The organism is Paracoccus pacificus (genome assembly GCF_042680785.1).
Lineage (GTDB): Bacteria > Pseudomonadota > Alphaproteobacteria > Rhodobacterales > Rhodobacteraceae > Paracoccus > Paracoccus pacificus.
In genome coordinates, this window is the sequence record NZ_JBHUEN010000043.1 from 391,158 (window position 1) to 614,891 (window position 223,734).

At 65.7% G+C, this 223,734-nt stretch carries 209 protein-coding genes, 4 tRNA genes and 1 pseudogene (1 of these 214 cut by a window edge); 102 read left to right on the plus strand and 112 right to left on the minus strand.

Annotation, left to right across the window (positions count from 1 at the left end):
- Positions 1–79: 79 nt before the first annotated feature.
- From ACFSCT_RS14385 to ACFSCT_RS14395, 3 genes are all read right to left on the minus strand, one after another.
- The gene (locus tag ACFSCT_RS14385; RefSeq protein ID WP_379143826.1) at positions 80–658 is read right to left on the minus strand and encodes a thymidine kinase; all 579 of its coding nucleotides are present in this window, start codon (positions 656–658) and stop codon (positions 80–82) included.
- A 38-nt stretch (positions 659–696) separates the two neighbouring features.
- Positions 697–2,352, minus strand: a complete 1,656-nt coding sequence (locus ACFSCT_RS14390; protein WP_465263184.1) for a DEAD/DEAH box helicase — start codon at positions 2,350–2,352, stop codon at positions 697–699.
- Between the two features lie 347 nt (positions 2,353–2,699).
- Positions 2,700–2,936 carry a DUF1127 domain-containing protein gene (locus ACFSCT_RS14395; protein WP_379143827.1) on the minus strand — a complete coding sequence of 79 codons (237 nt, stop codon included), beginning with the start codon at positions 2,934–2,936 and terminating at the stop codon, positions 2,700–2,702.
- A gap of 141 nt (positions 2,937–3,077) precedes the next feature.
- Between ACFSCT_RS14395 and ACFSCT_RS14400 the strand changes: the two genes are divergently transcribed.
- The gene (locus tag ACFSCT_RS14400) at positions 3,078–3,950 is read left to right on the plus strand and encodes a LysR family transcriptional regulator (RefSeq protein WP_379143828.1); all 873 of its coding nucleotides are present in this window, start codon (positions 3,078–3,080) and stop codon (positions 3,948–3,950) included.
- A 6-nt stretch (positions 3,951–3,956) separates the two neighbouring features.
- Here ACFSCT_RS14400 and dtd read toward each other — a convergent pair whose 3' ends face one another.
- From dtd to ACFSCT_RS14440, 8 genes are all read right to left on the minus strand, one after another.
- Complete coding sequence (gene dtd / locus ACFSCT_RS14405) at positions 3,957–4,406, minus strand: D-aminoacyl-tRNA deacylase (protein WP_379143830.1); 450 nt, start codon at positions 4,404–4,406, stop codon at positions 3,957–3,959.
- A 4-nt stretch (positions 4,407–4,410) separates the two neighbouring features.
- Positions 4,411–5,349 carry a carbohydrate kinase family protein gene (locus tag ACFSCT_RS14410; protein ID WP_379143832.1) on the minus strand — a complete coding sequence of 313 codons (939 nt, stop codon included), beginning with the start codon at positions 5,347–5,349 and terminating at the stop codon, positions 4,411–4,413.
- A gap of 15 nt (positions 5,350–5,364) precedes the next feature.
- A complete protein-coding gene (locus ACFSCT_RS14415; RefSeq protein ID WP_379143833.1) occupies positions 5,365–6,687 on the minus strand; it encodes a TFIIB-type zinc ribbon-containing protein in 1,323 nt (440 codons plus the stop codon).
- Between the two features lie 97 nt (positions 6,688–6,784).
- Complete coding sequence (locus tag ACFSCT_RS14420; protein WP_379143835.1) at positions 6,785–7,975, minus strand: SPFH domain-containing protein; 1,191 nt, start codon at positions 7,973–7,975, stop codon at positions 6,785–6,787.
- Positions 7,976–8,041: 66 nt separating this feature from the next.
- Positions 8,042–9,112, minus strand: coding sequence for a DUF2927 domain-containing protein (locus ACFSCT_RS14425; protein WP_379143836.1), 1,071 nt, complete (start codon positions 9,110–9,112; stop codon positions 8,042–8,044).
- Positions 9,113–9,138: 26 nt separating this feature from the next.
- Positions 9,139–10,323, minus strand: coding sequence for a toxic anion resistance protein (locus ACFSCT_RS14430; RefSeq protein WP_379143838.1), 1,185 nt, complete (start codon positions 10,321–10,323; stop codon positions 9,139–9,141).
- 124 nt (positions 10,324–10,447) lie between these two features.
- Positions 10,448–11,512: a 5-bromo-4-chloroindolyl phosphate hydrolysis family protein gene (locus tag ACFSCT_RS14435; protein WP_379143840.1), complete on the minus strand. Its 1,065-nt coding sequence runs from the start codon at positions 11,510–11,512 to the stop codon at positions 10,448–10,450.
- A gap of 279 nt (positions 11,513–11,791) precedes the next feature.
- Positions 11,792–13,705, minus strand: coding sequence for a pseudouridine synthase (locus ACFSCT_RS14440; RefSeq protein ID WP_379143842.1), 1,914 nt, complete (start codon positions 13,703–13,705; stop codon positions 11,792–11,794).
- Between the two features lie 108 nt (positions 13,706–13,813).
- Between ACFSCT_RS14440 and ACFSCT_RS14445 the strand changes: the two genes are divergently transcribed.
- Both ACFSCT_RS14445 and ACFSCT_RS14450 read left to right on the plus strand, forming a co-directional pair.
- On the plus strand, positions 13,814–14,266 hold the full coding sequence (locus ACFSCT_RS14445; protein WP_379143844.1) for a nucleoside deaminase: 453 nt from the start codon (positions 13,814–13,816) through the stop codon (positions 14,264–14,266).
- Positions 14,267–14,313: 47 nt separating this feature from the next.
- Positions 14,314–14,387 (plus strand) — tRNA-Gly (locus ACFSCT_RS14450).
- A gap of 58 nt (positions 14,388–14,445) precedes the next feature.
- On the opposite strand, the gene araD is transcribed toward ACFSCT_RS14450, so the two are convergent.
- Positions 14,446–15,153, minus strand: coding sequence for an L-ribulose-5-phosphate 4-epimerase AraD (araD, locus tag ACFSCT_RS14455; protein ID WP_379143846.1), 708 nt, complete (start codon positions 15,151–15,153; stop codon positions 14,446–14,448).
- On the minus strand, positions 15,153–16,865 hold the full coding sequence (locus ACFSCT_RS14460) for a ribulokinase (protein ID WP_379143848.1): 1,713 nt from the start codon (positions 16,863–16,865) through the stop codon (positions 15,153–15,155). The genes araD and ACFSCT_RS14460 overlap by 1 nt, the downstream gene beginning before the upstream one ends.
- 161 nt (positions 16,866–17,026) lie before the next feature.
- Here ACFSCT_RS14460 and ACFSCT_RS14465 point away from each other — a divergent pair, with 161 nt between their 5' ends.
- The gene (locus tag ACFSCT_RS14465; RefSeq protein ID WP_379143850.1) at positions 17,027–18,124 is read left to right on the plus strand and encodes a DUF4062 domain-containing protein; all 1,098 of its coding nucleotides are present in this window, start codon (positions 17,027–17,029) and stop codon (positions 18,122–18,124) included.
- A 132-nt stretch (positions 18,125–18,256) separates the two neighbouring features.
- Positions 18,257–19,009, plus strand: a complete 753-nt coding sequence (locus tag ACFSCT_RS14470; protein ID WP_379143851.1) for a GntR family transcriptional regulator — start codon at positions 18,257–18,259, stop codon at positions 19,007–19,009.
- On the opposite strand, the gene ACFSCT_RS14475 is transcribed toward ACFSCT_RS14470, so the two are convergent.
- Together ACFSCT_RS14475 and ACFSCT_RS14480 are read right to left on the minus strand one after the other, a co-directional pair.
- Positions 18,969–20,423: an FGGY-family carbohydrate kinase gene (locus ACFSCT_RS14475; RefSeq protein WP_379143853.1), complete on the minus strand. Its 1,455-nt coding sequence runs from the start codon at positions 20,421–20,423 to the stop codon at positions 18,969–18,971. The two genes, ACFSCT_RS14470 and ACFSCT_RS14475, sit on opposite strands and share 41 nt — an antisense overlap.
- A 59-nt stretch (positions 20,424–20,482) precedes the next feature.
- A complete protein-coding gene (locus ACFSCT_RS14480) occupies positions 20,483–21,277 on the minus strand; it encodes a class I fructose-bisphosphate aldolase (RefSeq protein WP_379143855.1) in 795 nt (264 codons plus the stop codon).
- Between the two features lie 337 nt (positions 21,278–21,614).
- On the opposite strand from ACFSCT_RS14480, the gene ACFSCT_RS14485 reads away from it, so the two are divergent.
- The 3 genes from ACFSCT_RS14485 to ACFSCT_RS14495 all read left to right on the plus strand — a co-directional run bounded on the left by ACFSCT_RS14485 (position 21,615) and on the right by ACFSCT_RS14495 (position 25,257).
- Positions 21,615–22,568, plus strand: a complete 954-nt coding sequence (locus ACFSCT_RS14485) for an ABC transporter substrate-binding protein (RefSeq protein ID WP_379143857.1) — start codon at positions 21,615–21,617, stop codon at positions 22,566–22,568.
- A gap of 76 nt (positions 22,569–22,644) precedes the next feature.
- Positions 22,645–24,243 (plus strand): sugar ABC transporter ATP-binding protein, encoded by a 1,599-nt coding sequence (locus ACFSCT_RS14490; protein WP_379143859.1) that lies wholly within the window; start codon positions 22,645–22,647, stop codon positions 24,241–24,243.
- Positions 24,244–24,261: 18 nt separating this feature from the next.
- The gene (locus ACFSCT_RS14495) at positions 24,262–25,257 is read left to right on the plus strand and encodes an ABC transporter permease subunit (protein ID WP_379143861.1); all 996 of its coding nucleotides are present in this window, start codon (positions 24,262–24,264) and stop codon (positions 25,255–25,257) included.
- A 71-nt stretch (positions 25,258–25,328) separates the two neighbouring features.
- Here ACFSCT_RS14495 and ACFSCT_RS14500 read toward each other — a convergent pair whose 3' ends face one another.
- From ACFSCT_RS14500 to ACFSCT_RS14515, 4 genes are all read right to left on the minus strand, one after another.
- Entirely contained in the window at positions 25,329–26,150 is an 822-nt protein-coding gene (locus ACFSCT_RS14500; RefSeq protein ID WP_379143863.1) for an inositol monophosphatase family protein, read from the minus strand.
- An 11-nt stretch (positions 26,151–26,161) separates the two neighbouring features.
- On the minus strand, positions 26,162–27,220 hold the full coding sequence (locus tag ACFSCT_RS14505) for an ABC transporter ATP-binding protein (RefSeq protein WP_379143864.1): 1,059 nt from the start codon (positions 27,218–27,220) through the stop codon (positions 26,162–26,164).
- Positions 27,217–29,403, minus strand: coding sequence for an ABC transporter permease (locus tag ACFSCT_RS14510; RefSeq protein WP_379143865.1), 2,187 nt, complete (start codon positions 29,401–29,403; stop codon positions 27,217–27,219). The genes ACFSCT_RS14505 and ACFSCT_RS14510 overlap by 4 nt, the downstream gene beginning before the upstream one ends.
- A gap of 63 nt (positions 29,404–29,466) precedes the next feature.
- Positions 29,467–30,489: an ABC transporter substrate-binding protein gene (locus ACFSCT_RS14515; RefSeq protein ID WP_379143867.1), complete on the minus strand. Its 1,023-nt coding sequence runs from the start codon at positions 30,487–30,489 to the stop codon at positions 29,467–29,469.
- Between the two features lie 173 nt (positions 30,490–30,662).
- Here ACFSCT_RS14515 and ACFSCT_RS14520 point away from each other — a divergent pair, with 173 nt between their 5' ends.
- On the plus strand, positions 30,663–31,673 hold the full coding sequence (locus ACFSCT_RS14520; protein ID WP_379143868.1) for a LacI family DNA-binding transcriptional regulator: 1,011 nt from the start codon (positions 30,663–30,665) through the stop codon (positions 31,671–31,673).
- A 174-nt stretch (positions 31,674–31,847) separates the two neighbouring features.
- Positions 31,848–32,432 (plus strand): HdeD family acid-resistance protein, encoded by a 585-nt coding sequence (locus ACFSCT_RS14525; protein WP_379143869.1) that lies wholly within the window; start codon positions 31,848–31,850, stop codon positions 32,430–32,432.
- A 106-nt stretch (positions 32,433–32,538) separates the two neighbouring features.
- Here ACFSCT_RS14525 and ACFSCT_RS14530 read toward each other — a convergent pair whose 3' ends face one another.
- On the minus strand, positions 32,539–33,024 hold the full coding sequence (locus ACFSCT_RS14530) for a DUF2937 family protein (RefSeq protein WP_379143871.1): 486 nt from the start codon (positions 33,022–33,024) through the stop codon (positions 32,539–32,541).
- Positions 33,024–34,379: a proline--tRNA ligase gene (gene proS / locus ACFSCT_RS14535; protein ID WP_379143873.1), complete on the minus strand. Its 1,356-nt coding sequence runs from the start codon at positions 34,377–34,379 to the stop codon at positions 33,024–33,026. The genes ACFSCT_RS14530 and proS overlap by 1 nt, the downstream gene beginning before the upstream one ends.
- A 123-nt stretch (positions 34,380–34,502) precedes the next feature.
- Between proS and ACFSCT_RS14540 the strand changes: the two genes are divergently transcribed.
- The 9 genes from ACFSCT_RS14540 (at position 34,503) to ACFSCT_RS14580 (ending at position 45,123) form a co-directional block, all read left to right on the plus strand.
- A complete protein-coding gene (locus ACFSCT_RS14540) occupies positions 34,503–35,744 on the plus strand; it encodes an AI-2E family transporter (RefSeq protein WP_379143874.1) in 1,242 nt (413 codons plus the stop codon).
- An 8-nt stretch (positions 35,745–35,752) separates the two neighbouring features.
- On the plus strand, positions 35,753–36,469 hold the full coding sequence (locus ACFSCT_RS14545) for a P-loop NTPase family protein (RefSeq protein ID WP_379143875.1): 717 nt from the start codon (positions 35,753–35,755) through the stop codon (positions 36,467–36,469).
- Entirely contained in the window at positions 36,469–37,191 is a 723-nt protein-coding gene (locus ACFSCT_RS14550; protein ID WP_379143877.1) for a class I SAM-dependent methyltransferase, read from the plus strand. The genes ACFSCT_RS14545 and ACFSCT_RS14550 overlap by 1 nt, the downstream gene beginning before the upstream one ends.
- A gap of 15 nt (positions 37,192–37,206) precedes the next feature.
- The gene (locus tag ACFSCT_RS14555) at positions 37,207–39,372 is read left to right on the plus strand and encodes an RNA degradosome polyphosphate kinase (RefSeq protein ID WP_379143878.1); all 2,166 of its coding nucleotides are present in this window, start codon (positions 37,207–37,209) and stop codon (positions 39,370–39,372) included.
- Positions 39,373–39,431: 59 nt separating this feature from the next.
- Positions 39,432–40,973: a Ppx/GppA family phosphatase gene (locus ACFSCT_RS14560; RefSeq protein WP_379143880.1), complete on the plus strand. Its 1,542-nt coding sequence runs from the start codon at positions 39,432–39,434 to the stop codon at positions 40,971–40,973.
- On the plus strand, positions 40,970–41,428 hold the full coding sequence (dut, locus tag ACFSCT_RS14565) for a dUTP diphosphatase (protein WP_379143881.1): 459 nt from the start codon (positions 40,970–40,972) through the stop codon (positions 41,426–41,428). Before ACFSCT_RS14560 ends, dut begins: the two co-directional genes overlap by 4 nt.
- Before the next feature lie 2 nt (positions 41,429–41,430).
- Positions 41,431–42,516 (plus strand): HesA/MoeB/ThiF family protein, encoded by a 1,086-nt coding sequence (locus tag ACFSCT_RS14570; RefSeq protein WP_379143883.1) that lies wholly within the window; start codon positions 41,431–41,433, stop codon positions 42,514–42,516.
- A 42-nt stretch (positions 42,517–42,558) separates the two neighbouring features.
- Positions 42,559–44,619 carry a M3 family metallopeptidase gene (locus ACFSCT_RS14575; RefSeq protein WP_379143885.1) on the plus strand — a complete coding sequence of 687 codons (2,061 nt, stop codon included), beginning with the start codon at positions 42,559–42,561 and terminating at the stop codon, positions 44,617–44,619.
- 105 nt (positions 44,620–44,724) lie between these two features.
- Positions 44,725–45,123: a hypothetical protein gene (locus tag ACFSCT_RS14580; protein ID WP_379143886.1), complete on the plus strand. Its 399-nt coding sequence runs from the start codon at positions 44,725–44,727 to the stop codon at positions 45,121–45,123.
- On the opposite strand, the gene ACFSCT_RS14585 is transcribed toward ACFSCT_RS14580, so the two are convergent.
- Positions 45,101–46,039, minus strand: a complete 939-nt coding sequence (locus ACFSCT_RS14585; RefSeq protein WP_379143888.1) for a cation diffusion facilitator family transporter — start codon at positions 46,037–46,039, stop codon at positions 45,101–45,103. The two genes, ACFSCT_RS14580 and ACFSCT_RS14585, sit on opposite strands and share 23 nt — an antisense overlap.
- Positions 46,036–46,701, minus strand: coding sequence for an SH3 domain-containing protein (locus ACFSCT_RS14590; protein WP_379143890.1), 666 nt, complete (start codon positions 46,699–46,701; stop codon positions 46,036–46,038). Before ACFSCT_RS14590 ends, ACFSCT_RS14585 begins: the two co-directional genes overlap by 4 nt.
- A gap of 132 nt (positions 46,702–46,833) precedes the next feature.
- Here ACFSCT_RS14590 and ACFSCT_RS14595 point away from each other — a divergent pair, with 132 nt between their 5' ends.
- Positions 46,834–47,826 carry a 2-hydroxyacid dehydrogenase gene (locus tag ACFSCT_RS14595; protein ID WP_379143892.1) on the plus strand — a complete coding sequence of 331 codons (993 nt, stop codon included), beginning with the start codon at positions 46,834–46,836 and terminating at the stop codon, positions 47,824–47,826.
- A 16-nt stretch (positions 47,827–47,842) separates the two neighbouring features.
- Here ACFSCT_RS14595 and panB read toward each other — a convergent pair whose 3' ends face one another.
- Together panB and panC are read right to left on the minus strand one after the other, a co-directional pair.
- Complete coding sequence (panB, locus tag ACFSCT_RS14600) at positions 47,843–48,694, minus strand: 3-methyl-2-oxobutanoate hydroxymethyltransferase (RefSeq protein WP_379143893.1); 852 nt, start codon at positions 48,692–48,694, stop codon at positions 47,843–47,845.
- A gap of 13 nt (positions 48,695–48,707) precedes the next feature.
- Positions 48,708–49,565 (minus strand): pantoate--beta-alanine ligase, encoded by an 858-nt coding sequence (gene panC / locus ACFSCT_RS14605; RefSeq protein ID WP_379143894.1) that lies wholly within the window; start codon positions 49,563–49,565, stop codon positions 48,708–48,710.
- Positions 49,566–49,748: 183 nt separating this feature from the next.
- Here panC and ACFSCT_RS14610 point away from each other — a divergent pair, with 183 nt between their 5' ends.
- Positions 49,749–52,250: a GcvT family protein gene (locus ACFSCT_RS14610; RefSeq protein WP_379143895.1), complete on the plus strand. Its 2,502-nt coding sequence runs from the start codon at positions 49,749–49,751 to the stop codon at positions 52,248–52,250.
- Between the two features lie 9 nt (positions 52,251–52,259).
- Here ACFSCT_RS14610 and ACFSCT_RS14615 read toward each other — a convergent pair whose 3' ends face one another.
- From ACFSCT_RS14615 to ACFSCT_RS14630, 4 genes are all read right to left on the minus strand, one after another.
- Positions 52,260–52,862: a pyridoxamine 5'-phosphate oxidase family protein gene (locus ACFSCT_RS14615; protein ID WP_379143897.1), complete on the minus strand. Its 603-nt coding sequence runs from the start codon at positions 52,860–52,862 to the stop codon at positions 52,260–52,262.
- 90 nt (positions 52,863–52,952) lie between these two features.
- Entirely contained in the window at positions 52,953–53,750 is a 798-nt protein-coding gene (locus ACFSCT_RS14620; RefSeq protein WP_379143898.1) for a lysophospholipid acyltransferase family protein, read from the minus strand.
- Positions 53,750–54,676, minus strand: a complete 927-nt coding sequence (locus ACFSCT_RS14625) for a cell division protein FtsX (RefSeq protein WP_379143900.1) — start codon at positions 54,674–54,676, stop codon at positions 53,750–53,752. Before ACFSCT_RS14625 ends, ACFSCT_RS14620 begins: the two co-directional genes overlap by 1 nt.
- On the minus strand, positions 54,673–55,347 hold the full coding sequence (locus ACFSCT_RS14630; protein ID WP_379143902.1) for a cell division ATP-binding protein FtsE: 675 nt from the start codon (positions 55,345–55,347) through the stop codon (positions 54,673–54,675). The genes ACFSCT_RS14625 and ACFSCT_RS14630 overlap by 4 nt, the downstream gene beginning before the upstream one ends.
- Positions 55,348–55,449: 102 nt before the next feature.
- Here ACFSCT_RS14630 and ACFSCT_RS14635 point away from each other — a divergent pair, with 102 nt between their 5' ends.
- The gene (locus ACFSCT_RS14635) at positions 55,450–56,259 is read left to right on the plus strand and encodes a zinc-ribbon domain-containing protein (protein WP_379143903.1); all 810 of its coding nucleotides are present in this window, start codon (positions 55,450–55,452) and stop codon (positions 56,257–56,259) included.
- Between the two features lie 54 nt (positions 56,260–56,313).
- On the opposite strand, the gene ACFSCT_RS14640 is transcribed toward ACFSCT_RS14635, so the two are convergent.
- Positions 56,314–56,817: an Lrp/AsnC family transcriptional regulator gene (locus ACFSCT_RS14640; protein ID WP_379143905.1), complete on the minus strand. Its 504-nt coding sequence runs from the start codon at positions 56,815–56,817 to the stop codon at positions 56,314–56,316.
- Positions 56,814–57,269 (minus strand): Lrp/AsnC family transcriptional regulator, encoded by a 456-nt coding sequence (locus ACFSCT_RS14645; RefSeq protein WP_379143907.1) that lies wholly within the window; start codon positions 57,267–57,269, stop codon positions 56,814–56,816. Before ACFSCT_RS14645 ends, ACFSCT_RS14640 begins: the two co-directional genes overlap by 4 nt.
- A gap of 130 nt (positions 57,270–57,399) precedes the next feature.
- On the opposite strand from ACFSCT_RS14645, the gene ilvC reads away from it, so the two are divergent.
- The gene (gene ilvC / locus ACFSCT_RS14650; protein WP_379143908.1) at positions 57,400–58,422 is read left to right on the plus strand and encodes a ketol-acid reductoisomerase; all 1,023 of its coding nucleotides are present in this window, start codon (positions 57,400–57,402) and stop codon (positions 58,420–58,422) included.
- A gap of 155 nt (positions 58,423–58,577) precedes the next feature.
- Positions 58,578–58,943: a hypothetical protein gene (locus tag ACFSCT_RS14655; protein WP_379143910.1), complete on the plus strand. Its 366-nt coding sequence runs from the start codon at positions 58,578–58,580 to the stop codon at positions 58,941–58,943.
- Positions 58,944–59,033: 90 nt separating this feature from the next.
- On the opposite strand, the gene ACFSCT_RS14660 is transcribed toward ACFSCT_RS14655, so the two are convergent.
- Complete coding sequence (locus ACFSCT_RS14660; RefSeq protein WP_379143912.1) at positions 59,034–59,534, minus strand: Lrp/AsnC family transcriptional regulator; 501 nt, start codon at positions 59,532–59,534, stop codon at positions 59,034–59,036.
- A gap of 142 nt (positions 59,535–59,676) precedes the next feature.
- On the opposite strand from ACFSCT_RS14660, the gene ACFSCT_RS14665 reads away from it, so the two are divergent.
- Complete coding sequence (locus tag ACFSCT_RS14665) at positions 59,677–60,033, plus strand: hypothetical protein (protein WP_379143914.1); 357 nt, start codon at positions 59,677–59,679, stop codon at positions 60,031–60,033.
- 190 nt (positions 60,034–60,223) lie between these two features.
- On the opposite strand, the gene ACFSCT_RS14670 is transcribed toward ACFSCT_RS14665, so the two are convergent.
- Positions 60,224–60,388, minus strand: a complete 165-nt coding sequence (locus tag ACFSCT_RS14670; protein WP_379143915.1) for a hypothetical protein — start codon at positions 60,386–60,388, stop codon at positions 60,224–60,226.
- 146 nt (positions 60,389–60,534) lie between these two features.
- Complete coding sequence (locus ACFSCT_RS14675) at positions 60,535–61,047, minus strand: Lrp/AsnC family transcriptional regulator (RefSeq protein WP_379143916.1); 513 nt, start codon at positions 61,045–61,047, stop codon at positions 60,535–60,537.
- 85 nt (positions 61,048–61,132) lie between these two features.
- Here ACFSCT_RS14675 and ACFSCT_RS14680 point away from each other — a divergent pair, with 85 nt between their 5' ends.
- The 5 genes from ACFSCT_RS14680 to ACFSCT_RS14700 are packed head-to-tail and all read left to right on the plus strand — an operon-like array spanning position 61,133 to position 65,138.
- Positions 61,133–61,465: a DUF2849 domain-containing protein gene (locus ACFSCT_RS14680; protein ID WP_379143918.1), complete on the plus strand. Its 333-nt coding sequence runs from the start codon at positions 61,133–61,135 to the stop codon at positions 61,463–61,465.
- The gene (locus tag ACFSCT_RS14685; RefSeq protein ID WP_379143920.1) at positions 61,458–63,137 is read left to right on the plus strand and encodes a nitrite/sulfite reductase; all 1,680 of its coding nucleotides are present in this window, start codon (positions 61,458–61,460) and stop codon (positions 63,135–63,137) included. The genes ACFSCT_RS14680 and ACFSCT_RS14685 overlap by 8 nt, the downstream gene beginning before the upstream one ends.
- Positions 63,127–63,864, plus strand: coding sequence for a phosphoadenylyl-sulfate reductase (locus ACFSCT_RS14690; RefSeq protein WP_379143922.1), 738 nt, complete (start codon positions 63,127–63,129; stop codon positions 63,862–63,864). The genes ACFSCT_RS14685 and ACFSCT_RS14690 overlap by 11 nt, the downstream gene beginning before the upstream one ends.
- Positions 63,861–64,244 (plus strand): DUF934 domain-containing protein, encoded by a 384-nt coding sequence (locus ACFSCT_RS14695; protein ID WP_379143923.1) that lies wholly within the window; start codon positions 63,861–63,863, stop codon positions 64,242–64,244. The genes ACFSCT_RS14690 and ACFSCT_RS14695 overlap by 4 nt, the downstream gene beginning before the upstream one ends.
- 51 nt (positions 64,245–64,295) lie before the next feature.
- The gene (locus tag ACFSCT_RS14700) at positions 64,296–65,138 is read left to right on the plus strand and encodes a ferredoxin--NADP reductase (protein ID WP_379143925.1); all 843 of its coding nucleotides are present in this window, start codon (positions 64,296–64,298) and stop codon (positions 65,136–65,138) included.
- A gap of 64 nt (positions 65,139–65,202) precedes the next feature.
- Here the strand turns inward: ACFSCT_RS14700 and ACFSCT_RS14705 are convergent, their stop codons facing one another.
- The 6 genes from ACFSCT_RS14705 to ACFSCT_RS14730 form a co-directional block, all read right to left on the minus strand.
- Entirely contained in the window at positions 65,203–65,625 is a 423-nt protein-coding gene (locus ACFSCT_RS14705) for a VOC family protein (protein WP_379143926.1), read from the minus strand.
- 254 nt (positions 65,626–65,879) lie between these two features.
- A complete protein-coding gene (alaE, locus tag ACFSCT_RS14710; RefSeq protein ID WP_379143928.1) occupies positions 65,880–66,341 on the minus strand; it encodes an L-alanine exporter AlaE in 462 nt (153 codons plus the stop codon).
- Positions 66,342–66,447: 106 nt separating this feature from the next.
- Positions 66,448–67,647, minus strand: a complete 1,200-nt coding sequence (locus tag ACFSCT_RS14715; RefSeq protein WP_379143930.1) for a LysM peptidoglycan-binding domain-containing protein — start codon at positions 67,645–67,647, stop codon at positions 66,448–66,450.
- A gap of 90 nt (positions 67,648–67,737) precedes the next feature.
- On the minus strand, positions 67,738–68,397 hold the full coding sequence (locus tag ACFSCT_RS14720) for a protein-L-isoaspartate(D-aspartate) O-methyltransferase (RefSeq protein WP_379143932.1): 660 nt from the start codon (positions 68,395–68,397) through the stop codon (positions 67,738–67,740).
- Between the two features lie 6 nt (positions 68,398–68,403).
- Complete coding sequence (surE, locus tag ACFSCT_RS14725; RefSeq protein WP_379143934.1) at positions 68,404–69,210, minus strand: 5'/3'-nucleotidase SurE; 807 nt, start codon at positions 69,208–69,210, stop codon at positions 68,404–68,406.
- Between the two features lie 108 nt (positions 69,211–69,318).
- Complete coding sequence (locus ACFSCT_RS14730; protein ID WP_379143936.1) at positions 69,319–69,978, minus strand: SDR family NAD(P)-dependent oxidoreductase; 660 nt, start codon at positions 69,976–69,978, stop codon at positions 69,319–69,321.
- Between the two features lie 102 nt (positions 69,979–70,080).
- On the opposite strand from ACFSCT_RS14730, the gene ACFSCT_RS14735 reads away from it, so the two are divergent.
- Positions 70,081–70,404, plus strand: a complete 324-nt coding sequence (locus ACFSCT_RS14735) for an ArsR/SmtB family transcription factor (RefSeq protein WP_379143938.1) — start codon at positions 70,081–70,083, stop codon at positions 70,402–70,404.
- A complete protein-coding gene (locus ACFSCT_RS14740) occupies positions 70,401–70,877 on the plus strand; it encodes an SRPBCC family protein (RefSeq protein ID WP_379143939.1) in 477 nt (158 codons plus the stop codon). Before ACFSCT_RS14735 ends, ACFSCT_RS14740 begins: the two co-directional genes overlap by 4 nt.
- Positions 70,878–70,950: 73 nt before the next feature.
- Here the strand turns inward: ACFSCT_RS14740 and gltA are convergent, their stop codons facing one another.
- Complete coding sequence (gene gltA, locus ACFSCT_RS14745) at positions 70,951–72,243, minus strand: citrate synthase (RefSeq protein WP_379143941.1); 1,293 nt, start codon at positions 72,241–72,243, stop codon at positions 70,951–70,953.
- 54 nt (positions 72,244–72,297) lie between these two features.
- Positions 72,298–73,707, minus strand: coding sequence for a glutamate--tRNA ligase (gene gltX, locus ACFSCT_RS14750; RefSeq protein WP_379143943.1), 1,410 nt, complete (start codon positions 73,705–73,707; stop codon positions 72,298–72,300).
- Between the two features lie 130 nt (positions 73,708–73,837).
- Here gltX and ACFSCT_RS14755 point away from each other — a divergent pair, with 130 nt between their 5' ends.
- On the plus strand, positions 73,838–76,447 hold the full coding sequence (locus ACFSCT_RS14755; RefSeq protein WP_379143945.1) for a ComEC/Rec2 family competence protein: 2,610 nt from the start codon (positions 73,838–73,840) through the stop codon (positions 76,445–76,447).
- Positions 76,448–76,688: 241 nt separating this feature from the next.
- On the opposite strand, the gene ACFSCT_RS14760 is transcribed toward ACFSCT_RS14755, so the two are convergent.
- Complete coding sequence (locus ACFSCT_RS14760) at positions 76,689–78,059, minus strand: aminotransferase (protein ID WP_379143947.1); 1,371 nt, start codon at positions 78,057–78,059, stop codon at positions 76,689–76,691.
- Positions 78,060–78,316: 257 nt separating this feature from the next.
- On the opposite strand from ACFSCT_RS14760, the gene miaB reads away from it, so the two are divergent.
- The 4 genes from miaB (at position 78,317) to ACFSCT_RS14780 (ending at position 85,046) form a co-directional block, all read left to right on the plus strand.
- A complete protein-coding gene (gene miaB, locus ACFSCT_RS14765) occupies positions 78,317–79,666 on the plus strand; it encodes a tRNA (N6-isopentenyl adenosine(37)-C2)-methylthiotransferase MiaB (protein WP_379143949.1) in 1,350 nt (449 codons plus the stop codon).
- Between the two features lie 91 nt (positions 79,667–79,757).
- Entirely contained in the window at positions 79,758–81,227 is a 1,470-nt protein-coding gene (locus tag ACFSCT_RS14770) for an efflux RND transporter periplasmic adaptor subunit (protein ID WP_379143950.1), read from the plus strand.
- Complete coding sequence (locus ACFSCT_RS14775; protein ID WP_379143952.1) at positions 81,224–84,286, plus strand: efflux RND transporter permease subunit; 3,063 nt, start codon at positions 81,224–81,226, stop codon at positions 84,284–84,286. The genes ACFSCT_RS14770 and ACFSCT_RS14775 overlap by 4 nt, the downstream gene beginning before the upstream one ends.
- A 76-nt stretch (positions 84,287–84,362) precedes the next feature.
- Positions 84,363–85,046, plus strand: a complete 684-nt coding sequence (locus ACFSCT_RS14780; RefSeq protein ID WP_379143954.1) for a TerC family protein — start codon at positions 84,363–84,365, stop codon at positions 85,044–85,046.
- Between the two features lie 156 nt (positions 85,047–85,202).
- Here the strand turns inward: ACFSCT_RS14780 and ACFSCT_RS14785 are convergent, their stop codons facing one another.
- From ACFSCT_RS14785 to ehuR, 16 genes are all read right to left on the minus strand, one after another.
- Complete coding sequence (locus ACFSCT_RS14785) at positions 85,203–86,555, minus strand: pyruvate dehydrogenase complex dihydrolipoamide acetyltransferase (RefSeq protein ID WP_379143955.1); 1,353 nt, start codon at positions 86,553–86,555, stop codon at positions 85,203–85,205.
- 12 nt (positions 86,556–86,567) lie between these two features.
- Entirely contained in the window at positions 86,568–87,965 is a 1,398-nt protein-coding gene (locus ACFSCT_RS14790; RefSeq protein ID WP_379143957.1) for a pyruvate dehydrogenase complex E1 component subunit beta, read from the minus strand.
- A 14-nt stretch (positions 87,966–87,979) separates the two neighbouring features.
- Complete coding sequence (pdhA, locus tag ACFSCT_RS14795) at positions 87,980–89,065, minus strand: pyruvate dehydrogenase (acetyl-transferring) E1 component subunit alpha (protein WP_379143959.1); 1,086 nt, start codon at positions 89,063–89,065, stop codon at positions 87,980–87,982.
- 174 nt (positions 89,066–89,239) lie between these two features.
- Positions 89,240–89,548, minus strand: a complete 309-nt coding sequence (locus ACFSCT_RS14800) for an FtsB family cell division protein (protein WP_379143961.1) — start codon at positions 89,546–89,548, stop codon at positions 89,240–89,242.
- A 98-nt stretch (positions 89,549–89,646) separates the two neighbouring features.
- Complete coding sequence (locus ACFSCT_RS14805) at positions 89,647–90,633, minus strand: hypothetical protein (protein ID WP_379143962.1); 987 nt, start codon at positions 90,631–90,633, stop codon at positions 89,647–89,649.
- Between the two features lie 119 nt (positions 90,634–90,752).
- Positions 90,753–91,832, minus strand: coding sequence for a cysteine synthase A (gene cysK, locus ACFSCT_RS14810; RefSeq protein WP_379143964.1), 1,080 nt, complete (start codon positions 91,830–91,832; stop codon positions 90,753–90,755).
- Between the two features lie 199 nt (positions 91,833–92,031).
- Complete coding sequence (gene doeB / locus ACFSCT_RS14815; RefSeq protein WP_379143966.1) at positions 92,032–93,024, minus strand: N(2)-acetyl-L-2,4-diaminobutanoate deacetylase DoeB; 993 nt, start codon at positions 93,022–93,024, stop codon at positions 92,032–92,034.
- Positions 93,021–94,217 (minus strand): ectoine hydrolase DoeA, encoded by a 1,197-nt coding sequence (doeA, locus tag ACFSCT_RS14820; protein ID WP_379143968.1) that lies wholly within the window; start codon positions 94,215–94,217, stop codon positions 93,021–93,023. Before doeA ends, doeB begins: the two co-directional genes overlap by 4 nt.
- Before the next feature lie 15 nt (positions 94,218–94,232).
- Positions 94,233–95,192: a cyclodeaminase gene (locus tag ACFSCT_RS14825; protein WP_379143970.1), complete on the minus strand. Its 960-nt coding sequence runs from the start codon at positions 95,190–95,192 to the stop codon at positions 94,233–94,235.
- Positions 95,189–96,142: a hydroxyectoine utilization dehydratase EutB gene (gene eutB, locus ACFSCT_RS14830; protein WP_379143972.1), complete on the minus strand. Its 954-nt coding sequence runs from the start codon at positions 96,140–96,142 to the stop codon at positions 95,189–95,191. The genes ACFSCT_RS14825 and eutB overlap by 4 nt, the downstream gene beginning before the upstream one ends.
- Positions 96,136–96,825, minus strand: a complete 690-nt coding sequence (locus ACFSCT_RS14835; protein WP_379143973.1) for a maleate cis-trans isomerase family protein — start codon at positions 96,823–96,825, stop codon at positions 96,136–96,138. Before ACFSCT_RS14835 ends, eutB begins: the two co-directional genes overlap by 7 nt.
- A 34-nt stretch (positions 96,826–96,859) precedes the next feature.
- Positions 96,860–97,303: a universal stress protein gene (locus tag ACFSCT_RS14840; RefSeq protein WP_379143975.1), complete on the minus strand. Its 444-nt coding sequence runs from the start codon at positions 97,301–97,303 to the stop codon at positions 96,860–96,862.
- A gap of 9 nt (positions 97,304–97,312) precedes the next feature.
- Positions 97,313–98,599 (minus strand): TRAP transporter large permease, encoded by a 1,287-nt coding sequence (locus tag ACFSCT_RS14845; protein WP_379143977.1) that lies wholly within the window; start codon positions 98,597–98,599, stop codon positions 97,313–97,315.
- Between the two features lie 3 nt (positions 98,600–98,602).
- A complete protein-coding gene (locus tag ACFSCT_RS14850; protein ID WP_379144401.1) occupies positions 98,603–99,127 on the minus strand; it encodes a TRAP transporter small permease in 525 nt (174 codons plus the stop codon).
- A gap of 223 nt (positions 99,128–99,350) precedes the next feature.
- Positions 99,351–100,361 (minus strand): TRAP transporter substrate-binding protein, encoded by a 1,011-nt coding sequence (locus ACFSCT_RS14855; protein ID WP_379143978.1) that lies wholly within the window; start codon positions 100,359–100,361, stop codon positions 99,351–99,353.
- 185 nt (positions 100,362–100,546) lie between these two features.
- Positions 100,547–101,911 (minus strand): MocR-like ectoine utilization transcription factor EhuR, encoded by a 1,365-nt coding sequence (gene ehuR, locus ACFSCT_RS14860; protein WP_379143980.1) that lies wholly within the window; start codon positions 101,909–101,911, stop codon positions 100,547–100,549.
- A 72-nt stretch (positions 101,912–101,983) separates the two neighbouring features.
- Here ehuR and ACFSCT_RS14865 point away from each other — a divergent pair, with 72 nt between their 5' ends.
- From ACFSCT_RS14865 to ACFSCT_RS14875, 3 genes are all read left to right on the plus strand, one after another.
- Positions 101,984–102,463 carry an Lrp/AsnC family transcriptional regulator gene (locus tag ACFSCT_RS14865; RefSeq protein ID WP_379143981.1) on the plus strand — a complete coding sequence of 160 codons (480 nt, stop codon included), beginning with the start codon at positions 101,984–101,986 and terminating at the stop codon, positions 102,461–102,463.
- Between the two features lie 267 nt (positions 102,464–102,730).
- On the plus strand, positions 102,731–104,191 hold the full coding sequence (locus ACFSCT_RS14870) for an NAD-dependent succinate-semialdehyde dehydrogenase (protein ID WP_379143982.1): 1,461 nt from the start codon (positions 102,731–102,733) through the stop codon (positions 104,189–104,191).
- 15 nt (positions 104,192–104,206) lie between these two features.
- On the plus strand, positions 104,207–105,577 hold the full coding sequence (locus ACFSCT_RS14875; protein WP_379143984.1) for an aspartate aminotransferase family protein: 1,371 nt from the start codon (positions 104,207–104,209) through the stop codon (positions 105,575–105,577).
- Positions 105,578–105,604: 27 nt separating this feature from the next.
- Here ACFSCT_RS14875 and ACFSCT_RS14880 read toward each other — a convergent pair whose 3' ends face one another.
- The 5 genes from ACFSCT_RS14880 to ACFSCT_RS14900 all read right to left on the minus strand — a co-directional run bounded on the left by ACFSCT_RS14880 (position 105,605) and on the right by ACFSCT_RS14900 (position 110,565).
- Positions 105,605–105,811 carry a TOBE domain-containing protein gene (locus tag ACFSCT_RS14880; RefSeq protein WP_379143987.1) on the minus strand — a complete coding sequence of 69 codons (207 nt, stop codon included), beginning with the start codon at positions 105,809–105,811 and terminating at the stop codon, positions 105,605–105,607.
- 450 nt (positions 105,812–106,261) lie between these two features.
- Positions 106,262–107,473 carry a pyridoxal phosphate-dependent aminotransferase gene (locus ACFSCT_RS14885; RefSeq protein WP_379143990.1) on the minus strand — a complete coding sequence of 404 codons (1,212 nt, stop codon included), beginning with the start codon at positions 107,471–107,473 and terminating at the stop codon, positions 106,262–106,264.
- A gap of 35 nt (positions 107,474–107,508) precedes the next feature.
- Positions 107,509–109,032 carry an aldehyde dehydrogenase family protein gene (locus tag ACFSCT_RS14890; protein WP_379143991.1) on the minus strand — a complete coding sequence of 508 codons (1,524 nt, stop codon included), beginning with the start codon at positions 109,030–109,032 and terminating at the stop codon, positions 107,509–107,511.
- 40 nt (positions 109,033–109,072) lie between these two features.
- A complete protein-coding gene (locus ACFSCT_RS14895; protein WP_379144402.1) occupies positions 109,073–109,819 on the minus strand; it encodes an amino acid ABC transporter ATP-binding protein in 747 nt (248 codons plus the stop codon).
- A gap of 176 nt (positions 109,820–109,995) precedes the next feature.
- Positions 109,996–110,565, minus strand: coding sequence for a helix-turn-helix domain-containing protein (locus ACFSCT_RS14900; RefSeq protein ID WP_379143992.1), 570 nt, complete (start codon positions 110,563–110,565; stop codon positions 109,996–109,998).
- Positions 110,566–110,840: 275 nt separating this feature from the next.
- Here ACFSCT_RS14900 and ACFSCT_RS14905 point away from each other — a divergent pair, with 275 nt between their 5' ends.
- From ACFSCT_RS14905 to ACFSCT_RS14915, 3 genes are all read left to right on the plus strand, one after another.
- Positions 110,841–111,620 carry a transporter substrate-binding domain-containing protein gene (locus tag ACFSCT_RS14905; protein WP_379143994.1) on the plus strand — a complete coding sequence of 260 codons (780 nt, stop codon included), beginning with the start codon at positions 110,841–110,843 and terminating at the stop codon, positions 111,618–111,620.
- 166 nt (positions 111,621–111,786) lie between these two features.
- Complete coding sequence (locus ACFSCT_RS14910; protein ID WP_379143995.1) at positions 111,787–112,455, plus strand: ABC transporter permease; 669 nt, start codon at positions 111,787–111,789, stop codon at positions 112,453–112,455.
- Between the two features lie 4 nt (positions 112,456–112,459).
- Complete coding sequence (locus ACFSCT_RS14915) at positions 112,460–113,140, plus strand: ABC transporter permease (RefSeq protein ID WP_379143998.1); 681 nt, start codon at positions 112,460–112,462, stop codon at positions 113,138–113,140.
- Between the two features lie 651 nt (positions 113,141–113,791).
- Here the strand turns inward: ACFSCT_RS14915 and ACFSCT_RS14920 are convergent.
- The 6 genes and pseudogenes from ACFSCT_RS14920 to ACFSCT_RS14945 form a co-directional block, all read right to left on the minus strand.
- Positions 113,792–114,172, minus strand: a complete 381-nt coding sequence (locus tag ACFSCT_RS14920; RefSeq protein ID WP_379144000.1) for a nuclear transport factor 2 family protein — start codon at positions 114,170–114,172, stop codon at positions 113,792–113,794.
- 10 nt (positions 114,173–114,182) lie between these two features.
- Positions 114,183–115,490, minus strand: a complete 1,308-nt coding sequence (locus ACFSCT_RS14925) for a class-III pyridoxal-phosphate-dependent aminotransferase (protein ID WP_379144001.1) — start codon at positions 115,488–115,490, stop codon at positions 114,183–114,185.
- A 32-nt stretch (positions 115,491–115,522) separates the two neighbouring features.
- Entirely contained in the window at positions 115,523–116,722 is a 1,200-nt protein-coding gene (locus ACFSCT_RS14930) for a M20 family metallopeptidase (protein ID WP_379144003.1), read from the minus strand.
- A gap of 100 nt (positions 116,723–116,822) precedes the next feature.
- Positions 116,823–117,779, minus strand: a complete 957-nt coding sequence (gene speB / locus ACFSCT_RS14935; RefSeq protein WP_379144005.1) for an agmatinase — start codon at positions 117,777–117,779, stop codon at positions 116,823–116,825.
- Between the two features lie 32 nt (positions 117,780–117,811).
- A pseudogene (locus ACFSCT_RS14940) lies at positions 117,812–118,036 on the minus strand (ABC transporter permease); the annotation flags it as partial.
- A 208-nt stretch (positions 118,037–118,244) separates the two neighbouring features.
- A complete protein-coding gene (locus ACFSCT_RS14945; RefSeq protein WP_379144007.1) occupies positions 118,245–119,327 on the minus strand; it encodes an ABC transporter substrate-binding protein in 1,083 nt (360 codons plus the stop codon).
- A 143-nt stretch (positions 119,328–119,470) separates the two neighbouring features.
- Here ACFSCT_RS14945 and ACFSCT_RS14950 point away from each other — a divergent pair, with 143 nt between their 5' ends.
- Complete coding sequence (locus tag ACFSCT_RS14950; protein ID WP_379144009.1) at positions 119,471–121,123, plus strand: 5-guanidino-2-oxopentanoate decarboxylase; 1,653 nt, start codon at positions 119,471–119,473, stop codon at positions 121,121–121,123.
- Positions 121,124–121,308: 185 nt separating this feature from the next.
- Positions 121,309–122,094 (plus strand): IclR family transcriptional regulator, encoded by a 786-nt coding sequence (locus tag ACFSCT_RS14955; protein WP_379144010.1) that lies wholly within the window; start codon positions 121,309–121,311, stop codon positions 122,092–122,094.
- Positions 122,095–122,395: 301 nt separating this feature from the next.
- Here the strand turns inward: ACFSCT_RS14955 and ACFSCT_RS14960 are convergent.
- Positions 122,396–122,479, minus strand: a tRNA-Tyr gene (locus ACFSCT_RS14960).
- A gap of 143 nt (positions 122,480–122,622) precedes the next feature.
- Between ACFSCT_RS14960 and rlmB the strand changes: the two genes are divergently transcribed.
- The 3 genes from rlmB (at position 122,623) to ACFSCT_RS14975 (ending at position 124,638) form a co-directional block, all read left to right on the plus strand.
- Positions 122,623–123,429 (plus strand): 23S rRNA (guanosine(2251)-2'-O)-methyltransferase RlmB, encoded by an 807-nt coding sequence (gene rlmB, locus ACFSCT_RS14965; protein ID WP_379144011.1) that lies wholly within the window; start codon positions 122,623–122,625, stop codon positions 123,427–123,429.
- A gap of 106 nt (positions 123,430–123,535) precedes the next feature.
- Complete coding sequence (locus tag ACFSCT_RS14970; RefSeq protein ID WP_379144013.1) at positions 123,536–123,961, plus strand: YHS domain-containing (seleno)protein; 426 nt, start codon at positions 123,536–123,538, stop codon at positions 123,959–123,961.
- 239 nt (positions 123,962–124,200) lie between these two features.
- Positions 124,201–124,638 (plus strand): CoA-binding protein, encoded by a 438-nt coding sequence (locus ACFSCT_RS14975; RefSeq protein ID WP_379144015.1) that lies wholly within the window; start codon positions 124,201–124,203, stop codon positions 124,636–124,638.
- 18 nt (positions 124,639–124,656) lie between these two features.
- Here ACFSCT_RS14975 and ACFSCT_RS14980 read toward each other — a convergent pair whose 3' ends face one another.
- From ACFSCT_RS14980 to ACFSCT_RS14990, 3 genes are read right to left on the minus strand one after another with little or no spacing between them, the layout of a single operon-like run.
- Positions 124,657–125,970 carry an NAD(P)/FAD-dependent oxidoreductase gene (locus tag ACFSCT_RS14980; protein ID WP_379144017.1) on the minus strand — a complete coding sequence of 438 codons (1,314 nt, stop codon included), beginning with the start codon at positions 125,968–125,970 and terminating at the stop codon, positions 124,657–124,659.
- The gene (locus tag ACFSCT_RS14985; RefSeq protein ID WP_379144020.1) at positions 125,967–127,328 is read right to left on the minus strand and encodes a glutamine synthetase family protein; all 1,362 of its coding nucleotides are present in this window, start codon (positions 127,326–127,328) and stop codon (positions 125,967–125,969) included. The genes ACFSCT_RS14980 and ACFSCT_RS14985 overlap by 4 nt, the downstream gene beginning before the upstream one ends.
- Complete coding sequence (locus ACFSCT_RS14990) at positions 127,325–128,017, minus strand: type 1 glutamine amidotransferase (RefSeq protein ID WP_379144021.1); 693 nt, start codon at positions 128,015–128,017, stop codon at positions 127,325–127,327. The genes ACFSCT_RS14985 and ACFSCT_RS14990 overlap by 4 nt, the downstream gene beginning before the upstream one ends.
- 181 nt (positions 128,018–128,198) lie before the next feature.
- Between ACFSCT_RS14990 and ACFSCT_RS14995 the strand changes: the two genes are divergently transcribed.
- The 14 genes from ACFSCT_RS14995 to ACFSCT_RS15060 all read left to right on the plus strand — a co-directional run bounded on the left by ACFSCT_RS14995 (position 128,199) and on the right by ACFSCT_RS15060 (position 144,382).
- Positions 128,199–129,323, plus strand: a complete 1,125-nt coding sequence (locus ACFSCT_RS14995) for an aminotransferase class V-fold PLP-dependent enzyme (protein WP_379144023.1) — start codon at positions 128,199–128,201, stop codon at positions 129,321–129,323.
- A gap of 216 nt (positions 129,324–129,539) precedes the next feature.
- Positions 129,540–130,709: a putative lipid II flippase FtsW gene (ftsW, locus tag ACFSCT_RS15000; RefSeq protein ID WP_379144024.1), complete on the plus strand. Its 1,170-nt coding sequence runs from the start codon at positions 129,540–129,542 to the stop codon at positions 130,707–130,709.
- A complete protein-coding gene (locus ACFSCT_RS15005) occupies positions 130,706–131,824 on the plus strand; it encodes a UDP-N-acetylglucosamine--N-acetylmuramyl-(pentapeptide) pyrophosphoryl-undecaprenol N-acetylglucosamine transferase (protein WP_379144027.1) in 1,119 nt (372 codons plus the stop codon). The genes ftsW and ACFSCT_RS15005 overlap by 4 nt, the downstream gene beginning before the upstream one ends.
- Positions 131,821–133,233, plus strand: a complete 1,413-nt coding sequence (murC, locus tag ACFSCT_RS15010) for a UDP-N-acetylmuramate--L-alanine ligase (protein WP_379144029.1) — start codon at positions 131,821–131,823, stop codon at positions 133,231–133,233. The genes ACFSCT_RS15005 and murC overlap by 4 nt, the downstream gene beginning before the upstream one ends.
- Positions 133,234–133,277: 44 nt before the next feature.
- Positions 133,278–133,565: a DUF2484 family protein gene (locus ACFSCT_RS15015; protein ID WP_379144031.1), complete on the plus strand. Its 288-nt coding sequence runs from the start codon at positions 133,278–133,280 to the stop codon at positions 133,563–133,565.
- A 112-nt stretch (positions 133,566–133,677) separates the two neighbouring features.
- On the plus strand, positions 133,678–134,616 hold the full coding sequence (gene murB, locus ACFSCT_RS15020) for a UDP-N-acetylmuramate dehydrogenase (protein WP_379144032.1): 939 nt from the start codon (positions 133,678–133,680) through the stop codon (positions 134,614–134,616).
- Between the two features lie 129 nt (positions 134,617–134,745).
- A complete protein-coding gene (locus tag ACFSCT_RS15025; RefSeq protein WP_379144034.1) occupies positions 134,746–135,678 on the plus strand; it encodes a D-alanine--D-alanine ligase in 933 nt (310 codons plus the stop codon).
- A 23-nt stretch (positions 135,679–135,701) separates the two neighbouring features.
- The gene (locus ACFSCT_RS15030) at positions 135,702–136,736 is read left to right on the plus strand and encodes a cell division protein FtsQ/DivIB (RefSeq protein WP_379144036.1); all 1,035 of its coding nucleotides are present in this window, start codon (positions 135,702–135,704) and stop codon (positions 136,734–136,736) included.
- A 39-nt stretch (positions 136,737–136,775) separates the two neighbouring features.
- On the plus strand, positions 136,776–138,110 hold the full coding sequence (gene ftsA / locus ACFSCT_RS15035; RefSeq protein WP_379144038.1) for a cell division protein FtsA: 1,335 nt from the start codon (positions 136,776–136,778) through the stop codon (positions 138,108–138,110).
- Between the two features lie 203 nt (positions 138,111–138,313).
- Positions 138,314–139,957, plus strand: a complete 1,644-nt coding sequence (gene ftsZ / locus ACFSCT_RS15040) for a cell division protein FtsZ (RefSeq protein ID WP_379144041.1) — start codon at positions 138,314–138,316, stop codon at positions 139,955–139,957.
- A gap of 273 nt (positions 139,958–140,230) precedes the next feature.
- The gene (gene lpxC / locus ACFSCT_RS15045; protein WP_379144043.1) at positions 140,231–141,190 is read left to right on the plus strand and encodes a UDP-3-O-acyl-N-acetylglucosamine deacetylase; all 960 of its coding nucleotides are present in this window, start codon (positions 140,231–140,233) and stop codon (positions 141,188–141,190) included.
- Positions 141,191–141,332: 142 nt separating this feature from the next.
- Positions 141,333–142,214, plus strand: coding sequence for an outer membrane protein assembly factor BamD (locus ACFSCT_RS15050; protein WP_379144045.1), 882 nt, complete (start codon positions 141,333–141,335; stop codon positions 142,212–142,214).
- 16 nt (positions 142,215–142,230) lie between these two features.
- On the plus strand, positions 142,231–143,874 hold the full coding sequence (gene recN / locus ACFSCT_RS15055) for a DNA repair protein RecN (RefSeq protein ID WP_379144047.1): 1,644 nt from the start codon (positions 142,231–142,233) through the stop codon (positions 143,872–143,874).
- Between the two features lie 124 nt (positions 143,875–143,998).
- On the plus strand, positions 143,999–144,382 hold the full coding sequence (locus ACFSCT_RS15060; protein ID WP_379144048.1) for a carboxymuconolactone decarboxylase family protein: 384 nt from the start codon (positions 143,999–144,001) through the stop codon (positions 144,380–144,382).
- Positions 144,383–144,469: 87 nt separating this feature from the next.
- Here ACFSCT_RS15060 and ACFSCT_RS15065 read toward each other — a convergent pair whose 3' ends face one another.
- The 9 genes from ACFSCT_RS15065 to ACFSCT_RS15105 form a co-directional block, all read right to left on the minus strand.
- Positions 144,470–144,814, minus strand: coding sequence for a RidA family protein (locus tag ACFSCT_RS15065; protein WP_379144051.1), 345 nt, complete (start codon positions 144,812–144,814; stop codon positions 144,470–144,472).
- Positions 144,815–144,843: 29 nt separating this feature from the next.
- Positions 144,844–145,971: an NAD(P)/FAD-dependent oxidoreductase gene (locus ACFSCT_RS15070; RefSeq protein ID WP_379144054.1), complete on the minus strand. Its 1,128-nt coding sequence runs from the start codon at positions 145,969–145,971 to the stop codon at positions 144,844–144,846.
- Positions 145,968–147,338, minus strand: a complete 1,371-nt coding sequence (locus tag ACFSCT_RS15075; RefSeq protein ID WP_379144056.1) for an FAD/NAD(P)-dependent oxidoreductase — start codon at positions 147,336–147,338, stop codon at positions 145,968–145,970. The genes ACFSCT_RS15070 and ACFSCT_RS15075 overlap by 4 nt, the downstream gene beginning before the upstream one ends.
- The gene (locus ACFSCT_RS15080) at positions 147,335–147,628 is read right to left on the minus strand and encodes a (2Fe-2S)-binding protein (RefSeq protein ID WP_379144057.1); all 294 of its coding nucleotides are present in this window, start codon (positions 147,626–147,628) and stop codon (positions 147,335–147,337) included. The genes ACFSCT_RS15075 and ACFSCT_RS15080 overlap by 4 nt, the downstream gene beginning before the upstream one ends.
- Positions 147,612–148,742 carry an NAD(P)/FAD-dependent oxidoreductase gene (locus ACFSCT_RS15085; protein WP_379144059.1) on the minus strand — a complete coding sequence of 377 codons (1,131 nt, stop codon included), beginning with the start codon at positions 148,740–148,742 and terminating at the stop codon, positions 147,612–147,614. The genes ACFSCT_RS15080 and ACFSCT_RS15085 overlap by 17 nt, the downstream gene beginning before the upstream one ends.
- A complete protein-coding gene (locus ACFSCT_RS15090) occupies positions 148,739–149,539 on the minus strand; it encodes an ABC transporter permease (RefSeq protein ID WP_379144061.1) in 801 nt (266 codons plus the stop codon). The genes ACFSCT_RS15085 and ACFSCT_RS15090 overlap by 4 nt, the downstream gene beginning before the upstream one ends.
- Positions 149,536–150,441, minus strand: coding sequence for an ABC transporter permease (locus tag ACFSCT_RS15095; protein WP_379144062.1), 906 nt, complete (start codon positions 150,439–150,441; stop codon positions 149,536–149,538). The genes ACFSCT_RS15090 and ACFSCT_RS15095 overlap by 4 nt, the downstream gene beginning before the upstream one ends.
- The gene (locus ACFSCT_RS15100) at positions 150,438–151,499 is read right to left on the minus strand and encodes an ABC transporter ATP-binding protein (RefSeq protein ID WP_379144064.1); all 1,062 of its coding nucleotides are present in this window, start codon (positions 151,497–151,499) and stop codon (positions 150,438–150,440) included. The genes ACFSCT_RS15095 and ACFSCT_RS15100 overlap by 4 nt, the downstream gene beginning before the upstream one ends.
- Before the next feature lie 82 nt (positions 151,500–151,581).
- Entirely contained in the window at positions 151,582–152,619 is a 1,038-nt protein-coding gene (locus ACFSCT_RS15105; protein ID WP_379144066.1) for an ABC transporter substrate-binding protein, read from the minus strand.
- Between the two features lie 109 nt (positions 152,620–152,728).
- On the opposite strand from ACFSCT_RS15105, the gene ACFSCT_RS15110 reads away from it, so the two are divergent.
- Entirely contained in the window at positions 152,729–153,646 is a 918-nt protein-coding gene (locus ACFSCT_RS15110; protein ID WP_379144068.1) for a LysR substrate-binding domain-containing protein, read from the plus strand.
- A gap of 68 nt (positions 153,647–153,714) precedes the next feature.
- On the opposite strand, the gene ACFSCT_RS15115 is transcribed toward ACFSCT_RS15110, so the two are convergent.
- The gene (locus ACFSCT_RS15115; RefSeq protein ID WP_379144070.1) at positions 153,715–155,994 is read right to left on the minus strand and encodes an NADP-dependent malic enzyme; all 2,280 of its coding nucleotides are present in this window, start codon (positions 155,992–155,994) and stop codon (positions 153,715–153,717) included.
- Between the two features lie 170 nt (positions 155,995–156,164).
- On the opposite strand from ACFSCT_RS15115, the gene ACFSCT_RS15120 reads away from it, so the two are divergent.
- The 6 genes from ACFSCT_RS15120 to ACFSCT_RS15145 all read left to right on the plus strand — a co-directional run bounded on the left by ACFSCT_RS15120 (position 156,165) and on the right by ACFSCT_RS15145 (position 161,942).
- Positions 156,165–156,575, plus strand: a complete 411-nt coding sequence (locus tag ACFSCT_RS15120) for a cytidine deaminase (RefSeq protein WP_379144071.1) — start codon at positions 156,165–156,167, stop codon at positions 156,573–156,575.
- Entirely contained in the window at positions 156,572–157,876 is a 1,305-nt protein-coding gene (locus tag ACFSCT_RS15125) for a thymidine phosphorylase (protein WP_379144072.1), read from the plus strand. The genes ACFSCT_RS15120 and ACFSCT_RS15125 overlap by 4 nt, the downstream gene beginning before the upstream one ends.
- Positions 157,873–159,051 carry a phosphopentomutase gene (locus ACFSCT_RS15130; protein ID WP_379144073.1) on the plus strand — a complete coding sequence of 393 codons (1,179 nt, stop codon included), beginning with the start codon at positions 157,873–157,875 and terminating at the stop codon, positions 159,049–159,051. Before ACFSCT_RS15125 ends, ACFSCT_RS15130 begins: the two co-directional genes overlap by 4 nt.
- Entirely contained in the window at positions 159,048–160,037 is a 990-nt protein-coding gene (locus tag ACFSCT_RS15135; RefSeq protein WP_379144075.1) for an adenosine deaminase, read from the plus strand. The genes ACFSCT_RS15130 and ACFSCT_RS15135 overlap by 4 nt, the downstream gene beginning before the upstream one ends.
- The gene (upp, locus tag ACFSCT_RS15140; RefSeq protein WP_379144076.1) at positions 160,034–160,666 is read left to right on the plus strand and encodes a uracil phosphoribosyltransferase; all 633 of its coding nucleotides are present in this window, start codon (positions 160,034–160,036) and stop codon (positions 160,664–160,666) included. The genes ACFSCT_RS15135 and upp overlap by 4 nt, the downstream gene beginning before the upstream one ends.
- Before the next feature lie 499 nt (positions 160,667–161,165).
- Positions 161,166–161,942 carry an SPOR domain-containing protein gene (locus tag ACFSCT_RS15145; protein WP_379144079.1) on the plus strand — a complete coding sequence of 259 codons (777 nt, stop codon included), beginning with the start codon at positions 161,166–161,168 and terminating at the stop codon, positions 161,940–161,942.
- 220 nt (positions 161,943–162,162) lie between these two features.
- Here the strand turns inward: ACFSCT_RS15145 and ACFSCT_RS15150 are convergent, their stop codons facing one another.
- From ACFSCT_RS15150 to ACFSCT_RS15160, 3 genes are all read right to left on the minus strand, one after another.
- The gene (locus ACFSCT_RS15150; protein ID WP_379144081.1) at positions 162,163–163,185 is read right to left on the minus strand and encodes a hypothetical protein; all 1,023 of its coding nucleotides are present in this window, start codon (positions 163,183–163,185) and stop codon (positions 162,163–162,165) included.
- Positions 163,186–163,345: 160 nt separating this feature from the next.
- Positions 163,346–164,251, minus strand: a complete 906-nt coding sequence (rpoH, locus tag ACFSCT_RS15155) for an RNA polymerase sigma factor RpoH (protein WP_379144082.1) — start codon at positions 164,249–164,251, stop codon at positions 163,346–163,348.
- Between the two features lie 114 nt (positions 164,252–164,365).
- Positions 164,366–165,418 (minus strand): RluA family pseudouridine synthase, encoded by a 1,053-nt coding sequence (locus ACFSCT_RS15160; RefSeq protein ID WP_379144083.1) that lies wholly within the window; start codon positions 165,416–165,418, stop codon positions 164,366–164,368.
- Here ACFSCT_RS15160 and ACFSCT_RS15165 point away from each other — a divergent pair.
- Positions 165,417–165,737, plus strand: coding sequence for a DUF6476 family protein (locus ACFSCT_RS15165; RefSeq protein WP_379144084.1), 321 nt, complete (start codon positions 165,417–165,419; stop codon positions 165,735–165,737). The genes ACFSCT_RS15160 and ACFSCT_RS15165 overlap by 2 nt on opposite strands.
- On the opposite strand, the gene ACFSCT_RS15170 is transcribed toward ACFSCT_RS15165, so the two are convergent.
- Positions 165,701–165,970 (minus strand): accessory factor UbiK family protein, encoded by a 270-nt coding sequence (locus ACFSCT_RS15170; RefSeq protein ID WP_379144085.1) that lies wholly within the window; start codon positions 165,968–165,970, stop codon positions 165,701–165,703. The two genes, ACFSCT_RS15165 and ACFSCT_RS15170, sit on opposite strands and share 37 nt — an antisense overlap.
- Before the next feature lie 121 nt (positions 165,971–166,091).
- Between ACFSCT_RS15170 and lgt the strand changes: the two genes are divergently transcribed.
- The 3 genes from lgt to pgeF are packed head-to-tail and all read left to right on the plus strand — an operon-like array spanning position 166,092 to position 168,824.
- Positions 166,092–166,988 (plus strand): prolipoprotein diacylglyceryl transferase, encoded by an 897-nt coding sequence (gene lgt, locus ACFSCT_RS15175; protein ID WP_379144086.1) that lies wholly within the window; start codon positions 166,092–166,094, stop codon positions 166,986–166,988.
- Positions 166,985–168,076: a class I SAM-dependent methyltransferase gene (locus ACFSCT_RS15180; RefSeq protein WP_379144089.1), complete on the plus strand. Its 1,092-nt coding sequence runs from the start codon at positions 166,985–166,987 to the stop codon at positions 168,074–168,076. The genes lgt and ACFSCT_RS15180 overlap by 4 nt, the downstream gene beginning before the upstream one ends.
- Positions 168,060–168,824, plus strand: a complete 765-nt coding sequence (gene pgeF, locus ACFSCT_RS15185; RefSeq protein WP_379144091.1) for a peptidoglycan editing factor PgeF — start codon at positions 168,060–168,062, stop codon at positions 168,822–168,824. The genes ACFSCT_RS15180 and pgeF overlap by 17 nt, the downstream gene beginning before the upstream one ends.
- 42 nt (positions 168,825–168,866) lie before the next feature.
- Here pgeF and ACFSCT_RS15190 read toward each other — a convergent pair whose 3' ends face one another.
- Positions 168,867–169,910: a hypothetical protein gene (locus ACFSCT_RS15190; protein ID WP_379144093.1), complete on the minus strand. Its 1,044-nt coding sequence runs from the start codon at positions 169,908–169,910 to the stop codon at positions 168,867–168,869.
- Positions 169,911–169,959: 49 nt separating this feature from the next.
- On the minus strand, positions 169,960–170,460 hold the full coding sequence (locus ACFSCT_RS15195) for an Lrp/AsnC family transcriptional regulator (RefSeq protein WP_379144095.1): 501 nt from the start codon (positions 170,458–170,460) through the stop codon (positions 169,960–169,962).
- Between the two features lie 275 nt (positions 170,461–170,735).
- Between ACFSCT_RS15195 and ACFSCT_RS15200 the strand changes: the two genes are divergently transcribed.
- Positions 170,736–172,454, plus strand: coding sequence for a bifunctional sulfate adenylyltransferase/adenylylsulfate kinase (locus tag ACFSCT_RS15200; RefSeq protein WP_379144097.1), 1,719 nt, complete (start codon positions 170,736–170,738; stop codon positions 172,452–172,454).
- A 103-nt stretch (positions 172,455–172,557) separates the two neighbouring features.
- On the opposite strand, the gene ACFSCT_RS15205 is transcribed toward ACFSCT_RS15200, so the two are convergent.
- Positions 172,558–172,785 carry a DUF1150 family protein gene (locus ACFSCT_RS15205; protein WP_379144098.1) on the minus strand — a complete coding sequence of 76 codons (228 nt, stop codon included), beginning with the start codon at positions 172,783–172,785 and terminating at the stop codon, positions 172,558–172,560.
- A gap of 14 nt (positions 172,786–172,799) precedes the next feature.
- Positions 172,800–173,213 (minus strand): Hsp20 family protein, encoded by a 414-nt coding sequence (locus ACFSCT_RS15210; protein ID WP_379144099.1) that lies wholly within the window; start codon positions 173,211–173,213, stop codon positions 172,800–172,802.
- Positions 173,214–173,410: 197 nt separating this feature from the next.
- On the opposite strand from ACFSCT_RS15210, the gene ACFSCT_RS15215 reads away from it, so the two are divergent.
- The 4 genes from ACFSCT_RS15215 (at position 173,411) to ACFSCT_RS15230 (ending at position 175,648) form a co-directional block, all read left to right on the plus strand.
- On the plus strand, positions 173,411–173,629 hold the full coding sequence (locus ACFSCT_RS15215; protein ID WP_379144101.1) for a YdcH family protein: 219 nt from the start codon (positions 173,411–173,413) through the stop codon (positions 173,627–173,629).
- A gap of 75 nt (positions 173,630–173,704) precedes the next feature.
- Positions 173,705–174,184, plus strand: a complete 480-nt coding sequence (gene purE / locus ACFSCT_RS15220; RefSeq protein WP_379144103.1) for a 5-(carboxyamino)imidazole ribonucleotide mutase — start codon at positions 173,705–173,707, stop codon at positions 174,182–174,184.
- Entirely contained in the window at positions 174,177–175,205 is a 1,029-nt protein-coding gene (locus tag ACFSCT_RS15225) for a 5-(carboxyamino)imidazole ribonucleotide synthase (protein ID WP_379144106.1), read from the plus strand. Before purE ends, ACFSCT_RS15225 begins: the two co-directional genes overlap by 8 nt.
- On the plus strand, positions 175,202–175,648 hold the full coding sequence (locus tag ACFSCT_RS15230) for an NUDIX domain-containing protein (protein WP_379144107.1): 447 nt from the start codon (positions 175,202–175,204) through the stop codon (positions 175,646–175,648). The genes ACFSCT_RS15225 and ACFSCT_RS15230 overlap by 4 nt, the downstream gene beginning before the upstream one ends.
- 12 nt (positions 175,649–175,660) lie before the next feature.
- Here ACFSCT_RS15230 and ACFSCT_RS15235 read toward each other — a convergent pair whose 3' ends face one another.
- The 4 genes from ACFSCT_RS15235 to ACFSCT_RS15250 form a co-directional block, all read right to left on the minus strand.
- Positions 175,661–176,152: a GNAT family N-acetyltransferase gene (locus ACFSCT_RS15235; RefSeq protein ID WP_379144109.1), complete on the minus strand. Its 492-nt coding sequence runs from the start codon at positions 176,150–176,152 to the stop codon at positions 175,661–175,663.
- Entirely contained in the window at positions 176,149–177,993 is a 1,845-nt protein-coding gene (locus ACFSCT_RS15240; RefSeq protein ID WP_379144111.1) for a M3 family oligoendopeptidase, read from the minus strand. Before ACFSCT_RS15240 ends, ACFSCT_RS15235 begins: the two co-directional genes overlap by 4 nt.
- Positions 177,994–178,109: 116 nt before the next feature.
- Entirely contained in the window at positions 178,110–179,045 is a 936-nt protein-coding gene (locus tag ACFSCT_RS15245) for an alpha/beta fold hydrolase (RefSeq protein WP_379144112.1), read from the minus strand.
- 23 nt (positions 179,046–179,068) lie between these two features.
- On the minus strand, positions 179,069–179,356 hold the full coding sequence (locus tag ACFSCT_RS15250; protein ID WP_379144114.1) for an SCP2 sterol-binding domain-containing protein: 288 nt from the start codon (positions 179,354–179,356) through the stop codon (positions 179,069–179,071).
- Positions 179,357–179,559: 203 nt separating this feature from the next.
- On the opposite strand from ACFSCT_RS15250, the gene ACFSCT_RS15255 reads away from it, so the two are divergent.
- The 5 genes from ACFSCT_RS15255 (at position 179,560) to ACFSCT_RS15275 (ending at position 184,828) form a co-directional block, all read left to right on the plus strand.
- On the plus strand, positions 179,560–180,132 hold the full coding sequence (locus tag ACFSCT_RS15255; RefSeq protein WP_379144116.1) for a tetratricopeptide repeat protein: 573 nt from the start codon (positions 179,560–179,562) through the stop codon (positions 180,130–180,132).
- Between the two features lie 10 nt (positions 180,133–180,142).
- Complete coding sequence (locus ACFSCT_RS15260; protein WP_379144117.1) at positions 180,143–183,286, plus strand: helicase-related protein; 3,144 nt, start codon at positions 180,143–180,145, stop codon at positions 183,284–183,286.
- 62 nt (positions 183,287–183,348) lie between these two features.
- Positions 183,349–183,639 carry an RNA-binding S4 domain-containing protein gene (locus ACFSCT_RS15265; protein WP_379144404.1) on the plus strand — a complete coding sequence of 97 codons (291 nt, stop codon included), beginning with the start codon at positions 183,349–183,351 and terminating at the stop codon, positions 183,637–183,639.
- Positions 183,640–183,664: 25 nt separating this feature from the next.
- The gene (fdxA, locus tag ACFSCT_RS15270; RefSeq protein ID WP_379144406.1) at positions 183,665–184,003 is read left to right on the plus strand and encodes a ferredoxin FdxA; all 339 of its coding nucleotides are present in this window, start codon (positions 183,665–183,667) and stop codon (positions 184,001–184,003) included.
- Between the two features lie 315 nt (positions 184,004–184,318).
- On the plus strand, positions 184,319–184,828 hold the full coding sequence (locus ACFSCT_RS15275) for a CarD family transcriptional regulator (protein ID WP_379144119.1): 510 nt from the start codon (positions 184,319–184,321) through the stop codon (positions 184,826–184,828).
- Positions 184,829–184,881: 53 nt separating this feature from the next.
- Here the strand turns inward: ACFSCT_RS15275 and ACFSCT_RS15280 are convergent, their stop codons facing one another.
- Genes ACFSCT_RS15280 through ACFSCT_RS15290 form a run of 3 tightly spaced genes read right to left on the minus strand, consistent with a single transcriptional unit; the run spans position 184,882 to position 189,702 of the window.
- Positions 184,882–185,142 carry a GNAT family N-acetyltransferase gene (locus tag ACFSCT_RS15280; RefSeq protein ID WP_379144120.1) on the minus strand — a complete coding sequence of 87 codons (261 nt, stop codon included), beginning with the start codon at positions 185,140–185,142 and terminating at the stop codon, positions 184,882–184,884.
- A 54-nt stretch (positions 185,143–185,196) separates the two neighbouring features.
- Positions 185,197–187,143, minus strand: coding sequence for a monovalent cation:proton antiporter-2 (CPA2) family protein (locus ACFSCT_RS15285; protein ID WP_379144122.1), 1,947 nt, complete (start codon positions 187,141–187,143; stop codon positions 185,197–185,199).
- Between the two features lie 3 nt (positions 187,144–187,146).
- Positions 187,147–189,702: a hypothetical protein gene (locus ACFSCT_RS15290; RefSeq protein ID WP_379144123.1), complete on the minus strand. Its 2,556-nt coding sequence runs from the start codon at positions 189,700–189,702 to the stop codon at positions 187,147–187,149.
- A 2,309-nt stretch (positions 189,703–192,011) separates the two neighbouring features.
- On the opposite strand from ACFSCT_RS15290, the gene ACFSCT_RS15295 reads away from it, so the two are divergent.
- Positions 192,012–192,839 (plus strand): SIMPL domain-containing protein, encoded by an 828-nt coding sequence (locus ACFSCT_RS15295; protein WP_379144124.1) that lies wholly within the window; start codon positions 192,012–192,014, stop codon positions 192,837–192,839.
- A gap of 148 nt (positions 192,840–192,987) precedes the next feature.
- Here ACFSCT_RS15295 and ACFSCT_RS15300 read toward each other — a convergent pair whose 3' ends face one another.
- The 4 genes from ACFSCT_RS15300 to ACFSCT_RS15315 all read right to left on the minus strand — a co-directional run bounded on the left by ACFSCT_RS15300 (position 192,988) and on the right by ACFSCT_RS15315 (position 198,681).
- Positions 192,988–194,265, minus strand: a complete 1,278-nt coding sequence (locus tag ACFSCT_RS15300) for an O-acetylhomoserine aminocarboxypropyltransferase/cysteine synthase family protein (protein WP_379144126.1) — start codon at positions 194,263–194,265, stop codon at positions 192,988–192,990.
- A gap of 170 nt (positions 194,266–194,435) precedes the next feature.
- Complete coding sequence (locus ACFSCT_RS15305) at positions 194,436–195,362, minus strand: class I fructose-bisphosphate aldolase (protein ID WP_379144127.1); 927 nt, start codon at positions 195,360–195,362, stop codon at positions 194,436–194,438.
- Positions 195,363–195,555: 193 nt separating this feature from the next.
- A complete protein-coding gene (locus ACFSCT_RS15310) occupies positions 195,556–197,409 on the minus strand; it encodes a hypothetical protein (protein ID WP_379144129.1) in 1,854 nt (617 codons plus the stop codon).
- A gap of 78 nt (positions 197,410–197,487) precedes the next feature.
- The gene (locus tag ACFSCT_RS15315) at positions 197,488–198,681 is read right to left on the minus strand and encodes a phosphoglycerate kinase (RefSeq protein WP_379144130.1); all 1,194 of its coding nucleotides are present in this window, start codon (positions 198,679–198,681) and stop codon (positions 197,488–197,490) included.
- Between the two features lie 164 nt (positions 198,682–198,845).
- Between ACFSCT_RS15315 and ACFSCT_RS15320 the strand changes: the two genes are divergently transcribed.
- Positions 198,846–199,352 (plus strand): peptidylprolyl isomerase, encoded by a 507-nt coding sequence (locus ACFSCT_RS15320; RefSeq protein WP_379144132.1) that lies wholly within the window; start codon positions 198,846–198,848, stop codon positions 199,350–199,352.
- Positions 199,345–199,938: a peptidylprolyl isomerase gene (locus ACFSCT_RS15325; protein ID WP_379144133.1), complete on the plus strand. Its 594-nt coding sequence runs from the start codon at positions 199,345–199,347 to the stop codon at positions 199,936–199,938. Before ACFSCT_RS15320 ends, ACFSCT_RS15325 begins: the two co-directional genes overlap by 8 nt.
- Positions 199,939–200,041: 103 nt before the next feature.
- Here ACFSCT_RS15325 and ACFSCT_RS15330 read toward each other — a convergent pair whose 3' ends face one another.
- Positions 200,042–201,079 (minus strand): LLM class flavin-dependent oxidoreductase, encoded by a 1,038-nt coding sequence (locus ACFSCT_RS15330; RefSeq protein ID WP_379144136.1) that lies wholly within the window; start codon positions 201,077–201,079, stop codon positions 200,042–200,044.
- 157 nt (positions 201,080–201,236) lie between these two features.
- On the opposite strand from ACFSCT_RS15330, the gene ACFSCT_RS15335 reads away from it, so the two are divergent.
- Both ACFSCT_RS15335 and ACFSCT_RS15340 read left to right on the plus strand, forming a co-directional pair.
- On the plus strand, positions 201,237–201,698 hold the full coding sequence (locus tag ACFSCT_RS15335; protein WP_379144138.1) for a YaiI/YqxD family protein: 462 nt from the start codon (positions 201,237–201,239) through the stop codon (positions 201,696–201,698).
- A 120-nt stretch (positions 201,699–201,818) separates the two neighbouring features.
- Positions 201,819–202,211 carry a hypothetical protein gene (locus tag ACFSCT_RS15340; RefSeq protein ID WP_379144140.1) on the plus strand — a complete coding sequence of 131 codons (393 nt, stop codon included), beginning with the start codon at positions 201,819–201,821 and terminating at the stop codon, positions 202,209–202,211.
- A gap of 229 nt (positions 202,212–202,440) precedes the next feature.
- On the opposite strand, the gene tyrS is transcribed toward ACFSCT_RS15340, so the two are convergent.
- Complete coding sequence (gene tyrS / locus ACFSCT_RS15345) at positions 202,441–203,679, minus strand: tyrosine--tRNA ligase (RefSeq protein ID WP_379144143.1); 1,239 nt, start codon at positions 203,677–203,679, stop codon at positions 202,441–202,443.
- A 60-nt stretch (positions 203,680–203,739) separates the two neighbouring features.
- Between tyrS and ACFSCT_RS15350 the strand changes: the two genes are divergently transcribed.
- The 4 genes from ACFSCT_RS15350 (at position 203,740) to ACFSCT_RS15365 (ending at position 206,321) form a co-directional block, all read left to right on the plus strand.
- Positions 203,740–204,864: an anhydro-N-acetylmuramic acid kinase gene (locus ACFSCT_RS15350; RefSeq protein WP_379144145.1), complete on the plus strand. Its 1,125-nt coding sequence runs from the start codon at positions 203,740–203,742 to the stop codon at positions 204,862–204,864.
- Between the two features lie 200 nt (positions 204,865–205,064).
- Positions 205,065–206,003 carry a hypothetical protein gene (locus ACFSCT_RS15355; RefSeq protein ID WP_379144147.1) on the plus strand — a complete coding sequence of 313 codons (939 nt, stop codon included), beginning with the start codon at positions 205,065–205,067 and terminating at the stop codon, positions 206,001–206,003.
- A gap of 135 nt (positions 206,004–206,138) precedes the next feature.
- A tRNA-Asp gene (locus ACFSCT_RS15360) sits at positions 206,139–206,215 on the plus strand.
- A 29-nt stretch (positions 206,216–206,244) separates the two neighbouring features.
- Positions 206,245–206,321: transfer RNA gene (locus ACFSCT_RS15365), tRNA-Asp, on the plus strand.
- Positions 206,322–206,593: 272 nt separating this feature from the next.
- On the opposite strand, the gene ACFSCT_RS15370 is transcribed toward ACFSCT_RS15365, so the two are convergent.
- Together ACFSCT_RS15370 and ACFSCT_RS15375 are read right to left on the minus strand one after the other, a co-directional pair.
- A complete protein-coding gene (locus tag ACFSCT_RS15370; RefSeq protein ID WP_379144148.1) occupies positions 206,594–207,616 on the minus strand; it encodes an XdhC family protein in 1,023 nt (340 codons plus the stop codon).
- Positions 207,613–208,323, minus strand: coding sequence for a nucleotidyltransferase family protein (locus ACFSCT_RS15375; RefSeq protein ID WP_379144150.1), 711 nt, complete (start codon positions 208,321–208,323; stop codon positions 207,613–207,615). The genes ACFSCT_RS15370 and ACFSCT_RS15375 overlap by 4 nt, the downstream gene beginning before the upstream one ends.
- A 583-nt stretch (positions 208,324–208,906) precedes the next feature.
- On the opposite strand from ACFSCT_RS15375, the gene ACFSCT_RS15380 reads away from it, so the two are divergent.
- A complete protein-coding gene (locus tag ACFSCT_RS15380) occupies positions 208,907–209,965 on the plus strand; it encodes an LLM class flavin-dependent oxidoreductase (protein WP_379144153.1) in 1,059 nt (352 codons plus the stop codon).
- Between the two features lie 225 nt (positions 209,966–210,190).
- Here the strand turns inward: ACFSCT_RS15380 and ACFSCT_RS15385 are convergent, their stop codons facing one another.
- The gene (locus ACFSCT_RS15385; RefSeq protein WP_379144154.1) at positions 210,191–210,571 is read right to left on the minus strand and encodes a winged helix-turn-helix transcriptional regulator; all 381 of its coding nucleotides are present in this window, start codon (positions 210,569–210,571) and stop codon (positions 210,191–210,193) included.
- A 143-nt stretch (positions 210,572–210,714) separates the two neighbouring features.
- On the opposite strand from ACFSCT_RS15385, the gene ACFSCT_RS15390 reads away from it, so the two are divergent.
- Genes ACFSCT_RS15390 through ACFSCT_RS15410 form a run of 5 tightly spaced genes read left to right on the plus strand, consistent with a single transcriptional unit; the run spans position 210,715 to position 215,109 of the window.
- Entirely contained in the window at positions 210,715–211,770 is a 1,056-nt protein-coding gene (locus ACFSCT_RS15390; protein WP_379144155.1) for an LLM class flavin-dependent oxidoreductase, read from the plus strand.
- 11 nt (positions 211,771–211,781) lie between these two features.
- Complete coding sequence (locus ACFSCT_RS15395; protein WP_379144158.1) at positions 211,782–212,426, plus strand: NADPH-dependent F420 reductase; 645 nt, start codon at positions 211,782–211,784, stop codon at positions 212,424–212,426.
- Between the two features lie 25 nt (positions 212,427–212,451).
- A complete protein-coding gene (locus ACFSCT_RS15400; RefSeq protein WP_379144160.1) occupies positions 212,452–213,111 on the plus strand; it encodes a DsbA family oxidoreductase in 660 nt (219 codons plus the stop codon).
- Positions 213,108–213,851 carry a glutathione S-transferase family protein gene (locus ACFSCT_RS15405; RefSeq protein WP_379144161.1) on the plus strand — a complete coding sequence of 248 codons (744 nt, stop codon included), beginning with the start codon at positions 213,108–213,110 and terminating at the stop codon, positions 213,849–213,851. Before ACFSCT_RS15400 ends, ACFSCT_RS15405 begins: the two co-directional genes overlap by 4 nt.
- Before the next feature lie 55 nt (positions 213,852–213,906).
- A complete protein-coding gene (locus ACFSCT_RS15410) occupies positions 213,907–215,109 on the plus strand; it encodes an MFS transporter (RefSeq protein WP_379144163.1) in 1,203 nt (400 codons plus the stop codon).
- 14 nt (positions 215,110–215,123) lie between these two features.
- Here the strand turns inward: ACFSCT_RS15410 and ACFSCT_RS15415 are convergent, their stop codons facing one another.
- Genes ACFSCT_RS15415 through ACFSCT_RS15425 form a run of 3 tightly spaced genes read right to left on the minus strand, consistent with a single transcriptional unit; the run spans position 215,124 to position 219,189 of the window.
- A complete protein-coding gene (locus ACFSCT_RS15415; RefSeq protein WP_379144164.1) occupies positions 215,124–217,373 on the minus strand; it encodes a xanthine dehydrogenase family protein molybdopterin-binding subunit in 2,250 nt (749 codons plus the stop codon).
- A 2-nt stretch (positions 217,374–217,375) separates the two neighbouring features.
- Entirely contained in the window at positions 217,376–217,861 is a 486-nt protein-coding gene (locus ACFSCT_RS15420; RefSeq protein WP_379144166.1) for a (2Fe-2S)-binding protein, read from the minus strand.
- Positions 217,862–217,863: 2 nt separating this feature from the next.
- On the minus strand, positions 217,864–219,189 hold the full coding sequence (locus ACFSCT_RS15425; protein ID WP_379144167.1) for a c-type cytochrome: 1,326 nt from the start codon (positions 219,187–219,189) through the stop codon (positions 217,864–217,866).
- Between the two features lie 503 nt (positions 219,190–219,692).
- Here ACFSCT_RS15425 and ACFSCT_RS15430 point away from each other — a divergent pair.
- Entirely contained in the window at positions 219,693–220,958 is a 1,266-nt protein-coding gene (locus ACFSCT_RS15430; protein ID WP_379144168.1) for a glutamate-5-semialdehyde dehydrogenase, read from the plus strand.
- 36 nt (positions 220,959–220,994) lie between these two features.
- On the opposite strand, the gene ACFSCT_RS15435 is transcribed toward ACFSCT_RS15430, so the two are convergent.
- Entirely contained in the window at positions 220,995–221,705 is a 711-nt protein-coding gene (locus tag ACFSCT_RS15435; protein WP_379144170.1) for a histidine phosphotransferase family protein, read from the minus strand.
- 65 nt (positions 221,706–221,770) lie between these two features.
- On the opposite strand from ACFSCT_RS15435, the gene ACFSCT_RS15440 reads away from it, so the two are divergent.
- The 3 genes from ACFSCT_RS15440 to olsA all read left to right on the plus strand — a co-directional run.
- Positions 221,771–221,947, plus strand: coding sequence for a DUF3553 domain-containing protein (locus ACFSCT_RS15440; protein ID WP_379144171.1), 177 nt, complete (start codon positions 221,771–221,773; stop codon positions 221,945–221,947).
- A gap of 168 nt (positions 221,948–222,115) precedes the next feature.
- Positions 222,116–222,910: an L-ornithine N(alpha)-acyltransferase gene (olsB, locus tag ACFSCT_RS15445; RefSeq protein ID WP_379144172.1), complete on the plus strand. Its 795-nt coding sequence runs from the start codon at positions 222,116–222,118 to the stop codon at positions 222,908–222,910.
- On the plus strand, positions 222,907–223,734 hold the 5' portion of the coding sequence (olsA, locus tag ACFSCT_RS15450; protein ID WP_379144174.1) for a lyso-ornithine lipid O-acyltransferase. It continues 18 nt past the right edge of the window; 828 of the gene's 846 nt are visible here — the first part of the coding sequence; the start codon lies at positions 222,907–222,909; its stop codon lies off the right edge, out of view. The genes olsB and olsA overlap by 4 nt, the downstream gene beginning before the upstream one ends.

A 223,734-nucleotide genomic window follows, 5' to 3' on the forward strand; every position in this document is an offset into this window, starting at 1 on the left:
TTACAGGTCCGATGACCGGACCGAGATATCGCGCAGGGGGTGCCGTTCGGCATCCCCTGTTTTTATATGTGCCGGATTTTCAAATGTGCCCGGCATCCATCGCCGCCCGCCAGTGGCGGCGGCACAGCGACAGATAGCGGTCATTGCCGCCGACTTCGACCTGCGCGCCTTCGCGCATCACGCGCCCCTCGGCGTCATGGCGCGCGACCATGGTGGCCTTGCGCCCGCAGAAGCAGATCGTGCGCACCTCGCGCAGGTCGTCGGCAAGTGCCAGCAGCGCGCCCGAACCGGGAAACAGCTCGCCCCGGAAATCGACCCGCAAGCCGTAACACATGACCGGCACGTCAAGATCATCGACGGCGCGGGCCAGTTGCCAGACCTGTTCGCGGGTCAGGAACTGCGCCTCGTCGATAAAGACGCAGGCGCTGTTGGGATGGGATGCGAGAAGCGCGAAAAGATCGGTGTCGCTGGCAAAGGTCAGCGCGTCCTGCGCGATACCAAGCCGGCTGGCGATGCGGCCGTGCCCGGCGCGGTCGTCCAGTGCCGCCGTCAGCAGCAAGGTCGACATGCCGCGTTCGCGATAGTTGTACGAGGCTTGCAAAAGCAGGGTGCTTTTGCCGGCGTTCATGCTGGAATAATGAAAGTAAAGCTTGGCCATGGGCGGGCTGATAGACCCGCCCATGGCGTACTGCAAGATCAGCCGCGCTGTTCGGCCTTGGGCCGGCGCGAGGGGCGGCTTGCAGGGCGCTTGCGCGCAGCGTTGGCCCCAGCATTCGGGCCACCGTTCGCGCCACCGGCGAAACCGCCGCCGGGTTTGCCGCCGCCGCGCGGGCCGCGCCCACGGTTGCCATGCTGCGGCTGAACCGGGGCCTCACCGCCGATGACCGGGATCTTCGACTTCATCGCCTTTTCGATGGCCCACAGCTCACCCGCCTCGGCCGGCGCGCAGAAAGCCACGGCGCGGCCGTCACGACCGGCGCGGGCGGTGCGGCCGATGCGGTGGACATAGTTTTCCGGCACGTTCGGCAGGTCATAGTTATAGACATGCGCGACCTCGGGAATATCCAGACCCCGGGCGGCCACGTCGGTCGCGACCAGCACCTTGGCCTTGCCGGCACGGAACGAGGCGAGCGCGCGTTCCCGCTGACCCTGCGACTTGTTGCCGTGGATCGCGTCGACCGCGAAGCCCCAGCCGCCAAGCAGCTTGGCCAGCTTTTCCGAACCGTGCTTGGTGCGGCCGAAAACGATGGCCAGCTCGTCCGGGTGTTTGGACAGGTACTCCGCCAGCAACGCGGCCTTGTCGCCCTGATTGACGAAATGCACGCCCTGTTCGATCTTTTCGGCGGCCTTGCCGGGCGGGTTCACCGCGACGCGGATCGGATCGCGCAGGTAACTGTCGGCAAGCTCCTCCATCAGCTTCGGCATGGTGGCCGAGAACAACAGCGTCTGCCGCTGTTCGGGCAGCAGCTTGGCGATCCGGCGCAGCGCGTGGATGAAACCGATGTCCAGCATCTGGTCAGCCTCGTCCAGCACCAGAAAATCGGTCTTGGACAGGGTCAGTGCGCGACGCTCCAGCAGGTCGATCAGACGGCCGGGAGTGGCGATCAGCACATCGACACCGCGCATCAGCCGCTGTTGCTGCACGTTGATCGAGGCGCCGCCGACGACGCGGAAGGTGCGGATCGGGGTGCCGGCCGAATAAGCCTCGATATTCGCCGCGATCTGGGTGGCGAGTTCACGGGTCGGCGCAAGGATCAGCGCCCGGACCGAATGCGGCTCGGGGCGTTTGCCCTCGGCCAACAGCCGGGTCAGCATCGGCAGGCCGAAGGCTGCGGTCTTGCCGGTGCCGGTCTGCGCCAGCCCCAAAAGATCGCGGCCTTCAAGAATGCCGGGGATCGACTGGGCCTGAATCGGCGTCGGCTCGACCACACCCATGCCGGCGAGATTGACCACCACGCGGGGATCAAGACCCATGTCGGCAAAGGGGCCCGATACCTCGGGCATCGGGCGGTCGGCAAAGCGACGCTCGCGCACCCGGTCCTCGGTCTCGAAGCGGTCAAAGCCGCGATCGGCATTGCGATCGGCGCTTCGATCGGTACGGGGCTTGCCGCCAAAGGATTTGCGGCGCGGCTTGCCGCCCGGCGCAGCAGCGGCGTCGTCGCGGGGACCACGCTGCGGGCGGCCGCCGGCATGGCCTTCGGCATTGTTGTTCGGCTGGCCGGGTCGGCCCCGGCCGGGTTTATAGGGGCGGCTTTCGCCCGATTTGAAACTGCGGCCTTCGCCGGATTTGAAACTGCGGCTCTCGCCGCGGGGGCCGCCAGCGGGGCGGCGCTCGGACTTTTGGTTGTCCATGTCGTAAACGTTCCTTTCAGCCCTTCGTCCCCGTATCGGACAAAAGGTTATCGGCGCGCCCGGATCGGGTCGCGCATGCAAGGGTGCGGGTCAGATACGAGACCCGGCAAGAACCCCGCGTGACATGGGAACCAGCTAGAGTTGTCGGGCCTGGCAGGGGACATGCGCCCTGCGACTGATCACGCTACAGCGGACGCCGACCTGCGCCAAATGGGGCATCGCGCCGGGAAAGTCAAGTGTTCTGACCAAACTGGATCGGGAACCTTGGAAAATATGAAACCCGCACACGGACCGGTGTCTGTGTGCGGGTTCCGATGTGGTTGGCAGATCCGGCGGGGAGCGCGGATTCAGTGCCGCGCGCCGAAATGTTCCGGCACGTCCCACATGCTGCGCCGCGCTTCGGCCTTGGCCTGTTCGGGGGTCAGGCCAACGTCGCGCAATTGCTCATCACTCAGCCGCGCCAGTGCCAGGCGTGATTGGCGCAGATCGACGGCGGTCAGAATACGGCGCAGCCAGTTGGCGCGGATGCCGGTATAAACCCGGCCCGGGGCAACATTCAGCATTGCGGATGATTTCTGTGCCATCGTTCAATCCTCGTGATATTTTCCATCATCAATAAAGATGAATGGTTTCTTTGAATCCATCTTCGATGCTGATAAGATGCCCGTATAAAAGCTATTCGTAAAATGAATGATTTTGATCCAAGCGATCACGGAGTTTGAACAATGCGCAATCTGGACATCGCGACGCTGCGCTCGCTTCAGGCGGTGGCCGAACATGGCGCCGTCACCCGCGCCGCTGAATCGCTCAACATGACGCAAAGTGCGATGTCGATGCAGATCAAGCGGCTGGAAGAGGTGTTCGACCGGCCGCTTCTGGAAAAGCAGGGCAGGGGCGTGGTGCTGACCGATTTCGCCCGGCTGCTGCTGACCGAAAGCCGCAAGCTGGTGGCGCTGAACGACGGCATCATCGCGCGCTTTACCGGCGTCCGGCCCGAATGCCGTCTGCGTGTCGGGCTGACGACGGATTGGCCGATGCTGCATTTCACCCAGGCCGTGCGCGAGTTCCGCGAGGCGAACCCCCATGTCGAAGTGGTCCTGTCCGATGGCTACAGCACCGATTTACGCAAGCAGTTCGAGCGCGATGAGCAGGACGTGATCCTGACGACCGAACTGGATTGCGGTGACGAGGGTATCCAGCTTTACGAATTTGATCTCAACTGGATTGGCGCAGCCGGCGGCAAAGCCTGGCAGCGGCGGCCGTTACGACTGACGAATTCGCTGAACTGTGTTTTCCTTCAGGCGGGAATCGCGGCGTTAGAGGCCGCCGGCATCGCTTGGGAACATGCGGCAGGTGCCAGCAGTTGCGAACGCAACCTGATGCTGACCGCCGCCGATCAGGGGGTGAACATCTTCCTGCGTAAGATCCCGCGTGAGGGGCTGGAAAGGATCGACCACGGCGGCGCCTTGCCGCCATTGCCGCCAAGCTGCCTGAACATGTATCTGACGCGCGGGCCGGTCAGCGCGCTCGCCAGCGAATTCGGCCGTTATCTGCGCCGCGCCGTGCAGGACGAAAAGATGGAGCAGGCGGCCGCCTAGCAGTCCCTAACTGCGGTCGGCGGTGTCCATCCAGATCGTGACCGGCCCGTCATTGACCAGTGCCACCTTCATATCCGCCCCGAAACGGCCGGTCTGAACCGGCAGACCCAGCCCGCGCAGGGCGTCGGCAAAGCGCAGATACAGTTTCTCGCCCGACTCCGGCGGCGCGGCCGAGGAAAAGCCGGGACGGTTGCCGGTGCGGGTGTCGGCGGCCAGCGTGAACTGGCTGACCACCAGAACCGCCCCCGTGATGTCGGCGACGGAGCGGTTCATCTTGTCGGCCGCGTCGCGGAAAATGCGCAGCTTGGCGACCCGCGCGGCCAGTTTATCCGCCGCGATCTCGTCATCGCCGCCCATGGCGCAGACCAGCACCAGAAGGCCGGCACCGATCTGGCCGATCACCGCGCCGTCGACCGTCACCGATGCCTCGGACACGCGCTGGACCAAAGCCCTCATGACGTCAGATTTCCTGCGCCCACGGCGGATTTGCCCCCGACCGGGATACCGTCACGGCGGCGGCGCGGGTGCCCAGATCCAGCGCGGCGCGCAAGCCATCCGCGCCGATCCCGGCAATACCCGCCTTGGTCAGAAATCCGTCGCGGTGCAGCGCGGCAAGAACGCCGGCGTTGAAAGTGTCGCCTGCGCCGATCGTGTCGGCAACCGTTACGCTTGGCGCCTTGACCAGAATATCGCCGCCGCCCCAGATTGCCCGCGCCCCCGCGCCGCCGCTGGTCAGGAACACGACTCTCGCGCCAAGGCCCAGAACCTCGGCCGCGGCCTCGGCCCCCGATTTGCCGGGAAACAGCCATTCGATATCGTCACCCGACAGCTTGACCAGATCGGCCATGCGCAGAAACCGCATCAGACGTGCGCGGTAAGCATCGGAATCGCGGACGAAAAACGCCCTTACGTTCGGGTCGATCATGACCGGAAGGCGGCCGGATTCGGCGGCGACCAGCGCCTCGACCGTGGCGCCGCAGGGGTCGGGCACAAGACTGATGCCGCCGCAGAATATCGCCGTCACCTCCGGCGGCAGCCTCGGCAGATCGGCGGCCGAGAACATCCGCCCGGCCGAACCCTCGTCATAGAAATCATAGCGCGCCTCGCCGCCGTATAAGGTGACAAAGGCCAGCGTGGTCGGCCGGTCGCTGCGCGGGCAAAGGCTAAGATCAACGCCGGCCTCGGCCAGCGGGCGAGACAGGCGTTCGCCAAAGACATCGCGCGACAGCGGCCAAAGATAGCCGGTCGGCGTTCCCAGCCGGCCAAGCGCCACCGCGGTGTTGAAAACCGCGCCCCCGGTCAGTGCCGCGAACCGGGGCGGTTGGTCCGTCGCCGCAGCGCCTTTCTCGGGCAGAAGCGGCACCATGTCGATCAGGGCCTCGCCGGTGCACAGGATCATATTCCGCCGTCCCCCCTAATAGCCGCGGATGACATAATCCCCGCCCGAACTGCCGCCCCCGGAATCATCGGGATAGCGATAGCCGGAGGATGACGACGGTGATGAGTAACCGACATCCGATCCATAGGATCCGCTTCCGGCCTGCTGGAAATACATGAAGGCGGCAATGGCGGCCAGCACCAAAAGCACCGCAAACGCGATCTTCCACACCGACCACGGACGTTCGCCCTGCACCCGTCCGGTCTGGCCGTTGACGACGAAGCGATAGCTTTTGCCGTTGTATTTATAGGCCGCCGTCCAGATCGGCAGCAGGATATGCTTGAAGGTCTCGGCCGAATATTGCGTCTGGATGCCCGAGATCATCTGTTCGTCCCCGCCGATGTCGCGCCGCACGTCGCCGGTAATCACGCCCTCCATCTGATCGCGCGCGATGGTATGGCCGTCCGCCAGCGCGACGGTATAGCCCTCGGCCAGAAAACCGGCGATGTATTCGGGGTTATAGCTTCGCAGTTGCGACAGGTCCCACGGCGCCAGCCCGTCGGTATAGCCGCGCGGCAACGAGGTCGCGGCCAGCACCAGCACATCGTTGAAATCCCGCGCGACCCGGCCGCTGACCGGGCGCCACCGGACGCGGCGGACCTGCTCGGCCACCTGCTGCATGCGGCCGTTCACCTCGCGCGTGACATAGCGGGTCTCGTAATAATAATCACCGCGCTGCCCGGAATAATCGCTGACCGTCGCGGCATCGAAGGTCCAGAACGGGGAATAGACCCCCGACATGGCGCGACCACGGCGAGCATACTGCAAAACCCCGTTCGGCGCGAACCACAGACTGCCCAGCCAGTCCTCCAGCGCCTTGCGGGCCTTTGCCTCGTCCAGAACGAACGGCAGGATGCCTTGGGGCTTGATCTGGCGCGTCACCCCGGTATCGGTGACGACCGGGGTTGCGCAGAACGGGCAAAGCGTCGCCTGAACCCGGCTTTCGATGTCGATCTTGGCGCCGCAATTCGGGCAGGACAGCGTCTGTACGTCCTCGACGAAATCGCCGCTGGCCTGATCGAGCCGAAGCCCCTTTTCCAGCGGGATCTCGGTCAGTTCGGGGGATTTATGCGCTGCATCCCATTGCAGGGCGCGGCCGGTGCGCGGTTCGGGTAGCAACACCGCCTCGCCGGCCGAGCCGCCGGTTTCCTGCCGCCCGGGCGCGCGCGCGGCGCCGGGCGAGATGTTTTGCGTATGCCCGCAATATTCGCAGGTCAGCACCGTCTGGCCCGGCGTGAACCGCAGGCTGGCGCCGCAGCTTTCGCAGGGATAGCGGTATTCGGTGCGCGGCGTCGGCATGGCGGCGGTGGTTGTCCGTAGGCGTTGGGTCGTTCGGGCCGCGCCTGCCCGCGAGGTGACGGATCAGCGCGGCCGGTTTTGTGAAAGCTGGCGGGGATTACCCCTTGGCCGGGTCCGAGGGGGCGGCGGGGATCGGCGGGGGCGGCGGCGAGATGGTGAAGAGCTGCGCCAGTTCCGGCACATCCTCGGCCTTTTCCCAGCCGTTCTGGCCGGGCGTCCAGACCAGCGTGTCCCGGGTGAAACTGCCCTCGCGCGCCAGACGGCCAAGGTGGCCGCGACCATAGGGGCCATCGGCTTCGCCTTCGCGGGCGATGTGCCAGACGGTTTCCGCCTGCCGGCCGGGCAGCGGCGGCGGCAGCGGGCCGGCGGGCTGCTGCTGGGCGCCCGGTGCGGGTTGCTGGACCGCGCCCCAGGGGCCTTGGGTCTGCGCGGGCTGCGGTTGCGGCGCCATCATGCCGCCGCCGACCTGCATCCCGATCATGGTCCCCATGCCGGTCCCGAAACCGCTGCCGGGCACCCGCGCGCCGGCCATCGCGGCATCCCCCGCCGCATATTGGTTCCAGCGGTTCAGGTCGCCGACGATCCCCATGCTGGTGCGCTTGTCGAGCACTTTCTCGACCTCGTCGGGCAGGCTGATGTTTTCGATATAGAATTCCGGAATGGTCAGACCGTAGGCGGCGATGGTGGGCTGGATCGCCTTGGCCACCAGCTTGCCCAGATCGGCGGTATTGGCCGCCATATCCAGCACCGGCAACCCGGACGAGGCGATCACCCGCGAAAACTCCTGCACGATCACGTTGCGGATCTGAAAACTGATCTCATCGGCGGTGAACTCGCCATCGGTGCCGACGATTTCCGAGATGAAGCGGCCCGGATCGCTGACCCGCATCGAATAGGTGCCGAAGGCGCGCAGGCGCACCGGCCCGAATTCGGGGTCGCGGGCGATGATGGGGTTCTTGGTGCCCCATTTCTGGTCGTTGAAGCGGGTGGTGTTGACGAAATAGATCTCGGACTTGAACGGGCTGCGGAAACCATGGTCCCAGTTCTGAAGCGTGGTCAGGATCGGCATGTTGTTGGTTTCAAGCATGTAGAGCCCGGGACCGAAGACATCGGCGATCTGGCCTTCGTGCACGAAAACCGCCGCCTGACCTTCGCGGACCGTCAGCTTGGCGCCGTATTTGATCGCATTGCCGCGCCGCTCGAACCGCCAGACCATGGTGTCGCGGGTGTCGTCGGTCCAGGCGATAACGTCGATGAATTCGCCGGTCAGAAAGTCAAGGATCGCCATGGGTTCCTCCGTCGGAAATGCAGCGGCAGCTTGGGCGCGGGTCAGGGATGCGCGCCGTCGCGGGGATCAGGGTTTCAACTCGGCTGCGATGGTCTGCACGATAGGCGCGGCCTCGGCCGGAGTCATCCCCGGTTTCAGGCGGGGATCGTACAGCATTTTCAGCAACATTTCATCATGCGGGGTCAGCAGCGCGAATTCCTCGTCATCGTTGAAGATCGAGGGCCGGGCAAGCGGGCTGTCATTGACCAGACCCATGCCCTGCGCCAGTTCCTCATGGATGCAGGAACGCATCATCAGCGGCGGCAACTCGGCCCGCAGCACGGCGACGGCGTGGTCGTAAACCGCGCTTGGCCCGCGCGAATAGGCGAATACCGAACAGTAGTTGCCCGGTTGCAGGTTCATGATCGCCTGAACGTCGGTTGCGGGGATCCCGGGCACCAGGCTCATGACCCGCGCGGCACTGGCGCGGCGTTCATCCTCGGACATGATCAGCACGTCGAAATTCGCCGATGCGCTGTCGGTCAGCGCCACGGGATGGCCCGTCGCGTTGCGCAGCCGCGCCGCGATATCGGTGATTTCGGCCCGTATCCGGGCCCGTGCGCCCTGATCGACCGAGGCGCCGAATTCGATCCGTATCGACACCGGCGCCTCCCACCGGCGCAGGACCGAAGGCCGGGTCTGGGCGACAAGTTCGTTGTTTTCGGGGGTGTATTCGTCCTGAAGCGCGATGACGTTGAAATCGCGCACCAGATCGGCGGCATCAAAGGGAATGCCGCCACCCCCATCGGTCCGCATCAGGCCGCGGCTGCGCAGATCGGCCTCGACCCCGTCAAGATAGCTGCGCATGCTGTTGCTGGGCGCCGAGGCGGGGACGCTGGCGGCGGCGTTAAGCCGGCGCGCGCGTTCCGCCCGGTCGGCCCGCAGCCGTGCCTGCCTGACCGATTGCGGGATGGGTTTCGGGGATGGCGGCGTATAGATCGGCGCGGGCGGGGCGACCGGCGCGGCGGGTTCCGTGGCGCTGAAATCACAGCCCGCGACGGCAAGCCCCATCAGGATGGCGATCCCGCCATGGGCAGGCCTGACGCCCGGGCGCACTGTGGACGGTTGGGAAAGGTGCGGCATGGGCGACATCGTCATGGCGGTGGCAGTCCGATAATAGCACGTCAGGTGTTTTCGGTAACCCGTGAGGTCTGACCCACCGGTCGGGCGCGGGCCGAGGCCAGCGTCTGGCGCAATTCCGCCTCCATCTTCTCCAGATCCTGTTCGGCGGCGGTCCGGCGCGCCCGGCCTTCGTCGGCGATGCGCAGGCTGTCCTCGATGGTGGCGATCAACTCGGCATTCGCCGTCTTGACGGCTTCAATGTCAAAGACGCCGCGCTCCATCTCGGTGCGGATCTGCTGATTGGCCTGGCGCAGGTTCTTGGCGTTGGCGGTCAGCAGGTCGTTGGTCAGGTCGGTCGCCTCCTTGACCGCGCCGGCCGCCTCGGCCGAACGCTGAATGGTGACGGCCTGCGCAAGCTGGGTTTCCCAAAGCGGCACGGTGTTGACCAGCGTCGAATTTATCTTGGTCACCAGCGACTTGTCGTTTTCCTGCACAAGCCGGATCGAGGGCAGGGATTGCATCGTCACCTGCCGGGTCAGCTTGAGGTCATAGACCCGGCGCTCCAGATCGTCGCGGGCGCTGCGCAGGTCGCGCAGTTCCTGCGCCTTCAGCACCTTGGCATTCTCGGGCGCGGCATTCACCTCGGCCTCTTTCGCGGGGATGGTGCGGCCGTCCAGTTCCTTCAGCTTCTCCTCGCCGGCCGCGATGTAAAGCGCCAGCTCATCATAGAAATTCAGCGTGCGTTCATAAAGCACGTCCAGCGATTTGATGTCCTTCAGCAACCGGTGTTCGTGGTTCAGCAGATCGCCGGTGATCTTGTCGATCTGGTCCTGCACGCCCTCGAACTTGGCGACGAATTTGGCGAAGGGCGCGGCGCGGCCGATCAGGCGTTCCCACCAACTGCGTTCGCGGCGCACGTCAAGCTCGCTGACCGAAAAGCCGCGGATGGTCGACACCACCTCGCGCAGGCTGTCGCCCGCGGGTCCGACATCCTTGTTCTTCACGTCGGCCAGCATCGCCTGGCTGATTTCCTGAAGCTTCGACTGCGCGGCCGAGCCGAAATTGACGATGCTGCCGGTATCGGAAATATTGATCTCATCCATGCGGCGGCGGATCTCATCCGCGACCGGGGCGGGGGCGGTTTCCAGTGGCACGACCTCTTGCGCGGGCTCGGGCAGCACCACCGCCGTCACCTTTTCGATTTCGTTCAGCGCGGCTTCGGCCTCGCGTTGCGTGTCCTGGGTCATGGTCGTCCTTCCACGTGGTCCATTGGCGGCATGGCAGCACCCCGGGGGCGCATGATTTCGGAAAGACCCCCGGCCTTTGCCGTTTCCTTTCAACGGCTTCCCCAGCGGAAAGTTCCGGTCCGGCTTATCGCCGTTCGGGACTGCGGCTTTCCGGCATGGGCAGGGTGATCTCGCCGTCGTTCGGGGCGGCAATTTCAGTCGGTCCGGGCGCCGGGGTCGGCGCGGCGGCCGATGACAGGGCCGATGATGGGGTCTGCGCGGGTGGCCGGGTGCTTGCGGCCACGCCTTCGCGGGCCAGCCGGTCGCGCAGCACCTCGATCTCGATATCCATATCGGTGCGTCCGCCCTCGATCAGGCTGCGGGTGCGGTCGGCGAAGTTGCGTTCCAGATCATCCAGAAGCTGCTCAAAGGCGCGGCGGGCGGCCGGGTCGCGGGTCGGGGTATATAGATCGACGAACTTGATCGTCGCATCGCGCGCACCCATCAGATAGACGCCGAGATAGCGGCGCGCGGCGGTCACCGTCTCGGGGTCCTCCTCGACGCGCCGGAACAGCCCTTCGGCGGTGGCGGCGAAACGGGCGACGCGGTCATCCAGCGCGCGGTCGCCCGCACGGCGGATCGCGTCGCGCATCTGGTCAAGATAGGCGCGGCCTTCGTCGACGACGCGGCGGGCGCGATCCTGCTGATACTGGTCGATGCCCTCCATGCCCTTGTCCCGCATCGGGTCGGGACCAAAGGTCAGATAGTGCAGGACAACGCCCGCGAAACCGATCAGGCAGGCGCCCCACACACCCCAACTGGTCGAGGCGCCGGGTTCCAGCGCGCCGACGCCAAGCCCAAGGCCGGTGACGATGCCGCCAAGCAGCTTGCGTGGCCAGGCCGGGCGCCGGGCGACGCGGCGGGCGTCATAGGCGGCCTCGGCCCGCAGACCTTCGCGGGTGATCAGGCACCCGGCCGCGATCAGGCCAAAACCGGCGAGGTTCAGCACCAGCGCGGTCGGGTTCTGAAAGAATGCCCCGATCAGCAGCGGCGCGGCCGCCACCATGATCCAGGTCGTGCGCGATTCCAGCCGGTGCCGCGGGTCGCGCACCGGCGGCGGTTCGGGCGGCCGCGATCCGGGACCGGCCTTGACCTCGACATAGCGCCGGCTGCCGTCGGGCGAGTATTTGCCGCCAAATCGGATCGCCATCCTTGCCCCCTTTCAGACCGCACCGGCGATCGACGCGTAAAGCGTCAGCGCCAGCAGCAGATAGAAGGCCAGACGGTTCATCGGTCTGGGCGTCTGGTCAGGCATCGTCATCCTTTCGCGCGCGTCGGCAGCCGGTGGGGTTCACCGGCCCGGAGACCGGCGATCTTGATCCCGCGACCAAAGCGCCAGCCCCTAAAAGAAGGATGCGACCGGGCCTTCGGTTCCCCGATGACGCGGATTTTAACGCAGCGACATGCACCTAGCCACGACTAGCCACCATTAGCCACGGCCGGGCTTACCGCCGCGCGGCCCCGGTTTGCCACCCCGGGGGGCGGGTTTGCCGCCGCCCGAGCGGGGGCCGGGCTTGCCATAACCGCCCCGGGGTTTGTCGCCGCCGGTCGCCGATCCGCGCGGACCCGCCGCGCCTGCACCCGGTTTGCTGCCATAAGCGCGGGGTTTACGCGGGGCATCGCCATCCTCGCGCGGCTTGCGGGGTGCATAGCTGCGACGTTCGCCACCTTCGGCCGGTTTGCTGCCATAGGCGCGGGGCTTGCGCGGCGCGTCGCCCTCCTCGCGCGGCTTGCGGGGCGCATAGGGCCGGCGCTCACCATCGCCATCGTTGCGGGGTGCATAACTGCGACGTTCGCCACCCTCGGCTGGCTTGCTGCCGTAAGCGCGGGGTTTGCGGGGTGCGTCGCCATCTTCGCGCGGCTTGCGCGGCGCATAGGTCCGGCGCTCACCGTCGCCATCGTTGCGGGGCGCGTAGCTGCGACGTTCGCCACCCTCGGCTGGCTTGCTGCCATAGGCGCGGGGTTTGCGGGGTGCGTCTCCATCCTCGCGTGGCTTGCGGGGCGCATAAGCGCGGCGTTCGCCGCCCTCGGCGCCGGATGCACGGGCGGGGCGGCCGGATGCGCTGTGACGCGGCTTTCGTTCGCTCCGTTCACCGCTGTCGCCGCGATCGGGCCGGTCGCCCCAGTCGGAACGCGGTTTGCGCGCCGCGTCGTCGCCATAGGCCGCGCGCGGCTTGCGGGCGGGGCGGTCATCGGATCCGCGATCATCCGACCGGCGCGCATCGCCGGCGTGGGATTTATAGCCGCGCGCGCGGGCCGGCCTGTCCTCCGAACCGGCGCCATCCGAACCGGCGCCATGCGACCGGAACCCTTCCGAGCGTGGCTTGCGCGGCCCATCCCCGGCATCGCGGCGGGGCGCACGATCGCCGGAACGGGCGCCAGAACGATCACCGCCGCGATCACCTCCACGGCCGCCGGCGCCGCCGCCGGCTGCGCGGCGGGCAAAGCCGCCACGGCCGCGCGCGCCATCCTCGGCCCGATCCCCGTCCCCATCCCTGGCCCCATCCCTGGCCTCGGCTTCCGGGGTCCCGCCGGGGTCGGTGGTCAGCAGGCTGCCAAGCTGATCGCGCAGGATGCGGCGCTTGACCTCTTTCAACTCGTTCGGTTCCAGCCCGACCAGCTTGAACGGGCCATAGCCGATGCGGATCAGCCGGTTCACGGTCAGCCCGACATGGGCCATGGCGCGGCGGATCTCGCGGTTGCGGCCTTCGCGGATGCCCACGGTCAGCCAGGCGTTCGCGCCCTGCTGGCTGTCCAGCTTGACCTCCATCGGCTGGAAATCCTCGCCGTCGATGGTGATGCCCCGGCGCAGCGGATCAAAGGTCAGATCGTTCGGCTGGCCGTTCACCCGGACCCGATAACGCCGCAGCCAGCCGGTCGCAGGCAGTTCCAGCCGGCGCTTCAGCTCTCCGTCGTTGGTCAGCAGCAGCAGCCCTTCGGAATTCAGGTCGAGCCGTCCGACCGACATCACCCGCGGCAGATCGCGGGGCAGGGCGTCGAACACCGTCTGACGGCCCTTTTCGTCCTTTTCCGAGGTCACGAGGCCGACCGGCTTGTAGTAAAGCCAGACCCGTGTCGGCTGCTTTTCCTCGATCCGCCGACCGTCGACGGCGATGCTGTCCCGGGGACCGACATCCAGCGCCGGCGAGGTAACTTTCTCACCATTCAGGGTCACGCGCCCCTCAAGGATCAGCCGTTCGGCATCGCGGCGGCTGGCGACGCCGGCGCGCGCCATGACCTTGGCGATACGCTCGGCCTTGTCGGGCGATGCCTGCGTAGCGGTGGAGGGGGTATCGGGGGATGGGGTATCGGTAGATTCGGGGGTGTCGTTCTTGTCGGTCATCGCGATCTCCTGCGCAGTCCTGCGGTGGTTGAAAGGTTGCATAGGCGCAATGGCCGGCGCAGGAAAGCGGTTCTTGCGGGTTTCCGGGCAAATTGCGAAAAGACCGCGATGAAACGCTTCGTCACCCAGATGGACACCGCGCTGGCCGAGGCCCGCGCCGCCGCCGCGCGTGGCGAGGTGCCGGTGGGCGCGGTCCTGACCGATGCCCGGGGCCGCGTGGTAGCGCAGGACGGCAATCGCACCCGCGCGCTTTCGGACCCGACCGCCCATGCCGAGATACTGGTGATCCGCGCCACCTGCGCCGCCGCCGGATCCGAGCGGCTTCCCGGATTTCGCCTGTGGGTCACGCTCGAGCCCTGCGCGATGTGCGCCGCCGCGATCTCGGCCGCACGGATCGAGGTGCTGTATTTCGGCGCCGACGATCCGCGGTCGGGCGGGGTGAAGCACGGCGCGCGGGTTTTTTCCCACCCGCAATGCCATCACCGCCCCGAGGTCCACGACGGGATCGGCGCCGAAGCCGCCCGTGATCTGTTGCAGGAATTTTTCGCTGAGCGGCGATAGAGCAGAAAGGTTGCACCGCCCATCGGGCCGCCTTATACGGGCCACATGCGGGTGTAGCTCAATGGTAGAGCAGCAGCCTTCCAAGCTGAATACGTGGGTTCGATTCCCATCACCCGCTCCACCTTCACCACGCCGTTGATCCTGTGTCCGGGCCGGTTTGCCGAAAGCGCGACGCCGGCCTAAATCGGCTCGCTTTGCCCGTAATAGGCGCCGGCGCCGTGCTTTCGTTTGAAATGCTTGGCCAGAAGCTCACCCTCGATTTCGGGCAGGTCGGGCGCCAGTTGCAGGCTCAGCAGCGCCATCTGCGCGATGCATTCGACCGCCACGGCGACCTCGACCGCCTTGGCCACGCTTGCGCCCCATGTGAAAGGCGCGTGGCGGTTGACCAGAACGGCGGGGAAATCGGCGGGGTCGATGCCCTCGAACCGCTCGACGATGACATTGCCGGTTTCCCATTCATAAGCCGTCTCGATCTCGCGCGGGCTCATCCGGCGGGTCACCGGGACCGGACCGTTGAAATAATCGGCATGGGTGGTGCCGAAAATCGGGATCGGGCGACCGGCCTGCGCAAAGGCGGTGGCATGGGTCGAGTGGGTGTGGACGACGCCGCCGATGTCCTTGAAGGCCAGAAACAGCCGCCGGTGCGTGGGCGTGTCGGATGAGGGGCGAAGGTTTCCGTCGACCACGGCGCCGTCGAAATCCACCACGACCATGCTTTCGGGGGTCAGGTCGGCGTAATCGACGCCGCTGGGCTTGATCGCGAACAGCCCCGCCGCGCGGTCGACCGCGCTTGCATTGCCGAAGGTCAGGTTGATCAGCCCGTTTTTCGGCAGGTCGCGGTTGGCCTCATAAGCCTCGCGCCTAAGCTCGAGATGGCGGCTGGACATCAGCGGTTACCTCCTGTTGCGGGTTCCGTTCTGGTTTCTGTTCTGGTTTCTGCGGCGACCTCGTCGCGCAGGGTCATCAAGTCTTTCATCACATTGGACAGATCGGCGCTGTGGTCCAGACCGCCAAAGCTGTCGTGCAACTGGCGATAAAGCCCATACAACCGGTCATAAATGACCCGCGCCCCGGGTTGTGGTTCATAGACGACCGGGCGCAGACTGGTCATGCGCTGCTCGGCGGTGGCGAAATCCGGCTGGGCGCCGGCCAGCACCGCCGAGGTGATCGCGCATCCGAGCGCACAGGCCTGACCCGAGCTTGCCACATGAATGGCACAGCCTGTCACATCGGCATAGATCTGCATCACCATCGGGTTCTTGCCGGCGATGCCGCCGGTGCAGATCACCCGCTCGATCGGCACGCCGAATTCGCGCAGACGTTCGATGATCGCGCGGGCCCCGAAGGCGGTCGCCTCGATCAGCGCCCGGTAAACCTCGGCGCGCGAGGTATAGAGCGACTGGCCAAGCAGCAGCCCGCTTAGCCGCTGATCCACCAGGATCGTCCGGTTGCCGTTGTTCCAGTCAAGCGCGAGCAGCCCCGACTGACCGGGGCGCAGCACGTCGGCCTCGGCGGTCAACCTTGCGTGCAGGGCGTCATCGCCCTGACATATCTCGTCGACCCACCAGCGGAAAATATCGCCGACGGCGGATTGGCCGGCCTCGATCCCGAAAAATCCGGGCAGGATGGATCCGGGGACGATTCCGCAGATGCCGGGGATGATCGGCATCGGGCCGGATTGCGGCAGGACCGTGCAGTCGCAGGTCGAGGTGCCGATGACCTTGATCAGGCTGCCCTCGGTCACCCCGCAACCGATGGTTCCATAGTGGACATCCAGCGCGCCGATCGCGATCGGGATGTCGGCGGGCAGGCCCAGGGTTTCCGCCCATTCGGCGGACAGCCGGCCCGAGGGTGTGGCGGCGTCGAATGCCCGATCGTAAAGCCGGGGGCGCAGTTCGGCCAGTCTGGGGTCGAGACCGGCAAGATATTCCGCGTCGGGCAATCCGCCCCAGGCGTCCGAGAACATGGCCTTGTGCCCGGCCGCGCAGATGCCTCGGGTGATCTCTCCGGGGTCCTGAACACCGGCAAGGACCGCCGGCAGCCAATCGGCGATCTCGACCCAGCTCGCCGCCGCGTCAAATACCTCGGGCGCGACGTTCAGGCAGTGCCAGATCTTGGCCCAGAACCATTCCGAGGAATAGACCCCGCCGCAGACCGCCAGATATTCGGGGCGTTTCGCGGCGGCGGCGGCCGTGATCGCCTCGGCCTCGCGCCATGCGGTGTGATCTTTCCACAGCCAGCATTGCGCATTCAGGTTATCCCGCCATTCCGGCAACATGCCCAGCGCGCGGTTTTGGGCATCGACGGGCAGGGGGCTGGATCCGGTGGTGCCGATGCCGATGCCGACGATCCGGCCGGGATCGAAATCGGGATGGGCGGCACGCGCCGCTTTGATCGCGCCGCGCACCGATTCGCGCAGGCCTGTCAGGTAATCGGCCGGATTCTGCCGCGCCAGAAGCGGGTCGCGATGATCCAGCAGAATCCCCTGCTCGCCCGAGGGATAGTTGAAGACGCAACTGCCCATCTCGCGGCCGTCCGCCGTCGCGATGACGACCGTTCGGACCGAGTTGCTGCCGTAATCAAGCCCTACGGTGAACATTGCCGCTTCCTTTTCTTTTTTGCCGAACTGCGAAACTGCGTTGGTTGGTATCGGGCCAAGGTGGACGCTTGGGTCTGTGGGGGCTTCTCCCAAGCGGGTGTTGATATTTTGCTTTGATCGCACCACACTTAGCCGCTCCCCGCGATGAGAACAGCCCCGACATGCACGACAAGCGATATTCCGTCTTCATTAGCTCGACCTTTGAAGACCTCAAGGCTGAACGTCTGGCTGTTCAAGATGTTGTAATCAGCGCAGGTGATTTTCCTGTGCAGATGGAGTCTTTCCCTGCCGCCGACGAGAATCAGTTCGAGTTTATTAAGGCGCTGATTGATAAGTGCGACTACTATGTTTTGATCGTCGCGGGACGTTACGGAACGCCTGCCGATGACGGCATGAGCTATACCGAAAAGGAATATCGGTACGCAAAATCAAAGGGCATTCCTGTGCTGGCGATGCTGCACGGGGAACGGGGCAGTATTCCGGTAAACAAGAGTGAAGATACGGCGGACGGAAAAAATCGCTTGGCTGCGTTCGTTTCTGAAGTTGAAACAAACCGCATACGCAAGACTTGGAAAACCGCCGATGAGCTAAAGCTTGCTGTCCGCGAGGCGTTAGACCACTCCAAGGCAACGAAACCGGCGGTGGGCTGGGTGCGTGGTGACGCTATTGCCAGCAGGGAAGCGCTGGAAGAGCTAAACGAAGTTCGCAAAGAGAACGCCAAGTTTCGCGATGCAATCGGTAGCTTGGAAATAGAACTGGCGCTACCTCCGATCCCAGCGGCAGAGGATCCAATCACCATCGACCTTCTACCGAATATCGGCGCGCGGGGGCACGGTTCGCCGTACGGCAGTGCTGCATCAGTTCTTACAACATGGATTGCGACTTTTCCGATATTTTTCAACAATCTGCAATGGAGAACGAGTGACTGGAACGGCGAGTACACTTATTATATCGAGGGTGATGAATCTTGTGTTGAAATAGGGTCTGCCATCGCTGGTGTGGTCGGGTCGATTGATACCTCAAAGGCGTTCAAGATCAGCAAGTCGACGCTGGACCGCCTCGTAAGTTATTATATCGAAGCCGGGTTGATGAACGCGTTGGGGGCTGAACAGGCGTTTACCGAGGCTGCTCAGAGGGTGGCCCGGCGTTACAGTATAGCGGATGGCGGACTGTCTGCCTTTAAGGTGACTAGAGGAGAGATCAAGTTGAACTTTCCCACGACCTTGGGGAAGGACTTCGATGACGAAATACCCTTCTAACCGCCTCGCAGCCGACCGCGATACGTACGGGTTCTAACTGACCCAAGCGGTTTCGCGACATGGCTTTCTTTTTTGCCGAGCCGCGATTGCCCAGCTTGCGTAACCTAGGGGCGATCCAGCATGTTTCCCAGTATGAACACAATCGACCGCACATCATCCATTCCCTACTATCTTCAGCTTGCCCGGATGTTCGAGGCGCGGATCGGCTCGGGCGCGCTGGGTCCCGGCGATCAGCTTCCCGGCGAATCGGAATTATGCCGTCAGTTCGGGCTGTCGCGCTCTACCGTGCGCGAGACCCTGCGGGCGCTGGAAAGCCAGAACCTGATCCGCATCGTGCCGCGTCGCGGGGCTTTCGTCGCAGCCCCCGGGGCCGACCGCTGGATGTTGCAGGTGGCCGAGGGGTTTCTTGAAACCCATGCCGCGGTGCCCGGGCGCAGCGTGCAGACGCGGGTTCTGTCATGGGGCGCGCGGCCCCTGCCCGCAAAGGCCGCCGAACTGACCGGGGTGGCCGACAGCGCGGGCTGGGTGGCTCTGGAACGGTTGCGGCAGGTCGATGGCGCGCCGGTCATGCATTCGATCAACTGGCTGCCGCCCGAGGTCGCCGCCAAGCTTGAAGGCAGCACGGTTCTGCAGGGGCAGGGTTCGCTCAACCGGGCGCTGCGCGCGGCGGGCTATCCCTTTTTCGCCGCGCGGCGGGCGGTGGCGGCCGTGCTGGTCCCCCCGGATCTGACCCGCCTGCTTGAGGTTCATGCGGGCACGCCGGTCCTGCGTATCGATTCGGTGTCGCGGGATGCGGCGGGGCAGGTGTTCGATTTCTACATCTCGCATGTGCGCAGCGATATGGTCACGATCGAGGTCGAGGCGCAGGCCGCCATACGCGACTGAAGTCCCGGGCAGATGCGGCAAAGCGTTCGGCGGCAATGGCCGCACGGTCGAGATCGGGGCTGAAACGCGTCGTCGCCAGATCGCGCAGCGCCGGCGCCGGGGTTGCGGTCACCGCATCGCGGGCGATCAGCGCCGCCCCCATCGCGGTCTGTTCCGGGACATCGACACGGTGCAGCGCAACCCCGATCGCATCGGCGCGCAGGGACATCAGCGCGTCCGAACGGCTCCACCCGCCGCTGACGTAGACGGGTCCGGGCCGAACCCCGCAATCGCCAAGACCGGCGAGGACCGAGCGGGTCAGAAACCCGCACCCCTCGATCACCCGGCAAAGCAGATAGGTCCGGCCCAGCGGATCCTTGCGCAGCGTATCGGCAAGCCCGTGAATGGCGGTTTCCGATGGAAGCCAGGGCGCGACAGCGGGGGGATAGGGGATGCGCGCCGCCTGTGCGAATTCTTCGGGCAGCATCCCGCCCTCGCGAAACGGCGCCAGCGCGGCGGCGAATTCAAAGACCAGCATCAGCGTCTGACCACTCCGACCACTCCGGCCGCGCCGGCCAAGGATCGGCACGGTCCGGATCAGCGCGCCTTCGGGGGTGGTGCCGGGGGAAAGTTCGTCGGTTTCGGCATAGATCAACTCGGCCGTGCCCAGCGAATCGACGATCGCATCAGCGGCCAGTCGCCGGATCAGCGAGGCCGCGATCGGATGGTCGTGACCACCCGCGACGATCAATGTCCGCTCGGATGCCGCGCCCGAGGCGGTCAGGGGGCCGGGGCGCATATGACCGACGACCTGACCCGCGCGGACCACCGGCGGCAGGTTGGGGGCACGGGCCGCGGCCAGCAGATCGCCCGACCAGCGCCGTTCGCGAATGTCATAGGCGCCGCTGCGCGCGGCCAGCGTCTCGCTGATGAAGGGCGCCATGCTCCAGCGCGCGGCGGGGTAATCGGTGACGGCGATCCAGTCGGCTTTGGCCGGAATGCGGCGGTTTTCGCTTTCCGCCAGCCAAAGCCATTTCGCGGCGGTCCGGGTGGGCTCGAAATCCAGCCCGGTGCGCCGCCTTGCGGTCGGAAACTGCTGCGCCAGACGCGCGGCCTGATCCGCTGCGCGGCGGTCGAACCACGGAATCGCGGTGTCGAGCGGTCGTAGCGCGCGGTCCACCGGCAACCCGTCCTCGCCCACCCCGGCGGCGCATATGGCGGTCAGGGGCCGGGGGTGGCCCGATGCGCGCCATGCCTCGGCGATCATACGCTCCAGCGCGGCGACCAATGCGACGGCATCGGTTTCGACCTTGCCGTCGCGGTCGATGCGCGGGGTCGGGCTGGCGCGCTCGGCGACCGGCCGCCCGTCGCCGTCGATCAGCACCACCTTCAGGTTGGTGGTGCCGATGTCTATGCCGCAGAACATTTTTCCCATGTCCCGCCCCATTCCATGTCCCGCCCCATCCGGCCATCAGCCCTTGCGGACGACCGGCATCACCAATGCCGGGTGAATTTGCTGCGGCAGATCTTGGCGATCTGGCCGATGACCTCTTTGGCCTCTTGCGCCGGGCGCTGCCAGACCTTGCGGCCGACGACCACACCTTGCGCCCCGGCCGAGATCGCCTCTTCCACGTCGCGGATGGTGGATTTGGCGTCACCGCTCAGCGCGCCGCCCGCAACCACGATCGGCACGTCCAGTTCCGCCACCAGCTTTTTCGTGGCATCGGTGCCGGGGAAGGTGATCTTGATGATATCCGCGCCCAGATCATAGGCGACCCGCGCCACCTCCATCTCTTGCTCGATCACTTCGGCCGAGCGGGGGGCGGCCAGCAGGACCGGCTCGATCATCACCGGCATTTCCCAGCGCGCCGCATCCGACACGACCTTGCCGATGCGTTCGCAATACAGGACCTTTTCCGCGTCGGTGACATTCCACGGCAGCAGCATCTTGACGCAATCGACACCCATGCGGACCGCATCCTCGACGCTGGCGACCATGGTGCCGGTGCCGGTTTCCGGGGCGCTGGTCGGCCAGAAGGCGTCGATGGCCAGAACCCGGGCCAGCGCCGGGCGGCGGGCCAGCATTTCCTCGGTCGCGCGGACGATGCCGGTGGTGACCATATAGCCGGTGATATCCTCGTCGATGAAGTTCTTCATCACCTCGACCGGCGATTCGAGCGCCGGGACGCGCCCCCAGACGACGCCATGATCGACAGGCAGGACAAGCGCCGCGCGATCCGGGTGTAATACCCGGTTCATGCGATAGGAACGGGAAAGACGGGACGTCATCGGCAACCTCGTGCAAAATGCGGGGGGTATGTTGTACGTACAATACGTACCAGTTGACCGGATGGCGAGTCAAGGTTAGTTGTGGGGCCGGGGGCGACCGGACGCTTGGCGCCGCCGATAAGGAGGGGGGGTCAGTCAGACGTCGGCGGCTGCCGGCATGCTTCCGGCGCCATCACCGCCGCCGCGCGCAAGACGCACCGCGGCGATACGCCGGCGTCGAACGGGGGATCGCTTTTGCATCTTCCAGACGGCGATCGGCGTGCTAGGGTTCACCGACTCCGCATCGCATAAGCGGTAGAATATCATCATTACGGAATCGACCATTAAGGAGGAGTAAATGGTTCGGATCACTAAGACACTTGCGGTCCTTTCGATCGCCGCCGCGCTGCCCGCGGCCGGCTTTGCGCAGGATGCGAGCAAGCTGGACCGGGCGGGCATCACCGTCGGCACGCTTGGCAACCCGTTCTTTAAGCCGCTGATCCAGGGCGCCGAGGACGGTCTGAAAACCGGCAATCCGAATGTCGAGATCACCAGCGTCGGCGCGGATTACGAACTGAACAAACAGGCGTCCCAGATCGACAGCTTCATCGGCGCAGGCGCGAAGATCATCATGCTGAACGCGGTCGACGTGGTGGCGATCAAGCCCTTCGTCGAAAAGGCGAAGGCGGCGGGCATCATCGTGGCCGCCATGGACGTGTCGGCCGAGGGCTCGGACCTGACGGTGATGACCAACAACACCCAGGCCGGGAACATCGCCTGCGAGGAACTGGCCAAGCGGCTGAACGGCAAGGGCGACGTCGTCATCATCAACGGGCCGCCGGTGTCGTCGATCATCGACCGGGTGACCGGATGCAAGGATGCCTTCTCGAAATATCCCGACATCAAGGTTCTGTCGGATAACCAGGACGGCAAGGGCTCGCGCGAGGGTGGGCTTGCGGTGATGCAGTCGCTGCTGACCCGTTTCCCCAAGATCGACGCCGTGTTCGGCGCCAACGACCCCACCGCGATCGGGGCCGAACTGGCCGCGAAACAGCTTAACCGCAACGAGATGATCATCGCCGGCGTCGACGGCTCGCCCGATTTCCTTGCTGGAATGAAGCAGCCCGACAGCCTGCTGGTCGCCTCGGCCTCGCAGGATCCCTATGGCATGGCCAAACAGGCGGCCGAGGCAGCCGTGAAGATGCTGGAGACCGGCAAGGCGCCCGATCCGCAGGTCACGCTCTTGGACACCACGCTGGTGACCAAGGAAAACGTCGGCGACCAGACCGGCTGGCCGATTCCGTCGAACTGAGCGCGCGCGTGCCCCGGACTCAACGGGCCGGCCCGATCCCCGGGCCGGTCCACACCTACGAAGGATCGCCTGTCTCATGCCGGACCTGACCCCTTCCGCCGACCCCGCTGCGGGCAGCCATCCGCAAGCCGTCCCGATTCTGGAGATGCGGGACATTTCCAAGACCTTTGGCGCGATCCGCGCCCTTTCCGGCGTCTCGCTGACCGTCTATCCGGGTGAGGTTCACGCGCTGATGGGCGAGAACGGGGCCGGCAAGTCGACGCTGATGAAGATCCTCTCCGGCGCTTACACGCCCGATCCGGGCGGCGCCGTGCTGGTGAACGGTCAGACCGTGCCCCCCGGCGATCCGGTCGCCGCGAAACGGGCCGGCATTTCCATCATCTATCAGGAACTGTCGCTGTCGCCGAACCTGACCGTGGCCCAGAACATGTATCTGGGCAATGAATTTTCCCGCTGGGGTATCCTGAACAAGGGCGAGGCGCGGCGGGCGGCCGCCCCGATCCTTCAGCGCCTCGGCGCGCCTTTCGGGCCCGGCGTCACCGTCGCCGATCTGTCGCTGGGCAACCGCCAACTGGTCGAGATCGGCCGCAGCCTGACCATCGATGCCCGGATTCTGGTCATGGACGAACCCACCACCTCGCTGACCGCGCGCGAGGTTGACCGGCTTTTCGGCCTGATCGCCAGCCTGAAGGAACAGGGCATGGCGATCATCTATATTAGCCACCGCATGGAAGAGGTCTATCAACTCGCCGACCGGGTCAGCGTGCTGCGCGACGGCACCTATGTCGGCACGCTCGAGCATGATCAGATCAGCGCCGCGAAGCTGGTGTCCATGATGGTCGGGCGCGATCTGTCATCTTTCTATCGCAAACAGCACCGGGCGGGGGGCAAGCGGGCCGCGCCCTTGATGTCGGTGCAGGGCATGGGGGACGGAAAGCGGGTCTTTGACGCCTCGTTCGATCTTTACCCCGGCGAGGTGCTGGGCATCGCCGGGCTGGTCGGATCCGGCCGGACCGAGCTTGCGCGGCTGATCTATGGCGCCGATCCCGCGACCGGCGGCCGGCTGACGCTGCACGGGCAGGAAAAGCGGCTGAGCAGCCCGGCCGAGGCGCTGGAGGCGGGCGTCGCCTATCTGACCGAGGACCGCAAGGGGCTGGGCCTGTTTCTGGACATGTCGGTCGCCGAAAACATCAATATCAGCGTGATCGGCCGCGACGCGAAGGCGGCGGGCGTGCGCGACTATTCCCGGGCCGACCAGCGCGCGAATGATGCGGTTAAGGCATTCGGCATCCGCACCGCCGGCACCCGGATCAACGTCGGCGCCCTGTCCGGCGGCAACCAGCAAAAGACGCTGCTTGCGCGTTTGCTCGAGGGCGAGCCGGGCGTGCTGATCCTTGACGAGCCGACCCGGGGCGTCGACGTCGGCGCGAAATCCGAGATCTATCGCATGATCGACGCGCTGGCGCAGCGCGGCCTGGGCATCGTCGTGATCTCCAGCGACCTGCCCGAGATTATCGGCATTGCCGACCGCGTGCTGGTCATGCGCGAGGGCCGGATCGCCGGCGAAGTCCTGCCCGATGCCGAGGGGCATATTGATCAGGAAGACATCATGACGCTGGCGACAAGCGCCAGCGCGCCGCGGGCGGAAACCCCCGCGGAACCCGTGAACCCTTAACAGTCAGGCTGAGGCGACATGAGCGAGACCCGCGACCCGACCAGTGAAGAAGCCCTGCGCCGCCGCAACTGGCGCGCGATGATGACCTCGGTGGGGATGCTGCCGGTTCTGATCCTGCTGGCCATCGGCTTTCAGATGCTCAGCGGCCGGTTCATATCGGTCAGCAACCTGTCGATCGTGATGCAGCAGGCCTCGATCAACATCGTGCTTGCGGCGGGCATGACATTCGTCGTGCTGACCGGCGGCATCGACCTGTCCGTCGGCTCGATCCTTGCGGTTGCGGCCATGGTCGGGGTCATGACCTCGCTTTTGCCGGACATGGGAATGCTGGGGATTCCGGCCGCGCTGGCGGTCGGGTTGCTGTGCGGGCTGGTGAACGGGCTGGTGATCGCCTATCTGCGGCTGCCGCCCTTTATCGTCACGCTTGGCACGCTGACCGGTTTCCGCGGGCTGGCGCGGCTGCTGGGGGATGACACCACGGTATTCAACTCGAACCTGCCCTTTGCCTTTATCGGCAACGGCTCGCTGTTCGGAGTGCCGTGGCTTGCGGTCATCGCCATCGCGGTGGTGCTGGTGTCATGGTTCATCCTGCGCCGCACCGTGCTGGGCACCCGCATCTATGCCGTCGGCGGCAACCCCGAGGCGGCGCGTCTGGCCGGGATCAACGTGCCGGTGATCCTGCTGTTCGTCTATTCCATGTCGGGGCTCCTGGCCGGGATCGGCGGGCTGATGTCGGTGGCGCGGCTTTACGCGGCCAACGGGCTTCAGCTTGGTCAGGCCTATGAGCTTGACGCGATCGCCGCCGTCATTCTGGGCGGCACCAGTTTCGTGGGCGGTGTCGGCTCGATCTGGGGCACGCTGATCGGGGCATTGATCATCGCGGTGTTGTCGAATGGCCTTATTCTGGTCGGCGTGTCGGACATCTGGCAGTATATCATCAAGGGTCTGGTGATCATCGTGGCGGTCGCGCTTGACCGCTATCGGATCGGCTCGGGCGGGGGCACCCGGACCTGATCGGTCGATGGGGGCAGGCGCGCGCCCCTCGTCCCGATTGTCCGGCGCATCTCGCTGTGATCCTTCGCCGGTCAGCCCGCCGTGGTCGTCCAGAAACGATCGTCGTCCAACCGCGTCAGGCGCAGCAGATCGTCATAGCTGGCGCAGTTGGCGCCCAGCACCGGCGCGGGCCGGATCAGACCCTGTTCATCGGCCGGAAACGGCAGCAGCCGCCCGCCGGCCGCCCCGATCAGGCAATAGCCGGCCATGCAGTCCCATGCGCTCATCCGCGGCTCGACATAGCCGACCAGCCGGCCGGCCGCGACCCAGGCCAGCATCAGCGCGCCCGAGCCATAGCGGATCCAGCTTGACCCGGCCCCGGTCAGCGCCCCCAGCATCTCACCCACCCGTGCGGCCGGCACGCGATCATTCGCCCCCACGCCCAGCATGCCATGTTGCAGGTCCAGCCGGCTGGCGGTGATCGTTGCGCCGTTCAGCCGCGCCGGGCCGCCGCGCATGGCGGTGAATGTCTCGTTCAGCATCGGCGCCGCGATGACGCCGATGGCCGGTCCGTCGCCGTCCATCGCCCCGATCGAGACGCACCAGCCCGGCAGACCGTTCAGATAAGGCGCGGTGCCGTCGATCGGGTCGATGATCCATGTCACCCCCGAGGTGCCGGGGGTCAGGCCAAGCTCCTCGCCCAGCAGGGCGTCATCGGGAAAGGCGTCGGCGAGCGCGTCCCTGATCAGCGCCTCGACCGCGCGGTCGGCCTCGGACACCAGATCGGTCGGGTGGCGCTTGGTCTCGATCACCAGCGCGTCGCGGCGGTGGTAATGGTCAAGCGCCAGTCGCGCGGCCCGGCCGGCGACCTGCTCGGCCCGGGCCAGCCGCGCGGTCAGATGGTTCTGTGTCACCAAGGGCTCCTTTACGGGATCAGCGCAAGGCCGCGCGGCAGCAGGTTCAGCGACACTTCGGTGTCCGGCGGCAGGGGCGCGGTATTTTCGTGATCGACGGCGAACAGGCGACCGGCGGCGCTGTCCAGTTCATATTCGATGTGATCGCCCAGATAGGCCGAGGTCAGCACCCGGCCGTTCAGGCCGCCACGTCCCGGCCGGATATTGATCGCGTTCGACCGTACCGCCAGCCGCGCCGGCCCCGGCCGGGCGCCGCCGATCGCGGGCAGCGTCACATCCAGATCCCCGATCCGCACCACGGCGCTGTCGCCATCGACCGAGATGACGCTGGCATCGACCACGCTTGCCTCGCCCATGAAATCGGCGATGAATTCCGAGGCCGGGTTCTGATACAGGTCGCGTGGCGTTCCCGCCTGCGCGATACGGCCCTCGCGCATGACGACGATGCGGTCGGATACCGCCAGCGCCTCTTCCTGATCATGGGTGACATAGACGGCGGTAAAGCCCAGACGCTGCTGCAATTCGCGGATCTCGGTCCTGACCCGGCGGCGCAGGCGCGCGTCAAGGTTCGACAGCGGCTCATCCAGAAGCAGCACCTGAGGTTCAAGCACAAGCGCGCGGGCCACCGCGACGCGCTGCTGCTGGCCGCCCGACAATTCCGACGGCAGACGGTCGCCAAGCCCGGCGAGGCCGACCAGATCAAGACCGCGCTCGGCCTGTTCGCGCGCCTCGGCCGGCTTCAGCCCGCCCGATTCCAGTCCGTAAGCCACGTTCTGGCGCACGCTCATGTGCGGAAACAGCGCATAGGACTGAAACACCATCGAGACGTCGCGCCGGTTCGCCGGCAGGCGTGTCACGTCCTGCCCACCGATCAGCACCTGACCCGAGGTCGGGCTTTCCAGACCGGCGAGCATCCGCAGCGTGGTCGTCTTGCCGCAACCCGACGGGCCAAGCAGGGTGACAAGCTCGCCCGGCGCTATGCTGAGGTTCAGGTCGGGAATGGCGGTGAAGCTGCCAAACCGTTTCATCACGTTGCGAAACTCGACCGCGCCGCGCCGGGTGTCGTTCATGCCGCCTTCTCCTGCAATGTCTGGGCGCGCCGCAGACGGCGTTCACCCACAAGCATCTGAAACCCGCCGATCACGCTGATCATCACCAGAATCAGGACCGAGGAATAGGCGATGGCTACGCCGTATTCGCCGTTCTCGACCAGCCCGACGATATAGGCGGTGGCCATGTTGTATTTCGCGCTGACCAGAAAGATCACCGCCGAGATCGAGGTGATCGCCCGCACGAAGCTGTAGACCAGCGCCGCCAGAATCGCCGGCCGCAAGAGCGGCAGGATCACCCGGCGCAGGGTGCGGCCCGATCCCGCGCCAAGGGTCAGCGACGCCTCGTCCAGGGATCCGTCAAGCTGCGCCATCGCGGCCACGCCGCCGCGCACCCCGACCGGCATGTTGCGGAACACGAAGCACGCGATCAGGATCAGCGCCGTGCCGGTCAGTTGCACCGGCGGCAGGTTGAAGGCCATGATATAGCTGATGCCGATGACGGTGCCGGGGATCGCAAAGCTCATCATCAGCGCGAACTCGAACAGGGCGCGGCCGGGGAAACGCTGCCGCACGATCAGCCAGGCGGTCATCAGACCGACCGCCGCGGTCAGGGGCGCCGCGATCAGCGAGATTTTCATCGTGGTCCAGAAGCTGTTCCATGCGACGCCGGTCCAGCGGATGCTGCCGCCTTCGGTCGAGATGCCGAAGGCCCGGGCGTAATGATCAAGGGTCAGCGTGTGATCAAGGCCCCAGACCTTCACGAAACCGCCAAAGACGATCATCGCGTAGATCGCGACGGCGAAAAAGCTCCACAGGCAAACGATGCCGATGACCGGCACCGCCACCCGGCCCGGCAACAGCGCGTGGCGGCCGCCGTCGCCCTTGCCGGTCACGGTGGCAAAGTTCCGCACGGCCAGCCAGAACCGCTGTGCCAGAAAGGCCGACAGGGTAAAGACCAGCAAAACGCTGGCCAGCACCGCCGCCCGCGCCGGGTCGTTCTGGGCACCGACGACGGCAAAGAATATCTCGGTCGACAGGACCCCGCCCGAACCGCCCAGCACCAGCGGATTGCCGAAATCCGCCATCGATTCGATGAACCCGATCAGGAAGGCATTGGCCAGCCCCGGTGCCATCAGCGGCAGCGACACCTTGCGGAACGTGCGCCACCGGTCGGAGCGCAGGGTCTGGCTGGCCTCTTCCATCGAGGGGCTGACGCCTTCGACGACCCCGATCAGCACCAGAAAGGAAATCGGCGTGAAGCTGAGCATCTGGGCGATCCAGATGCCGGTCAGGCCATAGATCCAGCGGCCAAGCTCCCACCCCGTGGCGGCCTCGATCCATTGCGTGACGGTGCCGGCGCGGCCCAACAGCATGGTCAGCGCAAGGCCGACCACGAAGGGCGGCGTGATGATCGGCAGAACCGTCAGCAGACGCAGTGATTTCTTGAACCGGAAGCCGGTGCGGGTGGCGACCAGCGCAAAGGCCAGCCCCAGCAGCGTGGTGCCCGTGGCGGTGCAGATCGCCAGAAAGAAGGTCCGCCATGCGACGCCGCAATAACCGCCGTAAAGACAGGCCAGCGACCAGATCTTGGGATCGACGATGTTGCGCCTGACGCCTTCGGTGGTGAACGCGCCGTCGAAATCCTGAAACGCGCCGGTGAACATCGAGATGATCGGGTAAAAGACGAAGGTCGTGACCAGCAGAAGGATGGTGGCGATCGCGCCAAGGACAAAGGCGTCACCCTTCAGCGCCCCACGCTCGGCCATGCCGAAGGCGATCATCAGGTTGAAGGCGAAGGCCATCACCACGGCACCGGCGCCGAACGCCTGCTGGCCCGCGACCTCGCCGAAACGCGCCTCGAGCAGGCCCCAGTTCCAGCCGCGCGTGCCGATCGCCAGCCCCTCGGCCACCAGCCAGATCAGACCCGCCGCCCCGATCAGCGCCAGCATCCCGCCGCGCCTGCCCGGCGGCCGAGTCAGGCGGATGGCGATTGCCAGGGCCAGAAGTGCTATGACCGGCCAAAGCTGCCAGCGCCCGGTCGCGGCCTGCACGAGCCCCGGCCACAGCCCGTCGTTGCCGAAGATATCGGACAGCCAGTCGAAGCTGAAAAAACCCGACCGGACCCGATACCACGGCAGCAGCACCAGCGCCAAAAGGCTGGCCGCAAAGACCACATCCAGCCTGCGGTTGTCCTTGTTCATCATCGCGCCCACCGAACCGGAAACAACAGGGGGCGCCCGCAAGGACGCCCCCCGCTTGTCGCATCACTCGGCCGCGCGGCCGCCGACCTCGGCGTCCCAGCGGGCAAGCAGTTCTTTCCGGCGATCGGCTGATCCGTATTCCTCGAAATCATAGTCGATCAGCTTGATCGTGCCCAGATCCGGGGATTGTTCGGGGATCTTGGCGTTCTTGTTCGACGGGATCTGGAATGAGCCGGCCTCGGGCATGATTTCCTGAACTTCCGGCGTCAGCACCCAGTCATAGAAGATTTTGGCCTCGTCGGGATTCTGCGCGCCTTCGATAATCGACATCGAGCCGATCTCGTACCCGGTGCCCTCGCAGGGCGATCCAACCACGATCGGGAAGCCCTCGACGACCTGCGCCACCGCGTCATGCTGGAACACGATGCCAAGGCCGGCCTCGCCCCGCGCCGCCGCCTTGACCGGGGCCGAACCCGACTTGGTGTATTGCGAGATATTCGCGTTCAGTTTCTTCAGATAGTCGAAGGCCTGATCCTCGCCCATCAACTGAACCAGCGTCGCCAGCGTCGTATAGGCGGTGCCGGACGAATTCGGGTCGGCGATCTGGATTTCGCCTTTCAGCGACGGGTCCAGCAGATCGGCCCAGCATTCGGGCGGCTTGATGCCCTTCTTCTCGAAAATATCCTTGTTATAGCCCCAGCCGAGCGCGCCGGAATAGACGCCGATGGTGCGAAAGCCCGAGACTTCGGCCTGCTTCACCGCCCAGTCGCGCATCTGGTCCAGCATCGGGGATTTGTATTCGGCGGTCAGCCCGTCCGCGGCGGCCTGCAAATGCGGATCACCCGTGCCGGCCCACCACAGGTCGGTCTGCGGATTGCGGTTTTCGGCCCGGATCTTGGCATAGGCCTCGCCCGAGGACAGCCGGACCATGTTCACGTCGATGTCCGAATGGGTCTTTTCGAACTCGGTGACCAGCCGTTCGCAGATCACCACATCGGCCGAGCAGATCAGGTTCAGCTCTGCCGCGCCGGCCGCGGCCGGCAACAGGACGGTTCCGCACAGAATTGCGATCGTGGTTCTATTCATCATTTCCTCCCTTTGCTCTTGCCAGAGCCGCGCTTTGCACACCTGTGCATCAGGTTGCGAGGCGAAAGGATCGTTGTCAACGAAAGATTATGGCTCTATGCCGGGGCTGACGGTATCAATTGATGTAAAGCTGTTCACTGAATCGGCGACTCTCGCGGACGGACAGGGGCGGAATGCGGCGCGTAACGGTAAGCGCACAGGATGTTGCGGATCTGGCGGGCGTGTCGCGCGCGGCGGTGTCGCGTACCTTCACCCCCGGCGCCAGCGTCTCGGCCGAGACGCGGGCCAAGGTGCATGCCGCCGCCGACCGGCTGGGCTATCACGTCAACCACCTTGCACGCGGGCTGATCCGGTCCGAAACCGGTCTGGTCGCGCTGATCGCGTCCGAGATCAACACCCCCTATCGCGCCAAACTTCTGGCGGCGCTGACGATGCGGTTGCAAGAGGCCGGCAAGGTCGCGCTGCTGATCAACACCGACCGCTCCGACGACAGCGTGGAACAGGCGCTGCGCCGGGCGATTTCGTACCGGACCGATGCGGCGGTGGTGCTGTCGGGGATGCCGCCGCTGTCGCTGGCCGAAACCTGCCTTCAATACGGCATGCGGCTGGTGCTGATAAACCGCGACGAACTGCGCCCCGGATCGCTTCGGATCAGCCTTGACGAGCAGGGGGCGGGGCGGCAGGCGTTTTCGGTGCTGGTCGCGGCCGGGTGCAGGCGGCTGGCGCTTGCCACCTCCAAGGCCGGAACGCCCAGCCTGACCGGGCGCGAGGCGGGCTTTCTGGCCGCCGCGCGGGACGCCGGGCTTCAGCCGGTTGTCGAGGCGCGCGGCCTGACCAATTATCAGACCGGGCTTGATATCGGCACCAATCTGATGACCCGGACTGACCGGCCCGATGGTATATTCTGCACGACCGACCAGATCGCATGCGGCGTGCTTGATGCCGTGCGCCACAGGTTCAATGTCGAGGTGCCGCGCCAGCTTTCGCTGATCGGCTTCGACGACATCGCGCAGGCGGAATGGGAAAGCTACAACCTGACCACCTTCCGCCAGCCGGTCGAGGAAATCGCCGATGAGGCCGTTCGCTGGCTGGCGACCGATGCGCAAAACCCGGTCGGGACGGTCTGCCCCCACGCCAAGCTGATCTGGCGCGGCACGGTGCGGCAGGGGGGAAAACCCGCCTGAAACCGCCTGCCGGAACCGGCCGGGCGCCGCCCTACCGCAAATGATCGGCGCTGTCACAATCGTCCCTCGATTTTTACCCCGTGCGGGATTAGTATCGTGGAGCGTGTGCGGCTTTGCCGTATGCCCGTAAAAGTGTTGAAGATCAGATCAGTTACCAGCCAACGGGGGCTTCAGATGACACTTAATCAACAACCGGGAATAGGTTCCGCAACTTCCGACCCCGCCTTGCGGGTTCTGGCCGAAAACTGGTGGGTGCCGCTTTTGCGCGGGATCGCCGGGATATTGCTGGGGCTTTTGGCGCTGTTCATGCCGGGCGCGACGCTGGCCAGCCTGCTGCTGGTGTTCGGCGTGTTCGCGGTCGTCGATGGTGTGCTGGCGATCGTGATGGGTTTCCGGCGCCGGTCCCATGACGATCAGTGGTGGTCATGGGCGCTTGACGGGGTGCTGAGCATCATCATCGGCCTGATGGCATTGTTCTGGCCCGCCGCCACGGCGCTGGCCTTTGTCATCTGGATCGCGGCATGGGCGGTCGTCGGCGGGGTGCTGCGCATCATCGCCGCGATCCGGCTGCGTCACGAAATCGAAGGCGAATGGGCACTTGGCCTGTCCGGGCTGCTGTCGATCATCTTCGGTATCCTGATCATGGTGGCGCCCGACGCCGGGCTTATCAGCATCGTCTGGCTGATCGGTATCTTTGCGCTGATCTTCGGCGTCTCGATGGTGATGCTGGCGTTCCGCCTGCGCAGCCTGAAGCCGTAAACGCGGGGACGGCACCCGCGCCCGACGAGCTAGCATATCTCCGGGTGCGTAATCCGATCCGGTCGCCCACGCTGTTGGGCGGCCTTCCCCCGGCAATGCGGCGGATTCAGCGCCAGCCCAGACGGTCCCGCCGCCGGAAAGGGCGCCCCAGCATCGCCGCCAGTATCCAGCCCAGCACAAAGCCGATCCCGCCCGCCGCCAGCCCGGCGAAACTGACCGGCACCGCGGGCACGAAATCAGCCCATGTCGCACGCAGCGTCTGCATGTCGCCCAGACGGTGCGGCAGCAACATGCGTTCAAGCGGCGAGGCTGTGCGCAGTAACGTCAGGTCGCCCGACAGCTTGTCCAGCCGCGCGAAGGTCTGGCGCATGTCGCCCTGATGCGCGGTCTGAAAGTCGGAGCCTGACAGGTCCGATAACGCCTGTTCGCGCGTGTATCCGGCCTTTTCGGCGCTGGCATCGAAATCCGCGGCGACGGCCTGAAGGGCATCGACCTGACCGCCCAGCCTTTGGACATACTGGTCCGAAAAGGCCGGGAACTGCGACAGGACCGCACCCAGCGCCAGCGCCGGGATCAGGCGCAGGATCGACATCAGGCGAAAGCCGCGGCTTTGACCGGCGCGTATATCTCGGCCAGCCGGTTGACGGCGGCCTCGGCGCTCAGCTCTTCGGATTCGCCGGTGCGGCGGCTGGTCAGCTCGACGGTGTTACTGGCCAACCCGCGCGGCCCCACCGTGATCCGCCAGGGCAGACCGATCAGGTCCATGGTGGCGAATTTCGCCCCGGCGCGCTCGTCGCGATCGTCGTAAAGCGGATCCAGCCCCTTCGCCTTCAATTCGCGGTAAAGCGCCTCGCAAGCGCTGTCGGTGGATGCGTCGCCCTGTTTGAGGTTGACGATGCCGACGTCGAACGGGGTCACGCCCTCGGGCCAGATGATGCCCTTGTCGTCATGGTTGGCCTCGATGATGGCGCCGACGAGGCGCGACACACCGATGCCGTGGCTGCCCATGTGAACCGGCGTGCGGGCGCCGTCCGGGCCGACGACCGTCGCCCCCATAGGTTCGGAATATTTGGTGCCGAAGTAGAAGATCTGCCCCACCTCGATGCCGCGCGCGGTGCGGCGGCGTTCCTCGGGGACCTTGGCGAAGACAGCCTCGTCATGGGTTTCGTCGGTGCGGGCGTAACGGCTGGTGAACTCTTCCAGCACGCCCTGCAACTGTTCGACATTGTCATAATCGATCTCGCGGTCGCCGAATTTCAGGTCGGTGATCTCGCTGTCATAAAAGACCTCGGACTCGCCGGTATCGGCGAGGACCAGAAATTCATGGGTGTCGTCGCCGCCGATCGGGCCGGAATCGGCGCGCATCGGGATCGCCTGCAGGCCCATGCGTTCATAGGTGCGCAGATAGCTGACCAGATGCCGGTTATAGGCGTGAAGCGCGTCCTCTTTCGTAAGGTCGAAGTTATAGCCGTCCTTCATCAGGAACTCGCGGCCGCGCATGACGCCGAAGCGGGGGCGCACCTCGTCGCGGAATTTCCACTGGATGTGATACAGCGTCAGCGGCAGATCCTTGTAGCTGTTCACATGGCTGCGGAAGATGTCGGTGATCATCTCCTCATTCGTCGGGCCATACAGCATTTCGCGCTTGTGGCGGTCGGTGATGCGCAGAAGCTCGTCGCCATAGGCGTCATAGCGGCCGCTTTCGCGCCACAGCTCCGCCGATTGCAGCGTCGGCATCAAAAGCGGGATATGACCGGCGCGCTGCTGTTCCTCGTTCACGATCTGCTCGATCCGGTTCAATACCTTGAAGCCCAGCGGCAGCCAGGAATAGATCCCCGCCGCCTGCTGCTTGACCATGCCTGCGCGCAGCATCAGCCGGTGGCTGGCGATCTGCGCATCTGCGGGGGTTTCCTTGAGGACAGGCAGAAAATAGCGCGAAAGACGCATGATAAGACCCTTGGAGCAATGCTTGAAACCGATTAACTGACGGCGAGCCTCGCGGCAACCGGCATTGCTTGCATCGGCGGTGTGAAACCGCGAATGTCGGTCGGAACAGGTCAGGAGAGGGTAATGCAGATTCCGGTACACAAGCAGGTCTGGATCTGGGGCACGGCGCTGTTCGCCGTGCTTTTGATGCTGTGGCTGCTGGGTAATGCGATCATGCCGTTCCTGCTGGGTGCGGCGGTGGCCTATCTGATGGACCCGGTCGCGGACCGGCTGGAACGTCTCGGCCTGTCGCGGACCTTGTCGGTCATCGTGATCTCGGTCGTGGCGGCGGCATTGTTCATCCTTGTGATCCTGTTCGTGCTGCCGATCATCTTCCGCCAGATCACCCAGTTGATCGAGGCGATGCCGGGCATGATGCAGCAGGTACAGGGCTGGCTGACCGCGCAATTCCCCGAACTCGTCCCGGCCGATGGCACGCTGCGCAGCGTGATCTCGCAGTTTGGATCGCGGTTGAGCGAGCTTTCGGCGAATATCCTGTCGACGGTGATGGGGTCGGTGGTCAGTCTGGTGTCGCTGATCACGCTTTTCGTGATCGTGCCGGTGGTGGCGTTCTACCTGCTGCTGGACTGGGACCACATGGTTGCCCGCATCGACCAGCTTTTGCCGCGCGAGCATGCGCCCACGCTGCGGCGGTTGTTCCGCGACATCGACAAGGCGCTGTCGGGATTCGTGCGCGGGCAGGGGCTGGTGGTCCTGATACTGGGGACGTTCTATTCGGTTTCGCTGGGGCTTATCGGGCTGCCTTTCGGGGTGGGTATCGGGGCGATGGCGGCGATGCTGGGCTTTATCCCCTATGTCGGGGTGCTGATCGGCGGGGCGACGGCCATCGGCGTGGCCCTGTTCAGCTTTTGGGGCGACTGGCTGTGGATCGGCGCGGTCATCGCGGTTTTCGCCTTCGGCCAGATGGTCGAGGGCAATTATCTGCAACCCAAGATCGTCGGCGGGCAGGTGGGGCTTCACCCGGTCTGGCTGATGCTGGCGCTGACCGTCTTTGGCACCATGTTCGGCTTTGTCGGGCTGCTGGCCGCGGTGCCGATTGCGGCATCGCTTGGGGTTCTGGTGCGTTTCGCCGCCGAACGTTACCGCGAAAGCGCGCTTTATACCGGCAAGGAAGTCCCACCCCCGCCGCCGCAGCCGGTGCCGATCGAACTGGTTCCGCGCGGCACCATCGCGCGTGAGCGTGAGGCGGCCGAAATGGCGGCAGAAAGCAAACTGGTCGAGTTGCGGCTGGAAAACGCCGTCGAGGAAGCGAAGATGAAGCCGAAGGATGCGAAGGGAAAACCCAAGGGCGCGCACCAGAGCTGAGACCGCGAATGACCGGGCAAATTCCGCTTGATCTGCGCGTTCCGCCTGCGCTCGGGCGCGAGGATTATCTGATTGCGCCCTCGAACGCGGCTGCGGTGGCGATGCTTGACGCGCCCCGCGACTGGCCCGGCGGCCGGCTTTTGCTGATCGGTCCGGCCGGCGCCGGCAAGTCGCATCTGGCCGGGATCTGGGCGGCCGGGGCCGATGCGCAGGTTCTGGACGGCCCGGCGCTTGATGCGGGCGCGGTCGCGGCGCTGGCCGGCGCGGCCCGGCCGGTGCTGATCGAAGATGCCGACGGTCCGTTGGGCGCCGCCGCCGAGGAGGCGCTTTTTCATTTGTGGAATCTCAGCGGCCCGGCGCGGCCCCTGCTGATCACCGCGCGCCGTCCGCCCCGGGACTGGGGGCTTTCGCTTGCCGATCTTCGCTCGCGTCTCGATACGGCGGCGCAGGCGCGGCTGGAGGCGCCCGATGATGGGCTGTTGCGGGCGGTGCTGGTCAAACTGTTCGCCGACCGTCAGATCGTCATATCGGCCGCGCTGGTCGACTGGCTCGCCCAAAGAATGGAGCGTTCGCTGGGCGATGCCCGGGCGCTGGTCGCGGCGGTGGATCAGGCGGCGCTTGCGCGCAAGGCGCCGGTGACGCGGGCGCTACTTGCAGAAGTACTTGAAATCACCCGACGTTTCGCCCTTGACGGCAACGGCGCGGCATTGCAACAGGATCGGTGATGGGGTTTTTCGATTTTCTCGGCGCGCTCGGCTATTCCGACGCAGATGTGCAGCGCATGAACCGGCGCCGCCGGTTTATCCTGAAGCCGTTCAAGAAGGATATCGAAGGGGCGCGGGTGCTGGATCTGGGCGCCCATGACGGCCGCTGGGCCTATGCGCTTGCGGCGGCCGGGGCGACCGAGGTCGTGGCGATCGAGGCGCGGCCGGAACTGGTTGCCGCCTATGCGGATTTTCCCGAATCTGACTGGAAGGGGCGGGTCACCCTGCGGCAGGGCGATCTTTACGACGGGCTCGACGGGCTGGAACGCGACGGCGAACGGTTCGATGTCGTCGCCCTTTATGGCATTTATTACCACGTCATGGACCATTTCCGGCTGTTGCGGCAGGCCACGGCACTTGGCGCGAAGCTGATCATCATCGACAGCGAGTTCATCACCGCCGAAAATCCGATGATCCAGCTTGTCCGTGAGCGTACCGACAACGACCTGAACGCGGCGCCGCAGGCCGAGGGGCAGGAAACCGCCATCATCGGCATCCCCAGTACCGCCGCGATGGAGCGGATGGCCGACGCGTTGGGTCTTGGCTGCGAATGGGTGAACTGGGACGAACTGCCGCCTGCGCGGCGGGTCAGCGTCGCCGATTACTACCGCACCACGCCAAAGCGCCGCCGCACCTGCGCGCTGCGCCCCAAAGGCGCCATTCCGCCCGGCCTCGAGACATGAAACCCCGACACGACGATGACCAAGGCTGATTTCCTCAAGACCCCGATCCCTGAGCCGACGGTATTGCCGGGCGGCGTGCCCGAAGGGCCGGCGCGGTTCTTCAACCGCGAACTAAGCTGGCTCGCGTTCAACTGGCGGGTTCTGGACGAGGCGCGCAACGATCGCGTCCCGCTGTTGGAACGGGTGCGGTTTCTGTCGATCAGCGCCACCAACCTTGACGAATTCTATACCGTCCGCGTTGCCGGCCTGCGGGAATGGGTCCGCGAGGGCAACAGCCAGTTGTCCGACGACGGCCTGACCCCGGTCGAGCAACTGGCGCTGATCAACGCCGATGCGCGCCGTCTGATGGGCGTGCAGCAAACCGTGTGGAACCGGCTGCGCCGCGAGATGGAGGCGCAGAATATCGCGATCCTGTCCCGGTCGCGCGTCACCCGCGCGGACGAGGCGTTCCTGCGGCGGTATTTTCAGGAACAGGTTCTGCCGATCCTGTCGCCGATGGCCATCGACCCCGCGCACCCGTTTCCCTTCATCCCGAACGCCGGGCTTTCGCTTGGTCTGGAACTGGCGCGCGAAAGCGATGGCCGTCAGATGCAGGCATTGCTGCCGATCCCGCAGCAGGTGGCGCGGTTCATCGCCCTGCCGGGGAATGAGCGGTTCCTGCGGCTGGAGGATCTGCTGCTGATGAACCTCGGCAGCCTGTTCCCCGGCTATCGCGACGTCGGGCACTGCATCTTCCGGGTGCTGCGCGACAGCGATCTGGAGGTCGAGGACGAAGCCGAGGATCTGGTTCGGGAATTTGAAACCGCGCTGAAGCGCCGCCGCCGGGGCAGCGTGATCCGGCTCAAGCTCAGCTCGGGCACGCCCGACCGGCTGCGGCGGCTGATCATGCAGGAACTGCACGTCACCACCGACGAGATGGTCGAGGTCGAGGGGCTGGTCGGCATGGCCGATGTGCGCGAACTGATCCTCGACAACCGCCGCGACCTGCAATGGCCGAACTTTACCCCGCGGGTGCCCGAGCGGGTTCAGGATCATGACGGCGACATGTTCGCGGCGATCCGGCAAAAGGACGTGCTGCTGCATCACCCCTATGAGACCTTCGACATGGTGGTGCGCTATCTTCAGCAGGCGGCGCGCGACCCGGACGTTCTGGCGATCAAGCAGACCCTGTACCGCACCAGCCGCGACAGCCCGATCGTCGAGGCGTTGTGCGAGGCTGCCGAGGCGGGCAAATCCGTCACCGCGCTGGTCGAGTTGAAGGCGCGCTTCGACGAGGCCGCGAACATCCGCCAGTCGCGCCGGCTGGAACGCTCGGGCGCGCATGTGGTCTATGGTTTCGTGCAATACAAGACCCACGCCAAGATCAGCACCGTGGTCCGGCGCGAGGGCGACTCGCTGGTGACCTATACCCATTACGGCACCGGCAATTATCACCCGATCACGGCGCGGATCTATACCGACCTGTCGCTGTTCACCTGCGATCCGGCGCTGGGGCGTGACGCGACCAAGGTGTTCAACTACCTGTCCGGCTATGTTCAGCCCGAGGGGCTGGAAAACCTTGCCATCAGCCCGATCGACATGAAGGACCGTCTGCTCGACCTGATCGCGCGCGAGGCCGATATGGCGCGTCGCGGCAGGCCCGCGGCGATCTGGGCCAAGATGAACAGCATGATCGAGCCCGACATCATCGACGCGCTTTATGCCGCCAGTCAGGCCGGGGTGCGGATCGACCTCGTGGTGCGCGGGATTTGCGGGCTGCGGCCCGGAATTGCCGGACTGTCGGAAAATATCCGGGTCAAATCCATCGTCGGGCGGTTTCTGGAACATTCGCGAATCGTCTGTTTCGGCAACGGCCACGGCCTGCCCAGCAAGAAGGCGCGGGTGTTCATCAGTTCGGCCGACTGGATGGGGCGCAACCTGTCGCGGCGGGTCGAAACGCTGGTCGAATGCCTGAACGACACGGTGAAGGCGCAGATCGTCAGCCAGATCATGGCCGCGAATATGGCCGATGAGGCGCAAAGCTGGTTGCTGCAACCTGACGGACGCTTCCTGCGTTACCTGCCCGACGGCAGGGACGACCTGTTTTCCTGTCACCGGTTCTTCATGGAAAACCCGTCATTGTCGGGTCGGGGTTCGGCCGGGGCGCGCGACGTCCCTGCGCTGACACACGGTCAGGATTGAACCCCTGCACACCGCAGGGCTAGAGAGAAATGCGTGACGGGGAATCGAAGGATGCCGATATGAACCGAGTCAAAACCGCCTCGGGTGGAAAGTTTGAGCCTTTTGGGCGCCCGATCTTTCCAAAGCCCTCGGCCCGGTCGCTGAAGCGCGTGGGCGTGGTCGATGTCGGCTCGAACTCGGTTCGTATGGTGGTGTTCGACGGCGCCGCCCGGTCGCCCGCCTATTTTTATAACGAAAAGGTCATGGCCGGGCTTGGCGATGGTCTGGCCCGCACCGGCATTCTGAACCCCAAGGGTGTCGAACGCGCGCTGTCGGCGCTGCGCCGATTTGCGCTGATCGCCGATGCGATGGAGATCGAACAACTGACCTGCGTGGCCACCGCCGCCGTGCGCGAGGCCGCGAATGGCGACGAATTTCGCCGCGAGGTCGAGAAACAGACCGGGCTGAAGCTGTGGGTGGTCAGCGGCGAGGAAGAGGCGAACCTGTCGGCGCAGGGCGTGGCGCTGGGCTGGCCCGAGGCTTCCGGTCTGGTCTGCGACATCGGCGGCAGCTCGATGGAGCTGGCCGAGCTTTCGGGCGGCAAGGTCGGGCGCTGCGTCACCTCGCCGCTGGGGCCGTTCCGCCTGCAACAGGTCGAAGGCGGCGACAAGGCGCTGAAAAAGCATATTGCCGGCATCGTCGAGGGACTGGCCGCCGAAATGGGCACCGACCACGACACGATCTTTCTGGTCGGCGGATCCTGGCGGGCCATCGCGCGGCTGGACATGGAACGGACCGGCTATCCGATGACGGTTCTGCATGAATACCGGATGAACCCCGCCGCCATCGACGAGACGGTGAACTGGATCGCCGAAAGCGACCCCAACGAATTGCGCTCGCGGGTCGGCATATCCTCGGCGCGGATGGAGCTTGTGCCGCTGGCCAGCAAGGTCCTGCGTCAGTTGGTCGAGACGTTCCAGCCCAAGGAAATCGCGATATCCTCATACGGTATCCGCGAGGGCATGCTGTACGAACAGATGTCCACCGCGCTGCGCAAGCGCGATCCGCTGATCGAGGCCGCGCGGTTTTCCGAAAAGCAGATGTCGCGCATGCCGGGTTTCGGCAAAAAGCTGTATGCGTTTCTGCAACCCCTGTTCGCCGATGTGACGCCCGAGCGTGACCGGCTGATCCGCGCCGCCTGTCTTTTGCACGACACCGCGTGGCGCGCGCACCCCGACTATCGCGCCGACGCCTGTTTCGACAATGTGACCCGCGCCAACATGGCCGCGATCTCACACCCCGAGCGGGTGTTCGTGGGGCTGGCGCTGCTGCATCGCTATAAGAACAGCCGCAACAACTCACCGATGGCGCCGCTGTTCAAGCTGCTGACCGACGAGCAGATCCGGGATGCCGAGGTGCTGGGCAAGGCGATGCGCTTTGGCGCCATGTTCGCGGTGAAGGATCCCGAATCCGCCGGTACTTTGAAATTCAACGACAAGACCAATACGCTGCGTCTGAACCTGACGAAAAAGGGCAGGGCGCTGTTCGGAGAGGTCGCCGATGCGCGGTTCCGCTCGCTCGCCGGGTCATTGAACGCAACCGCCGAGGTGCAGGGGATATGACGCCAACCATCAACGTGATCTTCGAGGAATGGGCCGATCAGGCGCTTGGCCTGCCCAGCTATGAAACGGCGGGCGCGGCTGGTGCCGACGTGCGCGCGCAATTCGCCGACCGGCAGCCGGTGATCCTTGCCCCGGGTGAGCGGCGGTTGATCCCGACCGGGCTGCGCATCGAGATTCCGCTTGGCTATGAGGTGCAGATCCGCCCCCGTTCGGGTCTGGCCCTGAAAGAGGGCATCAGCCTGCCGAACGCGCCGGGGACGATCGACAGCGACTATCGCGGCCCGCTTGGGGTGATCCTGATCAATCTGGGCGCGGAGCCGGTCACGATCGAGCATGGCCAGCGCATCGCGCAGATGGTCGTCGCGCCGGTCGTTCAGGCCGGCTTCCGGCAGGTGCGGGAACTGGGTGAGACCGAACGCGGTCAGGGCGGCTTCGGCTCGACCGGGCGGGGATAGCCGTGGCGGCCGCGCTGATACTGGTCGCGGCGACGGGTCTGGCGCTTTGGCGCGGCTGGGCGGTCATGGCGAGTATTGCGGCGGCCTCAGTGGTGATCGCCGGGCTGCGGATCGCGGCGCCGGGGTTGGCCGGGTCGATTCCGGGGCAGGCGCGGCATTGGCTGGTGCTGGCCGGAATCGCGGCGATCCTGCAGGTTTATCTGTGGGGGCTCGGTTGGGTTCGGCGCCGGGCCGACACGGGCGACTCGCGCGACACACATCAGCCGCCCCCCGATGCGCCGCCCACCCATGCGCCTTCAGCCGTTCCCGGGCGGTTGAGCGGGGCCGAGCTTGACCGCTATGCCCGCCACATCACCCTGCGCGAGCTTGGCGGACCGGGCCAGCAGCGGCTGTCCCGGGCGCGGGTCGCGGTGATCGGGGCGGGGGGGCTTGGCGCGCCGGTCCTGATGTATCTGACGGCGGCGGGTGTCGGACGGATCACGGTGATCGACGACGATGCCGTCAGCCTGTCGAACCTGCAACGGCAGGTGATCTTCGACACCGATCAGGTCGGCCAGCCGAAAACCGGGGCGGCGATAGCGCGTCTGCGGGCCCTGAACCCGCATGTCGAGGTCACCGGCGTCGCCCGGCGTCTGGACGATGCCAATGCCGAGGGTTTGCTGGCCGGTCATGACCTGATCATCGACGGCAGCGACAGCTTTGCGACCCGCGCCGCCGTCAACCGCGCCGCCGTGACGCTTGGCATCCCGCTGCTCAGCGGTGCCATCGTCCAGTGGGAGGGGCAGGTGACCCTGTACGATCCCGCCCGCGGCGCGCCGTGCATGGCCTGCATTTTCCCCGAACCCCCCGCGCAGGGCCTTGCCCCGTCCTGCGCCGAGGTCGGTGTGGTCGGCGCCCTGCCGGGGGTCGTGGGCAGCCTGATGGCGCTGGAGGCGATCAAGGAAATCGGCGGGACCGGCGGGCAGGATCTGCGGGGGCGGCTGATGATCTTTGACGGGCTGTGGTCCGAAACCCGCACCATCGCGGTCGAAAGGCGCACCGATTGCCCGGTCTGCGGGGGGCTGGCGCAGACCAAGGCGGGGCGATAGGCTTTGCCCGCCCGCAGCAGGGCCATTTGCGAAGGGGCAAAGATGGCTGACAGTTCCGACAAGACGACCGCAATCAATCCGCAATTGACCGACTGGACCGGCCCGCTTGGCCTGCCGCGTTTCGACCTGATCCGGGATGCCGATTTCGCCCCCGCCTTCGATGCCACGCTGGCCGAAGCCGAGCGGGCGGTCGAGATGATCGCCGCCAATCCCGAACCGGCCAGCTTTGACAACACCATCGCCGCGCTGGAACTGGCCGAAGAGCCGCTGAACAAGGTAGCGGCGGTGTTCTACACGCTCGCCTCGGCCGACGCCAACCCCGACCGGCAGGCGTTGGAGCGTGATCTGGCCCCGCGCATGGCCGCGCATAACACCCGTATCGTCATGGACCCGCGCCTGTTTGCCCGCATTCAGGCGGTTTCGGACGCCCCCGACGCGCTGAACCCCGAACAGGCCCGCGTGACCGAACTATACCTGCGCGATTTCCGCCGCGCCGGTGCCGCACTGACCGGGCCCAAGCGCGACCGTATGGCCGCCATCCGGGAACGGCTGGCGGTGCTGTCGAACCAGTTTTCGCAGAACGTGCTGGCGGATGAGCGGGATTATGTCCTGCCGCTGACCGAAGCCGATCTGGACGGGCTGCCGCAATCGCTGCGCGACATGATGGCGGCGGCGGCGCGCGAACGCGGGATCAAAGGTTATGCGCTGACGCTCGGCCGCTCGCTGATCGTGCCGTTTCTGGAATATTCGGCGCGGCGCGACCTGCGCGAAATCGCGTGGCGCGCATGGACCGGGCGCGGTGACGGCACGGGTGCGGGCGGGGACGCGACGGACAACCGCCGGATCGCGGCGGAAATCCTGCAATTGCGCCACGAACGGGCGCAACTTCTGGGCTATGCCGACTTTGCCGCTTTCAAGCTGGAACCCGAGATGGCCGGCAGCGCCGACCGGGTCCGCGATCTGCTGATGCAGGTCTGGGGCCCCGCCCGCGCCCGCGCCGAGGCGGATGCCGCGCGCCTGACCGAAATGCTGCACGCCGATGGCGTCAACGGCGTGCTGGAGCCGTGGGACTGGCGCTTCTACGCCCGGCAGCGGCGCGGCGCCGAACACGCCATCGACCCCGAGGAGGTCAAGCCCTACCTGACGCTCGACGCCATGCTGGGCGCGGTGTTCGACGTGGCCGGGCGCCTTTACGGGCTGAGCTTTGTCCCCGTTGCGGCACCGCTTTGGCGCCCCGAGGTGCGCGCCTGGGACGTTCTGCGCGGTGACCGGCATATGGCGACCTTCGTCGGCGATTATTTCGCCCGGCCCTCGAAGCGGTCGGGGGCGTGGTGCTCGTCCTTGCAGGTCCAGCGGCTGATGGCCCCCGACCAGCGCGCCATCGTGACGAATATCTGCAACTTCACCCCGCCGAGCCAACCCGGAGCGCCCGCGTTCCTGTCCTGGGACGATGCCCGCACGCTGTTTCATGAATTCGGCCACGCGACGCACCACATCCTGTCGAACGTGACATATCCGTCGATCTCGGGCACTTCGGTCGCGCGCGATTTCGTCGAACTGCCCAGCCAGCTTTACGAACATTGGCTGTCGGTGCCCGAGATTCTGGCCAAGCACGCCCGCCACGCCCAAACGGGTGAGCCGATGCCCGACGCGCTGCGCGAACGGCTGCTGGCGGCGGCCAATGCCGATGCGGGGTTCTCGACCGTCGAATATCTGGCTTCGGCGCTGGTCGATCTGGATTTTCACGATGGCCCGCCGCCTGCCGATCCGATGGCGCGGCAGGCCGAGGTGCTGGCCGAACTGGATCTGCCGCACGCCATTCCGATGCGTCACGCCACCCCGCATTTCGCCCATGTCTTTTCCGGCGACGGATATTCCAGCGGCTATTACAGCTATATGTGGTCGGAACTGATGGATGCCGACGCCTTTGCCGCTTTCGAGGAAGCCGGCGATCCCTTCGATCCGCCGACCGCCCGGCGGCTGGAGGAAACGATCCTGTCGCAGGGCGGATCCGAGCCCGCCGACCAGCTTTGGACGCGGTTCCGGGGCCGCATGCCGGGGGTGGAGCCGCTGTTGAAAGGACGCGGGCTGACGGCGGGTTGACGGCCTGGTGACGGCCCGGTGTCGGCGGGAAGTCGGGGTGTGGTGACGATGCGGGGAACGCAAGCCGCCCGCCGCGGGTTGGCCCTGAACAGAAGGAGGCACGCCATGACACCGAAAACCCTGCCGCTTTTGGGGCTGCCGTTGCTGCTGCTGGCCTGCGTCGACGCCGCCCCGACACCCGCGCCGACGCCCGCTCAGCCGCCCGGTCAGCCTGCTTCCCCGCTGGGGCTCGCCGGATCATACAATCTTGATCCCGCTGCCTGCGCCAATCCCGGCACGGGCGAGGGGCGGCTGATCATCGCGGGGCGCAGCCTGCAGTTCTATGAATCGCAATGCACGACAGCCTCCAGCACAGCCGTGAACGGCGGCGGCACCGCCCTGACGCTGAACTGTCAGGGCGAGGGGGAAACCTGGTCGCGGCAGGTCGTGCTGACACCGAATGCGATCGGGTTGACGCTGGCCGAGGCGGGGCGCCCGACATTCACCTATCGACGCTGTTCCTAGCCTCGCCGCTGGTGTGGTCGTGGTCCTGCCAGACATCCTTGTGGATGATCACATAGGAATCGGGCAATTCCCGCAGGATCGCGGCGCGCAGCCCGGCGCCGATGTCATGGGCGGTCTTCAGCGGCTGGGTGCCGTCCAGCTCGACATGCAGGTGAATGAAGTTCCGGCTGCCCGACCGGCGCGTCTGCAGGTCGTGCCAGCCCAGAACACCGGGCCATGAATCCGCCAGCCGGGTGACGGTCGCGATCACCTCGGGGTCGGCCTGATGATCCATCAGCGCGTTCCATGCCGAGCCGCCCTGCTGCGCGGCGCTGCGGATCATATAGGCGGCGGCGATCAGCCCGATGACCGCATCGGCATGGGTCCAGCCGAGGCGCTGGGACAGTTGCAGCGCCAAAATGGCCCCCATCGAGGGCAACAGATCGGACAGGTAATGTAGCCGGTCCGCCGCCACGACCTGATTGCCGGTCTTTCGCACCACATGGCTTTGCCACGCGACCAGACAGAATGTGATCAGCATGGACAGCAGCATCGCGGCGCTGCCGGCAGTCTCGTTGGCAAGGGTCGGCGGCGTGCTGGACATCAGCCGCCCGATCGACAGCCATGCGATGACCCCGGCCGATCCCAGCACCAGAAGCGACTGGGCGAGGACGGCAAGATCCTCGACCGCGTGATGGCCGAAACTGTGTTCGTCATCCTCGGGCTTGGCGGCATAGATGATCGCGGCCAGCGCCGCGGCCGACATCAGCAGGTCAAGCGCGCTGTCGGCAAGCGAGGTGGCGACGGCAAGCGAGCCGGTCTGCCACAGCGCCCAGACCTTCATGCCGGTCAGAAGAACCGCGACGCTAAGCGATCCGATCCCGGCGGAAACCGCCAGCCGGATGTCGGGCTTCGGCGAGGAATGCGCGGCGTTCATTCCCGGATTTCATCCGGATCGACGCCCCATAGCGACGTTTTCCGCACCCAGCCCTTTTCGCCGCCGGCGGTGATCTGGCACCAATCCGGGTTGCACGCACCAAGCCGGCCGATCACGCCGGCCTCGGCGCGTGCGACGACCTGCGCCTGCGGATCGGGGCGCGCCAGAAGGTCGGTCATGTCATCCAGAACGATCGCGGTGCGCACGCCCGACAGCAGCGCGTAATGCACCCAGCCCCCGGCGCCGTCCCGGTCCTCGACCCGGCGCCAATGGCCGAATTCGGCGGTGACGCGCAGCGGCATGCCGGCATGGCGAAATACCCAGTCGACGCGATGGGTCAGGGATGGTCCGCGACGGGCGTTGCCCTCGGACCCTTTCAGGCTGACATAGCGCGGGATCGGCAGATTGGTGACGCTGCCGCGATCCGGCCTTCGCTGCTCGGCGGGCGGGCTGATCGGGGCCGGCGCGGTCTGTTCGATCGCCTCGACCGCCGTTTCCGCCGCGCTGCCTTTGGCGGCGGGGTCGCCGGTCTGGGCATGCGCGGGGCGCAGCTCGGCCGAGGCCAATGTCATCAGCGCGGCGGCCACCACCCCCGCGATAATGGTTTTCCAATGCCCGCCGCGATATGCTTCGCTGTCGGGCCGAATGCCTTTGTCGGACATATGCGGGCGCCTTTGTCCCATTGCTCTGCCTATGCACGGGGTCTTGTGCCGACCCCTGTTGCGCGGCAGTTTGCCAAATAACCGCCGACGATGGAAGATGCGGAAAGCCCATCCGCCAAGGATTAACGCCCGATGTCCCCAGCCAACCGCCTGAAAGTCACCGTGACCCGCCGCTTGCCGCAGCCGGTCGAGACGCGCATGCAGGAACTGTTCGACGTGACGCTTGCGCCGTCCGAGGATGCGCGGATGGACCGGGATCAGATCGTCGACGCGATGCGCCGGTCCGACGTGCTTGTGCCGGTGGTGGCCGACAGGATCGACGCGGGCATGCTGGCGCAGGCGGGCGACAAGCTGAAGCTGATCGCGAATTATGGCGCCGGGGTGGATCACATCGACGTCCATTCGGCCCGGCAACGCGGCATTCTGGTCAGCAATACCCCCGGTGTGGTGACCGAGGACACCGCCGACATGACCCTTGCGCTGATCCTTGCCGTGACCCGCCGCATACCCGAGGGGCAGGCCGTGATGCAGGCGGGCGAGTGGCGCGGCTGGGCGCCGACCGCCTTTCTGGGCGGCCGGGTCGGCGGGCGGCGTCTTGGCATCCTTGGCATGGGCCGGATCGGGCAGGCGGTCGCGCGCCGCGCCCGCGCCTTCGGCATGCAGATCCATTACCACAACCGCCGCCGCCTGCGCCCCGAGATCGAGCAAGAGCTGGACGCGACATGGTGGGAAAGCCTTGATCAGATGGTCAGCCGCATGGACATCATCAGCATCAACGCGCCCCATACCCCCAGTACATTCCATCTGATGAACGCCCGGCGGCTGAAGCTGATGAAGCCGACGGCGGTGATCGTGAACACTTCGCGCGGCGAGGTCATCGACGAAAACGCGCTGACCCGGATGCTGCGCGCGGGCGAGATCGCGGGCGCGGGGCTTGATGTGTTCGAGCACGGCCATCAGATCAACCCGCGGCTTCGGGCGCTGCCGAATGTCGTCCTGCTTCCCCATATGGGCAGCGCCACGGTCGAGGGCCGGGCCGAGATGGGCGAGAAAGTCATCATCAACATCAAGACCTTCGCCGACGGTCACCGGCCGCCGGATCTGGTCCTGCCGTCGATGCTGTAGAAAGCCGCCGAGGGGGTCAGCGGTAAAGCTGATCCTCGGCCGGAAAATCGCGGCTGCGGACTTCGGCGGCATAGCGTGCGATGGCCGCGTCGATGTCGCGCCCGATCTCGGCATAGCGTTTCACGAATTTGGGCGTCCGCGCGTTCATCCCCAGCATGTCGTCAAGCACCAGAATCTGCCCGTCGCATTCGGCCGAGGCGCCTATGCCGATGGTCGGGATCGGCACCGCTTCGGTCAATTGCCGGGCAAGCGGCGCGACCACCCCCTCGATCACCAGCGAGAACGCCCCCGCATCGGCGACGGCGCGGGCATCGGCCAGATGCGCGGGCCAACTGGCTTCGTCGCGCCCCTGCGTCTTGAAACCGCCCATGATGTTCGTCGACTGCGGGGTCAGGCCGATATGGGCCATCACCGGAATCCCGCGCTCGGTCAGAAACCGGATCGTGTCGGCCATGCGGGCCCCGCCTTCCAGCTTGACCGCCGCGCAGCCGGTTTCGGCGATGACGCGGGCGGCGTTGCCAAACGCCTGCTGGGGGCTTTCTTCGTAGCTGCCGAACGGCATATCGACGACGACCAGCGCCCGACGGCTGCCGCGCATGACCGCCCGCCCGTGCAGGATCATCATCTCCAGCGTCACGCCAAGGGTGCTGTCCATGCCGTGGACCACCATGCCAAGGCTGTCACCGACAAGGATCACGTCGGCATGGGCATCGACGATCCGGGCCATCGGCGCGGTATAGGCGGTCAGCGCGACGATCGGCTCGGCACCTTTGCGCGCGGCGATCTGGGGCACGGTCATGCGGCGAAGCGGGGCATCGACTGTGGCCGGGCCGTTCGCGGCGGTCGTGGCGGCGGGACGGGCGGACATGCGGGCGCTCCTTTCAGAGATGGATGACGCGCTGGTCGATCAGCAGTACCTCGCCAAAGCGGACGGCCAGAAGAACAACCACCGGACGGTCGATCGCGGTGACGCGGGACAGGTCGGCGGCATCGCGGATGTCGACCGATTGCACATCGGCGCGCGGCTCGGCCGTCAGGATGCGCGTGACCTCGCGGCGGAGGGTCGTCACGCCGGCACCGGCGGCGACCATCGTTCCGGCCCGGTCCAGCGCCCGGCTGAGGACGGTTGCGGCGGCGCGGTCCGGTGGTGTCAGACGCCGGTTGCGCGAGGACATCGCCAGCCCGTCGGCTTCGCGCACGGTCGGCACGGCGATGATCTCGACCGGGATGTCCAGATCCGCGACCATCTGCCGGATCAGGGTCAGTTGCTGATAATCCTTTTCGCCGAAGGTGGCGGCGTCAGGTTCGACGATATTGAAAAGTTTCGTCACCACCGTCGACACACCGCGGAAATGGCCGGGGCGCAGCCGGCCCATCAGAATGCGCGACAGCGTCGTGACCTCGACCACGGTCTGCGCCCCGGGTCGATAGATCTCGTCGACCGGCGGCAGGAACACGGCGTCGCATCCCACGGCGCGCAACTGGGCAAGATCGTCATCCTCGTCGCGGGGATAATTCGCCAGATCGGTTTTCCGGTCGAATTGCATGGGGTTGACGAAGATCGAGGTGACGACCCTGCCGCCGCCGCGCCGATCCAGCCAGTCGCGGGCGCGCGCGACCAGCGTCAGATGCCCGTCGTGCAATCCGCCCATGGTCGGCACCAGAACGACCCCCTGCCGATCGGCCCGCCAGGATGCCACGCAATCGCGCATGTCCTGCCTGCTGCGGCAAATCCGCATTTCTTCCCCCCGCAACCGGGCGCCAGACCCGAAGATGCCCGACAACCTAGCGGATCGGTGCGGTTTCACGCAAGTGCTGCGGCGCAGCATGTCGTTTTTGGCTGCCAAAGGTCGGGCCGATAAGCTCACCCGGCGCTGGCTCTGGCAGTAACGGAGCTGGAACAGGGTGAAGGAGTGGCCCGGATGAAGACGCAGACGAAGGTTCTGGTGGTGGGCGGCGGCGCGGTCGGCTGCGGCATCGCGCTGGCGCTGGCAAAGGCCGGGTGGGAAACGATGCTGGTCGAGCGGGACGAGCTGACGGCGGGGTCAACCTGGCATGCGGCGGGTCTTTTGCCATTGTTCAACATGGGCTACGCGACCGGGCATATTCATGATTTTTCGGTCAAGCTTTATGCCGGGCTCGAGGCCGAAACCGGGCTGAACGCGGGCTTTACCCGCTGCGGCAACCTGCGCATGGCCCAGACTGATGCGCGGATGGACGAATACAAGCTTTATTCCTCGACCGCCGAAACCATCGGGATCGAACATCAGTTCCTGACCCCTGCGCAGATCAGGGAACGCTGGCCGCTGGTCCGCACCGAGGATCTGAAGGGCGCGCTGTTCCACCCGACCGACGGCTATATCAACCCCGCCGATGTCACGCAGGCGATGGCCAAGGGCGCCCGCATGGCCGGCGCGGTGATCGAACGCCGTGTGCAGGTCAACGCCTATCGCTGGACCGGCAGCGAATGGATCGTCGAATGTGAGCGTATGGTCGAGAAGGGTGGCAACCTCGTGCCCTCGGGCGAGATCTTCGAGATCCGGGCCGAGCATGTCGTCACCGCGACCGGCAACCATGCCCAACGGACCGCGCGGCTTCTGGGCATCAAGATCCCCGCCATCCCGGTCGAGCACCAGTATATCGTGACCGAACCCGACCCGGCGCTTGCCGCCTGGCGCGCCGAGGGCAACCCCGAACATCCCGTTTTGCGCGATGCCGACGCGAAATGGTATGTGCGCGAGGAACGCGGCGGCTGGATCCTTGGCCCGTATGAGAAGAACGCGCCGGCGCGCTTTCTGTATGACGTTCCCGACAGTTTCCGCGCCGATCTGTTCCCCCTTGATCTGGAGCGGATCGAGGAAGAATACATGTCCTTCATCCACCGCATCCCAACCTCCGAGACGGTGGGTCTCAAGGACGATTTCAACGGCCCCATCTGCTATACGCCCGACGGCAACCCGCTGGTCGGACCGGCGCCGGGTCTGCGCAACATGTGGCTGGCCGAGGGCTTCAGCTTTGGCATCACCGCCGCCGGGGGTACCGGGCATTATCTGGCGCAGATGATGACCGAAGGCGAGGCCGAGATCGACATGGCCGCGCTTGATCCGCGCCGGTTCGGGTCATGGATGACCACCGAATATGCCGCGCGGAAGAACGAGGAATGTTATGACCACGTTTTCATCCTGCATCACCCGGACGAAGAACGCCCCGCCTGCCGGCCGCTGCGCACCTCGCCCGCCTATGACCGGCAGAAATCGCGCGGGGCGCAATTCGGGCAGGTGAACGGCTGGGAGCGGCCGAATTACTTTGGCCCGGTCGACGCGCCGGAAAACTTCGACCACGACGCCCGCAGCTTCCGGCGCGGCGGGTGGTGGCAATACGCCCGGGCCGAGGCCGAGGCGGTGCGCAACGCAGCCGGCCTGATCGACGCGACCGCATTTGCCAAGCATCGCGTGTCGGGACCCGGTGCGACGGCGTTTCTGGACTGGTTCACCACCAACAAGCTGCCGAAGGTCGGGCGCATCAACCTGACCTATGCGCTGACCGAAACCGGCACGACGCGGACCGAATACACCATCGTCCGGCGGGCCGAGGATGATTATTATCTGGTGTCGGCCGGGGCATGGGCCGATTACGACCGCGACAACCTGCTGAAATCGGTTCAGGATTTCATGGCGGCGGGCGGTGATTTCGTCAGCGTTCAGGATGTGACCACGCAATGGGGCGTTTTCGCCATCGCCGGACCGGCCTCCCGCGATGTTCTGGCGCGCCTGATCCGCGATGCCGATCCGGCGACCGCGCTGTCGAACAAGCGGTTCCCATGGCTGTCGGCGAAGGATATCGAGTTGGGCATGGTCCCGGTCATGGCGATCCGCGTGGCCTATACGGGTGAACTCGGTTGGGAATTGCACCACCCGATCGAGATGCAGAACCACCTGTTCGACCGTCTGATGGAAGCGGGCGAGCCCTTGGGTCTGAAGCTGGTCGGCGCGCGGGCGCAGAACTGGCTGCGGCAGGAAAAATCATACCGCGCCTTCGGCACCGAGCTTGGCCGCGACGCGACCCCGCTGGAGGCCGGGCTGGACCGCTTTGTCGATCTGGACAAGGATTTCAGGGGCAAACAGGCAATGCTGGACAAGGGCATCCGCAGCGCCTGCGTGACCCTGCTGATCGACGGGCCGGCCGATGCCGACCCATGGGGGCGCGAGGGTGTGTTCCTGGACGGCAAGCGCGTCGGCCGGCTGACCTCGGGCGGCTATTCGGTCGCCTTCGGCAAACAGATCGGCATGGGCTATGTCCGCCCCGATCTGGCCGCTGCCGGGACCCGGGTAAAGGTCCGCATGCTGGGCGATCTTTACGACGCCGAAGTGACCGAGGATTCGCCCTATGATCCCGGCAACGAACGGATCCGCCAGAACGGCTGATCCGCAGCCCTACCACATCGAGGCGGCGGCGCGGGCGGGCCAAGCCTTGTCGTATTCCGTGCCGCCAACGCGGCCTTCGGTCAGCCGCGCCAGTATCTGGCCCGGGGTGGGAAGGCCGGCGGAATCGTCCTGTCCCGCCCACAGCGCCGCGCGGATGACGGCGCGGGCGCATTGGAAATAGACCTCGGCCACGTTCAGCACGATGACCGTGCGGGGCGGTTTGCCGTCGCGCGCAAAGCTGTCGCGCAGGCCCGCGTCATCGGTCACCCGCGCGCTGCCGTTCACGCGGATGACATTGCCCGAGCCGCGGACCATGAACATCAGGCTGGCCCGGCCGTCGCGGGTGATGTTCTTCAGGCTGTCGATCCGGTCATTGCCGCGCCAGTCGGGCAGGGCGATATGGCCGGGATCCAATATCCGCACCACCGGCCCGTCATCGCCGCGCGGGCTGGCGTCGGTGCCTTCGGGTCCGACGGTCGACAGCACGCAGAAGCGCGCCCGTTCGATAAAGGCGGCATAGTCGGGGGTTATCCGGTCGCTGACCTTCTCGACCGAGGCCGGGCCGGGCGTGCCGTAAAGCCGCGCCAGGTCTTCGGGTTTCAGCCAGTTCATCCTCGGTCCCTTTCGCGCCTCGCCGCCTTGTCGCGCTGCGCCGCCTTTTCGCGCTGCGCCGCCTTTTCGCGCTCCGCCGACGGGCCGGGCCTATCCCCTGAACCCGGCCTCGGCCATCAGACGGTCGCTGTTTGTCTCGATCTGGGTGGTAAGCTGGGCCATGAACGCGTCCTCGGTCAACCCGGTGGCGATTTCCGGCAGAAATTCCAGGATCGGACGCCCCGGACGGATCGGATAGCCCTTCTTGGGCCAGAACAGGCCCATGTTCACCGCAACCGGAACGCAGGGCAGATCGGTCTGGGAATAGATGACGCCGACGCCATGCTTATAGCGACGACGCTCGCCGGGGCGGGTGCGGGTGCCCTCGGGGTAGATGATCAACTGGCCAAGGCTGTTGCTGGCGTCGCGTTTCCGCACCTCGTCCACGATCAGCGCCATGGCGTCCGATCCGCGCGAACGGTCGATGGGGATGCAGCCGACGCGATAGGCGAACCAGCCCATGATCGGCACCCGGAGGATTTCCTTTTTCATGATGAAAATCCGGTGCGGGCAGTGATAGGCCAGCGTCAGGATGTCCAGAAAGCTTTGATGTTTCGAGGCGACGATGCAGTCGCGGGTCGGGGGCGTGCCGCGCACCTCGACCTGAATGCCGAGATGCCAGCGGATCGCCCGCATCATCTGGCCCAGCCAGACGGTCGCCACGCGGTTGGCCCCGTCGCGCTGGAACAAGGCGCTTGGCAGGCCGCCGATGCCCAGAACCAGCGTGGAAAGCGCGATATCCACATAGAACATCGCCGTGCGCAGCCAGGTCAGCGGGCTGACCTTGCCCGGATGATAGGTCTGGTCGGCGCGCGGGGACGCGGTCTTGCGATCGGTCTGTCGGGACATCAGCGCACCTCGGCCAGCACTCGCAACGCAGCCCAGCGGGTGGCAAAGAACCCGACCGCGGCGGCGACCACCGGGATCAGCAGCGGCAGGATCCAGCCCGCGCCCTGAAAGCCCAGCCCGGTCAGAAAACCGCCAGCCTGATCCAGATCGGGCAGCATCCATACCGCCAGCATCCCCAGCAGCGTACCGGCCAGCGCCCCAAGCGCGGCGCGGCGGGTGAACCGGCGCACGAAAGCGGTGGCGATGGTGATGTCCCGCGCCCCGATCAGCCGCAGCACGCGGATCACCTGCTCATTGGCGGCAAGCGAGGCTTTCGCGGCCAGCGTGATCATCGCGCCCGCCGCACCCGCGATCAGCAACAACGAAAAATAGCCAAGCATCCGCAGCCGGTTCGCCGCCGAAACCAGCGGTTGCCGCCAGCGGGTGTGATCATCCAGCGTGGCCCCCGGCGCCTCGGCCGCAAGGCGCATGCGCAGCCCTTCGGAATCGAAGCCTTCGCCATCCTCGACCACTTCGACAAGCCGCGGAACGGGCAGCGCGTCGACCGGCACATCGGGGCCGAACCATGGCGCCAGAAGCCGTTCCATCTCGGCGTCGTTCAGCACCCGGGACGAGGCGATGCCGGGCGTGGTTCTCAGCACCTCCTGCACGGCGGCGGTCTGGCTGTCCAGTTGGTCAGCCGGGGCCGAGATCCGCACCGTCATAGTTTGGGCCAGCGCCTCGGACCAGCGATCCGCCAGCCGCCCCGAGGCCAGCGACAAGGCCAGCGCGAACACCGCCAGAAAGGCCATGGCCCCCGCCGTGAACAATGTCAGTTGGGCGGTAAAGCCGGTGGGCGGGACGATCCGGTCCACGCCCCCGACATCGCGCCGGGTCAGGCCGCGCCACAGGGCGCCGAAATCAATCGACCGCAGATCACGTATCATAGGTCCGCCCCCGCCAGATGCAGCCGCTTGCCCTGAATGCGCAACACCCGCGCGGCCACCTGCGCCTTGGCGGCACGGATCAGGTTCAGGTCATGGGTGGCGATCAACACGGTTTTGCCCGAGCGGTTCAGCTCGATCAGCAATTGCAGAAGCCGCATGGACATGTCCCAGTCCAGATTGCCGGTCGGCTCATCCGCCAGCACCATTTCCGGCGACATGATCACCGCGCGGGCCAGTGCCGCGCGCTGTCTTTCGCCGCCCGAAAGCGCGGCCGGCATCGCGCGCGCATGACCGATAAGCTCGACCCATCCCAAAAGCTCTTTCAGCGCGGGAATCTCGACCGGTTTGCCCGAAATCACCATCGGCAGGGTAACGTTTTCGGCCAAGGGCAGATGGTCCAGAAACTGGCAATCCTGATGCACGACCCCGATTCGGCGGCGCAGCGCGGCGATGCCGTCGCGGTCAAGCTCGGTCACCGGCTGTTCGAACACCGTCATCGCGCCCGCCGTCGGCAACAGATCCGCATAACACAGCCGCAGGAACGTGGTCTTGCCCGACCCGGACGGTCCGGTCAGGAAATGAAACGAGCCCGGCGGCAGTTGCAGCGACATATCGGTCAACAACTCGCCGCCGCCGCGATAGCCGAAGGCCACGTTCTGCATTTCGATCACGGTAACGATTCTCCTGCTCTGGTCCGGTCTTCTTGGAACCCGATCCGTCGCTTGCTACAACAGGACGAAGACGATTGCCAGAAAGGCCGAAAGGGTCCGACGATGCGCCTGACGTGCCCGCGCTGCGGCGCCAATTATCAGATTGCCGACGATCTGATCCCGGCCGAGGGCCGCGAGGTCGAATGTTCGGCATGCGGGAACGTCTGGCAGCAACCCGGCCGGCGCGAGGCGACATCGGGCACCTTGCTTCTGCCCGACCCCGCGCCGCTGCTGAGCCGTCCGTTAAGCGAAAGCATCCTGTCGGTGCTGCGCGAGGAAGCCGCCCGCGAAATCGACGCGCGAAACGCCGAACGCAAGGCGGCCGGGCGTGATGGTGAGGTGCGGGAAGCCGCAGCCACGGACGACCTTCGGCGTGGGCAGGGGGCGCAGGTCAGCGGCCCGGACCCGGATATCTGGCTGCGCGACACCGGCGTGCGCCCAAGCGGCCGTCAGCGGGATACGGCCGCATATGACGATGCGGCGGCGCAGATCGGCCCGACCCGGTCGCTGCCGGAAAAGACCCCGGCGATGCCTGCGCCCACGCCCGTGCGAGAGGCCGCACCGGCCGTCAGCCCGGCTCCTGTCGTCGCCCCCGCGCAAGCCGTCGCCGTCGCAGGGGCGGCGGAAACCTCCCCCGCAGCGCAGCCGCCGGTCGCCATGACGCCGGGAGGCGCCCGGGGGTCCGGTTATGGCCGTGGCTTCGGTCTGGCGGTGGGGGTAAGCCTTCTGCTGATCGGGGGCTATTTTGCGCTGCCCTTCGCCGATGCCTCGACACCCGCAGGCGCGCGGGCGCACGCGCTCCGCATCCAGATCGACGAGGGCCGGCTGTGGTTGCACGACCGGGTCGCCGCGCTGACCGGATGGTCGCGCTGACGGCGGTGGTTTGACGGATCCGCGTTGCCGCGCGTGGTTTCAAGGCACGCGGTGTCAGCCCGGCGTTGGTCCAAGTGGGCCGCCAAGTGGACCGCCAAAAGGACCGGGGCGGCGTTCCTCGGACAGCATCACATTCGCCTCGACCTGTCCCACCCCGGGCAGCGTCATGATCCGGCGTCGCAGGATACGTTCGAAATCGGCGATGTCGCGGGCCACCACGCGCAGCCGGTAATCGAACTGTCCCAGCACGTGCTGCACGACCTGCACCTCGGGGATCGCGGTCACGGCGCGTTCGAAATCATCAAGCCCGACCCGACCCCGCGCGGCCAGCTTTATACCCAGAAACACCGTCACGCCAAACCCCAGCGCCGCCTGATCCACGACGACGCGGCGGCCGACGAACACGCCGGCGTCCTCCAGCCGTTTGATCCGCCGCCATGCGGCCGGCTGGGTCATGCCAAGCGCGCGCCCGACGCCGGCGGCGCCAAGCGTCGCGTCCGCTGCAAGCAGCCGCAGGATCGCCCGGTCGGTGTCGTCAAGGCTGACCGGCACGCTCACAACGCGACCCCGGCGGTGTCCTTGATGGTCGAGACCAGCATCAGCGCGTCGATATCGGTGACATGGGGCAGGGTCAGGATGCTGTCCCGATAGACCTGCTGCCAATGGGCCATGTCGCGCGCGATCACCGACAGGCGCAGATCGACGCTGCCCAGAAAAGTCTGGATTTCGGTCACCTCGGGCACCTCGCGCGCGGCGGCGACGAAATCGTCAAAGGCGCGGGGCTCGGTCTTGTCCAGCGTGAAGCGCAGGCTGACCTGCACCTCCCACCCGAGGGCGCGCCAGTCGATCACCGTTTCCTCGGAGCGGATCACGCCGGTGGCGCGCAGCTTCTCCAGCCGTCGCCAGCAGGTCGCCGAGGTCACATTGGCCCGGGCGGCAAGCTGGGCATTCGATATGCCGGGGTCGGCCAGCAGGTGGCGCAGGATACGGCGGTCGGTGTCGTCAGGCATGAATATTTCATTATACGAACAATATTAGCATGACAATCGCTACAAATGACCAAAAACCGGAAATTTTGCACGGGAAGTCGGGTGACATTAGCCTAGAAAGCCTGTCGGAACATTTAGGAAAGGACGCCTCATGCGCGTTTATTATGATCGCGATTGCGATGTGAACCTGATCAAGGACAAGAAGATCGCCATTCTGGGCTATGGCAGCCAGGGGCATGCCCATGCGCTGAACCTGCGCGATTCCGGCGCCAAGAACGTGGTCATCGCGCTGCGCGACGGCTCTCCCTCGGCGAAGAAGGCCGAAGCGGAAGGGCTGAAGGTCATGGGGATCGAGGAAGCGGCGAAATGGGCTGACCTGATCATGTTCACCATGCCCGACGAGCTTCAGGCCGAAACCTACAAGAAATACGTGCACGACAACCTGCGCGAGGGCGCCGCGATCGCCTTTGCCCACGGTCTGAACATCCACTTTGGGCTGATCGAGCCCAAGCCCGGCGTCGACGTGATCATGATGGCGCCGAAAGGCCCTGGTCACACCGTGCGCGGCGAATATGTCAAGGGCGGCGGCGTGCCCTGTCTGGTGGCGGTCAACAACGACGCCTCGGGCAAGGCGCTGGATCTGGCGCTTTCCTATTGCTCGGCGATCGGCGGCGGCCGCTCGGGCATCATCGAGACCGATTTCCGCGAGGAATGCGAAACCGACCTGTTCGGCGAGCAGGCGGTTCTGTGCGGCGGTCTGGTCGAGCTGATCCGCATGGGCTTCGAGACGCTGGTCGAGGCCGGTTATGAACCCGAAATGGCCTATTTCGAGTGCCTGCACGAAGTGAAGCTGATCGTCGACCTGATCTATGAAGGCGGCATCGCCAACATGAACTATTCGATCTCGAACACCGCCGAATACGGCGAATATGTCTCCGGCCCGCGCATCCTGCCCTATGAGGAAACCAAGGCGCGCATGAAGGCGGTGCTGCGCGACATCCAGACCGGCAAGTTCGTGCGCGACTTCATGCAGGAAAACACGGTCGGCCAGCCCTTCTTCAAGGCGACCCGCCGGATCAACGACGAACACCAGATCGAGCAGGTCGGTGCGAAACTGCGCGAGATGATGCCCTGGATCTCCAAGGGCAAGATGGTCGACCGCGCGCGGAACTAATCCTGTCCCTGCGCGGAAGCGCGATCCGAAAACGCAAAGCCCCGCCTTCATCCGGCGGGGCTTTTGCATGCGGGATTTTCGCGGCGGACGGACGCCTTTTGACTTTTTCGTGATCTGGCCGCAAGCTGGTGCAGGATGGCAGGGAAGGGGAAAGGATGCGGTTCAGAATACTGATCGGCATGGTTCTTTTTGCCTCACCCGGTTGGGCCTATGTCTCGGGCGAGGGGCAGAGTTATGACGGCACCTGCAATGCGGACGGTGTCGTTCTGAAATCGCAGGCCGAGGTGACGCGCCCTGTCGGTAGCGGCGCAAAGGCGCAGACGCCGGCGGGGCCCGAGGTCATCTATCTGGGCCGAAGCTGCGACGCCTATTCCAAGGCTTTCGGTGAAGGCACATGGGGCTGGGCGAACGGCGGTTTTCTGGTCACCTTTCCCGGCCATGAGATCGGCTTTCCCCGGCAAGAGGTCTATTGCCCCGATGGCGGCCCTCAGCCTGACATGACCGGCTGCACGCTGCCTTAGTCGGATCGGAGTGCGGTATCGCCGGACGCGGTGAGGGGTCGCCGAGTTCTGCGGTCATGCATCAGAAAACGGCGCGGGACGAAGCGGCCGTTACGCAGTTCGCCCGGGTCTTGGCGGATTGGGTCCGGTCAAAGGGCGTTCGACGCAGATCGGACGCAGCGAGAAATTCGACCGGATCTGCGAAACGTTATCAATCGTCAAAATATGATCCGTAAGGACGCGTTCGTAAGCCTTCAGGTCCTCGACCACCAGCTCAATCAGGAAATCCGCGTCGCCCGACACCATGTGGCACGCGACAAGCCCGGGAATCGCAGACAGACTCGCTTCGACAACGCGCGCGTCATGCTGCGAGTGCCGGCCTACCTTGATTTCGACGAAAACGGTCAGCGACAACCCAAAGGCGTCGCGGTTTATCACCGCCTTGTAGCCGTCAATGACACCCTGTTCTTCCAGAAACTTAACGCGCCGGAGGCATGGCGAAGGTGACAGCCCCACGCGCTCGGCAAGATCGACGTTGCTGAGTCTGCCGTCTTCTTGCAGCGCCGCAATGATCTTGTAGTCGATTGCATCCATATTGGCAGTATCTGCCATAAGTAGTTACCGAGAACAACAGATATGCCAATTTATGCCTGAATGGTCGCCATCTTTGGTCGGACCTGCCACGGGGTTGCATGCTATCGTTGCCCCACGTCTGGGGTCTCGCCCGGCGGTTCCGATGGAAGGACGCACAACGATGATCAGCCGCATTTGGCACGGCTATACCACCCCCGAGAATGCCGAAAAATATCAGGCCATTGTGACGGACGAGGTGATTCCGGGCATTCTGGAAATGCACATTCCCGGCTTCGAGCGGATCGAATTGTTCCGAAAAGACCGCGACACCGATGTGGAGTTCATCACCGTGATGTGGTTCCGGGATATTGCGTCCGTTCGCGCCTTCGTTGGCGAAGACTACGAGAGATGCCATGTTCCGGCGCGGGCGCGCGCTGTGCTGTCGCGATTCGACGCGCGGTCCCAGCACTATCAGGTGCTTTTGGAGCGAACGGCCATTCAACCGCCTGTTTCAACGAAGCGCCCGTCATCGGCGTGATGTCTTTTGACCGCCCCGGTGAGGTCCAGGTGGCGCTGAAAGCCTTGATGATTTGATCCCGGCCGATATGCCGGTCAGGTCATCGGTCGGAAAGCCAGACCTGACCGACAGCCGCCCGAAAGGTCCGCCCGAACGCCGCCGTTTGATTCGGTCGACCCCGGCGCGGGCCGCGCCCGGCCCGGCGTACCGGTCAGGGCTGCCGGGTGATGTCCCGGTCGACGATGCCCAGCCGGACCAACTCCTCGGTGTCGCAGCGGTGGCTGATGCATTTGCGTGATTTCATTGCAAGGATCGCGGTCAGGACGCCGATCAGACCTGCAATGGCCGTGCCCGTTTTGCGAAGGGCAGTCGTCATGTTAGTGTCGCTTTCTGTCGTTTTCAGACGCGGGCATATGATCGCCGGGGCGGAAAAAATCAACCCGCAACGATCACGCAGCCGTTATGCATAGGACACAAGGCTGCGGCGGGATGCAAGACCCCGCGCGCGCCTGTCGCCCGGGTTCACAGCGGCAGTTCGGTCGTCGCCTTGATTTCTTCCATGGAAAGCAACGCTGTAACGTTGTGAATTTTCACCTCGGAAATCAGCGATTGATAGAAGCGGTCATAGGCCCGGGCGTTACGCACCTGCACTTTCAGGATATAGTCGATATCGCCCGCCAGCCGGTGCGCCTCGACCACCTCGGGGCGGGCGCGCAGCGCCTCCACAAAGGCCTTCGCCCATTCCACGTCATGTTCGCTGGTGCGGATCAGGACAAAGAAACACGCGTCCAGACCAAGCGATTCGGGGTCCAGAATCGTGGTCTGCTTGCGGATCACCCCGGCCTCGCGCAGCTTGCGAATCCGGTTCCATACCGGGGTCTTGGACGCCCCCACGCGCCGGGCGATATCGTCAAGCGAAAGCGATGCGTCCTGCTGTAGCTGGCGAAGGATTTTCCGGTCAATTTCGTCAAGCTGGACGACTTTCTGCAGGTCCGAGCCGTTTTCGGAACCTTTTTCCGTGTTCTTGGCTGACATGTGCCGCTTCGTCCTTATCTGCGCGGGGCTATGGCGCAAATACAGAACTTTTTTCTATATTACAGTCAACCCGAAAGGACAGGATATGAGCCGCAGCTTTACCCCTTCGCCCGCCACGCCCGCCGTCGTCACCGCCAATGATCTGCGCATCGGCGAAGTGGTCTGGATGTGCGCCGACGGTTGGACGAACGATCCACGCGCGGCCACCATCTATGAGGATGAGGCGATCGCCGATCTGGCGCTGCTGGACGCCATCGCCCAGTCGAACATCGTGATCGACCCCTATCTGGCCGAGGTCAGGCGCGGCCCGAACGGTCCCGAACCGACCCATTTCCGCGAGGATTTCCGCCGTCGCGGTCCGTCCAATTATTTCCACGGCAAGCAGGCCGAGCTGACCCAGGATAACGCCAATGTTTGATGTTCAGACCTTCGATGCCGAACAGGATCAGGCTTACCTGCATCACCGCTCGGCCCAGTTTCGCGATCAGGTCGCCCGCCGTCTGGACGGCAGCCTGACCGAGGCCGAGTTTCGGCCGCTGCGCCTGATGAACGGCGTTTATCTGCAATTGCACGCCTACATGCTGCGGATCGCAATCCCCTATGGTTCGTTGAACCCCGGCCAGATGCGGCAACTGGCGATGATCGCCGATCGTTGGGATCGGGGGTATGGCCACTGGACCACACGGACGAACCTTCAATTCCACTGGCCGAAGCTCGTCGATATTCCGGACATGCTGGACGCGCTGGCCGATGTCGGTCTGCACGCGATCCAGACCAGCGGCAACACGATCCGCAACACCACGACCGATGCCTTTGCCGGCGCCGCCGCGGATGAGGTCACCGACCCGCGCCCCTATGCCGAGCTGATCCGCAAATGGTCGACCGACCATGCCGAATTCCAGTTCCTGCCGCGCAAGTTCAAGATCGCCATTTCCGCCGGCGCCGAAGATCGTGCCGTGGTCCCCGCCCATGACATCGGGCTGCGCCTGCGCCGCAACGATGCCGGCGAGATCGGCTTTCAGGTCTGGGTCGGCGGCGGGCTGGGCCGCACCCCTCTGCTGGGTCAGGTGATCCGCGAGTTTCTGCCCGAGGCCGACCTGCTGCCCTATCTAGAGGCGATCATCGCGGTCTATAACCTCTCCGGGCGTCGTGACAACAAATACAAGGCCCGGATCAAGATCACCGTGGCCGAGCGCGGGCTGGATGTCATTCGGGACGAGGTCGAGGCCGAATTCCTGCTGCGTCGCGCGGCGTTCACCGGCGCGGACGAGGCGCTGCTGGACCATTATCGCCGCCGCTTCGCCGCCCCCGATTTCGCGCCCGGCGGGACCGCCGTTTTCGACGCCGCGCTGGCCAGCAACCCGGCCTTCCATTCGTGGGTCGACACCAACGTCTCGGCGCATCGCGTTCCGCATTACGCCAGCATCACCGTGACGCTGAAGGCGCCGGGTGCGACGCCGGGCGATTGCACCTCGGACCAGATGCGTCTGCTGGCCGATCTGGCCGAGAAATACGGCCATTCCGATCTGCGCATCGCCCATGACCAGAACGTCGTGCTGCCGCATGTGCGGCGCGACGACCTGCCGGCCGTTTACGCCGCTTTGCGCGAACTGGATCTGGCGACCGCGAACGCCGGTCTGCTGACCGATATCATCGCTTGCCCGGGCATGGATTATTGCACGCTGGCCACCGCCCGCTCGATCCCGATCGCGCAGGACATCGCCGCGCATTTCCGGGAAAAGGGGCTCGAGGATGAAATCGGTCGGATGAACATCCGCATCTCGGGCTGCATCAACGCCTGCGGTCACCACCATCTGGGCCATATCGGCATTCTGGGGCTGGATCGCGCCGGGGTCGAGAACTATCAGATCACGCTGGGCGGCGACGGCTATGACATCCCCGCCATCGGGCAGCGCGCCGGCGCGGGCTTTCCCGCCGAAGAGGTGGTTCCGGCCATCGACCGCGTGATGGCGGCCTATCTGGAACTGCGCGAGGATGCTTCCGAACGTTTCATCGACGCCTACCGTCGGCTGGGTCCGGCGCCCTTCAAGGCCGCGCTTTACCCGGAAGGCGGTCGGCATGCTGGATAGCACGCTGTCGCTGGAAGAACGCGCCGCCGCGCTGAACCATCGCTATCGCCATCACGCGGCGACCGAGGTTCTGCGCCGCGCGCTGACCGACCCGGATCTGGGGAACGTGGCGCTGGTGTCGTCCTTTGGGTCCGAGTCGGTGGTGCTGTTGCACATGATCGCCACCGTCTCGCCCGGCACGCCGGTGCTGTTCATCGACACCCAGATGCTGTTTCCCGAAACCCTGGCCTATCAAGCCGAGGTCGCCGAAAAACTGCGCTTGACCGATCTGCGCATCATTCGCGCCAGTGAAGCGGAGATCGCGCGTCACGATCCCGATGGCGACCTGCATCAATATGACACCGACGCCTGCTGCGATTTCCGCAAGACGGTGCCGCTGGAACGGGCGCTGTCGGGCTTTGACGCATGGATCACCGGGCGCAAGCGGTTTCAGGGCGGCCAGCGCACCGCGTTGCAGTTCTTCGAGCCCGAGCAACCCGCGCGCCTGCGGATCAACCCGCTGGCCCATTGGCGCCCCGAGGATGTGCGCGACTATATGGACGAAAACAACCTGCCGCGGCATCCGCTGGTGGCCAAGGGCTATGCCTCGATCGGTTGTGCGCCCTGCACCAGCCCTGTCAAACCGGGCGAGGATCCGCGCGCAGGCCGTTGGCGTGGAAGTAAAAAAACCGAATGCGGTATTCACTTTATCGGCGGCAAGATGGTCCGCGTAGGAGCAGAGGCATGACCCAGATCACCGAAACGCCCGTACTGGCGCGCGACGACGGCTTTCACCCCGTCGACGCCGAGGCCCGGATTTCTCTGGCCCCCGACACCGACCCGGCCACGCTGGCCGATCATCTGGCGCTGGACCTGATCGCGGTCGAATTTCCGGCGACCACCGACGGGCGCGGATTTTCCCTGGCGCGCCGGCTGCGCGAGCTTGGCTATGCCGGGCAGCTGCGGGCGACGGGGCGGCTGATCGCCGATCAATATGCCATGGCCCGCCGCGTCGGCTTTGACGAGGTCGAGGTCGCCGCCGATATCGCGGCCCGCCAGCCTGCCGCGCAATGGATCGCGCGCGCCGATTGGCGGCAATGGGACCACCGATCCCAACTCGCCGGCTGATTTCGGGGTTTCGCCGCCCCTGAACCTTGCCTAGAACCGATGGACGAACCTATGACGCTAGATCTGACGCTGAACGTGACCACTGAAAACGCCCCCGCTGCACCCGCCAAGGTGACGATGCCCGACGCCCAGACCGTGACCTCGGTCCGGCACTGGACGGATTCGCTGTTCTCCTTCCGCGTGTCCCGCCCGCAGACGCTGCGTTTCCGCTCGGGTGAGTTCGTGATGATCGGTCTGCCGGGCGACAACGGCAAACCGCTGCTGCGTGCCTATTCCATCGCCAGCCCGAACTGGGACGAAGAGCTGGAATTCTATTCGATCAAGGTGCCGGACGGCCCGCTGACCTCGCGGCTTCAGCATATCAAGCCGGGCGACCAGATCATCCTGCGGCCGAAGCCGGTCGGCACGCTGGTGCTGGATGCGCTTCTGCCCGGCAAGCGGCTGTGGTTTCTGGCCACCGGCACCGGCCTTGCGCCCTTCGCCAGCCTGATGCGCGACCCCGAGACCTATGAGCGGTACGAGCAGGTCGTGATGATGCACACCTGCCGCACCGCGGCCGAGCTTGAATATGGCCGCAAGCTGGTCGAATCGCTGGAAAGCGATCCGCTGATCGGCGAGTTCGTGGCCGGCCGGCTGCTGTATTACCCCACCACCACGCGCGAGGATTCGCCCTTCATGGGTCGGATCACCGACAACCTGACCTCGGGCAAGGCCTTGGCGGATCTGGACCTGCCGCCCATCGACCCGGCCAACGACCGCGCCATGGTCTGCGGCAGCCTTGCCTTCAATCAGGACGTGAAAGAGGTGCTCGAGGGCTTTGGCCTGCGCGAGGGGGCGAATTCCGAGCCGCGCGAATATGTGGTGGAAAAGGCATTCGTCGGCGACGGCGTCTGACACTGGCCGCGACAGGCAGTAGAAAACCGCCCCGACGCAGTTGCGCGGGGCGGTTTTTTCGTGACTACACCCCGGGCAGCAGGTCAGGGTTCCAGACGATGTCCCAAAGATGCCCGTCAGGATCGCGGAAATAGCCGGCATAACCGCCATAGAACGTATCTTGGGCGGGGTTCACCACTGTCGCCCCGGCACGCGCGGCTGCGTCCATGATCTGATCGACCTCGGCCCGGTCGTTGACATTATGGCCGATGGTGAAGGCGGTCGGGCTGGCAGGCCTCACCGGCAATCCGGTGTCATGGGCGATATCGGCCTGCGCCCAAAGCGCCAGCTTCACCCCGCCGGAAAGATCGAAGAAGGCCACCGCACCATGCGCATATTCCTTTCCGATGATGCCTTGGGTCGGCAGCCCAAGCCCGTCGCGATAGAAGGCGACGGCACGGTCCAGATCGGCCACGCCGAGGGTAAGAACCGAGATACTTGCTTTCATAACATGCCCTTTCTATCAGCATCCGCCCCATGCGGACGCCTTGATAGTCTTGGGCCGTTGCTGTCAACGGAAGGACCGCAGAACGCGGGGCCGGGCCAACCTTCCCGAACCTAACCTGTTTCAGACAGCCCCTATTCTATGCCGGTCGCGCCGGCTAGGCAAAACAAAACCGCCCCGACGCATCGGCGCGGGGCGCGGTTTTGTGTTTGGGACGGGTCGTCGCGGTCACAATCGGCCGCGATCCGGCGTTGATCTCAGCTGTTCAGCGACATCGGCTTTTCGCCGCCGGGCGGCAGTCCGAACAGCCGCCTGATCCAGTTCAGGAACGCTCCGTACGGGCGGCCCAGCGCGATCATCATCACCGCCGCACCAAGCACGCCCCGCAGCAGGCCGCCCCCGGTGGCACCGCTGAACGCGATGATGGCGGCGTAGATCGGGACCTGAAAGCTCATCAGCGCCAAGCTGTCCCAGAGCATCCGGGACAGCCGGGTTTTCTTGGCGTGCCGCATCATCCAGTCGCGCCACATGCCGTAAGGCCGTCCCACGGGGATCATCAGAACGCCGCCCAGAAGGCGTGCATGAAAGACCTGTTCCCAGGTCATGCCCGCGATGAAACGCTCATTGATGATGCCGGTCGTGGTGAAGAACAGGATCAAGGCCAGCGTATCGGCGAAATAGGCCCGCGCGCTGGTCGATCGGTTCGCCGTATCCGCCACGTGATGTTTCCCCCAAGATCAGCTTACCGCAATCGCCCGAAGACCCGCATCACCCCGCGAAGCAGGCTCGCACATCACCTTTCGACTGCGGCAACCTGACCCCGGGTCAGTTCAAATACTTCTCGGGGTCGACGCTGTCGAAGCCTTTGCGCACCTCGAAATGGACGACGCCTTTCGATTGCGCCTTGCCAAGCGACGCGCCCGAACTGACCGACTGGCCCTTTTTGACCGCGACGGTCTCCAGCCCCTGATAGACGGTCAAAAGGCCGCCGTCATGGCGCACGACGACGATGGGCACGCCGTTCACATCCTTGGTGATGGCCGCGACCGTGCCGGAACCGGCCGCCGCCACCGACGCGCCCGGCGCGGCCGAGATGTCGATACCCTCGTTCTTGCCCTTGCTGTAGGTGCGGATGATCGAGCCGTTGACCGGCATGCGGAAACGGCCGCTGCCCGAGGCCGCCGTGCGGGTCTTGCCCAGATCCGGCGCGGCCGATTTGTCGACGGGTTTCGAGGCCGGCTCGGTCTTTTCCTTCGGCAGCGGGTCCGAGGCCGAGGGCGGCGTCGGGGTCGGGCTGCCCGCGCCCGGTGCGCTGACCGTTGTGCTGGCGGGCGGTTTGGCCCCCGCGATCGGGATCATCAGCATCTGCCCGGTCCGCAGGCTCATGTCGGTGGACAAGCCGTTCCAGCTTGCCAGATCGTTCACGTTGACATTGTATGTGCGCGCAATCGACCACGCGGTTTCCCCCGCCGCCACCCGATGCTGTTTCGGGGTCGCGGTGGCTGCGGGCTGGGCCGACGCGCCGCCGGATGAGGGGGGCAGGGTGGTGCTGCTGACCGTGCCCGTACCGGCCGATCCGGCGGTGGGCGTGGTGGCGCCGGTCTGGCCGGCGAAGGGATCGCGCACCAGCCCGGTGCCGCTGGTATTGCCGGCCGGCGCGCCGGCGGCAACCCGGGTCGGCAGGGCCACGATCGCACCGGGGTTCAGGGGCGCATTGGCATCGATGGCGTTATAGCTCGCCAATTGTCCCGCGTTCAGCCCCAGCCGCGCGGCGATGCTGCTGACCGTGTCGCCATTGCGGGCAACCGCGACCTGATAGCCGGGATAGGAAATCACCCCGCGCTGATCCGGCGCGGCGCGGGGCACCGCCGTCGATGCCGCCGTCGCGGTTTCCAGCCCGCCACGGCCGAAGCCGCGCAGATCGGGGTCGAATGTGCCATTGGCGTTACAGGCGGCCAGCAACAAGACCGAGGCGCCGCCCAAAACGGTCAGGGTCTTACGTGCCCGCGAAAGGGGAAATGCCATCTGCCATCCTCATTTATTCTTTTGTTCTTGTCGTTTTTATCGTTTTTATGCCGTCATTGCCCCGTGCGGCCGGATCACCCATGCGGCGGATCAGTCCGATCCCAACCCCTCGACCAGCGGGACGAAGCGCACCGCCCGCATCTCGTCATAGGTAAAACCGCGTTCGGTCCTGACCACCCGGATCAAATTCTGCACCGCGTCGGACTGACCGACCGGCACCACCATGATACCGCCGATTTTCAACTGTGCCAACAGCGGGTTGGGCGGGTCCTCGGCGGCGGCGGTCACAAGTATGCGGTCGAAAGGCGCCTGATCGGGCAGCCCGCGCGATCCGTCGGCGACCTGCGCGGTGATGTTTGAAAGGTTCAGGGCGCGGAATACGGCTTCGGCCTCGTTCACCAGACGGCGGTGCCGGTCGACGGTATAGACCCGGCGGCACAGGCAGGACAGGATCGCCGCCTGATAGCCCGAGCCGGTGCCGACCTCCAGCACGGTGTCACGCGGCCGCACCTCCAGCGCCTGGGTCATCAGCCCGACGACCGAGGGCTGGCTGATGGTCTGGCCGCAGGCGATGGGCAGGGGCGTATCCTCATAGGCGCGCTCGGCAAAGACGCCGCGCACGAACATGCCGCGGTCGATCCGCTCCATCGCGTTCAGAACCCTGCCGTCCGTCACCCCGCGCGATCGCAACGCGAAAAGAAAGCGCATCTTTTGCTCGGCCAGATCAGGGGTGTCGCCGTCTGTGCCCATGCCGGCCTATGCCTCCACAGCGTCGTCGGCTAGACGCCCGGCCAGATCGGCCAGCGTCCGGTGGCAGGTCAGATCGGCGCGCATCGGGGTGACCGAGATGTGGCCGTCCAAGTTGGCCATGACGTCCGAGCCGGGCGTCGCCTCGACATCCTGCGGCCCGCCCGAGATCCACAGGAACCGCCTGCCGTTCGGCGCCACATGCGGGGATACGCCAAAGCCGACGCCGCCGCGCTTGCCTTGCGGGACCACACGCGCGGGCCGGGTATTGGCGGCCGAAAGCGGCGGGAAATTGACGTTGTAGAACAGCCGGAAATCGGCGTCGGTATCCCAGATACCCTTGTCCAGCAGCCGCCGGACGACGGCGGGGCCGTGGACCAATGCGCTTTCGAACGGGTTTTCGAGGCTGCGGGTCTCGGCACCCATATACTGGGACAGGGCAATCGCGGGCAGGCCCTGAAGTGCCGCCTCCATCGCGCCGCCGATCGTGCCGGAATACATCACATTCTCGCCCGAGTTATTGCCGCGGTTCACCCCCGAAAGCACCAGATCCGGCAGGTTCCCGGACATGACATCGCCAATGGCCGCGAGCACGCAATCGGCCGGGCTGCCTTCGGCCGCATAGCGGCGGGGCGACAGTTCGGCGATCATGGTGGGGTGGGTATAGCTGATGCAATGGCCGACGCCCGATTGTTCGAAAGCCGGAGCGACGGTCCAGACCTCGCCGTTTGGTCCGGCGACTTCGGCGGCGATACGTGCCAGCACCTCAAGCCCCGGAGCGTTGATGCCATCGTCATTGGTGATGAGAATACGCATGTTTTACCCCCGGGCCGTCTCAACCCTGATTAGCCCTGCAATCCCGGCAGGTAAAGGCGATGCGGGGCGAAAACGCGGCTGTTTTGGGGCTAAGACGCGCTTGCGGGGCTAAATACCGGCCTCGGTCAGCAGCCGCTCGGCCTCGGTCGCGCAGGGCGTCAGGGCGGCGCGATCCTCGCCGGGGAAAAACCGGGCGCGCGTCGCGGTCGGCATCGGGGCCGGTGTCGCGACCGTGACCCTGGGTCCCAGCCGCGCGCCCTCGGCCGCCCAACTGCGCGCCAGCGCGATTTGCGCCGCCTTGGTGGCGCCATATGCGCCGAAATAGCTTTGCCCGGCCCGGGGGTCGGCGAAGAACATCGCCTGACCCTGCCGCGCCAGCAGCAGCGGATGGATCAACCCGATCAGCCCCTGCGTGGTCAGCACGTTGACCGACAGCGACTTGTCCCAATCCTTGCCGTCGATCTGCGGCGTGGGCGCAAGCGGTGCCGCATGGATGGCCGTATGCGCCCAAAGATCAAGGCCCTTCCAGCGGTCGGCGACGGCCTTGACCAGTTGCCCCATCGCTTCGGGGGTGCTGGCGTCCATCGGCGCAAGCGTGGCCGTTCCGCCCGCCGCGCGAATCCGGTCGTCCAGTTCCTCCAGCGCGCCGATGGTCCGCGCCACCGCCAATATATGCCATCCGCGCCGGCCCAAGGCCTCGGCCAAAGCGGCGCCCAATCCACGCGACGCGCCGGTGATCAGCGCGATTTTCTGAGTGTTCTCGGTCATTGCCGCCAAATGCCACCGCAGCGTGACGGCTTCAAGCGGTGATTACTTAGCCATATGGAAAAGTATGTTGACGCGGGCCGCGCGATGATATTACTTAGCCATATGGCTAATCTTGATCGAATCTTTCATGCCCTGTCCGACCCGACCCGCCGTGCGGTGGTCGAGCGGCTGCGGCAGGGGACGGCATCGGTCACCGAACTGGCCGAACCCTTCGGCATGGCGCTGCCCAGTTTCATGAAACATCTGGGCGTGCTGGAAAAGGCGGGCCTCATGGACAGCGAAAAGCGGGGCCGCATGCGGCAATGCCGGCTGTCCGACGGCGCGCTCGCCCCGATATCGGCCTGGATGGCCGACCAGCGCGCGCTGTGGGAAGACCGGACCGAGCGATTGGCAGAACTGGTTGAAAACAAGGAACTGGACCGATGAAATCCAAGACGACCATCGAAGGCAACGACCTGATCATCACCCGCCACATCGCGGCCTCGCCGGAAGTTATCTGGGATGCGCTCACAAACCCCGAGAAACTAAAGATCTGGTTCGCTCCACGGCCGTGGAAAATCACCGACATCGTGCTGGAGCCGCACCCGGGCGGCCGGTTTCAGTTGACCATGGTCGGCCCCGATGGCGAGGGTGAGGGCTGCGACCCGAACGAGGGCTGTGTCCTGCTGGTCGAACCGAACCGCCGCATCGCCTGGACCGACGCGCTGGCCGGCGGCTTTCGACCGAACGCCAAGCCGTTCATGACAGCGATCATCACGCTGGAGCCGAAAGACGGCGGCACCCAATACACGGCGCGCGCGCTGCATTCCAACGGCGAAGACCGTCAGCGGCACGAGGAGATGGGCTTTGCCGAGGGCTGGGGGACGTGCATCGAGCAACTGGTGGAGATGGTGGAGTAGGGGGAGACTTCATCGCCGATACCCAATGAAAAAGGGGGCCATTAGGCCCCCTTCCTACATCTATCCCGCCTTATCAGCGGCTTTTGACCGGCACGTAATCGCGGCGCTTGGGGCCTACGTAAAGCTGGCGCGGGCGGCCGATCTTGGTTTGCGGGTCGCCGATCATTTCCTTCCACTGCGCGATCCAGCCCACGGTGCGCGACAGCGCGAAGATCGGCGTGAACATCGAGGTCGGGAAACCCATCGCCGAAAGGATGATGCCCGAATAGAAATCGACGTTGGGATACAGCTTCTTCTCGATGAAGTAGTCATCCTCAAGCGCGATCTTTTCCAGCTCCTTGGCGACCTGAAGCGTCGGGTTGTTGTGGATGCCCAGCAGGTCCAGCACCTCGTCGGCCGATTCCTTCATCACCTTGGCGCGCGGGTCGAAGTTCTTATAGACGCGGTGGCCAAAGCCCATCAGCTTGAACGGGTCGCTTTTGTCCTTGGCGCGGGCGATATATTCCGGGATCCGGTCGACGGTGCCGATTTCCTTCAGCATCTCCAGCGCCGCCTGGTTGGCGCCGCCATGCGCCGGCCCCCACAGGCAGGCGATACCGGCCGCGATGCAGGCGAACGGGTTCGCGCCCGATGAACCGGCCAGACGCACGGTCGAGGTCGAGGCGTTCTGTTCGTGGTCGGCATGCAGGGTGAAAATGCGGTCCATCGCTTTCGACAGCGCCGGGTCGACCTTGTATTTCTCGGCCGGGACCGAAAAGCACATGTTCAGAAAGTTCGACGCATAATCCAGATCGTTCTGCGGATAAACGAAGGGCTGCCCGATCGAGTATTTATAGGCCATCGCCGCGATGGTCGGCAGTTTCGCGATCAGCCGGATCGCCGCCACTTCGCGCTGCCATTCGTCGTTTATGTCGGTCGAGTCATGGTAAAACGCCGACATCGCGCCGACGACACCGACCATCGTGGCCATCGGATGCGCATCACGGCGGAAACCGCGGAAGAAATTGTGCATCTGTTCGTGCACCATCGTGTGCCGGGTCACCCGGTTTTCGAAATCTTCCAGCATCGCCTTGTCGGGCAGTTCGCCGTAAAGCAACAGGTAGCAGACTTCCAGAAAATGCGACTGATCGGCCAGTTGCTCGATCGGATAGCCGCGATACCACAACTCTCCCTTGTCGCCGTCGATGAAGGTGATGGCGGATTCGCAGGCAGCCGTCGAGGTGAAGCCCGGATCAAAGGTGAATACGTCGGCCTGACCATACAGTTTGCGGATATCCACAACATCCGGGCCAGCAGTGGGCGACAGCATCGGCAGGTCGTAGTCCTTGCCTTTTATGGTGATAATGGCAGCATTCTCTTGGGCCATTCCGTGCTCCTTCGCTTTGGCCGGCGCGCAGTGCGGGCGGCATGAGTCGCGGGTTCAACCCGCCAAATCGGTCAGTCGCGCAAGGGTTTCGTCACGCCCAAGCGCCAGCATCATGTCGAACACGCTGGGAGTGTGGGTTTTCCCGGCCAGAGCCGCCCGCAAAGGCGCGGCGATCTTGCCAAGACCAAGCCCGTTTGCTTCGGCGACAGACTTTGCGGCCTGCTCCAGCTCGTCCCGTGTCCAACTAGCATGCTGCAGTGCGGCAGTCAATTGACCCAGCATACCAAGGGATACCGAATCCAGTGTGTCGGCGGCTTTTTCGTCCGGCGAAACCGGCCGCTCGATCAGCGCGAAATGCGCCTGTTCCAGCAGCGCCGGCAGGGTTTTCGCCTTTTCTTTCAGCGCCGGCAGGATTGGCCGCAACCGCGCGATCTGCCGGTCCGAAAGGTCCGGTTGCGCGTTGGCCCGCAGAAAGGCCCGCAACTCGGCCAGCAGCGTTTCATCGTCCATGCGGGCGATATGCCAGCCCGAAACATGCTCCAGTTTCTTGAAATCCAACCGTGCGGGCGCGCGATTTATGCCGCTAAGGTCGAACCATGCCAACGCCTGCGCATCGTCGAACAGCTCGTCATCGCCATGCGACCAGCCCAGCCGCGCAAGATAGTTGCGCATCGCCTCGGCCGGATAGCCCATGGCGGCATATTCCTGAAGCCCGACCGCGCCGTGGCGTTTCGACAGTTTCTTGCCATCGGTGCCGTGAATCAGCGGGATATGGGCGAAAACCGGGCGCGGCCAGCCCATCGCATCGAAGATCTGCACCTGGCGGGCGGCGTTGGTCAGGTGGTCATCGCCCCGGATCACATGGGTTACCCCCATGTCATGGTCGTCCACCACTACCGCGTGCATATAGGTCGGCGTTCCGTCCGAACGCAGCAGGACCATGTCGTCCAACTGCTCGTTGGCGAAGGTCACGTCGCCCTGCACCGCATCCTGAATGACCGTCTGCCCGGTGCGCGGCGCGCGCAGCCGGATCACGTAAGGCGCTCCCTCGGGATAGGTTGACGGGTCGGCATCGCGCCATGGCGACAGGAACAAGGTGCTGCGCCCCGCGGCGCGGGCGGCCTCGCGGAAGGCCTCGATCTCGGCGGCGGTCGAAAAGCATTTATAGGCGCTGCCCGCGGCCAGCATCTGACGCGCGACCTCGGCGTGGCGCGCGACCCCGGCGAACTGGCTGACCGGCGCGCCGTCCCAGTCGAGCCCCAGCCAGTTCAGCCCGTCCAGAATGGCCTGAGTCGCCTCGGGCGTGGAGCGGGCGCGGTCGGTGTCCTCGATCCGCAGCAGGAACTTGCCCCCCCGGCCGCGCGCGAACAGCCAGTTGAAAAGCGCGGTCCGCGCGCCGCCGATATGCAGATATCCGGTGGGCGAGGGCGCAAAGCGGGTGACGACGGGGGTTTCGGTGGGCATGGCGGACCTTGCAGGAAGAACTCGGGGTCAGGATCAGCGGCGTTTCCGGGACGGTGTTAACCATTTGGTAATCGCCGGCGGTCCATAGTCAGGGCGATGCTTACGCAAGGCGCGGCCCGGGGGCAAGAACGTGGCGAACATCTGGGGCATGAACGACGGCGCGCTGACGCAGGGCCGGCACCGGCTGGCGGGCTGGTTCCGGCATGGCCTGAGCCGTCCGGCGCCGCAGAGCGATGCGCGATATGCGGACGCGACCCCGGTTGCGGCCCGCAGCGGGCTGATGCCCTGGGCCGCGGTCGCGCTCGCCATCGGGATCGGCGGTTGGTTCGCCTTGCCGTTTGAACCGGGGTGGCGCTTTTACGCGGGGCTTGGCGTTGCGGCGGCGCTTGCGCTGATGGCCGCGCGCCTTGCCGCCCGGCTGGAACTGGGAACGGTGCTGAACTGGCCGCTGGCCGATCTGTTGCGCATGGCCTTGCTGGGGCTGGTTCTGGGGCTGGCCGGTGCGCTGATCGCCGGGCTGCATGCGCATCGCGCCGCGGGGCCGGTGCTGACCTGGCGCTATTACGGCCCGGTCGAGGGGCGGGTGGTGGCCATCGACCGTTCCGCCCGCGATCTCATCCGGCTGACGCTGGATCAGGTGGTCATGCGCAATCTTGCCGCCGACCGCACCCCGCTGCGCGTGCGCCTGTCCCTGCATAATGGCAAGGCGACCGCGCTGCCCGCGCCCGGGACCCGGGTCATGCTGACCGCGCATCTGTCGCCGCCCCCCGGACCTTCCGAGCCTGACGGCCATGATTTCCGCCTGCAATCCTGGTTCGACGGTCTGGGCGCGGTGGGGTATTCGCGCAATCCGGTGATGACGGTCGCACCGGCGGAACCCGGTGGAGCCTTGGCGCTGCATCGCCTGCGCATGCGGATTTCGGCGGCGATCCAGCGATCCATAGACGGGCAGGCGGGGGCGGTGGCCTCGGCGCTGATGACCGGCGATCGTTCGGGGATCGAGGAGCGGACGAACGACATCATGCGGGCGTCGAACCTGTATCACATCGTGTCGATATCCGGGCTGCACATGGGCATGCTGGCGGGCTTCGTCTATGGCGCGCTGCGGCTGGTGCTGGCGGCGGCCTGCGCCTTTTTCGGTGCCGGGCGCGGGGCGGCTTTGCGGGTTCACAAATGGGCAGCACTGGCGGCCATTCTGGCGGCGGGGGCGTATCTGTGGATCTCGGGCGGGGATGTGGCCACGAAACGCGCCTTCATCATGGTCGCGGTCATGCTGGGCGCCATTCTGGCCGACCGGCGGGCGATATCGCTGCGCACCGTGGCGGTGGCGGCGATTGCCATTCTTGTCATCTCGCCCGAGGCACTGGTCAGCCCCGGCTTCCAGATGAGCTTCGCGGCCACGGTCGCTCTGATCGTCAGCTATCCGTGGTGGACCCGGGCACGGCAATGGGTGCCGCCGCTGATCCAGCCGGCCGCGCTTCTGCTGATCTCGAGCTTCGTCGCCGGGGCCGCGACCTCGCCCCTCGCCGCCGCGCATTTCAACCGCGTGGCGGAATACGGGCTGATCGCGAACCTGCTGGTCGTGCCGGTGATGGGCGCGGTGGTGATGCCCGCGGGCGTCATCGCCGGGCTGCTCGGCCTTTTGGGGCTGGCAGGTCCGGCGCTTTGGGTGATGGGGCTGGGCACCGAGTGGATGCTTTATGTCGCGGAATGGATCACCGGCCTGAAGGGGGCTACGCGCGCGGTCGTCTCGCCGCCCGGGGTCGTCATCATCCTGCTGGGCCTTGGCGGCGTCGCGGTGGCGCTGTGCCTGCGCGTACCGGTCCGGCCGTTGCGGAAACAGCCGTCGCAGATCCTCGGCTGGTTGGGCGTAGCCGTTCTTGGCATGGCTTTCACGACCTGGATGACGGCGGGCCGCCCCGGCCTTCTGGTCTCGGCCGAGGGGGACGCGGTCGGGATGATGACGCCGGCAGGCCGGGCGATGTCAAAACCCAAGGGCGGGGCGTTCGCCGCCGAGACATGGCTGATAAGCGACGGCGATACCGCAACGCAGCAGGAATCGGCCGCGCGTCCGCTGTGGACCGGCCCTGCGAATGAGCGGCGCGCGACATGGCCCGGAACCGGCTGGCAGATCGTCCATGCGACCGGCAAGGGCGCGCTGACACGGCTGGATGCGCTTTGCGCGCCGCAAACGATCCTGATCACCAATGCTTTGCCCGGGGACGACACCTCAAAAAAACCGTCGCCGAAAAAAAAGTCGCTGAAAAAACCTTCGTCGACAAAGGCGCCGCCGGAAAAGTCGTCGCCGAAAACGGCGGCGCTGAAAAAGCCGTCGCCGAAAGAACCGTTGCCGGCAAATTCCGCGACATCGCCGAAACCGGGGCCATCGGAAGCGACAAAGCTGCCGGTGCCCGACATGGCGCCGACCGGGGCTATCGCGGAATCCGGGGTGAAATCGCCGCAAGCGACCTCGGCGAATGCCGAGAAGTCGATACCGCCTGACGCCAAGCCGCCGACCGCGCCCGAAGTGGCGGCGGCAAAAGCCGATGCAAACCCAACAGGGGGCGCGGCAGGGGTGCCCGCGCGGGCCCGGAAATCAGCCTGTCTGATGCTTGACCCGCAATCGCTGCGGAAAAGCGGTGCGGTCAGGATCGAGATGAAGAACGGCCTGCCGCAAGTGATCACCGCGCGACGCGAAACCGGCCGCCGTTTGTGGACCGCCCCCGGATCGCTGCGCTGATCCGTATTGACGCGCTGCCGGGAGACGGGGTTCGGCGGTAGCGTCCCACCCGGCAGACGACGCGCCGACAACCGGCAGACGACGGACAAACGACCGGCAGACGACAGGCGGACGACGGACAAACGACCGGCAGACGACGGGCAAGCCGCGGCGCCTCGGGTCTCGCGCGCCGCCGCCGGACTGTTCCGGGCGCCAGCCTGCCCGCGCCACCGACTGGGGCGCGCTGGACCTGGCGGGCCGGTCAGGCGACCTCGGCAAAGACCTTGTTCAGCGCCGCTTCCAGCTTTTCGAACATCTCGTCCATCTGCGCCTCGGTCAGGATGAAGGGCGGGCACAGGACGATAGACTGGCCCAGCGGCCGGCAGATCAGCCCCATGTCGGTGCAGGTGTTCGCGATCCGCTCGCTGACCGAAAGCTTGCCGTCGAACGGGGTCTTGGTGGCCTTGTCCTTCACCGCCTCCAGCGCCCACATGTAACCGACGCCGCGCAGCTCACCGATATTGTCGCTGCGTTCCATGATCCCGCGCAGGCCCTGCTCCATGCGCGGCGCCAGACGCTTAACGTTATCGGCCAGCCCCTCGTTCATCACCACGTCGATGGCCTTCAGCGCGATGGCGCAGCCGACCGGATGGCCCGAGGCGGTGAAACCGTGGGGGAATTCCTCGATCTTCTCGGCCGCCGCCTGCATCCGGTCGGCAAGATCCGGGCCAAGAATGACAGCGCCCATCGGGAACAGCCCGGCCGTCAGGTTCTTGGAACTGATGATCGCGTCGGGGGTAAAGCCGTAGGTCTGGCAGCCCCAGGTATTGCCGGTGCGGCCGAAGCCGCAGATGACCTCGTCCGAGATCAGCGGGATGCCGTGCTTTTGCAGGATCGGCTGGATCGCCTGAAAATAGCCTTTCGAGGGCGGGATCACCCCGCCCGCGCCCATCACCGGCTCGGCGAAGAACCCGGCGATGGTGTCGGCGCCTTCACGCGCGATCACCGCCTCGAGTTCATCGGCCAGACGCTGGGTGAATTGTTCCTCGGTCTCGCCGTCCTTGCCGAACCGCCAGTAATGCGGGCAGGTCAGATGGATGAAACCGTCGAGCGGCAGGCCGAAAACCTCGTTATAGGGTTTGCCGGTCATGCTGGCGGAAACCGCCGTGACGCCGTGATAGGCGTTGTTGCGGGTCAGGATCTTGCGGCGTTTGGGATTGCCCTCGCTGGCGTGGAGGAACCACAGCATCTTGACCATGGTGTCATTCGCCTCGGACCCCGAGTTGGTATAGAACACCCGGCCGCGATCGAAGGGCGAGACCTCAACCAGCTTCTCCGACAGAAGCACGGTCTGGTCGGACATGCGGCCGAAAAACGCGTGATAACCGGGAAAGCGGTCGTACTGGTCCTTGGCCGCCTGGGCGAGGCCCTTGTGGTCAAAGCCCGCCACCATGTTCCAAAGACCCGAATTCGCGTCCAGATAACGCTTGCCATGCACGTCGATGACATAGGGCCCTTCGCCATGGGTCAGGATCACGGCGCCGCGTTCGTGCACGCTGGGCAGGTCGGTGAAACCATACATCGAAAATTCGTCGGCCCGGGCTTCCCAGCTTTGCGGCGCGATATCGTTCATGGCGAATCCCCTTAAAGACAGCGGCATAGGCGCCGACACATTCGCGGCGAATGCTATCGGGGTCGCGCATGGGGTTCAATGGGCGGCGGCGCCGGGCCGCATCGGCACGGCATTCTGCCAGTCGCGCAGGCGGGTCTGCCCGCGCTTTGCCGGTGGATCGCGGCAGTTTGCCGAAGGCCGGAGGTTTGACGGGCTTTTGCATTTCCAAACTTTGCCTTTTGCGCTATCCCGCGCGCATGAAAACGGAAGCCCCTGCGATGACCGACGCCCATTCAGACGCCGCTGACGCGCCCGCCAAGCGTTTATTCATCAAGACCTATGGCTGTCAGATGAACGTCTATGACAGCGAGCGCATGGCCGAGGCCATGGGCGCCGAGGGCTATGTCCTGACCGATCGCCAGGACGACGCCGATATGGTGCTGCTGAACACCTGCCATATCCGCGAGAAGGCTTCGGAAAAGCTGTATTCGGATCTGGGCCGGCTGAAGCCGCTGAAAGCCGAAAGACCGGACCTGAAGATCGGGGTCGCCGGATGCGTGGCGCAGGCCGAAGGCGATGAGATCATCCGCCGCATGCCCGTGGTCGATCTGGTGGTCGGGCCGCAGGCCTATCACCGGCTGCCGGCGATGGTGCGTGGCGAAGCGCCGGCGGTGGACACCGAGTTCCCGGCCGAGGACAAGTTCGATCATCTGCCCCCGGCGCGCAGCGGTCATGCCGCGACGCGCCGGGCGCCGACCGCGTTCCTGACCGTGCAGGAAGGTTGCGACAAGTTCTGCGCCTTTTGCGTGGTGCCCTATACGCGCGGCGCCGAGGTCAGCCGCCCCGCCGCCCGCATTCTGACCGAAGCCCGCGATCTTGCGGCGCGCGGGGTGCGCGAGATCACGCTGTTGGGTCAGAACGTCAACGCCTGGCATGGCGCCGAGGGCTGGGGTCTGGGCCGTCTGATCCGCGCGCTGGCCGAGATCGACGGGATCGAGCGGCTGCGCTATACCACCAGCCACCCGAACGACATGGCCGACGACCTGATCGACGCGCATCGGGATGAGCCGAAGCTGATGCCTTACCTGCATCTGCCGGTTCAATCCGGCAGCGACCGCGTATTGAAGGCCATGAACCGCCGTCACACCGCCGAGGATTATCTGCGCCTGATCGACCGCATCCGCGCCGCCCGGCCCGATATCGTGCTGACCAGCGATTTCATCGCCGGTTTCCCGGGCGAGACCGACGCCGACCACGCCGCCACCCTGCGCCTGATCGAGCGGGTCGGCTATGGCATGGCCTATTCGTTCAAATACTCCGCCCGGCCGGGCACGCCCGCGGCCGACCGTGCCGGCGTCGATGCCGGGGTGGCGGATACGCGCTTGCAGGAGTTGCAGGAATTGCTGACCCGCCAGCAAAAGGCCGTGCAGCAATCCATGGTCGGCCGGGAACTGACGGTTCTGTTTGAAAAACCGGGCCGCCTGCCGGGACAGATGGTCGGCAAATCGGAATATCTGCACGCGGTCCACGTCACGGCGCCCGACGCAAAACCGGGGGAACTGCTTCGTGTCCTGATCACCGCGAGTGCACCCAATTCGCTGTCTGGTGCGTTGATCGAGGCGGCCTGACCGGGCAGGGTCCGCGCAGCCGGTTTGTTGATGATGCGACGCGCAATGACATTCAGCGCCACACCATGACGGGAAATAGGAAATGTTTGGTTTGCAGAAGTCAGCCCTTTACCTGACCATGGTCATCGGTCTGGCTGCGTTCAGCCCCGCCCTTGCGCAGCAGCAGGCACAGGGGGCCGAGGCGCCCGCCAAGGACTCCGCACCCGAAAGTGCCGCGCAGCCCGCCAATGCGCCGGTCGGCGAAGCGGCAGCCGAAACCGCGCCGGGCACTGCGGAGGCAAATCCGGCGGAGGCAAATCCGGCGGAGGCAAATCCGGCGGAGGCAAATCCGGCGGCGTCAGATACGGCGGCGGCAAACCCGGAGAATGCGAACAATATCATCCCCGCGGTTACCGTCGCCACCGCCCGGATGGCACAGATCGAGAACCGCATTCCGACCTCGGGGACGCTGGTTCCGCGTCAGGAAGTACAGGTTTATCCGCAGGTCAGCGGCTTTGAAGTGATCGAAATACTGGTCGAGGCGGGCGACAAGGTCAGCGCCGGTCAGCCGCTCGCGCGGTTGAACGACCTGACCTCGAAGGCGCAACTGGCGCAGGCCGAGGCGGAATTTCTGCGCGCCAAGGCCGGCATCAGTCAGGCCAACAGTCAGGTGATCTCGACCAAAGCGGCGGCTGTCGAGGCCGCCTCGAAGCTGGAGCGGGCCCAGCGTCTGCAAAGATCCGGGAACGGCACGCAAGCCTCGCTTGATCAGGCGGTTTCGGCGGATGCGCTGGCGCGGGCCTCGGCGGCTTCGGCCGAGGATGGCGTGGCGGTGGCCGAGGCCGCCCTTGCGCAGGCCGAAGCGGCGCGCGAAATCGCCCAGATCAACCTTGATCGCACGGTGATCAAGGCCCCGGTCGCCGGGCTGGTCGAAACCCGCACCACGCGGCTGGGCGCCATTGCCGGCAGCGGCGGCGAGCCGTTTTTCACCATCATCGCCAACAGCCAGATCGAGGTCGCGGCCGAAGTGATCGAGACCGCGCTTGGCGCGCTTGCCCCCGGTGATGCCGCCCTGATGCGGGTGGCGGGCGTGGGCGAGATCGCGGGCAAGCTGCGTCTGGTTCCGGCCACGGTCAGCGCGACCACGCGGCTGGGGATCGCACGGGTCACGCTTGACGACGACCCGCGGCTGCGCACCGGCCTGTTCGCCAGCGGCTGGATCGTGACCGACCGGCGGCAAGCCATCACCGTACCCGCCAGCGCCGTTCTTGAAGGAGCGAACGCCTCGGTCGTGCAGGTGGTCAAGGACGGGGTGATCGAGACGCGGCCGGTCAAGGCCGGCATTCTGTGGCAGGACCAGCGTGAGATCGTCACCGGGCTTAACGCGGGCGAGACGGTCGTCGCGCGGGCGGGCGCGTTCTTCAGTTCGGGCGACCGGATCAATCCGACCACCGAAAGCCTGCGTTCCGAAGTCGCCGCAACGACGACGCCGGCAGGGGCGCCCCAGCCCGACGCCGCAGATACCGCCGGGACATCCCCGGATGACGCCCCCGATGTGGCCGCGACCGAGGCTTCCAAATGAACATGTCAACCTGGTCGATCCGGCACCCGGTGCCGCCGATCGCCCTGTTTCTGGTGCTGTTGATTGTCGGTATCGTCAGCTTTCGCGGCATGCCCGTCACCCAGTTCCCCAACATCGACCTGCCCATCGTCACCGTCTCGCTAAGCCAGCCCGGCGCGGGTCCGTCGGAACTGGTGACGCAGGTGGTCCAGCCGGTCGAGGACTCGATTGCTTCGGTCACCGGGGTGCGGCACATCAGTTCGACCACCTCGGACGGCGGCGCCACGATCACGGTCGAGTTCGAGCTGGAGGTCGATAGCGACCGGGCGTTGAACGATGTCAAGGACGCGGTCGCGAACGTCCGCTCGGACCTGCCGCAGGGGCTGACCGAGCCTCTGGTCAAACGGCTGGACATCACCGGCCTGCCGATCCTGACCTATGCGGTCAGCGACCCGCAGAAGTCGATCGAAGAGCTGTCGAAATTCGTCGACGATGTCATCTCGCGGCAGGTGCAGACCGCGGACGGGGTCGGGAAAGTGTCCCGGATCGGCGGCTCCGAGCGGCAGATCAACGTCGACCTGGACCCGGATCGGCTGATGGCCATGGGGCTTTCGGCGGCGGATGTCTCGACCCAGTTGCGCAACAAGAACATCGACATGGGCGGCGGCCGCGGTGATCTGGCCGGTTCGGAATATTCGATCCGCGCCATGGGCTCGGCCGATACGGTGGCGCGGCTGGCCCAGACGCCGATCGCAATCGCCGATGGCCGCACCATCCGGCTTGACCAGATCGGCACGGTCCGCGACGGTGGCGCCGAGATCCGCAGCTTTGCGCTTCTTGACAACACGCCGGTGGTGGCCTTCGGGGTTTTCCGCGCTTCGGGGGCATCCGACCTGACCGCGGCCGACGCCAGCAAGGAGATAATCGCCCAGATCGCCGCCGCCTATCCCTCGGTCAAGATCAGCCTGATCGACGACACCACGATCTATACCGAGGACACGTTCCGCAGCGCCATGGAAACGCTGATCGAGGGCGCGGCACTTGCGGTGATCGTCGTCTTTCTGTTCCTGCGCAACTGGCGCGCGACGCTGATCGCCGCGATCGCGCTGCCTTTGTCGGTGCTGCCGACCTTCTTCGTGATGACGATGCTGGGTTTTTCGCTGAACACCATCAGCCTGTTGGGCATCACGCTGGTGACCGGTATTCTGGTCGACGACGCCATCGTCGAGATCGAGAATATCGTGCGCCACATCAACATGGGCGTCCCCGCATATGAGGCGTCCGAGGAAGCCGCCTCGGAAATCGGCATGACGGTGATCGCGATCAGCTTCTCGATCGTGGCGGTATTCGCCCCGGTCAGCTTCATGCCCGGAATCGCGGGGCAGTATTTCAAGCAATTCGGTCTGACCGTCGCGGTATCGGTGCTGTTTTCGCTGCTGGTCGCGCGGATCATCACGCCGATGCTGGCGGCCTATTTCATGCGCGACACCAAGCATGTCGAGGAACCCCGCGACGGCTGGCTGATGCGCGCGCTGATGGGCATCCTGCGTTGGACGCTGCGCAACCGCGGCGTGACGCTGATCCTTGGCGTTTTGATCTTTGCGGGGTCGATCTTTTCGGCGACCTTGCTTCCGGCCGAGTTCATCCCGCCGGGCGATATCGGCCGCTCGAACATCCAGATCGAGGTGCCGCCCGGATCGACCATTCAGGACAATCAGGACGCCGCGCATCTGATCACCCAGAAGATCCGCCAGTTCCCCGAGGTCCGCTCGGTCTTTGTCAACGGCGGAGACGAAAGCAGCACGACCGCGCGGGTCACGGTGAATTACGGTGAAAAATCCGAGCGCGAGAAAACCTCGTTCCAGTTGGAGGATGAGATCCGCGAGGCGGTGCGCGATCTGCCCGATATGCGGATCAACTTCCTGAACGAAAACGGCCAGAACGACCTGATGATCAGCGTGCTTGGCGATACCGAGGATGGGGCGGCAGAGGCGGCCCAGAAACTCGAGGCGGCGATGAAGGCGCTGCCCTCGCTGATCGAGGTCCGCTCGGCCGCGTCGCTGCGCAAACCCGAAATCAGGGTCACGCCCAAGCCCGAAATCGCCGCGCAGCTTGGCGTTACCTCGTCGGCGCTGGCCTCCACGCTGCTGGTCGCTACCATCGGCGATGCCGAATCGAATCTGGCCAAGTTCAACACCGGCGATGAGCAGATCCCGATCATGGTGCGTCTGGCGGAATATGCCCGGAACGATCTGGCCCGGGTGGCCGATCTGCGGGTGCCAAGCTCGGCCGGGCAGGTGCCGTTGTCGACGGTCGCGGATGTGACGCTGTCATCCGGCGCCACGCAGATTTCGCGCTATGACCGCCGCTATCAGACCCAGGTTTTCGCCAATCTTGCCGATGGCGCCTTGCTGGGCCCCGCGACCGAACAGGTCATGGCGCTGCCCGCAAAAGTCGGCATGCCCGAGGGCACCGGCATCCAGTCAAGCGGCGATGCCGAGATCATGGCCGAGGTGTTCGGCGCCTTCGGTACCGCGATGGGGGCGGGGATCCTGCTGGTTTATGTCGTGCTGGTGCTGCTATTCGCCAGCTTCATCACCCCGGTCACCATCCTTCTGTCGTTGCCCATGGCCATCGGCGGCGCGATCTTCGCGCTGTTCCTGACCGGCAACGCGATCAGCCTGCCGGTGATCATCGGCTTCCTGATGCTGATGGGCATCGTGACCAAGAACGCCATCATGCTGGTCGAATTCGCCATCACCTCGATGCATGCCGGGGTTCCAAAGCGCGAATCGATCCTTGATGCGGTGCATAAACGGGCGCGTCCGATCGTCATGACGACCATCGCCATGACCGCCGGCATGGTGCCCAGCGCGATCTCGAATTCCTCGGGCAGCGAGTTCAGCTCGCCCATGGCGATTGCGGTGATCGGCGGTCTTTTGCTGTCCACGGTCCTGTCGCTTCTGTTCGTGCCGTCGCTGTTCAGTTCCATCGACGCGCTGCGCGAACGGATGGGGCGGCTGATGCGTCGCGTTTTGGGAACAAATCGGCGTCGCGGCGAAGAAATCGCCGGGGTTTGACGGTGGATGCGCAAAGCCTATTGCTTCGCATTTCGGGGCGGGTAAAAGCGACCGCAGAAGGATAAGAGGGGGCGCGATGGACTATGCAGTGATAAGCCAGTTTTTCCAGATCGTGATGATCGACCTGGTTCTGGCGGGCGACAACGCCGTCGTCATCGGACTGGCCGCCGCGGGGCTGCCGGCCGAATTGCGGCGCAAGGCGATCATCGTGGGGATTTTGGCGGCCACGGTGCTGCGGATCATCTTCGCGCTCTTGACGTCGCAGCTTCTGGCGCTGGGCGGGGCGTTGCTGATCGCCGGGGGGCTGCTGCTTTTCTACGTCTGCTGGAAGATGTACCGCGAGCTGACCGTCTCGCATGATGAAGAGCATCAGGCGACCGAGGCGCTTCAGAACAGCGACCATGACGGGGACGGCAAGGTTGCCGGCGGGGCACGCAAGAAAACGCTGCGCGATGCCGTTACCCAGATCATCATCGCCGATGTGTCGATGTCGCTGGACAACGTGCTGGCCGTGGCCGGTGCGGCGCAGGGTCATACCGGGGTGCTGATCACCGGTCTGGCGCTGTCGGTGATTCTGATGGGGGTCGCATCGACCTTTATCGCGAAGCTCTTGCACAAGCATCGCTGGATCGCATGGGTTGGTCTGTTGATCATTCTTTATGTCGCCGTCCGCATGGTCTGGCACGGCGTCGATCAGGAATGGCCCGGTTATCTGCCCGAAGTGCCGGGGCTGACGGCGGCACAGGGCCCGGCGCACTGACACCTTCCGGAAGCATGATCCGCACCACAGGGCGCCCATCGGCGCCCTGTTTCATTTCGCGGCCGTGACCGGCGTGAGCCTGCTGCGGCAGGGGCGGGCACGAAAAAAAGGGCGCCCCGGGGGCGCCCTTCGATATGCCGATGCGACGTTCCGGGTTCAGGCCAGCATGCCGACCGGGTTTTCCAGATTCTTGACGATCGCCTCAAGCAGTTGCGCGCCCAGCGCCCCGTCGATGACACGGTGATCGACCGACAGGGTCATCGACATGACGTTGCGAATGACGATCTCGCCGTTTTCGACGACCGGGGTCGGGATACCCGCGCCCACCGCCAGAATCGCCCCGTGCGGCGGATTGATGACCGCGTCGAAGTTTTCGATCCCGAACATGCCGAGGTTCGAGATGGCAAAGCTGCCGCCCTGATATTCATGGGGGGCCAGCTTCTTGGTCTTGGCGCGGTTGGCCAGATCCTTCATCTCGGTCGACAGGGTCGACAGGGTTTTCTTGTCGGCGTCCTTCAGCACCGGGGTGAACAGGCCGCCGTCGATCGCCACCGCCACCGCCACGTCCGACGGTTTCAGCTTGATGATCCGGTCGCCCGCCCAGACGGCGTTGGCGTCGGGCACCTGCTGAAGCGCCAGCGCGCAGGCCTTGATGATGAAATCGTTGACCGACAGTTTCACACCCCGGTCTTCCAATTGCTTGTTCAGCGTGGCGCGGAACTTCATCAGCTCGTCCAGCTTGGCGCTGCGCCGCAGGTAGAAATGCGGGATGGTCTGCTTGGCCTCGGACAGGCGGGCGGCGATGGTGCGGCGCATGCCGTCCAGCGCGACCTCCTCGGTCTCGCGGCCTTCCAGCATCTTGGCCACGGTGGCATAGGACATGCCCTGAGGCGCGGCGGCTGCCGCCCCCGCAGGCGCGGCCGGGCTGGGCGCGGCCGTCGCCCCAGCCGTCGCCCCAGCCGCTGCCGTCGCCGGTTTCGCGGCGCCGGGTTTCGCCCCCGCGACATCGGCCAGCACGATCCGGCCATGCGGACCCGATCCCGTGACGCCGGCAAGGTCGATGCCTTTTTCCTTGGCGATCCGCCGCGCAAGCGGCGAGGCAAAGACGCGGGCGCCTTTGTCCGCCGGCGCGGCAGCGGGTGCAGCAGCCGGGGCCGGGGCGCTGCCCGCAGCGGCGGCGGGTGCCGCCTCGGCCTTGGGTGCTTCGGCCTTGGGTGCCTCGGTCTTTGCGGCCGCCTTGGGTGCCGGCGCCGCATCCGCGCTTTCGCCCTCTTCCAGCAAGACCGCGATGGGCGTGTTCACCTTCACCCCCGAGGCCCCCTCGGCCACAAGGATCTTGCCGATGATGCCCTCATCGACAGCCTCGAACTCCATCGTGGCCTTGTCGGTTTCGATCTCGGCCAGGATATCGCCGGATTTGACGGTATCGCCTTCCTTGACCAGCCATTTGGCCAAAGTCCCTTCCTCCATCGTCGGGGACAGTGCAGGCATGAGGATTTCGGTTGCCATGATCGTTCCCCCTTAGCGATAGGTGACTGTCTTGACCGCCTCGACCACTTCGGCCGGGGTGATCAGCGCCAGTTTTTCAAGGTTGGCGGCGTAGGGCATGGGCACATCCTTGCCGGTGCAGTTGATCACCGGGGCGTCCAGATAGTCGAAGGCATGTTCCATGATATAGGCCGACAGGTGGTTGCCGATGGATGCCACCGGGAAGCCTTCCTCGACGGTAACGACGCGGTTGGTTTTCTTCACCGATTCGATGACCGTGGCATAGTCCAGTGGTCGCAGCGTGCGCAGGTCGATGACCTCGGCCTCGATACCTTCCTTGGCCAGTTCCTCGGCGGCATGCAGGGCGTGAGACATGCCGATGCCGAAGCTGATGATGGTGACGTCCTTGCCATGCCGCGCGATGCGGGCCTTGCCGAAGGGGATGGTGAAATCCTCGATCAGCGGCACGTCGAAGCTGCGGCCATACATGATCTCGTTCTCAAGGAAGATGACCGGGTTCGGGTCGCGGATCGCGGTTTTCAGCAGGCCCTTGGCGTCGGCCGCCGTGTAAGGCATGGCGACCTTCAGCCCCGGGATCTGCGCATACCACGCGGCGTAATCCTGACTGTGCTGCGTACCCACGCGAGCGGCGGCGCCGTTCGGGCCGCGGAACACGATCGGGCAACCCATCTGGCCGCCCGACATGTACAGCGTCTTTGCGGCCGAGTTGATCAGGTGGTCGATCGCCTGCATGGCGAAGTTGAAGGTCATGAATTCGACGATCGGCCGCAACCCGCCAAAGGCCGACCCGACTGCGATACCGGCGAATCCGTGTTCGGTGATCGGCGTGTCGACGACGCGCTTGGGGCCGAACTTGTCCAGAAGACCTTGGCTGATCTTGTAGGCGCCCTGATATTCGCCAACCTCCTCGCCCATCAGATAGACGGTCGAATCACGCTCCATTTCCTCGGCCATGGCCTCGCGCAATGCCTCGCGCACGGTCATGGATTTCATCGGAGTGCCTTCGGGCCAGTCGGGCGAATCGTCGCGGGGCTGGGCCTGCGCGGGGGCTGACTGCGCGGCGGCGGTTGCCGGCGTGCTTTCCGATTCGGCGCTGGCATCCGGGGCGGCAGAGGCGGAAGCGGCGGCGGTGGCAGGGGTGGGGCTTGCCGCCTCATCGGCGCTTTCGCCTTCCTCGACCAGAACCGCGATGGGTGTGTTCACCTTGACGGCCTGCGTCCCCTCGGGGATCAGGATCTTGCCGACGATACCCTCATCGACGGCCTCGAACTCCATCGTGGCCTTGTCGGTTTCTATCTCGGCCAGAATATCGCCGGATTTGACGGTATCGCCTTCCTTGACCAGCCATTTGGCCAAAGTCCCTTCCTCCATCGTCGGGGACAGCGCGGGCATGAGAATTTCGGTTGCCATGTGTTTCGCCCCCCTCAGACGTTCTGATCCTGTGCCTGCTTCTGCGGCACATCATCGGCGTAGATGTCGGTCCAAAGCTCTTCCAAAGCCGGTTCCGGGCTTTCCTTGGCGAATTCGGCGGAATCGTTGACGATGTCCTTGATTTCCTTGTCGATCGCCTTCAGGTCGTCCTCGGTCGCGTGCTTGCCGCTTAGCAGCAATTCACGCACCTGCTCGATTGCGTCGCGTTCGTCGCGCATCTTCTGGACCTCTTCGCGCGACCGGTACTTGGCCGGGTCGGACATCGAATGGCCGCGATAGCGATAGGTCATGACCTCAAGGATATAGGGGCCCTTGCCGGCCCGGCAGTGCGCCACGGCGCGTTCGCCGGCTTCCTTGACCGCCAGCACGTCCATGCCGTCGACCTGTTCACCCGGGATGCCGAAAGCCTCGCCCCGGCCGTAAAGCGTCACGGATTTGGTCGAGCGTTTGACGCTGGTGCCCATGGCGTACTGGTTGTTCTCGATCACGAAGATGACCGGAAGTTCCCACAGCTCGGCCATGTTGTAGGTCTCATACACCTGACCCTGGTTGGCCGCGCCGTCGCCGAAATAGGTGAAGGTCACCCGGCCGTTGCCCAGATATTTGTCGGCGAATGCCAGACCGGCGCCGATCGGAACCTGCGCGCCGACGATCCCGTGGCCGCCATAGAAATGACGCTCACGCGAGAACATGTGCATCGAGCCGCCCTTGCCCTTGGAATAGCCGCCCTCGCGCCCGGTCAGCTCGGCCATGACGCCGCGGGCCTCCATCCCGCAAGCCAGCATATGCCCGTGATCACGGTACGAGGTGACGCGCTTGTCGCCTTCTTCGGCCGCGGCCTCCAGCCCGACCACGACCGCTTCCTGCCCAATGTACAGGTGGCAGAAACCGCCGATCAGACCCATGCCGTAAAGCTGGCCGGCCTTTTCCTCGAATCGCCGGATCAGCAACATGTCGCGGTAGAATTTCAGCAATTCGTCGCGCGACAGATTCGATCCCCGCTTGGGCGCAGGCTTGCTGTCGGCCGCCTTGGCGGCGGGTCCTTCAGCGGTTTTTGCGGTGGTTTTTCGTGCGGCCATGCGAATTCCTCCGTCGCCATGGTTTGCGATACTGAAGTTAGTTCAGCGTTAAACTATGGCTTAAGTCAACTCTCTGGCAGAGGCAAACAGCTTTCCGGCCCGCCTGCCGAAGCAGGCGGGGGTGCATGATCGGATTGGAGGATTCAGGCAAAGCCGGGGCCGAAGCCGGGCGGATCAGCGGATGATCGCGTCGTCGCCGCGGGCCAGACCAAGCACGTCGCGCGCCCGTTCGTCCAGCAGGTCGAGGTCAAGATAATTGTCGGACAGGCGCCGTGTCAGGTTCGCCATCTGATCGACCTCGGCCTGAAGGCGATCACGCTCGGACATCTGGTCCTGCAACTCGGCGTTGACCTGAACGCGCCTGAGCAATCCGAATTTGCCCTGAACCGCGTTGAACGCGAAATACGCGCCGATGAAGATCATCAGGGCGAAAAAGATTGCGGCGCCGATCGGCAACCGGCTTTGGGTCTGCTGTTTAGCCATTCTGCGGGCCTGCTCGAAATTTTTTGCCATGGTGCCACCGACGGCGCTGCGGGTGAATCCCCGTTTTCCCCATCGCGGCATTTCGGCCCGTGCCTGTGTCAAACCAGCCACCATCCGGCCGCCTTGAGCCTTTGGCGGATGCCCTGTTCGCGGGGCGGCATGTCGGTCTCGAACAGCGGGCGGATCTTCTTGCGGCCGCGGTTCTGATAGATCGTCTGCCGGGCCGGCTCCCAGTCGCGCAGCACGCGGCGCACCGCGGGGGCGGCGACGGCGGATTCCAGCGCATCCAGCACCGCATCGGATTCGCGTGCGTAAAGCAGCGAGAGCGACCGGTAATGGCACGAGATATCACCGTCGAGCCCGTTCAGACTGCGCGGCGGCCGTCCGCCCTTCAGGCTGTGAATGACCAGCGGCAGCAGGACCTGATCCAGCCACGGGTCCAGCGTCTGGCAGGCCAGCGCCTCGCCCGGGTCGTCGCGCACCGCGATCGCCCAGTTCAGGAAGCGGTCGGCGAAAACCGCCGGATCGGCGCCAAAGAACCAGCCCGCGTTGAAATACAGATAGCGTTCCCAATGCTCGTCGGGCTGGGTCAGGTCCAGACTGGATTCGAATTCCAGACCGAACCGGTCATAAAGCGACCGCCATATATCGCCGTATCCCGGCCCGTAAAGCGGCGGCTGCGGCCAGGTGCCCGAGCGGTTCATCGAGGCCGCCGGGCGTTTGAAATCGAATTTCACCGTGTCGAGCGGCCCGGTGATCAGCGTGTCGGTGTCGAAAAAGACGAAAGGCTGATCGGCGGGCAGGATCCGAAGCGCCTCGATCTTGTTGCCGTTCGGATAGGATTGGCCGAAATGCCGCGCCTCGAAAGGCACGATCGTCGCCCCCAACTCGGTCAAGGCGCCGCGTACCTTGTCGGGCAGGCGGGTGTCGACGCCGGTCCACGCGAATTCCGGCACCGGCTCGGCCACGACCAGCGCGCCCTGAAAGCCCGGCGCATGGGCCCGCAGGCTTGCCGCAAAGATCAGCGCCTGATAGGCGAGCGGCCCTTTTTGGCTGACGATCAGAATATTCGGCGCAGAAGCCATCGAGCAAACCGTGATGATAGGTGCGGCCCAACCATACCGCGCTGTAAATCAGAAAATGTGACACCGCCCGAATGTTGCCGGGTTCAGCGCCCGGGCGGTGCGGTCAGGCGGCTGCCCGGTCAGCCCAGCTGGTAGCCGGGGGTCGATTTGGAAAGCGCCTGTTCGGCTTCGTCCATATCCTCGGGGATGTCCTGAAACAGCGGCGTGGACAGATAACGTTCGCCGGTATCCGGCAGCATGGCCAGAATCACCGTGCCCTTTTCGGCCGATTCGGCGATTTTCATCGCCACCGCGAAGGTTGCGCCACCCGAGATGCCGGTCAGGATGCCCTCGCGGCTGGCCAGTTTCTTGGACCATTCGATGCCCTCGGGGCCGGGGATCGGCACGACCTCTTCCAGCACGTTCTTGTCCAGCGCCTCTTGCAGGACCAGCGGGATGAAGTCGGGCGTCCAGCCCTGAATCGGGTGCGGCTGGAACGCCGGATGGCTGACCGCGGGGGCGCCGTCCGCGCTGCGTTCCTGTGGTGTCCCGCTGGAAACAAGGGCGGCATTGGCGGGCTCGGCCAGCACGATCTTCACCTCGGGGCGTTCCTTTTTCAGAACCCGCGCCACGCCCGTGGCGGTCCCGCCCGTGCCATAGCCGGTCACGAAATAATCCAGCCGCTTGCCGTCGAAATCGCCAAGAATCTCGCGCCCGGTCGTCGCCTCGTGAATATCGGCGTTGGCCTCGGTCTCGAATTGATGGGCAAGGAACCAGCCGTGTTCCTTGGCCAGCTCGACCGCCTTGTTATACATGCCGGTGCCTTTTTCGGCCTTGGGCGTCAGCACCACCTTGGCCCCCAGAAGCCGCATCAGCCGCCGCCGCTCGACCGAAAAGCTTTCGGCCATGGTCACGACCAGCGGATAGCCCTTTTGCGCGCAGACCATGGCCAGGCCGATGCCGGTGTTGCCGCTGGTCGCCTCGACCACGGTCTGGCCCGGCTTCAGCGCACCCGAGCGTTCGGCGGCTTCGATGATGTTCAGCGCCAGCCGGTCCTTGACCGATGCGGCGGGGTTGAAGAACTCGGCCTTGACGTAAAGCTCGATCCCCTCGGGGGCGAGGTTGTTGATCCGGATGACCGGCGTATCCCCGACCGTGTCGAGGATGCTGTCGTAAAGTCTGCCGCGGCCCTTGGTCGTTCTGATCGTTTGACGCGCCATGTTCTTTCCTCTTGCGAGTTGACGATACTGCCGGTCCAAAGCCGAAACGCCCGGACGCAGGCCCGTATCCCGACGATACTACCCAGAACTATAGGTGTTCGACCAGAAGTGAAGACGATCGGGCGAAATAGGATCGTTTGGCGCGAAATAGGCGGGTTTTGGATGAATTTGGACCACGTGGGGACAAAATCCGGGGATATCAGACCAGAACCGCGATGACCGCCAGACAGTCGCCGCCCTGTACCAGACCCGGGAAATGCCGCGCGGCAAGGATGCCGTCGCGGTTGGCCGGCACCTCGGTCGGGGCGATACCGCTGCGGTCGGCGGGCCAGATCCGCGCGATCGGCTGACCGGCCCGAACCGGGTCGCCCAGATCGGCCAGCGGTTGCAACAGCCCGTCACGGGTCGCGAAGTGAAAACAGTCGTCGCCCGGCATATCGAGCATCTGGCTTTCGCCCCGCATCTCGAGCCCGCCCGACAGAATGCCCGCGTGACGCAGCAGGTTTCGCGCCCCCCGCGTGGCGATCCCGGCCGAGCGCGCGGTCGCCGTCCCGCCGCCGCCAAGTTCGGTCGTGACAAAGACCTTGCCCTGCTGCTCGGCGGCGGTGTCAAGCATGCCCACGGCGTCAATCTCGCGCATCATCATCGCATAGGGCGCCCCGAAAGCCCGAACGGCGGCGACGCAGGCGGCTTCCTGATCCTTGTCATCAAGGTAATGCGCGGCGGCATAGGGCAGGAAATCCAGCGTCTTACCGCCCGAATGAAAATCCAGCACGATATCGGCCATCGGCAGCAGCACATCGTTCACGTAACTGGCGATCTTCTGGCTGACGGTGCCGTCCGGGCGCCCCGGGAACGCGCGGTTCATGTTGACCTGATCAATCGGGCTGACCCGGGTGCCGGCCCGGAACGCCGGAAAGTTCAGATAAGGTATGATGATGATCCGCCCGCTGACCTCGGCAGGCTCGATTTCCCACGCAAGGGTCTGAAGCGCGATCGGTCCTTCGTATTCGTCGCCGTGATTGGCCCCGGTCAAAAGCGCCGTGGGACCCGCGCCGTTGGCGATGACCGTGACCGGAATCATGACCGAGCCCCATGCGCTGTCATTGCGGCTATGGGGCAGTCGCAGAAAGCCATGCGCTTTGCCGGGCTGGTCCAGCGGGATCGTCGGGCGGATCGGGTTGGCGTTCATGTTTTGACCAGCATCTTCCGGGGCAGGTTGCAGAATGTTTCGGCCGCACCCTCGGTGATCAGGATCGATTCGGTTGTCTCATAGCCCCAATCCTCCATCCACAGACCGGACATGAAGTGGAATGTCATGCCCGGCCGCAATTCGGTGCGGTCCCCCCGGCGCAGCGACATCGTGCGCTCGCCCCAGTCCGGCGGATAGGACAGGCCGATGGCATAGCCGGTGCGGTTGTCCTTGACGATGCCGTGGCGGTCCAGAACGCTGAAGAAGGCGACGGCGATATCCTCGCAGGTATTGCCGGCGCGGGCGGCGTCCAGACCGGCCTCCATGCCTTCAAGCACGGCCTTTTCGGCCTCGATCATCGCGGCGGGCGGCTTGCCAAGGAAAACCGTGCGGGACAGCGGGCAGTGATAGCGGTGATAACACCCGGCGAGTTCGTAGAACGTGCCCTCGTTCGGCCGCATGGGCAGGTCGTCCCAGGTCAGATGCGGGGCGGCCGCATCGGGCCCCGAGGGCAAAAGCGGCACGATCGCCGCGTAATCTCCGCCGATCCCGGTCGCCGGGTCAAAGCGCAGGCCGGCGTCGTATATATCGGCAACCAGATCGCATTTGCGCATCCCGACCTGAACCTTGTCGGCGATGCGCTGGTGCATCCGCTCGACGATACGGGCGGCTTTGCGCATATAGTCGAGCTCTTGGGCGGATTTTACCGCGCGCTGCCAGTTGACCAGGGCGGTGGCGTCCCGGAACGCAGCGTCCGGCAGGCCCGCCTGCAGACGCTCATGCGCGCGGGCCGAGTACCAGTAATTGTCCATCTCGACCCCGATCGTGCCGCGATGCCAGCCCCGGTCGGTCAGTTGCGCGGCCAGATAATCCATCGGGTGCCGCTCGGTCGATTGAACGTAATGGTCGGGATAGCCGATGATGTTGTCATCCGACATCCAGACGGTGCGCAGCGCGCCATTCGCATCCTGCCCGCGGCCGAACCAGACGGGCGGTCCGTCGGGGCCGATCACCACGCATTGATGCACATAGAACGACCAGCCGTCATAGCCGGAAAGCCACGCCATGTTCGAGGGATCGCTCACGATCAGCATATCCAGCCCGCCTTCGGCCATCGCCGCGCGTGTGCGGGCCAGCCGGGCCCTATATTCCGCGGTGGTGAAACGTTCGGCGCTGCGCTGAAGCTCTGGCATCGGGGGCCCCCTTTTTTAGGCGAATTTGCTCAGCGCGTGGCTGGCGATGGCGGTGTCCTGAACGCCGGTTCCGGTCAGGTCGGCGATGGTGATCTGCGCGTCTGTGCTGCGGCCCGGGTGTTGGCCGGCGATGATCTGCCCAAGTTCGGGGAAGGCGAAGGGCGGCGAGAGGACGCCCGCGTCAATCGCGACCCGCAGTTCCCCCATGATCCGGGTTTGGGCAAGGCGGTCGGCGACATACAGATCGGCGCGGGCCAGCGCCGTGGGGTCAAGCTCGTTCTTGCCGGGCTGGTCGCTGCCCATGGCGGTGACATGTTGACCGGGTTGTAACCATTCGGCCCGCAGGATCGGCGCGGTGGCGGGCGTGGTCGTGACGATGATATCGGCACCCGCGACGGCGGCGCGCGGATCGGTTTCGGCGCGGGCGGGCAAGCCGTCGCGCGTGATCTGCTGGGCCAGCGCCACCGCCTTGGCCGGATCGCGCGCCCAGATCGTCGCCGCGGTGATCGGCCGGACGATCTGCAGCGCGCGAAGTTGCAGGCGCGCCTGCACCCCGGCGCCCATGATCGTGACGCGGCTGGCGTCCGGCCGCGACAGATGCCGCGCCGCAACTCCGCCGGCGGCGGCCGTGCGCAGATCGGTCAGATAGCCGTTGTCCAGAAGCACCGCCCGCACCCGCCCGGTTTCCGTCGAAAGCACCACCATCAACCCCGACGTGGACGGCAGCCCCTTGGCCGGATTGTCAAAAAACCCCGGTGAGATCTTGACCGCAAAGCCCGGCAACCCCGGAACGAAGGCGGTTTTCACATCCACCTCGCCATTCACCTGCGGCAGGTGCATGGACAGGACCGGCGGCATCACCACCGCATCACCGGCCAAGGCGGCGAAGGCGTTTTCGATCACGTCGATCAGTGCGGCATCCAGATGAATGCGGCCGCGCAACTGTTCTTCGGACAGGATCAGAATATCGCTCATGCGCCGCCCGCGACGATCTCGGCGTGGCGGGACGGGTCGATATTGCCGCCCGAGAGGATCAGGACCAGCGGAAACGGTCCGCGCAGCTTGCCCGCAAGGATCGCGCCCGCGCCGACGGCGGCCGCGCCCTCGACCGTCTCGCCGTCCTCCAGCGCAAGATGGCGGATTCCGGCGGCGATCTCGGCCTCGGACAGCAGGATGAGTTCGTCGATCAGATCACCCACCATCCGAAAGGTCAGGCGGTTCTGCGGCCCGATGCCGCCGCCCAGACTATCGGCCAGCGTCGGTAGCTCCCGGACCTCGACCGGATGACCCGCCTTCAGGCTGGCTGCCATTGCGGCGCCGCGTTCCATGCTGATCCCGATGATGCGCAGATCCGGGTTCACGGCCTTGGCCGCAACCGCCACGCCGGCAAGCAGACCGCCGCCCGACAACGGCACCGCGATCGCCGCCGCATCCGGCAATGACCCAAGGATCTCCAGCCCCAGCGTGCCCTGACCGGCGATCACGTCTGCATGGTCGAAAGGCGGGACCAGCGCGAAACCCGCATCCCGTTGCAAGCGGAGGGCTTCCTCGAAGGCCGCGTCCTGACTGGTGCCGATGACGCGCGCCTCGGCCCCAAGCGCCGCGATCGCCTCCAGCTTGTTCCGGGGCACGAGCGCCGAGACGCAGATCACCGCCGGTATCCCCTTGGCCCGCGCCGCATAGGCCAGCGCCCGGCCATGGTTTCCAGTCGAGGCAGTGGTGACACCCGCGACCTTGCCCAAGCGCGCGACTGCATTCGCCGCCCCGCGCAGCTTGAAGGCCCCAGTTTCCTGCCGATGTTCGCATTTCAGCCAGACCGGCCCCCCGATCAGCCGCGACAGGCTGGCCGACGGTTTCATCGGCGTCTCGCGCACGATGTCCCGGATGCGAGGCTGCGCGGCGCGTATGTCCTTGGCCGTCACCATGTGCGCACCGCCATGATGCGATAGGGTCCGGCGGCGGCGATCCGCGCCTGATCCAGCATCGCCCAGTAAAGCGACAGGTTCGCCGACAGGACCGGCTTGCCCAGCGACGCCTCGAGCAGCGGGATGACGTCAAGGGCGGATAACGCGGTGCAGGACATGAACACCGCCTGTGCGTCGGGATGATCGGCGGCGCGCGCGGCCTTGATCAGGGTGGCGCCGTCCAGCCGCGCCATGTCGCGGTCATCGGCATGGCCCAGCGAATGGGTGCTGACGATTTCAAAGCCGCGCTGCTGAAAATACTGCGCCACGGGCACGGTGGTTTGCGGCAGATAGGGCGTCATCAACGCGATGCGTGTCAGCCCCATCGCCCGCAACGCGCGCACGGCACCGCCGGCCGGGGTGGTGATCGGCGCGCGATTGTCACCGATCAGCGCGGGCAGTTCATCGCCCAGCACCGCGCCCGCCGAGGTGCAGGCGAAACCGATCCCGCGGAGCGGCACCTCGGGCACCAGCAGTTCGGCCGCAGCGCGCAGGCCGGGGCCGGTCGCGCGAAGATTTTCGGGGGTGGTCGGATTTTGAAACGCGATGCGGGTCACGTGCAGCGCCGTGCCCGCGGGCATCAGCCGTGCGGCATCGCGCTCGGTCGTCAGATCGGTCGCCAATGCGATCAGACCAAAGCGCATGACCGGGTCGGGGTTTGGAACGCGGGGATCCAATTCAGACCACCAGCACCGGGCAATCGGCCAGCCCGGTGACCTTGTGGCTGACCGAGCCCAGCAGGAACCCTTCGGCCGAGCCGAGCCCCCGAGAGCCGACGACGATCAGATCGACGCCTTTTTCCCGGGCGACGGAAACGATCGTCCGCGCCGGCGGCCCGGCCTTGATCGAGGCGGTGACCTTTCTGACGCCGGCCGCCTTGGCCCGGGTCTTGGCGTGGTCGGCGGTTTCGCGCGCCGTGGTCTTCATCGTCTCGTCCAGATTGCCGCCCGGATCCAGCTTGCCCCGCACCATCGAGATGGACGCCTCCAGCATGGCGTGGTGGCGATAGACGGTCAGAACCGCAAGCTCACCCCCCGTCAGCAGGGCAAGTTCGGTGGCCTTTTCCAGCGCCCGGTCCGAGCCGACCGATCCGTCATAGGCGAGAAGGATTTTCTGAAACATCGCCGCCCCCTATTTCGCGAAGGCGAGGTCGCGCAGGAACAGCGCGATCTGCGGGAAGAAGATCAGCAGCACCGACACCAGCAGCAACATGAAGATGAAGGGCGGGGTGCCGCGCACGACCTCGGCATAGGGGCGCTTGAAGATCGCGATGGCGGTGAAGATGTCGCAGCCAAAGGGCGGCGTGGCCGATCCGATGGCGACTTGCAGCGTGATGATCGTGCCGACCAGAACCGGGTCGATGCCGACCGACTTCACCACCGGCGCGAAGATCGGGACAAGGATCAGGATCACCACGATCGGATCGACGAACATGCAGCCGACGAAAAACGCGATCGAGATCGTGAACAGGACACCGTAAGCCCCCATGCCGTCAATGCCGATGGCGCCCAGAATCGCCTGCGGGACCTGCGCGAAGCTGATGACATAGCTAAAGGCCGCACCGGCGCCGATCAGGATAAAGACCACCGCCGTGATCAGCCCGGTCGATTTGGCGGTCTGATAAAGCTGGCGCAGCGTCATCTCGCGGAAAACCACCATCTCCAGAAACAGCGCATAGAGGACGCAGGCGGCGGCGGCCTCGGTCGGCGAGAAGATGCCGCCATAAATCCCGCCGACGATGATCAGCGGAAAGCCCAGCGGCCAAAGCGCCCGGCGCAGCGCCGCGCCGCGTGCCCCCCATGTCGCCCGGCGCTCGGTCGGGACATCGTTCCGCACCGCGTAGACATAGGCGTAGACCGAGAACAGAAGCAGGATCAGAAGGCCCGGCCCGATCCCGGCGATGAACAGTTCGGAAATCGAGGTGCCCGAGACGACGCCATAGATGATCATCCCGATCGAGGGCGGGATCAGAAAGGCGATGTCCGAGGCGTTGATGATCAGCGCCAGAACGAAACTGTCGTTATACCCGGCTTTCAGCATCCGCGGCCGCAACGGGCCGCCCACCGCCACCACCGTCGCCTGCGTCGATCCCGACACCGCGCCGAACAGCGTGCAGGCGGCCGCGGTCGAAATCGCAAGCCCGCCCTTGATATGGCCGACAAAGGCCATGACCAGATCAATCAGCCGGTTGGCCGACTGGCCGCGCGTCATGATGTCGGCGGCGAAGATGAACATCGGCACGGCGATCAGGCTGGCCGGGCGGATGCCGGCAAGGATCTGCTGCACCATCGTATCCAACTGGCCAAAGCCGCCGAACAACCCCACAAACCCGATCAGCGCCCCGACCAGCAGCGGGATCATCATCGGAAAGCCCAGCAGCAAAAGCCCGATCATGCTGCCGAAAATGGCGTAGGTCATGGGTCAGACCTCCTCTTCCGCGCTGGTGTCATAGCCTTCCAGCGTGCTGGTCGACAGCCAGATATTCGGGTCGATCAGGTTCTTGATCGCGGCCAGCGTGTATTGCAGGCCGGTCAGGAAGAACCCCAGCGGCACCCAGACGATGATCCACCATTGCGGAATCTGAAGCGCCGGCAGCAGCCGCCCCCGGCGCATCTGGGTCAGCAGATAATCGAACGAATACCACGTCAACAGGAACATGATCGCCGCCGTCACCACCGCGATCGCGATCATCAGCGCCTTGCGCCACCGGAACTGTGCCGCATCGAAAAAGGCCGACATGCGGATATGGCGGCCATGACGCGCGGCATAAGAGATACCGGCAAATGTGATCAGGATGATCAGCGCCTGATTGAGTTCCTCGGAAAAGAAGATGCTTTCGCCCAGCACGTAGCGACCGACGACATTGGCCATCGTGTTGACGGCCATCAGCAGGACGCCGGCGGCCAGCAAGACCGCCTCGATCCGGGCGATGGCCACGTCGATCATTCCCAGAACGCCCGGCAGACCCGAGACATATTTCGAATCGTCGATGTCGTCATCGACGGCGGCAATCTGGGCGCCTGCGATCAGATCGGGATCGGGTGCGACGGCGCGCTTGTCATCGGGTGTCATGAAACGCCTGCCTTGTAGGGGACATGGGGGCACATCGGTGCCAAGCAGGTCGGGTCCGGGGCGCGCGCGGCGGCGCCCCATGGACCCGATCCGCCGGTCAGTTTCCGGCTGCGGCGGCCAGATCGGCCTTCATCTGGTCAAGGATGGGCTTGGCTTGCGGACCGCCGATTTCCAGAAACTTGGCCTCGACCGCGGCGGCGGTTGCCTTGAAGGGCGCGCGCTGTTCCTCGGTCAAAGTGGTGATGGTGACGTCCGGTCTGGCCTCTTTGATCTTTTGCAGCGAGGTTTCGGTCAGACCGGACTGATAATCGACGGTATAGTCGAAGGCTGCCGCGATGGCGTTCCGGACCACGGTCTTGTCGGCGTCGGAAAGCCCGTCGAAGAATTCCTTGTTGGCCATCACCGCGGTGGTGAAGTTGTTATGCCCGGCCCGGGTGATGTTGTTCGCGACCTCGTACATCTTGGTCGATTCGATGAAGAAGGCCGGGTTTTCCTGACCCTGAATGATGCCGGTCTGAAGCGCGCCGTAAACCTCGCCCCACGGCAGCGGCGTCGGGGTGGCGCCGAATGCCTGATAGCTTGCGACCAGCAGCGGGTTGGTCATGACCCGGAACTTGACCTCGTTCAGGTCCGCGGGGCCGGCGATCGGTTTGGTGGTGGTCATCATCACCTCGCCTTCGGGGAACATGGTCAGAAGCTCCAGCCCCTGATCGGCGTAAAGTGGCGGGAAAAGCTCGTGTATCGCCTTGGAGTCGCGGAAGAATTTAATAAGCTGACCCTCATCGGCGGGCAGCAGGTAGGGGACGAAGAAAACCTGCGCCTCGGGGATCAGCGCGCCGGTGAAACCCGGGGACTGGTCGACGAATTGCAGGATGCCCGATTGGGCCTGTTCCATGATATCGGCCGATTCGCCCAGCGTGCCAAAGGGGAAAAGCTGGACTTCGTTATCCGAGTTCGCCTCGACCTCTTCCTTGAATTTCTGCGCGAATTTGCCCTGCACCTCATCCATCGCCTCTTCAAAGGCATAGCGCCATGTTTCGGCGGCGCCGGCGCCCGCACCCAGCATCAGGGCGCATAGGCTGGCGGCGGTAATGGCTTTGTAATTCATGATTCCTCCTGTTCTGGGCCGGCGGTTCCCGTTGGTCCGCTGGCCTCTGGTTTGCCGGATTCTGCTGGCGTCGCGCCCGGTCCGGCTGGCCCTGAAAAAAAGGGGGAAAGCCAATACAAGTCAATTTTTATATTAAATCATGACAATTTTTGGAGCCGCGAAAGCCCGGCCACGGCACGGCGCGCCTATTCCTGCGGCAGCAGTTGCGCCAGCGTGGTAAGCCCCTGTTCCAGATCGGCGTGGCTGGCCCCGCCAAGGCTGACCCGCAGCGCCGGACGGGTGTCGGTGATTGCGAAACCCGCGCCCGGGGCCAGCGCCACATCGTGACGCAGCGCATCGGCCAGAAGCGCCCGTTCATTCGTCCCGTCGGGCAGGCGCAACCAGCGGTGCAACCCATGCGGAAAGCCCTGGCTTTTTCCGCCAAGCAGCCGCGACGCAACGCGATTCCGGTGGGCCAGTTCGGTCCGCTGCGCGATCAGAAGCCGGTCGGCAATGCCGGTCTCGACCCAGTCCATGGCGATCTCGGCGATCAGGGGCGTCGCCATCCACGCCACCGACAGATGCCGGTTCATGGCCTGCTGGACCAGTCGATCCGGCATGACCAGAAAACCCAGACGCATCCCCGGCGACAGGCATTTTGACAGGCCGGTGAAATAAAAACCATGCTCGGGCGCAAAGCTGGAAATCGGCGGCGGCCGGCGGGGCGAGACCGGGCCCGTCGCGTCGTTTTCCAGAATCGTCAGACCGGCCTCGACGGCGGCGGCGGCCAGCGCCTCGCGGCGCTCGCGGTCGATGATCCGGGCGAAGGGTCCGCCGCCCGAGGGCAGCAGAAACACCGAGGTCATGCGCCCGGCCGCGGCGCGCGCCGCCTCGATCAGCGCACCCGGCAGCATGCCGCGTTCGTCGCCTGCGATCCCGCGCAACTGGGCGTGCAGATATTGCGCAGCGGGCTTCAGCGTGTGGCAGGTCGAGCTTTCCGTGGCGATGATGTCGCCGGGACGGATGACCGTCGACATGGCCACATACATGGCGGTCGTGGTGCCGTTGGTGATCACAATGCGGTTGGCGGGCACCACCAAGCCGCAACGGGCAAGCCAACTTGCCGCCATGCCGGCATAGCGGGTCATCGTCTGGCGGGGGCGAAAGGACAGCATGGCCGGGTCCGGCAAACGGGCGGCCACCCGCGACAGCGTTTCGCGCCACGCCTCGGCGATCATCGGCAGGCTGACCGGCGTCATCATCGACAGGTCGATCGGCTGGCGCCCGGCGACGGCGCGATACCACGGCACTTCGACGGTTTCGCGCGGTCCGGATTTCACGAAACTGCCACGTCCCACCTGACCCGAGACCAGATCGGCGCGGATCAGTTCCTCATAGGCGCGGCTGACGGTCTGGACCGATATGCCCAGCCTCCAGGCCAGATCGCGGTGCGGCGGCAGTTGGTCGCCCGGGCGAAGATTGCCGGCGTCGATGGCGGCGGCGATGCCCTGCGCCAGACTGCGATAGGCCGGGCGGGTAATGTCCGAGCGATTGAGCGGCCAGTGCGACATGGCCGCAGCTTCGCCGCGCCGGGTCCGGTTGTCCAGATTGACAACCGGTCCTGCGCGCGGGAACAAGACGGGATGAACCGGACCCGTCTTGATGATCGCGACATCGCCATTCTGGCCACCTTGGCCCGCGAAGGGCGCATCGCCAAGACCGCACTCGCGGCCCGCGTGAACCTGTCCCCAACCCCCTGTTGGGAAAGGATGAAACGGTTGGAACGGGCGGGGCTGATCCGGGGTTACCGGGCCGAGATAGATCTTGCGCTGCTGGGTCCCCATGTTCAGGTTTTCGTCACCGTCGAACTGGACAGCCACAGGGCCGAAAGCTTTCAGACCTTCGAGCGTGTGGTCGCCCGGATGGCCGAAGTCACCGGCTGCTGGGCGATCGGCGGCGGCTATGACTATCTGATGCAGGTCGTCGCCCGAGATGTCGCGGCGTTTCAGGAACTGATGGACGGCATGCTGGAAAGCCGGGCAGGGGTGCGGCGCTATTTCAGCTATATCGTGACCAAGCCGGTCAAGGATCTGCCGCCGGCGCTGGGGCTGTTGGGTTCCTGAGTTTCGGCCCGAGTGATCAACGCGGACCGCGCCTCGCGAACTTGGGCATTTCAAGGTTATCGTGGGTGCGATGGCCAACCCTCGGCCTGTGCGGCCAGCGCGGGCCGCGCCCTCTCAGGGTCGGGCGCGGTCCTTGGTCCAACGCATATGCCGAAGATTTCTCGCGGGGCAGCGCATGAATAAGAGGATTCCTCTGCCTGCCCGCTGACATTCAGCGAAATACTCGCAATTCCCGCCCGCATCCTCCCTGCAACAGGGAAGGTCGCGATGCTGGATGAACCACAGACCAGACTGGCCGGACAACTGGCCGATGCCGATCTGTTGGCCGATGCGGGCGATTTCGCCGGGAATGGGCGACTGGCCGTGCGCGATCCCGCCAGCGGCGAAACGGTGGCGCGGGTCGCGATCAGCGATGCGACCGGCGCGCGGGCAGCGGTCGATGCCGCGCAGGGCGCGTTTCCCGGCTGGTCGGCGCTGCTGCCCCAAAGCCGTGCGGCGATCCTGCATCGCTGGCATGGGCTGATCCTTGCCGCCAAAAATGACCTCGCCCGCATCATGGTGGCCGAACAGGGCAAGCCGATCGGCGAGGCCCGGGGCGAGATCGACTATGCCGCGAGCTTCGTGCAATTCTACGCCGAAGAAGCCCTGCGCCCGAACATCGAGGGCGTGACCAGCCACCTGCCCGATGCCGAGATGGAGCTTTGGCGCGAACCGGTCGGTGTGGCGGCGCTGATTACGCCGTGGAATTTTCCCTGCGCCATGATCACCCGCAAGGCGGCGGCGGCTTTGGCGGCGGGCTGCACGGTCGTCATCCATCCATCGGCCGAAACGCCCCTGTCGGCGCTTGCGCTGTCCGTGCTGGCGCGGCGGGCGGGATTTCCGGCCGGCGTGGTGAATACCGTGGTCGGCGAGGCCGCCACCATCGTCGGCGCATGGACGGCCGATCCCCGGGTCCGCGCCCTGTCCTTCACCGGCTCGACCGAGATCGGGCGGTTGCTCTACCGCCAGTCCGCCGACACGGTGAAGCGACTGGTGATGGAGCTTGGCGGCCATGCGCCTTTCATCGTCTTCAAGGGCGCCGATCTGGACCGCGCCGTGACCGAGGCGGTCAAGGCGAAATTCGCCACCTCGGGCCAGGATTGTCTTGGCGCCAACCGCTTCTATATCCACCGCCCGATCTATGACGAATTCTGCGCGCGGTTCACCGCGGCGGTCGGAAAGCTGACGCTTGGCCCCGGCATGGACGATCCCGATGTCGGCCCGCTGATCCACGACCGCCAGATCGCCAAGCAACAGGCCCATGTGCGCGATGCCGTGGCCCGTGGCGCACGCATTCTGACCGGCGGCGAGGTCGACACGGCGCTAGGCCCGCTGTTCTTCCGCCCGACGGTGCTGGCCGACGTGCCCGACAGCGCCGCGATCATGTCCGAGGAAACCTTTGGCCCGGTGGCCGCGCTGTCGGTCTTTGACACCGAGGATGAGGTCGTCGCCCGCGCCAATGCCAGCGAATACGGGCTGATCGCCTATGTCCACAGTCTCGATCCGCGCCGCATCTATCGCCTGACCCGCGCCCTGCAATACGGCATGGTCGCGGTGAACCGCACCAAGGTAACCGGCGCGCCGATCCCGTTTGGCGGGATGAAACAGTCCGGCCTTGGCCGCGAAGGCGCGCGGCAGGGTTTGGAGGCTTTTACCGACATCAAATATGTCTGCCGCGATTGGGCATGAACAGGAGAGCGTGCGATGCTGACGAATGACGAACTGGCGAAATGGGACCGCGAAAGCTTTTTCCACCCGTCGACCAATCTTGGCCAGTTCGCCCGGGGTGAAGGTCCGCAGCGCATCATTCAGGGCGGCGACGGCGTGTTCATCACCGACCGCGACGGTAACCGCCTGCTCGACGGGTTCGCCGGGCTTTACTGCGTCAACGTGGGCTATGGCCGCCCCGAAATCGCCGAGGCGATCGCCGATCAGGCGCAAGAGCTGGCCTATTACCACGCCTATGCCGGTCATGGATCCGAGGCGAATATCACCCTGGCCAAGATGGTGATGGACCGCGCGCCCAAGGGCATGGCCCGGGTCTATTTCGGGCTGGGCGGATCGGACGCCAATGAAACGAACATCAAGCTGGTCTGGTATTACAACAATATCCTTGGCCGGCCCGAAAAGAAAAAGATCATCAGCCGCTGGCGGGGCTATCACGGGTCGGGCCTGATGACCGGCAGCCTGACCGGGCTGGAACTGTTTCACAAGAAATTCGACCTGCCGCTGTCGCAGGTGATCCATACCGAGGCGCCCTATTACTATCGCCGCCCCGATCCGGCGATGAGCGAGGCCGATTTCACCGCCCATTGCGTCGCAAGGCTCGAGGCGCTGATCGCCGCCGAAGGTGCGGACACGATTGCCGCCTTCATCGGCGAGCCGGTGCTTGGCACCGGCGGGATCGTGCCGCCGCCGGCCGGATACTGGCCGGCAATTCAGGCCGTGCTGGACCGTCACGACATTCTCATGATCGCCGATGAGGTGGTGACCGGCTTTGGCCGTCTGGGCGCGATGTTCGGCAGTGACCCCTATGGCATAAGGCCCGATCTGATCACCTGCGCCAAGGGGCTGACCTCGGCCTATGCGCCGCTGTCGGCCAGCATCGTCGGGCAGCGTGTCTGGGACGGGCTGATGCGCGGCACCGATGAAAACGGCGTGTTCGGCCATGGCTGGACCTATTCCGCCCATCCGATCGGCGCCGCAGCCGGTATCGCCAACCTGAAGCTGATCGACGATCTGGGTCTTGTGAAGAATGCGGCCGAGGTCGGCGCCTATCTGAACCGGGCCATGCAGGATGCGGTTGGCGATCACCCGAACGTCGGCGAGGTGCGCGGCGCTGGCATGCTTTGCGCGGTCGAGCTTGTCGCCGACCGCGACAGCCGGCGGTTCTTTGACGCGGCCGAGGGCAGGGGCGCCAAGGTCGTCGCCGCCATGCTTGGACGCGGGGTCATCGCGCGCGCCATGCCGCAGGGCGACATCATCGGCCTTGCCCCGCCCCTGTGCCTGACCCGGGCCGAGGCGGATCAGATCGTCGCGGCGACACGGGACGCGATCGCCGAGGTGCTGGGATAACCCGCCACCCCCGGCGACCGCCGGCGATCAGTCCTTGCCGATCATCACATCGCTGGCCTTGACCACGGCATAGGCGGTCTCGCCCTGTTTCAGGGCCAGTTCATCCACCGCCTCATTGGTGATCGCGGCGGTGATGGGGGTGCCGCCGACGTCAAGCACGACATGGCTGGTCACCGCGCCACGGGTGATCGAGGCGACGGTTCCCTTGATGCGATTGCGGGCGCTGATTTTCATGGCGGATTCCTTTTCCTTGCAAACCGACCGACGGGTCTGTCCGAAGGTTATAGCGAAGCGATCCGCGACGTACAGCCGTCGGCCTTTCGTTCCCGGAACCGCTCGTCGATCCGCGACCGGCGCGCCATCCAAGGCGACCACGATCATCGGCGGCGAATAGGGGCGGCCGTGGTGTATGGCCGGACGCCGGACGGGTTCCCGAACCGGGGCCGTTCCGCAACGCCGTCCCCGCGCGTAAACCGAGCGAGGCGCAGGCCATCGGCGGCGATACCGGCTGATCCATCCGACATTGGGTTGGTGGATGACAGCGGGTTTCCTACTGCGCCTGACCACCGATCCGGCCAGTGGGACGCAGGGTGGCGCGAACTCCAGGCGGCTACCCCACGCGCGTTTACAGGCGCGAAAAGTCGACGGGCGCCGGTCGCGGAGGAATGCAATGCCGGGGAAAACTCAGCCGCCGCAGAACCGCGCCAGCCGCGCCATCCCGTCCTCGATCGTCGCTTCCGCGCCCGAGAATGACAGACGGATAAAGCCGCCCATATGCGGGCCGAAGGCGATGCCCGGCACTACCGCCAGCCCCTCGGCGCTGAACAGCCGTTCGGCGAACACGGTCCCCGACATGCCGGTCGCGCCGACATCGGCGAAACAGAACATGCCCCCGCCCGGTCGGGCAAAGCGGATCGGCGCGATGGCGGAAAGCCGGTCGCACATCAGGTCGCGCCGCTTGCGCAACTCATCGGCGAAAAAGGCCATCTCGGCATCGCCCGGCGGTTCCAGCGCGACGGCGGCGGCGTCCTGAACGAAGGTGGGAGAGCCGAACAGCATGCATTGGGCAAGGTTTTGCAGATGCGCCGCCGCCTCCGGCGGCGCAAGCGTCCAGCCCACCCGCCAGCCGGTCATCGCATGGGATTTCGACAGGCTGTTCACGATGATCGTGCGCTCGCGCCCGCCGGGCAGGGCGGCGGGGGAAAGGAACGCGCCGTCAAAGACGGTGCTGCGATAGACCTCGTCGCTGATGATCCACAGGTTGAAGCGCCGCGCGACCTGAACCACGGTCTGAACGTCCCGAGGTTCCAGCACATAGCCGCCGGGATTATTGGGCGAGTTCAGCAGGATCGCGCGGGTGCGATCAGTGATCGCCTCGACCAGCAGGGTTTCGGTGATCTTCACGGGCGCATCCAGCGCCGGGCGCACCGGCTTTGCGATCGCCCCGCCGGCGCGGATCGTGGCCTCATAGGTGGCATACCACGGTTCAAGGAACAGCACCTCCTCGCCCGGGCCCGCCACGGTCATGATCGCCGCGAAAAGCGCGTTCTGCGCGCCGCCGAAAACCACCGCCTCGTCGCCGGTCCAGTGCTGCCCGTCAAAGCGGCCTTGCGCGGCGGCGATGTTGCGACGCAGGTCCGAGGTGCCCGGAACCGGCGCGTAATGGGTGCGGCCCGCGCGCAGGCTGCGGATCGCCGCGTCCGAGATGCGTTCGGGCGTGTCAAAGGATGTATCGCCAAGACACAGGCTGACCACATCGTCGCCCCGTTCCAGCGCCCCGGCCGCCGCATCGGCGACGGCCCAGCCGGCCGCGCCCTCACCGGCGACCGCCTGTGTATGGATCGAAAAACCGGGCCGCTTGCCGCTGCCCGGATCCTGCGGCGAACCGTCTGCCATCGTCCCCTCCTGCGGTTTCGTTGCGGCGAAGCGCTTCATGCTGTCCCGACCTGCACATAGATGCTTTTCGTGGACAGGAAGCCGTCAAGCTGTTCCGGGCCCATATCCTTGCCAAAGCCCGAGGCGCCGAGACCGCCAAAGGGCATCGCCGGGTCGATCAGCCCATGCGCGTTGATATAGACATTCCCGGCCCGCAGTCGTCGCGACAGCCGGATGGTTTCATCGACATCGCCGGAATAGACCGCCGCGGCCAGACCGAAGTCGCCGGAATTCGCGCGGGCGACGGCCTCGTCCAGCGTGGTGAAGGCGCTGATCCCCAGCACCGGGCCAAAGATTTCCTCGCGAAAGACGCGCATGGTTTCGGCGCATTCATCGAAGATCGTCGGGCGCAGGATGCCGTCATCGCGCCGCGTGCCGGTCCCCGGCTCTCCGGTGACCAGCTTCGCGCCCTCGGAATGGGCGCTGGCGATATGGTCCAGCACGCGGTCGCGATGCGCGCCCGAGATCAGCGGCGTGATCCGGGCCGCTGGGTCCAGCCCGGGCCCCAGCGTCAGCGCCTCGGCCCCGGCGCGCAACCGCTCGACCAGCGCGTCGTGAACGCCGTCCTGCACATAGACGCGCGAGCCGGCATCGCAGACCTGGCCCGAGTTCAGGAAGATGCCCGCCAGAATCGCCTCGGCCGCACGGCCCAGATCGGCGCGATCGGTGACGATGACCGGCGACTTGCCGCCCAGTTCCAGCGTCAGCCGCTTCATCGTATCCAGCGCGGTCTTGCCGACCGCCTTGCCGACCGGGGTCGAGCCGGTGAAGCTTAGCTTGTCGACGCCGGGATGGGCGGCAAGCGCCTGACCGATGACGTGGCCAAGGCCGTTGACGACGTTGATGACGCCATCGGGAAAGCCGACCTCGCTGGCCAGTTGCGCCAGCCGCATCGCCGAAAGCGGGGTCAGTTCGGACGGCTTGCAGACCACCGTGCAGCCGCAGGCAAGCGCCGCCGCCAGTTTCCACGCCAGCGTCTGAAGCGGAAAGTTCCACGGCACGATGGCCGCGACGACGCCCACCGGTTCCTTGACCGTATAGGTCAGCGTCTCGCCCGGCAGCGCCACCGCCCCGGCGGTGCGACCGTCCAGCTTGCTGCTCCAGCCGGCAAAATAACGGAAATTCGCCACCGCGCCCGGCACGTCGATGGCGCGCGCGTCCGAGATGGACTTGCCCACGTCGATCGCTTCCAGATGGGCAAGAAATTCGGCATCGGCCTCAAGCGTGTCGGCCAGCCGCAGGATCAGCCTTTGCCGTTCCAGCGCCGGCATCCGGCCCCACGGTCCTTCAAGCGCCCCCCGGGCCGCGCGGACGGCGCGGTCGGCATCGGCGGCGGTTCCGTTGACAAGGCCGGTCAGACGGCGGCGGGTGAAGGGCTCGACCAGATCCAGTTCGGCGCCCGCGACGGCGGTTTCGCGACCGTCGATGAAATGTCCGATGGGCCGGCTGACGAAGGCGACGACCTCGGGCGGGACCGAGAAGGTCTTGAAATAGCTGTCGATCGCCTGATCCATCGGCATGTTTTCCCTTCTGGGCGGCGCGCGGCCGCGCTTTTTGCGTTCAGTGCAGGATCTGGTCCAAAAACAGTTTCGTACGTTCATGGGCGGGGTTCCCGAAGAACCGGTCCGGCGCGTTCACCTCGACGATCTCGCCCCGGTCCATGAAGATCACCCGGTCCGCGACCTGACGGGCGAAGCCCATCTCATGGGTGACGCAGATCATGGTCATGCCTTCTTCAGCAAGCGTGACCATCGTATCCAGCACTTCCTTGACCATTTCCGGGTCAAGCGCCGATGTCGGCTCGTCGAACAGCATGATCTTCGGCTTCATGCACAAGGCCCGCGCGATCGCCACCCGCTGCTGCTGGCCGCCGGAAAGCTGCCCGGGATATTTCCGCGCCTGATCGGGAATGCGGACCCGGGTCAGAAAATGCATGGCGATTTCCTCGGCCTTGGCGCGCGACAGCTTGCGCACCCGCATTGGTGCCAGCACGCAGTTTTCAAGGATGGTCAGGTGCGGAAACAGGTTGAAATGCTGGAACACCATGCCGACTTCGCGGCGCACTTCGTCGATCTTCTTCATCTCGCCGGTCAGTTCGACACCGTCCACGATGATCTGGCCGGACTGATGCTCCTCCAGCCGGTTGATGCAGCGGATCATGGTCGACTTGCCCGAGCCGGAGGGCCCGCAGACGACGATCCGCTCGCCGCTGTTGACGGACAGGTTGATGTTCTTCAGCGCGTGATAGGTGCCATACCATTTGTTAAGGCCGGTGATGCGGATCGCCTCGGTCGCGGGTCGCGGCATTTCCACGACATTCGCGCCGGTTGCGGCCTCTGCCGAAAGGTTCATGGTCATTCCCGTCCTCCCCGACAGGTCGCCCGTGCTGTCGCGAGGATTTCCGCCCCCGCTGCCGGGTCTGTTCTGTTCGCAGCATTATGCGCAATATATTGCACAGTCAAGTGTGCCGGGGGCGGAAGGGGTCAGGAGATGGTATTCCTGAAGAATTTCACGTCCTTGTCGGTGTGGTTGACGAAGGCATGGGGCCGGGCCGAGCTGTAGACGGCGAACCCGCCGGGCGCGTAATCCTTGGACGCGCCGGCCAGTTCCAGCGTCAGCACGCCTTCGGTCACCACGATCATGTCGTGCCAGCCCTGCGGATCGGGTTCGGCCTCGTATCGCTCGCCCGGTCCCAGGGTCCAACTCCATAATTCGGCCTGACTTGTGGCGGGAACTGCGGCCATCAGCACCGACATGCTTTGCGGGTTGGTGCCGCGCCATGTCACGGCGTTGATGTTCTCGCGCGTGTCGCGGGACGGATCGCGCACCAGTTCCACGAACGGCACGCCGATGGCCGCCGCCAGCTTGTCGAGGCTGGAGACGCTGATGTTGGCGTCACCACCTTCGACCGCCACGATCATGCGCCGGCTGACGCCCGAGACCTTTGCCAGCGCGCTTTGATTCAGCCCGGCGGCAGCACGCAGCCGGCGCAGGTTGTCCGCCACATGCGCCAACACATCCACATCCTCTTGACTGCGCAATATATTGCCCATAAACTTCCTTTTACGTCGTAAAGTCACGCGTCATCAACAGCAATCCAAACCTTTGGGCCGCCGTATCACCCGCGGGACCCATGGATGGAATATTGCCGACTGCCCGGGGGTCTGATGCCACAGGAAGCGACAATGCTCAACAAAGCGGCAAGCGCTCGCATCGGCGGTCGCAGGCGGGTCCCGAGGGCGCGCCGGGGGCTTCGCGCGGCAGATCGGCCCGAACAACAAGAACAACAAGAACAACAATAACCCATAATCCAACGAAGGGAGCTTCCATGTACAAGACAGCCACCGCGCTTATGCTGGTCATGCTGACCACCGCCGCCGGCGCCGAGGAGATACGGATCGGCAGCAGCGCCGATTACCCGCCGTGGGAATCCGTCGACGCCGCGGGCCAGATCGTCGGCTTCGACAAGGATTTCGGCGACGAGGTGTGCAAGCGGATCGCGGCCGATTGCGTCTGGCAGAACCAGTCTTTCGACGGGTTGCTGCCGGGCTTGCAGATCGGCCGGTTCGATGCCGTCATCTCGGCCGTTTCGATCACCGACGAGCGCGCGCAGAAGGTCGATTTCTCGACCGCCTATGCCGATGCGCCAAATGCCTTCGTGGTTCCGGCGGGAAGCGCCGCCGCCGGGGCAACCTCGGTCGCCGACCTGAAAACCCAGTTGGGCAGCGCCACCGTCGGCGTTCAGACCGGCACCACCCATGAACAGGCGCTGCGGGCGAATTTTCCCGATGCGACGCTGAAGATCTATGACCGGACCGATCAGATCGCCGACGATCTTGTGGCCGGGCGCCTTGATGCCGGGCTGATGGAGCGTGCCTCGTGGGAGCCGCTGGTCGCGGAACGCGGCGCCGACAAGCTGGTCTATGCCGGTCCGCTGCTGAGCAGCGCCGATTTCGTCGAACTGGGTCAGGGGCAGGGCATCGCCCTTGGCAAGGGCAAGGACGATCTGAAGAAAAGGATCGACGACGCGATCACCGCCATGCGCGCCGACGGCTCGATCAAGGCGATGTCCGAGAAGTGGTTCGGCTACGACATCTCGAAGCAGTAACCGGGTGATGACAGGGCGCGGCCGCAGGGGGCGCGCCTTGCCGTTTCGGGATCGCTTGGCCGACCGGCCGTGGCTTCGATATGCCCGGCGGTTCTTTCGCGGATCCCGGCTTTTCCCATCCTTTCGACGCGGGCCATGCGCCGCAGCACAGGAAAGGTCCGGCTGAATGCAGCAGGTCATTCAATATTTCCCCCAACTGGCGGCCGGGCTTGGCGTGACCATGATGGTCGCGCTTGGCAGCTTCGCCATCGGCCTGATGGCGGCTTTGATCCTTGCGCCGCTGGCCATATTCGGCCCCCGCTGGCTAAGGCTGGCCATCGCCGGCTATGTCGGGCTGATCCGGGGTCTGCCGGAGTTGTTGATCATCTTCCTGATCTTCTATGGCGGCACCGTCCTTCTGACCGGCGTTGCCGGCCGCTATGTCGAGGTTGACGCGCTGACCGCCGGGATCGCCGCGCTCAGCACCGTTTCGGCGGCCTATCTGACCGAGATCCTGCGCGGCGCGCTGCTGAGCGTTCCGCAAGGCCAGTGGGAGGCCGCGATGGCGCTTGGTCTTCGGCGCCCGCGCGTGTTCCGGCTGGTGATCCTGCCGCAGATGATGCGGCGTGCGCTGCCCGGGCTTGGCAATCAATGGCTGATCTGCCTCAAGGACAGCGCGCTGGTCTCGGTCGTCGGGCTGGAGGAGCTGATGCGCAAATCCGTCATCGCCGCCGGGGCCACGCATGAGCCGCTGGCCTTCTATCTGACCGCCGGGGGGCTTTATGTGGCCGTCACCGCGGTATCGACGCTGATGCTGGGCGCCTACGGGCGCCAGCTTGCCCCGGCGGGAAGGTAGAACCATGTCACCCGATCTTTTCCAGCCCGCTTTCGATGCCGTCGGCTCCGGGGTCTGGCTGACCATCCTTATCACCGTCGCCAGCTTTGTGCTGGGCCAGATCGTCGCGCTGCCCTTGGCGCTGGCGTTGATATCGCCGCGCCGCTGGCTGTGGTTTCCGGCCTCGGTCTATACGTTCCTGCTGCGCGGCAGCCCGCTGCTGGTCCAGCTGTTCATCGTCTACTACGGGCTGGCCCAGATCGAGGCGGTCCGCGACAGTTTCCTGTGGCCGGTGCTGCGCAACGCGCTTTACTGCGCGATCCTGACCATCGGGCTGAACTCGGCCGCCTATTCGGCGGAAATCATCGCCGGCGGCATCCGCGCGCTGCCGAAAGGCCAGTGGGAGGCCGGCCACGCGCTTGGCCTTCACCGGGCCTCGCTGCTGGCGCGGGTGATCCTGCCGCAGGCCTATCGGTCGATCCTGCCGACCATCGGCAATGAGTTCATTCTGGTGCTGAAAAGCTCGACACTGGCCAGCGTGGTCACGGTGATGGAAATGACCGGCGCCGCGCGCGTCTTTGTGGCGCGCAGCTATGCGCCGTTCGAGACCTTCTTCATCGCCGGGATCATCTATCTGCTGATGGGGGCGGCGATCGGCTGGCTGTTCAAGCGGATCGAGCGGCGCGTGGCGATCCCCGGCCGCTGATCCCCGCCGTCGCCTGCCCACAGACGTAACGGCACCCGCAAGGCTTTGCGGGCAGGTTTCAGGCGCATATGCTTCGGGGGGCGATAGCCACCGGCGCCGGTTTTGGCGCTTCCCGGGAAAGGTCCGATTGGCGGGTGCCCACGGACGGGACGCTTGTCGATGACGCGATTTCGGTATGCGCCCGATTGCATCGACGATAAATCAGGTCCTCCTGACGTATCGGGATGCAAGCGGCATTGATCGTGCCAATGAACCAGCTTCGGCGTAGCCGGTCGCGGGCGCGACACATCTGCCCCGCCATTGCCGCATCGGTCGCGACTATGATGGCCGCCGCCCCCCGCGCGGCGCGTCGTGTTCGCCCGGCACTGGGGTAATGCAGGGCAAGGAATCGGCGCCAAGGAGGTATACCGTGGCGATCAACCGCCCCGTGGCGGGATCGGGCGGATCAGGGGTCCGCCACATGTGGCGAACCATCGTCGGCGATGGCGCACCTCGCGCGGCGCAAGTTGCGGCCCTCGGTTTCGCCACGGGCTGATGGCGGGGCATCAGCGCCCCGCGCCACAAAAAAGGTGGCCCCCCGACGGCGGCCACCCCGGTCAGATCGCCGAGCGCCCGGGCATCGCGCGGCATGCGCGACCGGGCCCGGATCGGTCAGATGTCGTAATGCCAGACCTTGGAAACGATCCGCCATTCGCCGTCCAGAAGCACAAAGGTCAGGTCGTCCACGAAGCGTTTCGGTAGATAGACATCGCGCACGCGGACATGCGCCGTGGTCGGGCTGCCGACCGAGATCAAGATCACCTCGTCCTGCCGCGTATCGCCCTTGTCGCGGGGCGAGGGGCGGTTGCCGACAAGCTCCATATAGGCATCGACGTTCAGCGCGGTCAGCTTGCCATCGGTGGCCGAATAAAGCTGCGCCTGCGGATGGAACACCCGCCGGAAGCCCGCCACGTCGCCGGTATAAAGCGCGTCCAGATAGGTCTGGGTCGCGGCGCGGACCCGATCGGCGGCGGTTTCGGTTGTGCCGTTCATGCCTGTCCCCTTATGCCGCGCCGCGTTCATATTCCGCGTCCGCCAGGTCCAGCCCGTGATCCAGCGCCGCGAGCAGCCCGTCCAGTTCCTCGTCCGAGATGATATAGGATGGCGCGAGGAACAGCGAGGTCTGCTCGCCGCTGGTGCCGATGATCGCGCCGGCCTCGATCGCGCGGGCGGCGACGCGGGACGCGATCGGCGATTCGACCGTATCGGCATACCAGTTGCGCCAGTCGGGCCCGTGCAATTCCACGGTCCAGTGCAGGCCGAAGCCGTCGACACGGGCGACGCTGGGATGCTTGCGGGCGATTTCCATCAGCCCGGCGCGCATCCGCTGCTCCAGCACCTGAACGCGACGGATCAGGGCGCCATCGGCCATCACCGACAGATAGGCGCGGATCGCCGCCACCGCGCTCGGGTGGGCGCGGAAGGTGCTGTAGGTCTGCCAGCTTTTGTCCTTCATCTCGTCGACGATATCCTTGGACATGACCACCGCGCCCGCCGGGGCCGAGCCGCCGGCCAGCGATTTGCCCAGCGTGACGATATCCGGCCGGCTCTCGCCGCCCTGAAAGGCAAACCAGCGGCCGCTGCGGCCAAGCCCCGTCACCACCTCGTCGGCGATCCACAGCGAGCCCGCATTGCGCGCGGCCGCGGCCACGTAATCCTGATATTCCGGGTCGTAATAGATGCCGCCCTGGGTATAGTCGATGATCGTCGCCGCGACCCCGGCCAGCTTTTCCTCGGTTCCTTTCATGCGCTCGGCCAGCGGCCGGTTGTCGGTCGAGCCGCCATATTGCGCACCACTGGGCGCCGGGATGATCTGGACCGGGACCTGCTGGGGAACCGGCTTGCTGCCGCCGCCCCGGATCGCCAGACCGCCATGCCAATGCGGTTGCACGGTCATCTGGCGGGCAAGGCCGGCCATGCCGTGATAGGCGCGCTCGCGCGTGGCGAGTTCCTTGCGCCCGGTCAGCGCCTGCGAGAAGGTCAGGGCCAGATCGTTCGCCTCGCTGCCGCTGAGGAAAAAGCGCACCGCGCCGACCCAGCCCTTTTCCTCGCCGAATGCGATGTTGATCAGATCCTCGGCGGCCGCTTCGCGCTCGGCCCAGAACCAGCCCTCGTTGATGACCGGGTTCGAGGCGGCCTTTTTCATCGCCTCGACCATGACCGGGTGCTTGTGGCCCAAAGGGCCGCCGGTGTTGCTGCCGTCGATCAGGCGGCGGCCATCGTCGAGGATGAAATAGACCCCTTCGCCATCCACCACCTTGATCACCGGGTCCTTGCCCGCGTTCAGTCCGGTTTGCAGCAATCTGCTCATGTCATGTCTCCTTCCAGCGTCGGTTGAATGGGTCAGCGGGCGGCGGCGATGCCGCAGACCTCGGTGATGGTGCGGGTCCAGATGCGGCAGGCCTCGATCAGGTCTGCGACAAGGATGTGTTCGTCCGGCGTATGTGCCCATTTCTCGTTGCCCGGGCCAAGCCCCACGGTAGGGATGCCCGCGGCGCACATGAAGGTGCCGTTGACGCCAAAGCGCCACGAGGCCACGCCGTCATCCCGGCCGGTCACGGCCTCGCGTCCGCGCAGCGCGGCCAGCACGACCGGGCTGTCGGGCGCGACCCACATCAGCGGATAATGGGTGACGACATTCAGGTCATAGCGGAAATCGGGATTGCCGGCCGCGATCCCGTCTAGGATGTCGCGCAACTCGGCTTCGCATGATTCCGCCGTTTCACCCCGCACATAGCGGCGGTCGACGCGGATCACGCAGCGGTCGGGCACGACGGCGGTGCCGTTATCGGGCGCCGATTTCATCGATATAAGCGTAACCGTGGCCGGACCCAGCACATCGTCGCCGCGCATCCTTGTGGCATAGTCCTGCAAGGCGGTCAGGAAGGGCGCGGCCTCGAACACCGCGTTGATGCCGTTATCCGGTTCGGACGCGTGCGAGGTGCGGCCGTGGACGGTGATCTCCACGTCGATCTTGCCGCGATGGCCGATATGGACGTGGCCGCGGCTGGATTCGGTGTTCAGGCCGAAATCCGCGCGCACGCCCCGCGCGATCACCGAGGGCACGCCAAGGGGCGAATCGACCTCTTCCCCGATATCGGCGACAAAGACGACATCACCCTGAAGCTGCACCCCCGCCTTGCGGATCGCGGCGATGGCATAGGCGCTGGCCATGACGTTGCACTTCATGTCGCAGGTTCCGCGCCCATAGATCGCGGTCCCGGTTTCGCCCCAGCGGGCGGCATCGACCAGATCGCCGCTGAACGGGTCCTGCATGTCGCCGGTCGGCACGTGGTCGATATGCCCGTTCACCATCAGCGAGGGGCCGTTGCCCGTGCCGCGCAGCACACCGATCACGTTGCCGTTCGCGTCGATTTCGACCGTGTCGAAGCCCAGATCCTGCAGATGCCGGGCAAAGATCCGGGCGACAGGGCCCTCTTCAAAGGACAGGCTGGGGGTGCGCACGACCTCCTGACAGGCGGCGACCATCGCTTCGGTGTCGAGCGCATCGTCGATTGCGGCGAAAACAGTCTGGGTGTTCATCTTCTGCGCGTCCCTGTCCTTCACATTCGTGCCCTTCATATCCGTATCGCGTCGGAGCAATCTTTTGAAATGCCGGCCCGGAGCCGGGCCGGCGCTGGGGTCAGCGCGCCTTCTCGACCGCCTTGGCCATGACGCAGAGAATTTCGAACATCATGTTCGCGGCGGTGACGCAGGTGATGCCGGTCGGGTCATAGCAGGGCGCGACCTCGCTGATATCGGCGCCGATCAGATCCTTGCCCTGAAGCGAGCGGATGATGACCTGCAGATCGCGCGGCAGCAGGCCGCCGATTTCGGGAACGGCGGTGCCGGGCGCATAGGCCGGGTCGATGCTGTCGATGTCGAGCGAGATATAGAACGGCCCGTCGCCCAGCACGGCCCCGATCTTCTCGATCACCGCCGCGCGGCCCATATCCTCGTAATCGTCCTGGGTGATGACGGTATAGCCGTTGTCATAGCCGAACTGCACATCGTCATCGCCGAAGCGGCTTCCGCGCAGGCCAAGCTGGACGACGCGCTTCGGGTCGATCAGCTTTTCCTCATAAGCGCGGCGCATGAATGTGGCGTGGTTGACCTTGGTGCCGCACATCGTGTCCAGAACATCGGCATGGGCGTCGATATGCAGCATCCCCACCGGCCGGTCGGCGGCGAGCGCCCGCAGGATCGGGGTCGGAATGGTATGGTCGCCGCCGATCGCGATGGGACGGATGCCGGCGGCCTTCACGGCCTCGAAATAGGCCTGAATCTGGTCGATCGATTCATCCTTGTTCAGCGGGTTGATCGGCGCGTCGCCGATATCGGCCACGGTCGCGATGTCATAGGGCCGGATGCCGCTGACCGGATGGATGCGGCGGATGATCCGCGATGCCTCGCGCACGCCGGCCGGCCCCTGACGCGGCCCGGAGCGGTAGTTCAGCCCCAGATCGAACGGCACCCCGCACAGGCCGATGTCGATGCCTTTCTGGATGTCGTGGCGCCGGGTGCGCAGGAAGGTCGCGACATCGGCGAAACGGGGGGTGACGGCGGCGTCAACGGGTTGGAAATCGTTCTTGTCGAGCATGTTATCTCCTGAGGATCGTCTATAAGGGTTAATCAGTGGCCGGCGCCGGTCATCCGCTCGGTCCGGCGTCGCAGCAGTTCGACCGCGGTCAGCAGCAAAAGCGACGTCATCAGAAGGATCGTCGCCATCGCCAGAATGGTCGGGCTGATCTGTTCGCGAATGCCCGCCCACATCTGCCGCGGCGCGGTGCGCTGGTCGTAATCGGCAAGGAAGATGACCGTCACCACCTCGTCGAAAGAGGTCGCGAAAGCGAAGACCCCGACCCCGACGGCCCCAGCATGCTGGGGAACTCACCCTCTTTCACGTGCAAATTCAGATTGTCGACGACCGAAATCTTGCCGTCACAGGTCTTGCTGACGTTATCAAAGACAACCGAGGCCAATGCCGTTTTCTCCACCCGATCTTTCCTTCCGCCGGCGATAGCACCGCCGGCGGTCAGACTTGCAGTCGCGTCGCGGTGCCGCCCTAGCTGGCGAGCCACGAGTTGAACCGCTCGAACAGCTCGTCGCGATAGGTCGACCAGAATTCGCTGTCGGATTCGATGGCGTTTTCCAGATGGGCGGTCGGGACGAAATCCTTCATGTCGACGCCGGTCTTGGCGTTCTTGCCGATCAGGGCGATGGCGGATTTGCGCACCGGGCCGTAGGAGCTCGCGTTGGTGATCGCGGCCTGCTGGGCGGTTTCGCTGGCGAAGTCGACAAATTTCACCGCCGCTTCCAGTTTTTGCGTGCCCTTCGGGATCATCCAGACGTCGCGGTCCCAGACCTGCCCGTCCCAGACGATGGTGAAGGGCTGCTTTTCGTCGTTGATCGCGTTGAAGATGCGGCTGCTGTAGGCCGAGGTCATCACCACCTCGCCATCGGCCAGAAGCTGCGGCGGCTGCGCGCCGGCTTCCCACCAGACGACACTGTCCTTGATGGTGTCGAGCTTGGCGAAGGCGCGGTTGACGCCCTCTTCCGTCTCCAGCACCTTATAGACCTGATCGCGCGGCACGCCATCGGCCAGAAGCGCCCATTCAAGGTTCACGTCCGCCGATTTGCGCAACCCGCGTCTGCCGGGGAACTTCTCCAGATCGAAGAAATCGGCGATGGTCTGCGGGCCGCCATTCGGGAAGGCTTCCTGATTATAGGCCAGCGCCGTCGACCAGATGACCGAGCCGATGCCGCATTCGCTAAGCGTGCCTTCGATAAAATCCTCGGTCGCGGGGGTCCCGTCCGGCGCCGGCGGCAGGGTGGCCGTATCCTGTTTTTCAAGGATATTGTCGAAGCAGCCGATCTCGGCCAGGGCTTTTTCGCCGACCACGACATCCCATGTGATATTGCCGGAATCGACCTGCGCTTTGATCTGGCCCAGCCCGCCGTTGTAATCGACCGAATTGATCTTGATCCCGGTCGCGGCGGTGAAGGGTTCATAGAAGGCCTGCCGCTGCGCGTCAGTATATGCGCCGCCCCATGAGACAACGTTGATCGCGTCCTGCGCGACGGCGGGTAGGGCAAGGCCGAGCGTCGCGAGAACGATGGCTGCCGTTGACGTAAGGTATCCTCTCATTGCCGAACTCCCATGCTGGTTCTGCGGTATTTCCGTTTTTCGGAAAAAATTTTTGATTTACGGATGCGTAAAGGGGTTGTCCTTGATCTGTCAAGGCAATATCCAAAATAACGGAATTTTTTTCTGAAATACGGGAGGGGCGCATGAAGGGAACCGGCGGCAAGGCTCTGGTCGAGCAGCTTGCAAGTTACGGAGTCGACACGGTTTTCGGCATGCCGGGGGTGCATACGCTGGCCTTCTTCGGACCTCTGGCGGAAAGCAGCATCCGTCACGTCGGCGCACGCCATGAACAGGGCGCCGCCTTCATGGCCGACGGTTATGCCCGCGCCACGGGAAAGCCCGGGGTCTGCCTGATCATCAGCGGACCCGGCGTCACCAACGCGGCGACCCCGATCGGACAGGCCTATTCCGATTCGATTCCCGTCCTTGCGGTTACCAGCGCCATCGCCCGCGACGAAATGGGCATGGGCCGGGGCATGCTGCACGAGATCACCGACCAGCAGGCGGTGACCACCCCGATCACCGGGTTCAGCGCCACCGCGCTGACCGGCCGCCAGATCGGCGAGCATCTGGCCCGCGCCATGACCGCGTTTCGGACCCAGCGGCCGCGCCCGGCGCATCTGTCGATCCCGCTTGACGTGCTGGACGCGGAAATCGAGATCGAACCCGGCCGCAAGGTCCTGCCGCAGCGCCCCGGTCCCAACCCCGCCGATATCGCCGACGCCGCCGATCTGCTGCGCGGGGCGCGCCGTCCGGTCATTCTGGCCGGTGGTGGCTGCCGCGATGCGGGGGCGGAAGTGACGCGGCTGGCCGAAATCCTTCAGGCCCCGGTCGTCACCACCGTGGCCGGCAAGGGCGTGGTACCCGAATCGCATCCGCTGTCGCTCGGCTCGACCCTGCAGCGCGGGCGCATCCGCCGGCTGATCGAGGACGAGGCCGATCTGGTTCTGGCCATCGGCACCGAGATCGCCGAGCCCGACCTTTACGTCACCGCCGACAGCGAGGCGGCCGGCGACGCGCCGGTCATCGAGGATCCGACGCGGCTGTCGGTTTCGGGTCGGTTCATCCGCATCGACATCGACCCGGCGACCACGGTCCGGGACTACGCGCCCGACGCCGCCGTCGTCTCGGATGCCGCACTTGCGGCCGCAGCACTTGCGGATGCATTGGCCGGGGACGGCGCCTTTCCCCCGGCGGCGCCGTGGCTTGCAGATATGGACGGGATCCGCGATCAGGTCCGCAACGACCTCTCAGCCCTTGAACGGAGGCATGTGGCGGTGCTGAACGCGATCCGCCGGGCGCTGCCGGCCGATGCGCTGATCTATGGCGACATGACCCAGATCGCCTATACCGGTTGCGTCTTTTTCCCCACCGACCTGCCGGGAAGCTGGCATTTCCCGATGGGTTACGGCACGCTTGGCTATGCGCTGCCGGCGGCGATAGGCGGCGCGCTGGGCGCGCCCGAACGGGCCTGCCTGGCGGTGGTCGGCGATGGCGGATTGCTGTTCACCGTGCAGGAACTGGCGACCGCGGTCGAACAGAAGCTGTCGCTGCCGATCGTCCTGTGGGATAATGACGGACTGGGCGAGATCGCCGATTTCATGCGCGCCCGCAATATCCCCGAGGTCAGCGTTCGCCCGCATAACCCGGATTTCCGCGCGCTGGCCGAATCCTTCGGTTGCCTGACGGCGGCGCCGCAATCGCTTGACGGCATCACCGAGGCGGTCACGAAAGCACTCTCGGCCGGGCGCCCCACCGTCATCATCGTCAGGCAGGACGCGGATTTTCTGGGATGACCCGGGCGGCGGCAAAAGGCCGCTCCCGCGCAGCGAGCCGGGGACGGCCCTTGACCCCGGCGCGTGGATCAAGCAATCGCTCGACCCGCGAAACATCATGAACCCCGGCACGATCTTCCCGCAGGACCGCGAATGTGGATCAATGGCGGGAAGTCCCTCTGCGGACTGAACCCCGGAGGGGAAGCATGCCCAAACCCAAAGAAAGCAGTTCCGACAAGGGATCGAACCCGCTGAGAAGGATCGCGACCGTTCTTGACGCGGTTGCCTTTTCCTCGGCCGGGCTGACCTTGCAGGACATCGCCAACGCGGCGCAAATCCCGGTCTCATCGGCGCATCGCATCGCCAATACGCTGATTGATGTCGGCTATCTAGAAACCGCGTCGAACCAGCGCGTCTATCAGATCGGCGCCCGCATGCGGCGGCTGCTGAAGCTGAGCTTCGGCGATACCTCGATCGAGAAGCTGGCGGCGCCGCTGCTGAGCGATCTGGCCGACAGGGTCAGCGAGGTCGCCTTCATCTGCCGGCTGAGCGGCGGCAAGGTCAAGCTCGAGGCCTTCGCCCTGCCGTCCGAGGCCGCCTATTCCCTGATCCATCCGGGCTATGAATTTCCCTTTCACGCCACGGCGAGCGGCAAGGCCATGCTGGCCTATCAAAGCGCCGAGTTCATCGAGGGCGTGCTGGCGCAGGACCTGCCGCAATTCCAGTCGCGCACGACCATCGACCATGACGCTTTGCTGGCGCAGCTTGAAGCGGTGCGCAGAAACGGCTTTGCCGTCAACAACATGGAATTCGACCCCGGCATCTTCGCCCTTGCCGCCCCGGTCACGTTCGAACGCGGCGACGTGTTCCTGACTATCGGCATCGTCGGCATCGGCGCCCGGATCGAGGCGCGGTTCAGTCAAGAGCAACTGGTCACGATGGTCAGCGACGCGGCCGCGCGGCTGGCGCATCTGCTGTCCAGTTATCGTTAGGTGTTGGGGACGGTGGTGCCGGCTGATGGGCGCGCACAGGCTCGGACCGACCGGGTGATGAGGCCAGAGGATTTGTTCGAGGAGGTGGAGACGACGGCCGTGGACGCCTGACCCAATAGCCGGTGTGCCAGCGGTCAGAGCGCCACCTCGTCCGGTAGTCCTCATTATGACAGATGGGGAATGGTTGGCAGACGAAGCCCGGAATCGCGCGTCATCCGCCACGACCCGTTGACCCACATCACCCCGGATGCCGTAAATACAAGGCACCACCACGGTGATTTCTTCCAGTGTTCAAGGAAAATGGTGGGCGACCCTGGAATCGAACCAGGCATGGGTCTCCCCGGCGGAGTTACAGTCCGCTGCCGCACCTTGCAGCTCGTCGCCCTGACGTGGGGCGCTGGATAGCCGCCGGGCCAAGGGGCGTCAAGCGGGATTTCTGGGCAAAGTCCCGTCGCCCGCTGATGTCGGGGGCTTGCCTTGCGGGTGCCGCGCGCGCATGGAGTGTGGAACCCACAAAGGCGCGGCAGGATGAAACCGACAAAGACCAAGAAACCCGCATGGGTCATCGACAAGGAACGCGCCCGGCGGGCGGCCTCGGCCGAAACGGTCTGGCTGTTCGGGCTGCATGCGGTGCGGGATGCGTTGCAGAACCCGAAACGCGAAAAACTGCGGCTGGTGGTGACGCAGAATGCGCTGGACCGGCTGGGCGATGCGGTGGCCGCAAGCGGATTGCAACCCGAGATCACCGATTCCCGCGTCTTCGACCGCGAAACCCCGCTTGATCCCGACAGCGTCCACCAGGGTGCCGCGCTGGAGGTGCGGGCGCTGAAATGGGGCGCGCTGGCCGATCTGGCACTGGCGGGCGGGGCGGGGCCGCGTGCGGTCATCGTGGCGCTCGACCGGGTGACGGACCCGCATAATGTGGGGGCGATCCTGCGCTCGGCCGAGGTTTTCGGCGCCCGCGCGGTCATCGCCCCGGCACGACACGCCGCCCCGGAAACCGGTGCGCTGGCCAAGACCGCCTCGGGCGCGCTGGAGCGTCAGCCCTATCTTCGCGTCGGAAACCTCGCCGACGCGCTGGAGGTGCTGAAGGCCGCCGGTTATATCGTCATCGGCCTTGACGGCGAGGCGGCGGAAACCCTTCCCGCGGCGCTGTCGCAACTGCCCGGACGCGCGGTGGTTCTGGTGCTAGGCGCGGAAGGGCCGGGGATGCGCGAAAAGACCCGCGAGACCTGCGACCTGCTGGTGCGGATCCCGTTTGCGGCCGGATTCGGATCGCTGAACGTCTCCAACGCGGCGGCCGTCGCCCTGTTTGCGGCGCAGAACCAGCCCTGAGCCGATCACCGGAACATCACATCCACGGCAAATTGGTGCTACGGCCATTCCGAATCACGTCCCGATTTGCCAGATTTGTCGGGTCGTTGCCCCGCCATATTCGCAGATGATGAAGATCCAAGACGCCCGCGCCGCCACATTGCTGATTCTATCGACGATCGCCGCCTTTCCCGCGGTGGCCGAGGATTGGGCGTTGGATGGCATTGATCCGGTCACCTATCATTCGATGAATCGCGCCGTTCCGGGGCGCAGCGATATCTCGACCCAATGGGCCGGCGAATCGTGGCATTTCGCCGATGAGGCGAATCGCGCCGCCTTCGAGGCGAATCCTCGGGCCTATGTGCCCGCCATGGGTGGCTATTGCGTCGTCGCCCTAAGCGAGGGGCGGATGGAGCCGGGCAATCCGCGCCTGTTCGTGATGATCGGGGACCGCGTATATCTGACCCGCACGCCCGAAAATCAGGATCGTTTGCAGGCGAATCCCGGACCGATCCTGAAAGCCGCCAAGAAGAATTGGGACAAGATCAAATAGTCCCGATGACCGGCGCAGACGCCCCATTATCACCTTTTCGTGATGGGCGATGAAATGCAAACAGTGATGCTTATTTATCAAGATGAACAAGACCACGGAACGGTCTTGTTCAGATCACTGTCCCTCGTTCCGCCACTTGCGCCCGGCCATTTGATATGGACCGGGCGCTTTTTATATGAATAGTCTGTAGCCGGCAATTATGGGTTGTATGACCCGGTTACCCTTGGGGGAGGTGCCAGATGCACATCAGTGACATCGACATGGCCGACGAAGAAATCGCGCGGGTTGCACGCGAAAGCCGAATCATCGCGGTGGTCGGAATGTCGCCGCGACAGGAACGGCCAAGCTGGGGCGTCGCGCGCTATCTTCAGGCCGAGGGTTTTCGCGTGATCCCCGTCAATCCCGGCCATGGCGGCGAAACCATTCTGGGCGAGACGGTGTATCCCGACCTCGCCTCGATTCCGCCCGAAATTCAGGTCGATATGGTGGATATCTTCCGCCGCTCGGACGCGGTTCCGCAGGTGGTCGACGAGGCATTGGCGCATCTGCCGCATCTGCGCACGATCTGGATGCAGCTTGGCGTCTCGCATGATGAGGCCGCCCGGAAAGCGCGTGACCGCGGGCTTTCGGTGATCGAGAACCGTTGCCCCAAGATCGAATTTCCGCAGTTTCTATAGCCTCAGCAGCGCGCTTTCCTAAAAACCCAGACGGTCGCGCAGCGAATACCAGCTCATCCCCGCGACCAGATAGGGCCAGCGCAACATGCCTCCGCCCGGAAAACGGCGCGGGGCCAGCGCGGCCATGGCGTCGAACCCGGCCGCGTTGCCGGCGACGGCCTGCGCCATGAGCTTGCCGGCAAGGGTCGCAAGCGCCACACCATGCCCCGAAAACCCGCTGGCCGAGATCGTGTCGGGGGCGGGACGGGCGAACAGCGGCATGCGGTTGAAGGTGATCGCCAGCGTGCCCCCCCATGCATAGTCGATATCGACCCCGCGCAGTCCCGGATAAATCTCCTGCATCGGCTTGCGGACCTTGGCGGCGATATCGGCGGGAAAACGATAGGTGACGGTTTCCCCGCCGCCGAAAATCAGCCGCTTGTCGGGCGACAGGCGCCAGTAATTCACCACGAATTTCGTGTCATGCACGGCGATATTCTGGCGCAGGACCTCATCCGCGCGATCGCCCAGCGGCGCCGTGGCGACGATGTAATTGTTGATCGGCATCACCCGCGCCGCCACCTCGGCCGACAGGTGCTGCCCCATATATCCGTTGCAGCCGAGGATCACGTGATCGCATTCGATGAACCCGTGATCGGTCTGCACGATGGTTTTTTCGCCCGGCCGCCGCGCATGGCGAATATGGTGCACGGCCGAGTTTTCGTGAATATGCGCGCCTGCCTCGGTCGCAAGCTGCGCCAGGCCGATGGCGAAATTCAGCGGATGCAGGTGGCCCGCGCCAAGATCCAGATCGCCCCCGACATAGGCATCTGACGGGACCAGCGCACGGAACGCATCACGGTCCAGCGTGCGGATTTTCTTATACCCGTAATCCCGGTCCAGCTTTTCGGCCAGCTTGTGGGAATGCGCGACCTCGGCCTCGGTCCGGCAGGCATGGGCGACGCCCGGATGCACCGGCACAGCCGCCAGCCCGGCCAGTTCCGCGACCAGCGCCTTGGCTTCCTCCGCCATGTTCCACAGCCGCTGTGCCGCCTGCTTTCCCGCCAGATCCTCAAGCTGATCGACATCCAGCCGCTGGCCCGATCCGATCTGTCCGCCATTGCGCCCCGAGGCGCCAAAGCCGACGCGATGCGCCTCGACCAGCCGGGTGCTTATGCCCAATCGGGCCAGATGCAGCGCCGCCGAAAGCCCGGTATAACCGCCGCCGATCACGCAGACCTGCGCGATGTTCTTGCCCCGGACCGCGGCGAACGGCGCCTGCATGGTGCGCGTTGCGGCGTAAAGGCTGGGCGGATATTCGCCCTTTCGGTCGTTGGCGTAGAGCAGGTTCATACGTTCAGCAACAGATGTTCGCGTTCCCAGGGGCTGATGACCTGAAGGAATTCCTTGTACTCGTTGCGCTTAACAGATTGGTAAACCTCAGTGAACTCGGCCCCGATCACCTCGCGCATGGCGTCGCTTTCCGCCATCAGATCCAGCGCGTCGCCCAGATTATAGGGCAGCTCATCCTCGGACATATAGGCGTCGCCCAGACATTCGGCGCGCGGCATCTTGCCCTCGGTCAGGCCCAGATAACCGCAGGCAAGGCTGGCGGCCAGCCCCAGATAGGGGTTGCAATCCATACCCGCCAGCCGGTTTTCCAGCCGCCGCGCCTCGGGCCCCGAGATCGGCACCCGCAGCCCGGTGGTGCGGTTGTCGCGGCCCCATTCAAGATTGATGGGCGCGGCGAAGTCGGGGACATAGCGGCGATAGCTGTTCACATAGGGCGCAAGCAGCGCGATCGCGGCCGGCAGATGGGTCTGCATACCGGCGATGAAATGCAGAAACGCCGGGGTTTCCTGACCGTTCGCCGCCGAAAAGATGTTCTTGCCGGTCTTGATGTCCACCACCGAGTGATGGATGTGCATCGCACTTCCCGGTTCACCCTCGATCGGCTTGGCCATGAAGGTTGCGAAACAATCGTGGCGCAGCGCGGCCTCGCGGATCAGGCGCTTGAAATAGAAGATTTCGTCAGCCAGCCGGACCGGATCGCCATGGGCAAGGTTGATCTCGACCTGACCGGCGCCGCCTTCCTGAAGGATGCCGTCGATCTCGAAACCCTGGGCTTCGGCGAAGTCATAGATATCGTCGATGACCTTGCCGTATTCGTCCACCGCCGACATCGAATAGGCCTGTTTGGCCGCGGCCCGGCGTCCCGAGCGGCCCATCGGCGGAATGATCGGCTGGTTCGGGTCGATATTCCGGGCAACCAGAAAAAACTCCATCTCCGGCGCGACGACCGGACGCCAGCCCTTTTCCTCGTAAAGCCCGACGATCCGCTTCAGCACGTTGCGCGGCGCCACCGGCACCGGGCGCCCTTGTTGGTCCAGCACGTCATGGATGACTTGCAGCGTGATGTCGGCCGTCCAAGGCGCGGCCGATGCGGTCGAGAAATCAGGCGTCAGGACCATATCGGGTTCGGTGAAGGCGCCGGTCGGGTTATCCGCCCATTCGCCGGTTATGGTCTGAAGGAAGATCGAGTTCGGCAGGAAGAATTTCTCCTGCTGGGCGAATTTCGATGCCGGCATGGCCTTGCCGCGGGCGACGCCGGCCATATCGGCGACGATGCATTCGACCTCGTCCAGCCGCCGCCCCTCGACATAGTCGCGCGCCGCCTTGGGCAGTTCCTGCGTCCAGTTGCGCGAGCTCATGCGGACACCCGTTGCCGGGCCATCTTGAAAAACGCTTCGATCCGGTCGGCGATGACGCTGCTGGCGATTTCGCCGCCCATGCGGCTTTCGGCCCGGGCCAGCAATTCGGGCGGAACCACGCCTTTGGCCCGGTGGTCGATCAGACCCTGCACGAATTCATCGCCGAATTCGGGATGCGGCTGAACCGACCAACCCCAGTCGCCGTAAGACAGCGCGGCGTTCTGGCAGAACTGGCTGGTGCCCACGGTTTCGGCGCCCTCGGGCAGGGCGACGACCTGATCCTGATGCCACGCGTTCAGCACCAGCGGCTGGCCCTCGATCACGTAATCCTGCGCGCCGACCGACCAGCCGCCGTCGAATTTCGCCACCTTGCCGCCAAGCGCCTGCGCCATGATCTGATGCCCGAAGCATATCCCGACCATGGGCACGCCCATGGATTTGGCGCTGCGGATGAAATCCTCCAGCGGCGGGATGAAGGGCAGGTCGTCATAGGCGCCGTGCTTGGACCCGGTGATCAGCCAGCCGTCGGCGTCGCGCGGAGAGTCGGGAAACTCCATCCCCTCGACATGCCAGCTTTGAAAGGTGAAACCGCGGTCCGCCAGCAGCTTTACGAACAGATCGGGATAGTCGCCGTACTGTCCCTTCAGGACCTCCGGCGCCTGGCCGGATTGCAGAATGCCGATATGCATTGAAAACTCATGTGTTTGACTTGCCACCAAAGGTAGACGCGCCGGTGTAAGCGGACAAGGGGGCGCCGTGAATTCCAGGGCTGGCATTCCATGCCTCGCACTCCACGGCTGGTACTTTCCGCGGGCTGGCGTCCGCGTGCCGGCGTGCTAGTTTGCCTGCGAACGGATCGAAAGGAACAACATGCCCGGATTACGCCCTGATGTTGACCCCGACGGGTTGATGGAGTTCTCGGTCGTCTTTACCGACCGCTCTTTGAACCACATGTCCAAGAAATTTCAGCAGGCGATGCGCGACATTTCCGCCACCCTGCGCGAGGTCTATGGCGCCGATGCGGTGGCCATCGTGCCCGGCGGCGGCACCTGCGGGATGGAGGCGGTGGCCCGGCAGTTCGGCCGCGACGCCCATGCCCTGATCGTCCGTAACGGCTGGTTCAGCTTTCGCTGGTCCCAGATATTCGAGGCCGGCGGCTTCGCCCGTGAAACCACGGTTCTGACCGCGCGTCCCACCGGCAACGACCCACAGCCGCCCTATGCGCCGCCGCCGATCGAGGATGTGGTGGCGAAAATTGCCGAGGTCCGGCCGGATGCGGTATTCGCGCCACATGTGGAGACCGCGTCGGGCATGATCCTGCCCGACGATTATATCCGCGCCATGGCCGATGCCGCGCATGAGGTCGGCGCGCTTATGGTCTTGGATTGCATCGCCTCGGGCGCGGTCTGGGTGGACATGCGGGTAACCGGCGTCGATGTGCTTATCTCGGCCCCGCAAAAGGGTTGGAGCGCGTCGCCCTCGGCCGGGCTGGTGATGCTGTCGGACCGCGCGGTCCAGCGGATGGAGGCGACGACCAGCGACAGCTTCGCGCTGGACCTGAAGAAATGGCGGTCGATCATGGCGGCCTATGAAAACGGCGGCCACGCCTATCACGCGACCATGCCGACGGACGCGCTGATCGGTCTGCGCGATGCGATGAACGAAACCCGGGAAATGGGCTTCGAGGCGGCGCGCGAAGCCCAGTGGCGGCTGGGCGATGCCGTGCGCACGCTGCTTGCCGAACGCGGCTTCCGCTCGGTCGCGGCGGCCGAGTTCGCGGCGCCGGGCGTCGTGGTCAGCTATACCGACGATCCCGATATCCAGAACGGCAAGAAATTCGTGGCGCTTGGCATGCAGTCCGCGGCCGGCGTGCCCCTGCAAGTGGGTGAGGGCGAGAATTTCCGCACCTTCCGTCTGGGCCTGTTCGGTCTAGACAAGCTGAAGGATGTCGAGGGGACCGTCGCACGGCTGACCTCGGTTCTGGACCGGATCTAGGTTTTCGCGGCGCCCGGCAACAGGCCGGGCGTTGCCGCGCTACAGGCGGGTGCGGCGGCCCGAAACCGGGTCGTGCCGTATTCCGCCATGTGGCGCGCGCCTGCGACGCTGCGCATCTGACCCGTAATCGGCAGTAGCATCGCGTCGCAATACGCGCTATTCTATCCCTTAGACCCGGAAAACCGGGCAGGGCAGAGGCAGTGACAGCGGTATCCGATGACTGAGATGGTCTTTGGCACCCGCCCCAATAACAGGGCTGGTGATCCTATTCTTCCGCGTTGGTGGCGCACAGTTGATCGCTGGTCTTTGGCCTGCGTGCTGGGGCTGTTCGCCATCGGTCTTCTTCTTGGGCTGGCGGCCTCGGTGCCGCTTGCCGAAAAGAACGGTCTGCCGCCGTACTATTACGTGACCCGGCAGGCGACATTCGGCGCCATCGCGCTGTTTGTCATGTTCGTCATCTCGCTGATGTCGCCAAGACAGGTGCGCCGGATTGGCGTGCTTGGTTTCATCGTGTCATTCGTGGCCTTGGCCGCGCTGCCGTTCATCGGCACCGATTTCGGCAAGGGTGCGGTGCGCTGGCTGTCGTTCGGCTTTGCCTCGATCCAGCCATCCGAGTTCCTGAAGCCCGGGTTTGTCGCGCTTTGCGCATGGTTCATGGCCTCATCGCAAGAGGTCGGGGGGCCGCCCGGCAAAAGCTATTCCTTCGTCGTGGCGATGATCGTGGTTTTGATGCTGGCGATGCAGCCGGATTTCGGACAGGCCTCGCTGGTCGTATTCTCGTGGTGCGTGATGTATTTCATCGCCGGCGCGCCGATCATGCTGCTGGTGGTGGTCATGGGCATGGTCGTCGGCGGCGGTATCTTTGCCTATGGCGCGTCCGAGCATTTCGCGCGCCGCATCGACGGCTTTCTGACGGCCGAGATCGACCCCCGCACTCAGATCGGCTATGCCACCAACGCCATTCAGGAAGGCGGGATCTTCGGGGTGGGCGTCGGCAACGGCACGGTGAAATGGTCGCTGCCCGACGCGCATACGGATTTCATCATCGCCGTCGCGGCCGAGGAATTCGGCCTGATCGTGGTGCTGCTGATCATCATCCTTTACGCCATCATCGTCGCCCGGTCGCTTTTGCGGCTTCTTCGTGAGCGTGATCCCTTTGCCCGCATCGCCGGGGTCGGGCTTGCCTGTGCCTTCGGGGTGCAGGCGCTGATCAACATGGGCGTGGCGGTGCGGCTGCTGCCGGCCAAGGGCATGACGCTGCCCTTCGTCAGCTATGGCGGATCCTCGGTCATCGCCTCAGGGATCGCCATGGGGATGCTTCTGGCGCTGACCCGTGCCCGCCCGCAGGGCGAGATCGCCGACATCCTGGGACGGGCGGGCCGGTGAAAGCCGCGGGTCCGAGCGACTCCCGGCCGCTTTGTCTGATCGCGGCGGGGGGGACCGGGGGGCATATGTTCCCCGCGCAAGCCCTGTCCGAGGTGCTTCTGGCACAGGGCTGGCGGGTCAAACTGTCCACCGATGATCGTGGCGCCCGCTATGCCGGGGCCTTCCCGGCCGAGGTCGTGCGCGAGGTCGTGCCCTCGGCCACATTCGCGCGCGCCGGCAAGCTGGCCAAGCTGGGCGTTCCGGCGCGTATCGGCATGGGGATCGGCCGCGCGGTCGGCGCCTTGCGCTCTGATCCGCCCGCGGTCGTGGTCGGTTTCGGCGGGTATCCCACGATTCCAGCGCTTTCGGCGGCGGTGATGCTGGGCATTCCGCGCATGATCCACGAACAAAACGGCGTGATGGGGCGCGTGAACCGGCTGTTCGCCCGTCGCGTGAACCGTATCGCCTGCGGAACATGGCCCACCGATCTGCCGGCGGGGCTTGAGGGCATCCATACCGGCAATCCCGTCCGCGCCGCGATACTGGCGCGCGCCCGCGAACCCTATGTCGCCCCGGGCGAGGGCGAGCTTGAACTGCTGGTCATCGGCGGCAGCCAGGGCGCGCGGGTGCTGTCGGATGTCGTGCCGGCGGCCCTTGCCAGCCTGCCCGAGATTCTGCGCCGCCGCCTGCGTGTCTCCCATCAGGCCCGCCCCGAGGACGAAGCCCGCGTCCGCGATGCCTATGCCGATGCCGCGATTCCGGCCGAGGTGCGTTCCTTCTTCGACGACGTTCCGGACCGGATAGCGAATGCCCATCTGGTGATCGCGCGCGCCGGCGCGTCGTCGATCGCCGATCTGACCGCCATCGGCCGCCCGGCCATCCTGATCCCCTATGCCGCCGCCGCCGGCGATCACCAGACCGCCAATGCCCGGCCGCTGGCCGCCGCCGGCGCAGCCATCGTCGTGCCCGAAGCGGGGTTGACTCCCGACGGGTTGGAAAGCGATGTGCGGGCGATTTTGTCCAATCCCGCCCGCGCGGCGGCGATGGCGACCGCCGCGGCCGAGCTTGGCCGCCCCGATGCGGCCGAACGGCTGGCCACGCTTGTTACCGAACTGTCACGGAAAGACCAGAAATGAACGCTGCGACCAAACTTCCCGGAGAATTGGGGCCGATCCATTTTATCGGCATCGGCGGCATCGGCATGTCCGGCATTGCCGAGGTGCTGATGACGCTGGGTTATCAGGTGCAGGGTTCGGACGCGAAAACCTCGAAAATCACCGACCGGCTGGCCAAGATGGGGGCGGCGATCTTTGAAGGCCACAGCGCCGCCAACATCGGCGATGCGGGCGTGGTGGTGATCTCGACCGCGATCAAGAAGGGCAACCCCGAACTGGAAGAGGCGCGCCGCCGTGGTCTGCCCGTGGTTCGCCGGGCCGAGATGCTGGCCGAGCTGATGCGGCTGAAATCGAACATCGCCATCGCCGGCACCCACGGCAAGACCACCACCACCACCATGGTCGCCACGCTTCTGGACAAGGGCGGCTTTGATCCGACCGTCATCAACGGCGGGGTGATTCACGCCTATGGCTCGAACGCGCGCGCCGGCGCGGGCGAATGGATGGTGGTCGAGGCGGACGAAAGCGACGGCAGCTTCAACCGCCTGCCCGCGACAATCGCGATCGTGACCAATATCGACCCCGAGCATATGGAGCATTGGGGCAGCTTCGACGCGTTGCGCAAGGGCTTTACGGATTTCGTCTCGAACATCCCGTTCTATGGGCTTGCGGTGTGCTGCACCGACCATCCCGAGGTTCAGGCGCTGGTCGGACGCATCACCGATCGCCGCGTCGTCACCTTCGGCTTCAACGCCCAGGCCGATGTGCGGGCGCTGAACCTGCGGTTTGATGCGGGGGTCGCGCATTTCGACATCGCGCTTCAGGGCGAAGGCGAGGGCGAGGTGATCGAGGGCTGCACCCTGCCCATGCCGGGCGATCACAACGTCTCGAACGCGCTGTCCGCCGTCGCCGTGGCGCGCCATCTGGGCATGAAGAAATCCGAGATCCGCGAGGCGCTGGCCGGGTTCGCGGGCGTGAACCGCCGCTTCACCCGCGTGGCCGAGATCGGCGGCGTGACGATCATCGACGATTACGGCCATCATCCGGTGGAAATCGCGGCGGTGCTGAAAGCCGCGCGGCAGTCGACGCAGGGGCGCGTCATCGCGGTTCACCAGCCGCACCGCTATTCGCGCCTGTCGAACCTGTTCGAGGATTTCTGCACCTGCTTCAACGAGGCCGACGTGGTCGCCATCGCCGAGGTCTATTCGGCCGGCGAGGATCCGATTCCGGGCGCCAGCCGCGACGATCTGGTCGCCGGTCTGATCGCCCATGGCCATCGCCATGCCCGCGCGGTGATCGACGAGGCCGATCTGGCGCGTCTGGTCCGCGAACAGGCCCGCCCCGGTGACATGGTGGTCTGCCTTGGTGCCGGCACCATCAGCGCCTGGGCGAACAACCTGCCCGAGCGATTGCAGGGGGCAGCCGCGTGAACCACGCCATACCGGATTCCGCATCATTCGTCGCAGGCGCGCAGATGAACGCGGCGCCCATGGTGGCAATGCATGGCGTGGGCTGGTTGAGTTTGGCGCTGGTCTTGCTGTGGGTCCTTGCCGCCCTGTTGATCGGGCGCTTGCAGACCGATTCGCGCCGGCGCGGATGCCTTGCGCTGATCGTCATGGGAATCCCGGTTCTGGGGCTGGTGACCTGGATCGGCGGCCCGCTGGCGGGCCTTCTGGCGATGGGGCTCGGGGCGGCGATGCTGAACCTGATGCCGCTGCGCCGCAGTCACCGGCGCGACACCCCCCTGTCGGCGACGGAATAGAAAAACTGCCGGGGCTTGGCGCGGGCCACCCGCCGCCGCGCGCCTGCGCCGGCATGGACGAAGCGATCCCCCGCCGCTATATCCCTGCGCCAAAGACCTGACCGAGGCCAAGATGACCACCCCGCTTCCCACTCCGCGCGGCACGCTGACCGCCGACCGGCCGCTTGACGGCCTGACATGGCTGCGCGTCGGCGGGCCCGCAGACTGGTTGTTCCAGCCCGCGGATGAGGACGATCTGGCCGGCTTTCTGCGCGACCTCGATCCCGGCGTTCCGGTGTTTCCGATCGGTGTCGGTTCAAACCTGATCGTCCGCGACGGCGGTATCCGCGGCGTGGTGATCCGGCTGGGGCGCGGCTTCAACGGCATCGACTGCGCGCCCGACGCCGGTCTGGTCACGGCGGGCGCGGCGGCGCTTGATGCGCATGTCGCGCGCAAGGCGGCCGAGGCGGGGCTGGACCTGACCTTTCTGCGCACCATTCCCGGTGCCATCGGCGGGGCGGTGCGGATGAACGCCGGCTGCTATGGCGCCTATGTCGCCGATACGCTGGTCGAGGTGCGGGCGGTGCTGCGGGACGGCCGGATCGTCACCATTCCGGCCGGGGATCTGCGGCTGACCTATCGCGCCAGCGTCCTGCCCGAAGGCGCGGTCATCGTCTCGGCGGTGTTCCGCGCCGCCGCCGGCGATCCGGCCGCGCTTGCCGAGGTGATGGAGCAGCAGCTTGCCCGCCGCGACGCCAGCCAGCCGACCCGGGACCGCACCGCCGGCTCGACCTTCCGCAATCCCGCCGGCTATTCCAGCACCGGGCGCGCCGATGACGGCAACGAGCTGAAAGCCTGGAAGGTCATCGACGACGCGGGGCTGCGCGGTGCCCGGCTGGGCGGGGCGCAGATGTCGGAAAAGCATCCGAATTTTCTGATCAATGCCGAAAACGCCTCGGCCGCCGATCTCGAGGGATTGGGGGAACTGGTGCGCGCCCGGGTCCTTGCCCATTCGGGCCATGATCTGCAATGGGAAGTCATCCGTATCGGCGACCCGCGCAACCCCGCCTGAGCGTTGTCAAAGACGGGCGAAAAACCGCGCCTTAACATCGTGCAAGCTGCGTTTCCCCCTTTTGCGATTCGGGCATTGGCGCTACACTGTCCTGCATGACCCGGATCAACCGGGCACGAAAGGCAAATAGTGGCGGGCAGGTCGAGCAGGACAGCCCACACCGTTGCGGTTCTGATGGGTGGCCCCTCGGCCGAGCGCGAGGTGTCACTGTCGTCGGGCCGTGAATGCGCGAATGCGCTGCGGGTGGCGGGTTATGAGGTTCATGAGGTTGAGGCCGGGGGAATCCCCGGCGATCTGGCCGCGCGGCTGACCGCGCTGGCCCCGGATGTGGTTTTCAATGCCCTGCATGGCCGCTTTGGCGAAGATGGCACCGTGCAGGGGCTGCTGGAATGGCTGGGGCTGCCCTATACCCATTCGGGCGTCATGGCCTCGGCCCTGTCGATGGATAAAAGCCGCGCCAAGCATATCTTCCGTGCCGCCGGGCTGCCGGTCGTGGAAAGCGTCATCGCCCCCCGCGCCGAGGTGCGCAGCCGTCATGTCATGCCGCCGCCCTATGTGGTCAAGCCGAATGACGAGGGGTCCTCGGTCGGGGTCTATATCGTGCATGAGGGCTCGAACGGGCCGCCGAACCTGTCCGCCGACATGCCCGCGCAGGTCATGGTCGAAACCTATGCGCCGGGTCGGGAACTGACCGTGGCGGTGATGGGCGACCGGCCGCTGGCCGTGACCGAGATCATGACCGACGGCTGGTATGACTATAACGCGAAATACAGCGTCGGCGGCTCGCGCCACGAGGTGCCGGCGCAAATACCGCTCGAAATCGCCGCTGCCTGCATGGATTACGCATTGCGCGCCCATCACGCGCTGGGGTGCCGCGGGCTGAGCCGCAGCGATTTCCGTTGGGATGACAGCCGCGGCCTTGCAGGGCTGGTGATTCTGGAAACCAATACGCAACCCGGCATGACGCCGACCTCGCTGGCGCCGGAACAGGCGGCCTCGGTCGGTATCGACTTTCCGGCGCTGTGCCGCTGGCTGGTGGAGGATGCGCTGTGCAAAGCGTGATGCCTCCGCGTCAGGGCCAACCCATGCATCACGTGCCGGCCCCGGTGCGCCCGGCCTATCCCCGGGCCGAGCCGCCTGCGCGCACAAAGCCCAAGCGCGACCCCGCGCCCTCGCGGCTGGCCTATCGGCTGAACCGGCTTTGGCTGACGCCGCTGTTCCGCAAGCTGACCCGCGTGGGTCTGCCCGCATTCGCCATCGCGATGATCGCCGGGATCTGGCTGTCCGACGAAAATCGGCGGGCCAGTCTTTCGGCCGGGTTCACCAGCATCATCGAAGACATCCAGCAGCGCGACGAATTCATGGTCAAGATCATGAAGATCGAAGGGGCAAGTCCGGTGGTGGACGCGGGCTTGCGGGCGATGCTGCCGGTGAAACTGCCGGCCTCGTCCTTTGACATCGACCTTGCCGCGCTGCGCGAGCGGGCGCTGAAGCTGGACGCGGTCGAGGCGATCGACCTGCGCGTCAAGCCGGGCGGCGTGCTTTCGGTCGTGGTGACCGAGCGTGTGCCGGCGATTCTGTGGCGGCACGCGCGCGGCATCGAGATTCTGGACAAGACCGGCCATCGCGTGGCCAGCGTCACCGATCGCGACGTCCGCAAGGACCTGCCGGTGATCGCGGGCGAGGGGGCGGATAAATATGCGCCCGAGGCGCTGGCGCTGATCGCCGCCGCCGGTCCGATCCTGCCGCGGCTGCGCGGGCTGGTGCGGGTGGGAGAGCGTCGCTGGGACATGGTGCTGGATAAAGGGCAGCGGATATTGCTGCCGGCCGAACATCCCCAGCGCGCGGTCGAATATGCGTTGGAGCTGAACAGCCGTCTGGACATGCTTGGCCGTGATATCGTGGTGGTCGACCTGCGCGACAAGACCCGGCCGACCGTGCGCATGGGGATCGACGCGCAAAACAGCATCCGTCAGGTCCGGGGTCAGCCGTTGCTGGGACCGGACGGCGAGGTTCTGGAACAGGATCCGGCCGCCAAACCCAAGGGCAAGGGCGGCGCGGCCGGCACGAAACAGAAACAGGCCAGCGCGCCGAAAAGCGCGAAAACAGGCACAAACTGACCCCGCGAAAGACGGGGCGAAAAGGGCAGAGGGCAGGCGATGAAGGATCTTTATCAGGCACAACGGGCGATGCGGGCAATGCGCCGGGCGGCGATGCAGCGGGGCGTGATTGGCGTTCTTGACATCGGCACGTCGAAAATCGCCTGTCTGGTGCTTCAGTTCGACGGCCCCGCCGACAGTTTCGAATCGGATGGCGTGGGTCCTCTGGCGGGGCAGTCGGCGTTCCGGGTGATCGGCGCGGCGACCACCCGCTCGCGCGGGGTGCGGTTCGGTGAGATCGACACCATGGCCGAGACCGAGCGCGCCATTCGCACCGCCGTTCAGGCCGCGCAGAAGCTGGCCGGCATGCGTGTCGATCACGTCATCGCCTGCCTGTCCGGCGCCCATCCCGCCAGCTATGGCCTTGCGGGCGAGATCAACCTGCCGGCCGGCAAGGTCACCGGGCAGGACGTCGCCCGGGTGCTGGCCGCCTGTGATGCCCCCGATTTCGGCCGCGGGCGCGAGGTGCTGCACGCCCAGCCGGTCAACTTTGCCGTCGATGCGCGCAGCGGCCTGTCGGATCCCCGCGACCACGCCGGCAACCGGCTGGCGGTCGACATGCACGTTCTGACCGTCGACGGCGATGCGGTCGACAACCTGATCCACTGTATCCGGCGCTGCGACCTTGAACTCGCCGGTATCGCCTCGTCCGCCTATGCAAGCGGGATGTCGAGCCTGGTCGAGGACGAACAGGAACTGGGCGCCGCCTGTATCGATCTGGGCGGCGGCACCACCGGGGTTTCGGTATTCATCAAGAAACACATGATCTTTGCCGATTCGGTCCGCATCGGCGGCGAGTTGATCACTCAGGACATCGCCAAGGGCCTGCGTGTGCCCCATGCCACGGCCGAGCGGCTGAAAACGCTTTCCGGCGGGATCGAGGCGACCGGGCGTGACGACCGAGACATGATCGAGATCGGTGGCGACACCGGCGATTGGGAAACCGACCGTCGCACCGTCAGCCGCGCCGACCTGATCGGGATCATGCGTCCGCGCGTCGAGGAAATTCTTGAGGAAGTGCGCGGCATTCTGGATGCGGCGGGATTTGATCACATGCCCAGCCAGCAGATCGTGCTGACCGGCGGCGGCAGCCAGATTCCCGGTCTGGACGGGCTGGCGGCACGGATGCTGGGCCCCTCGGTCCGGATCGGGCGGCCTTTGCGCATTCAGGGACTTGCCCATCAACTGACCGGCCCGAACTTCGCCTCGGCCGTCGGACTGGCGCTTTTGTCGGCGCATCCGCAGGACGAATGGTGGGACTTCGAGATGCCGGCCGAGCGGTATCCGGCGCGCAGTCTGCGGCGGGCGTATCGCTGGTTCAGAAACAACTGGTGAACCGCCACCCGGCGGCCAACACCAGATCGTGACGTCTTGGCAAGATACCGCCGAAGCCCGACCGGGCGGACGCGATATTTTGTGGATGAATACCGTTTTTCGGATGACTGGCCCCGGCAATCGCGCTAGGTTTGGATTCTGAAAACCGGGGGAACGGCCGGGCCATTGATGGCGCCGGTAACGAAAAACAACAGGCGGAAACCATGTCACTCAATCTGATGATGAACGACGACGACGAACTGAAGCCGCGGATCACCGTCTTTGGCGTCGGTGGGGCTGGTGGTAACGCGGTCAACAACATGATTGCCAAGCAGCTTGATGGCGTCGAATTCGTTGTCGCGAATACCGACGCGCAGGCATTGCAGCAGTCGCGGGCCAACAACCGGGTGCAGATGGGGGTCAAGGTGACCGAGGGTCTGGGCGCCGGTGCGCGCCCCGCCGTCGGCGCATCGGCCGCCGAGGAATCGATCGAGGATATCGTCGATCATCTGATGGGCGCGCATATGTGCTTTATCACCGCCGGCATGGGCGGCGGCACCGGCACCGGCGCGGCCCCGATCATCGCGCAGGCCGCGCGCGAGATGGGCATCCTGACCGTCGGCGTGGTGACCAAGCCCTTCCAGTTCGAGGGCAGCAAGCGGATGCGTCAGGCCGAGGAGGGCGTCGAGGCCCTCCAGAAGGTCGTCGATACGCTGATCATCATCCCCAACCAGAACCTGTTCCGCCTGGCCAACGACCGCACCACCTTCACCGAGGCCTTCGCCATGGCCGACGACGTGCTGTATCAGGGCGTCAAGGGGGTGACCGATCTGATGGTGCGCCCGGGTCTGATCAACCTCGACTTCGCCGACGTGCGCGCGGTGATGGACGAGATGGGCAAGGCGATGATGGGCACCGGCGAGGCCTCGGGCGAGGATCGCGCCAAGGAAGCCGCCGAACGCGCCATCGCCAACCCGCTGCTGGACGAAATCAGCCTCAAGGGCGCCAAGGGCGTGCTGATCAACATCACCGGCGGCTATGACCTGACCCTGTTCGAACTGGACGAGGCCGCCAACGTCATCCGCGAACAGGTGGATGCGGACGCCAATATCATCGTCGGCTCGACCCTCGACCCCGATCTGGAAGGCTCGATGCGGGTGTCGGTCGTGGCGACCGGCATCGACGCCAGCCGCGACGAATCGGAGGCTCCGGTCCAGCGCCGCGGCATGACCGAGCCGCTGACCCAGAACCCGACCGGAACGCAGGGCGCCCGTCAGGCCGCCGCCGAAGCCGAGGATCCGGTCCCCCCGCGCCGCGAAAGCGCCCGCAATACCGATGCCTCGGTCGACGGGCATGTCCGGGGTCGGGCGCAGGCGGATGACGCCGATCTGCCGCCGCCGGCCTATGCGCCCGAACGTCGTGCGGTTGAGCGTGCGGTGGTCGATCAGCCGGTCGACACCGAGACGTTTATCGCCCCGCAGCCGCCGGTGCAGCGCAAGTCGCCGTCCGAGGTTCAGGCCCGGCTGGATCGTATCCTGCACCGCGACCCCCAAGCAGCGCCCGCCACCAGCCGCGCGCAAGCCCCCGCCCAACAGGCCAGCGCCCGGGAAACCGCCGAATCGGCCAACCGCGGTCGCATGGCCGGGCTGAGCAAGATTCTGGAGCGTATGACCGGCCATGGCGAGGGAGCGGACAAGCCCGCCGGCGGCGCCTCGATCGCCGAACGGGTCAGCAGCCGCATGGCGGATGCGGGGCTGACCTCGCGCCACCGCCCGGCCGAAACAAACTATGACGATCTGGACGACCGCGCCGGCGATTCCCAGGACAAGGTCGAAATTCCGGCTTTCCTGCGCCGTCAGGCGAACTGACGACGATCACGTCTGCGTCACAGGCAAAATGAAAGCGGGCCGCGTGTTGCGGCCCGTTTTTGTTTGTATGGCAATGTGTTGTGGGCAAATCCTTGGACGCGCGGCCGTGCTCACCCCGCTTGGGGCCCGAATGTTTCAGGCGGTTACAATTCGTTAATTGTGACTTTGCCGACCTGTGCTTAGCTGGAATGGAGCCGAAGCGCCAATGTCTTCGGACTGCCAGCGGAACCCCGTTCCAAGGCAGGAATTCAGAAAGTTTCAGAGGTCACGGCCATGCAGGCAACGATTGGACAAGCAGTGGTTTTTACCGGTGTCGGGCTTCATTCCGGCAAACCGGCGCGCTTGACGGTGCGGCCGGCCGAGGCTGACCACGGTATCACCTTCCGCCGCACCGACCTGACCGGGAACAATGTGATTCCCGCGCGCTGGGACAATGTGCTGCCGACCCCGCTTTGCACCATGCTGGACAACGGACAGGGCGCCACCGTCTCGACCGTCGAACATGTTATGGCGGCTCTTGCGGGCTGCGGCATTCACAATGCGCTGATCGACATCGACGGCCCCGAGGTTCCGATCCTTGACGGCTCTGCCGCCCCCTTCGTCCGCGCCATTCTGGCGACCGGGCTGCGCAAGCAACCCGCGCCGCGTATGGCGATCCGGGTCGTGAAGCCGGTCGAAGTGCGCGACGGCGCCGGTTTCGCGCGGCTTTCGCCCGCCGATCATCTGGAAATCGACTTCGTGATCGACTTCGCCGATCAAGCCATCGGGCATCAGGAAAAGCGGCTGGACATGGCCAACGGCGCCTTCGTGCGCGAGCTGATGGACAGCCGCACCTTCTGCCGCCAGTCGGATGTGACCGCGATGCAGGAAAACGGGCTGGCGCTTGGCGGCACCTATTTCAACGCCGTCGTGTTCGACGGCGACCGCGTGCTTTCGCCGGGCGGCCTGCGCCATCAGGACGAACCCGTGCGCCACAAGATGCTGGACGCCATGGGCGATCTGGCGCTGGCCGGTGCGCCGCTTCTGGCCCGTTATACCGGTAATCGCGCCGGTCATGCGATGACCAATAAGCTGCTGCGCGCGCTTTTCGCCCAGAAAGACGCATGGGAATGGGTGCGCTGCACGCCCTCGATCGAGGGGCAGCTTCCCGGTGCGGGGATCGAGTTGCATCGCCTCGATGCGCGTTCGGGCAAGGCTCAGGCGGACGACGCCCCCGTGGCAATCACCGCCTGAACCCGGGCGCCCGCCCCATGCGGATCACTTTCCTTGCAAAGGCGTTTTGCGCGCCCGATTTTTCTGTGCTAGGACAACCGGGTTGCGCCCCGTGCCATTGGCACGGGACGCCGGGAATTAGGGTCTTGCAGGCAGGTTCAGTATGAAGGGCATCAGATCGGCGGGTTCCTTGACCGGACCGTTTCGGATCAGGGGGGCGCTGGCACTGGCCGGTATTGTGACGCTTTCGGCTTGCGGGATGTTGGGCGGCGGCGGTACCACCGATAAAACCAAATCGCTTGAGAACTTCACCGCCGAAGAAATCTACAAGCGCGGCGAATACGAGCTTGAAAACAGCCGCAAGCCCGAAGATGCGGTCCGTTACTTCAGCGAGGTTGAACGGCTTTATCCTTATTCCGAATGGGCCAAGCGCGCGCTGATCATGGAGGCCTATGGCTATCACAAGGCCCGCAAATACGAAGAGGCGCGGGGGGCGGCGCAGCGGTTCATCGACACCTATCCGGGGGATGAGGACGCGGCTTATGCCAAATATCTGCTGGCGCTGTCCTATTACGACCAGATCGACGAGGTTGGCCGCGATCAGGGTCTGACCTTCCAGGCGTTGCAGGCCCTGCGCGCCGTGATCGAGGAATATCCCGACAGCGAATATGCCCGCTCGTCGATCCTGAAATTCGATCTGGCGTTCGACCACCTCGCCGCCAAGGAAATGGAGATCGGGCGCTATTACCTCAAGCGCGGCCATTTCACCGCCGCCATCAACCGCTTCCGTGTCGTGGTCGAGGATTATCAGACGACCACCCAGACGCCCGAGGCGCTGATGCGTCTGGTCGAGGCCTATCTTGCGCTGGGTCTGACCGACGAGGCGCAGACCGCGGGTGCGATTCTTGGCCATAACTTCCGTTCGTCGCCCTTCTATGACGATGCCTACAAACAGTTGACCGGGCGCGGGCTGACGCTGACGCCGGCCGGGAACAGCTGGCTGACCAACGTCTACCGGCAGGTCATTCAGGGCCGGTGGCTCTGACCCGAAGGGGCGCGTGATGCTTCGGCATCTTGAAATACGCGATGTGCTGTTGATTGACCGTCTGGATCTGGACTTCGCGCCGGGTCTGAACGTGCTGACGGGTGAAACCGGCGCCGGCAAGTCGATCCTTCTGGACTGTCTGGGCTTTGTGCTGGGCTGGCGGGGCCGTGCCGATCTGGTCCGCCAGGGCGCCAGCCAGGGCGAGGTCACCGCCGTGTTCGACCTGCCGCACGGCCATCCCGCCCGCGAGGTTCTGGCTGATGCCGGGCTGCCGGCCGAGGATGAACTGATCCTGCGGCGGGTGAACGGGGCCGACGGCCGCAAGACCGCATGGATCAACGACCGCCGCGCCTCGGGCGAGGTTTTGCGCGCCTTGTCCGAATCACTGGTCGAATTGCACGGCCAGCATGACGACCGTGGTCTTTTGAACCCGCGTGGCCATCGGGCGCTGCTGGATGCCTTCATGGTGCGCGATGCCGCACCCTTGCGCGCGGCGTGGCACGCCCGCCGGCAGGCGGCGACGGCTTTGGCCGAGGCCCGGGCGGTGCTGGAAAAAGCCCGCGCGGATGAGGATTATCTGCGTCACGCCGTGGCCGAACTGGACAAGCTTGCCCCCGCGCCGGGCGAAGAGGCCGCGCTGGACATCAAGCGCCGCACCATGCAGGGCGCCGAACGGATCCGCGAGGATGTGGCCCGCGCCCTGCAGATACTGGGCGGCGAAGGCGCCGAGGGCGCGATGGTGGACGCTACCCGCTGGCTGGAAGGCGCCGCCGACCGCGCCGAGGGTGCGCTTGACGCCCCGATCGCCGCGCTATCGCGGGCGCTGATCGAGCTTGCTGAGGCGACCGGCGGGATCGAGGACGCGCTGTCGGCCATGGACTTCGACCCGCATGAGCTTGAGGCGACCGAAGAGCGGCTGTTTGCGCTGCGGGCATTGGCGCGCAAACATGACGTGCTGGCCGATGATCTGCCCGGCCTTGCGGATGATCTGCGCGCGAAGCTCGGCGCCATCGACGCGGGCGGCGACACGCTGGCCAGACTGACCGACGCGCTGACCGCCGCGCAGGCCGATTATGACCGGCTTGCCGCGGAAACGAGCGCCGCCCGAGGCGCGGCCGCGGCGCGGCTGGACAAGGCCATGGCGGCCGAGCTTGCGCCGCTGAAGATGGAGCGGGCGGTTTTTCAAACCCTGCTGTCACCGGCCGAGCCCGGCCCCGACGGCGTCGATCAGGTCGCCTTCACGGTTGCGACCAACCCCGGCGCTCCGGCCGGCCCGTTGGACCGAATCGCCTCGGGCGGAGAGCTGTCGCGGTTTCTGCTGGCGTTGAAGGTCTGCCTGTCGCGGGGCAATGACGCGCTGGTGCTGATCTTCGATGAAATCGACCGGGGCGTCGGCGGGGCGACGGCCGATGCGGTTGGTCGGCGGCTCGCGCGGCTGGCGGAACAGGCGCAGGTTCTGGTCGTCACCCACAGCCCGCAGGTGGCGGCGCTGGCCAGCCATCATTTTCGCGTCGCCAAGCAGGTGCGGGACCGGGTCACCACAAGCCGGGTCGAGGTTCTGGATGCCGGTGCGCGCGTGGACGAGATCGCGCGGATGCTGGCCGGCGAGGAAATCACCCCCGAAGCCCGCGCCGCCGCCAAGGCATTGCTGCGGACCTAGCGTGAATAGGGCGGTGCCGGGCAGATCATGCCGGACGGGCCGCAGACAGGTCGGTTATCGTTCCGATCGATCGCGCCGAACCGAAACCGTCGCAGACACCGCGTCACCCAGGAAAGGTTGGTCCATGAACCGCGAATTATATGAAAAAGGTCTGGAAATCCGCTCGGCCGTGTTGGGCAGGGAGTATGTCGAAAAAGCGGTCCAGAATGCCGATGAATTCACCCGGCCCATGCAGGAGCTTGTGACCCAATATTGCTGGGGCGAGGTCTGGGGGCGCGACGGGCTGGACCGCCGCAGCCGCAGTTTTCTGAACCTCGCCATGCTTTCAGCCCTGAACCGCCCGCATGAAATCAAGATCCATGTCAAAGGCGCGCTGAACAACGGCGTCACCCGCGCGGAAATCTGCGAGATTTTCCTGCAAGTCGCGATCTATTGCGGGGTGCCCGCCGCGATCGACAGTTTCCGCATCGCTCGCGAGGTGTTCGCCGAGATCGACGGGGCGGCGTAAGCCATAAGGCCCGGACCGAAAAAGCCCATGTTCCGGTTCTGCGGAACATGGGCAGTTACAGCGGGAGGCTGTCCGGTGCTGCCGCGCCTAGCGCGCGGCGGAAACCACGATCTCGATCAGGACATCCTTGCCCAGTTCGGCCACGCCGATGGTGGCGCGGGTCGGAAGCTGCTCGGCCGGAAGCCATTCCAGCCACGCCTCGTTCATGCCTTCCTTCTGGTCGAAATCTGTGATGTAAAGCATTGCCGTGACAAGGTTTTCCTTGGATGAACCGACCTCGGCCAAGAGCTTGTCGATCTTGCCACAGATCTGCGCGGTCTGACCCTTCATGTCCAATGACAGATCGTCCGCGATCAGCCCGCCGAAATGCAGGATGCCACCGGCTTCGACCACGCGGTGGTTGATGCGGGTCGGGACATAGCGTTTGATCATCATGAACTCCTTCTGTGAATGATCGGGGATTACGGCGCGAAGCGCGCGATGGAGAATGGCGCGAGCGGTGCATTGCTGCCGCCGGTTGCGATAAGCCCGGCCATGATCTCGCCGACGCCGGGGCCAAGCTGAAAGCCGTGGGCCGAAAAGCCGAAGGCGTGATACAGCCCCTCGTGCCGGGCCGAGGCGCCGATGACCGGAATGTCGTCGGGCATCCGCGCCTCGACCCCGGACCAGCTGCGGATGATCTGCGCGCCGCGCATGATCGGGAAAAGCTCGGCCGCGGTCGTTGCGCTCAGCCGCAGTTCGGGGAACAGGATCTCGGACATGTTCTGCGCCGCATCGGCGCGGCCGCGGCGGCCACCGCCGATGACGACCGTGCCGTTCGGCATCTGCTTGAAGGACAGCGGACGCCCGGCCGCACCGACCACGGCATCGCAGAAATGCGGCAGGCGGTTGGTGACGATCATCATCGGCGCGATCGCCTCGACCGGGGCATATTCGCCCAGCATGCCGGCCAGCACGCCACCCCATGCGCCCGCCGCGTTCAGCAGCTTCGGGGCACGGAAATCGCCCTGTGGCGTGGTCACGATCCAGTCGTCCCGACGGCTGACGCCGGTCGCCGGGCAACCTTCGTAAAAGCGCGCGCCATGTTGTTCGGCTTTGCGCTGAAAGGCGAAGGTGGTGCGGTAGGGTTGCGCGAAACCGTCCCGTAGCACGGCAACGCCGCCAAGCGCGTGTTCGGCGACCGCCGGCAGAAGTTCGCGCAATCGCGCCGCATCCAGCATCACCTCGTGGTCATAGCCCATCTCGTGCAGCATGGCGACGCGGGCGGCAAGCCGGGCGATGTCCGCCTCGGTCTCGGCCACGGTGATCTGCGGCGCGATCTGAAAGCCGCAATCGTCGTCCAGCAGATCCTCGATCCCGTACCAGATCCGCATCGAATGCTGGGACAGCGGGATTTCGGCCGGATGGCGGCCAAGCCGGCGGACGCCGCCCGCATTCACCCCCGAGGCATGGCGACCCACGCTGTCCTTTTCCAGCACGATCACCGACATGCCGCGCAAGGCGGCGTGCAGAGCGGCCGAACAGCCATGGATGCCGCCACCGATCACCAGCAGATCGGCGGATCGCCCGGATGCAGGCGCCGGGGTCATTTGGCCGTAGTCTCCTCGGGCGCGAACCGGGCCAGTTCGATCAGCGGGATCGGTTTCAGTGGCGGCCGGATCCGGTAATAATCGGTCAATTGCGGATCCTCGCCCTTTTCGGCGGCGATGATCCCGGTCACCGCAAGCCCGCAGACCCGGCCCTGACATGGCCCCATGCCGGTGCGCAGCATCGACTTGATCTGGTTCGGCCCCGGCGCGCCCAGACGGACGGTGTCGCGGATCGTGCCGGCGGTGACCTCTTCGCACCGGCAGACGATGGTGGCGTCGGCGGGGCGCAGGATCTGCGGGGCAGGGGCGTAAAAGGTTTCAAGAAACGGGCGGATCGCGGTATCGCCGGCAAGGTCCGAACGCAGTTGCGCGATCCTTGCGCTGCTGCCCCCGGCGATGGCCAGCGCCGCCAGCCGGCCCTGTATCGCGGCGGCCTTCGCCCCGCCAATGCCGGCGCCATCGCCCGCGACATAAAGCCCCGCGACCGAGGTCTGTCCGTTGTCATCCGTTACCGGCCGGAAACACTGCTGGTTCTTGTCCCAGACGTGATCGGCCCGCATCAGCCGGGTGATCTGCTGGTTCGGGACCACACCCTGATGCAGCGCGATATTGCCGCTTTCGATGCGCTGCGGTCTGTCCCCGGCGGTGAAGCTCAGCGCCCGCGCCGCGCCCTCACCCTCGACCGCCAGATCGGTTGCGCCACGATGCAGCGGCACACCGGCGCGCTTGACCTTGCGGATCAGCGACAGGCCCTTGGTCAGGTAATGGCGCGCCCGCCACGCGCGCAGCAGATGCGGGGCGGCGGCGGTCATCCGCCCGCGCGGCAGGTTTTCGACGATGGCGCGCGGCGGGCAGCCGGCATCGACCATCTGCGCGGCCAGCAGCCACAACAGCGGGCCCGCACCGACCAGAACAGCATCCTCATGCACCACGCCCGCGCTTTTCAGCAGGATCTGCAAGGCGCCGACCGTGGTCACCCCGGGCAGGGTCCATCCGGGGATCGGCATCGGCCGCTCAAGCGCGCCGGTGGCGGAGATGATCGCCCCGGCCCTGATCTGCTGCGAGGCGCCGTTCTGCGAATAATCAATCACCCGGTCGGTGCCGATGTTCCAGACCAGCGCGCCGGGCAGATATTCCGCACCCGAGGCGCGGAATTCCCGCACCAGCTTGCCGCCTTCGGCATAATCCGGCCCCAGGATTTCGACGCGGCTTGCCGGGGCGGTCTCGATACCCCGATAGATCTGGCCGCCCGGCGCGGGTTGTTCGTCCAGAAGCACGACCGACAGCCCGGCGCGCGCGGCCTCGGTCGCGGCGGCAAGCCCGGCGGGACCCGCGCCGATGACGACGACATCTGCCCGGCGCGTCATAGCAGCACCTCGGTGGCGCCGCGCTGGCGCTGGACCACAAGGCCGTCGCGCACCGGGGTCATGCAGGCCTGCACATTCGGACGGCCGTCGATTTCGACCAGACAGTCAAAGCAGGCACCCATCATGCAATAGATCCCGCGCGGCTGACCCGACACGACGCTGTCGCGCAGATCAACGATCCCCGCCGCGGCCAGCGCGGCGGCGACGCTGTCGCCCGCGCGCGCCTCGATCCGGCGGCCCTCGAAGGTAAAGGACAGAACAGCGCCCGTGGAATCAATGCGTTTTGGCATTGGCGAACCTCTTTGTAGTGAAAACCTCGGCCTGCGGATCAAGCCGTCCGCGCGCGATCATCGGTGCAAGGGTCAGCGCATGCGCCCCCGCCAGCGTGACGCCCGAGTGGCAGTTGACGACGAAGGCGCCGGGATGGGTTTCGGATTCCTGATAGATCGGAAAACCGTCAAGGCTGAGCACCCGCACCGCGCCCCAGCTGCGCACGATGCGCAGATTGGCAAGTGCGGGAAAACAGCGCACCGCGTTGCGGGCGATGTCGCTGATGACCGAGGTCACGCTGTCGGTGGAATAGCCCGTATCCTCGTGGCTGTCGCCCATCAGGATGGTGCCCTCGGCGGTCTGGCGCAACACATGGCTGGGCATGCGCAGCAGTGGCCGGGCGCGTTCGGTGACCAGAATCTCGCCCTTTTCGGGACGGATCGGCACCTCGAGCCCCAGCGCCGGACCCAGCCATTTGTTGCCATGCCCGGCAGCCAGCACGATCTGGCCGGCGCGAAACCTGCCCTTGGCGGTATGGGCGACGAAACCCTGACCGTCGCGCGCCACAGTCTCGGCCTTGGCGTCGGCGACATAGCGGCCGCCGCGGGCGGCGATGGCGGCATGCAGCCCGCGCAAGAGCCGCAGCGGGCCGGCATGGCCGTCATAGGGCGACCAGCTGGCGCCGACGACATCGGGGCCAAGGCCGGGAAACACGTCGTCAAGCTGCTTCCGGTCAAGGATCTCTACCTGATAGCCGGCGGCGCCATGGGCGTTATGCATCCGGGCGATCTGGTCGCGCTTTTCATCCAGCTCGGCCTCGGACAAGACGAAATGGACGCCCCCCGGCCTTTCGTAATCGGGCGAAATGCCGCTGTCCTCGGTCAGCAGCCCGGCGAAATCCGCCCAGACGTCGGATGAATGCCGGGTCCAGCGGGCATATTCATGCATGCCGTCGCCCTTGGCCTGAACCCAGATCAGCCCGAAGTTGCCCCGGCTGGCGCGCAGCGCCACGTCGCCTTCGTCCAGAACCGTCACGCGCTGACCTTCGCGCGCAAGCCCGTAGGCCAGCGCCGCACCGACCAGACCGCCGCCTATGACCAGCGTGTCGGCCGCGCTTTCGGTGGTGGTGTTCATGTCCTGCCCTCTCCGATCAATAGCCTGTCAAGGCCGTATATGCGGTCCACGATCAGCATCAGAATCACCGTGAACACAATGGCCACGGTGGACACCGATGCGACCAGCGGATCGGTGGTCTGGGCGATATGGTTGAACATCCGCACCGGCAAGGTCGTGGTCGAGGGGCTGGCGATGAACACCGTCACGGTCAACTCGTCAAAGCTGGTGATGAAGGCCAATACCCAGCCGCCGACGATGCCCGGCAGGATCGTGGGCAGGGTGATGCGGCGGAACACCGTCCAGTCGGAGGCGCCCATGGCGATCGCCGCCCGCTCGGTCGAAAGGTCCAGCCCGACGACCGAGGCCAGCACCAGCCGCAGGATGAACGGGGTGATGATGATGACATGGCACAGGACCAGACCGCCGAAGGTGCCGCTGATCCCGGCCAGCGTCATGAACCGCAGAAAGGCGATGCCCAGCACCACGGTCGGCACCATCAGCGGCGACATGAACAGCGCCTGCAGCGCGTCGCGGCCCCGGAACCTGCCGCGCCCGATGGCCAGCGCCGCCGGAACCGCCAGAACCGTGGCCAGCGTCGCCGCGACCAGTCCCAGCTTCAGGCTGATCCATGCCGCCGCGATAAAGTCCGGGTTGTCCAGAATGGCGCCGAACCAGCGCAATGAGATCCCGCTTGGCGGAAACTCCAGAAAGCCGGTCGGGGTGAAGGAGACGCCGATCACGATGACGATCGGGGCCACCATGAAGATCGAGAAGATCACGCAGAAAATCTTGGCGAAGGGGCCGTTGCGTTTCATGCGTAGGCCTTTCCCAGACGGGCCTCGACCACACGGGTCCAGCACAGCATGATGACCATGATCGCCAGCAGCAGGATCATCGCGACGGCGGCCCCAAGCGGCCAGTTGAGCGTGTTCATGAATTCATCCTGAACGGCGGTCGCAGCGACCTTGACGCGCCGGCCGCCGATGATCGCGGGGGTCGCGAATGCCGATGCCGACAGGGCGAAAACGATCAGCGAACCGGACAGTATCCCGGGCATCGCCTGCGGCACGACGACCCGGCGAAAGACCGTGAAGGGCGTGGCCCCCAGCGATTCGGCCGCCGCCTCGGCCGCGGTATCGGCGCGTTGCAGCGCCGCCCAGACCGCAAGCACCATATAGGGCGCCATCACATGCACCAGCGCCAGCACGATCCCGCCCGAGCTATACATCAGCCGGAACGGACGCTCGATCAGGCCGAGGTCGATCAGAAAGCTGTTCAGGACCCCCTTGTTGCCAAGGATGATCGCCCAGCCAAGCGTGCGCACGACGACCGAGATCAGCAGCGGTCCAAGCACCACCAGAACCGTGACCGACCGCCAGAACGGCGTCATCCGGTTCAGAAACCAGGCAAGCGGCACGCCGATGACCGCGCAGATCAGCGTCGTCGCCAAGGCGATGCCGAAGGTCCGGCCGAAGATCTCGTAGAAATAGCTGTCGGTCAGCACATCGACATAGTTACCGAAGCCAAGGGTGTTGCTGATGCCGCTGTAGAAATCGAAGCTGTTGAAGCTGAGGATGAAGGTCATGATCAGCGGCACCAGCAGCATCACCGCGAACAGGACCAGCAGGGGCGCCGACAGAAGCCAGTTGCGGGTCGCGGCGGACAGCGGTGCGGGCGGCTTTTTGCCGTCGGGCGCGTCGGTGGTCGTGCCGGTCATGCCGCGACCTCGACCGGCAGGATCCGCAGATGATCGCGGTCCCAGTTTAAATGAACCGTGTCACCGGGGCGGCTTTCGCTGGCCCCGGTGTTGCGGCGCAGGACGACAAGCGAACCCAGCGGCGTTTTCACCCGCAAAAGCCATTGGTTGCCCAGAAAAACCTGTTCCTCGACCTGGCCGTTGACGATGCCCCGACCCGCATCCGCCATCTCGATCCTTTCGGGCCGCAGGTTCACCTCGACCGGACCAAGGGCGGCATCGGTGACCGGACCGGGCAGCCGCAACCCGTCAATCTCGATCACCGAGCCGTTCTGATCCTTTTCGACAAGAATAGCCCGCAAGCTGTTACTTTTGCCAAGAAAGTTCGAGACGAAAGAGTTGTTTGGGGTTTCGTAGGCATCAAACGGCGCGGCGGCTTGCTGAAGCCGGCCCTTGTTCATGACGACGACCTTGTCGCTTAACGCCATGGCCTCGGCCTGATCATGCGTGACCAGCAGCGTGGTGACGCCGGCCTCTTGCTGGATGCGGCGCAGTTCAAGCTGCATTTCCTCGCGCAGCTTGGCGTCGAGGTTCGACAGGGGTTCGTCCAGCAGCAGCAACTCGGGCTCGATCACCAGCGCGCGGGCCAGCGCGACCCGCTGACGCTGGCCGCCGGACATGGCGCGGGGATAGCGGTCGGCAAGATGCGACAGATGCACCAGATCCAGCGCGGCGGCCACGCGGCGCTTGCGCTCGGCCCGGTCGATCTTCCGCATCTCCAGCCCGAAGGCGACGTTCTCGGCGACGGTCATATGCATGAACAGCGCATAGGTCTGAAACACGATGCCAAGGCCGCGCTGCCGGGCGGGAACGCCCGCAAGGTCACGACCGTTCAGAAGAATGCGGCCGGCGGTGACGTCCTCGAACCCTGCGATCATCTGCAAGGTCGTGGTCTTGCCACAGCCCGACGGGCCGAGCAGGGAAACGAAACTGCCGCGATCGACGCTGAAACTCAGCGAATCGACCGCCGTCACAACACCAAAACGCTTGGTCAGGTCGATCAGCTCAAGATGGGCCATCTGCCGTCTCCGTGTCTGGAGTCTGGAATTGAGGTTGCGCGGGGCCATGGGTCGTATGGCCCCGCATCGTCGCGATAGGCGATTACCGTTCCACCTCGCGCGCCCAGCGTTGGGTCCATTCGTCGCGCTGCTGGTTGATGGTGTCCCAGTCGACGGTGACCAGCGATTTGATCTTGTCGCCATAGGGCAGCGATTCGGCCAGTTCCGGCGGCAATTGCGCCTTGGTATTGGTCGGGCCGGCGCCCATGGCGGCGGCGAATTTCGCCTGAACCTCGGGGTCGAGCAGATAATCGATGAAGTCCTGCGCCTCGTCCGGCACGTCGCTGTCGACAACCGGGCAGGCCGCCATGAGCAGCGCCACCGCCCCGTCCTCGGGATAGGCGAAGGCGGCCGGGAACCCGGTATCCGCCAGCGATTTCGTGCGTCCCGAGCCCCAGATCGACAGGGCGATCTCCTCGGACTGGAACAATTCGGACATCTTGCCGGCCGAGGGTTCAAACACCAACACGTTCGGCGCAACCTCGTCGGTCATGACCTTGAAGCCCGGGTCGATGTCCTTTTCGCCACCACCCGCGCCGCGCGCCATCATGACCAGCGTGTGCAGGCCATAGGTGTTCGAGATCGACGGGATCGACAGGATCTGGCTGTATTTCGGATCCTTCAGGTCGTTCCAGCTTTTCGGCGGCTCCCACCCCTCGCGCGCGAACCAATCCTTGTTATAGGCAAAGCCGGTGGCCACGAATCCGATACCGATGGCGTTTTTTCCGATGCGGGCGAGGTCATAGACGTCTTTCTTGACCGGGGAATCTTTCAGCGGCGCGCAAAACCCCAGCGCGTCGGTCTGGTACATGGGACCGTCGTCCAGAAGCACGACATCCAGTTCCTGCGCGCCTTTCTGGGCCTGAAGCCGGGCGAGGTTCTCGGTCGAATTGCCGGGAACGAAGGCGATCTTCACGTCATGGGTCTTTTCGAATTCCGGGATCAGCAACTCTTTCATCAGCGTCTCGAACGAGCCGCCATAGCCGCCGACGGTCAGGGTCTTGCCCTGGGCGAATGCGGGGCCGGCCAGCGCGATCGCGCAAAGGGCGGTGGTAGCAAGGGCAGAACTGGTACGTGTCATGTGATTTCCCTGTTTGGCTGTTTGCTATTCGGATCAGGATTTGGGGATTCGCCCGAAGCTACAATTGAATTTAGTTGGGAAGGTCATTCCATTCGGTTATACGGAAATAATGGTCAGATCGAATATTCGTCAGATTGAGGCCTTCAACGCGGTGATGAAAGGCGGTTCGGTCACCAAGGCGGCGGAAATGCTTTTCGTCAGCCAGCCCGCGATCAGCAAGCTGGTGCAGCAGTTTGAATCCTCGTGCGGTTTTCCCCTGTTCCACCGTGGCCAGGGACGGCTGTTGCCCACGCCCGAGGCGCGCCGCCTGTTCGCCGAAACCGAAAAATTCATGACCGGGGTCGAGCGAATCGGCAATACCGCCCGCGCCATTCGCGAAAATGAGCGGGGCGAGGTCACGGTCGCTGCCTTTCCGGCGCTCGGCATGCGGCTTTTGCCGCGCATGACGGCAAGCTTCCTGTCGCGCCACCCCGAGGTGGGAATCACCATCCTGACCCAGAACTCACCCGATATCTCGCAATCCATGGCGGCGCGCGCGGCCGATTTCGGCATATCGCTGGTACCCTCGCAGGCGCATGGGATTCAGTGCCGGCCGTTCGCGGACATGCGCATGCTATGCGCGCTTCCGGCGTCGCATCGGCTGGCCGGTCAGGCGTCGCTCGACTTGGCCGAACTGAACGGAGAATCGATGATCTCGCTTGGCCGGGACGATTTTTCGCACCGCGATATCGTCGAGGCGCTGTCCCGCGCCGGGGCACGCGTCGAAACGCGGGCCGAGGTGCAGATGGCCGACAGCGCCTGTGTGCTGGTCAGCGAGGGGTTCGGCTTTGCCATCGTCCCGGTTCTGGCCCAGATGAGCTGGACCGAAGGCGGCATTTCCTTCGTGCCGATCAGACCGGCACCGCGCAAGACCATGTGGCTTTACACCTCGGCGTGGGAGCCTCCCTCGGCGATGGCGGAATTGCTGATCGCGCATTTGCGGGACACGCTTTTCAGCAACGAGATCTGGGCCGGGCCGGGCGGCTAAGATCCACGCCGCGCCGACCGCCACGGCCCTGCGACGTCGGGGTGACGCCGGTCGTCCACACCGCCGGCCTAGCTGTAATGCGACACCGGGGTTCCGGCCAGCGCGCTCATGTTCAGCAGGCCGCGCGGGGTGATCGACGGGGTGACGATATGCGCGCGGTTGCCCATGCCCATCAGGATCGGCCCGACCTCGAGCCCGCGGGCCCGCATCTTCAGGATGTTGCGCACCCCCGATGCCGCGTCGGTCCCGGCAAAGATCAGCACGTTGGCCGCGCCCTCCATCCGGTTTTCCGGCAGCAGGCGTTCACGCAGTTCGGGGTCCAGCGCCGCGTCGACATGCATCTCGCCCTCATAGACGAAATCCACCTTGCGCTGATCCAGTATCTCCATCGCGGCGCGCATTTTCTTGCCCGAATGCGTGCTTTGATCGCCGAATTGCGAATGGCTGCACAGCGCGACCTTGGGGGTGACGCCAAAGCGGCGCACATGGCGGGCCGCGCCGATGACGGTTTCGACCACCTCCTCGGGGGTCGGGTCGTTGTGGACCTGAGTGTCGGCGACGAACAGGGGACCATCCTCGAGGATCATCAGGCTAAGCGCGCCGACCGGGTGCAGCCCGTCACGGGCAAGGACGTTGCGCACGAAATCCAGATGCCAGCGGTATTGCCCGAAGGTGCCGCAGATCAGGCTGTCGGCCTCGGCCCTGTGGACCATCACGGCGGCGATGGCGGTGGTATTGGTGCGCATGATCGCGCGCGCGATGTCGGGCGTCGCGCCGTGGCGTGCCATCAATTCGTGATAGGTGCCCCAATAATCGCGATAGCGCGGGTCGTTTTCGGGGTTCACGATCTCGAAATCGCGTCCGGGCCGGATCGGCAGACCGGCGCGTTCGGCGCGCATCTCGATCACCTCGGGGCGCCCGATCAGGATCGGGATGTCGGTGGTTTCCTCCAGCATGGCGTTGGCGGCGCGCAGCACGCGCTCGTCCTCGCCCTCGGCAAAGACGATCTTGCGGTCCGCCTTGGCCGATGCCTCGAACACCGGGCGCATAATCAGCGCCGAGCGGAAAACCGATCCGTCCAGCTTCCGCTTGTATTCGTTGATATCTTCAAGCGGCCGGGTCGCGACGCCGGTTTCCATCGCCGCGCGCGCAACGGCGGTGGCCACGACACCGATCAGACGCGGATCGAAGGGTTTCGGGATCAGATAGTCGGCGCCAAAGGTCAGCGTCTCGCCGCTATAGGCTGCGGCGGCCTCGGCGCTGGTGGTGGCGCGAGCCAGCGAGGCGATCCCTTCGATACAGGCCAGTTCCATCTGGTCGTTAATCTGGGTCGCCCCGACGTCGAGCGCGCCCCGAAAGATGAACGGAAAGCACAGCACGTTGTTGACCTGATTGGGATAGTCGCTGCGCCCGGTGGCGATGATCGCGTCGGGTGCGACTTCGCGCGCGGCCTCGGGCGAAATTTCGGGCGTGGGGTTCGCCAGCGCGAAGATGATCGGGCGTTTGGCCATGCGGGCCACCATTTCGGGCTTGAGCACGCCGGGACCCGAAAGGCCGAGGAACAGGTCTGCACCGTCGATGACCTGACCCAAGGTGCGCAGGTCGGTGTCCTGCGCGAATTCGGCCTTTTCGGGGTTCATGCCGCTTTCGCGGCCTTTCCAGACCAGCCCGTCGATATCGCACAGCCAGATGTTTTCGCGCTTCACCCCCAGTTTCACCAGCATGTTCAGGCAGGCGATTCCGGCCGCACCCCCGCCGGTCGACACGACCTTGATATCCTCAAAGCGTTTGCCGGCCACGATCAAGGCATTGGTGGCCGCCGCACCGACCACGATGGCGGTGCCGTGCTGATCATCGTGGAATACCGGGATATTCATCCGCTCGCGGCACAGCTTTTCGACGATGAAACATTCGGGGGCCTTGATATCCTCAAGGTTGATGGCGCCGAAGGTGGGCTCCAGCGCGCAGACGATATCGGCCAGCTTTTCCGGGTCGGGTTCGCTGACCTCGATGTCGAAACAGTCGATGTTGGCGAATTTCTTGAACAGGACGGCCTTGCCCTCCATCACCGGCTTCGAGGCGAGCGCGCCGATATTGCCAAGCCCCAGCACTGCCGAGCCGTTCGACACCACGCCGACAAGGTTACCCCGCGCGGTAAAACGGGCGGCATTGGCCGGATCGGCCTTGATCTCCAGACAGGCTTCGGCGACGCCGGGGGAATAGGCGCGCGCCAGATCGCGGCCGTTCGCCAGCGGCTTGGTCGCCCGGACCTCAAGCTTACCGGGACGCGGAAATTCGTGATAATCCAGCGCCGATTGCCGAACGTTGTCCTGTCGCCGATCTTCCATGCCGTCCCCCCGCAATGTTTCGATGGTTTATCGTTAAACCAATCCTGCACGGTGTAACAGACCCGCGCCACCCGCGTTTTCGCGGCGCGGATCGCGCGGCTTGCATCGGGGTCGGGGGCCGCGCAAGATCGTCGGGGCCGCGCAAGATCGCGGTGAAACAGGGGGATGGCATGGATCTTGTGACGGCGGCGGCGGATGTGCGGGAACGGGCCTATGCGCCTTATTCGCGGTTCAAGGTCGGGGCGGCGGTGCTGGATGAACGGGGCGTCCTGCATCTGGGCTGCAACGTCGAAAACGTCGCCTACCCCGAGGGCACCTGCGCCGAGGCCGGCGCGATCGCCGCGATGATCGCCGCCGGCGGCCAGCGGCTGAAGGCGGTCGCTGTCATCGCCGACAGCCCCCAGCCGGTCCCCCCCTGCGGCGGTTGCCGCCAGAAACTGGCCGAGTTCGGCGCCGGCGATGTGCCGGTGACGCTGGCCACGACAGCGGGCGCCCGACTGGAAACCACGATCGGAGAGCTGCTGCCCGGGCGCTTTGATGCCGGCCATATGGCGCAAAGCGGGAATGCGCCCGCACCATGAATGACGCCCGGCCCATCATCGCCCGGCTGCGCGAGGGGCGCGGACTCGATGCGGCGGATGCCCATGCCATCGCGGCCGGCCTGACCGATGGTAGCCTGACCGATGCGCAGGCCGGCGCGCTTGCCATGGCGGTGCTTTTGCGCGGCGTCGGGCCTGAGGGCCGGGTGGCGCTGACCCGGGCGATGCGCGATTCGGGGCGGGTGCTTGACTGGGATCTGCCCGGGCCGGTGGTCGACAAGCATTCGACCGGCGGCATCGGCGATTGCGTGTCCTTGGTGCTGGCCCCGGCGCTGGCGGCATGCGGGGCTTACGTCCCGATGATCTCGGGCCGCGGGCTGGGCCATACCGGCGGCACGCTTGACAAGCTGGCGGCCATTCCGGGCTATCGCACCGATGTCGATGAGGCCGAGTTTCGCCGCATCGTGGCCGGGGCGGGCTGCGCCATCGTCTCGGCCAGCGCCGATCTGGCCCCCGCCGACCGCCGGCTTTACCGGCTGCGCGATGAAAGCGGCACGGTCGAATCACTCGATCTGATCGTGGCGTCCATCCTGTCAAAGAAGCTCGCGGCGGGGGTCGGGGCGCTGGTTCTTGACGTCAAGACCGGCAGCGGCGCCTTTGCCGCGACGCTGGATCAGGCGCAGGCGCTGGGCGCCGCCCTTGTCGAGGTCGCGAATGGCGCCGGCTGTCCGACCAGCGCCGCGATCACCGCGATGGACCAGCCGCTGGCCCCGGCGGCAGGAAACGCGGTCGAGGTCATGGCGGCGATCGACACGCTGAAGGGCGCGCCCGGACGTCTGCGCGATCTGACGCTGGCCCTTGGCGCCGAATGCCTGCGGCTGGCGGGGCAGGGCGGCGGCGACGCGGCGATCCGTGCGTTGACCGGGGCCTTGGACAGTGGTGCAGCGGCTGAGCGGTTCGGCCGCATGGTCGCGGCCTGCGGCGGTCCGCCTGATCTGGTCGAGCGGCCGGGCGCGCATCTGCCCAACGCCCCCATCCGCCTCCCGGTCGTGGTCAAGGGGGTTTTCCGTTCCTGCGACGCCCGCGCCTTGGGCGAGGTTGTCGTCGCGCTTGGCGGCGGCCGGACCCGCGCCGGTGATGCCATCGACCCAGGCGTCGGGCTGACCGAAATCGCAACCCTTGGCCAAACCGTCGGCCCGGATCATCCGCTCTGCGTGATACATGCGGCCTCGGCGGCCGAGGCGGAACAGACCCGCACCGCTATCCTTGCCGCCTGCGAGGTGGGGACCGGCGCCGACAGCCTTGACCCGTTGCCCCTGATCGTCGAATGGCAACGCCCATGAGCCGCGCGTTTCTGATCGTCATGGACAGCGTCGGTGCCGGAGGCGCCCCGGATGCGGCGGATTTCTTCAATGACGGCCGGCCCGACACCGGCGCCAATACGCTCGCCCATATCGCCGCCAGCCGCCCGCTGGTGATGCCCAATCTGGATCAGCTGGGGCTGGGGGCGGCGGTGCATCTGGCCTCGGGGCAGAGACCCGCAGGTCTAAAAGCGGTGCCCGAAGGCCTGTGGGGCGCCGCGACCGAGGCTGCCAGCGGCAAGGATACCCCATCCGGCCATTGGGAGCTTGCCGGCGTTCCCGTGCCATGGGACTGGCATTATTTCCCCGACACCCGGCCGGCTTTTCCGGCGGTTCTGTCGGCGGCCGTTGCGCGTCTGACGGATACCGGGGGGATTTTGGGCAATTGCCACGCCTCGGGGACCGAGATCATCGCGCGTCTGGGCGAGGAACATCTGCGGACGGGGTGGCCCATCTGCTATACCTCGGCCGACAGCGTGTTTCAGATCGCCGCGCATGAAGGTGTTTTCGGGCTGCAACGCCTGCTTGACCTGTGTCAGGGCGTCGCCGATCTGGTCCACCCGATGCGGGTCGGCCGCGTCATCGCCCGGCCCTTTACCGGCACGCCCGGCCGGTTCACCCGCACCGCCAACCGCCGCGATTTCGCGATACCTCCGCCGGGGGACACGGTGCTGGACATTGCGCAGGCGGCCGGCCGCCAGACCCATGCGATCGGAAAGATCGGCGACATTTTTTCGGGGCGGGGGATCGGCAGGCTGCACAAAGGCGCATCGGACGCCGATCTGGCCGATCATCTGATCGGGCTCGCGGATCGCGCCGAACCCGGGTCACTGACCTTCGCGAATTTCGTCGAGTTCGACAGCCTTTATGGCCACCGCCGCGACATCGACGGCTATGCCAAGGCGCTGGAATGGTTCGACGGGGTTGCGGGCGCTTTCATCGCGCGGCTGGGTCCCGGCGATCTGGCGCTGTTCACCGCCGATCACGGCAATGACCCGTCGTGGAGCGGCACCGACCACACCCGCGAACGGGTGCCGGTGATCGGCTGGGGGGCCGGCGCCCATGCCGCGGGGCTGGTCGATTTCGTCGATGTGGGCGCCTCGGTCCTTGACCATCTCGGCCTGACCCCGCGCAAGGGTGTGAGTTTCCTGCCATGAAGTCGCTGCCCAAGGTCGAACTGCATCTGCATCTGGAAGGGGCGGCGCCGCCCGCGCTGATCCGCGACTTGGCGGGTCAGAAACGCATGGACATAGCCGGTATCTTCGATGCCGGGGGCGCATATACCTATAAGGATTTCAATGACTTTCTGCGCGTTTATGACGCGGTGACCAATGTGCTGAACACCCCCGCCGACTATGCGCGCCTGCTGACCGAAGTGCTGCATAAATCGGCCGAGGACGGGGTTGTCTATACCGAGGTTTTCATCGCGCCCGCGTTCTGCGGCGGCGGCGATCTGCACGCCTGGCGCGATTATCTGGCGGCGATGCAGGAAACCGCCGCGTGGGTCGAGAAAACCGCCGGCATCACCTCGCGCGCGGTTGCCACCGTCTTGCGTCATCTCGGCCCCGACAATGCCCGCGCCACCGCGCGCTGCGCGCAGGAAACGGCGGGCGGGTGGCTGACCGGCTTTGGCATGGCCGGCATGGAAACCTTCGGCAAACCGGCGGATTTCAGGTGGAGCTTCGATGCCGCGCGCGAGGCCGGTCTGGGCCTGACCTGCCACGCGGGCGAGTGGGGCGGCCCCGATTCGGTGCGTCAGGCGTGGCGCGATCTGGGCGTTTCCCGCATCGGCCACGGCGTCCGCGCGATCGAGGATCCGGCGCTGGTCCGTGATCTGGCCGAGGCGGGCGTGACGCTTGAATGCTGTCCCGGATCGAATATCGCGCTGGGGATTTACCCGAACTGGACCTCTCACCCCGTCGCCCGGCTGGCGGATGCAGGGTGCCGGGTGACGATCTCGACCGATGATCCGCCGTTTTTCCACACGGATCTGCCGCGTGAATACGACCACCTTGCCGATGCCTTTGGCTGGACCGAGGCCGAGTTTTCGGCGATGAACGGTTTTGCCATAGACGCGGCCTTCTGCGACCGGCCGACGAAGGATCGGGTCGGCAAGCTGATCAGGAACGAGGAAACGCCATGACCGAACATCTGACCATCGTCAGCCACCCCCTTGTCCAGCACAAGCTGTCGATCATGCGTAACAAGGACACGTCCACGGCCGGTTTCCGGCGGCTTTTGCGCGAAATCAGCCTGCTTCTGGCCTATGAGGTCACGCGCGGCCTTGAATTGACCACCACCCGGATCGAGACGCCGCTGGGGCCGATGGACGCGCCGATTCTCGACGGCAAGAAGCTGGCGCTGATCTCGATCCTGCGGGCGGGGAACGGGCTGCTTGACGGGATTCTGGAGCTGATCCCGGCGGCGCGCGTGGGCTTCGTCGGCCTGTACCGCGACCCCGAGACGCTTCAGCCGGTGCAGTACTACTACAAGGTCCCGGCCGAGTTGGAGGATCGCATGGTCATCGTCGTCGATCCGATGCTGGCGACCGGCAATTCCTCGGCGGCGGCGATTGATCTGCTGAAGAAATCCGGCGCGCGCAACATTGCCTTCCTGTGCCTTCTGGCCGCGCCCGAGGGCGTCGCACGCATGCGCGAGGCGCACCCCGACGTGCCGATTTTTACCGCGGCGCTGGATGAGAAACTGAACGATCACGGCTATATCGTGCCGGGCCTTGGCGATGCCGGGGACCGCATGTTCGGCACGAAATAACCGCCGTCCGTTAATCGCCCGGAAAGGATTTTCTGTCATCAATCGCCTGAGACACCCCGGAATCGGGGCCGGCGGGATGGTGACGGATGATTTTCAGGACGATCGGGCTGATCACGGTTTGGCTGATGCTCGCGGCAACGGTGCTTGCCGCGCCTGCGCGAACGCCGGTCGAATTGCCACCACCCGATTTCTTCGCGCGGCAATATATCGACAGCGCGGGCTGTGTGTTCACCCGCGCCACGGCGGAAGGGAACGACTGGCAACCGCGCGTGGCGCGCGATGGCGCGCCGATCTGCGGTTACCCTCCGACGCTGGCCGGCCGGCTGCCTTTGCCGGATGAAAATGCCCCGGCGATCGACCCCGAAGCGGTTACGCAAGCGCTGTATCTTCAGGTTCTCGGCATGCCTTCGGCCGATGGGCTGGACGCACGCGCGCTTTTCGGCGGCAGGGACGCAGCGACAGCCGGCAAAGCGACAGCCGGCAAAGCGATCCCCCCACTGTGCCGCCTGCGCCGGCCGATCTATCCGATCCTGACGCGCCGCCCGCCTCGGGTGTGGCCGCGACGCTTTCGCGCGCGATCGCGGCGAACACCCGGATCGCGTCCGCCGCTGCCGGGGCGATCGCGCCGAATGACCGGCTTTGCGCCTATCTGGGCGGCAGGGCGGTTCAGCCGGGGCGCGTGGCGGCATTGGGCGAAGACCCGACGATGGGCTTCTGTCAGCAGTTGACGGCGATTGATCTGCCCGGCAGCCGGCCCCGGGAACAGGGGTTCGCGACGGCGGCGGTCGATGTCAGCGTGGCGGCCGCCGCGGCGCGGGCCATGACCCAGGGGACCGCGCAACGCCCCCTGCCACGACCGGCCGTGCCGAATGCGATTGTCGCCGGCGATACAGGCCGGGTTGCGGGTGCGAATCCGGCGGCATCGCGCCGGGGTTCGACGGGCGCGGCGACCGCTGCGGGGACGGGCAAGGCTGCAAGAAAGGTCGGCACGCCCGCCGCGCGAAAATCCACGGCACGGCAGGCAAGGCCGATGGCCAAAGACGGCGGGACGCGCGGCCGCTATATCCAACTCGGCGCTTTTGCTGTCGGCACGAACGCGAATGCCGCGATCCGCAAGCTGAACAATATGGGATTGCCCGCCGCGCAGACCCGGGCCGAGATCGGGGGCAAGCCGGTGCAGATCATCCTGAGCGGCCCTTTCGCCGGCAGGACCGAACTTCAGGTGGCGCTTGGCCGTTTGCGGGCGGTGGGGTTCACCGATGCCTATGCACGTTAGGCGAAACCCGGATCACCGCCGGCGTCCTGGTGCCGGCCTCCGCCGGATACCGTGACCCCATCGAAGGCCGCCGGCCGAAAGAACAAACGGCTTTGGCTGAAACACGGCCGGGCGGGGCAGAACGGGGCAGAACCGGGCAGGCGAGGGCGGAAAGGCCCCGGGGCGTCCGGTAATGGGCGTCCGGTAGTGGCAGCGGGGCGCGGGTGGCGTGGGCGCGGGGTCAGGGGGCGGTGCATATGCGTTTCAGCACCGTCCAATCCTCGGGCGACAGAACCGGGCGTTCCGGCAGGGCGGTGCGGAACGGGTCGGCCTCGATCAGGCTCAGAACCGATTCGCCGGTCGGGTCGATCGAGCGGGCGTAGGGTTCGCTGGAGATGCCGACCTCGGCGAATTTCGCCAGCAAGGGCTCGGACTCGGGCCGGGCGGGCGGCGATGACAGAAGCCGCTCGCCATAGCCGTCCAGCGCCCCCGGGGGAAGCGCCCCCGAGGTCAAAAGCGACAGCGTGGCCCGGGTTCCGGCATATTGCAGGACATCGCGCAACGGGTCGGTCGTCGCGGCCGCAAGCCGCGCGGCGACAAGATGCCCGGCTGCCGCCTCGGGTGAGGGTTGATCCTCGATCAGCGGTTTGCCGATGATCGTGACATTGCCCGGCAGATGCCATGCCTCGCTGATCGCCATTGGCAGAACCGTGAAGCGCGCGCCCGGATCACCAAGGTTGCGGGCAAGCCGGTCGATCGCGGCAAGGCCGCCGGGGCGCTGGCATGGCGCGCCGGTCGCACGCACGACCTCGGCCAGAACCGCGTCTCCGATGGCTTGCCTTTGGGCGGGGGGCGCCACGCGCAGGGCGTGATTGATCAGCGCCTGCGGCAGCCAGATCACCGCGACCAGCACCATGGCCAGAACCGAGGCCAGCATCAGACCGCCCCGCAGCCGGCCCGGATGCGGACGCCGCGATTCCAGCACCCGGTGAACCTTTTCGATCGCCGCGATCATCAACTCGTCCGAGATCTCAAGCTCTTCGTCGGGATCGCGCCCGGGCGAGTAGATGGCGGGCAAGCGGTCGGGATTGCGGCGATAGACCGCCGGCAGCGACCAATGCGATACCGGCAGTTCGGATTTCGGGTCCGACAGGATCAGCGTGGCATCGCCGAAAGACACAATGACCTCTCGCCGCCGGCCCTTGGGCGATGGTCGCCAGGTGCCTTGCGCCTCGAGCCGCTGATATTCGCTGAGCGCCGTCATGGACCGGGCGATTTTCCTGCTTTGCCCGTCAAATCATAGCCAAGGCGCCGCATTGGTCAATGTCCACCGCAACGCCTCTTGCACCCCGGGCCCACGCGCGGGACCGGTCCGGCGAATGATAATCAAAGCCGGTTTTGCGCCTGACCGGGGGCAAGCCGGATCAATCCGCATCGGGCACGGTCAGCCCGCGTTCCTTGGCAAGGCTGCGCATGCGGTCCTGCAACTTCTCGAAGGCGCGGACCTCGATCTGGCGGATCCGCTCGCGCGAGACGTTGTAGCGCTCGGACAGGTCTTCCAGCGTCATCGGCTCATCCCGCAGACGCCGTTCGGCCAGAATGTCCTTTTCGCGGTCGTTCAGCACCACCATCGCGGCGGCCATGATCTCGCGCCGGGCGGATAGTTCATCGGCTTCGGCGAAGGCCTCGGCCTGATTGGCGTCCTCGTCCTCCAGCCAGTCCTGCCATTGCGTGACGCTTTCGCCGTCGCCGGAGCCGACCGTCGCGTTCAGCGAGGCGTCGGACCCCGACAGCCGCCGGTTCATGTCGATGACTTCTTTTTCCGTCACGCTCAGATCATGGGCGATCTGGGCGACATTCTCGGGACGCAGGTCGCCTTCCTCCAGCGCGCCGATCCGCGATTTCGCCTTGCGCAGATTGAAGAACAGCTTCTTCTGGGCGCTGGTCGTGCCCATTTTCACCAAGGACCACGAGCGCAGGATATATTCCTGAATCGAGGCGCGGATCCACCACATCGCATAGGTCGCCAGCCGGAAGCCGCGCTCCGGATCGAACCGCTTGACCGCCTGCATCAGTCCGACGTTCGCCTCGGAGATTACCTCGGCCTGCGGCAGGCCATAGCCGCGATAGCCCATCGCGATCTTCGCCGCGAGGCGCAGGTGCGAGGTGACCATCTTATGGGCAGCCTCGCTGTCCTGGTGATCGACCCAGGCCTTGGCCAGCATGTATTCCTCTTCCGGTTCCAGCAGCGGAAACTTGCGGATCTCCTGAAGATAGCGGTTCATCCCCTGTTCGGGGCTGGGTGCCGGAAGATTTGTATAAGTCGCCATAGAACTATCCCGAGTTGAACACGGAAGCGCCAAGGCGGCCGTCTTTGCTGCCTCTGCAAAACCCGTGCGGTCATCATGCTGCACGTGCAGCACCGTGACCAGTTGAAACGCACTTCAGGGCGCGGGGTTCCCTTCGCCCTCAAGCCGGTGGACCAGGGCCGCGAAATCATCGGGCAGGTCCGAAGCAAACCGCATTTCTGCACCCGTTACCGGGTGGACAAAGCCAAGCTCGGCCGCGTGGAGCGCCTGCCGGGGAAAGGATTGCATTGCCTCGACCGCCGCCTGACCCAGCGCCGCGACCGAGGCGCGCCTGTTGCCACCATATACCGGATCGCCGATCAGCCCAAGACCGGCATAGGTCATATGCACGCGGATCTGATGGGTGCGGCCGGTCTCCAGCCAGCATTCGATCAGCGACGCGGCGGTCGGATTGCCGAAACTCCGCAGGGTTCGCGCGCGAGTGACCGCATGGCGGCCGTGATCGAAACTGACCGCCTGACGCTGCCGGTCGGTCGGATGCCGCCCCAGCATGGTGGCGATGCGCAGGATGCCGCCCGGCTCGAACTGCACGCCCGACAGCCCCCGCAGCCGGGGGTCGGCCGGGTCGACCGCGCCATGCACGGCGGCGAGATAGCGGCGATGCACGCTATGCGCCTCGAACTGGCGGGCCAGCCCCTGATGCGCGCGGTCGGATTTCGCCGCCACCATCAGCCCGGTGGTGTCTTTGTCGATCCGGTGCACGATGCCGGGACGGCGTTCGCCCCCGATGCCGGAAAGACTGTCCCCGCAATGGTGCAGCAACGCATTGACCAGCGTGCCCTGCGCCGCGCCGGGGGCGGGGTGGACGACCATCCCGGCGGCTTTGTCGATGACGATCAACTCGTCATCCTCGTAAACCACGTTCAGCGGGATCGCCTCGGCCCGCACCTCGACCGGCTCGGGCGCGGGCAGGGTGATCCGATATTCCTCGCCCTCGGCCACCCGCGCCTTGCCGTTGCGAATCACCGTGCCCGCCGCATCGGTCACCGCCCCCTCGGCCAAAAGCCGGGACAACCGCGACCGCGACAACGCAGCTTCGGCTGGCGCGAGCGATGCAAGCGCCTTATCAAGCCGGTCGGGCGGGTCTGCCGGAATGGTCAGCCGCAGGATCTGAAGGGGGTCGGACATGGCGGGCGAAATATCAGATGGCGATGAAGGCGCAAGACCGCCCGAGCTTCGCTTTCTGCGCGCTCTGGTCACGGCGCTGGCCGTCACGATGATTCTCGGCATGACGGCGATCGTGGTTCTGCTGTGGTTGCGCCTTGGATCGGCGCCCCTGCCGCAGCTTCCCGAACAGATCACCCTTCCCCCCGGGACCAGCGTCGGCGCGGTCACATTCGCGCCGGACTGGATCGTGGTGGTCACCGATAAGGGCGAGGTTCTGCTTTATGATCGCGCCGGCGGGCTGCGTCAGCGCGTTGCGCCCTCGTCCCCCGCCGGGGGCTGAGGCGAAAGCGCATCCAGCCGGGCGCGCAGCTCGGCGTTTTCGGCGCGTGCCTTGATCGCCATATCGCGGACCGCGTCAAATTCCTCGCGGGTGACAAAGTTGCGATCGGCCAGCCAGCGGTCGATCCAGCCCTTCATTGCGGTCTCGGCCTCGTCCTTGGCGCCCTGCGCCACGCCCATGGCATTGGTCATCAGGCGCGAGAGGTCGTCAAAGATGCGGTTCTGGGTGCTCATCGGTAAAGCCCTTACAAATTCGGTTGATCTTTCATATGGGCTGTCGCCGCCCGGGGTTCAATGCGGTTGACAGCGGCGCCCGGGACGGGTCCATTGCCCGCGCCGCAACCAGAAGGACACCATGGAAGCCGCCATCGCCTTTCCGCCGATCTCGCCAGAGATCTTCAGTGTTTCCCTGTTCGGCCGCGAACTGGCGCTGCGCTGGTACGCGCTGGCCTATATCGTCGGCCTGATCGTCGGCTGGCGGATACTGGTCTGGATGATGCGGAATCCGGCGCTGTGGGGCGGCAAGGCTCCGATGCGGGATTCCGAGGCCGAGGAGCTTCTGACATGGGTCATCGTCGGCGTGATCCTTGGCGGTCGGATCGGCTTTGTCCTGTTCTATCAGTTCGATTATTACCTCGCCAACCCGGCCGACATCTTCAAGGTCTGGCAGGGCGGCATGTCCTTCCACGGCGGCTTTCTGGGCGTCATCGTCGCGTCATGGCTGTTTTGCCGGGCGCGGGGCATTCCGCCGCTGCGGCTGGCGGATGCGTTGGCGGTGGCCACGCCGGTCGGGCTTGGCCTTGGCCGCGTTGCCAATTTCATCAACGCCGAGCTGTGGGGGCGGCCGACCACGCTGCCCTGGGGGGTGATCTTTCCGGGCGAGGCCGCGCAATATTGCCCCGGGTTCGGCACGCCCTGCGCCCGCCACCCGAGCCAGCTCTACGAGGCCGCGCTTGAAGGGATCCTGCTGGCCGTGGTGCTGTTCGCGATGGTGCGCGCCGGTCAGTTGCGCTGGCCGGGCCGGGTGTTCGGGGTCTTTCTGGCCGGATACGGGCTGGCCCGCTTTCTGGTCGAATTCGTGCGTCAGGCGGATGAGCAGTTCATCACCCCCGACAATCCGCTGGGCCACGTCATCGGATCCGGCGCGGTGGGCCTGTCGATGGGCCAGCTTCTGTCGCTGCCGATGATCATTCTGGGATTGTGGTTCGTTTTCCGGGCGCGGGGGCCGGTTGGTTCTCCCGCCGGTGCATGACACCGCTGGAACGGCGGTTGCTGGCGCGGATCGGCGCCTCGGGGCCGCTGAGCGTGGCCGATTACATGCAGGATTGCCTGCTTGATCCCGATTACGGCTATTACGCCACCCGCGATCCCTTCGGCGCCGCCGGCGATTTCACCACGGCGCCGGAAATCAGCCAGATGTTCGGCGAGCTGATCGGGCTGGCGCTGGCGCAGGCGTGGCTGGATCAGGGCAGCCCGACCGGTGCCGTCCTGGCCGAACTGGGTCCGGGGCGGGGCACGCTGATTGCCGATATCCGCCGCGCGACCGCGCGCGTGTTCGACCCCGCCGTGCATCTGGTCGAGGCCTCGCCGCATCTGCGGCAGGTGCAGCGCAGCCGGCTGGCCGGTGCGCCGGTGCATTGGCACGACAGCGCCGCCGAATTGCCGCAAGCCCCGCTGTTTCTGGTGGCGAACGAGTTTTTCGACGCCTTGCCGATCCGGCAGTTCCTGCGCCAGCCGGGCGGCTGGTCCGAGCGGCTGATCGGCGCCGAACGGGGTGCGGACGGCGCCGTCAAGCTGGGCTGGGGCCTGTCGCCGCCGGTCGCCCGGATCGCGGCGCTGAACCATCTGTCCGATACGCCGCCCGGAACGGTGGCCGAGATCTGCCCGTCGGCGCCCCCGATCATCGACCAGATTGCGCAGCGGATCGCCCGCCACGGCGGCGCGGCGATCATCGTCGATTACGGCGGCTGGGCGGGAACCGGCGACACGTTTCAGGCGCTGCGCGGGCACGGGTCCGAGGATGTTCTGGCCCATCCGGGCGCGGCCGATCTGACCGCGCATGTCGATTTCGCGGCACTCGCCGCAGCCGGGATCGCGGCGGGGGTCGCCGTCTCGGCTCCGGTGGAACAGGGTGCGTTTCTGGCCGGGCTTGGCATCGGCGCCCGGGCCGAGCGGCTGCATCGCGCCGGCGACGCGGGCGCAGGTGCGGCCCTTCGCCGCTTGACCGCGCCGGATGAAATGGGAAAATTGTTCAAGGCGATAGCGCTGTGGTATCCGGCCGCGCCGCCTCCGCCCGGCTTCACCGCATTACCCGGAGCACGTGATGCAGACCCCGCTTGAATATCTGACCCACCCGCTGCTCGACGGTGTCCGCCACGGGTTTTTCACGCGCAAGGGCGGGGCCTCATCCGGCCTTTTCGCGTCGCTCAACTGCGCGCGCGCCAGCGGCGATCAGGCCGAGGTCGTGGCGATGAACCGCGCCCGCGTGGCCGAGACGATGGGGGTCGGACCCGACCGGATGGCGGCGGTCCGGCAAAGCCACACCGATCGCGTGGTAACCGTGGATGGAAACACCGCGCTTGACCCGCTGGCCGGTCAGGCCGCCGACGGGCTGGTCACCAATACGCCCGGCATCGCCTTGACCGCGCTTTCCGCCGATTGCCAGCCGATCCTGTTCGCCGACCCGGACGCGGGGGTCATCGGTGCCGCGCATGCTGGCTGGCGCGGCGCGCTGGGCGGGATCATCGAATCGACCGTGGCGGCGATGCAGGACCTTGGCGCGACCCGGATCCGCGCCGTGATCGGCCCCTGCATCAGCCAGCGCGCCTATGAGGTCGGCGAGGAATTCATGGAGGAATTCCTGCTGGAAGACCCCGATCACAGCCGCTTTTTCGCCGGCGGCCCGAACGGGCGCCCGATGTTCGACCTGCCGTCATTCGGCCTGATGCGGCTGCGCGACGCCGGGGTCGAAGCCGAATGGACCGGGCATTGCACCTATTCCGACGCCGCGCGCTTCTTTTCCTATCGCCGCGGCACCCATGCCGGACAGGCCGATTACGGCTGCCAAATCGCCGTCATCGTGCTGTGAGCCAAGGCTGACACTCATTCGTTCACGTAACGAACGGGGCGGTCACTCGTCCGTGCCGGCCTGTTTCGGCTGCCATTCCGCCGTGACCCGCACGTTCCGAAGCGCGGTCCTGAACCTATCCCAACCCGGGTTCCGGTTTGTCATCATCGGCAGGATGAACTGGCTTGCCGACACCCCGTCCGCGGCGTCCAGCGTCAGCCGCAGCGTGCCAAGCGGATGCGGCACGCTGTCCACCACCGCCGTCAATGCGGTACGGCTGGCGCTGTCGACAAGGCTGTCGGGTATCTGGACGATCTGCGCCCGACCCAGGGTTTTCGCGGCCTCTACGGCGGCCTCGGGCGTATCGCCCAGGCGCGGGAATATCGGTCCCAGCCATGCCAGGGCCATCGACTCGAACATGCCGCCATTGGTCAGCCGCAGATCGGCGGCGTGAACCCGGATCATGGGCAATTGGTCGGGCATGTCCGGTCGTGCCAGCAGCGCCGCCAGGTCAATATTGCCAAGCCGTGCGCTCAGCGCCAGCCGGTTGACCTGACCGTCGTCAAGATCGAGCCGGGCGAGGTCCAGCGTCTTTGCGGCGGGGTCGAAGCTATATTCCAGCGCCAGATTGTTCGGATGCAATTCAGCCAGAAGCGCGTTCTGGTAATCATACATCGCGTCGAAGCCGTCCGATCTATCGAAATCCGAGGGATCGCCGGTGCTGACATAGGTTTGGCGAAGGTTTTCGATCGACAGCGACAATTTGACCGGGGGAAAACCGCGCACCTCATCGGCCCAGTCCGCCCGCCAGCTTATAGGACCGGCAGCGATGCCCTCGGATGTCCGCCCCGAGTCGATCCCCGGCGTGGTCAGTGACTGGATGACGCAGCGGCCCTCGACCAGTTTCGGCGGATCGAATGTGCCGATCACCGCACCGAACCCGGTGCCGTTCGTGCCGGACCCGCGCATATCGGACGGTAGGCGCAGCAACGCGGCCTTCAGCGCCTCCAGATCGGCCATGCAATCCTGCGTCACGGCCAGGGCCGGCGCGGCGGCCAGCAGGGGCAGGGAAAAGGCAAGCGCGGGCAGGTATTTCGGCAATGTCATGAACCTTATCGGGGGATGCGACCGAAAGGGCGGGACCGGTCGGACCGGATCAGCCCTGCGCGGCGGCGCGTTCCTCGACCACCGAAAACGGAACGCCCGGCTCATCCTTGGCGCAGCGAATCACCAGACTGGTCTTGACCGAGGCCACGTTCGGCGCCGCGGTCAGGCTTTCGGTCAGGAACCGCTGAAAGCTCGACAGATCGGGCGAGACGCATTTCAGGATAAAGTCGATTTCGCCGTTCAGCATGTGGCATTCGCGGACCAAGGGCCAGCTTCGGGCCAGTTCCTCGAACGCGGCAAGCGCCGTCTCGGACTGGTTCACCAGCCGCACCATGGCGAAAACACCGACCTCGAAGCCAAGCTCGCGCGGGTCCACATCGGCATGATAGCCGCGGATGAAGCCCAGTTCCTCAAGCGTACGCACACGGCGCAGGCAGGGCGGGGCCGAAATCCCGACACGCCGGGCCAGTTCGACATTCGTCATCCGCCCATCGTCCTGAAGCTCGGCCAGAATTTTGCGATCAATTTCGTCCAGCCGCGCGCCAGCCATCGAACCCCCGGTTGGTCCAGATCCAAACTTTTCGGGAAGCTATCCTGAGCGGGCGTTCCGCGCAATATTATTTCGCAATTGTGACGTCCCGTTCCGCCGCGGATTGCGCCCGGCCGCGGGTCACATGCCGGTTGCATGGCCGATATGCGCATAAAATAACCCGTCCCGCGCGCGGGATCGGTTGAAACTGGGCGCCATGGGGTCTAAGGCCGTGCCCAATCCGGCACGCAGCGAAGCTGCGGGCTTTTTTCGTGTTTGAAACCCCGAGTGATCCGATGACCGAAGCGAACCTCGCGCCTATCCCCGAACTCTACGTATCCGCAACTGAGGCGGAGAAACTGAAAACCGCCGCCGGCGATATGCCAAGCTGGGATCTGTCGCCGCGCCAGATGTGCGATCTGGAACTGTTGATGAACGGCGGCTTCCATCCTCTCAAGGGTTTCCTGTCGGAAGCCGATTACAACGGCGTCCGCGACGACATGCACCTGACCTCGGGCGATATCTGGCCGATGCCGGTGACGCTTGATGTCAGTCAGGATTTCGCCGACAAGGTGAAACCGGGCACTGAAATCGCGCTGCGCGACGCCGAGGGCGTGATCCTTGCGGTGATGACCGTCACCGACAAATGGACGCCCGACAAAAGCCTCGAGGCGCTGCGCGTGTTCGGCGCCGACGATGTGGCGCATCCGGCCGTCAACTATCTGCACAACGTCGCCGGCCCGGTCTATCTGGGCGGTCCGATCCGCGGGCTGCAGCCGCCCACCCATTACGATTTCCGCGGCCGCCGCTATACCCCGAATGAGCTGCGTGCCTATTTCAAAAAGCTCGGCTGGCGCCGCATCGTCGCCTTCCAGACCCGCAACCCGCTGCACCGCGCGCATCAGGAACTGACCTTCCGCGCCGCGCGCGAGGCGCAGGCCAACCTGCTGATCCATCCGGTCGTCGGCATGACCAAGCCGGGCGATGTGGACCATTTCACCCGCGTCCGCTGCTATGAGGCGGTGCTGGACAAATATCCGGCGGCAACCACGCATCTGAGCCTTCTGAACCTCGCCATGCGCATGGGCGGCCCGCGCGAGGCGGTCTGGCACGGCATCATCCGCCGCAACCACGGCCTGACCCATATGATCGTCGGCCGCGATCACGCCGGCCCCGGCAAGAACAGTCAGGGCGAGGATTTCTATGGCCCCTATGACGCGCAGGAACTGTTCCGCAAGCATCAGGACGAGATCGGCGTCGAAATGGTCGATTTCAAACAGATGGTCTATGTGCAGGAACGCGCCCAGTACGAGCCCGCCGACGAGATCGAAGACGGCGTGACCATCCTGAACATCTCGGGTACCGAACTGCGCCGCCGCCTGCGCGAAGGGCTTGAGATCCCGGAATGGTTCAGCTTCCCCGAAGTCGTCAAGCAACTGCGCCGCACCTCGCCGCCGCGCGACAAGCAGGGCTTCACGGTGTTCTTCACCGGGCTTTCCGGTTCGGGCAAATCGACCATCGCCAACGCGCTTATGGTCAAGCTGATGGAGATGGGCGGCCGGCCGGTCACGCTGCTGGATGGCGACGTGGTCCGCAAGCATCTGTCGTCGGAACTCGGCTTCTCGAAAGAGCATCGCGACATCAACATCAAGCGCATCGGCTATGTCGCGTCCGAGATCACCAAGAACGGCGGTATCGCCATCTGCGCGCCGATCGCGCCCTATACCGCGACCCGTCGCGCGGTCCGCGAGATGATCGAAGCCAACGGCGCCTTCATCGAGGTTCACGTCGCGACCAGCCTTGAGGAATGTGAACGCCGCGACCGCAAGGGCCTGTACAAGCTGGCGCGCGAGGGCAAGATCAAGGAGTTCACCGGCATTTCGGACCCCTATGAGGATCCGCAGAACCCCGAACTTCGGGTCGAGACCGAGAATGTGGACGTCGACAACTGCGCCCATCAGGTGCTGCTGAAGCTGGAACAGATGGGGCTTATCGGCATGGCCGAAAAGGCTTAAGCCGACCTGCCCGCAGAAACGACAAACCCCGGCCGAAGGGCCGGGGTTTTTTCATGGGCCGCCGGTTATCATCCGGCGGCATCCGGCAACGGGCACGGCGCGTTCAGTGAACGCTGACCGGCGAAAGCTCGTTCTGGCGGGCCAGATGGAACGCAAGGCCACGGTCCTTGACCAGTGCCAGACGTTCGCCGTCCGGGCCGTGCACGGCATAAAGCGTGTCCAGCCCAAGCGCCTGTTCCTGCACGTCCTGCGGCAGGCTGTCTACGGCGACTTCGCGGATATAAACCAGATTGCCGGTATTTTCGGTGCCGAAATCAAATTTCTCATTCATGGTGCGATCCCCTTTCACTTGCGGCTGATCGGTATTGTTTTGACCACAGGGTCTTTTTGGGCGCGGCGCAGATCAATGTGCAAAAGCCCGTTTTCAAGCCCCGCCTTGACCACCTCGACCCCCTCGGCCAGTACGAAACTGCGCTGGAAGGCGCGGGCGGCGATGCCACGGTGCAGAAACACCCGGTTTTGCTCGGGTTCGGTCTGACGGCCGCGAACGACAAGCTGCCGGTCCTCGATGGTGATATCCACCTCGCTCTCGGCAAAGCCGGCAACGGCAAGGGTGATACGGAAGCTGTCGGGCGAGGATTGCTCGATATTATAGGGGGGATACCCCTCGGCCCCGCCTTTTGCCGCACGCTCGACCAGCTTTTCCAACTGATCGAACCCCAGAAGATAGGGATGCGCGCTGAACGTCACTTTCGTCATAGTCCCGATGCCCTTTCACAGCGACATTGCAAGGGTCCCGGTTGCGGCAACCCTTGCCAACAATATGTGGACCCGGTGCGGCTGTTGCAAGGCCGCTGACTTGTTCGTCAATTGCGCTATAGTCGAGCCGGCGAATCCCCCAAAAACGCCAGACACTCCAAAAGCCCATAATCTCCGAAAGCCCGAGACCGACCGCGATGAACGCCCCCATGGAAATGTCCCACGAAGAGGTCGCGCGCATGCGCCTGAACGTTCTGCGCCGCGAGCATCGCGATCTGGACGAGGCGATCGCGGCGCTCGCCAACACCGGCACGGGTTGTTCGCTGACCCTGCAAAGGCTGAAAAAGCAGAAACTGGCGTTGAAGGATCGCATCGCGCGGCTCGAGGACGAACTTACCCCCGACATCATCGCCTGACCGATTGCACAGCGGCGGCGCCCGGTATAGTCGGGGACCGCAGCCGTGATACGGCTGATTTCAAAGGGACATGCGATGACGGTCAAGGTCGGGATCATCATGGGCAGCCAGTCCGACTGGCCGACGATGCGCGAGGCTGCGGCCATTCTGGACGAACTCGGGGTGGGCTATGAGACCCGCATCGTCTCGGCCCATCGCACCCCGGACCGGCTGTGGGAATACGGCAAGACGGCGGTCGGGCGCGGGTTGAAGGTGATCATCGCTGGTGCCGGCGGGGCGGCGCATCTGCCGGGCATGATGGCCTCCAAGACCCGGCTGCCGGTGATCGGGGTTCCGGTCCAGACCAAGGCCCTGTCCGGTGTCGACAGCCTTTATTCCATCGTCCAGATGCCAAAGGGCTATCCGGTCGCGACCATGGCGATCGGCGGCGCCGCGAATGCGGGGCTGATGGCGGCGGCGATACTCGCGCTGTCCGATCCCGATCTTGCCGTTCGGCTGGACGGATGGCGCGACGCCCTGTCCGCGTCGATCCCCGAGGAACCGGCGGATGGTTGAGACGATCGGCATTCTGGGCGGCGGTCAGCTTGGCCGGATGCTGGCCGTCGCTGCCAGCCGGCTGGGCTTGCGCAGCCATATCTATGAACCCGGCGCCGCACCTGCCGGTGATGTGGCCCACAGCCTGACCACCGCCGGATATGACGACGCCCGGGCGCTCGAGGCGTTCGCCCGCTCGGTCGATCTGGTCACCTATGAATTCGAGAATGTGCCGGCCGAGTCCCTTGATCTGATCGAGGCCATCGTGCCGATCCGCCCGGGGCGCCGCGCCCTTGCGGTCAGTCAGGACCGGGTGGCAGAGAAAAGCTTTCTGAACGAGATCGGCCTGACCACGGCGCCATGGGTGGCCGTCGACGGCCTGGGCGACATCGCGCTGACCGGCCCGGCGATCCTGAAAACCCGCCGGCTGGGCTATGACGGTAAGGGGCAGGTGCGGCTGAAGCCGGGCGATGATGTCCGCGCGGCGTGGAAGGCGGTCGCAGGCGCGCCTTCGGTTCTTGAAGGCTTCGTCGATTTCAGCGCCGAGATCAGCGTCATCGTGGCGCGCGGGGCCGACGGTCAGGTCGCCGCCTTCGATCCCGGCGCGAATGTGCACCGTGACGGTATCCTGCGCACCACCACGGTGCCCTGCGGATTGCCGGGACGGATCACGCAGGACGCGATTCTGGCCGCCGGGCGCATCGTCAACGGGCTCGATTATGTCGGGGTGATGGGGGTCGAGTTCTTTGTCACCGCGCAGGGTCTTGTGGTCAATGAAATCGCGCCGCGGGTCCATAACTCGGGGCACTGGACGCAGGCGGGTTGCGCGGTGGACCAGTTCGAACAGCATATCCGCGCGATCACCGGCCTGCCGCTGGGCGATGGCGGCCGCCATGCCGATGTGGTGATGGAGAACCTTATCGGCGACGACATCGACCGCGTGCCGGAATGGCTGCGCCGGCCGCGCACACAGGTGCATCTTTACGGCAAGGGCGCCGCGCGCCCGGGCCGCAAGATGGGCCATGTGAACATCATCCAATGAAACTGGCCCGCCCCCGGCTTGCCGTGCGCGCCGCCATTCTGTCCGCCGATGGCCGGCTGTTGATGGTCAACGCCTATCCCGGCCAGCAGTCCGACCTTTGGGCGCTGCCCGGCGGCGGGGTCGAACCCGGCCAGTCGCTGCCCGAGAACCTGATCCGCGAAGTGGCCGAGGAAACCGGCCTGATCATTGCGGTGGGTGCGCCGATCCTGATCAACGAATTCCACAACCCCGCCAACGGCTGGCATCAGGTCGAGATCATCTTTCGCGCCACGCCGCAGCCGGGCGAGATCGTGCTTGCCGATCCGGCCGGCGTGGTGAACCGTTTCCGCTGGGTCTCACGGGCCGATCTGGCGGGACTGCGACACAAACCGGATCAGTTGGCCAATGCCGTCTGGGGCACCGGGCGGGCGATCTATGATCCGCTGGAAACGATCGTCATCTAGGGTCCGGGGCGGCTAAGTCTCGGCGATGCCGGGCCGAAGGTCCAACCACAGCACATGCTGCGGACCATGCGTGCCCCCGGTGAAAACCTGGCCCCGATCCTTGAGGCGGTTTCTCAGATATGTCTTGTAAGCGGCGGAATTGCGAAGGTTGACTGTCAGAACCAAGGCTTCGCGATCCGGGTTGGTCCGGCGGACATGCCCGGCCAGCGCCGCCAGTGCGGCACTGCCATATCCCAGACCCTGAAGCGGCCCGTCGATCAGCAGCCCGCGCAACCCGATGTGCCGGGGCGTCGCGAAATCATGGCGCTGCCAATACAGCGGATCCAGCTTGAACATGCCGACAGCGCGGCCGTCCGTGTCGCGAATTTCGTGAAACGTCAGCGCGGGCGTCGCGTCCCGGATCATCTCGGCGCCGGTCGAAACGAAATCCCCCTGATCCGGCCCCGGCCGCAGCCCGGCCAGCCTTGATAGCTGGTCGGGCCGCAACTGGTGCAGCGTGATCACGCCTCCATCGCTTCCAATTCGTCGATGAACCCCTCGATCATCGACAGGCCCTTGTCCCAGAACGCCGGGTCGGCCGCATTCAGCCCGAAGGGCGCCAGCAATTCGGTATGATGCTTGGAGCCGCCGGCGCGCAGCATGTCGAAATATTTCGACTGGAAATCCGGCAGGCCGGATTCATATGCCGCGTAAAGCGCATTCACCAGCCCGTCGCCGAACGCATATGCATAGACATAAAACGGCGAGTGGACGAAATGCGGGACATAGGTCCAGAAGGTTTCATAGCCCGGCATGAACTCGAACGCGTCGCCCAGCGATTCACCCTGCACCGACATCCACAGCGCGTTGATGTCGTCCGGGGTCAGCTCGCCCTCGGCGCGTGCGGCGTGAAGCTTGACCTCGAAATCATAGAAGGCGATCTGCCGCACCACGGTGTTGATCATGTCCTCGACCTTGCCGGCCAGCAGCGCCTTGCGCTGGGCGGGGTCGGTGGTCTTGGCCAGAAGCGCGCGGAAGGTCAGCATCTCGCCAAAGACGCTTGCGGTTTCGGCCAGCGTCAGCGGGGTCGAGGCCAGCAATTCGCCCTGACCGGCGGCCAGACGCTGGTGGACGCCGTGGCCAAGCTCATGCGCCAGCGTCATCACGTCGCGCGGCTTGCCCAGATAGTTCAGCATCACATAGGGGTGCACCGTGGTCACCGTCGGGTGGGCGAAGGCGCCGGGCGCCTTGCCGGGCTTGACGCCCGCGTCGATCCAACCGCGATCAAAGAACGGCTCGGCCAGCATCGCCAGATCGAACGAGAAACCGGCATAGGCCTCGCTGACGGTCTCGCGCGCCTCCTCCCAGGGGATGGTGCGCGCGGGCTCGCCCGGCAGCGGGGCGTTGCGGTCCCAGACCTGCAACTTGTCCAGCCCCAGCCATTTCGCCTTCAGCCGGTAATAGCGGTGCGACAGGCGCGGATAGGCCCGGGTCACGGCATTGCGCAGCGCCTCGACCACCTCGGGTTCGACATCGTTCGACAGATGCCGCGCGGTCTGCGGGGTCGGCAGCTTGCGCCATTTGTCCTCGACCGCCTTTTCCTTGGCGAGCGTGTTGTGGACGCGGGCGAACAGCTTGACGTTCTCGCCAAAGACCTGCGCCAGCGCCCGCGCGCCGGCCTCGCGCCGGGCGCGGTCGTGGTCGGTCAGCAGGTTCAGCGTGGCTTCCAGCCCCAACGGCTCGGCCTCGCCCGCGACGTTGAAGGTCAGCGCGGCGGTGGTTTCATCGAACAGCCGGTTCCACGCCGCCGCCCCGACCACCGAGTTGTCATGCAGGAACCGCTCCAATTCGTCCGAAAGCTGATAGGGGCGCATGGCACGCATCCGGTCGAACACCGGCTTCCAGCGCGCCGGGCCATCGGCGGCGGTGAAAACCGCCTCATAGATGTCGTCGGGGATGCGGTTGAATTCCAGACTGAAGAACACCAGCGGCGTGGTCGCGTTGGTGATCCGGTCCTGCAGATCGCTTAGCAGCTTGGCGCGGGTGGCGTCGGTGGTGTTCTGGTAATAGCGCAGCCCGGCATAGGACATCAGCCGGCCGCCAAGGATGTCGATCTGTTCATAGCGCCGGATGCATTCCAGCATGGCGGCGGCGTCCAGATCGGCAAGCCTGCCCTGATAATCGGCGGCGAAGGATGCGGCATCGGCCTCCAACCGCTCAAGATCGCGGGTGATTTCCGGCGCGTCGGGCGCGGGGTAAAGATCGGTCAGGTTCCACTCGGGCAGGACCCCAAGACTGGTGGCATCGCCGGCAACGGCTTGTTTGCCGTCGCGAAGAATGGCGGGCAGGGGGATCGAGCGGGTCATAGGGCTGTCCTTTCTGTCAGTCGGGCACAAATTGGGCGCTGCCGGAAGCGGACGCAAGAGGATCGGCGAGATTGCAGTTCCGTGACGCGGCCGGATCCGGCCCGCGATAGATACGCTCAGCCGAATTGGGTCAGCAACGCCGTGATGACCTGCGCGCGGCGCGGTGCCGTCTCGAACAAGGCCTCATGGCGGCCGCCTTCGACCGTGATCAGCCGGGCCGAGGGCCAGCGCGCACAGGTGGCGCGGATCGCGGCGGCGGACACGATCGCCTCGCCGCTGCCAAGGGTGACGATGCTGGGAATGGCCGGAAGCGGGGCGCGGGCCAGCGCGCGGCATTCGCGCAGCGCCGCCCCGACCCAGCCGAAGGTGGCCCCGCCCAGCGTCAGATCGGGCCATGCGTCCGCCTCGGCCACCATCCGCGCCCATGCGGTGGCGCTGCCGGTCAGCAGATTGCCGGCGAAACCGCTGTCAAGCACATAGGTGCCGTTCGCGCCGCTGCCCGGAACCGGTTTGACGGTGTGGCCCAGCACCTGCGCCGCCTGCGCCAGACCAAGCGCCACACCGACCGGCACCCGGCCGGTATCTATGCCCCACATCGGCGCGCTGAACGCGGCGGTCGCGACGGGCAGCCCGTTCATCAGCGCGCGCAGCCCGATCGCCGCGCCCATCGAATGGGCCAGCAGATGCCACGGCTTCGGCAGGTCAAGGCGGGTCGCCAGATCGACCATCACCCGCACGTCACGCTGATAATCGGCGAAATCGGTGATGTGACCGGGCCGGGGATCGCTCAGCAGCCGCTGCGACGCCCCCTGTCCGCGCCAGTCGATGCCCAGAACCGAAAGGCCGGCGGCGGTCAGATCGGCGGCGACGGGGGCGTATTTTTCAAGATATTCGGTGCGCCCGGGGAACAGCAGCACCGTGCCCGCGGTTGCGGTCGTCCCCCGCCACAGCCCAAGCCGCAGGCGCAGGCCGTCATCGGCTTCGGCCCAATAGATCTCGGCCGGCGTCTCGTCGGCGCCGAAAGGGGGCGGGGGGCTGCGAAAATCAGCCACCACCGCCGCATGCCGGCCGAGATTCAGCCCAGCACCGAGGCCAGCTTCATCGCCAGCCCCATGTCGCCGTCGACCTTGAGCTTGCCGGTCATGAAGGCCGCGGTCGGGTTCACGCTGCCGTCCAGAATGCCCTGAAACACGTCCGCGTCGGCGGTAAGGGTCACATCCGCGTCATCATCGCCCGCCCGCGCGCCTTCGCCGTCAAGGATGATCGAACCCTCGTCGCCCAGCACGAATTTCGCCGTGTCGGTGAAAGCACCACCCACTTTTTCGTTCAGTGCGGCGACGGCCGTATCAATGATCTTGCTCATGTCAGTGTGCTTCCCTTCATCAAAAAAACCGGCGGTGCTGGCGGAGTGCCCGGCAGATCGCTACATTAGCGTTTATGCGCAGCCAATGGTTCCTTTCCAATCCTGTCGTTACGGCATTTTGCGGCACAATTTTCGCCTGTGTTTTGGCCGCTGCGATCGTGACGCCCGGCTTGGCGCAGGGTCAGGGCGCAGCCCCGCCGCCGATGACCGAAGCACCCCCCGCCCAGGATCCCCAGTCAGACGGGGCGACGACGGATGCGCTTACGCCGGATCAGGCCGAACCTGCGCAGCCGCTGGCCAAGGCCGATATGGACAAGCTGTTCGCCGAACTGGCCGACCCGAACAACGACAACTGGAAGCGTGCCGAATCGGATATTCTGCGCGAATGGTCGAAATCGGGCTCTCCGGCCATGGATCTGTTGATGAAAAAGGGCGAGGCCGCGCTTGACGAAGGCGACGTTCCCCGCGCCATCGGCGAGCTGACCGCGCTGACCGATCACGCACCCGATTTCGCCTCGGGGTGGCAGTTGCGGGCCTCTGCCTTCTTTCTCGACGGGGATTTCGGTCCGGCGGCGGCCGATCTGGCCCGCGCGTTGCAGCTTGAGCCGCGACAGTTCGCCGCGCTGACCCAGCTTGGGGTGATGCTTGAGGAGATGGGCCGCGATCAACAGGCGCTCGACGCCTTCAAGGCCTCGCTGAAGATCCATCCCCACCAGCAAGAGGCCATCGACGGCGCCGCGCGTCTGGAAAAGAAGTTGCAAGGGCTGACCCTGTAAGGCGCACGACATGGCGGGACGTATCACGGCCGTGCTGGGGCCGACCAATACCGGCAAGACGCATCATGCGATCGAACGGATGCTGGCCCATCGGACCGGGGTCATCGGCCTGCCGCTGCGGCTTCTTGCGCGCGAGGTCTATGACCGCATCGTGGCGCAGCGGGGTCCGTCGGTGGTGGCGCTGGTCACCGGCGAGGAACGTATCGTGCCGGAACGCGCCCAATACTGGGTCGCGACGGTCGAGGCGATGCCCGACGCCATCGGCGCCGATTTCCTTGCCGTGGACGAGATCCAGCTTTGCGCCGACCCCGAACGCGGCCATGTCTTCACCGACCGGCTGCTGAACGCGCGCGGATTGCTCGAAACGATGTTTCTTGGCTCGGACACCATGCGGCCGGCGATCGCGGCGCTGGTTCCGGGCGTGCAGTTCATGCACAAGGACCGGTTCAGCACGCTGACATGGGCCGGATCGAAAAAGCTTAGCCGGATGCCCGCGCGGTCGGCGATCGTCGGGTTTTCGGCCGATGACGTCTATGCCATGGCCGAGCTGATCCGCCGCCAGAAAGGCGGCTGCGCGGTCGTCATGGGGGCGCTTTCGCCACGGACCCGCAACGCGCAGGTCGCCATGTATCAGGCCGGCGAGGTCGATTATCTGGTCGCCACCGACGCCATCGGCATGGGGCTGAACCTCGACATCCGTCACGTCGCTTTCTCGGCCACCTCGAAATTCGACGGCCGGCGGATGCGGCCGCTGTTCCCGCATGAGCTTGGTCAGATCGCCGGGCGCGCCGGGCGCCACACGCAGCCGGGCACCTTTGGCGTGACCGGAGACGCCGGCCCTTTGCCGCCCGAGGTGATCGAGGCGATCGAAAACCACCGCTTCGCGCCGATCCAGCGGCTGCAATGGCGCAATCCGAACCTTGAATACGGCACGCTCGACCGGCTGATCGGCTCGCTTGAGGCGAACCCGGTCAGCGAATGGCTGGTGCGGGGGCGCGAAGCCGATGACCTGCACGCGCTGAAGGCGCTGGCAGCATTGCCCGAGATCCGCGGCCGCGCGCAGCATCCGCGCGACATCCGGCTGCTTTGGGACGTGTGCCGGGTGCCCGATTTCCGCTCGATCAGCCCGGGCGAGCACGTCGGCCTGCTGCAACGCATTTTCGGCTTTCTGCAGGGCGGCGGGAAAGTGCCACAGGACTGGATCGCGACGGCGGTGGCGCGAATTGACCGAACCAAGGGCGACATCGACACGTTGTCCCGCAGGCTGGCGTTTATCCGCACATGGACCTATGTCGCGCAAAGACCCGGCTGGGTCGAGGACGAAAGCCATTGGCGCGCGGCGACTCGCGCTGTAGAAGACCGATTGTCGGATGCCCTGCACGGTGCGCTGACCCAAAGATTCGTAGACCGGCGCACATCGGTGCTGCTGCGCCGGTTGAACCAAAAGGAGAGCCTGGTGGCCGAGGTTAACGACAAGGGCGAAGTGACGGTCGAGGGTGAATTCGCCGGCCGGTTGGAAGGTTTCCGGTTCCGCCCCGACCAGACTGCGACTGCGGATGAGGCGAAGATGCTGGGCCGCGCCAGCTATGAGGCGCTGCGCCCCGAGTTTCATCTGCGTGCCGACAGGTTCTATAACGCCCCGGACACCGAGCTTGATTTCACCGAGCAGGGGGGGCTGATGTGGGGCTCCTCGGCGATCGGCAAGCTGATCAAGGGTGCCGAGCCGCTGAAACCCTCGGTCGAGGCTTTCGTCGACGAAGAGGCCGGTCCCGAGATCGCCGACAAGGTGCGGCGCCGGTTGCAGCATTTCATCGACCGCAAGGTCGCCACGCAATTCGAGCCGCTTCTGGCCATGTCGCGCGACGAGGCGCTGACCGGGCTGGCGCGCGGTTTCGCCTTTCGTCTGGTCGAGGCGCTGGGCATCCTGCCGCGCGAGGGCGTGGCGGCCGAAGTCAAGGAACTGGATCAGGACGCCCGCGGCGCGCTGCGCAAGCATGGCGTGCGGTTCGGTCAGTTCACCATTTTCATGCCGGCGCTGCTGAAGCCCGCCCCGACGCGGCTGCGTCTGGTTCTGTCCTCGCTTTGGGACGGTCTGGCCGAATTCCCGGAAAGCCCGCCCCCGGGTCTGGTCACGATCCCGAATATCGCCGATGTGCCGCGCGGATATTACACGCTGTCGGGGTATCACCCGGCGGGTGAGCGTGCGATCCGCATCGACATGCTGGAACGTCTGGCCGACATGCTGCGCGGCAATGACAGCCGGGCGGGGTTCGAGGCGACGGCCGACATGCTGTCGATCACCGGCATGACGCTTGACCAGTTCGCGGTGCTGATGGGTGGCCTCGGCTACCGCGCCGAAAAGGGCGAACGTGAAAAACTCCGGGCAAGCGTCGAGCCGACGCCCGCCTCGGCGCCGACCCCCGCCGACGACGCAGAAGTCGATCACCAGCATCCGCTGACCGAGGAAGAAAGCGTCCTCGCCGCCGAAACCCGCGCCCGGTGGGAGGCCGAACAGGCCGAGAAAAAAGCCGCCGAGGCCGCGAAAGCTGAGGTCGCGGAGGCCGAGGCTACGGATGCCGGTGCCGCGGATGCTGAGGCCACGGATGCCGGGGTTGGTGCGGATGCCGCGACGGCCGAGGACGGCGCGGCGGCGGGGGATCCCGCAGCCGAAGCCCCGGCGGTCGAGATGGAAACCTTCTATACCTTCACCTGGGCGCCGCGTCCGCGTGGTGGCAATCGCCGCCCGGCGCGCGGCGGCGAGGCCGGCCAAGCTAAAGCGGGCGCCGGCGCATCCGCCGATGCCGAGGCTGGTGGCCGTCAGGGGCGCCGCAACGACGGCCGGCAGGGCGGCCAGCGCCGTGACCCGAACCGCGATCAGGCGCGCGATCAGAACCGGGCCGAGGGCGAAGGTGATTCGCAGCCGCGCCGCCACGGCGGTCATGGCCAGAAGCCGAAGGGCAAATCCTTTGCCAAGGGTGGCGACGGCAAGTCTGGTGGCAAAGCCGACGGCAAGCCCGGTGCCAAGTCCGGTGGCAAGGGCGGCAAGCCCGAGGCGAAGCGCAGTTTCGAGGCGCGTCCGCCGCGTCCCGACAACCGCAAGGTCGACCCGGACAGCCCGTTCGCGGTCCTCGCGGCGCTGAAGGACAAGATCTGAGCCGCCGCAGCCCAGTCGCGCCACGGCACGAGACACCCGATTCCGGGCGGATCCGGCTTGATATATGGCTGTTCCACGCCCGGGTTTTCAAATCCCGCAGCTTGGCGACCGAGCGCATTCAGGCGGGCGGTATCCGGCTGAATGGCCAGCCCTGCCGCAAGCCGGGCCATCCGGTGGGACCCGGCGACATCCTGACGATCGCGACCGGAAGCGGGCAGGTGCGCGCGCTGGAGGTGCTGGCCCCCGGTACCCGGCGCGGACCCGCGACCGAGGCGGCTACACTTTATCGCGATCTTACCGACCTGACTCCGTCCCGGCTCGCCTTGAATGATCCCGACGAAGGGGCTAACTAGCACCACGTCAAAGCTGGGGTGCCCGATGACCTATGTCGTGACCGACAATTGCATCATGTGCAAATATACCGACTGCGTCGAGGTCTGCCCCGTCGACTGCTTCTACGAGGGTGAAAACACGCTGGTGATTCACCCCGATGAATGCATCGATTGCGGCGTCTGCGAACCCGAATGCCCGGCCGACGCGATCCGCCCGGATACCGAGCCGGATATGGATAAATGGGTTGAATTCAATCGCGAATATTCCGAGCAATGGCCGGTTATCACGCGCAAGAAAGACCCGCTGCCGACGGCCGAGGAAATGGACGGACAGCCCGACAAGCTGGAAAAATATTTCTCGCCCAAACCCGGCACCGGCGACTGATCGGCGGGCTGCACCCGGCCCATATTGCCCAATGGCGATTGCCGGCAAACCGGATCGCCTGATCGGTAAAGTCGCGTAACAAATTGCGCCGGCACGCAATGCTGCATGCGCATGATCCTTTTTTTTGTCCTAAATTTATGTTATATAGTCGTCACATTCGGCTCCAGCCTGGCTTAGGCGGCCAGCATGGTGCCGATTTGCTGCTGACTCGATCGTCTGCCCGATCGTGGCAAAATATGAGGATTCGGGCCTCAGGGGCGGCTTTGCCGCCTTGGGGCGTTTTGTGCCCGCGTGGGCGCAGATTAAGGATGTAAAATGACGAAAGCGAAGAAATCCGAATTCCGCCCCAATGAATTCGTCGTCTACCCGGCCCATGGTGTCGGCCGCATCGTTTCCATCGAGGAACAAGAGGTCGCGGGTTACCGGCTGGAGATGTTTGTGATCTCCTTCGACAAGGATAAAATGACGCTGCGGGTGCCTACCGCACGCGCCAGCGAAATCGGCATGCGCAGCCTGTCCTCGCCCGATCTGGTCGACCGCGCGCTGGAAACGCTGAAAGGCAAGGCCCGGGTCAAGCGTGCGATGTGGTCGCGCCGCGCCCAGGAATATGAGCAAAAGATCAATTCGGGCGATCTTATGTCGATTGCCGAGGTCGTGCGCGACCTGCACCGCAACGATGATCAGCGCGAACAATCCTATTCCGAGCGTCAGCTTTACGAGGCCGCCATGGACCGGCTGACCCGTGAAGTGGCGGCGGTTGTTGGCATGGACGAAGCCGGTGCGCAAAAGCGCGTCGACGAGGTTCTGACCGGCCGCGCGGCCTGATCGGTCACGCTCGGTTCTTGTGAAAACGCGCCCCGGCTGTCCGGGGCGCGTTTTTATTGCCGCGTCCCGACCTGACCGATGCAATCGCCGTTCCGGCCGTCCCGGATCGTCAAGGCGCCGCAGCCGAACAGGTCCCATTGCGCATGATCGGCGCAGAACATGCCCCAAGCCGCCGTTTTGCTGAACGGGCCGCCCATATGGCGCGCAGGGTCGGATGCCATGAACGCCGCATAGGCCGGCCAATCCGTCATGGTCATCAGGCAAAGTGAAAGTCGCGCCGTGGTCAGCGTGGGGATCGCGGTCGTCAAAGGCACATCACATCCTTTCGGCGGGCCGGATACGGTTGCGGAATGGGGTCGCGCCGCCGCTCAGTTCGGCGGGTCTGAGCGATCCGGCACCGCGGGCTCGGTGGCCAGAAGCTCACCGGTGGGGCCATCGACGGCGGCAAGATCGTCGGGCAGTGCCTCGACGGTCCGGGCGCGCCCGTCAACGGCGAAACGGGCCATCAACGCGCTTTCAAGCGATCGGTTCAGATCCTGCGCCAGTTGGATGTATTGCTGATTCTTCTCGATCGGAACATCGGGATCCCAGGCGTCGGCAAGCTCGCGCAGGCCGCGGCGGTCCATGGCGTAGTAGATCCGCGCCAGCTCGGCCGCCTCATAGTCGGTATGACCCGATTTTTCCAGAACATAGCGCCCGACGCGGATGCTGGCGTCGAACAGCTCTCGCACCACCTGATCGGCGCCGGCGCGGCGCAGACGGAACACCTGTTCCCGGTCATAGGCGCGGGCGATGATATGCAGGTCGGGCCGCGCCTCGCGGGCCAGTTCGACCACGCGCAGCGTCGCCTGGGGGTCGTCAAGCGCCACGACAAGGATGCGCGCATGGGCAAGGCCCGCCGCATCCAGCACCTCGGGTCTGGTGGGATCGCCGAAATAGCCGCGAAAGCCAAAACGGCGCATGATCTGGATCACCTGAAGATCATGGTCGAGAACGGTGGTTTTCAGCCCCGAAAACGTGACCAGCCGGTTCACCACCTGTCCAAAGCGCCCGATGCCGACGATGATGATCGGCTCTTGATGGTCGATGTCGTCGGCCGGGGTTTCCGGCTTGTCCTCCTTCACCATCCGCGAAAGCCCATCGTAAAGGATGAACATAAGCGGCGTCGCCAGCATGCTCAGCGCGATGACAAGCTGGACCCCGCGCGCCAGATCGGTCGGCAGGATCGACAGGCTCAGCGCGAATGAGATCAGCACGAAACCGAACTCACCCGCCTGCGCCAGCGACAGGCTGAACAGCATGCGGTCGCGGCGCGCCATGCGCACGACGCGCGCGAGCAGGCCGAGCACGACGAATTTGATCAGGATCACCCCCAGCGTGGCGCCAAGCACGACCAGCGGAAATTCGGCCAGCAGCCCGAAATCCATACCGGCGCCGACGGTCACGAAGAACAACCCCAGAAGCAGCCCCTTGAAGGGCGCGATCTGGCCTTCCAGCTCGTGCCGGAATTCGGATTGGGCCAGCAGCACCCCGGCAAGGAAGGTGCCAAGCGCGGGCGATAGCCCGACCATGTTCATCAGCGAGGCGATGCCGACCACGACCAAGAGCGCCAGCGCCGTATCAAGCTCGCGCAGGTGGGCCGAGTGCACGAAGGTAAAGCTGGGTCGGTAGAGATAGCGGCCGGTCAGCACCACCAGACCCACCGCGGCCAGCGTCGCCAGCGCCGCCGCCCATCCGGGCAGATTGGACAGCAGGTTGACCGATACTTCGCTTTCCGCGGCGGCATCGGGCTGGGCGATCGCGACACTGGTCAAAAGCGGCATCACCGCCAGCATCGGGATCGCCGCGATATCCTGGGTCAGCAATACCGCGAAGGCGTTGCGCCCGCCGGGGCGCTGCATCAGCTGCTTTTCGTTCAGCGTCTGCAGCACGATCGCGGTCGAGGACAGCGAGAACACCATCCCCAGCACCAGCGCCACCTGCCATGTCTGGCCCAGCCATTGCGCCACCGCCATGATCAGCAGCGTCGAAATGATGATCTGCGAACCGCCCAGCCCGATCAGGCTGCCGCGCATCGCCCAAAGCGCGCGCGGGTCAAGCTCCAGCCCGATCAGGAACATCATCATCACGACGCCGAATTCGGCGACATGCTGCAATTCGGTGACCGAATTTCCCGCCACGCCCAGCACCGGGCCGATGGCGACGCCCGCCAGCAGATAGCCCAGCACCGACCCCAGCCCCAGCCGGGTCGAGATCGGCACGGCAATGGTCATCGCCAGCAGATAGATGGTGGCGAAAAGCAGGATTTCGGTCACGGCCTAGCGCCCGTCGAGAATGCGTAGCGCCTGCTGCCTGCCGCCCTTCACATAGGTGACCTGTCCGTTCCCGATCGAGTTGATGACGCCGCCGTCAAGCCGGTCGCCCAGCTTCAGTTTGACAAAGCGGCCGTTGCCGGTGCGCACCAGCGCGCGGCTGTTCCGTCCGGCGCCAAAGATGCCGATCAGCGTGGTGCGGCGAAGGTCGATCCCGCGCGATTGGGTGGCGGTGCGCGCCACGCCGGCGGCGGTCGGGCCGCCCTTGGGAACGACGCGCTCGGGCTCGGGCTCGTTGTCCAGCTCCTGCGCTTGCGGGACGCGGCTCAGGCCCGGGGGCGGGCTCGGCTTGTTCGGGACCATGCGGATCTGCGGCAGCGGGGCGTTGCGCTGCACCGTGGGCGCCGGTGCGACCACACGGGGGGCGGGCTGGACCGGAACCGGCGGTGCCACGACAACCTGCGGCTGCGGCTGCGGGGCAAGCGCCACCCGCGGCACCGGTTGCGGGGTGGGTTGCGGTTGCGGTTGCGGGGTCGGGGCGGCGGCCCGCTGTTCGGGGACGGCGCGCGGCGGCAGCGGAGAGCTTTGCAGGCTGCTTAGCGCGACGCCGCCCGGCGCGGCGGGCGATTCCGCGATGGCCGCGGCGATTGCGGCGTCGACCGCGCGGCTGTCCGCCGACGCGGCGCGTTTGCCCGAGGGACGTGCCTGCGGACGGTCGGACCGCGCCAGCCGGTCCTGCGCGGTGGTGACAGGCGCGGCTGACACCTGCGTCGCCGCGGGTGCCGCCGCCGATCCCGATCCCGAACCCGAGCCGGGGCGCTGGCGGGGGCGGCCGTTGCCGACCTGCTTGATCAGGGCGCGTTCCGCCTCGGACAGGCCGGCATTTCCGGCCTGAGCCAGCCGCAGGTCGCGCGCCAGCCATGCGATATGGTCCTGTTCGTCCCGGGTCAGCGGCTGTTCGTCCTCGGGCTCGGGGGCCGATCCTTCCTCGGCCGGTCCGGCGGTCGGCCGGGGCGGCGGGGCGGCCGAACGCCGGGGCGCGACCGAAACCTGAACGGCGGGTGTCGCGGCGGTCGGCGGCGCGGTTTCCGTCTGCGCGGCGGCGGGTTGTGTCGACACCGTGGTCGTGGCCGTGGCCGTGGCCGGTGCGGAGGGTGAGGGCGCGGATGTTGACGGCGCTGGGGTCGATGGCGCGGGCGTGGATTGCGCGGCGGGCAGCGCCGCCGATTGCACGGCTGGCGCAGTTTCGCTGGCTGTCCGGCGCGAGATGCTGGCGGGGCGCGGCGGCGGGGCGCCCGGCGGCCGGCCCTTGTACAGCATCTGCCCCTCGGGCGTGCGCACACCGTTTTCGGTCGGGGTGATGCGGCCTTCGGCATCGACCCGGGCAATCTGGTCCTGCGGCAACCGGGCGGGCAGTTGCTGCGGCAGATTGTCGCCCGACGCGACAGCCGGTTCCGCCGGGCGCCGGGCCGAAACCGGCGCCGAGCGCGGACGCTGCGAGGTCAACAGGATCGAGTCGCGCGGCAGGGCCGTGGTGGGGTGGGTCGTCGTCGGCTGGGTCGGTATGGACTGGCTGGACGCATTCTGCGACGCCGGGGCCGACGTTCCGGAAGCGGGTCGTGCCGCTGCTTCGCTTTGGCTCGGCGGCGGAAGGGTCGCGGTGCCGACATTTGTCGACGCGGGCGCAGGCGACGCGGAGGAAGGCGATGCGGGCGAAGGCGATGCGGCGGCGGGCGTGGACGCGCCGGCCGACCGACCCTGTGACCAGATGGCGGGGCGATCGACGGGCGGCGCGGCCGAGGCCACCGTCCGGTTTTCCGGCGCCGTGCGCGTCGCAGGCGTCGTTGCCGCCGCAGTGCCGGCAGCGTCGGGCAGGACCGAGGATCCGACCCGCGCGACGCCCGGCCCGTTCGGCAGCGGCGGATCCGGCCGGCGCGTCACCGGCGCGGTTTGCTGCGCCTGCCGGACCGACGCGGCGGTCGGCGTCCCGTTACCCGGGACCGAGGGCGCTGCGGCGGATCGGGCGACGACCCGCTGCGCGGCCTGATAAGCCGCCGCGATATCCTCGGGGCGTGGTTTCGGGCGCGGCAGCGGCGTGGTTTGGGTTGGCTCGGCCGTCACGACCTCTGGCGCCGGCGGTTCATCCGCCGGCACGGGCGTTGCCGGGGTGATGCCCGCATCACCCGCGGTATCAACCGGAGAAGTTCCGACCGGCGGCGTCGTGCCAGTGGGATCGGCTGCGGAATCGGCCGTGGGATCGGCTGCGGCTTCCTCGGTCGTGCCTGACGCGATGCCCGTCGTCCCGCCGACCGTCCCGCCGTCTGGTGCATCGGCATTCGCGACGCCGTTATTGTTCGCCGTCTGTTCGGGCGCGCCGAAATACATCGCGGCGCTGATCCCCACCGCCACGATGAGGATGCCGGCCGCCAGCATCGTCAGGTTGCCGCGTTGGGGCAGGCTGACCGAGGGCAACGCCACCAGCCGCCGCTTTTTGCCGGCGGTCACCGGCGGCTCGGCGCGCAACGCACGCTCGGCCCGGGCGGCGGCGGCGCGTTCCAGCACGGCCTGCGCCCGGGGCGGCACCGGCGCGCCCACGCGCGGGGTTCGCCGGCGGGTTCTCGGCCGTGGCTGTCACCGCGGCTTGCGCGTCCTGTGGCGCGGTCGATTTGACCTCTTTCGACACTGGCGGTTGCGGCCGGGCCGGGGGAGGCGAGCGTCTGCCGCGCCAGATGACGCTGGGCGCCAGCCTTTGGGCCAGCGTTTCGCCCTGCCGCACAGGCGCGGTGAGGGGCGGCGTCTGCCCGGTCTTTGCCGTGCCGTTCGCGGCGGCCGTGGTGGCATCGGTCCTGGCGGGCTCTTCCTCGGGGCCGCGGGCCATGCGACCCAGACGGTCGCTCCAGTAGCTCGTCGCCTGCGCCACACGCACCCGGGCCGCGGCGAGGGCGGGACCGGATTTGCGCAGCAGATCGCCGGCGCGGTCCCGGGTCTGACGGCTGATGGCGACCAGCCGCTCCATGGTTTCCGGGGCCTGCGGCGCGGCCGAGACACGCTCGGCCGGCGCGGCAAGGCGTGGCCCGGCGACGATGGCCGGGCTTGCCGGTTCGGGGGCCGCAGTCACCGGGGCCGCAGTCACTGGGGCCGGGGCTTCGGGCGTCGGCGCCGGATCAGCGGGCGGGGCTTCGGACGTGGTTTCCGGAACGGCGACGGACGCAGCATCCGGCGCCGCCGTCGTTTCTTCGGGCTGGGCCGGGGCGGGCTGGGCTGGAGCGGGCTGGGGTGCCTCGGAATGGGCCTGCGCGGCCTCGGCAACAGTTTCCACCATGGCGGAAATTGCCGGCAGATGCGGCGGGATGAGCCGCACCTCGATCGCCGATGCCGTTTCGGCGGGGGCCGTTTTGGCAGGGGCGGGGGCCGTTTCCGCAACCGGGGTATCCTGCGCCGGGGTCGTCACGACGACCGGCTCAGCCGTGGCGGGGGCAGAGCTTTCCGCCTGCGTCTTGGCTGAATCATCGGTGTTTTCATCGGCCGCGTCGTCAGCGGCGGTTTCTGCGGCATTTTCTGCCGCCGTCTCGGGGTCCCGAATGACCCCGGAAGTAACGCCGGCCTGCGTCAGCCGCTCCGTCGCCTGCGCCATCAGCTCTTCGGTCGGTTCCGCTGGCTCATTCACAGGGGTCATCGCGGTGTCACCAAGATCAAGCGGCATCTGCGCGATCTCAATGGGGGCGTCCTCGACGGCGTTATTCTCGACGGCGTTATCCTCGACGGCATCATCCTCGGCGGCATCATCTTCGACAGCGGCGTCCTTCACGGGGGCGTCGGCCGCGCCGTCCGCCTCTGCGGCAGCGTCGTCGCCTGCCACCGGATCGGCCGCAACATCGACCGGGGCGGTCTCCAGAGGCGCCGCAGCTTCCGATGGCGCGGTTTCGGCGCCCAATTCGGAATCCTCGGCATCCCCTTTGGCCGGGCCGACCTTCAACGTATCGCCGGCGCCGTCGCGCAGGATACGCTGGCTGTGACCAAAGAACGGTTCTCCGTCGAAATTGTCACTGCTTGGCGTGGCGATGAAACCGCCGGGATTGAAGCCGTGCTCCTCGGCGAAATGCTCGGCCTCGGACAGGGTCTGGCGGGCGACGGCGGCGACGCGCACCAGATCCGTCACCGCAGGGTCGGCGCCGCTGTTCGCCGGCAGCCAGTCCCATGCCAGATCCTTGACCGGATAGGGGGTCAGCCCCTCAAGCGCCAGACCGACGGCCTGCCGGCGCGTCATGCCGTCACCGCGCGGTGCGTTCAGGGTGGTGAACAGGATCTGGTCGTTGGGGATGATCAGATGGGTGACGAAGCCCTGCGGCGCGGCCCGTTCGGCCCGTTGGCGCAGCGTGTTCAGCGCCTGACGCAGCCCCGGATCGGACAGCGACGCGCGGCCAAGCTGCGACCAGCCACCGGTATCCCGGCGCAACAGAAAGATCGCCGACGGGGTAAAGGAAAGTGCAAATTCGGCGCGGGCTGGCATGTTCATCAATGTCTGGTCCGAAACAGTCCGGTCGGGCCGGGATTCAGGGAAAACGCATGTAACAATTTCTACCTCAGATGGTCGCAAAGGAAAAGCAAAACACCAAGTTGTTATGTGATTCGCCGGACCCACCCCAACCTGTTGTGCGTTAGCCGCAGATTCACGAATTCGGACCGTCTGTCCGACCTGGCAAGAGAAGGAGAACGCCATGCCTGCCCTGACCGTCCCCGGAACACCCCGAACATTGATCGCGGCCGCTGTTGCGGCATTGATGATGGCGGGCGGGGCCATGGCGCAGACGCCGCCCGCGCCCGACCAGCCAATGCCCCCGAAAGCGGGTCACATGATGAAAGGCCATCCGATGTTTGGCAGACTGACGGTCTCGGGTCAGGGCGAGGCGACGGTCGCGCCGGATATCGCCACGATCTCGCTTGGCGTCACCACGCAGGCCGGAACGGCGGCGCAGGCGCTTAGCGATAACAACGTCAAGCAGCAGGCGATCCTCGACAAGCTGACCGAACTCGGGTTCGAGTCGCGCGACGTGCAGACCTCGGGGCTGAACCTGAACCCGCTCGTGGCTTACGCCGAGGGCAAGGCGCCGCAGGTCACCGGCTATCAGGCGCAGAACATCGTCACCGCCAAAGTGCGCGATCTGGCCAAGCTGGGCGAAGCCCTTGACGCGCTGGTGGCGGCCGGCGCGAACGAGATGAACGGGCTGACCTTTGGCCGCGACGACGATGCGGCGACGAAGGACGAGGCCCGCGCGGCGGCGGTCGAAGATGCCCGCCAGCGAGCGCAGGTTTACGCGGATGCGGCGGGCATGAAGCTGGGCCCGATCCTGTCGATGACCGAGGTCGGCGACGCCGTTCCCGGACCCCAGCCGATGATGATGCGGGACGCGGCGGCGCAGAAGGTGCCGATCGCGCAGGGTGAATTGTCGATCAATGCCGCGGTCAACGTCACCTTTGCCCTGCTGCCCGAAGGGGCGGGCGATGGTCCGGAGGATGGCATGGACGAAGGGTCGGGCGACGGCATGGGTGATGATATGGGCGATATGGATCACGGCCCCGATGACGGTAACGCCCCGCCTCCGCCGCCGGTCGTTCCCGGCGCCACCCCGCCGGCACCTCCGGGCGGTGAACCGATGCCGGCCCCGGACGCCGCCCCGGGCGCGCCGGCCCCGAACTGAGACGGCCCTGAACTGAGACTGCCCTGAACTGAGACGGGCCGGATATGTAAATGCGCGGGCCACCGATCCGGTGGCCCGCGTTTGTTTATCTGATTTATCAGAAATCAGTCGTAAAGATTTGTTGTGCTGTGAAAATTTTCACAGTTGTCTATGATCCCAGGGCCTGATCCAGATCAGCGATCAGATCCTCGGGATCCTCAAGACCGATCGACAGCCGGACCAGATCGGGACCGGCACCGGCGGCGACCTGCTGCTCGGGGCTGAGTTGCCGGTGCGTGGTCGATGCCGAATGGATGGCCAGTGACCGGGAATCGCCAAGGTTCGCGACATGGCTGAACAGCTTCAGCGCGCCGACCGTGCGCACCGCCGCATCATAGCCGTCGCGCAGCGAAAAGGTGAACAGCGCCCCGGCACCCTTCGGATAGATCCGCTGTGCGGTCTGATGCCAGGGCGAGGAGGTCAGCCCGGCATAGCTGACCGAGGTCACGCGCGGATCGTTTTCCAGCCACTCGGCCACCTTCTGGGCGTTCGCGACATGGCGCGGCATGCGCAGGCCCAGCGTCTCGATACCCAACAGCGTGTAATGCGCACCCTGCGGGTTCATCGTCATGCCAAGATCACGCAGCCCGATGGCGATCGCGTGAAAGGTGAAGGCGGCGGGGCCAAAGGTTTCGTGGAATTTCAGGCCGTGATAGGCCGGTTCGGGTTCGGAAAGCGAAGGAAATTTCCCCGAGGCCGACCAGTCGAAGGCTCCGCTGTCCACGACCGCGCCGCCGGTAACGGTGCCGTTGCCGGTCATGTATTTGGTCAGCGAATGCACCACCAGCGTCGCGCCATATTCGATCGGCCGGCAGATCCAAGGCGTGGCAAGGGTGTTGTCCACGATCAGCGGAATGCCGGCGTCCTCGGCGATCCGGCCCAGCACCTCGAGATCGGTGGGATAGCCGCCGGGGTTCGAGATCGATTCACAGAAGATCGCCCGGGTATTGTCGTCGATGGCGGCGCGAACCGCATCCGGATCGTCCAGATCAACGAATGTCGCCGACCATCCAAAGCGCCGGATGGTTTGCGAAAACTGGGTGATGGTTCCGCCGTAAAGCCTTGTCGAGACGACGACATTCAGCCCCGGACCCATCAGCGGGAACAGCGCCATGATCTGCGCCGCGTGACCGGATGAACAGCAAACCGCGCCGGCGCCGCCCTCCAACGCCGCGATCCGGCCCTGAAGCGCCCCGATCGTCGGGTTGGTCAGCCGCGAATAGATATAGCCGACCTCCTGAAGGTTGAACAGTTTCGCGGCGTGATCGGCGTCACGGAATACATAGGCCGTGGTCTGATATATCGGAACCTGCCGCGCCCCGGTCGCCGGGTCGGGGGCAGTCCCTGCGTGGATCGCCTGTGTATCGAAGCCCCAGTCGTCGGCCATGTCGCCCTCTTTTCTCTGTCTTGGGATCAATGCGCGGATCGGATGCGCGCCGCCAAGGTTAGCCGCCCCCGCCACCGACCGGCAAGCCCTGTTACCGGACCCGGAGCCTTAGCGCAAAGAAAAGGGCCCGCGCGGTGGCGGGCCCCGAAAAACCGTGTCATCCGACGGGTTTACTTGCCCTTGTAGATGTCGACCAGCTTGCCCAGCATTTCCAGCGCGTCCTTGCGCGAACGCTGGAAGCTGTTCCGCCCGATGATCGAGCCGTTGCCGCCGCCGTCGCGGATCGCGCGGGCGTCTTCATAGACCGCGTTCTCGCCCTTGGCAGCGCCGCCCGAGAACACCACGATGCGCCGGCCGCCAAAGGCCGCCTGCATGCAATGCGCCACACGCTTGGCCTGGGTCGAGACGTCGATCTTCTGCGCCTCATAGACCTTTTTGGCGTCCTTGTTTTCAAGGTGGTCGGTGGACAGCTTGATCTTGATGACATGGGCGCCCAGCAGCGCGGCAATCTGCGCCGCATAGGCGGCGATGTCGATGGCGGTTTCGCCGTCCTTGCTGATCGCCTCGCCGCGCGGATAGGACCAGATGACGCTGGCGACGCCCTTGGCCGCCGCTTCCTCGCGCATGGCGCTGATTTCCTCGAACATGTCCAGCGCCATGTCCGAACCCGGATAGATGGTGAAGCCGATGGCCGCGCAGCCCAGCCGCAGCGCGTCGTCGACGCTGGCCGTGATCGCCTGGTTCTTGCCGGCGGTGTCCGACATCAGGCTGTTGGCGCTGTTGACCTTCAGGATCGTCGGGATCTGGCCGGCGAAAGTGTCGGCACCCGCCTCGATCATGCCCAGCGGCGCGGCAAAGGCGTTCAGCCCGGCGTCGATGGCCAGTTGATAGTGGTAATGGGGGTCATAGGCATCGGGGTTGACGGCAAAGCTGCGCGCGGGCCCATGCTCGAAACCCTGATCGACGGGCAGGATGATCATCTTGCCGGTACCGCCCAGTTTGCCGTTCATCAGCATCCGGCACAGGTTGGCCTTCACGCCGGGAGTTTCGCCTTCGTAATTGGCCAGGATTTTCTTGACGGTGTTTGTCGCCTTCATGACTAGGGCACCCCTTGCTGAGATTTCGGATCACAGCGGTCTTTAGCAGACCCATACCCGCACGCAACGCTGGTGGCGCTAACTTCTGCGCCGGGTGGCGAATACCCGCGTCGAAATGCCCCATATCAACGAGGAAGGGGCGCGCATGTCGCGCGCCCCCCGGGATTACCGGCGTGTCGCCTTCACCCGCGGGTCACTGGCCCGACAGGTTTTGGGCCAGGCCGCGTTGCGTCCAATCGGCGCTGGCCGCATCGCCGGCCGCGGTACGCGCCGCCAGCCATGCCGGATCGGTGCCGAAGCGGCCGTCAAGACGCGACAGCAGCGCACGGGACGCAAGATCGCCGGTCGCCCCGGCCAAGGTCGCAAGGCGCCACGCCATCGCATAGCTGCGCGGTCGGTCCTTGCCGCCGTTCTCATAGCCAAGTGCTGCATCGCGCAACGCCGGGACCGAGGCAAAAACCTCATCCGCGACCGCCTGATCGGCGCCGGGTTGTGCGGCCAGCAGGTCGGCCGTGGACAACAGCGTCTCGGTCCGGTCTAGCGCGGCAAGGCCGCCCGGCGTGCCGGTCAGCGTCGCGGTCGCGGCATGGGCATAGGCGGCTTTGGGATCGGTCGGGGCGCTGATCTGCGCCAGAACCAGCGCGACCTCGCCGTCGTCCTGCAAGGGCGTCAGGATCTCGGTGGCGCGAGAAAGGTTCTGCGGCACGCCGATGCCGCTGGCCAGCGCCAGACCCAGCGCCTTGGCGTCCCGAGGCGCCGCGCCGGGGTCGGCGATCAGCGCGACCGGCGGCGTCGGCAGCGTGTTCGAGAATTTCGGCGCGAAAAGCGCAACCGCGTCGTCGGGCGACAGCCACTGGGTCGAATCGAAGCCGACCGGGGTTTCGGGACGCGCCTCGACGGTGATGCGGCCGGGCTGTGCCACGAAACCCGAGATGGCATCGACAAGGCTTTGCTGCATGGCCCGCGTCGGCGTGCCCTCGGGGGCGTTGACCATCTGCGCCGACAGCGCCTCGGGGGTCAGCGCGTCGGGCGGAATCATCGGCTTCATCCGGTCCCAGACGCCAAGGTTTTCAACCGTCACCTCGGCCGAGCGCAGGATGCCGCGCAGGCCCGGCGTCGTATCGTCCGCCTGGTCGTCAAACGGGTTATCGTCATAATTGCCGTTACCGTCGCCGTCGCCGTCGCCGTCGGTGTCGGGGGCGAACTGATCCTCGTAAGGGCGTCGCGCGCTGTCGAAGACATGCGGCATCCACATGGTGACGTAATCAAAGTCCAGCGCCCCGTCGATGCGGGCGATGTTCGGGCTGACCGCCTGAAAATCCAAGAGCAGCGCCCCCCGGCCCGACGACGCGGTGCCGCCGATCGACAGCGAGGACACCGGGATCACCGAATCGCCCGCGATCGCCCCGACCATCGGCGCGGTCCGGCCAAAGCAGTTCGTCGCGACCTTCACATCCGTCGCGTCCACACGGAAATCGTTCTGCTCGGCACCCAAGAGCGAATAGCCGCCGATCGCGACCTTGCCCAGCGACACCTTGCAGTCGGGAAGCGCGGGTATGCCCGACACCTCCAGATCGCGCAGGACCAGACTGCCGCGCTGGCGGTCGGCCTCGAGACTGCCATAGCGCACATCGGCGACCATGCGCGCATAGGAAACCGCCACCCGCACCAACGCCATGCTGAGCGCCTCGGCAGTGAAACCGCCGTCTTTCGTGGCAAGCCCGGGCACCTGCAAAAGCGGCGCGGCGACCGGGGCCGCGCCGATGACGACAGGGGCGGGCGCAGGTCCGGGGGCGGGCTGCCCGGGTATGGGTTGGTCGGGCATGGGCTGGCCGGGAGCGGCCTGACCGGGTGCGGCCTGATCGGGTGAGGGCGCCGGTTCCGGCGTGGACGGCATGGGTCCGGGTGGCGGCATCTCCATCGGTTCGGGCGCGGGCATCGGCACCGGCGGCGCCGGCGGGGGCACCTGCGTCTGCGCCGCGGCCGTGTTCACCCCGACGATCGCGGCGGTGACGAAAAGGGCGGCACGAATCGGGGAACGGGGCATGTGAACTCTCCTACAGGTCAGGCTACTGGGTTAATAAACACGAAGTTAACGAAGCCGGAGCGGCGTCCGGCGGCGGTCTCAGGCGTCCTCAAGCGCCGCCACGCCGGGCAATTCCTTACCCTCCATCCATTCAAGGAAGGCACCCCCGGCGGTCGAGATAAAGGTGAAATCACCGGCGACCCCGGCCTTGTTCAGCGCCGCAACCGTATCGCCCCCGCCCGCGACCGAGATCAGCCTGCCCTCGCGGGTCAGGTCCGCCGCCGCCCGTGCCGCGGCATTGGTTCCGGCGTCGAAGGGCGGGATCTCGAAGGCGCCCAGCGGGCCGTTCCACAAAAGCGTGCGGCAGGCTTCGAAAACGCCGCGGATCGCGTCGACCGTCTCGGGGCCTGCGTCAAGGATCATGGCGTCCTGCGGGCATTCCTCGTCCGGCAGGATCTCATGGGGCGCGTTCGCCTTGAACTCTTTCGCCACCACCACGTCAATCGGCAGGTGAATCTGGCAATTCGCCGCTTCGGCCTTGGCCATGATCTCAAGCGCGGTGTCGGTCATGTCGCGTTCGGCCAGCGATTTGCCGATCTCGGCCCCCTTGGCGGCAAGGAAGGTGTTCGCCATGCCGCCGCCGATGATCAGGTGATCGACCTTTTCGACCAGATTGCCCAGCAGATCCAGCTTGGTCGAAACCTTGGCACCCCCGACAAGCGCCACCACCGGGCGTTCGGGGTTGCCGAGTGCGGCGTCCAGCGCCTTGAGTTCCGCCTCCATCAGCAGGCCCGCCGCCGCCGGCATCAGCCGCGCCACGCCTTCGGTCGAGGCATGCGCGCGATGCGCGGCCGAAAAGGCGTCGTTGACATAGACCTCGCCCAGGGCGGCGAGAGAGGCGGCGAAGGTCGGGTCGTTTTCCTCTTCTCCCGGATAGAAACGGGTGTTTTCCAGCAACAGCACATCGCCCGGCTTCAGCGCTGCGACGGCGCGCTTGGCGGGGCCGCCGACGGCCTCATCGGCGAATTCGACCTTTTGCCCCAGCGCCTTTTCCAGCGCCGGAACCACCTGCTTCAGGCTCATCGAATCGACGCGCTGGCCCTTGGGGCGGTCGAAATGGGCCATCAGCACCGGGATGCCGCCGCGTTCCTGTATCGCCTTGATGGTGGGCACGATCTTTTCGATCCGGGTGGTATCGGTCACCTGCCCGTTTTCGACCGGAACGTTCAGATCGACGCGGGTCAGAACGATCTTGCCGTCCATGTCCAGATCATCAAGGGTCTTGAAGGCCATCGCGCGTCTCCATTCTGGCGGTAGAGCCGCACCTTTCATCAGGATGACAATCGCGTCAACCGGCCCTCTGGTCGCAAAACCTTGTTTGCGCGGGCGGCTTGCGGACTTGTCGGCCCCCGATCGAGGGGCTAGCTTTTGGCGGTAATTCGGAAAGGAGGCCCCGCATGGCCGATATCAAGGATCCCGAGAATACCGTCATCATCGAGCTGAAGGACGGCCCGGTGGTGATCGAGCTTTTGCCCGACGTCGCCCCCAAGCATACCGAGCGGATGAAAGAGCTCGCCCGGGCAGGCGCCTATGACAACGTGGCCTTTCACCGGGTTATCGACGGTTTCATGGCCCAGACCGGCGATGTCGAACACGCCAACATGGAAAAGAACTATAACCCCGGCCGTTCCGGCACCGGCGGTTCGGATCTGCCCGATCTTCCGGCCGAGTTCTCGGGCGTACCGCATGATCGCGGGACGCTGGGCGCGGCGCGCAGCCAGAACCCGAACAGCGCCAACAGCCAGTTCTTCATCAACTTCAAGGACAACCATTTCCTGAACCGGCAGTATACCGTCTACGGCCGGGTGATTTCCGGCATGGAGCATGTCGACAAGATCGCGCGGGGCGAGCCGCCGGCCAGTCCCGACCGGATGATCTCGGTCAAGGTTGCCGCCGATGCGTAAGTTGCTGGTTGTTTCCGCCGCGATGATGCTGGGTACGGCCGCCATCGCCGAAGGCCTGCCGGGTGTGACCGACGGTCCGGGTCCGAATCTCGTGATCGAGGTTGCTGGCGCGGATGGCACCGCCAAGGGCAAGATCGTGCTGGATCTTTATGCCGACAAGGCGCCGAAGCATGTCGAGCGTCTGGTCGCGCTGGCCAAGTCGGGCGCCTATGACGGCGTGGTTTTCCACCGGGTGATCGACGGTTTCATGGCGCAGACCGGCGACGTGCAATATGGCAAGCGTGACGGTGACACCTCGATGGCGGGGGCGGGCGGCTCCGACCAGCCGGATCTCGCGGCCGAGTTCAACGACGTGTCCTTCCAGAAGGGCACCGTCGGCATGGCGCGTTCGCAGGATCCCAACAGCGCCAACAGCCAGTTCTTCATCGACCTGGCCCCGGCCGAGTTCCTTGACGGCCAATATACCGTGGTCGGCCAGCTTGTTGACGGCTGGGAGGTCCTGAATTCGATCAAGAAGGGCGATCAGGCCGCCAATGGCGCCGTGGACCAGCCCGATTACATGGCCAAGGTCACGGTTCAGGAATAATCCTTCGCCTTATCAGGACGACAATGGCCCCGTGGTATTACGCCCCGGGGCCTTTTTTTGGGTTTCGCCGGGCCGGTGGCGATCGCGGCAGGGCCGTGGCGGCTCATCCCGCCAGAATCTCGCGGACCATCGGGGCGACCCTGGTGCCGAACAACTCGATCGCGCGCATCAGGTCTTCGTGCGGCAGCGTGCCATAGCTGTATTTCAGGTCAAAGCGGTTCAGCCCCAGCGTCCGGACGGTGCTGGCGATCTTGCGGGCCACGGTTTCGGGGGCGCCGACATGCATCGCGCCATGTTCGATATCGGCGATATACTGTTCCCGCGTCACCGGCCCCCAACCACGGTCGCGGCCGATCCGGTCGCGGGCGCGTTTGAAATGCGGGAACAGGATTTCGCGCGCCTGCTCATCCGTGTCGGCGACAAAGCCGGGCGCATGCACCCCGACCGGCAGCTCCGGCAGTTCCAGTTTCGTCAGGGCCTGCCGGTAAAGATCGACGAAGGGGCGGAACCGCGCCGGATCGCCGCCGATGACGGCCAGCATCAGCGGAAAGCCGTATCGCGCCGCCCGCACCACCGATTCGGGCGAGCCGCCGACACCGACCCAGACCGGGAAGCCGCCGCGCGCCGATTTCGGGTAGACCTCGGTCTCGGTCAGGGGCGTGCGATAGGATCCCGACCAGCTTACCGGACCTTCGGACCGAAGCGCGGCGAACAGATCCAGTTTCTCGCTGAACAGCATTTCGTAATCGGCCAGATCATAGCCGAAAAGCGGGAAGGATTCGGTGAACGAGCCGCGCCCCAGCGTCACCTCGGCCCTTCCGTTCGACAACCCGTCGAGCGTGGCGAAACGTTCGTAGACGCGGATCGGATCGTCCGAACTCAGCACGGTCACCGCGCTGCCCAGCAGGATGCGTTCGGTCCTGGCGGCGATCGCGGCCAGCACCACTTCGGGCGCCGAGACGGCGAAATCGTCGCGGTGATGTTCGCCGATGCCGAAGGCGTCCACCCCGACCTGATCGGCCAGAACGCCCTGCGCCATCACGTTTCGCAACACCTGATCATAGGGGGCGGGGGTGCCGTCCGGCAGGGCGTTGACGTCGCCGAACGTGTCCAGACCCAGTTGAAGAACGTCTGAAGGCATGATGTATGCTCCGATACCCGTCATCCGCAGCATAGGCGGGCGGGCGTCGCCATTGCAACGACCCGATGCCGGCGGCGACCGGCCCGCCGGGTGGTTCCGGCGCCGCGCGATCCGGCCTATGGTGTGGCCCGGGTTGGTCTGGAAAGGCGCGAATGAGATGACCACGCTTTACATCGACGCCGATGCCTGCCCGGTGAAGGCCGAGGCCGAGCGCGTTGCCACCCGGCTGCGCCTGCCGATGGTGCTGGTCTGCAATGGCGGGCTGCGGCCCTCGCCGAACCCGCTGGTGTCGCTGAAGATCGTGCCCGACGGCCCGGACGAGGCCGACAAATGGATCGCCGCCGAATGCGGGCCGGGCGATGTGGTGGTGACGGGCGATCTTCCGCTGGCCGACCGCTGCCTGAAGGCCGGCGCGCAGGTGATCCAGCATGACGGCGAGGTGCTGACCATGGCCAATATCGGCCCGCGGCTGGCGACGCGCGACCTGATGCAGGACATCCGCGCGGCCGATCCGTTTCATCAGGGCGGCGGCAGGGGGTTTTCCAAGGCCGACCGGGCGCGGTTCCTGCAATCGCTCGACCGGGTGATGGCGGCCGCGCTGCGGGTGGGGCGCGGCTAAGCGCTTCGGCCAACGAAGGCTGCGAAATACGTAAGAGGCTGCCAACCAAATTAATTGATTTTTGGGGGCGCGGTCTCATAATTGCGGTAGTTTCGTTGAATTTTGGAATGAGCCTCACGAGTGTTGGATGATCTCCTCTCTGTTGCCAATTTATCTTTGGTGTTCGGTTTGCTTGTTGCCATCGTGTCGGGGCTGCAGGCCGTAGTCGTTGGTCTGCATGACGTTTGGCTAAGGATGAAGAGCCTTATTCTTCCGTCAAGGTTTCCCAGACTTGTTCTAGTTCCTACACATGAGGAAATTGCAAAATATTCGACCCAGACAGTCTGCGTGTCGGAGCAGAAGGAACGTATCGAATATGAATTGGAGGAGGGCTTGCGATGGGCCCAACGCGAGGCTGTGCAGAAGCAGTCGCTAATAAGAAGCAACGCTAGGATTACTTCAATGGCCTATACGTTTTTATTGACCTTTGGCGTCGTGTTCCTTCACTTCCTGCGGCTGGTGGTGCGAGGTTAGATGGGAATTATCCTACCTAGGTTGTCTAATATTTTCCTGGGCAACATGTCGGAGATAGCGCATGTGGTGGGGTTGAGCTGGGATATTTGAATGTGAATTTTTCTAGCGTGGTTTTGGCTCGGTTTCGAAGGTGTATACATTCAGCAAAAAAATGTCGTCTTGACGATTGCTCACTGAAGATTGTGCTGTAAATGGAACCGAAAAGGCCGGGTTTCCCCTGCCCTTTCGCTTATCCGACCTGCACCATCCGGTGCTTCTTCTTGCCGACCGAGACCTTCAGCCCGGCCCCGATCAGCGCCGCGTCCACCTGTGCCTGCGGATCGGCGACGGGTTCGTTGTTCAGCCGCAGACCGCCCTCGGCGATCAGGCGCTTGGCCTCTTTGCCCGATGTGGTGATGCCGGTCTGCGACAGCAGTTGGATGACGGAAACCGGCAGCGCATCCGCGCCGATCGTCACCACCTCCAGATCGGCGCCGGCGCCGCCCTGTTCAAACACCTCGCGCGCGGTCGCCTCGGCCGATGCGGCGGCCTCGGTGCCGTGCAGAAGCCCGGTGACCTCGTTCGCCAGCACCACCTTCGCCGCGTTGATCTCGGACCCGCCGAGCGCGCCCAGCCGGTCGCATTCGGCGACGGGCAGGTCGGTATACAGCTTCAGGAACCGCCCGACATCGGCATCGGTGGTGTTGCGCCAGAACTGCCAGAACTCATAGGGCGACAGCATCGCGCCGTTCAGCCACACCGCGCCGCCCGCCGACTTGCCCATCTTGCGCCCGTCGCTGGTGGTCAAAAGCGGCGTGGTCAGGCCCCAGATTTCGCGGTCAAGCACCCGCCGGGTCAGGTCGATGCCGTTGATGATATTGCCCCATTGATCCGACCCGCCCATCTGGAGCCGGCAGTCGTGCCGCCGGTAAAGCTCTAGAAAATCATAGGCTTGCAGGATCATATAGTTGAACTCTAGGAACGACAGCGACTGTTCGCGGTCCAGCCGCGACTTGACGCTTTCAAAGGCCAGCATGCGGTTCACGCTGAAATGCCGCCCGATGTCGCGCAGGAAATCCAGATAGTTCAGCCCATCGAGCCATGCGGCATTGTTCAGCATCTGCGCGCCGCTGTCGCCGTAATCCAGATAGCGCGCAAAGACCGCCTGCATGCCGTCGATGTTCGACTGGATCGCCTCGGGCGTCAGCAAGGGCCGTTCCTCGGACCGGAACGAGGGGTCGCCGACCTTGGTCGTGCCGCCGCCCATCAGCGTGATCGGCCGGTTCCCGGTTTTCTGGAACCAGCGCAGCAGCATGATGTTCAGCAGATGCCCGACATGCAGGCTGGCCGCCGTGGCGTCATAGCCGATATAGGCGGTGACCGGCCCGGCCAGCAGCGCCTCGTCCAGGGCTTGCAGGTCGGTGCAATCGGCCAGATAGCCCCGCTCAATCACGACGGACAGGAAATCGGATCTGGGGCGATAGGTCATGGCGGCTTTTCCCTTGTGGATGCCGGGGATATATCTGCCCGATCCTTGAAGGAAAAGACCATGCGGGACGAAACTGGGGCAGGCCCGATCTGGGCCGTGGGCGCGATGTCGGGAACCTCGCTGGACGGGGTGGACGCGGCGGCGGTCCTGACCGACGGCCGGCGCATCGTCGAATTCGGGCGCAGCGCCTATCGCGCCTACAACGGGAACGAGACGGCTGTGCTGCACGCCGCCCTTGGCCTGTGGCCGGGCGATCCCGGTGTCGACGCGGCGGCCGAACTGTCCGAGACCGCCCATGCCGAGGTTCTTGCGGGTTTCGCCGAAGCGCGGATTTTCGGCTATCACGGCCAGACCCTTGCGCATGATCCGCGGGGCAGGGGCACCCATCAGGCCGGGCGAGGCTGGCGGCTGGCGCAGGCTTTGGGGCGTCCGGTGGTCTGGGATTTCCGCACCGAGGACGTGCGTCGCGGTGGCGAAGGCGCGCCGCTGGCGCCATTTTTCCATTTCGCCTGTGCGAAATGGGCGATCGCGCAAGGCAATATGCCGCGTCAGCCGGTCGCTTTCCTTAATCTGGGCGGGGTCGGCAACATGACCCTTGTCGATCCCGCGCATGCCGCGCCCGAAGAGGATGGCGCCTGCATCGCGTTCGATACCGGCCCCGCGAACGCGCCGCTGAACGACCTGATGCGGGTGCGGCTGGGGCGGGCGCGGGACGAATCGGGTCAGCTCGCGGCGGCGGGACAGCCCGACCCGCAGGCGGTGGCGGCGTTCCTTGGCCATCCTTATTTCACCCGGCCGCTGCCCAAATCGCTGGATCGGGACGGGTTTCCCGACCTGTTGCCTTCGGTCGCGGAATTAAGCGACAGCGACGCGGCGGCGACCCTGGTCGAGGTGATCGCCGCATCGGTGGCGGCGGGCGTCGATCTGCTGCCGACACGACCGGAACGGCTGCTGGTCTGCGGGGGCGGGCGTCACAATCCCGTGATCATGCGGCGGCTGGCGGCGCTGACGGGGCTTTCGGCCGAGCCCGTGGAGGCCATCGGGCTGGATGGCGACATGCTGGAGGCGCAGGCTTTCGCATGGCTTGCGGCGCGGGTTTTGCGGGGGCTGCCGACCTCGGGGCCAAGCACGACCGCCGTGCCTCGGAACGCCGGCGGGGGCCGGATCAGCTTTCCGCGCGGCTGAACCCCGCCGATCGGCAGAAACCCGTCGATCATCGCGCCCGGCTTTATCCCGGTTTTTCTGGCGATCGGCCGGTTCATCGCGGGTTTTCAGGCAATTGCATCAACAATTGGTCGGAACAACTCGCCGGTCGCTGCGTTGGCTCATTGATGATGCCGGGTTGAGGCATCTGGATACGACCGAGCCTTAAGAGGATCTTAATGATGAAATACGATTTCACCAAACCGCTTATTGTTGCTGCTACGGCTCTTTCGCTGGTTGCACCTGCCTATGCGCAGACCGCGACCGATACCCCAGCACCTCCTCCGGCCGACGCGGCCGCGCCTGCGGCTGATGCCGCTGCGGATGCCGCCAATCAGGCCGGCGATGCCGCCAAGGAAGCCGCCGACGCCGCTTCGGATGCCGCCGATCAGGCCGGCGACGCTGCGGCCGACGCCGCGCAGGGTGCGGCCGACGCCGCGCAGGATGCCGGTGCCGCCGCCGAGGATGCAGCCAAGGCTGCGGGTGACGCTGCCGATGCGGCCGCCACCCCTGCGCCCGACGCGACTGCGCCCGCGCCCGACGCCGCAGCTCCCGCACCGGATGCGACCATGCCTGCGGACGGGACCGCGCCTGCTGCGGAAGCCCCGGCCGAAGTCGCGCCGCCCGCCGACGCGGCGACCGCAGCCGACATCGGCGTATCGGCCAACGAGCCCGGCATGCTGGGGTCGTGGGTCCTGTCGAAAGAGGTCTGGACCACCAACCAGCCGAATTCGACCGCATGGGAACAGCGCACCCTGACCGAGGTCCCGGCTGACTGGACCCAGGTGGCCAAGGTTGGCGATCTGGTGCTGTCGCAGGACGGCCAGGTCGTCGGCTATCTGGTCGATGTGGGCGGCTTCCTTGGCATCGGCGCCAAGAAGGTCCTGCTCAGCACGGATCAGTTGCATTATGTCGCCATCCAAGGCGCTGATGCCGCTGCAGCCCCGGCCCCGGCCGATCCCGCGGCACCGCCGGCCGATCCGGCCGCTGCCCCTGCGCCGGCCCCGGCTGACGCCGCCGCAGATCCGGCAAAGCCCGCTCAGGCATTCTTCGTGACCAACTACACCAAGGATGAACTGAAGGCTCTGCCTGAATGGGACGACACCGTTGTGATGAAATAACGGTTCGACCAGCTTTGGATCGGGGCGCCTTCGGGCGCCCCTTTTCATTACGTGTTTTCGCGTGAATGCGGCTTGACGTGGTCGCGGGGTCTGCGTAAACCCCCCGTCACGTCCGGCGGAAGCCGGGATGGTGCTGCGGTTGTAGCTCAGTTGGTTAGAGTACCGGCCTGTCACGCCGGGGGTCGCGGGTTCGAGCCCCGTCAACCGCGCCATCACCATCCGTTTCCAAAGGCCGTCGCGCGCGGTTGTAGCTCAGTTGGTTAGAGTACCGGCCTGTCACGCCGGGGGTCGCGGGTTCGAGCCCCGTCAACCGCGCCATTTTCCCCTACACATGCCGGTTTTGGCGCCCCTGACGGGGCGTTGTCCGTGATCGGGATCGGCGCATGGTCAGGCGAGGGGAGGCCTATCCGGTTCCCTGATCGCCGATGCCGCTTTTCAACGCTGGTCGGGGCATCGCGGCCATTTGCGGCGATCATCCGGCGGACTGCATGCCCTGTCCCGCATCCTTTATCCGGTCCGGCCGGCATGGCGCGCAAAACGAAATATTTCTGTCGTTCGTCGGAATCCGCCGCTTTCGAGACCCAGCCGGATCATGCAGAGAGATCGGCGGGATTCGCGATCGGGCCGGTATTGGGGTCGCGCGCCAGAACCTCGGCCAGCACCGACACCGCGAGAATGCGGGGATCGCGGGCCGAGTGGATCAGACCGATCGGCCCGTGAATGCGGGCGATCTGGGCGGCGGGGATGCCGTCGCGGGTCAGCGCCGCCACGCGATTTGCATGGGCCCGGCGGCTGCCCTGAGCGCCCAGATAAAACGCGGGGGTGCGCAATGCGGCTTTGATGATCGGCAGTTCGCGGTCGTGATCGTGAAAGAAAAACAGCACGGCGGTATTTTCGTCGACCTCGCGCAGCGGAAATGCCCGATCGGGGGCATGCCGAAGGGTTTCGCCCGGTCGCGCGACCCCGGACATGGCCGCGTCACCGTTGCTTGCCGTGATGTGCCGGTAGCCGATCGAATGAACCAAGGCCGAGAAAGCCGCCGTTTCCGGGCCTTCACCGAAAATGACGAACTGCGGTTCGGGGCGATAGACGAAGGCGGCCTCCGAATCGGTTGTGACGGCGGAACCTTGGGTGACGAACAACGCGCCGTCCCGCCCGATATGCAGGGTAGCCGTCGCACGTCGCCGGTTGACCTGTGACAGGTCCCGCAGAACGGACGGGTCGGGGCGGGGGAACAGCGTCACCTGCAAACCGCCGCCGCAGGGCAGGACGATATCGCGATAGGGCGATCCGGCACCATAGCGCAGCACCCGCAGCTTGCCGTCGCGCAGCGCCGCTTTGGCATGAATGGCAAGATCGGCCTCGATGCACCCCGAGGACAGCCGCCCGACGGGTTTCGCGTCGGGCCAGATCGCCATCATCGCACCGGGCGCGCGATAGGAAGGCCCCGCGACGCCGGTCACCAGCGCCAGAACGCCATCGGGGTTCGCGATCAGCGCCTCGATGGGCTGCATCTTGTCCAGCCTCTCCAGCACCGTGCGATCATCGGGCGACGTGGCCGGCCCATTCTGCCCGGACGCGGTGCCAGCGCCATTCCCGGGGTGATGGTTCATGCGGGCGTTTCCTTCCCGGCGTCCCGGGCATGGTCCGGCCCAAGATCGGCCTGCCACCGCGCCCAGGCCTCGGGCGTATCAAGATCCGTGGTGGCGTGATTGCCCGGCAAGGGGTGATATTCGACCAGATGATCGTGGTCGCGGATGACCTGCCGCGCCCCGGTATCACCGGTAAGCTGCAATAATTGCGCAAGCAGCGCGGCCGGAAAGATCACCGGATGGCCGGGTTGACCTTCGGCGGTGCCGCGATGAATCGATCCCGGCCGTGCCCGATGGGCGTCGATCAGCGTCATCATATCGCCGGTATCCAGATCGGGCATGTCCGCAGGCAGGATCATCAACCCCGGCACATCGCCAGCCGCGGCGACCCCGGCGCGGACCGAGGCCGCCATCCCTTCCGAGGTGTCGCCCACGATCACCGGCGTCAGGTCCAGCCCGTCCAGACATTGCCACCGCCGCAGGTTACCGGCGGGCAGGACCACCAGAACGCGCCAGCCGGTCGCGATGGCCCGCCGTGCCACGCGTGCAAGCAGGGGTTGGCCGTCGACCGGCAGCAACAGCTTGTCGGTTCCGCGCATACGGCTCGACCGGCCGGCCGCGAGGATCAGGATGGTGCCGACGCAGGCTGTCCGGTCCGGGAGCGATCCTTCCTGCCGGTCGTCGGGGGCGCGTGCCACCCGCGTCCCGCCTGCTTTCGCGATCGTCATTGGCTGTTCCTTTCCGGCCACGCTGACGCAGGTCGCGCTTCTAGCGCCATCCGGCCGCCCGTCATCATAGCGCAACAGCGTTGCTCGCGGTTCCGGATTCGTGGCATCGGCACGAACCGGACAACGGTTTCCCGGGGTGCAGGGTCGGGGGAGGGATCGGGGGTGCAGCCACACAGAACGATGAAGGACTCAAGGGCGAGGCCGCCTAAGAAACCCGCCGCCGCTTTCACATCCGATCATGCCGGTCCAAGACCTTGGCATAGCGCCATGAAACGGTTGCGGTCCGACGCCGATGCATCGTCACCGCCAGAATCCGTATGGGCGATACCGGGGCCACCCATCGCTTCACCGTTCGGATTTTTCGAACACAGCATTCGGCCCCGTCCCGCTGCAATAGTGGCCGATACATCACCTTATCAAGTCCAAACCCGATCGCCCGTTGCCAAATGCGGTGCGGTCACCACCATCGAATTCACCAACCGGCCGGCTTTGGGCGTGCCAGACGGTGGGGGTGTTCAGCGATGACGCGACGCCCCGTGCCGCAGCGCCGCCCGATCAGGGCCGGTCCCTCCCGGAGGATGATATGAGAGCTTTTGGTTTTCTGAGTTTTGGACATTACGGCAAATCCTACGGATCGCAGGCGATCACCGCCGCCGACATGATCAAGCAGGCTGTGGAAATCGGTGTCGGCGCCGATGAGCTGGGCGTCAACGGCGCCTATTTCCGCGTCCACCATTTCGCCCGCCAGCAGGCGGCGCCGATTCCGCTTCTGACCGCCATCGCCGCCCGGACCAAGCGGATCGAGGTCGGCACCGGCGTCATCGACATGCGTTATGAAAACCCGCTTTACTTGGCCGAAGAGGCGGCGGCGCTGGATGTGATCGCCGACGGGCGCACCGCGCTCGGCATCAGCCGCGGCTCGCCCGAGACGGCGCTGCGCGGTTACGAGACCTTCGGATACACCGGCTCGACCGATCCGCGCGGCGCCGACATTGCGCGCGAAAAGTTCGACCTGTTCCTGAAGGCGATCGCGGGCGAGGGCGTCGCCAAGGGCAATCCGGGCATGGTCGGCGCCGGTCAGTTGCTGCCGATCGAGCCGCAGTCGCCGGGCCTGCGCGATCGCATCTGGTGGGGATCCGCGACGCGGGAAACCGCCGAATGGACCGGGCGGATGGGGCTGAACCTGATGTCCTCGACGCTGCTGACCGAGGATACCGGCCAGCCGTTTGATGAGTTGCAGGCGGAACAGATCCGCCGCTTCCGTGACGCCTATCGCGCCGCCGGCCATACCGGCGCGCCGCGGGTCTCGGTCAGCCGCAGCATCATCCCGATCATGAACGAAACCGACGCCGCCTATTTCGGCCATCGCAGCGGCGCCGAGGCGCGGGACGGCTACGGCATCATCGACGGCTTCCGCGCCACCTCGGGGCGGACCTATGCCGACACGCCCGACCGGCTGGTCGAGCAGTTGAAGCAGGATCAGGCCATCGCGCTGGCCGACACGCTGATGCTGACGATCCCCAGCCAGCTTGGCCCGGAATATAACCTGCATATTCTGGAATCCTTCGCCAAGCACGTCGCGCCGGAACTGGGCTGGAAACCGAACTGGGAAGGCCCGGTCACGGGTGACCCGATCGCCTGAGGCCGGTGACGCGCTGCAACACAGGCGCCGGTCCGCAAGGGCCGGCGTTTCCTTTCGGCGCGGCCGCCCGGTTGGGTGGCGCGTCGGTCCGGCGGGCTGGCGCGGGGGGCATTGATATGATGGCAAGGCTTCGTGGCGCCCGACAAAACCCCGGCGCCGGGGACGGCTCAGGGCCAAATCACGCCGGACACATCGCGCATATCGCGAGGTCGGGTTCGTTGATGCCTAGCCGTTCACCGCGTCATAGCGGGCCTGCGCGGCGGCGATCTTCGCCTCATTCGCGACCGCCCATTGACCGATGGCCTCGACCGGTTCGCGCAGCGAGCGGCCCAGCTCGGTCAGCGCATATTCGACCCGCGGCGGCGTTGTCGGAAAGACCTCGCGCGTGATCAGCCCGTCGCGCTCCATCCCGCGCAGGGTCAGGGTCAGCATGCGCTGGGTGATGCCCGGAACCGCGCGTTTCAGATCGTTGAACCGGCGCGGGCCGGCGCACAGCGCCATCACCAGCAACACCGACCATTTGTCGCCGACACGGTTCAGGATCGCCCGCACCGGCGCGCAGGCGTCAAGCAGACTGGGGGTCGCGGCCGCATTATCTGGTATCATGGATGTGCCTTCTTGCAGGGCGGATTTAAGTATCAATATAGGTGCTAGTTACGTATTTATACCAGTGGATGACGGAAATATTTCGGGCGGAAAAGCTTCTCGCGGAAAAGTTTCGGCGACCGCTGATGACAGGAGGGAATGCTATGGAATTGGGTGTCTACAGCTTTGGCGACGTGCAGCGCGACCCCGCGACGGGCGAGCTTGGCAGCACGGCCGAGGCGCAGCGCAATCTGCTGGAAGCCATTCAACTGGCCGATCAGGTCGGGCTCGACTATTTCGGTATCGGCGAACACCATACCCGTGAAATGCCGGCCTCGGCGGCGACGGTGATCCTTGGCGCGGCGGCCGCGACGACGAAGAACATCCTTCTGGGCAGCGCGGTGACGGTTCTGTCGACCGACGACCCGGTGCGGGTGTTCCAGCAATTCGCCACGCTTGATGCGCTGTCGAACGGTCGGGCCGAGATCACGGCGGGGCGCGGGTCCTCGACCGAAAGCTTTCCGCTGTTCGGGCACAGCCTGAACGATTACGACGACCTTTATGCCGAAAAGCTGGACCTGCTTCTGCGGCTGAACGAATCCGAGAACATCACGTGGGAGGGCCGCTTCCGTCCCGCGCTGGATGACGCGCTGGTCGTGCCGCGCCCGGAAAACGGCAAGCTGCCGATCTGGCTGGCGACGGGCGGCAACCCGAACTCGACCGTTCGCGCGGCGATTGCCGGGCTTCCGATCAGCTATGCCATCATCGGCGGTCAGGCGGAACGCTTCGCGCCGCTTTCGGATCTGTACCGCAAGGCGGTCGAACAGGTGAACGTGCCCGGCGCGGATACCCGCATCTCGGTCGCCAGCCCCGGTTTCATCGGCGAGGATGCGAAGGCGGCGAAGGATCTGTGGTGGAACCATTATCACGAAGCCTTCCGCGCGCTGGGCGAGATCCGCGGTTTTCCGGCCCCGCGCCGCGAAAGCTATGATTATGAGGCGAATGGCGGGGGCGCCCTGTTTGTGGGGTCCCCCGAAGAGATCGCCGGGCGCATCGTCGCGCTGCACGGTGCGATGAAACATGACCGCCACTTTTTCCAGATGGATCTGGGGCAACTGGCGCAAAAGGACTTTCTGCGCTCGATCGAGCTGTTGGGAACCAAGGTGAAACCGCTGGTCGACGCCGCTCTGGCCGAAAAGGCCACCGCCGCGACCGCGTGAAGGAGGAACATATGACCGAACCGAAAGTCATCGGCATTCTGGGCGCGGGCCGCGTCGGGACCGCGATCGCGCGCCGGGCGCTGGCCGCCGGGTATGAGGTGCGCGTCGCCTCGTCCCGGCCGGCATCCGAAATATCGCTGGTGCTGCAATTCACCGCGCCGGGTGCGATCGCCAGCGACGCGGCCGATGTGATCGCCGAAAGCGATATCGTCGTGCTGGCGCTGCCCCTGTCGAAATATCGCAGCCTCGATGCGAAGGCGCTGGCCGGCAAGATCGTCATCGACACGATGAACTATTGGGCGCCGACCGACGGCACCCTGCCGGAATTCGAGGGCGCCCCGTCCAGCAGCGAAGTGGTCGCCGACCATCTGGAAGGCGCGCGGCTGGTGCGCAGCTTCAACCATATGGGCTATCATCAGATCGACGGTGAGGCGCGCCCGAAAGGCGACCCCGACCGCCGCGCGATGGCGCTTGCCGGTGACGATGCCGATGCCCGCGCGGCCGTGGCGCGCTTCATCGACCGCATCGGCTTTGATCCGGTCGATGTCGGCGGTCTTGCGCATGCGCGTGGCTTCGCCATCGGCACGCCGGTCTTTGGCGCCGGCATGCGGCGCGATGAATTGCAGGCCGCGCTTGGCGCGCGGCTTGCCGCCTGAACGCGATAGGTAAAGGAGCCAACCCATGGCCAATCCCATCAAGATCGACATCTGGTCCGATATCGCCTGCCCGTGGTGCTATATCGGCAAGCGCCGGCTGGAGACCGCGCTGAAGGATTTCGACGGCGCCCCGGTCGAGATCGAATATCACAGCTTCCAACTGAACCCCGCCGCGCCCGCCGATTACAAGGGCACGCATGACGAATACCTGACCGGCCATCTTGGCGCCTCGATGGATCAGGTGCGGGGCATGAATCGGCAGATCACCGGGCTCGCGCGCGACGAGGGGCTGGACTATCGCCTCGACGACATCAAGGTGACCAATACCGGCAAGGCGCATGAGCTGATCCATTTCGCGGCGGCGCAGGGCAAGGGGCCAGAGATGAAGGAACGCCTGCTGCGCGCCTATTTCACCGAAGGCCGCCATGTCGGGCATGACGCCGATCTGGCCGATCTGGCCGCCGAAATCGGGCTTGACCGCGATGCGGCGCTGGCGGCGCTGACCAAGGGCAGCTATCGGCAGGCGGTGGCCGACGACAAGGCACAGGGTGCGGCGATCGGCGTTCAGGGCGTGCCGTTCTTTGTGGTCGACGGGAAATATGCCATTTCGGGCGCCCAGCCGGCCGAGCTGTTCCTGCAGGCCCTGAACAAGGTGCAATCCGAGCGCGCGGGGGCCGGGGCATGAGCGGCCTGATCCCCTTTGGTGAAACCGGGGCGGTTTGCGAAGGCGGGGTGTGCGAGAAACCCGTCGCGCTGCCGAAACTGACGCTGATCAGTTTTCCGACCTGTCCTTTCGTGCAGCGCGCGGTGATCGCGCTGAAGGAACGGGGCGTCCCGTTCGAGGTCGTCTATATCGACCTCGCCGACAAACCGGACTGGTTCCTTGCCATCTCACCGCTGGGCAAGGTGCCGGTCCTGAAGGTCGAGGCCGCGGGGCGCGAACCGGCGATCATCTTCGAAAGCACGGTCATTCTGCAATATCTTGACGAGACGTTGCCGGGCACGCGGCTTTTCCCCGAAGATGCGCTGGAACGCGCCCGTCAGCGGGCATGGGTCGAATATGCCGGCACCCTGCTGGGCGATCTGTACCGGCTGAACACGGCGACGGATCAGGCGGGGTTCGATCAGGCGCGCGCGGCGGTGAAATCGCGTCTTTTACCGCTCGAGGCTGAGGTCAAGGGTCCGTTCTTTGCCGGCGAAGGGTTTTCGGCCGTCGATGTCGTCTATGCCCCGGCTTTCCGCCAGATCGACGCGCTGAACACGCTGCGTCCCGTTGGTCTGCTGGACGATCTGCCCCGGCTTGACGGCTGGCGTCGGGCGCTTGCCGCGCGCGCCAGCGTCCGCGACGCGGTGCCCGAGGATTTCCGGGAACGCTTTCTTGCGCAACTGAACAAGGCCGGTGCCTTCGTCGTCAAACCGAATTGAACCAGATCCCCGGCCCCGGACGGGCACGGGACCACATCCGAACCGGAGCGCAACGATGGCGACACCCCAGAATGCGATGGCGCGACCCGACCCGAAGGGCCGCGCCATGCTAAGCGATCAGCGGGTCTGGGCGCTGTTGCTGGCGGCGACGCTGACCATCATGTCCAACGCCACCATCACCCCGGCCCTGCCGGGGCTGGAGGCGAGCTTTCGGGACACCCCCAACGCCGGGCTGCTGACCCGGCTTCTGGTTACCGCGCCGTCACTGCTGGTGGCGATCTCGGCCCCCTTCGTCGGCATGGCCTCGGACCGATACGGACGCCGGCCGCTGCTCTTGTCAGGGATCCTGCTTTACGCGGTCGCCGGCACGGCGGGGGCGGTTCTGCCGAGTCTCGAGGGCATATTCGCCAGCCGGCTGATCCTGGGAATCGCGGTGGCGCTGATCATGACCACGCAGGCGGCGCTGGTCGGGGATTATTTCGCCCCGCCGCTGCGTGGCCGTTTCATGGGCTGGCAGATGGGCGCCACCAATCTCGGCGGGTTCATCTTCATCGCGCTGGCGGGCTGGCTGGCCGGGATCTCGCCCCGGCTGCCTTTCCTGATCTATGCGCTTGGCTTTGTCTATCTGCCGTTTCTGTGGCGCGCCTTGCCCGAGCCGGAAGAGACCCAGAGCCCGGCCGGACACGGCGTGACCGACGGCCGTGCCGATTGGCCGCAATTCGTCGCCGTCATCGCGCTTTTGGCGGCGGGGACGCTGACCATCTTCTATATCATGCCGACGCAGATCCCGTTCTATCTGGTCAGCATCGGCCACCCCGAGCCCTCGGCCTCGGCGCAGGCGATGGCGCTTGTGACCGTCGCGGGCGGGCTTTCGGCGATCAGCTTTGCCACGGTGCGCGCAAAACTCGGGGCCGGGCTGACGCCTGCGCTGGGTTATCTGACCATTGCCGGAGGGTTCTTTGCGCTGCATTCGGGCGACACGATGGCGTCGGTCCGTATCGGCGCCCTGCTGATCGGGCTGGGGTTGGGTTATGTGATGCCGACCTTTCTGGTCTCGGCGCTGGGTGCCGCCCCCGAACATCGCCGCGGCGCGGTGTCGGGCGCGGTCACCATGGCGCTGTTTCTGGGTCAGTTTCTGTCGCCGCTGGTGGTTCAGCCGCTGGTCGAACTTTACGGCTATCCGACCACCTTCCTGATCGCCGCGATCCTGTTGCTGCCGATGGCGGCAACCATGGCCTGGATGCTGCGCAGGCGCTGAACCGGCGGCGCCCTTCAGGTCTGCATCGCGTCGCGGACCCGTTCGCGGCTCAGCGGCAGATCATGCACCCGGCGGCCGGTCGCATTGCGCAGCGCGTTGCCGATGGCGCCGCAGGTCGGGCCTTGTGCGGCCTCTCCGGCGCCAAGATAGGGCATGCCGGGCCGGTCGATGACATGGACGGCGACGCTGTCCGGCACATGCGAAAACCGCAGGATCGGATAGCTTGACCAGTCGGTGCTGGTGACGCTGGTGCTGTCGAAGGTCACGGCCTCGAAAAGCGTCCAGCTCATCGACTGAAGAATGCCGCCCTCGGTCTGATTGATGATGCCGTCGGGGCTGACCGCCTCGCCCGCGTCGATGGCCGCGACGGCGCGGACCAACCGCACATCGCCAACCGCCGGATCAAGCGCGATCTCGACCGCCAGCGCCAGATAAGAGGTGAGGTTCTTATAGCGCGCATAGGCAAAGCCCACCCCGCGCGTGCCGTCCGGCGCCGTGGCCCCGGGCCAGCCGAATTCCGACGCCGCCTTTTCGATCACGTCGCGGGCACGCTGATCGTCCAGATGCCGCAGCCGGAATTCGACCGGATCGGCCCCGGCCATCAGCGCCAGTTCGTCCATTGCGCTTTCTACGGCGAAAACATTGGCATAAGCCCCAAGCGCCCGCAGCGACGACACCCGCAAAGGGGCGCTTTCGACGAACTGCCACAGGATGCGCCGGTTCGGGATCCGGTAATAGGGGTTCGCGTTGCGGTCGCCGTTGCCGGTCGGGGAAATCGACAGCTTGCCCTTCAGCGGCGGGAAGGGATCGGTCTTGGTCTGTCCCGCCAGCAATGCCGGCGCGCCGCCGGGCCGACCGCTGTGGGTGTTGGAATAAACGTCATAAGTCCAGCCCGAGATCAGCCCGTCATCCCCCAGCTTGGCCCGCAGCTTCAGCAGCATCGCGGGCCCGTATGGCTCGTTCGCGTGTTCCTGTTCGCGCATCCAGACCAGCCGGATCGGGCGACCGGGCAATTTCGTGGCGATCAGCGCGGCATCGGCCGCCGCGTCGTCGGCGCCGTTATGGCCATAGCATCCCGACCCTTCGGCATGGATGACCCGGATCCGCGCGGGATCCATGCCCAACAGCTCGGCGATCGCGGCACGGTCCGGGAAAACCCCCTGCGTATGCGACCAGACGGTCAGGCCGTCATCCGCCATGACCGCCAGCGCGCAGGACGGCCCGATAGATCCGTGCATCATATAGGGGCGGGTGAATACCGCCTCATAGATCTTGCCCGGCGCGGCGTCGGGGTCGCCTTCCTCGGCGACGACGCCGGTTTCGCTGACATTCGCCTCCAGCCAGTCGGACATGGCGGATTGATCGGGCAGCGACGGGCCGTCTTGCCACTTGGCGCTGGCCTGCAACGCCCGCATGGCGGTGATCGCCTGAAACTCGCGCTCGGCCACCACGGCCAGAAAGCTGCCGTCGCGAATGACCGAGACCACGCCCGGCATGGCTTCGGCGGCGGCGATATCGGCGTCGATCAGCACCGCGCGGGGCGCAGCCGATCGGATCACCCGGGCGTGCAGCATGCCTTCGGGGCGCATGTCCTGAACGAAAGCCGCGCCTCCGGTCGCCTTCACGGTGATGTCGGGGCGGGGCAGGGACCGGCCGATCAGCCTGAAGCTTTCGGGCGTGGTCAGGGGCGATTCCGGTTGCGCCTCGACCTTGAGATCCGTATCCGCGACCAGCGCGCCAAAGCGCAGCCGGCGCCCGTCCGGGGCGATGATCTGGCGGTTTTCGGCGCGCATGCCCTCCGCAGGGATGCCCCAGCGGCGCGCCGCCGTCGCCATCAAAAGCGCCCGGACCTGCGCGGCGGCGTTCCGCAATGCCGTGCCGCTGTATTGGATCGTCATGCTGCCGGCGGTGAAGCCTTCGTTCGGCGTGCGGCCGGTATCGGCGTTGATCAGGGTCAACTGGTCGATGTCGACGCCCAGTTCCTCGGCCGCGATCTGCATCAGCGGCACCTTGATGCTTTGCCCCAACTCGGCCTTGCCCGAAAATACCGTGATCGTGTCGTCGGGGGCGATGTGTATCCACGCGTCAAGCATGCGCGTGTCGTCCAGACTGCCGGGCAGGTGCGGCGGCTCGGGCGTCGCGGGCGCGGCTTGCTGCGCGCGGGCCGGCAGAAAGGAAAACCCGACGATCAGGCCGCCGGCCCCGGCGATGACCTGACGCCGGGTAAGATCGAGGGGCTTTGCGATTTCGGAACCTGTCGGCATGGTCAGCCCTCCTCAACGGGGTTGGCGTCACGGTACAGTTCGGCGGCGCGCCGGATGGCCGCCATGATCCGCATATGCGTACCGCAGCGGCACAGATTGGTCTGAAAAGCCGCCCGGATGTCGCGATCCTGCGGCGCGGGATTGCCCCGCAACAGGGCTTCGGTCCGCATCATCATGCCGGGGATGCAATAGCCGCATTGCATCGCCTGCAATTCGATGAATGCCTGCTGGACCGGCCCGGGCGCCTCGGCCGAGCCAAGCCCCTCGATCGTCTCGACGGCGCCCGAGCCAATGACCGAGATTGGAGTGACGCAGGAAAGGACCGGCCGGCCGTCGATCAGCACCGTGCAGGCGCCGCATTGGCCAAGGCCACAGCCGTATTTCGCCCCGTTCAGCCCAAGATCGTCGCGCAGCACGTAAAGCAGGGGCGTTTCAGGGTCGGCGTCGACGCTGGTTTCGGTCCCGTTCACCTTCAGGGTCGTGGGCATGTTCAGTCTCCCTTGGCATTTACGTTTGCTGGGCCGCGTTCGATTCCATTGGCCGGCAACGTGGTCACGCGATAGCGGCCCGAGCGTGTGTCGCCGACGATCCGGTCAAGTCCCTGCCACGCCGGCGCGGCGGAAAAACGCGCGCGGAGATAGCCTAGCAGCGCCACCATATCGGCATCGTTCAGCGCGTTGCCGAAACCGGGCATGATCGGCGCGGCCTCGCCATCGGCGGGCGGCAGGCCGAACATCACCAGATTGACGACGTTCTGCGGATGCGGCGCATTGACCGGGGTGCTTTGCGAAAGCGGCAGGCCGCCGAAGGGTTGCGGTTTGCCGGCGTCGTGGCATTGCGCGCATGTCGCGGCATAGATCTCGGCGCCGCGTCCGGCCGGCGCATCCGCGCGGTCGGTGACACGCGGCGCGCGGCTGCCCATCTGGTCCAGCAGATAGACCGCCATCGCCTCGATATCGGCATCGGGCAGGAAGCGCAGATTGGCGGTGACCTCGGCCATCGGGCCGGCCGCGACGCCGTGGGTCTGGTTCCAGCCCTGCCGCAGATATTGTTGCAGCGTTTCCTGCGTCCACGGAACCGGCGCCGGGTTCGAGGCATTCAGCGCGACGGCCTGCCAGCCCTCGGCTTCGCCGCCGTCGAAATGGCGATTGTCGTCAAGCGCGCCGAAAGCGTTCCGGGGCGTATGGCAACCCGCGCAATGGCCCAGACCCTCGGTCAGATAGGCCCCGCGATTCCACTGATCGCTTTTGTCATCTCTGGGCGGCAACTCGCCCTTGTCGAGAAACAGCAGTTTCCAACCCGCCAGGATCGGGCGAAAGCCCAGCGGAAAGACCAGCCGGTTTGGCGTGTCTTCGCGGCGGACCGCCGGCCGGGTCATCAGATAGGCGTAAAGCGCCGCGATATCGTCATCCGAGACACGGGTGTACTGGTCATAGGGAAAGGCCGGGTAAAGATGGTTGCCCGCGCGGTCGACGCCCTCGCGCATGGCGCGGCGGAAGGCGTCGAGGCTCCAGTTTCCGATGCCGGTTTCCGGGTCGGGGGTGATGTTCGTCGAATAAATCTCGCCAAAGGGCGTCGGAATGTCGAGGCCGCCCGCGAATGCGGGCTCGCCCGGTTTGGTGTGGCAGGCGACGCAGTTTCCGACCGCCGCCAGATCCGCCCCGCGTGCAATCGTCGCGGCCGGAAATGCCTGACTGGCGGCCGAAGGGTTTTCCGGGATCGCGGGGCGCCGCGCGAGCCACAGAAAGACCGCCGCGCCGACCAGCACCAGCACCACGAACCAGGCCAATATCCGCAGTATCGCCTCTGCCCGCATCCCGAAACCTCTCAGCCAAAGTCGCGGATGACGCGCGGCGCAGCGCCGCGTTCCGCCGCATGCAGGTCCGCCCCGGTGCTTATCGCCGCCAGACGCCGGGTGGGCTCGGGCCCGGTGCGACAGGGGTGGTCCCCAGCATACATGATCCGGCCGCGTCCCGCCATCGCGCACGCAGGGACGAGGCCGGCGACACGCGCGTCGGTTGCCGTTTGAAATCCGTGGATTTTCCGGCAAATCCGCTGAAGATCAGCAGGAAGGCGCCGTAGCTGGCATGTCATCAGCGCCGTGCCGGACGGATCGGCACCGCCGCCTTTCAGGGGCTGCGTAACGGCGAAGGAACGGACGGATACAGCACCGATGCGGGGGGCGCGCAGCGGCGACGGCTATTGATCAACGGGAAAAACATGGCCATTTGTGGACTCCTGTTCCCGCAGCGGATCGGGTAAGACGACGATATGCCGCCGCGGGTGCGGACGGGACGGACAGATGGGGGCCTAAGCGCGATGAAGGACATGGATGACGCGGGAGCCTTGATCGGCCGAATGGTGGTCGATGCGCGCGAAGTGGCGGCCGAGCTTGCCTTTGCTTCGGCCGAGCGCAAGCACGCCGCCCTGATCGGTGCCGCCGACGCCGTCCTTGCGACGAAGGACGAGATTCTGGACGCCAACGCCGAAGATCTGGTTTACGCCGAGGAAAAGGGTCTGTCGCCCGCGATGATCGACCGGCTGCGGCTGGATGATACCCGGATCCGGGCGATCGCCGACGGGCTTCGGGCGGTCGCTGCCCAGCCCGACCCCGTGGGACAGGTGATCACCGAATGGGACATGGCGTCGGGCCTGCATATCCAGCGGGTGCGCACGCCGCTGGGCGTGATCGGGGTGATCTATGAAAGCCGTCCCAATGTCACCGCCGATGCCGGCGCGCTGGCGCTGAAATCCGGCAATGCGGTCATCCTGCGCGGCGGATCCGAAAGCCTGAACTCATCGGCCGCGATTCATCGCGCCATGCTTACCGGGCTGCGGCAGGCGCGGCTGCCTGAGGCCGCGATCCAGCTTGTCCCGACCCGCGACCGCGCCGCCGTATCGGCGATGCTGCGCGCGCAGGGCGGCATCGACGTGATCGTCCCGCGTGGCGGCAAGGGGCTGGTCGGTCTGGTCCAGTCCGAAGCCCGCGTTCCGGTCTTTGCGCATCTGGAAGGCATCTGCCACGTCTATGCCGACGGCGACGCGGATCTGGAAAAGGCGCGGCGGGTGGTGCTGAACGCCAAGACCCGCCGGACCGGCATATGCGGCTCGGCCGAGTGCCTGCTGATCGACCGGGCGTTCTATGACAAGCACGGCGCCGTGCTGGTCGAGGATCTGTTGAACGCGGGGGTCGAGGTGCGGGCCGCTGATGCGTTGGCCGAGATTCCCGGCACCGTCGCCGCCCGGCCCGAGGATTTCGGACATGAGTTTCTGGACATGATCATCGCGGCCAGGCTGGTCGACGGCGTGGATGAGGCGATCGCGCATATCCGCAAACACGGCTCGGGCCATACCGAGGCGATCCTGACCGAAAGCGACGCCACCGCCGCGCGCTTCTTTCAGCGGCTGGACAGCGCCATCCTGATGCGCAACGCCTCGACCCAATTCGCCGACGGGGGAGAGTTCGGCATGGGCGCCGAGATCGGCATCGCCACCGGCAAGATGCATGCGCGCGGTCCGGTCGGCGCCGAGCAGTTGACCAGTTTCAAATATCTGGTGACCGGCGACGGGACGGTGCGCGCCTGACGCTCAGCGGGGCCGGAAAAAACCCGGCGCCGCCGATCAAAAGCTGATCTCGGCGCCTTGCTCGTCAAGTTCCCATGCGATCTTGCGGCCCTGATGCGCCGCCTCGGCGGCGAGGGTCGGAAAATGGACCTCGGCCGCGGTGGGTTGGGGCGGGACGCGCGCCTCGTCCGTCGGCGTCTGGTGGCCCAGCCAATGCCACAGCGCCTGATCCGCCTTGACCCGCTGGCTTTCGCCGACCAGCCGCCAGCGGTCCTCGGCCTGTGCGACAACGACGCGGCCGCCCCACGGCATCGCGGTTTCCATGCACATCAGCGCCAGCAGGATCATCTTGATCTGGCCCTTGGGATGGTCGCTTTCGGGCTGAAAGGCGACCTTCAGCCGGCCCGCCGCCTCGACATCGGAGATGATCGTCGCGATCTCGCTGCGGCTCAGGCGCTGATCGGCGGCGGCTTGTCCGAAGGCGACCCGGAACACTCTGATCCGGCCCCGCGCGGCCTCGACGCTTTGCGCGATCAGTTGCAATTCGGGGCTGGCGGCAAGGCCGGGATATTCGCCGGTCAACCCCAGAAGCTCGACCCCGTTGCCGATCGCACCAAGAGGCGAGATCAGGTCATGGCACAAACGCGACCCGATCAGTCCGGCCAGCTCGGCCTCGCTCAGCCCCGGCACGGGCGTTCCGGGGTCCCCGGCCGGACGGGTCGCGGCTTGCAGGGTCGGTCGCGCCGGGGGCGTTGAATGAAACGACATTGGAATCTACCTTGAAACATGGGTGGATTGACCGGGCCGAGCGGGCCGGGATGAAAGGAATGCCGATGAACGAGATACTTGAACCCGGCATGATCGTCCGTCATCCCGGCGCGCCGGAATGGGGCGAAGGGCAGGTGCAAAGCCGGGTTGGCGACCGCATCACGGTAAATTTCACCGAGGCGGGAAAACAGGTGATAGACGGCCGGCGCATCGCGTTGATACTGGTCGGTGTCACTGGGTAAAATCCAATTCGCGTCACGTGAACGATAACACAACCCCGGGGCGAGTCAATTCGTGCCCGACGTTTTTGGAGAGACTTCTGTCCCATATGATTGCTTTTGGCGCGTTCCGGCCTTATCACCGCCCCCTCTCTTTGCCGTTCCGGCGTCGGTGAACAGGATGCTGTTGTTTTGACCGTTCTTCCAGATCCCGGTCCGTTCGATGTGCGACTTGCGCGATCCGAGACCGATCTGCTGTCGGCGCAGCGGCTGCGCTATCGCGTGTTCATCGAGGAAATGGGCGGGGACGGCGCGCTGGTCGACCACGATGCCCGGTTGGAGCGGGACGAGTTCGACCCGGTCGTCGATCACCTGCTGCTGATCGACCGCAGGCAGCCGCCGGGCTCGCTGGATTATGTCGTTGGGGTCTACCGGCTGCTGACCGATCGCGCGGCCGAGAAATTCGGCCGGTTCTACTGCGATGCCGAATATGATCTGACGCCCTTGCGCCGCTCGGGCCGCAGGCTGCTGGAACTGGGTCGGTCCTGCGTCGCGCCCGAGCATCGCGGCGGCACCGGGGTTTTCCTGATGTGGAACGCGCTGGCCGAATATGTGCTGGAGCGCGAGTTGGAGATCATGTTCGGCGTCGCGAGCTTTCACGGCACCGACGTGCAGGCGCTGGCGCAGCCGCTGTCGTGGCTGCATCACAAGCACCGCGCGCCGGATGATCTGTGCCCGACCGCGCTGCCGCAGGGCTTTCAGCGCATGGATCTGGTCCCGCGTGCCGATCTGAACCAGCGCGCGGCGATGGTGGGGATGCCGGCGCTGATCAAGGCCTATCTGCGGCTGGGCGGCACGGTCGGCAATGGCGCCTTTCTGGACCATGAGTTCAATACCACCGACGTGTTTCTGCTGATGGACACGGCGCGCATGTCGCAGCGGCATCGGGGGTTCTACGCCCGCCGCGCCGAGGGCCCGGGGGCATGAGCCGCATCGACGCCGGCCGGGGCGAAGCGACCTGGCGGGGCGCGCCCCAGCCGGTCAACGCCCGGCCCGGGCTTGTCGGCTGGCTCCGCGCGCTGCTGCGCGGCGCCGGTATCGTGCTGGTGCTGCTCGCCGGGGTGATCGGGCTGTTGATCCTGCGCCTGATCGAGCGGCCGTTTCACGGCCCGCGTCGCCCGTGGACCGGCCCGTGGGTGCAGGGGGTCTGCCGGATATGTCTTGGCATAATCGGTCTGGGCTGGCGCCGGATCGGCACACCGATGAAGGGTTTCGGGGCGGCGGTCGCCAATCACTCGACCTGGCTCGACATCTTCACCCTGAACGCGGCGATGCCGATCTTCTTCGTGTCAAAATCCGAGGTGGCGGGCTGGCCGGGCATCAATATCCTGACCAAGGTGACCAATACCCATTTCGTGCGCCGCGATCCGAAGTTTGCGCGCGCGCAGGCGGCCGAGTTCGCCGAGCGCACCGCCGCCGGGCACCGGCTGTTGTTTTTCCCCGAGGGCACCTCGACCGACGGCCGGCGGATTCTGCCGTTCAAGGCGACCTTGTTTCAGGGGTTTCTGGCGCCCGAACTGCCCGACGGTCTGGCCGTCCAGCCGGTCACCGTCAATTATTTCGCGCCCGAGGGCGAGGATCCCCGATTTTACGGCTGGTGGGGCGACATGGACCTTGGCTCGCATCTGCTGAAGGTGCTGAGCGCGGGCCGTCAGGGACATGTGAGCGTGACATTGCATCCGCCGGTTCCGGTCAAGGGCTTGGACCGCAAGGAGCTTTCGCGCCGCTGTGAGGCGGCGGTCCGGCAGGGT

What these genes read in the sequence shown, in the direction of transcription:
- ACFSCT_RS14385 (WP_379143826.1), bottom strand. Translation starts at nt 658, where the DNA reads ATGGCCAAGCTTTACTTTCATTATTCCAGCATGAACGCCGGCAAAAGC.
- ACFSCT_RS14390 (WP_465263184.1), bottom strand. Translation starts at nt 2,352, where the DNA reads ATGGACAACCAAAAGTCCGAGCGCCGCCCCGCTGGCGGCCCCCGCGGC.
- ACFSCT_RS14395 (WP_379143827.1), bottom strand. Translation starts at nt 2,936, where the DNA reads ATGGCACAGAAATCATCCGCAATGCTGAATGTTGCCCCGGGCCGGGTT.
- ACFSCT_RS14400 (WP_379143828.1), top strand. Translation starts at nt 3,078, where the DNA reads ATGCGCAATCTGGACATCGCGACGCTGCGCTCGCTTCAGGCGGTGGCC.
- dtd (WP_379143830.1), bottom strand. Translation starts at nt 4,406, where the DNA reads ATGAGGGCTTTGGTCCAGCGCGTGTCCGAGGCATCGGTGACGGTCGAC.
- ACFSCT_RS14410 (WP_379143832.1), bottom strand. Translation starts at nt 5,349, where the DNA reads ATGATCCTGTGCACCGGCGAGGCCCTGATCGACATGGTGCCGCTTCTG.
- ACFSCT_RS14415 (WP_379143833.1), bottom strand. Translation starts at nt 6,687, where the DNA reads ATGCCGACGCCGCGCACCGAATACCGCTATCCCTGCGAAAGCTGCGGC.
- ACFSCT_RS14420 (WP_379143835.1), bottom strand. Translation starts at nt 7,975, where the DNA reads ATGGCGATCCTTGACTTTCTGACCGGCGAATTCATCGACGTTATCGCC.
- ACFSCT_RS14425 (WP_379143836.1), bottom strand. Translation starts at nt 9,112, where the DNA reads ATGACGATGTCGCCCATGCCGCACCTTTCCCAACCGTCCACAGTGCGC.
- ACFSCT_RS14430 (WP_379143838.1), bottom strand. Translation starts at nt 10,323, where the DNA reads ATGACCCAGGACACGCAACGCGAGGCCGAAGCCGCGCTGAACGAAATC.
- ACFSCT_RS14435 (WP_379143840.1), bottom strand. Translation starts at nt 11,512, where the DNA reads ATGGCGATCCGATTTGGCGGCAAATACTCGCCCGACGGCAGCCGGCGC.
- ACFSCT_RS14440 (WP_379143842.1), bottom strand. Translation starts at nt 13,705, where the DNA reads ATGACCGACAAGAACGACACCCCCGAATCTACCGATACCCCATCCCCC.
- ACFSCT_RS14445 (WP_379143844.1), top strand. Translation starts at nt 13,814, where the DNA reads ATGAAACGCTTCGTCACCCAGATGGACACCGCGCTGGCCGAGGCCCGC.
- araD (WP_379143846.1), bottom strand. Translation starts at nt 15,153, where the DNA reads ATGTCCAGCCGCCATCTCGAGCTTAGGCGCGAGGCTTATGAGGCCAAC.
- ACFSCT_RS14460 (WP_379143848.1), bottom strand. Translation starts at nt 16,865, where the DNA reads ATGTTCACCGTAGGGCTTGATTACGGCAGCAACTCGGTCCGAACGGTC.
- ACFSCT_RS14465 (WP_379143850.1), top strand. Translation starts at nt 17,027, where the DNA reads ATGCACGACAAGCGATATTCCGTCTTCATTAGCTCGACCTTTGAAGAC.
- ACFSCT_RS14470 (WP_379143851.1), top strand. Translation starts at nt 18,257, where the DNA reads ATGAACACAATCGACCGCACATCATCCATTCCCTACTATCTTCAGCTT.
- ACFSCT_RS14475 (WP_379143853.1), bottom strand. Translation starts at nt 20,423, where the DNA reads ATGGGAAAAATGTTCTGCGGCATAGACATCGGCACCACCAACCTGAAG.
- ACFSCT_RS14480 (WP_379143855.1), bottom strand. Translation starts at nt 21,277, where the DNA reads ATGACGTCCCGTCTTTCCCGTTCCTATCGCATGAACCGGGTATTACAC.
- ACFSCT_RS14485 (WP_379143857.1), top strand. Translation starts at nt 21,615, where the DNA reads ATGGTTCGGATCACTAAGACACTTGCGGTCCTTTCGATCGCCGCCGCG.
- ACFSCT_RS14490 (WP_379143859.1), top strand. Translation starts at nt 22,645, where the DNA reads ATGCCGGACCTGACCCCTTCCGCCGACCCCGCTGCGGGCAGCCATCCG.
- ACFSCT_RS14495 (WP_379143861.1), top strand. Translation starts at nt 24,262, where the DNA reads ATGAGCGAGACCCGCGACCCGACCAGTGAAGAAGCCCTGCGCCGCCGC.
- ACFSCT_RS14505 (WP_379143864.1), bottom strand. Translation starts at nt 27,220, where the DNA reads ATGAACGACACCCGGCGCGGCGCGGTCGAGTTTCGCAACGTGATGAAA.
- ACFSCT_RS14510 (WP_379143865.1), bottom strand. Translation starts at nt 29,403, where the DNA reads ATGAACAAGGACAACCGCAGGCTGGATGTGGTCTTTGCGGCCAGCCTT.
- ACFSCT_RS14515 (WP_379143867.1), bottom strand. Translation starts at nt 30,489, where the DNA reads ATGAATAGAACCACGATCGCAATTCTGTGCGGAACCGTCCTGTTGCCG.
- ACFSCT_RS14520 (WP_379143868.1), top strand. Translation starts at nt 30,663, where the DNA reads ATGCGGCGCGTAACGGTAAGCGCACAGGATGTTGCGGATCTGGCGGGC.
- ACFSCT_RS14525 (WP_379143869.1), top strand. Translation starts at nt 31,848, where the DNA reads ATGACACTTAATCAACAACCGGGAATAGGTTCCGCAACTTCCGACCCC.
- ACFSCT_RS14530 (WP_379143871.1), bottom strand. Translation starts at nt 33,024, where the DNA reads ATGTCGATCCTGCGCCTGATCCCGGCGCTGGCGCTGGGTGCGGTCCTG.
- proS (WP_379143873.1), bottom strand. Translation starts at nt 34,379, where the DNA reads ATGCGTCTTTCGCGCTATTTTCTGCCTGTCCTCAAGGAAACCCCCGCA.
- ACFSCT_RS14540 (WP_379143874.1), top strand. Translation starts at nt 34,503, where the DNA reads ATGCAGATTCCGGTACACAAGCAGGTCTGGATCTGGGGCACGGCGCTG.
- ACFSCT_RS14545 (WP_379143875.1), top strand. Translation starts at nt 35,753, where the DNA reads ATGACCGGGCAAATTCCGCTTGATCTGCGCGTTCCGCCTGCGCTCGGG.
- ACFSCT_RS14550 (WP_379143877.1), top strand. Translation starts at nt 36,469, where the DNA reads ATGGGGTTTTTCGATTTTCTCGGCGCGCTCGGCTATTCCGACGCAGAT.
- ACFSCT_RS14555 (WP_379143878.1), top strand. Translation starts at nt 37,207, where the DNA reads ATGACCAAGGCTGATTTCCTCAAGACCCCGATCCCTGAGCCGACGGTA.
- ACFSCT_RS14560 (WP_379143880.1), top strand. Translation starts at nt 39,432, where the DNA reads ATGAACCGAGTCAAAACCGCCTCGGGTGGAAAGTTTGAGCCTTTTGGG.
- dut (WP_379143881.1), top strand. Translation starts at nt 40,970, where the DNA reads ATGACGCCAACCATCAACGTGATCTTCGAGGAATGGGCCGATCAGGCG.
- ACFSCT_RS14575 (WP_379143885.1), top strand. Translation starts at nt 42,559, where the DNA reads ATGGCTGACAGTTCCGACAAGACGACCGCAATCAATCCGCAATTGACC.
- ACFSCT_RS14580 (WP_379143886.1), top strand. Translation starts at nt 44,725, where the DNA reads ATGACACCGAAAACCCTGCCGCTTTTGGGGCTGCCGTTGCTGCTGCTG.
- ACFSCT_RS14585 (WP_379143888.1), bottom strand. Translation starts at nt 46,039, where the DNA reads ATGAACGCCGCGCATTCCTCGCCGAAGCCCGACATCCGGCTGGCGGTT.
- ACFSCT_RS14590 (WP_379143890.1), bottom strand. Translation starts at nt 46,701, where the DNA reads ATGTCCGACAAAGGCATTCGGCCCGACAGCGAAGCATATCGCGGCGGG.
- ACFSCT_RS14595 (WP_379143892.1), top strand. Translation starts at nt 46,834, where the DNA reads ATGTCCCCAGCCAACCGCCTGAAAGTCACCGTGACCCGCCGCTTGCCG.
- panB (WP_379143893.1), bottom strand. Translation starts at nt 48,694, where the DNA reads ATGTCCGCCCGTCCCGCCGCCACGACCGCCGCGAACGGCCCGGCCACA.
- panC (WP_379143894.1), bottom strand. Translation starts at nt 49,565, where the DNA reads ATGCGGATTTGCCGCAGCAGGCAGGACATGCGCGATTGCGTGGCATCC.
- ACFSCT_RS14610 (WP_379143895.1), top strand. Translation starts at nt 49,749, where the DNA reads ATGAAGACGCAGACGAAGGTTCTGGTGGTGGGCGGCGGCGCGGTCGGC.
- ACFSCT_RS14615 (WP_379143897.1), bottom strand. Translation starts at nt 52,862, where the DNA reads ATGAACTGGCTGAAACCCGAAGACCTGGCGCGGCTTTACGGCACGCCC.
- ACFSCT_RS14620 (WP_379143898.1), bottom strand. Translation starts at nt 53,750, where the DNA reads ATGTCCCGACAGACCGATCGCAAGACCGCGTCCCCGCGCGCCGACCAG.
- ACFSCT_RS14625 (WP_379143900.1), bottom strand. Translation starts at nt 54,676, where the DNA reads ATGATACGTGATCTGCGGTCGATTGATTTCGGCGCCCTGTGGCGCGGC.
- ACFSCT_RS14635 (WP_379143903.1), top strand. Translation starts at nt 55,450, where the DNA reads ATGCGCCTGACGTGCCCGCGCTGCGGCGCCAATTATCAGATTGCCGAC.
- ACFSCT_RS14645 (WP_379143907.1), bottom strand. Translation starts at nt 57,269, where the DNA reads ATGCCTGACGACACCGACCGCCGTATCCTGCGCCACCTGCTGGCCGAC.
- ilvC (WP_379143908.1), top strand. Translation starts at nt 57,400, where the DNA reads ATGCGCGTTTATTATGATCGCGATTGCGATGTGAACCTGATCAAGGAC.
- ACFSCT_RS14655 (WP_379143910.1), top strand. Translation starts at nt 58,578, where the DNA reads ATGCGGTTCAGAATACTGATCGGCATGGTTCTTTTTGCCTCACCCGGT.
- ACFSCT_RS14660 (WP_379143912.1), bottom strand. Translation starts at nt 59,534, where the DNA reads ATGGCAGATACTGCCAATATGGATGCAATCGACTACAAGATCATTGCG.
- ACFSCT_RS14665 (WP_379143914.1), top strand. Translation starts at nt 59,677, where the DNA reads ATGATCAGCCGCATTTGGCACGGCTATACCACCCCCGAGAATGCCGAA.
- ACFSCT_RS14670 (WP_379143915.1), bottom strand. Translation starts at nt 60,388, where the DNA reads ATGACGACTGCCCTTCGCAAAACGGGCACGGCCATTGCAGGTCTGATC.
- ACFSCT_RS14675 (WP_379143916.1), bottom strand. Translation starts at nt 61,047, where the DNA reads ATGTCAGCCAAGAACACGGAAAAAGGTTCCGAAAACGGCTCGGACCTG.
- ACFSCT_RS14680 (WP_379143918.1), top strand. Translation starts at nt 61,133, where the DNA reads ATGAGCCGCAGCTTTACCCCTTCGCCCGCCACGCCCGCCGTCGTCACC.
- ACFSCT_RS14685 (WP_379143920.1), top strand. Translation starts at nt 61,458, where the DNA reads ATGTTTGATGTTCAGACCTTCGATGCCGAACAGGATCAGGCTTACCTG.
- ACFSCT_RS14690 (WP_379143922.1), top strand. Translation starts at nt 63,127, where the DNA reads ATGCTGGATAGCACGCTGTCGCTGGAAGAACGCGCCGCCGCGCTGAAC.
- ACFSCT_RS14695 (WP_379143923.1), top strand. Translation starts at nt 63,861, where the DNA reads ATGACCCAGATCACCGAAACGCCCGTACTGGCGCGCGACGACGGCTTT.
- ACFSCT_RS14700 (WP_379143925.1), top strand. Translation starts at nt 64,296, where the DNA reads ATGACGCTAGATCTGACGCTGAACGTGACCACTGAAAACGCCCCCGCT.
- ACFSCT_RS14705 (WP_379143926.1), bottom strand. Translation starts at nt 65,625, where the DNA reads ATGAAAGCAAGTATCTCGGTTCTTACCCTCGGCGTGGCCGATCTGGAC.
- ACFSCT_RS14715 (WP_379143930.1), bottom strand. Translation starts at nt 67,647, where the DNA reads ATGGCATTTCCCCTTTCGCGGGCACGTAAGACCCTGACCGTTTTGGGC.
- ACFSCT_RS14720 (WP_379143932.1), bottom strand. Translation starts at nt 68,397, where the DNA reads ATGGGCACAGACGGCGACACCCCTGATCTGGCCGAGCAAAAGATGCGC.
- surE (WP_379143934.1), bottom strand. Translation starts at nt 69,210, where the DNA reads ATGCGTATTCTCATCACCAATGACGATGGCATCAACGCTCCGGGGCTT.
- ACFSCT_RS14730 (WP_379143936.1), bottom strand. Translation starts at nt 69,978, where the DNA reads ATGACCGAGAACACTCAGAAAATCGCGCTGATCACCGGCGCGTCGCGT.
- ACFSCT_RS14735 (WP_379143938.1), top strand. Translation starts at nt 70,081, where the DNA reads ATGGCTAATCTTGATCGAATCTTTCATGCCCTGTCCGACCCGACCCGC.
- ACFSCT_RS14740 (WP_379143939.1), top strand. Translation starts at nt 70,401, where the DNA reads ATGAAATCCAAGACGACCATCGAAGGCAACGACCTGATCATCACCCGC.
- gltA (WP_379143941.1), bottom strand. Translation starts at nt 72,243, where the DNA reads ATGGCCCAAGAGAATGCTGCCATTATCACCATAAAAGGCAAGGACTAC.
- gltX (WP_379143943.1), bottom strand. Translation starts at nt 73,707, where the DNA reads ATGCCCACCGAAACCCCCGTCGTCACCCGCTTTGCGCCCTCGCCCACC.
- ACFSCT_RS14760 (WP_379143947.1), bottom strand. Translation starts at nt 78,059, where the DNA reads ATGAACGATATCGCGCCGCAAAGCTGGGAAGCCCGGGCCGACGAATTT.
- miaB (WP_379143949.1), top strand. Translation starts at nt 78,317, where the DNA reads ATGACCGACGCCCATTCAGACGCCGCTGACGCGCCCGCCAAGCGTTTA.
- ACFSCT_RS14775 (WP_379143952.1), top strand. Translation starts at nt 81,224, where the DNA reads ATGAACATGTCAACCTGGTCGATCCGGCACCCGGTGCCGCCGATCGCC.
- ACFSCT_RS14780 (WP_379143954.1), top strand. Translation starts at nt 84,363, where the DNA reads ATGGACTATGCAGTGATAAGCCAGTTTTTCCAGATCGTGATGATCGAC.
- ACFSCT_RS14785 (WP_379143955.1), bottom strand. Translation starts at nt 86,555, where the DNA reads ATGGCAACCGAAATCCTCATGCCTGCACTGTCCCCGACGATGGAGGAA.
- ACFSCT_RS14790 (WP_379143957.1), bottom strand. Translation starts at nt 87,965, where the DNA reads ATGGCAACCGAAATTCTCATGCCCGCGCTGTCCCCGACGATGGAGGAA.
- pdhA (WP_379143959.1), bottom strand. Translation starts at nt 89,065, where the DNA reads ATGGCCGCACGAAAAACCACCGCAAAAACCGCTGAAGGACCCGCCGCC.
- ACFSCT_RS14800 (WP_379143961.1), bottom strand. Translation starts at nt 89,548, where the DNA reads ATGGCTAAACAGCAGACCCAAAGCCGGTTGCCGATCGGCGCCGCAATC.
- ACFSCT_RS14805 (WP_379143962.1), bottom strand. Translation starts at nt 90,633, where the DNA reads ATGGCTTCTGCGCCGAATATTCTGATCGTCAGCCAAAAAGGGCCGCTC.
- cysK (WP_379143964.1), bottom strand. Translation starts at nt 91,832, where the DNA reads ATGGCGCGTCAAACGATCAGAACGACCAAGGGCCGCGGCAGACTTTAC.
- doeB (WP_379143966.1), bottom strand. Translation starts at nt 93,024, where the DNA reads ATGAACGCCAACCCGATCCGCCCGACGATCCCGCTGGACCAGCCCGGC.
- doeA (WP_379143968.1), bottom strand. Translation starts at nt 94,217, where the DNA reads ATGCCAGAGCTTCAGCGCAGCGCCGAACGTTTCACCACCGCGGAATAT.
- ACFSCT_RS14825 (WP_379143970.1), bottom strand. Translation starts at nt 95,192, where the DNA reads ATGAGCGATATTCTGATCCTGTCCGAAGAACAGTTGCGCGGCCGCATT.
- eutB (WP_379143972.1), bottom strand. Translation starts at nt 96,142, where the DNA reads ATGGTGACGGCCAAGGACATACGCGCCGCGCAGCCTCGCATCCGGGAC.
- ACFSCT_RS14835 (WP_379143973.1), bottom strand. Translation starts at nt 96,825, where the DNA reads ATGCGCTTTGGTCTGATCGCATTGGCGACCGATCTGACGACCGAGCGC.
- ACFSCT_RS14840 (WP_379143975.1), bottom strand. Translation starts at nt 97,303, where the DNA reads ATGTTTCAGAAAATCCTTCTCGCCTATGACGGATCGGTCGGCTCGGAC.
- ACFSCT_RS14845 (WP_379143977.1), bottom strand. Translation starts at nt 98,599, where the DNA reads ATGACCTACGCCATTTTCGGCAGCATGATCGGGCTTTTGCTGCTGGGC.
- ACFSCT_RS14850 (WP_379144401.1), bottom strand. Translation starts at nt 99,127, where the DNA reads ATGATCGACGTGGCCATCGCCCGGATCGAGGCGGTCTTGCTGGCCGCC.
- ACFSCT_RS14855 (WP_379143978.1), bottom strand. Translation starts at nt 100,361, where the DNA reads ATGAATTACAAAGCCATTACCGCCGCCAGCCTATGCGCCCTGATGCTG.
- ehuR (WP_379143980.1), bottom strand. Translation starts at nt 101,911, where the DNA reads ATGTCGCACTGGCCGCTCAATCGCTCGGACATTACCCGCCCGGCCTAT.
- ACFSCT_RS14865 (WP_379143981.1), top strand. Translation starts at nt 101,984, where the DNA reads ATGAACCGGACCCGTCTTGATGATCGCGACATCGCCATTCTGGCCACC.
- ACFSCT_RS14870 (WP_379143982.1), top strand. Translation starts at nt 102,731, where the DNA reads ATGCTGGATGAACCACAGACCAGACTGGCCGGACAACTGGCCGATGCC.
- ACFSCT_RS14875 (WP_379143984.1), top strand. Translation starts at nt 104,207, where the DNA reads ATGCTGACGAATGACGAACTGGCGAAATGGGACCGCGAAAGCTTTTTC.
- ACFSCT_RS14880 (WP_379143987.1), bottom strand. Translation starts at nt 105,811, where the DNA reads ATGAAAATCAGCGCCCGCAATCGCATCAAGGGAACCGTCGCCTCGATC.
- ACFSCT_RS14885 (WP_379143990.1), bottom strand. Translation starts at nt 107,473, where the DNA reads ATGGCAGACGGTTCGCCGCAGGATCCGGGCAGCGGCAAGCGGCCCGGT.
- ACFSCT_RS14890 (WP_379143991.1), bottom strand. Translation starts at nt 109,032, where the DNA reads ATGCCGATGGATCAGGCGATCGACAGCTATTTCAAGACCTTCTCGGTC.
- ACFSCT_RS14895 (WP_379144402.1), bottom strand. Translation starts at nt 109,819, where the DNA reads ATGCCGCGACCCGCGACCGAGGCGATCCGCATCACCGGCCTTAACAAA.
- ACFSCT_RS14900 (WP_379143992.1), bottom strand. Translation starts at nt 110,565, where the DNA reads ATGGGCAATATATTGCGCAGTCAAGAGGATGTGGATGTGTTGGCGCAT.
- ACFSCT_RS14905 (WP_379143994.1), top strand. Translation starts at nt 110,841, where the DNA reads ATGTACAAGACAGCCACCGCGCTTATGCTGGTCATGCTGACCACCGCC.
- ACFSCT_RS14910 (WP_379143995.1), top strand. Translation starts at nt 111,787, where the DNA reads ATGCAGCAGGTCATTCAATATTTCCCCCAACTGGCGGCCGGGCTTGGC.
- ACFSCT_RS14915 (WP_379143998.1), top strand. Translation starts at nt 112,460, where the DNA reads ATGTCACCCGATCTTTTCCAGCCCGCTTTCGATGCCGTCGGCTCCGGG.
- ACFSCT_RS14920 (WP_379144000.1), bottom strand. Translation starts at nt 114,172, where the DNA reads ATGAACGGCACAACCGAAACCGCCGCCGATCGGGTCCGCGCCGCGACC.
- ACFSCT_RS14925 (WP_379144001.1), bottom strand. Translation starts at nt 115,490, where the DNA reads ATGAGCAGATTGCTGCAAACCGGACTGAACGCGGGCAAGGACCCGGTG.
- ACFSCT_RS14930 (WP_379144003.1), bottom strand. Translation starts at nt 116,722, where the DNA reads ATGAACACCCAGACTGTTTTCGCCGCAATCGACGATGCGCTCGACACC.
- speB (WP_379144005.1), bottom strand. Translation starts at nt 117,779, where the DNA reads ATGCTCGACAAGAACGATTTCCAACCCGTTGACGCCGCCGTCACCCCC.
- ACFSCT_RS14945 (WP_379144007.1), bottom strand. Translation starts at nt 119,327, where the DNA reads ATGAGAGGATACCTTACGTCAACGGCAGCCATCGTTCTCGCGACGCTC.
- ACFSCT_RS14950 (WP_379144009.1), top strand. Translation starts at nt 119,471, where the DNA reads ATGAAGGGAACCGGCGGCAAGGCTCTGGTCGAGCAGCTTGCAAGTTAC.
- ACFSCT_RS14955 (WP_379144010.1), top strand. Translation starts at nt 121,309, where the DNA reads ATGCCCAAACCCAAAGAAAGCAGTTCCGACAAGGGATCGAACCCGCTG.
- rlmB (WP_379144011.1), top strand. Translation starts at nt 122,623, where the DNA reads ATGAAACCGACAAAGACCAAGAAACCCGCATGGGTCATCGACAAGGAA.
- ACFSCT_RS14970 (WP_379144013.1), top strand. Translation starts at nt 123,536, where the DNA reads ATGATGAAGATCCAAGACGCCCGCGCCGCCACATTGCTGATTCTATCG.
- ACFSCT_RS14975 (WP_379144015.1), top strand. Translation starts at nt 124,201, where the DNA reads ATGCACATCAGTGACATCGACATGGCCGACGAAGAAATCGCGCGGGTT.
- ACFSCT_RS14980 (WP_379144017.1), bottom strand. Translation starts at nt 125,970, where the DNA reads ATGAACCTGCTCTACGCCAACGACCGAAAGGGCGAATATCCGCCCAGC.
- ACFSCT_RS14985 (WP_379144020.1), bottom strand. Translation starts at nt 127,328, where the DNA reads ATGAGCTCGCGCAACTGGACGCAGGAACTGCCCAAGGCGGCGCGCGAC.
- ACFSCT_RS14990 (WP_379144021.1), bottom strand. Translation starts at nt 128,017, where the DNA reads ATGCATATCGGCATTCTGCAATCCGGCCAGGCGCCGGAGGTCCTGAAG.
- ACFSCT_RS14995 (WP_379144023.1), top strand. Translation starts at nt 128,199, where the DNA reads ATGCCCGGATTACGCCCTGATGTTGACCCCGACGGGTTGATGGAGTTC.
- ftsW (WP_379144024.1), top strand. Translation starts at nt 129,540, where the DNA reads ATGACTGAGATGGTCTTTGGCACCCGCCCCAATAACAGGGCTGGTGAT.
- murC (WP_379144029.1), top strand. Translation starts at nt 131,821, where the DNA reads ATGAACGCTGCGACCAAACTTCCCGGAGAATTGGGGCCGATCCATTTT.
- ACFSCT_RS15015 (WP_379144031.1), top strand. Translation starts at nt 133,278, where the DNA reads ATGAACGCGGCGCCCATGGTGGCAATGCATGGCGTGGGCTGGTTGAGT.
- murB (WP_379144032.1), top strand. Translation starts at nt 133,678, where the DNA reads ATGACCACCCCGCTTCCCACTCCGCGCGGCACGCTGACCGCCGACCGG.
- ACFSCT_RS15030 (WP_379144036.1), top strand. Translation starts at nt 135,702, where the DNA reads ATGCATCACGTGCCGGCCCCGGTGCGCCCGGCCTATCCCCGGGCCGAG.
- ftsA (WP_379144038.1), top strand. Translation starts at nt 136,776, where the DNA reads ATGAAGGATCTTTATCAGGCACAACGGGCGATGCGGGCAATGCGCCGG.
- ftsZ (WP_379144041.1), top strand. Translation starts at nt 138,314, where the DNA reads ATGTCACTCAATCTGATGATGAACGACGACGACGAACTGAAGCCGCGG.
- lpxC (WP_379144043.1), top strand. Translation starts at nt 140,231, where the DNA reads ATGCAGGCAACGATTGGACAAGCAGTGGTTTTTACCGGTGTCGGGCTT.
- ACFSCT_RS15050 (WP_379144045.1), top strand. Translation starts at nt 141,333, where the DNA reads ATGAAGGGCATCAGATCGGCGGGTTCCTTGACCGGACCGTTTCGGATC.
- recN (WP_379144047.1), top strand. Translation starts at nt 142,231, where the DNA reads ATGCTTCGGCATCTTGAAATACGCGATGTGCTGTTGATTGACCGTCTG.
- ACFSCT_RS15060 (WP_379144048.1), top strand. Translation starts at nt 143,999, where the DNA reads ATGAACCGCGAATTATATGAAAAAGGTCTGGAAATCCGCTCGGCCGTG.
- ACFSCT_RS15065 (WP_379144051.1), bottom strand. Translation starts at nt 144,814, where the DNA reads ATGATCAAACGCTATGTCCCGACCCGCATCAACCACCGCGTGGTCGAA.
- ACFSCT_RS15070 (WP_379144054.1), bottom strand. Translation starts at nt 145,971, where the DNA reads ATGACCCCGGCGCCTGCATCCGGGCGATCCGCCGATCTGCTGGTGATC.
- ACFSCT_RS15075 (WP_379144056.1), bottom strand. Translation starts at nt 147,338, where the DNA reads ATGACGCGCCGGGCAGATGTCGTCGTCATCGGCGCGGGTCCCGCCGGG.
- ACFSCT_RS15080 (WP_379144057.1), bottom strand. Translation starts at nt 147,628, where the DNA reads ATGCCAAAACGCATTGATTCCACGGGCGCTGTTCTGTCCTTTACCTTC.
- ACFSCT_RS15085 (WP_379144059.1), bottom strand. Translation starts at nt 148,742, where the DNA reads ATGAACACCACCACCGAAAGCGCGGCCGACACGCTGGTCATAGGCGGC.
- ACFSCT_RS15090 (WP_379144061.1), bottom strand. Translation starts at nt 149,539, where the DNA reads ATGAAACGCAACGGCCCCTTCGCCAAGATTTTCTGCGTGATCTTCTCG.
- ACFSCT_RS15095 (WP_379144062.1), bottom strand. Translation starts at nt 150,441, where the DNA reads ATGACCGGCACGACCACCGACGCGCCCGACGGCAAAAAGCCGCCCGCA.
- ACFSCT_RS15100 (WP_379144064.1), bottom strand. Translation starts at nt 151,499, where the DNA reads ATGGCCCATCTTGAGCTGATCGACCTGACCAAGCGTTTTGGTGTTGTG.
- ACFSCT_RS15105 (WP_379144066.1), bottom strand. Translation starts at nt 152,619, where the DNA reads ATGACACGTACCAGTTCTGCCCTTGCTACCACCGCCCTTTGCGCGATC.
- ACFSCT_RS15110 (WP_379144068.1), top strand. Translation starts at nt 152,729, where the DNA reads ATGGTCAGATCGAATATTCGTCAGATTGAGGCCTTCAACGCGGTGATG.
- ACFSCT_RS15115 (WP_379144070.1), bottom strand. Translation starts at nt 155,994, where the DNA reads ATGGAAGATCGGCGACAGGACAACGTTCGGCAATCGGCGCTGGATTAT.
- ACFSCT_RS15120 (WP_379144071.1), top strand. Translation starts at nt 156,165, where the DNA reads ATGGATCTTGTGACGGCGGCGGCGGATGTGCGGGAACGGGCCTATGCG.
- ACFSCT_RS15125 (WP_379144072.1), top strand. Translation starts at nt 156,572, where the DNA reads ATGAATGACGCCCGGCCCATCATCGCCCGGCTGCGCGAGGGGCGCGGA.
- ACFSCT_RS15130 (WP_379144073.1), top strand. Translation starts at nt 157,873, where the DNA reads ATGAGCCGCGCGTTTCTGATCGTCATGGACAGCGTCGGTGCCGGAGGC.
- ACFSCT_RS15135 (WP_379144075.1), top strand. Translation starts at nt 159,048, where the DNA reads ATGAAGTCGCTGCCCAAGGTCGAACTGCATCTGCATCTGGAAGGGGCG.
- upp (WP_379144076.1), top strand. Translation starts at nt 160,034, where the DNA reads ATGACCGAACATCTGACCATCGTCAGCCACCCCCTTGTCCAGCACAAG.
- ACFSCT_RS15150 (WP_379144081.1), bottom strand. Translation starts at nt 163,185, where the DNA reads ATGACGGCGCTCAGCGAATATCAGCGGCTCGAGGCGCAAGGCACCTGG.
- rpoH (WP_379144082.1), bottom strand. Translation starts at nt 164,251, where the DNA reads ATGGCGACTTATACAAATCTTCCGGCACCCAGCCCCGAACAGGGGATG.
- ACFSCT_RS15165 (WP_379144084.1), top strand. Translation starts at nt 165,417, where the DNA reads ATGGCGGGCGAAATATCAGATGGCGATGAAGGCGCAAGACCGCCCGAG.
- ACFSCT_RS15160 (WP_379144083.1), bottom strand. Translation starts at nt 165,418, where the DNA reads ATGTCCGACCCCCTTCAGATCCTGCGGCTGACCATTCCGGCAGACCCG.
- ACFSCT_RS15170 (WP_379144085.1), bottom strand. Translation starts at nt 165,970, where the DNA reads ATGAGCACCCAGAACCGCATCTTTGACGACCTCTCGCGCCTGATGACC.
- lgt (WP_379144086.1), top strand. Translation starts at nt 166,092, where the DNA reads ATGGAAGCCGCCATCGCCTTTCCGCCGATCTCGCCAGAGATCTTCAGT.
- ACFSCT_RS15180 (WP_379144089.1), top strand. Translation starts at nt 166,985, where the DNA reads ATGACACCGCTGGAACGGCGGTTGCTGGCGCGGATCGGCGCCTCGGGG.
- pgeF (WP_379144091.1), top strand. Translation starts at nt 168,060, where the DNA reads ATGCAGACCCCGCTTGAATATCTGACCCACCCGCTGCTCGACGGTGTC.
- ACFSCT_RS15190 (WP_379144093.1), bottom strand. Translation starts at nt 169,910, where the DNA reads ATGACATTGCCGAAATACCTGCCCGCGCTTGCCTTTTCCCTGCCCCTG.
- ACFSCT_RS15195 (WP_379144095.1), bottom strand. Translation starts at nt 170,460, where the DNA reads ATGGCTGGCGCGCGGCTGGACGAAATTGATCGCAAAATTCTGGCCGAG.
- ACFSCT_RS15200 (WP_379144097.1), top strand. Translation starts at nt 170,736, where the DNA reads ATGACCGAAGCGAACCTCGCGCCTATCCCCGAACTCTACGTATCCGCA.
- ACFSCT_RS15205 (WP_379144098.1), bottom strand. Translation starts at nt 172,785, where the DNA reads ATGAATGAGAAATTTGATTTCGGCACCGAAAATACCGGCAATCTGGTT.
- ACFSCT_RS15210 (WP_379144099.1), bottom strand. Translation starts at nt 173,213, where the DNA reads ATGACGAAAGTGACGTTCAGCGCGCATCCCTATCTTCTGGGGTTCGAT.
- ACFSCT_RS15215 (WP_379144101.1), top strand. Translation starts at nt 173,411, where the DNA reads ATGAACGCCCCCATGGAAATGTCCCACGAAGAGGTCGCGCGCATGCGC.
- purE (WP_379144103.1), top strand. Translation starts at nt 173,705, where the DNA reads ATGACGGTCAAGGTCGGGATCATCATGGGCAGCCAGTCCGACTGGCCG.
- ACFSCT_RS15225 (WP_379144106.1), top strand. Translation starts at nt 174,177, where the DNA reads ATGGTTGAGACGATCGGCATTCTGGGCGGCGGTCAGCTTGGCCGGATG.
- ACFSCT_RS15230 (WP_379144107.1), top strand. Translation starts at nt 175,202, where the DNA reads ATGAAACTGGCCCGCCCCCGGCTTGCCGTGCGCGCCGCCATTCTGTCC.
- ACFSCT_RS15240 (WP_379144111.1), bottom strand. Translation starts at nt 177,993, where the DNA reads ATGACCCGCTCGATCCCCCTGCCCGCCATTCTTCGCGACGGCAAACAA.
- ACFSCT_RS15250 (WP_379144114.1), bottom strand. Translation starts at nt 179,356, where the DNA reads ATGAGCAAGATCATTGATACGGCCGTCGCCGCACTGAACGAAAAAGTG.
- ACFSCT_RS15255 (WP_379144116.1), top strand. Translation starts at nt 179,560, where the DNA reads ATGACCGAAGCACCCCCCGCCCAGGATCCCCAGTCAGACGGGGCGACG.
- ACFSCT_RS15260 (WP_379144117.1), top strand. Translation starts at nt 180,143, where the DNA reads ATGGCGGGACGTATCACGGCCGTGCTGGGGCCGACCAATACCGGCAAG.
- fdxA (WP_379144406.1), top strand. Translation starts at nt 183,665, where the DNA reads ATGACCTATGTCGTGACCGACAATTGCATCATGTGCAAATATACCGAC.
- ACFSCT_RS15275 (WP_379144119.1), top strand. Translation starts at nt 184,319, where the DNA reads ATGACGAAAGCGAAGAAATCCGAATTCCGCCCCAATGAATTCGTCGTC.
- ACFSCT_RS15295 (WP_379144124.1), top strand. Translation starts at nt 192,012, where the DNA reads ATGTTTGGCAGACTGACGGTCTCGGGTCAGGGCGAGGCGACGGTCGCG.
- ACFSCT_RS15300 (WP_379144126.1), bottom strand. Translation starts at nt 194,265, where the DNA reads ATGGCCGACGACTGGGGCTTCGATACACAGGCGATCCACGCAGGGACT.
- ACFSCT_RS15305 (WP_379144127.1), bottom strand. Translation starts at nt 195,362, where the DNA reads ATGAAGGCGACAAACACCGTCAAGAAAATCCTGGCCAATTACGAAGGC.
- ACFSCT_RS15310 (WP_379144129.1), bottom strand. Translation starts at nt 197,409, where the DNA reads ATGCCCCGTTCCCCGATTCGTGCCGCCCTTTTCGTCACCGCCGCGATC.
- ACFSCT_RS15315 (WP_379144130.1), bottom strand. Translation starts at nt 198,681, where the DNA reads ATGGCCTTCAAGACCCTTGATGATCTGGACATGGACGGCAAGATCGTT.
- ACFSCT_RS15320 (WP_379144132.1), top strand. Translation starts at nt 198,846, where the DNA reads ATGGCCGATATCAAGGATCCCGAGAATACCGTCATCATCGAGCTGAAG.
- ACFSCT_RS15325 (WP_379144133.1), top strand. Translation starts at nt 199,345, where the DNA reads ATGCGTAAGTTGCTGGTTGTTTCCGCCGCGATGATGCTGGGTACGGCC.
- ACFSCT_RS15330 (WP_379144136.1), bottom strand. Translation starts at nt 201,079, where the DNA reads ATGCCTTCAGACGTTCTTCAACTGGGTCTGGACACGTTCGGCGACGTC.
- ACFSCT_RS15335 (WP_379144138.1), top strand. Translation starts at nt 201,237, where the DNA reads ATGACCACGCTTTACATCGACGCCGATGCCTGCCCGGTGAAGGCCGAG.
- tyrS (WP_379144143.1), bottom strand. Translation starts at nt 203,679, where the DNA reads ATGACCTATCGCCCCAGATCCGATTTCCTGTCCGTCGTGATTGAGCGG.
- ACFSCT_RS15350 (WP_379144145.1), top strand. Translation starts at nt 203,740, where the DNA reads ATGCGGGACGAAACTGGGGCAGGCCCGATCTGGGCCGTGGGCGCGATG.
- ACFSCT_RS15355 (WP_379144147.1), top strand. Translation starts at nt 205,065, where the DNA reads ATGAAATACGATTTCACCAAACCGCTTATTGTTGCTGCTACGGCTCTT.
- ACFSCT_RS15370 (WP_379144148.1), bottom strand. Translation starts at nt 207,616, where the DNA reads ATGAACCATCACCCCGGGAATGGCGCTGGCACCGCGTCCGGGCAGAAT.
- ACFSCT_RS15375 (WP_379144150.1), bottom strand. Translation starts at nt 208,323, where the DNA reads ATGACGATCGCGAAAGCAGGCGGGACGCGGGTGGCACGCGCCCCCGAC.
- ACFSCT_RS15380 (WP_379144153.1), top strand. Translation starts at nt 208,907, where the DNA reads ATGAGAGCTTTTGGTTTTCTGAGTTTTGGACATTACGGCAAATCCTAC.
- ACFSCT_RS15385 (WP_379144154.1), bottom strand. Translation starts at nt 210,571, where the DNA reads ATGATACCAGATAATGCGGCCGCGACCCCCAGTCTGCTTGACGCCTGC.
- ACFSCT_RS15390 (WP_379144155.1), top strand. Translation starts at nt 210,715, where the DNA reads ATGGAATTGGGTGTCTACAGCTTTGGCGACGTGCAGCGCGACCCCGCG.
- ACFSCT_RS15395 (WP_379144158.1), top strand. Translation starts at nt 211,782, where the DNA reads ATGACCGAACCGAAAGTCATCGGCATTCTGGGCGCGGGCCGCGTCGGG.
- ACFSCT_RS15400 (WP_379144160.1), top strand. Translation starts at nt 212,452, where the DNA reads ATGGCCAATCCCATCAAGATCGACATCTGGTCCGATATCGCCTGCCCG.
- ACFSCT_RS15405 (WP_379144161.1), top strand. Translation starts at nt 213,108, where the DNA reads ATGAGCGGCCTGATCCCCTTTGGTGAAACCGGGGCGGTTTGCGAAGGC.
- ACFSCT_RS15410 (WP_379144163.1), top strand. Translation starts at nt 213,907, where the DNA reads ATGGCGACACCCCAGAATGCGATGGCGCGACCCGACCCGAAGGGCCGC.
- ACFSCT_RS15415 (WP_379144164.1), bottom strand. Translation starts at nt 217,373, where the DNA reads ATGCCGACAGGTTCCGAAATCGCAAAGCCCCTCGATCTTACCCGGCGT.
- ACFSCT_RS15420 (WP_379144166.1), bottom strand. Translation starts at nt 217,861, where the DNA reads ATGCCCACGACCCTGAAGGTGAACGGGACCGAAACCAGCGTCGACGCC.
- ACFSCT_RS15425 (WP_379144167.1), bottom strand. Translation starts at nt 219,189, where the DNA reads ATGCGGGCAGAGGCGATACTGCGGATATTGGCCTGGTTCGTGGTGCTG.
- ACFSCT_RS15430 (WP_379144168.1), top strand. Translation starts at nt 219,693, where the DNA reads ATGAAGGACATGGATGACGCGGGAGCCTTGATCGGCCGAATGGTGGTC.
- ACFSCT_RS15435 (WP_379144170.1), bottom strand. Translation starts at nt 221,705, where the DNA reads ATGTCGTTTCATTCAACGCCCCCGGCGCGACCGACCCTGCAAGCCGCG.
- ACFSCT_RS15440 (WP_379144171.1), top strand. Translation starts at nt 221,771, where the DNA reads ATGAACGAGATACTTGAACCCGGCATGATCGTCCGTCATCCCGGCGCG.